199 protein-coding genes (2 of these 199 cut by a window edge) are annotated in these 230,686 nt (G+C 58.5%); 74 read left to right on the top strand and 125 right to left on the bottom strand.

Going from position 1 to position 230,686, the window contains the following annotated elements; translation table 11 throughout:
- Both speD and ACWJ62_RS10180 read left to right on the top strand, forming a co-directional pair.
- Positions 1-28: the 3' portion of an adenosylmethionine decarboxylase gene (gene speD / locus ACWJ62_RS10185; RefSeq protein WP_449286070.1), read on the top strand. Its footprint begins 767 nt before the window's first position; the window shows 28 of its 795 coding nt (coding positions 768-795); the start codon falls outside the window, past its left edge; it ends in the stop codon at positions 26-28.
- A 135-nt stretch (positions 29-163) separates the two neighbouring features.
- Positions 164-1,012 carry a pirin family protein gene (locus tag ACWJ62_RS10180; RefSeq protein ID WP_449286069.1) on the top strand — a complete coding sequence of 283 codons (849 nt, stop codon included), beginning with the start codon at positions 164-166 and terminating at the stop codon, positions 1,010-1,012.
- 4 nt (positions 1,013-1,016) lie between these two features.
- On the opposite strand, the gene ACWJ62_RS10175 is transcribed toward ACWJ62_RS10180, so the two are convergent.
- Positions 1,017-1,883 carry a phosphoribulokinase gene (locus tag ACWJ62_RS10175; protein WP_349519520.1) on the bottom strand — a complete coding sequence of 289 codons (867 nt, stop codon included), beginning with the start codon at positions 1,881-1,883 and terminating at the stop codon, positions 1,017-1,019.
- 18 nt (positions 1,884-1,901) lie between these two features.
- Complete coding sequence (locus ACWJ62_RS10170) at positions 1,902-5,669, bottom strand: DUF1631 family protein (RefSeq protein WP_449286068.1); 3,768 nt, start codon at positions 5,667-5,669, stop codon at positions 1,902-1,904.
- A 171-nt stretch (positions 5,670-5,840) separates the two neighbouring features.
- On the opposite strand from ACWJ62_RS10170, the gene ACWJ62_RS10165 reads away from it, so the two are divergent.
- Positions 5,841-6,911, top strand: a complete 1,071-nt coding sequence (locus ACWJ62_RS10165) for an aminopeptidase (protein WP_449286067.1) — start codon at positions 5,841-5,843, stop codon at positions 6,909-6,911.
- On the opposite strand, the gene argA is transcribed toward ACWJ62_RS10165, so the two are convergent.
- The 7 genes from argA to coaBC form a co-directional block, all read right to left on the bottom strand.
- Entirely contained in the window at positions 6,885-8,192 is a 1,308-nt protein-coding gene (gene argA, locus ACWJ62_RS10160; protein ID WP_449286066.1) for an amino-acid N-acetyltransferase, read from the bottom strand. The two genes, ACWJ62_RS10165 and argA, sit on opposite strands and share 27 nt — an antisense overlap.
- Positions 8,193-8,397: 205 nt before the next feature.
- Positions 8,398-9,567 carry an acetylornithine deacetylase gene (gene argE, locus ACWJ62_RS10155; protein WP_449286065.1) on the bottom strand — a complete coding sequence of 390 codons (1,170 nt, stop codon included), beginning with the start codon at positions 9,565-9,567 and terminating at the stop codon, positions 8,398-8,400.
- A 26-nt stretch (positions 9,568-9,593) separates the two neighbouring features.
- Positions 9,594-10,844, bottom strand: a complete 1,251-nt coding sequence (locus ACWJ62_RS10150; protein ID WP_449286064.1) for an acetylornithine deacetylase — start codon at positions 10,842-10,844, stop codon at positions 9,594-9,596.
- 24 nt (positions 10,845-10,868) lie between these two features.
- On the bottom strand, positions 10,869-11,765 hold the full coding sequence (argB, locus tag ACWJ62_RS10145) for an acetylglutamate kinase (RefSeq protein WP_449286063.1): 897 nt from the start codon (positions 11,763-11,765) through the stop codon (positions 10,869-10,871).
- Positions 11,766-11,822: 57 nt separating this feature from the next.
- Positions 11,823-14,465 (bottom strand): phosphomannomutase/phosphoglucomutase, encoded by a 2,643-nt coding sequence (locus ACWJ62_RS10140; protein ID WP_449286062.1) that lies wholly within the window; start codon positions 14,463-14,465, stop codon positions 11,823-11,825.
- A gap of 95 nt (positions 14,466-14,560) precedes the next feature.
- Positions 14,561-15,022 (bottom strand): dUTP diphosphatase, encoded by a 462-nt coding sequence (gene dut / locus ACWJ62_RS10135; protein ID WP_449286061.1) that lies wholly within the window; start codon positions 15,020-15,022, stop codon positions 14,561-14,563.
- 41 nt (positions 15,023-15,063) lie between these two features.
- Positions 15,064-16,263, bottom strand: a complete 1,200-nt coding sequence (coaBC, locus tag ACWJ62_RS10130; protein WP_449286060.1) for a bifunctional phosphopantothenoylcysteine decarboxylase/phosphopantothenate--cysteine ligase CoaBC — start codon at positions 16,261-16,263, stop codon at positions 15,064-15,066.
- Between the two features lie 186 nt (positions 16,264-16,449).
- Between coaBC and radC the strand changes: the two genes are divergently transcribed.
- From radC to rpmG, 3 genes are all read left to right on the top strand, one after another.
- A complete protein-coding gene (radC, locus tag ACWJ62_RS10125; RefSeq protein WP_449286059.1) occupies positions 16,450-17,124 on the top strand; it encodes a RadC family protein in 675 nt (224 codons plus the stop codon).
- Positions 17,125-17,352: 228 nt separating this feature from the next.
- On the top strand, positions 17,353-17,589 hold the full coding sequence (rpmB, locus tag ACWJ62_RS10120; RefSeq protein ID WP_008173462.1) for a 50S ribosomal protein L28: 237 nt from the start codon (positions 17,353-17,355) through the stop codon (positions 17,587-17,589).
- 11 nt (positions 17,590-17,600) lie between these two features.
- Positions 17,601-17,756 (top strand): 50S ribosomal protein L33, encoded by a 156-nt coding sequence (gene rpmG / locus ACWJ62_RS10115; RefSeq protein ID WP_008173465.1) that lies wholly within the window; start codon positions 17,601-17,603, stop codon positions 17,754-17,756.
- 67 nt (positions 17,757-17,823) lie between these two features.
- Here the strand turns inward: rpmG and ACWJ62_RS10110 are convergent, their stop codons facing one another.
- The 3 genes from ACWJ62_RS10110 to ACWJ62_RS10100 form a co-directional block, all read right to left on the bottom strand.
- Positions 17,824-18,684 (bottom strand): endonuclease/exonuclease/phosphatase family protein, encoded by an 861-nt coding sequence (locus ACWJ62_RS10110; protein ID WP_449286058.1) that lies wholly within the window; start codon positions 18,682-18,684, stop codon positions 17,824-17,826.
- Between the two features lie 59 nt (positions 18,685-18,743).
- Positions 18,744-19,379, bottom strand: coding sequence for a thiol:disulfide interchange protein DsbA/DsbL (locus tag ACWJ62_RS10105; protein WP_449286057.1), 636 nt, complete (start codon positions 19,377-19,379; stop codon positions 18,744-18,746).
- Between the two features lie 143 nt (positions 19,380-19,522).
- Positions 19,523-20,131 carry a c-type cytochrome gene (locus tag ACWJ62_RS10100; protein ID WP_449286056.1) on the bottom strand — a complete coding sequence of 203 codons (609 nt, stop codon included), beginning with the start codon at positions 20,129-20,131 and terminating at the stop codon, positions 19,523-19,525.
- 176 nt (positions 20,132-20,307) lie between these two features.
- On the opposite strand from ACWJ62_RS10100, the gene yihA reads away from it, so the two are divergent.
- Positions 20,308-20,931: a ribosome biogenesis GTP-binding protein YihA/YsxC gene (gene yihA, locus ACWJ62_RS10095; RefSeq protein ID WP_449286055.1), complete on the top strand. Its 624-nt coding sequence runs from the start codon at positions 20,308-20,310 to the stop codon at positions 20,929-20,931.
- Between the two features lie 7 nt (positions 20,932-20,938).
- Here yihA and gntR read toward each other — a convergent pair whose 3' ends face one another.
- The 6 genes from gntR to ACWJ62_RS10065 form a co-directional block, all read right to left on the bottom strand.
- Positions 20,939-21,937: a gluconate operon transcriptional repressor GntR gene (gntR, locus tag ACWJ62_RS10090; RefSeq protein ID WP_449286054.1), complete on the bottom strand. Its 999-nt coding sequence runs from the start codon at positions 21,935-21,937 to the stop codon at positions 20,939-20,941.
- Entirely contained in the window at positions 21,938-22,456 is a 519-nt protein-coding gene (locus ACWJ62_RS10085; RefSeq protein ID WP_449286053.1) for a gluconokinase, read from the bottom strand.
- A 1-nt stretch (position 22,457) separates the two neighbouring features.
- On the bottom strand, positions 22,458-23,774 hold the full coding sequence (locus ACWJ62_RS10080; protein WP_449286052.1) for a TRAP transporter large permease: 1,317 nt from the start codon (positions 23,772-23,774) through the stop codon (positions 22,458-22,460).
- Positions 23,767-24,369 carry a TRAP transporter small permease subunit gene (locus ACWJ62_RS10075; RefSeq protein WP_449286051.1) on the bottom strand — a complete coding sequence of 201 codons (603 nt, stop codon included), beginning with the start codon at positions 24,367-24,369 and terminating at the stop codon, positions 23,767-23,769. The genes ACWJ62_RS10080 and ACWJ62_RS10075 overlap by 8 nt, the downstream gene beginning before the upstream one ends.
- A 61-nt stretch (positions 24,370-24,430) precedes the next feature.
- Entirely contained in the window at positions 24,431-25,441 is a 1,011-nt protein-coding gene (locus tag ACWJ62_RS10070; RefSeq protein ID WP_449286050.1) for a TRAP transporter substrate-binding protein, read from the bottom strand.
- Between the two features lie 292 nt (positions 25,442-25,733).
- The gene (locus ACWJ62_RS10065) at positions 25,734-26,414 is read right to left on the bottom strand and encodes a TetR/AcrR family transcriptional regulator (RefSeq protein ID WP_449286049.1); all 681 of its coding nucleotides are present in this window, start codon (positions 26,412-26,414) and stop codon (positions 25,734-25,736) included.
- Positions 26,415-26,606: 192 nt separating this feature from the next.
- Between ACWJ62_RS10065 and ACWJ62_RS10060 the strand changes: the two genes are divergently transcribed.
- From ACWJ62_RS10060 to coaD, 4 genes are all read left to right on the top strand, one after another.
- Positions 26,607-28,052, top strand: a complete 1,446-nt coding sequence (locus ACWJ62_RS10060; RefSeq protein ID WP_053113180.1) for a coniferyl aldehyde dehydrogenase — start codon at positions 26,607-26,609, stop codon at positions 28,050-28,052.
- Between the two features lie 176 nt (positions 28,053-28,228).
- Positions 28,229-28,867, top strand: coding sequence for a hypothetical protein (locus ACWJ62_RS10055; protein WP_449286048.1), 639 nt, complete (start codon positions 28,229-28,231; stop codon positions 28,865-28,867).
- A 28-nt stretch (positions 28,868-28,895) separates the two neighbouring features.
- Positions 28,896-30,491 carry a GMC family oxidoreductase N-terminal domain-containing protein gene (locus tag ACWJ62_RS10050; RefSeq protein WP_449286047.1) on the top strand — a complete coding sequence of 532 codons (1,596 nt, stop codon included), beginning with the start codon at positions 28,896-28,898 and terminating at the stop codon, positions 30,489-30,491.
- Positions 30,492-30,731: 240 nt separating this feature from the next.
- On the top strand, positions 30,732-31,208 hold the full coding sequence (coaD, locus tag ACWJ62_RS10045) for a pantetheine-phosphate adenylyltransferase (RefSeq protein WP_062786015.1): 477 nt from the start codon (positions 30,732-30,734) through the stop codon (positions 31,206-31,208).
- Between the two features lie 62 nt (positions 31,209-31,270).
- Here coaD and ACWJ62_RS10040 read toward each other — a convergent pair whose 3' ends face one another.
- From ACWJ62_RS10040 to ACWJ62_RS10020, 5 genes are all read right to left on the bottom strand, one after another.
- Entirely contained in the window at positions 31,271-32,560 is a 1,290-nt protein-coding gene (locus ACWJ62_RS10040; RefSeq protein WP_449286046.1) for a DUF945 family protein, read from the bottom strand.
- Between the two features lie 21 nt (positions 32,561-32,581).
- Positions 32,582-34,723 (bottom strand): polyphosphate kinase 1, encoded by a 2,142-nt coding sequence (ppk1, locus tag ACWJ62_RS10035; RefSeq protein WP_449286045.1) that lies wholly within the window; start codon positions 34,721-34,723, stop codon positions 32,582-32,584.
- A gap of 51 nt (positions 34,724-34,774) precedes the next feature.
- On the bottom strand, positions 34,775-35,845 hold the full coding sequence (gene hemB, locus ACWJ62_RS10030; protein WP_449286044.1) for a porphobilinogen synthase: 1,071 nt from the start codon (positions 35,843-35,845) through the stop codon (positions 34,775-34,777).
- 90 nt (positions 35,846-35,935) lie between these two features.
- On the bottom strand, positions 35,936-36,958 hold the full coding sequence (locus tag ACWJ62_RS10025; protein WP_449286043.1) for a lipase secretion chaperone: 1,023 nt from the start codon (positions 36,956-36,958) through the stop codon (positions 35,936-35,938).
- A gap of 158 nt (positions 36,959-37,116) precedes the next feature.
- Entirely contained in the window at positions 37,117-37,338 is a 222-nt protein-coding gene (locus ACWJ62_RS10020) for a hypothetical protein (protein ID WP_008173503.1), read from the bottom strand.
- A gap of 271 nt (positions 37,339-37,609) precedes the next feature.
- Here ACWJ62_RS10020 and ACWJ62_RS10015 point away from each other — a divergent pair, with 271 nt between their 5' ends.
- The 4 genes from ACWJ62_RS10015 to panP all read left to right on the top strand — a co-directional run bounded on the left by ACWJ62_RS10015 (position 37,610) and on the right by panP (position 42,299).
- The gene (locus tag ACWJ62_RS10015; protein WP_449286042.1) at positions 37,610-38,242 is read left to right on the top strand and encodes a TetR/AcrR family transcriptional regulator; all 633 of its coding nucleotides are present in this window, start codon (positions 37,610-37,612) and stop codon (positions 38,240-38,242) included.
- 2 nt (positions 38,243-38,244) lie between these two features.
- A complete protein-coding gene (locus ACWJ62_RS10010; RefSeq protein ID WP_449286041.1) occupies positions 38,245-39,945 on the top strand; it encodes an isovaleryl-CoA dehydrogenase in 1,701 nt (566 codons plus the stop codon).
- A 144-nt stretch (positions 39,946-40,089) separates the two neighbouring features.
- On the top strand, positions 40,090-40,434 hold the full coding sequence (locus tag ACWJ62_RS10005) for a DUF503 domain-containing protein (protein ID WP_449286040.1): 345 nt from the start codon (positions 40,090-40,092) through the stop codon (positions 40,432-40,434).
- Positions 40,435-40,622: 188 nt separating this feature from the next.
- On the top strand, positions 40,623-42,299 hold the full coding sequence (panP, locus tag ACWJ62_RS10000; protein WP_449286039.1) for a pyridoxal-dependent aspartate 1-decarboxylase PanP: 1,677 nt from the start codon (positions 40,623-40,625) through the stop codon (positions 42,297-42,299).
- A 172-nt stretch (positions 42,300-42,471) separates the two neighbouring features.
- On the opposite strand, the gene ACWJ62_RS09995 is transcribed toward panP, so the two are convergent.
- Together ACWJ62_RS09995 and ACWJ62_RS09990 are read right to left on the bottom strand one after the other, a co-directional pair.
- The gene (locus tag ACWJ62_RS09995) at positions 42,472-42,738 is read right to left on the bottom strand and encodes a hypothetical protein (protein ID WP_008173512.1); all 267 of its coding nucleotides are present in this window, start codon (positions 42,736-42,738) and stop codon (positions 42,472-42,474) included.
- A gap of 89 nt (positions 42,739-42,827) precedes the next feature.
- Positions 42,828-44,387: an inorganic phosphate transporter gene (locus ACWJ62_RS09990; protein ID WP_148608700.1), complete on the bottom strand. Its 1,560-nt coding sequence runs from the start codon at positions 44,385-44,387 to the stop codon at positions 42,828-42,830.
- 207 nt (positions 44,388-44,594) lie between these two features.
- On the opposite strand from ACWJ62_RS09990, the gene ACWJ62_RS09985 reads away from it, so the two are divergent.
- The 3 genes from ACWJ62_RS09985 to ACWJ62_RS09975 all read left to right on the top strand — a co-directional run bounded on the left by ACWJ62_RS09985 (position 44,595) and on the right by ACWJ62_RS09975 (position 48,885).
- On the top strand, positions 44,595-45,698 hold the full coding sequence (locus ACWJ62_RS09985) for a GGDEF domain-containing protein (protein WP_449286038.1): 1,104 nt from the start codon (positions 44,595-44,597) through the stop codon (positions 45,696-45,698).
- A 79-nt stretch (positions 45,699-45,777) separates the two neighbouring features.
- Positions 45,778-46,224 carry a flavodoxin gene (locus ACWJ62_RS09980; RefSeq protein ID WP_449286037.1) on the top strand — a complete coding sequence of 149 codons (447 nt, stop codon included), beginning with the start codon at positions 45,778-45,780 and terminating at the stop codon, positions 46,222-46,224.
- Positions 46,225-46,305: 81 nt separating this feature from the next.
- A complete protein-coding gene (locus ACWJ62_RS09975; protein ID WP_449286036.1) occupies positions 46,306-48,885 on the top strand; it encodes an EAL domain-containing protein in 2,580 nt (859 codons plus the stop codon).
- Positions 48,886-48,889: 4 nt separating this feature from the next.
- Here ACWJ62_RS09975 and ACWJ62_RS09970 read toward each other — a convergent pair whose 3' ends face one another.
- The 3 genes from ACWJ62_RS09970 to ACWJ62_RS09960 all read right to left on the bottom strand — a co-directional run bounded on the left by ACWJ62_RS09970 (position 48,890) and on the right by ACWJ62_RS09960 (position 51,262).
- Positions 48,890-49,747, bottom strand: coding sequence for an acyl-CoA thioesterase (locus ACWJ62_RS09970; protein ID WP_449286035.1), 858 nt, complete (start codon positions 49,745-49,747; stop codon positions 48,890-48,892).
- Positions 49,748-49,881: 134 nt separating this feature from the next.
- Positions 49,882-51,036 (bottom strand): NAD(P)/FAD-dependent oxidoreductase, encoded by a 1,155-nt coding sequence (locus ACWJ62_RS09965; protein WP_449286034.1) that lies wholly within the window; start codon positions 51,034-51,036, stop codon positions 49,882-49,884.
- A 58-nt stretch (positions 51,037-51,094) separates the two neighbouring features.
- Positions 51,095-51,262: a rubredoxin gene (locus tag ACWJ62_RS09960; protein WP_008173532.1), complete on the bottom strand. Its 168-nt coding sequence runs from the start codon at positions 51,260-51,262 to the stop codon at positions 51,095-51,097.
- 265 nt (positions 51,263-51,527) lie between these two features.
- On the opposite strand from ACWJ62_RS09960, the gene ACWJ62_RS09955 reads away from it, so the two are divergent.
- The 5 genes from ACWJ62_RS09955 to phoR all read left to right on the top strand — a co-directional run bounded on the left by ACWJ62_RS09955 (position 51,528) and on the right by phoR (position 55,729).
- Positions 51,528-52,085, top strand: coding sequence for a hypoxanthine-guanine phosphoribosyltransferase (locus ACWJ62_RS09955; RefSeq protein ID WP_449286033.1), 558 nt, complete (start codon positions 51,528-51,530; stop codon positions 52,083-52,085).
- Positions 52,066-52,629: a chorismate--pyruvate lyase family protein gene (locus ACWJ62_RS09950; protein ID WP_449286032.1), complete on the top strand. Its 564-nt coding sequence runs from the start codon at positions 52,066-52,068 to the stop codon at positions 52,627-52,629. The genes ACWJ62_RS09955 and ACWJ62_RS09950 overlap by 20 nt, the downstream gene beginning before the upstream one ends.
- 69 nt (positions 52,630-52,698) lie before the next feature.
- Positions 52,699-53,586: a 4-hydroxybenzoate octaprenyltransferase gene (gene ubiA / locus ACWJ62_RS09945; RefSeq protein WP_449286031.1), complete on the top strand. Its 888-nt coding sequence runs from the start codon at positions 52,699-52,701 to the stop codon at positions 53,584-53,586.
- A 77-nt stretch (positions 53,587-53,663) separates the two neighbouring features.
- The gene (gene phoB, locus ACWJ62_RS09940; RefSeq protein WP_104270801.1) at positions 53,664-54,356 is read left to right on the top strand and encodes a phosphate regulon transcriptional regulator PhoB; all 693 of its coding nucleotides are present in this window, start codon (positions 53,664-53,666) and stop codon (positions 54,354-54,356) included.
- 53 nt (positions 54,357-54,409) lie between these two features.
- Entirely contained in the window at positions 54,410-55,729 is a 1,320-nt protein-coding gene (gene phoR / locus ACWJ62_RS09935; RefSeq protein WP_449286030.1) for a phosphate regulon sensor histidine kinase PhoR, read from the top strand.
- Here the strand turns inward: phoR and ACWJ62_RS09930 are convergent.
- On the bottom strand, positions 55,726-56,601 hold the full coding sequence (locus tag ACWJ62_RS09930) for a response regulator (protein WP_449286029.1): 876 nt from the start codon (positions 56,599-56,601) through the stop codon (positions 55,726-55,728). The two genes, phoR and ACWJ62_RS09930, sit on opposite strands and share 4 nt — an antisense overlap.
- 228 nt (positions 56,602-56,829) lie before the next feature.
- On the opposite strand from ACWJ62_RS09930, the gene ACWJ62_RS09925 reads away from it, so the two are divergent.
- The 3 genes from ACWJ62_RS09925 (at position 56,830) to rsuA (ending at position 59,869) form a co-directional block, all read left to right on the top strand.
- The gene (locus ACWJ62_RS09925; protein WP_449286028.1) at positions 56,830-58,080 is read left to right on the top strand and encodes a lytic murein transglycosylase; all 1,251 of its coding nucleotides are present in this window, start codon (positions 56,830-56,832) and stop codon (positions 58,078-58,080) included.
- Between the two features lie 62 nt (positions 58,081-58,142).
- A complete protein-coding gene (locus ACWJ62_RS09920; protein ID WP_449286027.1) occupies positions 58,143-59,171 on the top strand; it encodes a metal-dependent hydrolase in 1,029 nt (342 codons plus the stop codon).
- 5 nt (positions 59,172-59,176) lie between these two features.
- Positions 59,177-59,869 carry a 16S rRNA pseudouridine(516) synthase RsuA gene (rsuA, locus tag ACWJ62_RS09915; RefSeq protein WP_449286026.1) on the top strand — a complete coding sequence of 231 codons (693 nt, stop codon included), beginning with the start codon at positions 59,177-59,179 and terminating at the stop codon, positions 59,867-59,869.
- A 3-nt stretch (positions 59,870-59,872) separates the two neighbouring features.
- Here the strand turns inward: rsuA and ACWJ62_RS09910 are convergent, their stop codons facing one another.
- Entirely contained in the window at positions 59,873-60,352 is a 480-nt protein-coding gene (locus ACWJ62_RS09910) for an asparaginase domain-containing protein (protein ID WP_449286025.1), read from the bottom strand.
- Positions 60,353-60,371: 19 nt separating this feature from the next.
- On the bottom strand, positions 60,372-61,286 hold the full coding sequence (gene pbpG, locus ACWJ62_RS09905; RefSeq protein ID WP_449286176.1) for a D-alanyl-D-alanine endopeptidase: 915 nt from the start codon (positions 61,284-61,286) through the stop codon (positions 60,372-60,374).
- 262 nt (positions 61,287-61,548) lie between these two features.
- Here pbpG and ACWJ62_RS09900 point away from each other — a divergent pair, with 262 nt between their 5' ends.
- On the top strand, positions 61,549-64,152 hold the full coding sequence (locus tag ACWJ62_RS09900; RefSeq protein WP_449286024.1) for an EAL domain-containing protein: 2,604 nt from the start codon (positions 61,549-61,551) through the stop codon (positions 64,150-64,152).
- 12 nt (positions 64,153-64,164) lie between these two features.
- Here the strand turns inward: ACWJ62_RS09900 and ilvD are convergent, their stop codons facing one another.
- A complete protein-coding gene (gene ilvD / locus ACWJ62_RS09895) occupies positions 64,165-65,853 on the bottom strand; it encodes a dihydroxy-acid dehydratase (RefSeq protein WP_449286023.1) in 1,689 nt (562 codons plus the stop codon).
- A 212-nt stretch (positions 65,854-66,065) separates the two neighbouring features.
- Between ilvD and ACWJ62_RS09890 the strand changes: the two genes are divergently transcribed.
- Positions 66,066-68,483, top strand: a complete 2,418-nt coding sequence (locus ACWJ62_RS09890; protein WP_449286022.1) for a phosphoketolase family protein — start codon at positions 66,066-66,068, stop codon at positions 68,481-68,483.
- Here ACWJ62_RS09890 and ACWJ62_RS09885 read toward each other — a convergent pair.
- From ACWJ62_RS09885 to ald, 5 genes are all read right to left on the bottom strand, one after another.
- Positions 68,464-71,190: a cation-translocating P-type ATPase gene (locus tag ACWJ62_RS09885; protein ID WP_449286175.1), complete on the bottom strand. Its 2,727-nt coding sequence runs from the start codon at positions 71,188-71,190 to the stop codon at positions 68,464-68,466. The two genes, ACWJ62_RS09890 and ACWJ62_RS09885, sit on opposite strands and share 20 nt — an antisense overlap.
- Before the next feature lie 107 nt (positions 71,191-71,297).
- Positions 71,298-73,040: an alkaline phosphatase D family protein gene (locus ACWJ62_RS09880; RefSeq protein ID WP_449286021.1), complete on the bottom strand. Its 1,743-nt coding sequence runs from the start codon at positions 73,038-73,040 to the stop codon at positions 71,298-71,300.
- A 217-nt stretch (positions 73,041-73,257) separates the two neighbouring features.
- Positions 73,258-73,869 carry a Yip1 family protein gene (locus ACWJ62_RS09875; RefSeq protein ID WP_449286020.1) on the bottom strand — a complete coding sequence of 204 codons (612 nt, stop codon included), beginning with the start codon at positions 73,867-73,869 and terminating at the stop codon, positions 73,258-73,260.
- A gap of 194 nt (positions 73,870-74,063) precedes the next feature.
- Positions 74,064-74,636, bottom strand: a complete 573-nt coding sequence (locus ACWJ62_RS09870) for a glutathione S-transferase family protein (RefSeq protein ID WP_449286019.1) — start codon at positions 74,634-74,636, stop codon at positions 74,064-74,066.
- Between the two features lie 22 nt (positions 74,637-74,658).
- Positions 74,659-75,777 carry an alanine dehydrogenase gene (ald, locus tag ACWJ62_RS09865; protein WP_449286018.1) on the bottom strand — a complete coding sequence of 373 codons (1,119 nt, stop codon included), beginning with the start codon at positions 75,775-75,777 and terminating at the stop codon, positions 74,659-74,661.
- 109 nt (positions 75,778-75,886) lie between these two features.
- Between ald and ACWJ62_RS09860 the strand changes: the two genes are divergently transcribed.
- Positions 75,887-76,690, top strand: a complete 804-nt coding sequence (locus ACWJ62_RS09860) for a dienelactone hydrolase family protein (RefSeq protein ID WP_449286017.1) — start codon at positions 75,887-75,889, stop codon at positions 76,688-76,690.
- A 50-nt stretch (positions 76,691-76,740) separates the two neighbouring features.
- On the opposite strand, the gene ACWJ62_RS09855 is transcribed toward ACWJ62_RS09860, so the two are convergent.
- From ACWJ62_RS09855 to cysZ, 6 genes are all read right to left on the bottom strand, one after another.
- On the bottom strand, positions 76,741-77,436 hold the full coding sequence (locus ACWJ62_RS09855) for a lysophospholipid acyltransferase family protein (protein ID WP_449286016.1): 696 nt from the start codon (positions 77,434-77,436) through the stop codon (positions 76,741-76,743).
- A gap of 170 nt (positions 77,437-77,606) precedes the next feature.
- The gene (locus tag ACWJ62_RS09850; protein WP_008172950.1) at positions 77,607-77,813 is read right to left on the bottom strand and encodes a cold-shock protein; all 207 of its coding nucleotides are present in this window, start codon (positions 77,811-77,813) and stop codon (positions 77,607-77,609) included.
- Between the two features lie 238 nt (positions 77,814-78,051).
- The gene (gene crcB / locus ACWJ62_RS09845; protein ID WP_008172952.1) at positions 78,052-78,432 is read right to left on the bottom strand and encodes a fluoride efflux transporter CrcB; all 381 of its coding nucleotides are present in this window, start codon (positions 78,430-78,432) and stop codon (positions 78,052-78,054) included.
- A 17-nt stretch (positions 78,433-78,449) separates the two neighbouring features.
- A complete protein-coding gene (locus ACWJ62_RS09840) occupies positions 78,450-80,900 on the bottom strand; it encodes an acyl-CoA dehydrogenase (RefSeq protein WP_449286015.1) in 2,451 nt (816 codons plus the stop codon).
- Positions 80,901-81,030: 130 nt separating this feature from the next.
- Positions 81,031-83,892 carry an RNA polymerase-associated protein RapA gene (gene rapA / locus ACWJ62_RS09835; RefSeq protein ID WP_449286014.1) on the bottom strand — a complete coding sequence of 954 codons (2,862 nt, stop codon included), beginning with the start codon at positions 83,890-83,892 and terminating at the stop codon, positions 81,031-81,033.
- A gap of 16 nt (positions 83,893-83,908) precedes the next feature.
- On the bottom strand, positions 83,909-84,658 hold the full coding sequence (gene cysZ, locus ACWJ62_RS09830; protein WP_449286013.1) for a sulfate transporter CysZ: 750 nt from the start codon (positions 84,656-84,658) through the stop codon (positions 83,909-83,911).
- Positions 84,659-84,755: 97 nt separating this feature from the next.
- Here cysZ and ACWJ62_RS09825 point away from each other — a divergent pair, with 97 nt between their 5' ends.
- A complete protein-coding gene (locus ACWJ62_RS09825) occupies positions 84,756-85,160 on the top strand; it encodes a VanZ family protein (protein WP_449286012.1) in 405 nt (134 codons plus the stop codon).
- Positions 85,161-85,606: 446 nt separating this feature from the next.
- Here the strand turns inward: ACWJ62_RS09825 and ACWJ62_RS09820 are convergent, their stop codons facing one another.
- Positions 85,607-86,266 carry a class I SAM-dependent methyltransferase gene (locus ACWJ62_RS09820; protein ID WP_449286011.1) on the bottom strand — a complete coding sequence of 220 codons (660 nt, stop codon included), beginning with the start codon at positions 86,264-86,266 and terminating at the stop codon, positions 85,607-85,609.
- 133 nt (positions 86,267-86,399) lie between these two features.
- On the opposite strand from ACWJ62_RS09820, the gene mnmH reads away from it, so the two are divergent.
- From mnmH to ACWJ62_RS09795, 5 genes are all read left to right on the top strand, one after another.
- Positions 86,400-87,503 (top strand): tRNA 2-selenouridine(34) synthase MnmH, encoded by a 1,104-nt coding sequence (gene mnmH / locus ACWJ62_RS09815; protein WP_449286010.1) that lies wholly within the window; start codon positions 86,400-86,402, stop codon positions 87,501-87,503.
- Between the two features lie 141 nt (positions 87,504-87,644).
- Positions 87,645-88,478 (top strand): mechanosensitive ion channel family protein, encoded by an 834-nt coding sequence (locus ACWJ62_RS09810; RefSeq protein ID WP_449286009.1) that lies wholly within the window; start codon positions 87,645-87,647, stop codon positions 88,476-88,478.
- Between the two features lie 170 nt (positions 88,479-88,648).
- Entirely contained in the window at positions 88,649-89,206 is a 558-nt protein-coding gene (locus ACWJ62_RS09805; protein ID WP_449286008.1) for an aminoacyl-tRNA deacylase, read from the top strand.
- Between the two features lie 82 nt (positions 89,207-89,288).
- Positions 89,289-90,584 (top strand): FAD-dependent monooxygenase, encoded by a 1,296-nt coding sequence (locus ACWJ62_RS09800; protein WP_449286007.1) that lies wholly within the window; start codon positions 89,289-89,291, stop codon positions 90,582-90,584.
- A 41-nt stretch (positions 90,585-90,625) separates the two neighbouring features.
- Complete coding sequence (locus ACWJ62_RS09795) at positions 90,626-90,991, top strand: histidine triad nucleotide-binding protein (protein WP_104321148.1); 366 nt, start codon at positions 90,626-90,628, stop codon at positions 90,989-90,991.
- Between the two features lie 337 nt (positions 90,992-91,328).
- On the opposite strand, the gene phoU is transcribed toward ACWJ62_RS09795, so the two are convergent.
- From phoU to ACWJ62_RS09770, 5 genes are all read right to left on the bottom strand, one after another.
- A complete protein-coding gene (phoU, locus tag ACWJ62_RS09790; RefSeq protein WP_088558819.1) occupies positions 91,329-92,051 on the bottom strand; it encodes a phosphate signaling complex protein PhoU in 723 nt (240 codons plus the stop codon).
- Positions 92,052-92,084: 33 nt separating this feature from the next.
- Positions 92,085-92,972 (bottom strand): phosphate ABC transporter ATP-binding protein PstB, encoded by an 888-nt coding sequence (gene pstB, locus ACWJ62_RS09785; protein ID WP_449286006.1) that lies wholly within the window; start codon positions 92,970-92,972, stop codon positions 92,085-92,087.
- 11 nt (positions 92,973-92,983) lie between these two features.
- The gene (pstA, locus tag ACWJ62_RS09780) at positions 92,984-94,258 is read right to left on the bottom strand and encodes a phosphate ABC transporter permease PstA (RefSeq protein WP_449286005.1); all 1,275 of its coding nucleotides are present in this window, start codon (positions 94,256-94,258) and stop codon (positions 92,984-92,986) included.
- Positions 94,251-95,639 (bottom strand): phosphate ABC transporter permease subunit PstC, encoded by a 1,389-nt coding sequence (gene pstC, locus ACWJ62_RS09775; protein WP_449286004.1) that lies wholly within the window; start codon positions 95,637-95,639, stop codon positions 94,251-94,253. The genes pstA and pstC overlap by 8 nt, the downstream gene beginning before the upstream one ends.
- Positions 95,640-95,776: 137 nt before the next feature.
- Positions 95,777-96,817 (bottom strand): substrate-binding domain-containing protein, encoded by a 1,041-nt coding sequence (locus ACWJ62_RS09770; protein ID WP_449286003.1) that lies wholly within the window; start codon positions 96,815-96,817, stop codon positions 95,777-95,779.
- Positions 96,818-97,014: 197 nt separating this feature from the next.
- Here ACWJ62_RS09770 and ACWJ62_RS09765 point away from each other — a divergent pair, with 197 nt between their 5' ends.
- Entirely contained in the window at positions 97,015-97,419 is a 405-nt protein-coding gene (locus tag ACWJ62_RS09765) for an acyl-CoA thioesterase (protein ID WP_349519647.1), read from the top strand.
- A gap of 12 nt (positions 97,420-97,431) precedes the next feature.
- On the opposite strand, the gene ACWJ62_RS09760 is transcribed toward ACWJ62_RS09765, so the two are convergent.
- The 3 genes from ACWJ62_RS09760 to ACWJ62_RS09750 form a co-directional block, all read right to left on the bottom strand.
- Positions 97,432-98,424, bottom strand: coding sequence for a dihydroorotate dehydrogenase-like protein (locus ACWJ62_RS09760; protein WP_449286002.1), 993 nt, complete (start codon positions 98,422-98,424; stop codon positions 97,432-97,434).
- The gene (nifJ, locus tag ACWJ62_RS09755; protein WP_449286001.1) at positions 98,417-102,010 is read right to left on the bottom strand and encodes a pyruvate:ferredoxin (flavodoxin) oxidoreductase; all 3,594 of its coding nucleotides are present in this window, start codon (positions 102,008-102,010) and stop codon (positions 98,417-98,419) included. The genes ACWJ62_RS09760 and nifJ overlap by 8 nt, the downstream gene beginning before the upstream one ends.
- 110 nt (positions 102,011-102,120) lie before the next feature.
- Positions 102,121-103,257, bottom strand: coding sequence for a tRNA-queuosine alpha-mannosyltransferase domain-containing protein (locus ACWJ62_RS09750; protein WP_449286000.1), 1,137 nt, complete (start codon positions 103,255-103,257; stop codon positions 102,121-102,123).
- A gap of 91 nt (positions 103,258-103,348) precedes the next feature.
- Between ACWJ62_RS09750 and ACWJ62_RS09745 the strand changes: the two genes are divergently transcribed.
- The gene (locus ACWJ62_RS09745) at positions 103,349-103,684 is read left to right on the top strand and encodes a TraR/DksA family transcriptional regulator (protein ID WP_449285999.1); all 336 of its coding nucleotides are present in this window, start codon (positions 103,349-103,351) and stop codon (positions 103,682-103,684) included.
- 18 nt (positions 103,685-103,702) lie between these two features.
- Here ACWJ62_RS09745 and ACWJ62_RS09740 read toward each other — a convergent pair whose 3' ends face one another.
- A complete protein-coding gene (locus tag ACWJ62_RS09740; RefSeq protein WP_449285998.1) occupies positions 103,703-104,242 on the bottom strand; it encodes a sigma-70 family RNA polymerase sigma factor in 540 nt (179 codons plus the stop codon).
- A 171-nt stretch (positions 104,243-104,413) separates the two neighbouring features.
- Here ACWJ62_RS09740 and ACWJ62_RS09735 point away from each other — a divergent pair, with 171 nt between their 5' ends.
- Both ACWJ62_RS09735 and ACWJ62_RS09730 read left to right on the top strand, forming a co-directional pair.
- The gene (locus tag ACWJ62_RS09735; RefSeq protein WP_449285997.1) at positions 104,414-105,430 is read left to right on the top strand and encodes a permease; all 1,017 of its coding nucleotides are present in this window, start codon (positions 104,414-104,416) and stop codon (positions 105,428-105,430) included.
- Positions 105,431-105,468: 38 nt separating this feature from the next.
- On the top strand, positions 105,469-105,705 hold the full coding sequence (locus ACWJ62_RS09730; protein WP_449285996.1) for a thioredoxin family protein: 237 nt from the start codon (positions 105,469-105,471) through the stop codon (positions 105,703-105,705).
- Here ACWJ62_RS09730 and ACWJ62_RS09725 read toward each other — a convergent pair.
- The 3 genes from ACWJ62_RS09725 to ACWJ62_RS09715 all read right to left on the bottom strand — a co-directional run bounded on the left by ACWJ62_RS09725 (position 105,700) and on the right by ACWJ62_RS09715 (position 108,375).
- On the bottom strand, positions 105,700-106,884 hold the full coding sequence (locus ACWJ62_RS09725; protein WP_449285995.1) for an MFS transporter: 1,185 nt from the start codon (positions 106,882-106,884) through the stop codon (positions 105,700-105,702). The two genes, ACWJ62_RS09730 and ACWJ62_RS09725, sit on opposite strands and share 6 nt — an antisense overlap.
- Positions 106,885-106,982: 98 nt before the next feature.
- On the bottom strand, positions 106,983-107,780 hold the full coding sequence (locus tag ACWJ62_RS09720; protein WP_449285994.1) for an ABC transporter permease: 798 nt from the start codon (positions 107,778-107,780) through the stop codon (positions 106,983-106,985).
- Positions 107,767-108,375: an ABC transporter ATP-binding protein gene (locus ACWJ62_RS09715; protein WP_449285993.1), complete on the bottom strand. Its 609-nt coding sequence runs from the start codon at positions 108,373-108,375 to the stop codon at positions 107,767-107,769. Before ACWJ62_RS09715 ends, ACWJ62_RS09720 begins: the two co-directional genes overlap by 14 nt.
- A gap of 89 nt (positions 108,376-108,464) precedes the next feature.
- On the opposite strand from ACWJ62_RS09715, the gene ACWJ62_RS09710 reads away from it, so the two are divergent.
- Entirely contained in the window at positions 108,465-109,091 is a 627-nt protein-coding gene (locus tag ACWJ62_RS09710) for a hypothetical protein (RefSeq protein ID WP_449285992.1), read from the top strand.
- 7 nt (positions 109,092-109,098) lie between these two features.
- On the opposite strand, the gene arsJ is transcribed toward ACWJ62_RS09710, so the two are convergent.
- Genes arsJ through ACWJ62_RS09695 form a run of 3 tightly spaced genes read right to left on the bottom strand, consistent with a single transcriptional unit; the run spans position 109,099 to position 112,109 of the window.
- Positions 109,099-110,292 (bottom strand): organoarsenical effux MFS transporter ArsJ, encoded by a 1,194-nt coding sequence (gene arsJ, locus ACWJ62_RS09705; protein ID WP_449285991.1) that lies wholly within the window; start codon positions 110,290-110,292, stop codon positions 109,099-109,101.
- Between the two features lies 1 nt (position 110,293).
- Positions 110,294-111,298, bottom strand: coding sequence for an ArsJ-associated glyceraldehyde-3-phosphate dehydrogenase (locus ACWJ62_RS09700; RefSeq protein WP_449285990.1), 1,005 nt, complete (start codon positions 111,296-111,298; stop codon positions 110,294-110,296).
- 46 nt (positions 111,299-111,344) lie between these two features.
- Complete coding sequence (locus ACWJ62_RS09695; protein ID WP_449285989.1) at positions 111,345-112,109, bottom strand: metalloregulator ArsR/SmtB family transcription factor; 765 nt, start codon at positions 112,107-112,109, stop codon at positions 111,345-111,347.
- A gap of 91 nt (positions 112,110-112,200) precedes the next feature.
- Between ACWJ62_RS09695 and arsH the strand changes: the two genes are divergently transcribed.
- From arsH to ACWJ62_RS09680, 3 genes are all read left to right on the top strand, one after another.
- Complete coding sequence (gene arsH / locus ACWJ62_RS09690) at positions 112,201-112,917, top strand: arsenical resistance protein ArsH (RefSeq protein WP_449285988.1); 717 nt, start codon at positions 112,201-112,203, stop codon at positions 112,915-112,917.
- 10 nt (positions 112,918-112,927) lie between these two features.
- Positions 112,928-113,998, top strand: a complete 1,071-nt coding sequence (gene arsB / locus ACWJ62_RS09685; protein WP_449285987.1) for an ACR3 family arsenite efflux transporter — start codon at positions 112,928-112,930, stop codon at positions 113,996-113,998.
- 130 nt (positions 113,999-114,128) lie between these two features.
- Positions 114,129-114,926, top strand: a complete 798-nt coding sequence (locus ACWJ62_RS09680) for an undecaprenyl-diphosphate phosphatase (RefSeq protein WP_449285986.1) — start codon at positions 114,129-114,131, stop codon at positions 114,924-114,926.
- 153 nt (positions 114,927-115,079) lie between these two features.
- Here the strand turns inward: ACWJ62_RS09680 and uvrD are convergent, their stop codons facing one another.
- Together uvrD and ACWJ62_RS09670 are read right to left on the bottom strand one after the other, a co-directional pair.
- Entirely contained in the window at positions 115,080-117,245 is a 2,166-nt protein-coding gene (gene uvrD / locus ACWJ62_RS09675; protein WP_424005092.1) for a DNA helicase II, read from the bottom strand.
- A gap of 388 nt (positions 117,246-117,633) precedes the next feature.
- On the bottom strand, positions 117,634-119,085 hold the full coding sequence (locus ACWJ62_RS09670; protein WP_449285985.1) for an NAD-dependent succinate-semialdehyde dehydrogenase: 1,452 nt from the start codon (positions 119,083-119,085) through the stop codon (positions 117,634-117,636).
- A 184-nt stretch (positions 119,086-119,269) separates the two neighbouring features.
- Between ACWJ62_RS09670 and ACWJ62_RS09665 the strand changes: the two genes are divergently transcribed.
- Positions 119,270-120,283 carry a histone deacetylase family protein gene (locus ACWJ62_RS09665; RefSeq protein WP_449285984.1) on the top strand — a complete coding sequence of 338 codons (1,014 nt, stop codon included), beginning with the start codon at positions 119,270-119,272 and terminating at the stop codon, positions 120,281-120,283.
- 4 nt (positions 120,284-120,287) lie between these two features.
- Here ACWJ62_RS09665 and thiI read toward each other — a convergent pair whose 3' ends face one another.
- A complete protein-coding gene (gene thiI / locus ACWJ62_RS09660; protein WP_449285983.1) occupies positions 120,288-121,742 on the bottom strand; it encodes a tRNA uracil 4-sulfurtransferase ThiI in 1,455 nt (484 codons plus the stop codon).
- A gap of 110 nt (positions 121,743-121,852) precedes the next feature.
- On the opposite strand from thiI, the gene ppnN reads away from it, so the two are divergent.
- Positions 121,853-123,235, top strand: a complete 1,383-nt coding sequence (gene ppnN / locus ACWJ62_RS09655; protein ID WP_449285982.1) for a nucleotide 5'-monophosphate nucleosidase PpnN — start codon at positions 121,853-121,855, stop codon at positions 123,233-123,235.
- Between the two features lie 24 nt (positions 123,236-123,259).
- Here ppnN and ACWJ62_RS09650 read toward each other — a convergent pair whose 3' ends face one another.
- Complete coding sequence (locus tag ACWJ62_RS09650) at positions 123,260-123,595, bottom strand: c-type cytochrome (RefSeq protein WP_053113218.1); 336 nt, start codon at positions 123,593-123,595, stop codon at positions 123,260-123,262.
- A gap of 219 nt (positions 123,596-123,814) precedes the next feature.
- Here ACWJ62_RS09650 and ACWJ62_RS09645 point away from each other — a divergent pair, with 219 nt between their 5' ends.
- Positions 123,815-124,918: an enoyl-CoA hydratase/isomerase family protein gene (locus tag ACWJ62_RS09645; RefSeq protein WP_449285981.1), complete on the top strand. Its 1,104-nt coding sequence runs from the start codon at positions 123,815-123,817 to the stop codon at positions 124,916-124,918.
- An 11-nt stretch (positions 124,919-124,929) separates the two neighbouring features.
- Here the strand turns inward: ACWJ62_RS09645 and ACWJ62_RS09640 are convergent, their stop codons facing one another.
- The 3 genes from ACWJ62_RS09640 to ACWJ62_RS09630 form a co-directional block, all read right to left on the bottom strand.
- Entirely contained in the window at positions 124,930-125,427 is a 498-nt protein-coding gene (locus ACWJ62_RS09640; protein ID WP_449285980.1) for an ankyrin repeat domain-containing protein, read from the bottom strand.
- Positions 125,428-125,509: 82 nt separating this feature from the next.
- On the bottom strand, positions 125,510-127,669 hold the full coding sequence (locus tag ACWJ62_RS09635) for a tRNA(Met) cytidine acetyltransferase TmcA (RefSeq protein ID WP_449285979.1): 2,160 nt from the start codon (positions 127,667-127,669) through the stop codon (positions 125,510-125,512).
- Positions 127,669-128,046 carry a DUF2237 family protein gene (locus ACWJ62_RS09630; RefSeq protein WP_449285978.1) on the bottom strand — a complete coding sequence of 126 codons (378 nt, stop codon included), beginning with the start codon at positions 128,044-128,046 and terminating at the stop codon, positions 127,669-127,671. The genes ACWJ62_RS09635 and ACWJ62_RS09630 overlap by 1 nt, the downstream gene beginning before the upstream one ends.
- A 38-nt stretch (positions 128,047-128,084) precedes the next feature.
- Here ACWJ62_RS09630 and ACWJ62_RS09625 point away from each other — a divergent pair, with 38 nt between their 5' ends.
- The 3 genes from ACWJ62_RS09625 to ACWJ62_RS09615 all read left to right on the top strand — a co-directional run bounded on the left by ACWJ62_RS09625 (position 128,085) and on the right by ACWJ62_RS09615 (position 132,323).
- A complete protein-coding gene (locus ACWJ62_RS09625; RefSeq protein WP_449286174.1) occupies positions 128,085-130,406 on the top strand; it encodes an ATP-dependent helicase in 2,322 nt (773 codons plus the stop codon).
- 160 nt (positions 130,407-130,566) lie between these two features.
- Entirely contained in the window at positions 130,567-131,766 is a 1,200-nt protein-coding gene (locus tag ACWJ62_RS09620) for an OmpA family protein (RefSeq protein ID WP_449285977.1), read from the top strand.
- A 77-nt stretch (positions 131,767-131,843) separates the two neighbouring features.
- On the top strand, positions 131,844-132,323 hold the full coding sequence (locus ACWJ62_RS09615; RefSeq protein ID WP_449285976.1) for a DUF4124 domain-containing protein: 480 nt from the start codon (positions 131,844-131,846) through the stop codon (positions 132,321-132,323).
- On the opposite strand, the gene ACWJ62_RS09610 is transcribed toward ACWJ62_RS09615, so the two are convergent.
- Positions 132,280-133,554, bottom strand: a complete 1,275-nt coding sequence (locus ACWJ62_RS09610) for a methyltransferase (RefSeq protein ID WP_449285975.1) — start codon at positions 133,552-133,554, stop codon at positions 132,280-132,282. The two genes, ACWJ62_RS09615 and ACWJ62_RS09610, sit on opposite strands and share 44 nt — an antisense overlap.
- On the opposite strand from ACWJ62_RS09610, the gene ACWJ62_RS09605 reads away from it, so the two are divergent.
- Positions 133,553-134,296 carry a tRNA/rRNA methyltransferase gene (locus ACWJ62_RS09605; protein WP_449285974.1) on the top strand — a complete coding sequence of 248 codons (744 nt, stop codon included), beginning with the start codon at positions 133,553-133,555 and terminating at the stop codon, positions 134,294-134,296. The two genes, ACWJ62_RS09610 and ACWJ62_RS09605, sit on opposite strands and share 2 nt — an antisense overlap.
- A gap of 103 nt (positions 134,297-134,399) precedes the next feature.
- Here ACWJ62_RS09605 and ACWJ62_RS09600 read toward each other — a convergent pair whose 3' ends face one another.
- Together ACWJ62_RS09600 and ACWJ62_RS09595 are read right to left on the bottom strand one after the other, a co-directional pair.
- Positions 134,400-135,671: a D-amino acid dehydrogenase gene (locus ACWJ62_RS09600; RefSeq protein ID WP_449285973.1), complete on the bottom strand. Its 1,272-nt coding sequence runs from the start codon at positions 135,669-135,671 to the stop codon at positions 134,400-134,402.
- Between the two features lie 17 nt (positions 135,672-135,688).
- Positions 135,689-136,522 (bottom strand): polyphosphate kinase, encoded by an 834-nt coding sequence (locus ACWJ62_RS09595; RefSeq protein WP_449285972.1) that lies wholly within the window; start codon positions 136,520-136,522, stop codon positions 135,689-135,691.
- A gap of 129 nt (positions 136,523-136,651) precedes the next feature.
- Here ACWJ62_RS09595 and ACWJ62_RS09590 point away from each other — a divergent pair, with 129 nt between their 5' ends.
- On the top strand, positions 136,652-137,461 hold the full coding sequence (locus tag ACWJ62_RS09590; protein ID WP_449285971.1) for a TatD family hydrolase: 810 nt from the start codon (positions 136,652-136,654) through the stop codon (positions 137,459-137,461).
- Positions 137,458-138,666, top strand: a complete 1,209-nt coding sequence (locus ACWJ62_RS09585; protein ID WP_449285970.1) for an HD-GYP domain-containing protein — start codon at positions 137,458-137,460, stop codon at positions 138,664-138,666. The genes ACWJ62_RS09590 and ACWJ62_RS09585 overlap by 4 nt, the downstream gene beginning before the upstream one ends.
- Positions 138,667-138,717: 51 nt before the next feature.
- Here ACWJ62_RS09585 and ACWJ62_RS09580 read toward each other — a convergent pair whose 3' ends face one another.
- From ACWJ62_RS09580 to ACWJ62_RS09545, 8 genes are all read right to left on the bottom strand, one after another.
- Entirely contained in the window at positions 138,718-140,943 is a 2,226-nt protein-coding gene (locus tag ACWJ62_RS09580) for a PhnD/SsuA/transferrin family substrate-binding protein (RefSeq protein WP_449285969.1), read from the bottom strand.
- Positions 140,944-140,993: 50 nt separating this feature from the next.
- Complete coding sequence (locus tag ACWJ62_RS09575; protein WP_449285968.1) at positions 140,994-141,953, bottom strand: ABC transporter substrate-binding protein; 960 nt, start codon at positions 141,951-141,953, stop codon at positions 140,994-140,996.
- Positions 141,954-142,056: 103 nt separating this feature from the next.
- Positions 142,057-142,965 (bottom strand): lysine exporter LysO family protein, encoded by a 909-nt coding sequence (locus ACWJ62_RS09570; protein WP_449285967.1) that lies wholly within the window; start codon positions 142,963-142,965, stop codon positions 142,057-142,059.
- Between the two features lie 27 nt (positions 142,966-142,992).
- Positions 142,993-143,361 carry a PA4575 family protein gene (locus tag ACWJ62_RS09565; protein WP_449285966.1) on the bottom strand — a complete coding sequence of 123 codons (369 nt, stop codon included), beginning with the start codon at positions 143,359-143,361 and terminating at the stop codon, positions 142,993-142,995.
- 12 nt (positions 143,362-143,373) lie between these two features.
- Positions 143,374-143,694 carry a DUF2288 domain-containing protein gene (locus ACWJ62_RS09560; protein WP_449285965.1) on the bottom strand — a complete coding sequence of 107 codons (321 nt, stop codon included), beginning with the start codon at positions 143,692-143,694 and terminating at the stop codon, positions 143,374-143,376.
- Positions 143,695-143,793: 99 nt separating this feature from the next.
- Positions 143,794-144,189, bottom strand: a complete 396-nt coding sequence (locus ACWJ62_RS09555) for a response regulator (RefSeq protein WP_449285964.1) — start codon at positions 144,187-144,189, stop codon at positions 143,794-143,796.
- The gene (locus ACWJ62_RS09550) at positions 144,190-145,353 is read right to left on the bottom strand and encodes a response regulator (protein ID WP_449285963.1); all 1,164 of its coding nucleotides are present in this window, start codon (positions 145,351-145,353) and stop codon (positions 144,190-144,192) included.
- A gap of 5 nt (positions 145,354-145,358) precedes the next feature.
- Positions 145,359-147,032 carry a diguanylate cyclase gene (locus ACWJ62_RS09545; protein WP_449285962.1) on the bottom strand — a complete coding sequence of 558 codons (1,674 nt, stop codon included), beginning with the start codon at positions 147,030-147,032 and terminating at the stop codon, positions 145,359-145,361.
- 97 nt (positions 147,033-147,129) lie between these two features.
- Between ACWJ62_RS09545 and ACWJ62_RS09540 the strand changes: the two genes are divergently transcribed.
- Positions 147,130-148,947, top strand: coding sequence for an ATP-binding protein (locus ACWJ62_RS09540; RefSeq protein WP_449285961.1), 1,818 nt, complete (start codon positions 147,130-147,132; stop codon positions 148,945-148,947).
- Positions 148,913-151,750 (top strand): PAS domain S-box protein, encoded by a 2,838-nt coding sequence (locus tag ACWJ62_RS09535; protein ID WP_449285960.1) that lies wholly within the window; start codon positions 148,913-148,915, stop codon positions 151,748-151,750. Before ACWJ62_RS09540 ends, ACWJ62_RS09535 begins: the two co-directional genes overlap by 35 nt.
- A gap of 63 nt (positions 151,751-151,813) precedes the next feature.
- Here the strand turns inward: ACWJ62_RS09535 and ACWJ62_RS09530 are convergent, their stop codons facing one another.
- Positions 151,814-152,017 (bottom strand): hypothetical protein, encoded by a 204-nt coding sequence (locus ACWJ62_RS09530; protein ID WP_449286179.1) that lies wholly within the window; start codon positions 152,015-152,017, stop codon positions 151,814-151,816.
- Between ACWJ62_RS09530 and ACWJ62_RS09525 the strand changes: the two genes are divergently transcribed.
- Positions 151,940-153,691 carry an ATP-binding protein gene (locus tag ACWJ62_RS09525; RefSeq protein WP_449286173.1) on the top strand — a complete coding sequence of 584 codons (1,752 nt, stop codon included), beginning with the start codon at positions 151,940-151,942 and terminating at the stop codon, positions 153,689-153,691. The two genes, ACWJ62_RS09530 and ACWJ62_RS09525, sit on opposite strands and share 78 nt — an antisense overlap.
- 36 nt (positions 153,692-153,727) lie before the next feature.
- Here ACWJ62_RS09525 and ACWJ62_RS09520 read toward each other — a convergent pair whose 3' ends face one another.
- The 5 genes from ACWJ62_RS09520 to ACWJ62_RS09500 form a co-directional block, all read right to left on the bottom strand.
- Complete coding sequence (locus tag ACWJ62_RS09520) at positions 153,728-154,267, bottom strand: ferritin-like domain-containing protein (RefSeq protein WP_449285959.1); 540 nt, start codon at positions 154,265-154,267, stop codon at positions 153,728-153,730.
- A 108-nt stretch (positions 154,268-154,375) separates the two neighbouring features.
- Positions 154,376-157,135 carry an aconitate hydratase AcnA gene (gene acnA / locus ACWJ62_RS09515; RefSeq protein WP_449285958.1) on the bottom strand — a complete coding sequence of 920 codons (2,760 nt, stop codon included), beginning with the start codon at positions 157,133-157,135 and terminating at the stop codon, positions 154,376-154,378.
- Between the two features lie 260 nt (positions 157,136-157,395).
- Entirely contained in the window at positions 157,396-158,916 is a 1,521-nt protein-coding gene (locus ACWJ62_RS09510) for a methyl-accepting chemotaxis protein (RefSeq protein ID WP_449285957.1), read from the bottom strand.
- Entirely contained in the window at positions 158,913-159,500 is a 588-nt protein-coding gene (locus tag ACWJ62_RS09505; protein ID WP_449285956.1) for an SCO family protein, read from the bottom strand. The genes ACWJ62_RS09510 and ACWJ62_RS09505 overlap by 4 nt, the downstream gene beginning before the upstream one ends.
- 169 nt (positions 159,501-159,669) lie before the next feature.
- Positions 159,670-161,493, bottom strand: a complete 1,824-nt coding sequence (locus ACWJ62_RS09500; protein WP_449285955.1) for an ABC transporter ATP-binding protein — start codon at positions 161,491-161,493, stop codon at positions 159,670-159,672.
- Between the two features lie 144 nt (positions 161,494-161,637).
- Here ACWJ62_RS09500 and ACWJ62_RS09495 point away from each other — a divergent pair, with 144 nt between their 5' ends.
- Positions 161,638-163,092 carry a hypothetical protein gene (locus tag ACWJ62_RS09495; protein ID WP_449285954.1) on the top strand — a complete coding sequence of 485 codons (1,455 nt, stop codon included), beginning with the start codon at positions 161,638-161,640 and terminating at the stop codon, positions 163,090-163,092.
- 119 nt (positions 163,093-163,211) lie between these two features.
- Here the strand turns inward: ACWJ62_RS09495 and ACWJ62_RS09490 are convergent, their stop codons facing one another.
- Positions 163,212-164,660 carry a rhomboid family intramembrane serine protease gene (locus ACWJ62_RS09490; protein ID WP_449285953.1) on the bottom strand — a complete coding sequence of 483 codons (1,449 nt, stop codon included), beginning with the start codon at positions 164,658-164,660 and terminating at the stop codon, positions 163,212-163,214.
- Positions 164,661-164,982: 322 nt separating this feature from the next.
- On the opposite strand from ACWJ62_RS09490, the gene ACWJ62_RS09485 reads away from it, so the two are divergent.
- The gene (locus tag ACWJ62_RS09485) at positions 164,983-165,423 is read left to right on the top strand and encodes an OmpA family protein (RefSeq protein ID WP_449285952.1); all 441 of its coding nucleotides are present in this window, start codon (positions 164,983-164,985) and stop codon (positions 165,421-165,423) included.
- Between the two features lie 83 nt (positions 165,424-165,506).
- Here the strand turns inward: ACWJ62_RS09485 and ACWJ62_RS09480 are convergent, their stop codons facing one another.
- The 5 genes from ACWJ62_RS09480 to ACWJ62_RS09460 form a co-directional block, all read right to left on the bottom strand.
- A complete protein-coding gene (locus ACWJ62_RS09480) occupies positions 165,507-165,908 on the bottom strand; it encodes an MAPEG family protein (RefSeq protein ID WP_041645712.1) in 402 nt (133 codons plus the stop codon).
- A 2-nt stretch (positions 165,909-165,910) separates the two neighbouring features.
- On the bottom strand, positions 165,911-166,153 hold the full coding sequence (locus ACWJ62_RS09475) for a GlsB/YeaQ/YmgE family stress response membrane protein (protein ID WP_008175780.1): 243 nt from the start codon (positions 166,151-166,153) through the stop codon (positions 165,911-165,913).
- Positions 166,154-166,248: 95 nt separating this feature from the next.
- A complete protein-coding gene (locus ACWJ62_RS09470; protein WP_449285951.1) occupies positions 166,249-166,947 on the bottom strand; it encodes a lysophospholipid acyltransferase family protein in 699 nt (232 codons plus the stop codon).
- Between the two features lie 48 nt (positions 166,948-166,995).
- Positions 166,996-167,586, bottom strand: a complete 591-nt coding sequence (locus tag ACWJ62_RS09465) for a class GN sortase (protein ID WP_449285950.1) — start codon at positions 167,584-167,586, stop codon at positions 166,996-166,998.
- Entirely contained in the window at positions 167,583-169,697 is a 2,115-nt protein-coding gene (locus ACWJ62_RS09460) for a marine proteobacterial sortase target protein (protein WP_449285949.1), read from the bottom strand. The genes ACWJ62_RS09465 and ACWJ62_RS09460 overlap by 4 nt, the downstream gene beginning before the upstream one ends.
- A gap of 193 nt (positions 169,698-169,890) precedes the next feature.
- On the opposite strand from ACWJ62_RS09460, the gene pdsR reads away from it, so the two are divergent.
- Genes pdsR through ACWJ62_RS09445 form a run of 3 tightly spaced genes read left to right on the top strand, consistent with a single transcriptional unit; the run spans position 169,891 to position 173,952 of the window.
- Positions 169,891-170,592: a proteobacterial dedicated sortase system response regulator gene (gene pdsR / locus ACWJ62_RS09455; RefSeq protein ID WP_449285948.1), complete on the top strand. Its 702-nt coding sequence runs from the start codon at positions 169,891-169,893 to the stop codon at positions 170,590-170,592.
- 3 nt (positions 170,593-170,595) lie between these two features.
- Positions 170,596-172,626, top strand: coding sequence for an ATP-binding protein (locus ACWJ62_RS09450; RefSeq protein ID WP_449285947.1), 2,031 nt, complete (start codon positions 170,596-170,598; stop codon positions 172,624-172,626).
- An 18-nt stretch (positions 172,627-172,644) separates the two neighbouring features.
- Positions 172,645-173,952, top strand: coding sequence for a DUF3422 family protein (locus tag ACWJ62_RS09445; RefSeq protein ID WP_449285946.1), 1,308 nt, complete (start codon positions 172,645-172,647; stop codon positions 173,950-173,952).
- Here ACWJ62_RS09445 and ACWJ62_RS09440 read toward each other — a convergent pair whose 3' ends face one another.
- Positions 173,953-174,744: an ATP-binding protein gene (locus tag ACWJ62_RS09440; protein WP_449285945.1), complete on the bottom strand. Its 792-nt coding sequence runs from the start codon at positions 174,742-174,744 to the stop codon at positions 173,953-173,955.
- Between the two features lie 83 nt (positions 174,745-174,827).
- Between ACWJ62_RS09440 and ACWJ62_RS09435 the strand changes: the two genes are divergently transcribed.
- The 3 genes from ACWJ62_RS09435 (at position 174,828) to cysK (ending at position 179,269) form a co-directional block, all read left to right on the top strand.
- Entirely contained in the window at positions 174,828-175,271 is a 444-nt protein-coding gene (locus tag ACWJ62_RS09435) for a methylglyoxal synthase (RefSeq protein WP_449285944.1), read from the top strand.
- A gap of 67 nt (positions 175,272-175,338) precedes the next feature.
- The gene (locus tag ACWJ62_RS09430; RefSeq protein ID WP_449285943.1) at positions 175,339-178,254 is read left to right on the top strand and encodes a transporter substrate-binding domain-containing protein; all 2,916 of its coding nucleotides are present in this window, start codon (positions 175,339-175,341) and stop codon (positions 178,252-178,254) included.
- 43 nt (positions 178,255-178,297) lie between these two features.
- On the top strand, positions 178,298-179,269 hold the full coding sequence (gene cysK / locus ACWJ62_RS09425) for a cysteine synthase A (protein ID WP_449285942.1): 972 nt from the start codon (positions 178,298-178,300) through the stop codon (positions 179,267-179,269).
- A 38-nt stretch (positions 179,270-179,307) separates the two neighbouring features.
- Here the strand turns inward: cysK and ACWJ62_RS09420 are convergent, their stop codons facing one another.
- The 22 genes from ACWJ62_RS09420 to tssB form a co-directional block, all read right to left on the bottom strand.
- Positions 179,308-180,573 (bottom strand): glycerophosphodiester phosphodiesterase family protein, encoded by a 1,266-nt coding sequence (locus ACWJ62_RS09420; RefSeq protein ID WP_449285941.1) that lies wholly within the window; start codon positions 180,571-180,573, stop codon positions 179,308-179,310.
- Positions 180,574-180,673: 100 nt separating this feature from the next.
- Positions 180,674-180,931: a YdcH family protein gene (locus tag ACWJ62_RS09415; protein ID WP_449285940.1), complete on the bottom strand. Its 258-nt coding sequence runs from the start codon at positions 180,929-180,931 to the stop codon at positions 180,674-180,676.
- A gap of 115 nt (positions 180,932-181,046) precedes the next feature.
- A complete protein-coding gene (locus ACWJ62_RS09410; RefSeq protein WP_449285939.1) occupies positions 181,047-181,901 on the bottom strand; it encodes a DNA ligase in 855 nt (284 codons plus the stop codon).
- Positions 181,902-181,978: 77 nt separating this feature from the next.
- Positions 181,979-182,428 (bottom strand): DUF4124 domain-containing protein, encoded by a 450-nt coding sequence (locus tag ACWJ62_RS09405; RefSeq protein ID WP_449285938.1) that lies wholly within the window; start codon positions 182,426-182,428, stop codon positions 181,979-181,981.
- 215 nt (positions 182,429-182,643) lie between these two features.
- The gene (locus tag ACWJ62_RS09400; RefSeq protein WP_449285937.1) at positions 182,644-183,663 is read right to left on the bottom strand and encodes a hypothetical protein; all 1,020 of its coding nucleotides are present in this window, start codon (positions 183,661-183,663) and stop codon (positions 182,644-182,646) included.
- Entirely contained in the window at positions 183,647-187,060 is a 3,414-nt protein-coding gene (locus tag ACWJ62_RS09395) for a hypothetical protein (RefSeq protein ID WP_449285936.1), read from the bottom strand. The genes ACWJ62_RS09400 and ACWJ62_RS09395 overlap by 17 nt, the downstream gene beginning before the upstream one ends.
- A gap of 15 nt (positions 187,061-187,075) precedes the next feature.
- Positions 187,076-187,837 carry a DUF4123 domain-containing protein gene (locus ACWJ62_RS09390; protein WP_449285935.1) on the bottom strand — a complete coding sequence of 254 codons (762 nt, stop codon included), beginning with the start codon at positions 187,835-187,837 and terminating at the stop codon, positions 187,076-187,078.
- Complete coding sequence (locus ACWJ62_RS09385; protein WP_449285934.1) at positions 187,809-189,914, bottom strand: type VI secretion system Vgr family protein; 2,106 nt, start codon at positions 189,912-189,914, stop codon at positions 187,809-187,811. The genes ACWJ62_RS09390 and ACWJ62_RS09385 overlap by 29 nt, the downstream gene beginning before the upstream one ends.
- Before the next feature lie 104 nt (positions 189,915-190,018).
- Positions 190,019-193,612 (bottom strand): type VI secretion system membrane subunit TssM, encoded by a 3,594-nt coding sequence (gene tssM, locus ACWJ62_RS09380; RefSeq protein WP_449285933.1) that lies wholly within the window; start codon positions 193,610-193,612, stop codon positions 190,019-190,021.
- A 32-nt stretch (positions 193,613-193,644) separates the two neighbouring features.
- Entirely contained in the window at positions 193,645-195,081 is a 1,437-nt protein-coding gene (gene tssA / locus ACWJ62_RS09375; protein WP_449285932.1) for a type VI secretion system protein TssA, read from the bottom strand.
- A 34-nt stretch (positions 195,082-195,115) separates the two neighbouring features.
- Complete coding sequence (vasI, locus tag ACWJ62_RS09370; RefSeq protein ID WP_449285931.1) at positions 195,116-195,763, bottom strand: type VI secretion system-associated protein VasI; 648 nt, start codon at positions 195,761-195,763, stop codon at positions 195,116-195,118.
- A complete protein-coding gene (locus tag ACWJ62_RS09365; protein WP_449286172.1) occupies positions 195,760-197,331 on the bottom strand; it encodes a sigma-54-dependent Fis family transcriptional regulator in 1,572 nt (523 codons plus the stop codon). Before ACWJ62_RS09365 ends, vasI begins: the two co-directional genes overlap by 4 nt.
- An 80-nt stretch (positions 197,332-197,411) precedes the next feature.
- The gene (gene tssH / locus ACWJ62_RS09360) at positions 197,412-200,045 is read right to left on the bottom strand and encodes a type VI secretion system ATPase TssH (protein WP_449285930.1); all 2,634 of its coding nucleotides are present in this window, start codon (positions 200,043-200,045) and stop codon (positions 197,412-197,414) included.
- Positions 200,046-200,055: 10 nt separating this feature from the next.
- Positions 200,056-200,883 (bottom strand): type IVB secretion system protein IcmH/DotU, encoded by an 828-nt coding sequence (gene icmH / locus ACWJ62_RS09355; RefSeq protein WP_449285929.1) that lies wholly within the window; start codon positions 200,881-200,883, stop codon positions 200,056-200,058.
- Between the two features lie 3 nt (positions 200,884-200,886).
- Positions 200,887-202,221: a type VI secretion system baseplate subunit TssK gene (tssK, locus tag ACWJ62_RS09350; RefSeq protein WP_449285928.1), complete on the bottom strand. Its 1,335-nt coding sequence runs from the start codon at positions 202,219-202,221 to the stop codon at positions 200,887-200,889.
- Positions 202,221-202,754 (bottom strand): type VI secretion system lipoprotein TssJ, encoded by a 534-nt coding sequence (gene tssJ / locus ACWJ62_RS09345; protein WP_449285927.1) that lies wholly within the window; start codon positions 202,752-202,754, stop codon positions 202,221-202,223. Before tssJ ends, tssK begins: the two co-directional genes overlap by 1 nt.
- Positions 202,751-204,067: a type VI secretion system-associated FHA domain protein TagH gene (gene tagH / locus ACWJ62_RS09340; RefSeq protein ID WP_449285926.1), complete on the bottom strand. Its 1,317-nt coding sequence runs from the start codon at positions 204,065-204,067 to the stop codon at positions 202,751-202,753. The genes tssJ and tagH overlap by 4 nt, the downstream gene beginning before the upstream one ends.
- Positions 204,068-204,087: 20 nt before the next feature.
- Positions 204,088-205,104, bottom strand: coding sequence for a type VI secretion system baseplate subunit TssG (tssG, locus tag ACWJ62_RS09335; protein ID WP_064229632.1), 1,017 nt, complete (start codon positions 205,102-205,104; stop codon positions 204,088-204,090).
- Positions 205,068-206,840 (bottom strand): type VI secretion system baseplate subunit TssF, encoded by a 1,773-nt coding sequence (gene tssF / locus ACWJ62_RS09330; RefSeq protein WP_449285925.1) that lies wholly within the window; start codon positions 206,838-206,840, stop codon positions 205,068-205,070. The genes tssG and tssF overlap by 37 nt, the downstream gene beginning before the upstream one ends.
- Before the next feature lie 146 nt (positions 206,841-206,986).
- Positions 206,987-207,427 (bottom strand): type VI secretion system baseplate subunit TssE, encoded by a 441-nt coding sequence (gene tssE, locus ACWJ62_RS09325; RefSeq protein ID WP_449285924.1) that lies wholly within the window; start codon positions 207,425-207,427, stop codon positions 206,987-206,989.
- A gap of 3 nt (positions 207,428-207,430) precedes the next feature.
- Positions 207,431-208,912 carry a type VI secretion system contractile sheath large subunit gene (gene tssC, locus ACWJ62_RS09320; protein WP_449285923.1) on the bottom strand — a complete coding sequence of 494 codons (1,482 nt, stop codon included), beginning with the start codon at positions 208,910-208,912 and terminating at the stop codon, positions 207,431-207,433.
- A 54-nt stretch (positions 208,913-208,966) separates the two neighbouring features.
- Positions 208,967-209,464 carry a type VI secretion system contractile sheath small subunit gene (gene tssB / locus ACWJ62_RS09315; RefSeq protein WP_449285922.1) on the bottom strand — a complete coding sequence of 166 codons (498 nt, stop codon included), beginning with the start codon at positions 209,462-209,464 and terminating at the stop codon, positions 208,967-208,969.
- A gap of 277 nt (positions 209,465-209,741) precedes the next feature.
- Here tssB and ACWJ62_RS09310 point away from each other — a divergent pair, with 277 nt between their 5' ends.
- Both ACWJ62_RS09310 and ACWJ62_RS09305 read left to right on the top strand, forming a co-directional pair.
- Positions 209,742-210,002, top strand: coding sequence for an acyl-CoA-binding protein (locus ACWJ62_RS09310; protein ID WP_088558750.1), 261 nt, complete (start codon positions 209,742-209,744; stop codon positions 210,000-210,002).
- A 133-nt stretch (positions 210,003-210,135) separates the two neighbouring features.
- A complete protein-coding gene (locus tag ACWJ62_RS09305; protein ID WP_449285921.1) occupies positions 210,136-210,453 on the top strand; it encodes a site-specific integrase in 318 nt (105 codons plus the stop codon).
- Between the two features lie 9 nt (positions 210,454-210,462).
- On the opposite strand, the gene ACWJ62_RS09300 is transcribed toward ACWJ62_RS09305, so the two are convergent.
- The 3 genes from ACWJ62_RS09300 to ACWJ62_RS09290 form a co-directional block, all read right to left on the bottom strand.
- The gene (locus ACWJ62_RS09300; protein WP_449285920.1) at positions 210,463-210,924 is read right to left on the bottom strand and encodes a hypothetical protein; all 462 of its coding nucleotides are present in this window, start codon (positions 210,922-210,924) and stop codon (positions 210,463-210,465) included.
- 111 nt (positions 210,925-211,035) lie between these two features.
- On the bottom strand, positions 211,036-211,551 hold the full coding sequence (gene greB, locus ACWJ62_RS09295; protein WP_449285919.1) for a transcription elongation factor GreB: 516 nt from the start codon (positions 211,549-211,551) through the stop codon (positions 211,036-211,038).
- A gap of 160 nt (positions 211,552-211,711) precedes the next feature.
- A complete protein-coding gene (locus ACWJ62_RS09290; RefSeq protein ID WP_449285918.1) occupies positions 211,712-213,298 on the bottom strand; it encodes a hypothetical protein in 1,587 nt (528 codons plus the stop codon).
- A gap of 395 nt (positions 213,299-213,693) precedes the next feature.
- Here ACWJ62_RS09290 and ACWJ62_RS09285 point away from each other — a divergent pair, with 395 nt between their 5' ends.
- Positions 213,694-213,975: a hypothetical protein gene (locus ACWJ62_RS09285; protein WP_449285917.1), complete on the top strand. Its 282-nt coding sequence runs from the start codon at positions 213,694-213,696 to the stop codon at positions 213,973-213,975.
- 17 nt (positions 213,976-213,992) lie between these two features.
- Here the strand turns inward: ACWJ62_RS09285 and ACWJ62_RS09280 are convergent, their stop codons facing one another.
- From ACWJ62_RS09280 to ftsY, 8 genes are all read right to left on the bottom strand, one after another.
- Positions 213,993-215,459: a HAMP domain-containing sensor histidine kinase gene (locus ACWJ62_RS09280; protein ID WP_041645737.1), complete on the bottom strand. Its 1,467-nt coding sequence runs from the start codon at positions 215,457-215,459 to the stop codon at positions 213,993-213,995.
- On the bottom strand, positions 215,446-216,126 hold the full coding sequence (locus ACWJ62_RS09275) for a winged helix-turn-helix domain-containing protein (protein WP_008175694.1): 681 nt from the start codon (positions 216,124-216,126) through the stop codon (positions 215,446-215,448). Before ACWJ62_RS09275 ends, ACWJ62_RS09280 begins: the two co-directional genes overlap by 14 nt.
- Before the next feature lie 103 nt (positions 216,127-216,229).
- On the bottom strand, positions 216,230-217,009 hold the full coding sequence (gene hyi / locus ACWJ62_RS09270; protein ID WP_449285916.1) for a hydroxypyruvate isomerase: 780 nt from the start codon (positions 217,007-217,009) through the stop codon (positions 216,230-216,232).
- A 7-nt stretch (positions 217,010-217,016) separates the two neighbouring features.
- Positions 217,017-217,928 (bottom strand): NAD(P)-dependent oxidoreductase, encoded by a 912-nt coding sequence (locus ACWJ62_RS09265; protein WP_449285915.1) that lies wholly within the window; start codon positions 217,926-217,928, stop codon positions 217,017-217,019.
- A gap of 159 nt (positions 217,929-218,087) precedes the next feature.
- Entirely contained in the window at positions 218,088-218,948 is an 861-nt protein-coding gene (gene rpoH, locus ACWJ62_RS09260) for an RNA polymerase sigma factor RpoH (RefSeq protein WP_449285914.1), read from the bottom strand.
- 192 nt (positions 218,949-219,140) lie between these two features.
- Positions 219,141-220,148: a permease-like cell division protein FtsX gene (gene ftsX, locus ACWJ62_RS09255; RefSeq protein WP_449285913.1), complete on the bottom strand. Its 1,008-nt coding sequence runs from the start codon at positions 220,146-220,148 to the stop codon at positions 219,141-219,143.
- Positions 220,138-220,830 carry a cell division ATP-binding protein FtsE gene (gene ftsE / locus ACWJ62_RS09250; RefSeq protein WP_449285912.1) on the bottom strand — a complete coding sequence of 231 codons (693 nt, stop codon included), beginning with the start codon at positions 220,828-220,830 and terminating at the stop codon, positions 220,138-220,140. The genes ftsX and ftsE overlap by 11 nt, the downstream gene beginning before the upstream one ends.
- Before the next feature lie 29 nt (positions 220,831-220,859).
- Positions 220,860-222,053 carry a signal recognition particle-docking protein FtsY gene (gene ftsY / locus ACWJ62_RS09245; protein WP_449285911.1) on the bottom strand — a complete coding sequence of 398 codons (1,194 nt, stop codon included), beginning with the start codon at positions 222,051-222,053 and terminating at the stop codon, positions 220,860-220,862.
- A 161-nt stretch (positions 222,054-222,214) separates the two neighbouring features.
- On the opposite strand from ftsY, the gene rsmD reads away from it, so the two are divergent.
- Positions 222,215-222,865, top strand: coding sequence for a 16S rRNA (guanine(966)-N(2))-methyltransferase RsmD (gene rsmD / locus ACWJ62_RS09240; protein WP_449285910.1), 651 nt, complete (start codon positions 222,215-222,217; stop codon positions 222,863-222,865).
- 78 nt (positions 222,866-222,943) lie between these two features.
- Here rsmD and ACWJ62_RS09235 read toward each other — a convergent pair whose 3' ends face one another.
- A complete protein-coding gene (locus ACWJ62_RS09235) occupies positions 222,944-224,122 on the bottom strand; it encodes a DesA family fatty acid desaturase (RefSeq protein WP_449285909.1) in 1,179 nt (392 codons plus the stop codon).
- Positions 224,123-224,262: 140 nt separating this feature from the next.
- Here ACWJ62_RS09235 and mutM point away from each other — a divergent pair, with 140 nt between their 5' ends.
- From mutM to ACWJ62_RS09200, 7 genes are all read left to right on the top strand, one after another.
- A complete protein-coding gene (gene mutM / locus ACWJ62_RS09230; RefSeq protein WP_449285908.1) occupies positions 224,263-225,075 on the top strand; it encodes a bifunctional DNA-formamidopyrimidine glycosylase/DNA-(apurinic or apyrimidinic site) lyase in 813 nt (270 codons plus the stop codon).
- 184 nt (positions 225,076-225,259) lie between these two features.
- Complete coding sequence (locus ACWJ62_RS09225; RefSeq protein ID WP_449285907.1) at positions 225,260-225,589, top strand: hypothetical protein; 330 nt, start codon at positions 225,260-225,262, stop codon at positions 225,587-225,589.
- A 95-nt stretch (positions 225,590-225,684) separates the two neighbouring features.
- Positions 225,685-226,374, top strand: a complete 690-nt coding sequence (yrfG, locus tag ACWJ62_RS09220) for a GMP/IMP nucleotidase (protein WP_449285906.1) — start codon at positions 225,685-225,687, stop codon at positions 226,372-226,374.
- Between the two features lie 41 nt (positions 226,375-226,415).
- On the top strand, positions 226,416-226,823 hold the full coding sequence (hslR, locus tag ACWJ62_RS09215) for a ribosome-associated heat shock protein Hsp15 (RefSeq protein WP_008175667.1): 408 nt from the start codon (positions 226,416-226,418) through the stop codon (positions 226,821-226,823).
- 69 nt (positions 226,824-226,892) lie between these two features.
- Complete coding sequence (gene hslO / locus ACWJ62_RS09210; protein ID WP_449285905.1) at positions 226,893-227,747, top strand: Hsp33 family molecular chaperone HslO; 855 nt, start codon at positions 226,893-226,895, stop codon at positions 227,745-227,747.
- A gap of 172 nt (positions 227,748-227,919) precedes the next feature.
- Complete coding sequence (locus tag ACWJ62_RS09205) at positions 227,920-229,455, top strand: phosphoenolpyruvate carboxykinase (RefSeq protein ID WP_449285904.1); 1,536 nt, start codon at positions 227,920-227,922, stop codon at positions 229,453-229,455.
- Between the two features lie 116 nt (positions 229,456-229,571).
- A complete protein-coding gene (locus tag ACWJ62_RS09200; RefSeq protein WP_064229611.1) occupies positions 229,572-229,850 on the top strand; it encodes a hypothetical protein in 279 nt (92 codons plus the stop codon).
- Between the two features lie 21 nt (positions 229,851-229,871).
- Here the strand turns inward: ACWJ62_RS09200 and ACWJ62_RS09195 are convergent, their stop codons facing one another.
- A protein-coding gene (locus ACWJ62_RS09195) for a TRAP transporter large permease subunit (protein WP_449285903.1) crosses the window boundary here: on the bottom strand, positions 229,872-230,686 show its 3' portion. Its footprint extends 1,249 nt past the window's final position; only the last 815 of its 2,064 coding nucleotides appear in the window; its start codon lies beyond the right edge, outside the window; it ends in the stop codon at positions 229,872-229,874.

Here is a 230,686-nt window from a genome sequence, read left to right as displayed (position 1 = left end):
GATTTTCTACTCCCGCAACGTGGAATAACTACTTGCGGTGGCGTCCTGAGCCGGGCGCCACCGGTCCTTCAGTTTTTTTGATGTCACCCCCCAGATTTCTGCGTTTTATTCTCTCCTCCCATCCCGTTTAAATAGAGCCAAGAGCTAACGAGAGGAGGACCCCATGACCCTGCGCTCCCTGAAACAGATTATACCCGCCCTGGAAACGTCCGACGGCGCCGGCGTGCGCATCAAGCGTTCCATTGGTCAGCAACAGAACATTCGCCTGGATCCGTTCCTGATGCTGGACGAGTTTGGTTCTGCGGAGGCCGCCGACTATATCGCCGGCTTTCCCTCGCACCCGCACCGGGGGTTCGAAACCGTGACCTACATGATCGAGGGGCACATGCTGCACGAAGATCATCTCGGAAACCGGGGCGACCTTCGCAACGGCGGTGTGCAATGGATGACCGCCGGTCGCGGCATCATCCACTCGGAGATGCCTCAGCAGGAAGAGGGCGTGATGCGTGGTTTCCAGCTCTGGCTGAACCTGCCAGCGGCGGAAAAAATGACCCAGGCCGGCTATCGGGACATCCAGCCGGAAGAGATTCCGGAGCTTGCCTTCGACGGCGGTAAACTGAAGCTCATTGCCGGCTCAGTGCAGATCGGTGGCCAGACCCATGAAGGGGCGATGCCGAGTCGCACCACTCAGCCGATCTACGCTGACATCCACCTGGCATCAGGCGGGAGTCTGAAACTGCCCCTCCCGGAAGGCCACAACGCCATGCTTTATCTTTACGAGGGTAGCGCGAGCCTGGGAGAAAGCTCGCTGAAGCGAAGCGCCGCTAACGTTCTTTCTGACGACGGCGACCAGATCGAACTCCATGCGGGGGAAGCCGGAGCGCGACTGCTGCTGATTGCCGGCAAACCGATTGGCGAGCCGGTGGTCCAGTACGGTCCGTTTGTGATGAATACCCGCGAGGAGATCGAACAGACACTCCGGGATTACCGGGATGGACGACTGACGGCCTGACGCCTCAGGCGAACGGCTTTCTTGCCATCAGCCGCTGCACCATCGGCCTGACAATCAGGTCCATGGCCAGCGGCATTTTTGTGCCCGGAACCACCAGAGTATCGTGTCGCGACAGGCTGCTGCCCGCAATCACCTGCAGCAGATAGGGAAAGTCCACTTCTGACTGGTCCCGGAACCGGATCACCAGCATGCTTTCGTCCTCAGTGGGGACATCCCGGACGACAAAGGGATTGGAAGTATCGACCAGGGGAATACGCTGGAAATTGATGTGGGTGTGGGAGAACTGGGGCACGATGTCGTGCACGTAGTCATCCATGCGGTTGATGATGGTTTCCACCACCGCCTCCTGGCTGTAGCCCCGCTTGTGCGTGTCCCGGTGGATCTTCTGGATCCATTCAAGATTCACGATCGGAACCACACCGATCAGCAGGTCCACATACTGGGCAATATTGCAGGTTTCGCTGACAACACCACCATGCAGCCCCTCGTAGAACAGCAGATCGGTATCGGCAGGCAACGGCCCCCAGGGCGTAAACGTGCCGGGCTTGTGCCCGGCTTCAACCAGCCTGCGATCCTCATCGTGAACGTATTGACGATAACGGCCGTTGCCGGTGTGGCCGTAGTCGTAGAACAGCGCTTCCAGCTTGTCGATGTGATTGGCGGCCAGCGCAAAGTGGTTGCGCTCACCGAACTGGCCCTTGGCCGCGAGCCTGGCCATTTGTTCACGGTTGTACCGATGAAAACTGTCACCGCTGACCATCGCGGCGTTCAGCCCCTCACTGGCAAACATCCGGCTGAAAATCTGGCCGGTGGTCGTGGTTCCCGCTCCGGACGAACCGGTAACCGCGATGATGGGATGGCGTTTTGACATAGAGGCAGGTTGCCGGAATCAGGTGAGACTGTCGAGCAAACGCGGTTTTTCCACCACGAAGCCCTGAGCGTAGTCGACACCCAGCTGTCGGAGCATGTCCAGAACGTCCCGGGATTCAACCTGGGAGGCAATCACTTCCCGGTTCATGTAGTGGGCCATGTCCACCATTGAGCGCACCATTGCCCGATCGGTCTCGCTGGCCGACAGCTGGCCGGTGAAGGCGCTGTCGATCTTGATCAGGTCCACCGGTAACGAACGCATGAACTCGAACGAACTGGGCCCACTGCCAAAGTTGCCGAGACAGAACCGGCAGCCAAGCTCTTTCATCTCAACGATGAAGTCTGCCACTGACTGGACGTCGTTGATCGCCGAGGCCTCGGTAATCTCGAACCACAGCCGCTCGATAGGCGCATCCTTCTCACTCAGCTTTTCGTAGATGAACTCCAGCAGCGACTGGTCGTTCATGGAGTAGCCGGACAGGTTGATGCAGACGCCGCCGAAATGCCGCGGGTCCGGGGCCTGTTCCCTGAGCCAGTCCAGCATGTGACCAACGACCCAGCGATCCACGGCTTGCATACGGTCATAGCGCTCGGCCATACGCACGAAGTCCCGACCGGTAATGAGGTTGCCCTCGTCATCGTACATGCTGATCAGCACCTCATACTGCGCGGCCATGGAGGCCTTGGCATGCAGGGGGATGATCTTCTGGCAGCGCAGCAGCATGCGCTCTTCATTCAGGTCGCTGAGGCTGGCAACCTTTGCGGCAATCTGCTCCTGACGGGCCTGATCCTCGGCACCCAGGGAATACTCCGAAACCTTGCCGTGGCCCTGCTGGCGGGATGCGGCGAGCGCCTGCTCCGAGGCCCGCAACCAGCGTTCAGCACTGACCAGGGCCGGCAGCGTGGGAACCACACCGGCGCTGGCAGAGAGCCGGTAGTCGCGACCACCAAAACTGAACTCGGCGGCCTCGACTGCCCGGATAAGATCCCTTGCCGCGTCGCTGGCGCTCTCGGAGGGCACCAGCATGGCAAATTCGTTTCCGGCCAGTCTGGCCACGGGCATACCGTCACCGACGTGGCTGCGCAGAATATCTGCGATCCGTTTGAGGGTTTCATCACCGGCCTGGTAGCCAGCGGTATCGTTCAGCAGGCGGAACCGACGCAGATCCAGACGCACCAGGGAGCGCTCATCCTCCCGGCGGGCCAGCTGCTGATCCAGCATTCGCTCGAACTCCCGACGCCCGAGAAGACCGGTCAATTCATCGTGGGTGGAGGCCCAGGACAACTGGTCATAAACCTTGCGGACCATCCTATCGATACTCTCGTCCACCAGGGGCCGCTCATACTGACTGTCGGGCACGATGATGCCTTTTCGCATCTGCCGGGCCAGGGCCTCCAGCTCCAATTCCACTACCCGCATGCCCTGATGATTCACGAAGACAAAACGGCTGAATCCGCGGGCGACCCAGACCAGACGGATGTATTGGGGCTCGTCCGGTTTTTCCTGGTCGCGGAGCCAGTCGCCGGTGCGCAATTTTTGAGCTCGGTTGATCCAGCGTTGAAGACTCCGTTGTTCCCGATCGGACAGTTTCCTGGTGTCCGGTTGCTCCGGCTTTGCCGGCGGCACTTCAACCAGCTCGGGGCTTTTTTGCGGACTGCGAACCAGGAACTGCTTGAGCTCGTCCCGGATTTGCGAAGAAGGCATGTGATTACTGGAAATAGACGCGAGACCATCCTGGATAACCCGGAGCAGTTCCGGCAGGTTAATCGAGCTGTTGGGATCGTCAGCGAAAGACAGCAAGGAATCAATCACCGCCAGGTAATCCTGCCAGAGCTGGCTATCCGGCCCCTGCCGGATCCAGGTCAGCGATAGCAGATCCCGCCAGCCACCATCCAGCAGACTGAGCACGGCTCGGGGCACCTTGCGCCCACCCAGTTTGTTGTCCAGCACCTCGGCCACGGCCTTTTTTGATTCAGCCACCTTCTGGGCGCCTTCCGCAGCGGCTGTCACGCGCTCGACATTCCTGCGATAGACAAGATTCTGGCGATCAATCAGGGTGTCCAGCTCCTGGACCGTTTGCTCGAATACCCCGGTATCCTGCTCGAAATCCGTGGTAATTCGCTCTACCAGCTCATCCACCCGACGCTGAACCACTGGATTGATGCGCCCGCCCTTTACCCCTAACTGGGCCAGACGGTTCATCACCCCGCGAACCGGGCTGTCCTGATCGTCAAAGAACGCTGGGTCCCTCATGACAACTTTCAGAACGGGTACTTCCAGCTGCCGCATACGCTGCTGGGCATATTCACTGAGCTTCGGGCTTTCCACCACCGACTTGAAAAACCGGTCGACCACATCCACCGTTTCCTGCTGCTCTTCATCCAGCCGGTTATCACCGCTTGCCTTTACTCTCTCTACCACCCGCTCTTTCAGGGGCGCCAGCTCCTCGCCAGTATCCACGGGCTGAGATTGCAGCTGCTGGAGTTCTCGCTGGAATTCGCCGGACGACAGAGGCCTGGCATTGGGCTGAAACGGCAAAGGTTCCGGATCGCCTCGGGCCACACGGCTCGCGCTCAGGGTATTTAGCAGGTTGCGCACGGTGGCGAACGCCGTCTGGGCCGCCTGGGCATAGCCCCGAAACTCGCCCCCCAGCACGCCGGCTCTGCGACGAGGCTGGGCCTGTCCGGCGCCCTCGCCACCCGCCTTTGGCTTTGACGTCGACTCTGCAGCAGCACTCTCCTCGGTAACCGGCTCGGCCTCTGCGGGCTCTTTCTGTTCCTCCGCATTTGTCCCGGCCTGCTCGCTCAGGTACTTGCTGAGATCCAGGTCTGGCAGAACACCGTGACGAATCAGAATATCGTTGAGTTCCTTGTACAGAGGCCCGAGCTGCTGTAACACCGTCTGTTCAAAAACCCGCAGACAGACTTTCTCCACCTCCCGGGTCGCCTTGAGCTGGCTGAGGCCGTTATGGAAGGCTTCGCAGACCAGGGAGGGCCCGAGGGGGTTGTGGTGTCCCGTGGCGTTGGCGATTCCGAGTTTGTCCAGGCGAAGCTTGAGCTGCAGCAGATCGCCCCGATATTGGGTATCCGCCTTGGTCACCATCACCCGGATCGTCAGCCAGTCTTCGAATTCACCCTTGTCGACCACGGACAGCTCGGATCCCGGAAACCCCTTGGGGGCGGGCTTCAGTGGCGACTCCAGGCTTCGCGCCATCTGATGCCAGATGACCCGTTGCCGGGCCTGAATCTGGCCCGAGGCATCCATGTATTCATTGGCCTGCTGATCATTTGAGGCTCTTTGAGCCGCCAGCTTGAGACCCTCCACCATCTGCACGAGACAGGCGTCCATCAACGGCTCGATAAACTGGATCACCGCCTTGGCGGACTGGTGCAGGACAAACTGTACGCGGTCACTGGGCGCGCGGAGCGAGGAGCGATCCTGACGGCGGGAGCCCCCGCATTGCTGCAGCATGGCATCCACCGCTACCGGGTTGGGTCTGCTGAAATTGACCCCCATGGCGCCATCGATGCGACGGACAATACTGACATGAAGCTCATGGCGGCGCGCGCCATCCAGGCCCCGAAAACGTATTACCAGTTCGGGCGGTGTGCCAGAAGCAAACGCCCGATCGAGCTTTTTCGAGGTTTCACCCGAATAGCGGACGAACAGACCCTCCGCACAGAAATCGGCGATCTGACACGGCCAGGCCTCACCGGTTCCCAGATCAATCTGGGCGGCAAGCTTGATTGGTTGGCGGGGGCTGCTACGACGTTCTCTCGGATCCATGAACTACCTGATATCTCGCAAAGCCGGAACGATCACCGAACACAACGCCCGGTACCGACTCACGTCCCTGAAACGATGGCGGATGCCACCGGCTGCTACTGTAGAGACCATGATTGTACTATAGCGGCCTGGCCCCCACAGGCAAACCAATCCACTATAACATCATGACCCATGAAACAGCTTAGTCAGATCTATCTACTTTTGCTACTGGTAACAATGCTTAACGGCTGCTCGACCATTGGCTACTATTCGCAAGCTGTCAGTGGGCATCTCTCCCTGATGATGTCGGCGGAACCGGTCGACGACATCCTCTCCGACACCACAACGCCGATGGATCTTCGGGGAAAACTCGCGGTAGCGCAACAGGCCCGGGAATTCGCCGCTCAACGACTGGCCCTGCCGGTGGGAGGAGCCTTCAGGGACTACGTGGATCTCGACAGACCCTGGGTGGTGGTGAACCTGGTGGCCGTGCCGGAGTTCTCCCTGGAGCCGCACCGTTGGTGCTATCCGGTGCTCGGCTGTCAGGCCTACCGGGGATACTACAGCCTTACGGATGCGCGTGCCGAGGAGTCGCAATTTCGCAACAAGGACTTCGACACGTTTATTGGCGGCGTGACGGCCTATTCCACTCTCGGCTGGTTCGATGATCCCCTGCACACCGGCTTTACCCGACTGACGGAGAATCGCATGGTCGCCCTGATGTTCCATGAGCTGGCACACCGGGTGGTCTACATCGCCGATGACACAGCATTTAACGAAAGCTTTGCCACCGCGGTGGAGCTGGAAGGGCTCAGGCTCTGGCTATCGGAACAGGGCAAACCCGGCCAGTTTGAGGAGGCACTGGACCGCCTGGCTCGCCGAAACCAGACGCTCGCCCTGGTCGAGGACTTCAGTGCCCGGCTGGACGTTCTTTACGCCCAGCAGAGCAGCTTGCCAGACCAGCGACTGCGAAATCGCAAGGCGGCCATTTACCAAGAGCTGGCTCTTGCCTATCAGGAACTTTCCGCAGAGTGGCCCGAACCGGGCCCGTTCGGGCCGGTGCCGGTCAGCCTGGATAATGCCAACCTGGCGCTGTTTCGTCAGTACAACCAGCACGTACCGGCGTTCCGTCAAATGCTTCGGAATGCAGACCACGACTTTGCCGTCTTTTACAAGGCCGTCGAGACGCTGTCAGAGCAACCGGAACCCCAGAGGTCTGAACATCTGGCCGCCCTGTCAGAGCGGTTTGAAGAACACCTTTGAGTTCCGCTGGGTGTTATAGGCAGCCAGCTTCGGCCCGGGCAGGGCCTGCACGGTCGAAGGCTGGAAGCCCCGCTCCCGGAACCAGTGCTCCGTCTGGGTGGTGAGCACGAACAGCTTCTGGATACCCTGCCCCCTGGCCAGCTTCTCCACCATTGCCAGAATCTCATCACCCCGCCCGGCCCGGCGATAGGTCGGGTCTACCGCGAAGCAGGACAACTCGCCGGCGCCCTCTTCAGGGTAGCTGTACAGAGCGGCACAGCCCACGATAGTGCCGTCGCGCTCCGCCACAACAAAGCGGTCAATCTCGGTTTCCAACATCTCCCGGGAGCGGCGAACCAGAATGCCCTGCTCCTCCAGCGGCTGGATCAGCTCCAGAATCCCGCCGATGTCCTCGACCCGGGCCTGGCGAAATTGCTCGTAGTGATCGCCACTGACCAACGTGCCGGCGCCATCCCGTGTGAAGAGCTCCTTCAGCAGGGCGCCGTCATCCACATAGCTGATGATGTGGGCGCGACGTACACCCTTCACACAGGCGTCGCAGGCAGCTCGCAGCAAGTCGGCATCGTGACCGGTCACCGCACCGGCCGCCAGACGCTCGGACGCCTGGCGCGCCGACAGCTCCCGGATCAAAGTACCGTCCTCTTCCTGTAACCCGGGATCATCAATAAACACCATCAGCTTCTCGGCCTGAAGGGCCGCTGCCACCTGGCTGCCAACATCCTCGTAGGAGAGGTTAAAGGCGTCTCCCGTCGGCGAATAACCCATAGGCGGCAACAGGACAATGTGACCAAGCTCCAGCAGTTTCTCGATGCCGGCCACATCGACCCGGCGCACCTTGCCGGTATGGCCAAAATCAACGCCGTCCAGCACGCCAACGGGCCTGGCGGCCACATAATTGCCGCCACTCACCCGGATACGGGCATTGTGCATTGGCGAATTCACCAAACCCATAGAAAGGTGGCTCTCCAGGTAGGCTCTCAGGCCACCGACGGCCTCCATCACCATGCTGAGGTGCTCTTGCGGTGTAATCCGAAGACCTTTCGAAAACGACGATTCGATTCCGGCAGCATCCAGCCGCGTCTGGATTTGCGGGCGGGCACCAAAGGCAACGACCAGCCGCACACCGAGGCTACTCAGCAGCGCGATGTCATGGATGATGTTGATGAAGTTCCCATGCTCAATGGCATCCCCCGGAATGGTCAGCACCACCGTACGCCCGCGGTGGGCGTTGATGTAGGGGGATGAATGGCGGAATCCATGCAGCCAGTCGTTTGATTTCAAACCTTTCTCCTGGTCTCTCGTTATCTTCTAAAGGCAGGTACTTTATCTTGAGGAGTTTGCCGAGTCCTGTCGAGGAGGGTGTGCCAAAACACGCCCGTAGATACGTCCCTGTAGGGCTCGGTCGCGCCATCCCTGGCGCTCCACGGTTTTGGCACACCCTCCCCGCCAGGACTCTCCGCAGGCGTCGGAAGTGCCTGCGCCACACTCAGAGACAAAACTGTCGGATCAGCCCTCGCAGTACTTTAACGGTTGGATCAAGCTGGGACAGCTCTATAAATTCATCGGGTTGGTGCGCCTGATCGATTGAGCCGGGCCCCATGACCAGAGTTTCCAGGCCGAGCTTCTGCAGCCAGGGCGCTTCCGTGGCGAAGGCAACGGCATGAGCGGTATGGCCCGTCAGTTTCTCACAGGCTTTGACCAGGGCCGCATCGGCCGGGGTTTCGAAGGGCGGCACGCCGTCGAAGAGCGGCTCGAATTCCAGGGACAGTTCCCGCCGTTCCGCGATTGGCTGCACCTTGCTCAGGATAGTCTGGCGCAGGGTTTCCATATTCATGCCCGGCAACGGGCGCAGATCAAAGTGCAGCTCGCACTGGGCACAGATGCGGTTTGGATTGTCACCGCCGTGGATGCAGCCAAGGTTCAGGGTTGGGAACTGCACTTCAAAGTTCGGGTTACGGTACTTTTCCTGCCAGCCTGACCGGAGTGCCAGCAACTCGGTGAGCGCTTCGTGCATCCCTTCCATGGCGTTGCGACCGAGGGCCGGGTTGGAGGAATGACCGGACTGGCCCTCGAATTTCAGACGCTCCATCATGATGCCCTTGTGCATGCGCACCGGTTTCAGGCTGGTTGGCTCGCCGATGACCGCGTAGCGGGCCTTGGGCTTGCCAGCTTCGGCCAGCGCCCGGGCGCCGTCCATGGAGCTCTCTTCGTCGGCGGTGGCCAGTATGATCAGGGGCTGCTTGAGGTCTTCGTCCACAAAGGCCCTGGCCGCTTCGATGGCCAGCGGGAAAAAGCCTTTCATGTCGCAGGTACCCAGCCCGTACCAGCGGTTGTCCCGCTCGGTCAGGGTAAAGGGGTCGCTCTGCCAGCGTTTGTCATCAAAGGGTACCGTATCGGTATGGCCGGACAACACAAGACCGCCCGGGCCGCTGCCCAGGGTTCCGATCAGGTTGAACTTTCCGGGCATGCCGGGCACTTCCAGGATTTCCACAGAAAATCCGATAGCCTCCAGCCATTCTGCCAGGATTCGCACCACGGGCTCGTTGCTGTGATCCCACTTGGCCGACGCACTGCTGATGGAAGGCAGCGATATCAGGCGAGCAAGCATGTCACGAATGCCCGGCACCGCTGCGGATTTGCTATCGGACTGCGACATAGTTTCCTCTCAGATTCCCACTGGAATCATTGTGCACGGCCACGCCGCCAGACTTCAAAGTTGGTAATGGCCCGGATCAACATCGGGTAGGCGACTTCACCACCAGCGATAACCCGGGCCACTTCCAGCTCGCGTTCGCTGACGCTAACCAGACGCCCTTCCACCACGTTCTCGTTGGAAAGCGTTACCCGAACCTGCCGGTCAACCCATTGTTCAGCGGTTTCAAGACTCGCCGGATACCAGCTTTCGGTCTCAGGATCCTCCCGTGGCACCACGGGCTCGACTGCCACCTCTGGTGTTTCCTGAACAACCGGCTCAGCCTCGGCCAGATATACGTCCGGCACGCCTGCACCGTTGTAACGAACGGGCCAGCTCATGCCCGCACCCTCGTTTTCAGCCGTTCTCACAGGCACCCCGAGCAGTGGCTGGGCCAGCTGCACATTTACCGTGAGCTCACCGCCCTCCAGCAGCCACTGCCGGTACAACGCTTTCAACTGGTCACTGGCGGCCAGGCCCCGGGCCTCAAGCCCGGCAGACAGCGCCTGCACTGCGCGCCCGGCCCATTCTCCGGTTTCGATACCGGCTTCGCGGGCGCAATAGGCGGCGATGCGACGCATCAGGCCACCATCACGCAAGGTCAGCGTCATCGGCTCGGCGCCACTGGCAACGGTCAGCTCGGAATCCTGGATCCGGATTCGAGCGTCGCGCCAGTCCAGCTCCAGACTGCCGGTACTGACGGTATTCAACTCAGCATGGAGATTGCCCGGAGTCTGCCGCACGAAGCCATCCCCGGCGAGTGCTGTGATGCCCATGCGGATCAGGTCACCGCTACCCAGCTGTTGGCGCGGATCTGGCGCGCAGGAAAGCGCAAACAAGGCCGGATCGCCCTCGCTGTTGGCGCCTTCTGCGGTGACCCAGTTACGAAGCATGGTCGGGTCCAGCGTCAGGCCAAGGCCGTCGAGTCGCAAGGTCCATTGGTCCGGCAGGCCAGCCGGATCGAACAGTACAGAGAGCAAACTGACGGGTGAGCCGGCATCCAGCTCCACCCTCGCCATGTCCAGAGGCTGGGTGAGCTCGAAATCCTGCCAGCTGGCGTCATTGAGGACCAACCGGCCCTCGACACCGGAACTGATGCTGCCCCTATGCAGCACACCGTGGGGCTCCAGCGCCTGTCTCGCCTCGGCCATGCGCTGGTCCGCCAGCCACCAGACCCCCGCCTTGAATGCGGCAAAGCCGACCAGAACCAGTATTACCAGCGTCGCAAGCAGGCGCTTCATCCGGAGACTCCTTGTCGGGTGCCGTCAGTTACGGGAAATCAGGGTGCCGACACCCTCATCAGTGAAGATCTCCAACAGACACGCATGAGCGACCCTGCCGTCGATAATATGGGACGTGCGCACGCCGTTCTCGACGGCACTCAGTGCACACCGGATCTTCGGCAGCATGCCACCATGAATGGTGCCGTCCTCGATAAGATCATTGACCTGCTTGGCCGTGAGCCCGGTAAGCACCTTGCCTTCCTTGCTCTTCAGGCCGGAGACGTTGGTCAGCAGCATCAGCTTCTCGGCCTTCATGGCTTCGGCCACCTTGCCCGCTACCAGATCCGCATTGATGTTGTAGGAGGCGCCATCCGGTCCCACGCCAATCGGTGCAATCACGGGAATCAGGTTGCTGCGGGTAAGCATGTCAATCACATCCACATTGACACTGGCGACCTCGCCCACGTGGCCAATGTCGATAATCTCCGGGCGTTCCAGTTCGGGAGAGCGGTCGACCACCTCCAGCTTGCGGGCCCGGATCAGGTTGGCATCTTTCCCCGTGAGCCCAACGGCCATGCCACCGTGGGAATTAATCAGGGACACGATTTCCTTGTTCACCTGACCACCAAGCACCATCTCCACCACGTCCATGGTTTCGGAGTCGGTAACCCGCATACCATTGACGAAACGGGACTGTATGTTGAGGCGTTCCAGCAGTTCGCCAATCTGGGGGCCACCGCCGTGCACGACGATCGGATTGATACCCACCAGCTTCATCAGCACCACATCGCGGGCGAAACTGCTTTTCAGGTCTTCGTTCTCCATGGCGTTACCGCCATATTTGATGACCACTGTCTTGCCGGTAAATCTCTGAATATAAGGCAGACCCCGGCTCAGTACCGAGGCCACCTGCATTGCTGTTTCACGATCCAGCGCCATGTTTTTGCCTTGTTGATCCTGTATTGAAACTTGCCTGCGAAACTCGGTGACTGCGAATCAGAAATCCGCCACCAGATCCGGCGCAGCCTTCTGCAGCTGGTCGCGGAACACAGACTTGATACGCTCCAGTGCCTCGTCGGTCTCCGCTTCAAAGCGTAAGACCAGCATTGGTGTGGTGTTTGATGCCCGGCAAAGCCCCCAGCCGTCGGCGTAGTCCACCCGGATGCCGTCGATGGTGCTGATATTGCCGTCACCGAAATCCCCGGACTCGCCGAGGCGTTTGATAATGTCGAACTTGGAACTTTCCGTCACTTCGACGTTCAGCTCTGGAGTACTGATGTCATCCGGGAAATCCTCGAAGACCTCATCGCTGTGACGATCCTCAATGCCCAGAATTTCCAGCAGGCGGGCCGCGGAATACAGACCGTCATCAAACCCGTACCAGCGCTCGCCAAAGAAGATATGACCGCTCATTTCCCCGGCCAGCAGGGCGCCAGTCTCTTTCATTTTCGCCTTCATCAGGGAATGACCGGTTTTCCACATGATCGGTCGGCCACCGGCTTCTGAAATCACCCCGGCAAGCCTGCGGCTGCATTTCACATCGTAGAGGACATCGGCCCCCGGATTCCGTGAAACCACATCCCGGGCGAACAGCATCATCAACCGGTCCGGCCAGATAATCTTGCCAGAATTGGTTACCACGCCAAGGCGGTCACCATCGCCGTCGAAGGCCAAACCGATGTCGGCCCCTTCCGATTCCACTCGGGCAATCAGATCCGCCAGATTCGCCGGCTTACCTGGGTCGGGATGGTGATTCGGGAAGTCACCGTCCACCTCGCAGTAGAGCGGAATCACTTCGCAGCCCAGTTCCTCGATCAGCATGGGCGCCAGCTCACCGGCAATGCCATTGCCGGCATCAACGACCACCTTGAGCGGTGCCGCTACTGCAATATCGCCAACAATCCGGTACAGGTAAGCACGGCGCACATCCTCGCTGCTCTGGCTGCCCCGACCGCTGGCAAAATCTCCGGTCTGGATGCGCTGATACAGTTTCTGGATGGCCTCACCTGAAAGGGTTTCTCCACTCAACATGATTTTCAGACCGTTGTAGTTGGCCGGGTTGTGACTGCCGGTCACCATAACGCCAGAGCCGGTCTGGAGTTCGTGGGTGGCAAAATAGAGTACCGGTGTGGGCACGGCACCCACGTGAATCACGTTGCACCCGGCTGCCATTACACCGCGTGCCAGGGCATCGGCCAGATCCGGGCTGGAATGGCGGCCGTCATAACCAATGCAAAGGCTGTCGACACCGCGCTCCTGGGCCTCCGAACCGATGGCCCGACCGATGACTTCAACGCCCTCGGCGGTCAGGGTTTCGCCGACAATGCCTCGAATGTCATAGGCCCGGAAAATATCCTGAGAAAGCTCCACCTGAGGCAGGGCCACCTCTTCCACATCAGGAGTGTCACCGGACCCGAACACGGTATCATCGCCGCTGCCGAAGCCGAGAACGTCCTCATCGCCATCAAGCATGTCGATATCGGGCATGTCCTTGTCCTGGAACAGAGGCTCATCGCCGCCCTTGGCGGCACCACCGCCAGACTTTCCGGAACCGGCCGGCCTGGGTTTGCCGGTTTCTCCAGCCTTGGCAACCCGTTTATCAACCACCTGGGACAAGCGGTAGAGCACCTCACCGGTTGAAGCCACCATATCCCAACGGAAGGTCGGCAGTTTTACCCGCTCTCCGCCGAACACCTTGTGGGCCCACTGGATCAGGGCCGTCACGTCCTGACGCAAGCCCTTCTGAGCCCCGCCCAGCAGTACCCAGACGATGATGGCAGCGATCAACGCGGGCACGCCGACCAGAAGGGCGATCATCACCGTATCCACCGGCGCTGCAGACGATTTGGCAGGGGTGTAGGCCACCGTCCAGTCTGGATTGGTAAGCCGCCGGGATTCAGCGCTTCCGGAGCCGTTGCCGTTACTGACCACGGTGCGGGATGAACCGGACACGGTCTGCACCAGCGCGAGCTGGCCACCGAGGCTGGAGTTGACCACTTGTAGCAACGGCTGGACCTGGGCGGAGTCGAAGATAATCAGCAGGCTACCGATGACCGCATTGCTGGTCGGGCTTCGAACCGGGGTTGCCATCTGGATGAACCACCGGTTATCCCGTGGAAACGCGTCGGGAAACAGTCGCTGGCCGGTTTCAGCGCGCCGGGCCAGCTCAAGCCCCGAGAAGCCCAGCAGGCCCTCACTGCTGGAGGTGCGTGGAATGTCACGGTAGGGAAACAGGTGAACCGCCTCGATGCCGGGTAGTGAATCCGCCAGCTGCACCTCGGTTGCCGGAATCTCGTTCCGGCTGTTCAGGGCCTGAATGACATGGGGCTGCGTCGCCAGACCATTGACGCTTTTCTGGACCTGGTCAAAATATTGGTTCAGTCGCAGCGCAGCGGCATCCGCCTCCAGGACTTTCAATGATTCGAAGCGCTCCTTTGCCGACGGCTGAACTACCAGAAAATGAAGCAAGGCAACGGCAATCACCCCCGCAAGGACCACGACCAGCGATTGGTTCACCGCCACGGAATTTAGTCTCTTCAGTTTTGGTCCCGAAGAACTGGTTTTTTCCTTTTTCACCGCCTTCTTCGCCGGCTTTTCATCAACGGACGCGTCGGCATCTTTCTTTTTACCCAGCTTCATAGTCCATCCTGCAGTTGTAATTTTATCGTCCTGGACAAGCAGTTATCCGCAAAGTATAGACGCCGGCACACTGTTCTGCGTGCCCGGCTACCCGGTCACTGCGTGCCGGTGGAACCAAAGCCGCCCTCACCGCGAGCGCTGGCGTCAAATTCTGAAACCACCTCAAAATCGGCCTGGACCACAGGCACCAGCACCAACTGGGCCAGACGCTCGCCTACGTCCACGGTAAAGCTGGTGCGCCCCCGGTTCCAGCAGGACACCATTAACTCGCCCTGATAATCCGAATCGATCAACCCCACCAGATTGCCAAGCACAATGCCGTGCTTGTGGCCAAGCCCGCTTCGGGGCAGGATCATGGCCGCCAGCGACGGATCGGCAATATGGATCGATAACCCTGTCCTGATCAGTTGAGTATCGCCCGGCTCGAGGATCAGCGGCTCGTCCAGGCAGGCCCGAAGGTCAAGGCCTGCAGAGCCTTCGGTGGCATACTCGGGAAAGGGAATCTGGCTGCCAATGCGATCATCCAGAATACGTACCTGAAGATTTTTCCTGCTCATGAGGGGTCCTGTCGATTGTAGTGCAGGTGCGCTGCGCTGAGTCAGCGGGCGGCCTGACCAAGATGTTCACCTATCATCGCCACAAGCTGTCGGGCAATGTTCGTTTTGCTGTCGGGACCGATCGACGTCTGGCCACCGGGCCAGAACACGGTTACCGCATTGTTGTCGCTGTTAAAGCCCAGCCCGGGCGCAGACACATCGTTGGCCACGATCATGTTCAGCTTCTTGCGTTGCATTTTTTCGGTGGCGTAGCTCGATACATCGGTGGTTTCTGCAGCGAAACCTACGGTAAAAGGCGCATCGTCGCGGCCGGCTATGGTAGCCAGGGTGTCGGGATTGCGCACCAGCGATAGCGCCATGGCGTCACTGGACTTCTTGATCTTGTCTCCGGCACAGGTTTCCGGCCGGTAATCCGCGACCGCAGCTGTCGCAATAAACAGGTCACAGCCCTCATCCACTGCGCCCGAGGCTTCCTGCAACATGTCCTCGGCCGTTAACACCGGACGAACCTCGACACCGATAGGCGCGGAAAGCGCTACCGGACCACTAACCAGAATCACCCGGGCACCTGCCCTCTGCGCCTCGCTGGCCAGGGCATACCCCATTTTCCCGGAGCTGTGGTTGCTTATATAGCGCACCGGGTCAATAGGCTCTCGGGTCGGGCCTGCAGTAATCACGACCGTCTTGCCAGCGAGCACGCCTGTGCGACCGTGATCGACGAGCGCAACAATGTCCTCCGGCTCCAACATTCTCCCTGGCCCGGTATCGCCACAGGCCTGCGCTCCCTGAGCCGGTCCCCATAATTCAATCTGGGAATCCTCTTCAAGAAGCCGGATATTTCTCTGGGTACGACCGTTGCTCCACATCGCCTGATTCATCGCAGGCACCACGGCAATGGGCGCCTCGGTTGCACAACAAACGGTGGTTAAAAGATCGTCGGCCATACCCTGGGCAAGGCGGGCGATAAAATCGGCCGACGCCGGCGCAACGACCACCTGATCAGCCCACTTGGCCAGTTCAATATGCCCCATGCCAGCTTCCGCCTCAGGGTCCAGCAAGGACGTCCTCACGGGCTCGCCACTGAGGGCCTGGAAGGTCAGTGGTGCGACGAACGCTTCCGCCCCGCGGGTCATAACAACCCGCACCTCATGGCCCGCTTTCTTCAGCTGGCGAACCAGTTCGGCGCTTTTATAGGCAGCGATACCACCGGTTACTCCCAGGAGGATTCGTCTGGCGGCCATAGGGGCTCCGTTTCCGCATAAAATGAAAGGCTTATAAGATAGCATGCTCAGGCCGCAGCGACAGCCTGCCAGGCCCGGCATACGTTTACCGATTGTTACTTTTTAAAGTAACCTTTGTAATCCTGAGATACCCGTCTCGGTGCAGGAAGCACCAGGGCCGGAAATAACCAATGCAAGGAAGCCAAGATGTCAGACTCCACCTGGCCCACGGACGAACGTCCGCGGGAACGCCTGCTCGCCCATGGGCCGCAAACCCTCTCCGACGCCGAATTGCTCGCCATATTTTTACGGACCGGCACCACCGGCATGCCGGTCATGGCACTGGCCCGCCACCTGATTGAGGAGTTTTCCGGGCTCCGGGGGCTGCTGACAGCTTCCCGCCGCCAGTTCTGCAACGTCAAAGGTCTGGGAACCGCCAAATACGCCCAGGTTCAGGCGGCCATGGAAATGGCCAGGCGGGTCATGGACGAACCGCTTCGCCAGGGAGACCCGCTGCGCTCGCCAGAAGACACCCGCCGCTTTCTTACCAGTCGACTCGGCACTTACCCGCACGAGGTTTTCGCAGGCCTGTTCCTGGACAATCGCCACCGCGTCATCCAGTACCGCGAGCTTTTCCGGGGCACCATCGACGGTGCCGCAGTCTATCCAAGGGAAGTAGTACGGCAGGCCCTGGAGGACAATGCAGCCGCAGTGATTTTTGCCCATAACCACCCCTCGGGAGTCGCAGAACCGAGCCAGGCCGACATTTCCCTCACCCGCCGGCTGAAAGAGGCCCTTGGGCTGGTGGATATCAGGGTTCTTGACCATATGGTTGTTGGCCATGGTGAGGTAATATCGCTCGCTGAACGGGGTCTGCTGTAAAGCCCGATTTATAAGAGTGCACGTCAATGCCGGAAAACTGGCCAAATTCCCAACAATTTTTTGCGTTGGGGGGGCAGTTCTGGTATAAAAGCGTCCCTTTCTGGCGGCGTCTGGCGAGCAGCGTTCAGTTTAGAGGCGCGAATGGGAGCGTAACGGCTCCTTAGCAACCAGAGACGCATTAAAAACGAATTCGTATTTTAGAGACCATTGCTCAGGTCGGAGGCAAGTATGTCCAGAGTTTGTCAGGTTACCGGTAAGCGTCCGGTATCCGGTAACAACGTTTCCCACGCGATGAACCACACTCGTCGTCGTTTTCTGCCGAATCTGCAGAACCATCGTTTCTGGGTTGAGTCCGAGAAGCGTTTCGTGAAGCTGCGCGTATCCACCAAGGGCATGCGCATCATCGATAAAAAAGGCATTGACGCTGTGCTGGCCGATCTTCGTGCCCGCGGCGAGAAATTTTAAGGAGCCGCATCATGCGCGAGAAAATCAAGCTGGTTTCATCAGCAGGCACTGGTCACTTCTACACGACCAAAAAGAACAAGCGTAACACTCCGGAAAAAATCGAGATCAAAAAGTACGATCCGGTTGTCCGCAAGCACGTTGCCTACAAGGAAGCCAAGATCAAGTAATTCCTGATCCGGCATCCACAAAAAAGCCCGGCCAATGCGCCGGGCTTTTTTGTGGCTTTTCTCCCGCTCAAAACTTTTCAAGATACCCTTCGGGCAGTGCCACATCCATAGCGATAGGCAGGTGATCCGACATCGGATAGCTCACCACTTCCGAACGTCGGATTTCAAGTGAAGGGCTTACCAGGATATGGTCCAGGGCCTTCTCCGGCCGCCAACTGGGGAAACTATGGGCGGTATCCGGTAGCGGCACCAGATCGGTTTCCCTGAGGGGCGTCTGGGTCAGGAGCTGTTCGGCATGAGCGTTCATGTCCCCCATCAGAATCACATGCCGGTAGTCGGCGATCAGCTCCCGGATGTAGCCCAACTGGCGTTGCTGAGCCGTCTTGCTGAGGGAAAGGTGCATCAGCACCAGCACCAGGGGATCATGCTCGGTTCCGTATCGGGCGATGATGGCGCCCCTACCCGGAATCAGGCCCGGCAACTTGTGTTCGGTAACGTCCAGGGGCCGGTACCGGCTCAAAAGGCCATTGCTGTGCTGGGCGATCTGACCGAGATTCCGGTTCAGCTGCTGGTACCAGTAGGGAATGCCCGCTGCTTCGGCCAGATACTGCACCTGATTGATATAGCCGCTGCGCAGGCTGCCACCGTCGCACTCCTGCAACGCCACCACGTCGTACCCGCGCAGCAGGGACGCAATCCGGTCGAGATTCTCGATGCGATTACGGTGAGGCAGTATGTGTTGCCAGCTTCGAGTGAGGTAATGGCGGTAGGACGAGGTATTGATACCCACCTGGATATTGAAGGTCAGCAGACGAATATGTCGCTGTGGCTCAAACTCGGGCACATGCTCGGTCCCTGAGCTGGCACCCCTGGGCCCGCCGGCCGGCTTCAGGATGCCATTCAACTGTCTTCGGATACGCTTGTACATATGGCGGTCTCAACCGGCCGGCGGCTTGTCTTACTCGGCTCTGGCGTCTGGGCGCGGTTTTACTCCGCTTCGTCCCGCTCTGTGGCAACAAGGTAGTCCACCACGTCCAGAACGGCCTCATGGCTGCCGGCCATAGATGCACTGACAGTGTACTTGCCATTAACCAGCATAGTCGGAGTTCCGGTGATCCGCGCACCGCGGATTTTAGACTGGGCTTTTTGCATGCGAGCGTTCACACCAAAGCTTTTATAGGTGCTGACAAACTCATCAGGATCAACCCCATAATCCGCGACGAAATCCGCAAGAGCTTCTGGCGTATTCAGCGGACGACGCTCGCCGGCCAGCGCATCAAACAGGGCATCGTGAACCTTGTCCAGCTCCCCCATCGCTTCAAGCGCATAGAAGGCGTAGGCATGGGGCTCCCAGTTTCTCCCCAGTGCAGCGGGAATCTTTACGTAGTTGACGTAGTCGGGCGCGTTGGCCGCCCACTCTTCAACCAGGGGCTTGAACCTGTAGCAGTGGGGGCAGCCGTACCAGAAGACTTCCGCTACCTCGACTCCGGAATCGCTGTCGGTGCGTACCGGGTTATCCAACCGGTTGTAATGAACCCCTTCTTTCCACTCTGCGGCGTTGGCCAGGCCGGTAACAGACATTGCCAAAAGAAGCAGGAAGGCCGTTCTGAAGGATCGAAACATGAAAAATCTCCGGTTATCTCTATGTCGTTTTGGGAGGATTATGACCCAGCGTACCTGAAAAGTTCCACAGGTCGGCAGTTACAGAAACGAAAGGCAACAAAAAACCCCGCATCAGGCGGGGTTTTCGGTACAGACCGGCGGTTTCAGTTCAGGCCGGAAATGTAGCTGGAGACCGCTTCGATCTCGGCATCGGTCAGCTTTGACGCTACATCCATCATGATCGATGCGTTGGCGCCAGAAGCCCGAGTACCATCGCGGTAGGCATTCAACTGCTTGATCAAGTACTCTGCGTTCTGACCGCCGAGCGCCGGGTAACCGGCCGGCTCGTTGCCGACACCTTGCGGATTATGACAGCCGGCGCAAGCTGGGACACCAGTCGCCATGTTGCCGCCACGGTACAATGCCGCACCCTGATCAACGAGATCCGGATCGGCCTGGCCAACAACCATTTCCTGGGCACTGAAGTAAGCTGCCAGGTCCTGCAGATCCTGATCGTTCATGTTGTCGAGAATGCCGGTCATTTCCGCGATATTCCGTTCTTTGTCCTTGATCAAAACCAGCTGGCGATACAAATATTTTTCGCCCAGACCGGACAGCTTGGGATAGGCCCCCATAATGGGCTTGGCACCATTCTGGCCGTGACAACCGGCACATACCGCTGCGTTCTGTTCGCCTGCTTGAGGATCTCCCGCCCCGTGCGCCATCGCTGTGAGGCCAACGCCGAGAACTACTCCTGCGATCAGTTTTTTCATGCTCGCTCCGCTTCTCTCATCTTTTAAGGGTATTCTTCGTTATGCAGCCGGCAGGCGCTGACCAGTCAGGCTCAAAACCGGGGCTGACAGCGGTCGCGCGCAGCGCGCCGCCCGGAATTGGTGTAGCATTATACATTAATCCCTGATAACTGAAATCCAAAGGAAAGCCAACCGCTGTGGACCCTGATCTGACTCAAAAAAGCCTCTCATTTAACAGCGCCCGATTCCTCACTAGCGCTTCCCGTCTCGACGAGTGCCCGCCCGATTTCGGAGCGGAAGTTGCCTTCGCCGGCCGATCCAATGCCGGGAAGTCCAGTGCACTGAACGCGATCACCGCCAACGGCAAGCTGGCGCGAACCAGTAAGACTCCGGGGCGCACCCGGCTGATCAACTTCTTCTCTCTGAACCGCGAGAATTGCCGAATGGTCGACCTGCCCGGGTACGGCTATGCCAAAGTATCCAGGGACATGAAAGACGACTGGCAACAACACCTGGGCCACTACTTGAATGACCGGCGCTGTTTACGCGGCCTGGTTCTGGTGATGGACATTCGCCACCCACTGACAGATTTCGACCAAATGATGGTGGAATGGTGCGAACATAACAACCTGCCGCTGATGATTCTGGCCACCAAGGCAGACAAATTAAAGTTCGGCCAGGCCAAAACCGCCATGCTGGGCATTGCCAAGAACCTCAAGGCTTACTCCTGTGTGGAACACCTGATCATGTTTTCTGCAACATCAAAACGGGGCGTGGACGAATGCCGGGAGGCATTGATCAACTGGCTGGAAGCGGAGTAACAAGGAATTACAGGGTGCCACCGCACTCTATCCGGTAACCGAGGTCAATCACCTGTTCGCCGATGTTCGCGCCGGACAGGCGAGCGATCAGGGCCTCAGCCGCCCTCTGGCCCACCTGCTCACGTGGCGTAATGACACTGGCCAGCGTCGGCACCATGACCTGGCCAACATCGTGGCCGTGAAAGCCTGCTATCGCCATTTGACCCGGCACTTCGATACCCTGCCGCTGGCACTCGAAAAACGCACCTATAGCCACGTCGTCGTTGGTGCAGAAGATCGCGTCAGTGTCAGGCGCTTCGATGAGTATGCGTTGCAGCAATGTGGCGCCGACACTGAATGATGAGCGCTGTTCACTGCGCAGGGTAACGGGAATCAGCCCCTGTTCCTCCATGGCGCGGGTGTAACCTTCCTGTCGCTGCAACGTGCGGGCATCCAGCCGAACCGCCAGGTACACCACATGGCGGCGACCACGACGAATCATCTCCCGCACCATGTCATAGGCCGCACGCACATTGTCAAAACCCACCGCCTGCTCGAAGGGCGTCGTGTGGGTGTCCATGATTTCCACCGTGGGCACGCCCGCCGTCCCCAGCATTCGCAGGGTGCGGTCGGTGTGCTGGCTTTCCGACAGGATCACGCCATCGACGTTGTAGGACAGTAGCGAGGCCAGACTGCGCTCTTCCACCTCGCGGCTGTAACCGTAGTGGGCCAGCATCAGGTGATAGCCCGCCGGTTCGGTGACTGATTCGATCCCCTTGATGACATCGGCGAAGACCTGGTTGGTCAGCGATGGCAGCAGCACACCGATTGCGTGACTGGTGGATTTGGACAGCAGATCCGGCGCCCTGTTCGGGATGTAACCCAGCGCCTCGGCCTCTGCGAAAATCCGCTCACGCATGTGTTCAGACACATTATCGCCGCCCCGCAGGCAACGGCTCACGGTCATTTTCGTGGCACCGACCCTATCGGCAATATCCTGCAGTGTTGGGCGCTTCTTTTTTACCATTCAGCTTTTCCGCCTCCGATCAGGTGTACTCAGCACTGCCAGGCAGCGCTCGACAATCCGGTCGGGCGGTTCGCGGACGTCCACGACGATGGCCCCTTCCCCGGGTTCCGGCTTCTCCAGTGTGCGGAACTGGCTTTCGAGCATGGAACGACCATTGAAGTAGTGGTCTTCCCGACTGGAATGCCGAGACCAGATGGTTTCCATGTCGCCCTTGAGATAGACAAACTGCAGTGACGGATTTCCCGCCCTCAGCCGGTCACGGTAAGCCCGCTTGAGGGCGGAACATGCCAGCACCAGACCGCCGTGCTCAGACTTGACCAGCCCTGCCAGATCATCCAGCCAACCGCTGCGATCGGCATCGGTCAGCGGCACACCGCTGGCCATTTTGGCCACGTTGGCCGGGCTGTGAAAGTCGTCGGCGTCGAAAAACGGCACCTGAAGACGTTTCGCCAGCCGGGTACCAATCAGGCTTTTGCCACACCCGGACACACCCATGACGATAATTTTACGGACGCTCATATCACTGCCACCACAAGGCCAGTTGCGGGAATGCGATCAACAGGGCCAGCGCAACAATCTGCAGGGCAATAAACGGCAACAGGGACCGGAAAATCTCGCCGAGGGTGATATCCTTGGGAGTTACTGTTTTCAGATAGAACGCGGCCGGGCCAAAGGGCGGTGACAGAAAGGATACCTGCATATTCATGCAGAACACCACACCGAACCAGATCGGGCTGTAGCCCAGCTCCGTGACAATGGGCACGAAAATCGGCATGGTCAGCAGGGCCACCCCGACCCAGTCCAGGAACATGCCCAGAATCAGAAGAATAAACATCATGAACAGGATGGTGGTTAGCCCATCGCCGCCACTGACCGCAAAAACCATCTCGCGGACAAACTCGATACCGCCCATCAGGTTGTAGACGCCCACAAGAGCGGTGGCGCCGATGCCGATCCAGATGATCATGCCACACACCCGCAGCGTACTGATTGTGGCTTTGCGCACCATGGCCAGAGACAGTTCACCCCGGATCCAGGTACTGATGGCAATGCCCAGCACACCCAGGGCCGATGCTTCGGTAACCGACGCCACGCCGCCATAGATGCTGCCCAACACGACCACCACCGACAGAATCGGGAACAGCAGGGCCTTGAAGAAGTTCGGCGCTGGGGTGTCCGGCTGGTCCTGGTCGGAGGGGATGGGGGCCATCTCCGGCTTCAGCCAGACCCTGACCAGCACGTAGCCCATGTAGAGCAGCGCCAGGATCAGCGCGGGCAGGAACGCGCCCTTGAAAAGGTCACCAATAGAGACGTTTGCGGTCAGGCCATAAATGATCAGGACAATGCTCGGCGGCAACATGGTGCCCAGCGCACCACCGGCACAAGTGGTACCAATGGCCAACTTACGATCGTAACCCAGGCGCAGCATCTGCGGCAGCGCCAGGATGCCGAGCAACACGGTTTCGCCACCGATCACCCCCGACATGGAAGCAAGGATCACCGCCACCACCAGGGTCTGGAGGGCGACACCACCGCGCAGCTTGCGGCCAAAACGAGCCATCGCATCAAACAGGTCCCGGGCAATCCCGGAATGATCCAGTAGCGACGCCATCAACACGAACATCGGCACCGCCAGGAAAACGTAGTTACCGATAAAGCTGTAAAGACGACTGCTCACAATCGGCAGCGCGTCAGGGCCAAACCAGCCCAGGGCAAAGACCAGGGCCACCAGGCCGGTGGCAAAGGCCAGCTGCATGCCGGTCAGCAACAGTACGATCAGCATCAGCAGCATCAGCAGGCTGCCGTAGCCAATTCCGAGGGAAGCCAGCTCAAACATTGTCTTTCTCCCCGGTCGGTGCCGGACCACGCAGATCACGAATCAGGTGCAGGACAAACTGGAGGGTCATGACAGCAATCGCCACCAGAATGATCACCTTGAGAAAGGCGGGAAACGGCGGATTCCAGGCCGACCCGGAGGTCTCCAGGCGCCAGCCGCCCCAGGGTGCCCAGACAGCGCCCCTGGCCATGAACCAGCTGGCGTAGAGCAGCATCGAACAGAACGCCAGCCCGAACAGATGGTGAACCACCCGCAGCCAACGCTGGACGGTCGGGGACACGGCGTCGTAGATCAGCACAATACGCACGTGGCGATCGGTGGCCAGGGCATAGAGCCCACCCAGCACGAACAGGGTGGCACCGGCGAAGGTCACCGTTTCATGCACCCAGAGCGTCGGCGAACCGAACACGTATCGGCGGACAATCTCGTAGAAAGACACCAGAACAATCAACGCGAACACCAGGCTCAGCTTTTTTCCCAGCCAGACAATGGCGCGGTCAAGGCGGGTAAAGCCGATATCCTCGTCGGTTTCGGGCAGCAGATCACCCTGGGCCGGAGTGCGCTCCGGCCCGGAGGAAAGGTTTGCAGTAGACATAATCAACTCCGCGCACTGGGCAGGCCTTGCCCGCCCAGTTACTGGTTACGGGGCATCGCCTTCAGAGCAGGCCCTGAGATTCCAGATAGCCGGTTACCGACTGATAGACTTTCTCGGCATTGGGGGATTGCTCAGCGTATTTCTTCCACTGATCCCGGGCTATGGTCCGAAACTTCCGGCGCTCTTCCGCCGACCAGTCATGAACGGTGACATCAGGATTGGCGCGGGCTTCCCTGACGGCCTTCTTGTCCGCCATGGCCAGCTGGGTGCTGATATCCTGGGCGAAGTCCCGGGCCGAGACGGTCATGATTGCCTGAATGTCCTCGGGAAGCTTTTCCCAATCTTCCAGGTTCATGGCAATTTCGATCAGCGGCAGGGAGTGGAAGCCCGGGTATACCGGATGCGGGGCAATTTCGTGCAAACCGGCTTCGTGGTTGGTGGAGAACACCGTGTAGTCGGCAGCATCAATAACACCCTTACTCAGTGCGGTGTAGACCTCGGAACCTGGCAGGTTCACTGGCGCCGCCCCGGCGGCGGCAAACACCGACTGCACCAGACCTTCCGGTGCACGCATCTTGAGGCCTTTCAGGTCCTCCACACCGTCCAGCGGTTTCTTCGAAACAAACGACTCCAGGCCAGTGCCACCACCGCCAACAAACTTCACGCCATAGGGCGCGTAGAGCTCGTTCATCAGCTCATAGCCACCGCCATAATTGATGTAATCGATGAGCTGGTCCGGGCTGGACCAGGCGCCCACGGTATTGCCAATTAGCCCGAACGCGGGATCCTTGCCGGAAAAATAACCGGTCACCGACACATGGCCATCCAGGACGCCCATATTCATGGCACCGAGAGTTTCGGTATGGCTTACCACACTGCCCACGGGCAGCAGATCAATGGCAACACGGCCACCGGTCATTTCTTCGACGCGGTCAGCCCATTGCTGCTGAATCTCGAAGTTCTTGACGCCAGAGGGATCGGAGGACTGGAACTTGAAGGTGTAGTCCGCCGCGAAGGCGTTAAAGGCAAGTGCAGCTGACAGTAGGCCAGTCGCGAGTCGGGTCGGGAACATAATCGCGTCTCCTGATTGTTTTTGTGCCGGCATATGTTACCGGTAACATAAGGAGCGTATCGAATTCGGAAACCACTTACAAGGGTGTTTTTTGAGCAGGAAACAGTAGGGAATTAAAAAACCGGCCTGCCAGAAAGCAGACCGGTGAAACGTCAGGGTTTGCGACGTGCTAAAACCTGAGATCGCACTCAGGAGACGCAAGGAATGTCCGAATTCCCAACGTCACTCAATATGACTGTGGTGTTCGACAAAAGTTCCAAAACAGATCGTTTTTTGACCAGATTTTCGGGTTTTACGTACAAACCCCGTTAGCAGACTCGCCCAGGTCATGAAGCGCCGGCCGATATTTTTCTCTCAGTGCCATGACACGCTCGCGATAAACCGGGGTGAGATAGGGAATTTCCAGGGTAAGCACCTGGTAGATGCCCTGCTTCAGCTCCGTAAGCGTCAGGCAGGCGGATGCCTCGGCCGCATGGGCTGTCTTCAGGAAAGCCATCCAGTTGGTTATCACCAGCCACACGTTCAGCGACATGGCCGATCGGAGATCCTCTTCCTGGGGTTCAATAATACCCGCTTCCGCCAGCTTCTCGAAGATACGACTGATAGACGTCAGACAGCGGTTGGTGAAATCCCGATAGTCCTGGCGCAGCCTCTGATCACTATCGAGAAGGTATTCCAGATCCCGGTGGAAGAACCGATAGCTCCAGAGACCGTCGAAGACCGACTCCAGGTAGAAGGTCATGTCGTCCAGGGTCATCGCCCGGTCTTCCGGAATATCCAGGTAGAAATCCACCAGTTTTTCGTATTCCAGGAAGATCTCGTAAATGATGTCCGACTTGTTGCGGAAGTGGTAATACAGATTGCCCGGCGAAATCGCCAGGTGCGCCGCAATATGGTTGGTCGTGACGTTGCGCTCGCCACGTTCGTTAAAAAGCTCCAGGCTGGAGAGCAGAATTTTGTCTCTTGTCTTCATAGACCCGTCGGCGTTTGTTGTTGTATCGCTCACAGATGGCCCGATTCGCCACCCGCCTCCGCTTGACTCACTAGAGTATATACTCTAATAATACCTCCAGACGCAAATTGAGTAATTTTTCGCCAGTCGTTCAATATCTGGAATAACAGGTCGCCGACGAACTCTGATCGGCACCAATGAGGAGAAAGCATCATGGGAGCCACTGTCGTCCAGCTCACCGAGAGCAAGAAACAGATCCAGCATACCCACCGCGTGTTTGAGGATCAGAAAAAGGCGTTCCGCAACAATCCGATGCCCTCCCTGGCCGAGCGGCAGGAGAACCTGAAACGCCTCAAGCGCGTTCTGCTCAACAACCAGGATCGGCTCCTGGATGCCATCGACCGGGATTTCAGCTGCCGCTCGAAGGACGAATCCCTGATTGCCGAGGTCATGCCTTCGATCCAGGGCATCAACTACACCCTGAAAAGCCTCAGCGGCTGGATGAAGCCGTCCAGGCGCCACGTCTCGGTGCTGTTCCAGCCCGCCAGCAACAAGGTCCACTACCAGCCCAAGGGTGTGGTTGGCGTGATCGTGCCCTGGAACTACCCACTGTATCTGGCGGTGGGTCCACTGGTCGCATCCCTGGCAGCGGGCAACCGCACCATGATCAAGATGTCGGAGTACACGCCACACACCTCGGCCCTGTTCAAGGAGCTGATCGAAGCGAGCTTCCCGGAGGACCTGGTCTCGGTTATTAATGGTGAGGCCGACGTGGCGGCGGACTTCTCGTCACGTCCGTTTGATCACCTGCTGTTTACAGGCTCCACATCGGTGGGCAAGCTGGTCATGAAGGCGGCAGCAGAGAACCTGACACCGGTCACCCTGGAGCTGGGAGGCAAATCCCCGGCCGTGGTCTCTCCGGATGTGCCAATGGAGGACGCTGCCCAGAGAATCGCCTTCGGCAAGGCTTTCAACGCCGGCCAGACCTGCGTGGCGCCCGACTACGTGCTGTGCCCCGCTGACCGGGTGCAGTCGTTTGTCGACGAGTTCCGCGCCCGTTTTTCCGAGATGTATCCCAGCCTGCGGGACAATGACGACTTCACCGCCATCATCAATGAGCGGCAGTACGATCGACTGCAAGGTTACCTTGAGGACGCCCGGGAGAAAGGCGCCGAGCTGGTGGAGATCAACCCTGCCCGGGAGAATCTGAAGGACGGCACCCGAAAGCTGCCCCTGACGCTGGTGCTGAACACCACGCCGGATATGAAGGTGATGCAGGATGAGATCTTCGGTCCGATTCTGCCGATCGTCAGTTACGGCAGCCTGGATGAAGCCATTCATTACATCAATGATCGTCCGCGGCCTCTGGCCCTGTATTTCTTCGGATACGACAAGACCCAGCAGCAGCATGTGGTGGATAACACCCACTCTGGAGGCATGTGCATCAACGATTCCCTGATGCACGTAGCCCAGGACGATCTGCCGTTCGGTGGCATCGGCGATTCCGGCATGGGGCACTACCACGGCCGCGAAGGGTTCCTGACCTTCTCCCATCACCGGGCCATTTTCACCAAGCAGAAATTCAACAGCGGCAAGTTTGTCTATGCGCCCCACGGAACGACTGCGCACAAATTGGTTTATAAATTCTTTATCCGCTAGACCCCAAGCCTGGGAGTCTGTCGAAGGCCGGTTCTGCCTTCCGAAACACGCCGTTAATACATCCGTGTAGGCTTGGGCAAAACATCCCTGTTTTGCACAGTTTCGGAAGGCAGAACCGGCCCTCGACGATCAGACAAGTTCAGCTCCTTAAATAAAACAATAACGAGAATACCCCCATGCAAAATCAGACCCCTGATCCGTCAGGACACCCTCAATTTGCCGATCTCAACCGCCGAAGCTTTCTGAAAACCGGGCTGGGCGGCGCTCTGGTTCTGGGTACCGTCAGCATCACCGCCGGGTTGAGCGGTTGCGCCACCCGGCCGGCGGGTCGGCTCAGTGCCGTCGGCACCCGGATGGATGCCAGTTACCAGTTCCGGTTCTTGACCGCGGACGACATTGCATTATTTGAAGCCCTACTGCCCGCCATGGTTGGACCGGGCTTGCCGGAGCAGCCTCAGGCCAGAAACGCAGCGATTGCCGGGACCATCGAACGAATTGATGCCGGCATCCACAAGTTCGGTCCGGCCAACCAGAAGGAACTGCGGCAACTGTTTGATCTGCTGAACTTCGGGCTCACCCGGGTGACCGTTGCACGGGTCTGGTCCAGCTGGCCGAATGTGACAACGGCGGAGGCCGACGCGTTTCTGGAGCGCTGGCGCACCAGCCGCATCGGGCTTTTCAACAATGGCTACATTGCGCTGACCAAGATCAGCAACGTGGCGTTTTATGGCTATCGGGATTTCTGGCACCTGTCCGGCTATCCCGGACCACCGCAGTACGCGGTCGACGCATTGCCACAATTCCAAAACGCCTGATTGCCAGCTGATCTGACGGAGCAGAAACATGTCATTGACCGATCGTATTGCCCGGGGCCTGGATTCAGGCTGGAACGTCACCGATAGCGCCCTCCTGACGCAAAATCTGACCACGGAAGCGGACGTTGTTGTTATCGGAACCGGTGCCGGTGGCGGCACCACCGCCGAGATTCTGGCCCGCAGTGGGCTGTCCGTGATCCTCGTTGAGGAGGGCCGGCTCTACTACCAGAAAGACTTCAAGATGGACGAGCAGACCTCTTATGCCAACCTCTATCAGGAGGGCATGAGCCGGGTAACCCGGGACGGGGCAATCGCCATTTTGCAGGGCCGCTGCGTAGGCGGTTCCACCACCGTGAACTGGACCAGCAGCTTCCGGACCCCGGCGCCCACCCTCAATTACTGGGCCGAGCAGTTCGGCCTGGAAGAGCTGCGGCCGGAAGCCATGGCGCCCTGGTTCGATGGCCGCGAGGAACGCCATTCCATGTCACCCTGGCAGGTCGACCCGAACGTCAACAACGACATCTTGCGCCAGGGCTGCGAGAAACTGGGGTACAGCTGGCAGATCATTCCCCGGAACGTGAAAGGCTGCTGGAACCTGGGCTATTGCGGCGTCGGATGCCCGACCAACGCCAAACAGGGCGCCCTGATGACCACCATTCCGGGGGCGCTCGATAACAACGCCCGGTTATTCCACAGCCTGCGCGCCGACCGCCTGGTCATGAACCAGGACGAAATCGACCATCTAGAAGCCTCTGCTTTTGCCGATGATGGCATCACCCCGACCGGCATCAAGGTCAATCTCAAAGCCAGACACTTCGTGGTCGCCGCCAGCGCCATCGGCAGCCCCGGCCTGCTGCTTCGCTCCAACATCCCGGACCCGCACCAGCGGATCGGCAAGCGTTCGTTCATCCATCCGGTCAACGCCACCGTCGCCCAGATGCCTCAGCGCGTCGATCCATTCTATGGCGCGCCCCAGTCCATCTACTCTGACGAATTCAACTTCCGCAACGGCGTCGACGGCCCGGCTGGCTACAAACTCGAGGTACCACCGCTGCACCCGGGCATGTCCAGCGGCGTCATACCCGGCCACGGCGAAACCCAAATCAACAACATGGCCGGCCTGCCCCAAATGCAGTCCATCATCGCCCTGCTCCGGGACGGCTTCCACCCCGAAAGCCCCGGCGGCACGGTCTCCCTCCGCGACGACGGCAGCCCGGTCCTGGACTACCCGGTCACCGACTACCTCTGGACCGGAATCCGCGAAGCCTTTCACACCATGGCCGAAATCCAGTTCGCCGCCGGCGCCGAAAAAGTCCGCCTGATGCACCTGGATTCCGACTGGTACACCAACTGGACCGACGCCAAAGCCGCCATCAACCAGCTCCCCATGGCACCCCACCGGGTCCGCCTGTTCACTGCCCACCAGATGGGCGGCTGCGCCATGGGCGCGGATCCGGCAACCTCAGTGGTCAACGGCTTTGGCGAACACCACCACGTTAGCAATCTGAGTATCCACGATGCCTCGATCTTCCCAACCAGCATTGGGGCAAACCCGCAACTATCGGTCTATGCGCTGGCGGCAAGAAACAGCACGAGGCTCGCACAAAGCCTTACCGCGACCTGACAAGGATCGGGGCGGCAAGCTCCATTGCTAGCTCGCATGTGGGCCGCCCCTCCTCCCGGGAATGTCGAAGGCCATGGATGGCCTGAGCCAAGCGCACAGGGATGTGCTTGTAGCGTTTCCCGGGAGGAGGGGCGGCCCAGATGCAGTAACCGAGGCCACGCAAGCCTGCATAAAAGTCCCGGACTACAGCACCAACGGTGATCCTGATATCCTGTTTGCCTTAAACAAAAGGAGCTGCGCATGTCCAAAGTCATCTATCCGGGCACCTTCGATCCCATCACCAACGGCCACACCGACCTGATCGAACGGGCCGGCCGAATGTTTGATGAAATCGTTGTTGCCATTGCCTACAACCCCAAGAAACAGCCACTTCTCGACCTCGAAGAACGCTGCGAACTGGTCCGCCAGGCAACCGCGCACCTCCCCAATGTCACCGTCACCGGCTTCAGCAACCTGCTCGCCGACTTTGTCCGTGAACAGGGCGCCACCGTGATCCTTCGCGGCCTCCGGGCGGTGTCCGATTTCGAGTACGAATTCCAGCTGGCCGACATGAACCGCCGGCTCGCGCCGGAAGTCGAGAGCGTGTTCCTGACGCCGGCCAACCACCTGTCCTACATCTCCTCCACGCTGATCCGGGAAATTGCATCCCTGGGTGGCGATGTCTCGGAGTTTGTTGATCCGGCCGTAGAAGCTGCCCTGAAAAAGAAGTTCAGCTGAACCTGAAATAATAAAAAAAGCCCCGACCAGCGGGGCTTTTTTATGGCGCTGAGCCAGCGGCGTCAAAGCAACGGCGGCAAAGGAATTTCCACACCGTTCACGTCCAGCACAAGATCTTTCATACTGGCATCAAGCACCAGTCGGTCGCCTTCCTCTACCAGCAGCCCCTGTTTGATCAGCGGCGCCAACTGCAACCGGAATTCCGGGTATTCCTCCGCGAGCGCGACCGGCAGACTGAGATCCATTTCGCCGGTCAACTGCTGCATCACCATCAACATTTCGGTTTTCTGATCCGCCGTCAGCTCCGGATGGGCGATCCGGGCGCTGCCTTCAATCACACCCTCCGGGGTGGTCACGGTCAGCTCTGAAAAACCAACCGAGAATCCGGCTGCTGCCAAATCCCGAACGGCGGCATTCACCTGCTGCATGGCGGCCATCTGCTGCTCAAACTGTTGGGGACCGCCAGAGGCCTGAGTAACAGCCAGTGCCTGCATGGATGAAAGGCTCTCGGTCAGGTTGCTCCAGGCCGCCACATCCAGCCCCGACAATCCGAACACCAGCCGCTGGGGCCCATACCGCTCATCGGCCGCTGAAACGCTGGCAACCTCGACCGTCATTCGTGAATCCAGGCGTTCGCCATCGTTGACCGGCTCGCTACTGCTACGAACCGAGATCTCCTGAAGCATGAACGGGGCTTCCCCTGCCGGGGTCACCGCAACCGATTCCACCGCAATCTCGCCGGAGCCGGTCCAGACCTCACCGGTCAGATGATTCATGGTTTGTTCGAGGCGGAAGTCGCTGATCTGAATATCCAGGTCCGGACCGGATAGGGTTACCGCTGGCCAGACCATCAAGGCATCGGCCTGAGAACCGGCGTCACTGATCTCAATTCTTGCCAAACCGCCACTCGAGGCCAGGGTCTCCCCGGAATCCGGGTCCGTCAAGGTCATCTGGGGCGCTTCGAGTTCGAGAACAGCAGTGCCCCAGAGACGGGTTTCCAGGGTCAGCCTCGGCTCCTCACCGGAGAACCAGTCCGTCTCGCCGGCGGCCCAGCCATCCTCAGGCTGGAAATCCACCAGGCTGCCGGTCACGCCATGGGTCACATTGGCCCGATAGGCAAGCCTCTGGGATTCACCGGTTTCCGGATTGATCAGGTTCACCGAACCTCTGAAATGGGCTCCGAGAATACCCCTCTCATAGTTATCCGTTTCCATGCGAAGGAAAGGTTGTGCACCGTTCACCTCCGCTGTTGCCTGGTGCCACTGCTGCTCAGTTACGTATCCAACGACCCAGGGCAGGCCGCCCGCTACAGCCAGCACACCAGCGCCGGCAATCATCCATTTGGCGTTCAAACACTTTCTCCAGTTCGGGAATCAGGTCTTTCCGGTCAGCCGTTCCAGCAATACCAGCTGTGAGGCAAGGCGTTCTTCACCTTCTGCAGGCTTGTTCTGAATATAACTGCCGTCCGGTTGCAGTACCCAGGACTGACAATTGTCGGCCAGGTAGGTATCCAGATCTTCTCTGACCCGGGCGGCCAGATCAGGATCATCCAGAGGAAAAGCGGTTTCCACTCGGCTGAGCAGGTTCCGTTCCATACCATCGGCACTGGAACAGTACACATCCGGGCGGCCATTGTTGCCAAAATAGTAAACACGGGTGTGCTCCAGGAAACGGCCAATGATCGACCTCACCCGAATATTCTCGGAGAGGCCCGGCACCTCTGGCCTCAGACAACAGATGCCGCGGATGATTAGATCAATTTTCACGCCGGCCTGTGAAGCCCGGTAAAGCGCCTTGATCAGCTGGATTTCCGTCAATGCATTGAACTTGAAGATAATCCGGCCTTTCTCGCCATAGCCTGCTTCCCGATCAATCAGGCTCAGGAGCCGTGGATGAAGGGTGAAGGGCGAATGGAACAGCTTTTTGATCTTCAGGGCCTTACCCATGCCGGTAAGCTGCTGGAACAGCTTGTTGACGTCGTCGCTGATGGACTCATCGCAGGTCATGAAGCTGTAATCGGTATACAGACGGGCGTTACCGGCATGGTAGTTACCGGTGCCCAGGTGCACGTAGCGGCGCAGCCGTCCCTCTTCACGCCTCACAATCAGAATCATCTTGGCGTGGGTCTTGTAACCAACCACGCCGTAAACCACGATCACGCCCGCTTCCTGCAGCCGACTGGCCAGCTCGAGGTTCTCGGCCTCACTGAACCGCGCACGCAACTCGATAACCGCGGTAACCTCCTTGCCGCGGCGGGCGGCATCCGCCAGCGCCTCGACAATCTCCGAGTCTGCTCCGGTTCGGTAGAGGGTCTGGCGAATCGCCAGAACCTGTGGATCCTTGGCGGCCTGGCGCAGCAGATCAACGACCGGGCTGAAATTTTCGTAGGGGTGCAACAGGAGAATCGGGCGCTTGCGGATGGCATCAAACATCGATTCCTTGCTGCGTATCAGCTTGGGAATCGACGGCGAAAAACCAGAATAGGTGAGGTCCGGCCGGTCCACCAGCCCACCGACAGCCATCAATCGGGTCAGGTTCACGGGACCATGAACCTGGTAAAGATCGCGCTCGGTCAGACCGAACTCCTTCAGGAGGAACTGAACCAGCTCTTCCGGGCAGTTGTCGGCAACCTCAAGGCGCACGCCGTCGCCAAACCGGCGACTGAGCAGCTCCCCACGCAGTGCCGAAGCCAGATCTTCCAGGTCGTCCTCAAGCTCAAGGTCGGCGTTTCGGGTCAGCCGGAACTGATAGCAGCCTTTCACCTCCATGCCGGGAAAGAGTTCATCGGCATGGGCGTGGATCATGGACGACAGGAACACCAGGTTCTCGCCACCGCTGCAGACATCATCAGGCAGCCGGACCAGGCGCGGCAATGAGCGTGGAGCCGGCACAATAGCCATGCCGGTTTCCCGCCCGAAGGCGTCCTTGCCGTCCAGCTCAACAATGAAGTTCAGGCTTTTGTTGACCAGACGCGGGAACGGGTGCGAAGGATCCAGCCCGATGGGGCTGACCACCGGCAGGATCTCCTCTTCGAAGTAATTGCGCACCCACTCCGCCTGCTCCTGCGTCCACTCCCGGCGCCGGACAAAGTGAATGTTCTGCTGTTCCATCTCGGGAATCAGCACATTATTGAGTATGTCGTACTGCTCGCGGATATACTCGTGAGCAACACGGCTGATTTCCGCCAGGGCCTGGTCCGGCATCATGCCATCGGCACCAACGGTCTCACGGCCATATTTCATCTGCTGCCGCAGACCGGCCACACGGATCTCGAAGAACTCGTCCATGTTGCTGCTGAAAATGCAGCAGAAAATCAGACGATTGATCAACGGGTGCGTCGTATCCAGGGCCTGCTTGAGCACGCGGTAATTAAACTGGAGCTGGCTCAGTTCCCGGTTGAAGTAATTTTCATTGGCATCCAGGTTGATCTCCTCACCAACCGGGGGCACATCCACCGGCGCAGGCACACTCCGGTCATCCCCTGCCGTCTGATTCTTCGCCGTTTCCGTTGTCATGGTTCCTCGATCCCAGTGTGTTCGCCACTACCGGCGAATGATTTGCTTGGCTTATCCGTGCCGCTGATCCCGCATCAATCGGGCCGCGCGCACGGCAAAGTAGGTCAGGATTCCGTCGGCCCCGGCTCTGCGCATGGCCATCAGGCTTTCCATCATCACCGCATCGCCGTCCAGCCAGCCGTTCTGGGCTGCGGCCATGTGCATCGCGTATTCGCCGCTGACCTGGTAAACGAATGTCGGTACCCGCAATTCCGCCTTCACCCGGTGCACGATATCGAGATACGGCATACCGGGCTTGATCATCACCATGTCCGCGCCCTCGGCCAGGTCCATAGAGACCTCATGCAATGCCTCGTCGCCGTTGGCCGGATCCATCTGGTAGTTGGCCTTGTTACCCTTGCCCAGATTGGCCGCCGAGCCCACCGCATCACGGAAAGGCCCGTAATAGCTTGATGCATACTTGGCAGAATAGGCCAGGATCCGTGTGTTCACATGGCCGCCGTTTTCCAGGGCTTCGCGAATGGAACCAATCCGGCCATCCATCATGTCAGACGGTGCAACCACATCGGCCCCTGCGTCGGCATGTGAGAGCGCCTGATTGACCAATGCCTCGACGGTTACGTCATTGAGGACATAACCATCGTTATCGATAATGCCGTCCTGGCCATGGGTGGTGAACGGGTCCAGCGCCACGTCCGTAATCACCCCGAGTTCCGGGTGGGCCGCCTTCAGGGCGCGAACCGCTCTCTGCGCCAGGCCATCGGAATCCCAGGCCCCGGAGCCGGAGAGATTTTTCTTCTCGGCCGGAACCACCGGGAACAGGGCAATCGCCGGGATGCCCAATTCCACCAGCTCCACGGCCTGTTCAACCAGAAGATCAATGCTCAGGCGCTCCACTCCCGGCATTGAGGGCACCTGTTCCCGCTGGCCCTCACCCTCCAGCACGAACACCGGATAGATCAGGTTGTCCGGCGTGAGCTGATTTTCCCGCACCAGGCGACGTGAGAAATCGCTGGCCCGGTTACGGCGCAAGCGGGTGGCAGGAAAAGTACGGGGAGTCGGAATCGGCACTGACAACCTCCTGAATGGCTGAACAAAAAGTCTGATGGACCGTCTCGGCATCCGCCGGGCGCCCTATGCGCCATCATACACGGCCAACGCCGCTGGTTGCAGACTCCCTCAGCAGGATAAAGCGATTAAATGACAGGGGGATTACTGGATCGAATCCAGCGCCTGCGCACGAATCCGTTCGGTTTCATTGAAGTGACTGGCTCTGAGTCGCTCAAGCGCCTGCTGACGTTCTGGCTCTGCGAGCCCGGAGGACAACAGCCGGTCCCGCTCCTGTGAATAGACTTGCCAGCGGCGGTCCCAGTCCTTTTGTTCCTCCTCAAGGCGGGCCAGCCTGTCCGCCGCGGCTTCCCCAAACGCCTCCTGACGCCAGGCATCGAGCGCGCTGGGATCATCCGCCAGCTCCTGACGCACCTGTTCATAGTCTGCAAACCGTCGGGTCTCCTTCCTGGCTTTGCGGAGCGGCTCCGGCAGGGAAGACTCGGCCTGTTGAAGAGCCTCGGCTCTCTGCTCATCGGTCAGGCTGTCATCGCTTGCGATCCTGAGCTTTTCAATCTGGAAACGGTCCACTGCCTCATCGTCGGCAAAGAAAGCGTCGGCGGTATCGGCGTCCAGCCAGGTCCGTCGGAGCGCCTGGATCTCTGCCATCCTCCGCTGCATTTCACCGGCGCCAAGCCCGGACACCTCCCCATAGCTTTGCTCCAGCTCAGAAACCGCCAGCTTGTATTCCAGATAGTTTCCCAGGGTTGCCAGCGCCTGGGATCTCGCCGGCTCTTCCAGGACCCACAGAGCCGTTTCTATGCGCGCCACCAACTGTTCCAGCGATTCCTCTCCCAGGGCTGACAGGAAATACTCGAACAGCTGCCGCAGATGCGGGGTCGGGATGAGATTGCCGAGCCTGTCCGTCCGGGCCCAACCATCCGGGACCGCGGTGCCTGCCAGCGAGGCCGGCAACTGCTCGGGAACACGAACCTTGGAAGCATTGTTTACCAGGTCGGACGGCGCAGAAGCATCCTTCTCCTTGTTCAGTGGTTTCAGAGGCTCATCAACGGGCGCCGACACGACCGGCTCACCGATGGCAACCGGATCCGCTGTCATCAGCCAGAAGCTGGCAACAGCTGCTATGATCAGTAGCAAAACAAGGAAAAGAGGGATACGGAGCTTCATTACCACACAGGGGTCCGGATTTTCGGGTGACTGGCGATTTGCCCGGGCTAACGGCGCAAAATGATAAGGAACGAGGATAAACGACGCTGACAGGTCATACCGAGACAGGGATCAAAAACGGAGCCGGGGCGAAGCGCCCCGGACTGCCGTCTGAACGTTCAGAGGGAGCGGTTGTTAAACCCCACTTCCACCTTGCGTGGTGTATCAGAACGGAAGGAGGTATCTACTTCCTGGATCCTTCCGCCCTGACTCAGGAACGCTTCGATGTCTGCCTGCAACTGTGCACGAACGCGGGCACGGCCGGCGATGGAATGGTTGTCGTCACTGTCGCTGGTCCAGCTTCCGGACTGCTCCAGATTGCTTTCGTCGAATTCACTCATGATCTTTTCTCCATCAACGAAAACAGATGGTCGAGTGCTGCGACCCCGCAGGGAACCTCACTCCGTATCGACGAACGACCGCCTGCGGCTTCGTCTTGGCGTCTTTATAATCTGCTTTTCGTGACCACGCTATTTATTGGCAACGCCTTTTTGTAATTTTTTGTAACGAGTAACAAATAATTGAATTACTTGCGAAAATTTTATATTCGTCTGTAGTTCAAAAAATTGACACAAAGAGTGAATAATGATTCACTTCTTATAGGGAGCCCGAATGGCCTATCGAGAAACGGAAAAAATGCGCCAGCGCAAGGCGGAGGCGCGCAAACGGATTGTGGACTGCACCTATCAGTGCGTGGCCGAGGGCGGTTTTCGAAGCGCACGGGTAACCCGGATCGCCGGGCTGGCCGGCGTTGCGACAGGAACTATCTACCGGCATTTCGAGTCCAGAGAGGACCTGTTCGCCGAGATTTTCCGGCTGGCAACCCAGCGGGAAGTCGACAAGGTCGCCGAAGCTCTGGCCTCGGATGGCAACGCCGCCGAGCGGCTTGAGCAGGCACTCCAACAATTTGCCGAGCGAGCACTGAAAGGCCCGCAAATGGCCTGGTCACTGATCGCCGAGCCGGTGGACCCGAAAGTGGAAGAAGAGCGACTGGCATACCGCAAGGCGTACGCCAACCTGTTCGAAAAGGCGATCCGAGAAGGCATTGAGGAAGGATGCATCCCGGATCAGGACGCTCGCCAAAGCAGCACCTGCCTGGTGGGCGCCATAGCGGAAAGCCTGGTTGGTCCATTGTCACCGACACAGTCCAATCAGGCCACCAGAACAGCAGAAGATAACAATGAGCCGCTGGTCAATTCCATCATCTGCTTTTGTATGCAGGGGCTGACCGGCACCAGGAGGTAGCTATGAACGCGCGTCAACCCCGGCCAGAGACGCCATCAAACGACCAGGAAGATCGCTACCTGGCCAGCACCCATGAGGTCTTCAACCAGCCTCCGGCCCTGGAGAACTACAACCTGTTCGAGCAGGACATTGCCCTGCAGGAAGCCGCCCTCCGGGAGGGCGCCGGTAAAGCCGCCGAGGATCTCAAGGCATTCGGAGCCCTGGCCGGGGCCGCGCAGACCATTGACCTGGGGTTTCGCGCCAACGCCAACAAACCGGTCTTCAACACCCATGACCGTTTCGGCCACCGCATAGACGAAGTGGACTTCCATCCGGCCTACCATGAGCTGATGCGGATCGCTTTCGACAATGGCCTTCACTGCAGCCCCTGGAGCCATCCAGGCCAGGGCGCACATGTTGCCCGTGCTGCCAGGTACTACATGCACTCCCAGGTGGAAGCCGCCCACTGCTGCCCTGTCACCATGACCTTTGCCGCCATTCCGTCGATTCGCAAACAGCCGGAACTCGCGGCCGACTGGGAAGCCAGGATCCTGGCCGACAGCTATGATCCGCGCAACCTGCCGGACAGCCAGAAAAGCTCTGTGACCATCGGCATGGCCATGACCGAGAAACAGGGCGGCAGCGATGTACGCGCCAACAGCACCAAGGCCTACCCGGTCGGTGTTCAAGGTCCCGGCCAGGCCTATGAACTGGTGGGGCACAAATGGTTTGTCTCTGCCCCCATGTGCGACGCCTTCCTGGTACTGGCGCAGACACAGACAGGACTGTCATGTTTTCTGATGCCCCGCTGGCGCCCAGACGGTACCAAGAACCCCTGGCAGGTCCAGCGCCTGAAGAACAAAATGGGCAACGTTGCCAACGCCTCCAGCGAAGCCGAACTGCGCGGCGCCCTCGCCTGGATGGTTGGCGAGGAAGGTCGCGGCGTGCCCACCATCATCGAAATGGTGGCCATGACCCGCTTCGACTGCATGATCGGCAGCTCCGCCGGCATGCGCCAGGCCATCGCGCAGGCCAGCCATCACTGCCGCCACCGCAGTGCCTTCGGCGCCCGCCTGATCGATCAGCCCCTGATGCAGAATGTCCTGGCCGATCTGGCCCTGGAAAGCGAAGCAGCCATGGCCTACACCATGCGCATTGCCCGCGCCCTCGACAACCAGGACAAGGAACACGAACGCCTGCTGGCCCGCCTGGCCACACCCGTTGGCAAGTACTGGATCTGCAAACGAACCCCGAACCATGCCTACGAGGCCATGGAATGCATCGGCGGCAGCGGCGTGATGGAAGACTGCATCATGCCCAGGCTGTTCCGGGAATCCCCCGTCAACGCCATCTGGGAAGGCAGCGGCAACGTTCAGTGCCTGGACACCCTGCGCGCCCTGCAAAAAGAGCCTGAAACCCTCGACGCCTTCTTCAAGGAAGCCGCCGAAGCCAAAGGCGCCGATCGCCGCTTCGACCAGTTCCTGGCGCAGCTGCAACACGACTTCGCCGACATCAGCGATTTCCAGTACCGCGCCCGTAACCTGGTCGACAGAATGGCCCTGGCCCTACAGGGCTCCCTGCTCCTGCGACACTCGGATGCCGCCGTCGCCGACGCCTTCTGCGCCTCCCGACTGCAGTCCAGTGGCGGCATGAACTACGGCAACCTGCCCTCGGGCACCGATCCGGCAGCCATTATCAAACGGGCAACGCCTGTAGTAGGGTAAGGGGTTGCTGTTAGCCAGACCTGTCGGATTACGCCTTCGGCTAATCCGACCTACGGTTAACTTATTACTCGGACAAGTCGGTCGGATTAGCCGAAGGCGTAATCCGACATCTTTTCGGCCCATTTAAACCCTGGCGAACCAGACATGTCAGAAGCCCTGAGAAAACTCCTGAGGGAAGGCCAAAAGCCCCAGCAGCTGGTTATCACGCCCAACGTGGGCGTACTGACCCTGCACTTCCAGCTCTACGGCTGCGACGACCTCAAAGCCAAGCGCAAAGTCTTCACCGCCCTGAAGGCCGTCTGGGGCAAAGAACCCGACCTCGCCGTTGCCGAGACCGCCGACCAGGAGGCTCTCGACTGCGCCACCTGGACCATCGCGGCCCTGGGCACCTCCTCCCAGCAAATCACCCAACGCCTGGACCAGATCGAAAAAGCCATCGAAGAACGCGTGGATGCTGCCATACTGGATATACATCGGGAAATACTCTGACCGTATAACCCGGGTCCGGGGCGTGTGGCGTAACCTGTCGCCAGGCCGTATACTACGCCCCCTCAGGGATGCCAGTGCGCCTGCCAGCGGCAGGCGGCCAGAAATTAATGCCGGATATGAATGCCGGCCGTATCCGCAGGGCATCCGGAACCGGCCCTTCGGATGACCACTGATTGTGAGTGGCGCCTATGACCGGAAAGAAAAAATCCGCACAGGCCTCGGTAGAGGCCATGTATCGCGTGTTCACGGTGCCTGAGGCGCCGGAATCGACGCTGAGCCGGATTGACCAGAACATCTCCCGCAATCTTGCAGGCTTTCTGCAGGAGCACATTGTTGCGGTTGAACGGGACCTCTCGGATGTGGAGAAAGACTTCTCCGACTACAGCATCCCCGAGAAGCCTGTCTTTGTGTCTGAACAGGCCCAGTTCCTGCTCGACAAACTGGTGGCCAACTCCGTTCACACCGCCTCGCCGGCCTTTATCGGGCACATGACCTCCGCGCTGCCGTATTTCATGCTGCCGCTGTCGAAAATCATGATTGCCCTGAACCAGAACCTGGTCAAAACCGAAACCTCCAAGGCGTTCACCCCCATGGAGCGCCAGGTGCTGGGCATGATTCACCGGCTGGTATACCAGGAAGACGGCGCCTTCTACCGCAAGTGGATGCACGACCCCCGCTACGCCCTGGGCGCCATGTGCTCTGGTGGCACCGTCGCCAACCTCACCGCCCTGTGGGTCGCCCGCAACCGGGCCTTCCCGGCCGAGGGGAGCTTCCGCGGACTGCACCAGGAAGGCCTGTTCCGGGCGCTGAAATACTACGGCCATGAGGGCGCCGCCATCGTTGTCTCGCGCCGAGGCCATTATTCCTTGCGCAAAGCCGCCGACGTACTCGGCCTCGGCCGGGAATCCCTGATTCCGGTGGATACCGACGACGAAAACCGCATCAACACCGATGCCCTGCGGGACAAGTGCCTGGAACTGCAGCGCCAGAAGATTAAGGTCATGGCCATCTGCGGCGTGGCCGGCACCACCGAAACCGGCAACGTCGACCCCCTGGATGCCATGGCCGACATCGCCCGTGAATTCGGCGCCCATTTCCACGTGGACGCCGCCTGGGGCGGGCCGACCCTGTTCTCCCGCACCTACAAACACCTTCTGCGCGGTATCGAAAAGGCGGACTCGGTCACCTTCGACGCCCACAAACAACTCTACGTCCCCATGGGCGTGGGCCTGGTGGTATTCCGCGACCCGAGCCTCGCCAGCGCCGTGGAACACCACGCCCAGTACATCATCCGTAAAGGCTCCCGGGACCTCGGCAGCACCACCCTGGAAGGCTCGCGGCCGGGCATGTCCATGCTGATTCACTCCGGCCTGAAAATCCTGGCCCGGGAAGGCTATGAGATCCTGATCGACCAGGGCATCGACAAAGCCAAGACCTTCGCGGAAATGATCGAAGCTGAGCCGGACTTCGAACTGGTCACGAGACCGGAACTGAACATCCTGACCTACCGCTACTGCCCGGAAAACGTTCAGGAAGCCCTGGCCTGCGCCGACCCGCTGCAGGCGGAAAAGCTCAACACCTGCCTGAACCGGATTACCAAGTTCATCCAGAAAACCCAACGGGAACGGGGCAAGGCATTCGTGTCACGGACCCGACTGGAGCCGGCCCGTTACTTCAATTTTCCGTGCATCGTGTTCCGGGTGGTACTGGCCAACCCTCTGACCACCAGGGAAATCCTGGCCGACATCCTTTCGGAACAGAGAGAGCTATCACGGGATGAGGGTATAGAGGATGAGATCAGCATCCTGCACCAGATGGCGGATGCGGTATTAAAACAGGCGCAGCCAAACGCCAGACAGGCTTGAAAACGGCGGCAAACACTGGAGCCTGAATAGTCGGCTGGGGGGACGTTTCAAAAACTGTGCGGAGCCAGGGATGGCGGAGCCAAGCGTACAGGGACGTATTCACAGCGTGTTTTTGAAACGTCCCGCCAGCCGGCTCCTCTCCCGAGGTTTAAGGCCAAGAGCCTGGAGTAGATCAGTAAAGCGCCTCTTCATCATCCAGAACATCATGGATGATATCGAGAAACATCTTATCCGCCTCACTCCAGTTCTCCGGAATCCGGATATTGGTGCTGGCACTTATTTCCTGCGCAATCAGCTCCTCGGCATTCGGTTGACCCCGGTGCTTGCGAGCAATCTCCATGGACTTGACGGCAATGGTCGGGTCGCTCAAAACCTTCTTGATGAAGGTCCTCAGCTCATTAATCATCTTGGCCTGACGGCCTTCAACGGATGAACTCATACTCCACTCCACGGACAAATAGGCTTGAGGGGTGAACCACCCCTTTTTACAGATAGTATGACCAAACTCGGTTTATACAACCAGCCCGGTCAGATCAACAAGCCCCGCAGGGTGAAGAACAGAATCGCAGCCATAATGGCCGATGCCGGTACGGTGATGATCCAGGCTGCGGCAATGCGCACCAGATGCGAACGCTTCACCAACTCTTCCCGGTAGATCTTCTTCAGGCGTTTGCGCTCGGACTTGGACAGAGGTACCTGCTTTTTCTTCTTGGCCCGCTTGAGCAGATTCTCCATTTCCTCAACCGACGCGTTGCGGAAATCATCCAGGAAGGGCTTGAGACGCTCCTGCTCGGCAGGATCATGGTGCTCCATGATCTTGTGCAGTTGGGTTGCATAGTTGGACTTCAGGTACTCACGGAGGAAACCCACACCGAACACGCCACCAATGGCGATATGGGTGGAGCTGACCGGCAAGCCCAGTTGAGACGCAAGGATCACCGTGAGCGCCGCCGAAAGGGCGATACAGAACGCCCGGGTTTTATCCAGTTCAGTGATTTCACTGCCAACGGTCTTGATCAGGCGCGGGCCGAACAGCATTAGGCCAACGGCCAGACCCAGGGCGCCCACCATCATCACCCACAGGGGAATATTCGCCGACATGACAACCGAATCAGCAGAGAGGGCGTCGTTGATGGCTGCCAGCGGACCAATGGCGTTGGCGACGTCGTTGGCGCCATGAGCAAAACTCAGTAGCGCGGCGGCAAAGATCAGCGGCCAGGTGAAGAGGGTATTCACCCCGGCGGAGCTGTTTTCCATGGTTGAGGCCATGCGACCCACCAGGGTACGCATGACAAAGAACACCACGGCGGCGGCGGCAAGACCGATCAGGGTCGCTTCCATAAAATCGACTTTGACGATTTTCTTGACGCCCTTGATCATCAGATAGGTGCCGAAAGCCCACGCCATGATCGCTACCAGCCAGGGCACAAAGGTTCGTGCTGCCGGAATGACCTCCTTGCGGTAAAGCACGGTCTTCTTGATCGCGAAAAGGAACAAGGCCGCAAGTGCACCACCGAGCACCGGCGAGATCACCCAGCTGGCGGCAATCTTGGCCATCACCGCCCAGTCAGCGATACCCCAACCACCAGCGGCGATACCGGCGCCAAGAACGCCACCAACAATTGAGTGGGTCGTGGACACCGGTGCACCCATCCAGGTAGCCAGGTTCAGCCACAGCGCGCCCGCCAGCAAGGCGGCCGTCATCAGCCAGACGAAAGCCCGGCCCTCTTCCAGATTAGAGGGATCGATGATGCCGCCCTTGATGGTGGAAACCACGTCACCGCCGGCAATAATCGCCCCGCCGGCTTCAAAAATGGCAGCGATAACGACCGCCGCGCCCAGGGACAAGGCACCAGAACCCACCGCGGGGCCGACATTGTTGGCAACGTCGTTGGCGCCGATATTGATCGCCATGTAACCGCCAATGACCGCAGCGGCCATGAGCAACATACTGTTGGGCATTCCCTGACTGAATGATCCGACAGTCAGCCATACACCAAGTAGGAAAAGCAGGCTGATGCCGACCCTGTATCGTTCCGTGGTAGGGCTGGTGAGAAGGGTATCCAGAAATCCGCTCGAACGGGCCATAACAGCTCAGGTCTCGTTTAGTCTGTGGGGATTGGGGGCGAGCTCTGTCGCGCGGCAACTATAAAATTTTTGACATGAAAATGAAATAAAACGGTCACATTTCACACAAAGTAAACACATCACAGACGGAACTGCAAAAATTCACTAAATTGACCCATAATTCCGGCGAATAGCGTCAAAATTATAAAAATAGCAAACAAGGTCTCCATGCCCCATCCAACTTCCTCCGGGCAGCGCGCTGCCGGCGAACGGGAAGATGCCCAGGTTTCGCGACTTCTGACCTGGCTGTCTGCAACCGCCATTGGTTTCCTGATTGGCATCGGCGCCAAGGCCTGGTTTGCCGGCCACACAACCCATGCCTGGGTGCTCTGGTCTTTTATCGGCCTGATTGCCCTGAACATGCTTTACTTTGCCGGCACCGGCAACCGTGCCCGCCAGAAAGCGGGGATGATCGTAATTGCGGGGCTGCTTTTCACCTACCTGATCGCCTCCGGCGGCGAGAGCAACACCGGACCGCTCTGGTTTTACGTCTTCCCCCCTCTCCTGTTTTATCTGACCGATCTCAAAACCGGCACGGCGGTTCTGCTGTTCTGCTACCTCGTAGCCGTAGTGGTATTCCAGTTTCCCGGCCTCCCGCTGGTATCCGCGGAATACAGCATGGATTTCAAGATCCGTTTTTTCGCGGCCCTGACCTTCGAATCCATTTTCTGTTTCGTGCTTGAAGCCAGCCGCCTGAAGGCACGTAATGAACTTCTCGCCCTTGCCGAAGCCCATGAGCATGCAGCACGAACGGACGAACTCACCGGGCTGGCCAACCGGCGCGACATGCAGAATCGCCTGGCGATGGAGTTTTCCCGGTACCAGCGTTCGGGCCACCACTTCTCCATTGCCCTGATCGATCTGGATCTGTTCAAACAGATCAACGATCAGTTCGGGCACGATGCCGGTGATGACGTCCTCCGCGAATTCGCCGGACTGATGAGAACGGTGATACGGCAGGCGGATGTCGCAGCCCGATGGGGCGGTGAGGAATTTCTGGTCTTGTTGCCGGATACCTCCCTGCTGCAGGCGCTGACCCTGGCAGAGCGGTTGCGCTCTGACGTGTCCAGGCATGCGTTCCGGTTCAGGAATCAGTCGTTGCCGGTAACCATCAGTGCTGGCGTCTGTTCCATTGCCAAGGCTCGCTCACTGGACGATCTGCTCAAACAGGCCGATCTGCATCTCTACAATGCCAAGGAATGCGGGCGCAACCGAATAGCACCCCGGGTCCGAAGCCAGGAAACCGAGCCTTCGCCCTCCCCGTCTCCTTGAGGCGGCAAAGCACTCCCGCTATGATCGTGCGCCACCGAACGACCGTATGGTCAATCTTCAGGCGGCGAATGGGTAATCTATGACATCAATCAGAATCCTGGTGGGCAGCGTCTATGGTGGCGCGCTCCTGACGGCCAGAACTCTCAAGAAAGAGCTTGAGGGGGAGGGCCACCAAGTAACCGTGCTGGAAAACCCGGTACTGGATGACATCACGTCGAACAACGATGCGCTACTGGTATGTACATCGACAACCGGACAGGGTGAGCTGCCGGCCAATCTGCTGCCCTTCTACTTGGACCTGCGGGACCAGTTGCCGCAACAACCGGGCCGGCCGTTTGGCATCATCGTCCTGGGTGACAGCTCCTATGGAGATACTTTCTGTGGCGCCGGCGACCTCATCGAGGAAGCGCTGTATGAAACCGCTGCCTGTAAGGTTGGAGACACGCTTCGGATTGACGCCCTGGAAACCATGGAGCCGGAAGCGGAAGCACTGCCCTGGGTCCGCGGTTGGCTGGAGCAGATCTGAGCCCCGACTACATAAATTTGCCAATCAGGTTCTGCCGGCGGCTTGAGCCGCCAAAGACGACACGCCATACTCCTCTGGACAATGACAATTAAGCGGTACGACGTGGCATCCACTCTCTGGCTTCGTTTGCTGATAACGCTTTTGCTGTTATCTGGCCTGGCCGCCCCCTCGCTCGGGGCTGAGGTTTCTTATGCCCCGCAGATCGAATATCTGCGCGCCGCTCCTGATCAAAACCTCTCGGCCAGTGAGGCACTGACATCCAGCCACTGGCAAACCCTGCAGGAAGAAAGCCCCAATTTCGGCTACATCCGCGATACCGTCTGGCTCCGGTTCCCGGTATCCCACCCGGCGAGCATCAACCTTCTTGAAGTTCGCTACTCACAGCTGGACAAACTTACCTTCCACTTGCTCGAGAACGGGAGAATCGCCCGGCGCGTGGAGACCGGAGATCACGTTCCGTTTGACCAGCGGCCGATACTGCACCGGCATTTCCTGTTCCCCTTTGAGCAGAGCATTGCCAGCGAGTATGAAATCTTGCTGGAGGTGCGCACAGAAGGTGCCATGCAGATTCCGGTTCGTCTCTGGAACGCCCAGGCGTTCTTCGAGCATTCTTCAACGGAAGACCAGATGCATGCGGTCTACTACGGCATCCTGATCACCGTCATCTTCTTTAATCTGTTTATCTTCGCGGCGCTGAGGGAACCGGTTTATTTGCTCTATGTGCTATCAACTTTGGGTTACCTTTTGCTCATCGGCACGCTAAACGGTGCTGCATTCCAGTTCCTGTGGCCACAAAACCCCGGCACCCAGAACCAGATCATGCTGGTGGCCGTGCCTCTGGCGGTTCTGTTTACCCTGCTGTTCTCGCGCTCATTCCTGAAGCTGCGGGAAACCGGCCCAACGCTCAACCGGCTGGTCGTTTTCGCAATATCCGTGAACGCAGCCGTCGCGTTGATGACTTTTTTCGTCGACTACAGCACCGGCAGCCGACTGACCGTGGCCCTGGCAATACCCAGCTGTCTTCTACTCACTGTTCTGGGACCGGTGCAATGGTGGAAAGGGAACCCCCAGGCGGGTTATTACACGGTGGCCTGGGCGGCACTGACCCTGGGCAGCGCAATAACGGCGGCCAACAAGTACGGCCTGCTGCCCAACAATTTCGTGACCACCTACGGCATGCAGATTGGTTCGGCACTGGAGGCCATTCTGCTAACGCTGGCCCTGGCGGCGAGGCTTTATCAGGAACGGCAGGACAAGGTTGACGCGCGGGAAGCAGAACTGAACGCCCTGGCGGCGAGGCGATCGGCGGAGCTGAAATTGATGGATCATGCTCTGCATAATCCCCTTACCGGCCTTCCCAATCGGGGCAGTCTGGAGATGATGCTGAACGACCTGATGCTGCGCAGCCCCGAGCGACGCTATGGCGTTGCCGTTATCCATCTGAACAACCTGCAGTCGGTCACCAAAACGCTGGGGCATCGCAACAGCGACCGGATTCTGGAGCTGGCATCCAAGCACTACAATGCCGTGGCCCGGGAGCTCCCGGGCGCCATGCCGGTGGAGCAGAGTGATCAGCGCAACTTCTACCTGGCATCTCTGGACCCACAGACATTCGCCTTTGTTGTTGACGCCGATGCCACCGGTTCCGTTCCGCGCGCTATCCTCAAGTCACTGGAAGGCATACGCTATCCGATCGACTATCTGGGCATGCAGATTCCCCTGGACCCAAGACTGGGCGTGGCGATCTTCCCGGAGCACGGTACCGATGCCAATACCCTGATACGCCGGGCGGTGATCGCGGAAGGATCGGACTCTGCGCGGGAGCGGGGTATTGCCTATTACAAGTCCAAGAAGGACTCCTACAGCGCCGACCGGCTGACCCTGGTATCGGAACTGCGGCATGCGCTTAACACCAACGAGCTCGCCCTGTTCATGCAGCCCAAGCAGAGCCTGAAAACCGGTCGAATCGTCGGAATTGAGGTTCTGATCCGATGGCCCGGGCGGGCGAAACCGCTCCGTGCCGACGAGATTGTCAGCTTGGCGGAACAGACCGGGCTGATCAAGCCAATGACCCGATGGGTCCTTGAGCAATCACTTGAACTGCGCTCGCGATTGCTGGAGCGCGGCTGGCCCCTGAACATATCTATCAATATTTCGCCCAACAACTTGCGCGAACCGGATTTTCCCATTTTTGTACAGCGTCTGATGAACAGCTACCACAGCCACCAGGGCGCAATCATTTTTGAAGTCACGGAAACGTCCATGATGCAGGACCCGGCCAACTCCCTCCGGGCGCTGAACTCACTCAGTGCCACGGGAATCCCGGTGTCGATCGATGACTTCGGGTCCGGCTATTCTTCGCTGTCCTACATCAAGCAGCTACCGGCGAGCGAGGTCAAAATCGATCGTTCACTGGTCACCGAGCTGCCCACCGAGGCGGAAGACCGGGTGATTGTCCAGACCACCATCGACATGTGCCACAGCCTTGGCTACCAGGTGGTGGCAGAAGGCGTCGAGGATGAGATCACAGCCAAGCTGCTAGGGGACATGGGGTGCGACATGATCCAGGGATACCTGCTGACACCGCCATTGCCTTTCGATGAACTGATGACCTGGCTGGATCAGAATCACCAGCAGCCGGACCAGCGCAAACTGGGCTAACCGGCTAGGACCTTTGACGAATCAGCGCTTCCTGGGTGGTGGATGCCACCAGCACACCGTCCTGATTGAAGAAATTGCCACGATTGAAACCCCGTCCCGCTGAAGCACTGGGGCTGTCCTTGTCGTACAACAGCCATTCGTCCATGCGGAAATCCCGGTGAAACCAGATGGCGTGATCCAGACTGGCCACCTGCAGGTTCTTGCTCATGAAGGTCAGACCGTGCGGGTTCAGGGATGTCCCCAGGAACTGGAAATCCGATGCGTAAGTGAGCAGGCAGCGGTGAAGCACGGGATCGTCCGGCAGATGCCCCTGGGCCCGGAACCAGCTCTGCTTATGGGGCGGTCGCTTCTCCGGTTTCAGGGGATTGACCGGGTTCACCGGCCGGATCTCGATCGGGCGGTCCCGGGTCAGAATCGGGCGCATCTTCTCGGGCACCTGGGGGGCGAGCAGTTCACCCCATTCCTGTTCCGAGCGAAGTGTTTCCGGGTCCGGCGCATCCGGCATGGTCAACTGATGCTCGAACCCTTCCTCGGCTACCTGGAATGACATGGAGCCAGTCAGAATTTCCTTGCCGTCCTGGCGAGCAATCACCCGACGTACCGAGAAACTGCCACCATCACGGACCCGCTGGACCTCGTAGTCGATGGGCATGTCCTGGTTGCCGGGGCGCAGAAAATAGGCATGAAGGGAATGGCAAAGGCGACCTTCGACGGTTCGGCTGGCCGCCATCAGCGCCTGGCCAAGAACCTGTCCACCGAACACGTTGGGAAAGCCCAGATCCTCGCTGTCCCCCTGGAAATGGTCGTCACCGATGGGCGAGAGATCCAGCAACTCCACCAGTTTCTTGGTTACCTCAAGCATGCCTGCTCCTGTGATATCGTTAGCACACGAAGAAGTTTTCTACCGCAAGCGGCGAAATTTCGCAATGAAAAGCCGTTGCCGGCCAAGAGAAAGCAGCCCCGTGGTATCGGGGCTGCGGAATGGAGTCGGGCTAATCAGCCGTGTATCGGGGGTACTTCCTTGGACAGGGCCTGTTTCTCCATGGCATAACTGCCGGTTACCGCAAACCCCAATACATCGCCCCCGGCGCCCTTGAACAGCGCCTTGACGCTGGTGCCATCCTGCTCAACTTCCCAGTTGCCCTCGGCTTCGGACGGTGGTGGACAGACGGCGGTCGGGCAGCAGGGCGTTTTGATCATCACCGGCATGGTGCCATAGCTCACCTCGGTGCGCTCACCAAGCAAGGTTTTTGCAAGCGCCCGGGAACAGGCCATCAGCGGCAGGACATAAAGCAGCACGTGACCGTCGACTTCGGCGCAATCACCGAATGCGTAAACATCCGGCGCGGAAGTCTCGAGCGCGCGATTCACTACAATCCCCCTGGCCGTCTCCAGCTCGGCAGCCCGGGCCAGATCGGTCCTTGGGCGCAGGCCCACAGCGGACAGTACCAGATCAGCTTCCAGAGTGTCGCCATTGGCCAGGGTCAGACTGACCCCATCACCCCTGCGGTCGATCCGATCAACCAAGGTTCCGAGATGAAACCCTACCCCCAGATTCTCCAGCTCCTGTTGGACGGCATGGGCGGCCGCCTCCGGCAGCAGTCCTGGCATCACCTCCTCGGAGGGGGCAATCACGTCAACCTCATAACCGCCATTGCGCAGGTCGTTAGCAAACTCACACCCAATCAGACCAGCCCCCATGATCGCCACCCGTTTGCCCTCGCCCAGGGCGTCCCGGAAGGCACGGTAATCCATCAGGTCATTGATCGAAAACACATGCTCCTGGCCATCACCATCAAGGCCAAGCCGGATCACATCGGCGCCCCAGGCCAGAACTAGCTTGCTGTAGGCAAGTCGTTCGTCACCGAGAATCAGTTCGTGGGCCTCGGTATCAATGCCGGTGACCGTGGCAAATGTGCGAATCCGGACATTCAGCTGCTCCGCCATGGCGTCGGTTCCGCCCTGGGCCAGCCCATCGGCGTCCTTGCCCTTGGTAAAGCCGGTGGACAACATGGGCTTGGAGTAGCTCACGCCATCGTCGGCGGTAACCATCAGAACCGGGGTCTCCTTGTCCTGCTTCCGGATTTCCCGCGCCAGGGAATAACCGGACAACCCGGTACCGACAATAATGATGGGGGCCTGCTCAGTCATAACCGCGTTCCTGTATTTAACTCACCTTGGCGGGTTTCACCTGCCATGCCGGGTAATATCAACCGATCTCGATCATTTCAAAATCTTCCTTGCCGACACCGCAATCCGGGCATACCCAGTCTTCCGGTACGTCTTCCCACTTGGTGCCCGGTTCAATGCCGTCCTCGGGCCAACCTTCGGCTTCATCGTAAATCAGACCGCAAACCACGCACTGCCACTTCTTCATAGGTTTTCTCCCAATATCATCCGGGCGCAATAGTAATTGTCAGACAATCATGCACGCAAGTGTTTTGTTCGCATTACAGATACGAACAACTGTCGAATCAGGCCATCATACCCATCGCCCCGGGATTGACCAATGCCAATGCCGACGGTCCGGCCAGGGGATTTCTGCCAATAGCCACAAATACAGATCTGACAACCCGGGCGGCCCCTCCCTTCTGTAGGCCCTCTCCGGTATAATCGCCCGTTTTACGACAGGACCGACCGATATGACCGATACCGTCGCCGAAATGAACCTGGTTATGGCCGAAGCCGACTGCCTGGTGGATGAACAGCAGGTACAGACTGCAATCGGCAACCTGGCCGACGATATTACCGCCCGCCTGAAAGACAGTAACCCCCTGTTATTCTGCGTGATGAACGGCGGGCTGATCCTGACCGGACAACTGCTACCCCGGCTCCGGTTTCCGGTCCAGGCCGAATACCTGCATGCCACCCGCTACCGTCAGGAAACCACCGGCGGCATTCTCGAGTGGAAACTGCAGCCCGAAGCCGATATGAACGGCCGCACCATCCTGATTGTCGATGACATTCTGGATGAGGGAACAACCCTGTGCGCTATCGCCGACTACTGCCGCGCGCACGGTGCCAGTGAGGTACTGACTGCCGTTCTGGTCGACAAGCAACATGAGCGGAAAGCCCGTCCGGATCTGAAGGCCGATTTCACCGGCCTGGAAGTGGAAGACCGCTTCCTGTTCGGTTACGGCATGGATTACAAGGGCTACTGGCGCAATGCCCCCGGCATCTATGCAGTCAAGGGTCTCTGACATCAACAGTCGCCTGACCATACCCCCGACGGACTGGTACCAATCGCTGACGGCCGCCGGCCTTCGCAACCCGGAGGTTCACGGCCCTGCCCGCTATTGGCTGCAGGTAGAGGGCTCGTTTACGCGGGCCCTCCAGAAACAGTGCAGCCATTCCTTTCACGTTGAGGTCCGCCGGGAGGGCTTTGCAACGCCGACACAGGAAGAGGCCCGGCGTCTGCACATTCCCCACCGCCAATACGCCTGGATACGGGAAGTCAGCCTGTGTGGCGACAACCAGCCCTGGGTATTGGCCAGGACGGTCATTCCCCTGGAGTGCCTGGAGGGCGAGGGTCGCCGGCTGCTTCACCTGGGCAATCGACCTTTGGGCGCCTACCTGTTCACCAGCCCCAACTGGCAACGGGGCCCTCTGGAAACCGGCCTCTGCAAGCCGGTAATCCCGGGTCAGCCGCAACTGGCGCGGCGTTCCCTGTTCAACGGCCACAACAGCTCCCTGCTGGTTGGTGAATACCTGCTACCGGCCCTGTTTCAGCGGAACACGCTTTAACCGGCCTCCTGCGACTGGCTATAATCCCTGCACTTATTCAATTCGAAGAACACCAGACGGACGCACGCCATGCTGCCTGACGCTGTGCCAGAATCTATCCAGCGCCGGTTGGCCGACTACGCCAGCCTGCTCAGAATCGACCGGCCAATCGGAACCCTCCTCTTGCTGTGGCCAACCTACTGGGCCCTTTGGCTGGCGGGCGACGGCAGCCCCGGACTTGCCAATGTGATTATATTCACCCTGGGCGTGTTCTTCATGCGCGCTGCCGGCTGTGCCATTAACGACTTTGCCGACCGCGACTGGGACAAGCACGTCAAACGCACCAAGGACCGGCCGCTGACCGCCGGCCGGGTAAAACCCTGGGAAGCGGTGGCGCTGTTCGCAGGACTGTGCCTGGTTTCCTTCCTGATGGTGGTTCTGTTCACCAACCCGCTGACCCTGTATCTGTCGTTCGGCGGTGCCCTGCTGGCGTTTATTTACCCGTTCATGAAGCGTTACACGCATTTGCCGCAGCTGTTTCTGGGCGCGGCCTTTTCCTGGGCCATTCCCATGGCCTGGGCGGCGGAGGCCGGCGAACTGAGCCAGCTCACCTGGCTGCTGTTCACGGCCAATGTACTCTGGACCGTTGCCTACGACACCCTATATGCCATGGTGGATCGGGATGACGATCTGAAAGTGGGCATCAAGTCCACGGCCATCCTGTTCGGCGAGGCCGACAAGGCGATCATTGGCATCCTGCAGGCCATGGTGGTACTGATCCTGATCATGGTGGGCCACCGTGCCGAGCTGGGCACGTTCTATTACCTGGGCGTCGTGGCCATGGCCTGCCTGTTCGTGTACCACCAGTATCTGGCGCGGGAACGGGAACGGGAAGGCTGCTTCAAGGCGTTTCTCAATAACAACTGGGCCGGTTTCGCGGTTTTTGCAGGCCTGGTGATTGATCTCATCATTGGCTGAACCTGTCATATACTTGTAACACTTGAGCGTTGTAATGAGGCAGCAACAAATCAAGGTCTGACACAGGTTAAAAGCTCATGACTGGAAAAACTGTCCTGATCGTCGATGACGAGGCCCCGATCCGCGAGATGATCGCGGTGGCCCTTGAAATGGCGGATTATGACTATCTGGAGGCAGCGGACGCCCGGGAAGCCCATGCCCTGATTGTCGACAAACACCCGGATCTGGTACTCCTCGACTGGATGCTTCCCGGCACCAGTGGCGTAGAGCTCGCGCGTCGCCTGAAAAAAGAGGAAGCGACCGCCGACATTCCCATCATCATGCTCACCGCCAAGGTTGAGGAAGACAACAAGATCCAGGGCCTGGAAGTTGGTGCCGACGATTACATCACCAAACCGTTCAGCCCCCGGGAACTGGTCGCCCGCCTGAAGGCCGTGCTTCGGCGCGCGACTCCGCCGGGCGTGGACAGCCCGATCGAAGTGGAAGGCCTGACGCTGGATCCGGTCGGGCATCGGGTCACCACCCAGAATGGCGCCCTTACCATGGGTCCAACAGAATACCGACTGCTTCAGTTCTTCATGACGCACCAGGAACGGGTATATACTCGCTCCCAGCTCCTGGACCAGGTCTGGGGTGGCAATGTCTATGTCGAGGAACGGACGGTGGATGTGCATATCCGCAGGCTCCGCAAGGCACTTGGCGACCAGTACGACCACCTGATCCAGACCGTGCGGGGAACCGGTTACCGCTTCTCGACCAGAGCCGCGTAAGTAACTCCGGCCAGCTGAGCATCAGCCCCGGAACGGACACAAGGCAGTTTTTGATGCAACACAACTGGTCACGATACCTGCGCTACATTATCGGTGGCCTGATTGGCTCCACCCTGGTTGGCCTCTATTTCGGTGAGCCCGTTTACGGCCTTACCTTCGGGCTGATCGTCTATCTGTGGTGGACGCTGCTTCAGGCCAGGCGCCTCTACCAGTGGTTGTCCAACCCCAGCGCCACCGACGAAGCCCCCCAAAGCATCGGCCTGTGGGGCGATATTTTCGATAACCTTCACAAACTGCACCAGAACCACCTGAGGACCCAGGACCGGTTGAGGGCCCAGATCAATCGGGTTCAGGAATCCACCAATGCCATGCGCGATGGCGTGATCATGACCGACTCCCGGGGTGCCATGGAATGGTGGAACGGCTCTGCCGAATATCTGCTGGGTTTCCGGCGCAACACCGACCAGGGTCAGTACATCCATAACCTGATCCGCACGCCGGCCTTCAAGACGTACTTCGATTCGAGGGATTACCGCGATCCCCTGGAGATACATTCGCCGGCCAAACCTCATATTCACCTTCAGATCCAGATCAGCCTGTTTGGTGATGACGACCGCCTGATCGTCGCCAAGGACGTAACACGGCTGTATCAGCTCGAACAGATGCGCCGTGACTTCGTCGGCAATGTGTCCCATGAGATGCGCACGCCCCTCACGGTCATCAGTGGCTACCTCGAAACCCTGGTGGACAACGCCGCCGACCTGCCGCCGAAGTGGCGCCGAGCTATTAACACCATGGCCGCCCAGTCATCCCGGATGGAAGCCCTGATTACCGACCTGATCCTGCTGTCACGTATCGAAACCGGGGAACAAACGGTCAACGACACCCTCACGGACGTGGACCAGTTGCTGACCCAGATCTGTCATGACGCCCGGGCGCTCAGTGGCGAAAAACAGCACGAGATTACCGTGCATATCGGCGACCATCGCCTGCTGAAAGGCGATGAAAGCCAGCTGCGCAGCGCTTTCTCGAACCTGATATTCAATGCGGTGAAGTACACCCCTGCAAACGGTCAAATTACCGTCTCCTGGTCCACCAACCGGGAAGGCGCCCACCTGTCGGTGAAGGACACCGGTATCGGTATCGACCCGATCCATATCCCCCGTTTGACAGAACGCTTCTATCGGGCCGATCCCAGCCGTCATAAAGACACCGGCGGCACGGGTCTTGGCCTGGCAATCGTCAAACACGTGCTGCTCAACCACGACGGCAATCTTGAGATCCGCAGCCGGATTGGCGAGGGCAGTGTATTTATCTGTCACTTCCCGCGGGAGCGACTGGTCGAGCGGATCCCCGAGAAGGCAGAGAGCTAGCGCATACCCGCCCGGAAGCGGGCGACAAACCTCGACAGGTCCTCGAGTTTTTTCGGATCTTCATCGACAAAACGGATGGTAACGCTGACAAAGTCAGTGTCCTGGCGTTTGTCCACCGCCTGCAACTGGTGCACGTAGCCGTTCAGCCTCGCCATCTGGCCCTCGGCGATCTCGATGTCCACCACCGCCTGGTCGAGAATCCCCGGGAATACCTGGTCCCGCTTTGCGATCACCCGCACCTCCGTCAGATTAATATCCTTGACCACCGATTTCAGGGTGCTCTCGGCGAAGCGTACCGAGGCCAGGCTCATGGGCGCCCGGGCCGAAGTCTGCCTTGTCGGTGCCGAAGGCTCGGGCCGGGGGGAAGACGGCTGTGACGTGGCGGAACTCTCCGCCGCGGGCTCAGACTTGCGGGTCAGCAGGTTGGCCGATTCTTTGAAGGCGTCGGCGGGGCTGGCCATGGATTTGCCGCTCTGATCCATGGCGTCTTTCAGTTGGCGGCCCATCACCTTGATGATCTTCTTGCTCAACCCCTCCGGGCTGAACGGTTTGCCAAGGTATTCGGAAACGCCGCCCTTGACCGCTTCGATCACGTGATCCTTGTCACCCCGGCTGGTGATCATGATAAAAGGCACGTTTTCGTACTGGGGCTGCTGACGCATCCACTGCAACAACTCCAGCCCGGACATCTCCGGCATCTCCCAGTCGCACAGAATCAGGTCAAACGCGGTCCGCGACATCAATGACTGGGCTCGCCGGCCGTTCTGGGCGTCGGTAGTCTCGATGACCGGAAAACGCTGGCGCACGGTTCGCTTGACCAGATCACGTACAAAACTGGCGTCATCCACCACCAGCGCTTTCAGCATTGCCATAGTTCAGACCTTCCCCTATCCACAACCCGATTCTATGGTGCAACTATAGAACAAAGACCTCCGCCAGAAACCTGCCGGCAACAAAAAGACCACAATCGCTGTTTTCCGGGAACCGGCAGGTTAAAGAATTGTCACTCCACGGGGGCCAGGACAGTGTTTCTCCGGCCGGAAAACGCGCTACCATGGCCTCAGGATACTCCACGATCATCAGCCTGATAGAGGTTTTGTGTGCTGACCAAACCTGCAAGGATTCTTCGCCAGGGCGGCCTTACCCGCGGCTTATTGTTTTCCGGTTTTCTGTCATTTCTGTCACTGCCGGCCATGGCCCAGGACAACGCTGAGGCTGAGCCGGCGGGGTTTGCCGAATGCAAGGCCCGGCTTCAGGAACAGGCCATTGCCGCCGGGGTCAGCAGCAAGACCGCCGATGAGGTAATGTCCGGGGTTCAGCATCTGGCGCGGGTGATTGAACTGGACCGGCGGCAACCGGAATTCACTACTACCTTTGCCGACTACCTGAATCGGCGGGTTAACGAAGCCCGGGTCAGCAAGGGCCGCGAACTGTTGCAGGAACATCGGGATCTGCTGGCCAGAGTCACCCGGCAAACCGGCGTTCCGGCGCCTTATTTGGTGGCCTTCTGGGGCCTGGAAACCAATTTTGGCAGCTATTTCGGCAAGATGCCGGTACCCAGCTCCCTGACAACCCTCGCCTGCGATCCCCGTCGCAGTACCTTTTTTACCGAACAGCTCATAGCGGCCCTGCGCATTATTGATGAGGGCGCCATACCGGCTGACCAGATGGAAGGTTCCTGGGCCGGAGCCATGGGCCACGTTCAGTTCATGCCAACCGTTTTTCTGAAACACGCGGTGGATGCCGATGGAGATGGCCGCAGGGATCTGTGGAACAGCCTGCCGGATGCCATGATGTCTGCGGGCCGGTTTCTCGAATCCATGAACTGGGACGGCGACTACCGTTGGGGCCGCGAGGTCCTTTTACCCGAGGATTTTGACTATTCCCTTGCGGACGGTCGTCGTTTGCCGCTGGCGCAGTGGCGCGAAATGGACATTACGGATGCCTTCGGCAAGCCTCTGGCCCGCGAACCGATTAATGCCGCCCTCGTGGTGCCGGCAGGACACCGCGGGCCGGCGTTTCTTGCCTATCACAACTTCCGAGTGATCATGGGCTGGAACCGTTCCGAGTTCTACGCCATTGCGGTTGGTCATCTGGCTGACCGGATTGCCGGCGCGGGCAAACTGCAAAATCCGCCGCCCGAAGACGCGCCGGCGCTGTCCCGCGCCAACATAATCAACCTCCAGAAAGCCCTGCAGCAACGGGGGTATGAGCCAGGCAACCCCGATGGCATCATGGGTCCAGCAACGCGGTCTGCCATCCGTCAGTTCCAGGCTGCCAACAACCTGGTGGCTGATGGCTACCCCGGTGAATCGGTGCTGGCGGCGCTGGAAATACCTGCAGGACAGTGATCCACCAGGGAACCGGCGGCCTACTACTGCAGGACACCGTTTTGATGCGAGACTGATCTGACATGGATTCACTCACCCAGGCCGCCCTGGGCGCCTCCCTGGCGGGCGCCTTAGCCGGCAAGACTCTTGGCCGCTCGGTCCTTTTCACAGGCGCTGTCCTGGGTACTCTGCCGGATCTTGACGTGGTGATCGATTACGGCACCGCGGTGGCCAACTTCACTCAGCACCGTGGATTCAGCCATTCGTTGTTCGTTCTGGCCCCTCTTGCAGTGGCCCTTGCCTGGCTACTCTGGCGATGGAAACCTCAACTGAGTTTTCAGCGGTGGCTCGCCCTGACGGGGCTGATCCTGATTACCCATCCGTTGCTGGACGCCTTCACAACCTATGGCACCCAGCTGTTCTGGCCCATCGGGCCGCCCGTGGCCATCAGCAGCATTTTTATCATCGACCCGCTGTACACCCTGCCCCTGCTGGCCGGCTGCCTGTTTTTTCTGATCCGGCCGCCCGCCAAAACGGCGTTACTTGCGGGACTGGCACTGTCCACCCTGTACCTGGGCTGGAGTGTTCTGGCCCAGCAAATGATGACACAGCGAGTACAACCCGCGCTTGCGGAAGCCGGCCTGGAAAACCCCGACCTGCTGGTTCAGCCCATGCCATTCAACACCCTGCTATGGCGGGCGACGGCTATGCAGGGTAATCAGCGGGTAGAAATTGTTACCGGCTTTCTGGATGGCGATGCGCCTCTGAATCTTGAATACTTTCCACGCCGCCCGGAGCTGGCGAGCGAAGTCTCGGACCTGCCCGAGGCCCGGCGCCTCGAATGGTTCACCCGTGGCTTCCTGGATTACGACCAGGCCGGCGACCGCATCACGGCCACCGATATCCGGCTGGGCATCCCCGGCGCGCACCCGTTTACCTTTGTTCTGGCGACCCGCAATGGCAGCGGCATCGACCCCACGGCGAGCTTTCGGACCCCACGCCCACCGGTAAGCACCGAAGCCCTGGGGCTGCTCTGGTCCCGAATGATTGGCGAAACGCCGGTGCTTTGCCTGGCCAGTCTGAGCTCCCCGGCACCGGGACAACGCTGCTGAATACCATGCGACTGGACCAGTTTATTGCCAACAGCACCGAGCTCTCCCGAAAAGAGGCCAAGCGGGCCATCGGCCGCGGGGAAGTAACGATCAATGAGCAAATCTGCAAGGGCGCCAACACCCGGTTGGCCGGGGATGAACGGGTGGCCTTGTCAGGCACCCTTCTGATTCTCCCGGGCGAGCGCTACCTGATGATGAACAAGCCAACAGGCGTGGTGAGCGCGACGACCGACAGCGACCATCCGACAGCGCTGGACCTGTTGCCCGCAGACATGACCCGACATCTCCATATTGCCGGGCGCCTGGATGCAGACACAACCGGCCTGCTGTTACTGACCACAGATGGCCAGTGGTCCCACCGGGTCACCTCACCGCGAACCGACTGCCCCAAGACTTACCGGGTAACCCTGAACGAACCACTGAGCGAAGCGGCGGCAAAGCAACTGGAGCATGGTGTAGATCTGAATAATGATCCCAGGCCAACGCGACCAGCCCGGGTAAAGATTGTGGACGCCAGGGTCATTGAGCTGACAATTTCGGAGGGGCGCTATCATCAGGTCAAGCGCATGGTAGCAGCCGTTGGCAACCACGTTGAAGCCCTTCATCGTGTCCGTATCGGGCAGGTCGAACTGGATGATGCGCTAATGCCCGGCGAATACCGGGAACTGACCGCCGAGGAAAGAGACAGCCTGGCGTGACATTCAGGTGCGCTCGAAACGCTGCGCCTTGAGATTCTTGCGCACTGCACCAGCCTCGAACATCTCACCATTCATCGCGATATACACACCCGGCGGCAGCAGCTGCACCGCAGCCCAGGCAAACCCAACATTGAATACCGCATCGGTTCGGCGCATTCGGGCCGGCTGCATGGCGCCGGTCAATACGATGGTCTTGTCCTTCAGGCTGGACAGCACCGCCGCAGTATCGGCCATGGTATCCGTGCCGTGGGTGATAATGATTCGGCCACAATCGCATTCACTGGCCGCCGCCAGTACCTGCTGGCGATCATCATCGGTCATCTCAAGGCTGTCCTTGCGCAGCAGTTCCCGCAGGCGATAGCCCTCGTGGATGTTGGATTCAGACAGCAGCTCCGGCATCAGGCTGTGCCCTACCTCGAACTCGCTGTTGGCATCGAAGTAGACCTTGTCGATGGTGCCACCGGTAGTGAAGATCTGGATCATAACGGGATTCCTTTCAGTGTCAGTTCACACTGACCGTACTGTTACCAGCGGTCGCGTAAGACGCGTTCTTTTCCTGTTCGTAGCGCCGTGCGGCAGCGGCCACCGAGCCCCTGGCTCCGGTATCAAGCCAGCGTTTTATCCGTCCGGCATCGCCCATCGGCGAGCGGGTACCGAGGGAATCCAGCAGCACGGTCACCACCTCTTTGCCGTTCATCTTTGAGATCATCACCAGGCAGCGACCGGCCTCGGAGAGGTAGCCGGTCTTGCTGAGGGCCACCCCCCAGCTATCCCGATGCACCAGGGCATTGGTATTCCCGAACGACAGGCTGTAACGGGGCTGCCGGAACTGCCCACGGAAATAACCGGTGGTGGAGTATTCCTGGATTTCCGGATAGTCAGCCGCAGCGTTTACAAGCTTCACAAGATCCGCGGCGGTTGAGAGATTCTCCGACGACAGCCCGGTCGGATCAACAAACCGGGTGCCGGTCATTCCCAGGGCCGCGGCCTTGGCGTTCATCGCCTCAATAAAGGCATCGAATCCGCCCGGATAGTTGCGGGCAAGGGTGTACGCGGCAAAGTTTTCGGAGGACATCAACGCAATGCGCAGTACATCTTTACGACGCATCTCCGAGTCGATGCGAATCCGACTGTAAGCGTTGGCGGCGGCGGGCGTATGCCGCTCATGAAAAGTCAGCCATTCATCCAGCGGCTCGCCGGATTCCAGCACGACCAGCGCGGTCATGACTTTGGTAACAGAGGCAATGGGTACGGACCGGTCGGCATTCTTGCCGAAAATCAGCTCGTTATCACCAGCCACGGCAACCGCGGCATTCACCGAAGCGAGCCTGGGCCCACTGTCTGTTTCTGCGTCCCGCTTTTGGGATTCGCCCCCCGTTTGATGGGCCATAAGTGATCCAGGCAGCCAGAGCAACATCAAGATCACGAAAGGGGAAAAGCCGGCGAGTCTCATTTGTACAGATCCTGTGATTTATTCATGCATCGCGCTACCGGTCCGGAAACAGGCTTCTACAGATATGATGATCAGGGCTAACTATACCAGCGAATGCCTTGTTTGATCAGGTGAAAAGTTTCTTGCGCCAATTTCACATAGCAAATGCAAGTGAGCTGAAAAACCATTAAAATTCTGCCTGATTCATCGAGTCAGAAAACACTACTTAGTGGGACCGTCGCTTCATATGGATGACAGCACACATCAGACTGAAAAAGCCGTGCTGTCACAACTCAGAGCCCAATCCGGGCTGACACCTTTTCGACGGTGGCTGCCATTCCTGTTTCTTATGGCTGCTATGGCATACGGTCTGCTCGCCAGCCTCCTCCATGTGCCTGAAAATCCGCTTTCCCCGCTGTCGCAAGTCGACTCGCCCGAGTCAACGTCCCAGTCCTCCCGCATTGTGCAGATCGACTACCTGGTTGCCCCTCTGGAACAGATTATAGACGACGAAAACTGGCGGCAGAAAAACTGGCAAGCGGCCCCGTCAGAGAACTCCGGCATTGGCTATTACAACGGACCCGTCACCTTCAAGGTGACGGTGGAAAACCCCGGAACCACAAACACCGAACAGTGGGCGCTTGTATCCGCGCCCTACATCGACCGGCTCAGGCCCGCCATTCTCGATGAAAACGGCGTTTTCCAGCGGCTTCGTGTAATGGGAGACCTTTACCCGTTCGGTAACCGGCTGATTTCGCTACCACCGTGGATCTGGCCAGTTTCATTACCAGCGGGCACGACCACACTATTGTTCGAGGTTCAGAATGCCGGCCCCACGCTGCTGCCCATCAGCATTCTGGAACCGAACAATGTTGTAAGCAGCATCGCAGGTACCATGACCTGGAAGGCGTTCATCACTGGCCTCCTCGTCTTTGCACTGCTGCTGAACCTCAGCTTTATGATGAAATTCAGGCTCCCCGGGCTGGCCTGGCTGGGCGTTCTCACGCTATCCGTTATTCACGTGCAGCTTGTCATGGAGGGCTTCGGGCTCTGGCTGATTTGGCCAGACTTCCCGCAAGTAAACGCATTACTGAACATCAGCCTCTGCCTTTGCCTCATCTCACTTTGCCAAATCACGCCAAACTTTATCCAGGTCTCTAAACTCCCGAGACTGCTACTGAATGCGACGAGTGTGCTCGGCCTTTTACATTTGCTGGCCATGCCATTGCGGCTTCCGTTGGTCGGTCAGGACTCCTTCCTGATACTGGCCCTGACCGGTGGCTCAATGATTCTGGCCCTGACTCTCAAGCAGGCCCGACACGAGGTGTATGCCCGCTACTTTGCGTTATCTCTGCTCTGCATTCTTCTGGGTACAGTTATCTCGGCGGCACGGACTGTCGGCTGGGCCCCGGTGAACAGCTTTACCGATTCCGCATTCTTTATCGGTGCAGCGGCCGCATCTCTGATACTGACCAGCGGCATTGGCCGTCAGATATTGGAAGAGCGCAAAAAAAGGCTGGCTTCCGATATTCGGGCCCGCCAGGAACAAACGCTGCGATCTCACGTTGAACAAAATTACAAACAACTCCTCAAAACCCACAGTGTTACCGGCAAACCCAATCGGGCCATGCTTGAGGAGTCATTGGATCAGCTTGATAGCCAACAACAGCCCTACACCGTCGCCATGATTCAATTGACCCGGTTTAACGAAATCGAGCAGGCCCTCGGCTATCGGACGGCAGAGGATCTGCTCAGAAGTTATCTGTGGGAGCTCGACGGATTCCTGAAACGGATAATGGGTGATCAGTTGATCATGATTGACGGCTATGCACTCGCCAGCATTGACACCAGCAATCATGCCTTCGCCTTTTACCACAGCGATGCTCCGGACACTTACCCGGAAAATCTGAAAGCACTGATGAACTGGTTGGGAGAGAACTTCCGCGAAGGCCGATTCTCGCTATCCTGGAGCCCTTCCGTGGGTATCGCTCATGCTCCGGAGCATGGGGTCGACGCGTCAGAAATCCTTTCATCAGCTGGCTTTGCTGCCCTGGATACGCATCAGCCCCTCACGGTTTACGATCCGGCTATCGCAGACTTGCAGTACCAGCAGCAAATGCTGATGCTGGATATCGAAGAGGCATTGGGTAATGGCTGCATTTGGCTGGAATACCAACCAACCGTGCGAATACAGGACGCACGTATCGCTTCATTGGAAGCCCTGATCCGATGGCAACACCCGGACTTCGGCACGGTTGCTCCGGATCGATGGATCCCGTTAGCCGAACAGGTCGGGATGGTTCACCACGTTACGCTCTGGGTGGTCGACCGGGTCTGTGAAGATATGAGCGCCCTGAAGGCCCGTCACGGGGGCCACATTGCCGTTGCGGTCAATATTTCTGCAAACGATCTCACCTATCCGGACTTTCTTGAAAAGGTGAAGGCTATTGTGCAACACCATGGGGCACAACCTTCCGACCTGATTCTGGAGATTACCGAAACAGCAATGATGGCTGACACAGCCTTGGCACAGGAGGTCATTCGGACCCTGAGCCAAAGTGGCTTCAGAATTGCCGTCGATGATTTTGGAACCGGGCACTCGTCGCTGGGAACCCTTGCCACGTTCGAGCTGGACGAGTTAAAAATCGACCGGAGTTTTCTCAGCGACATACTCACCCAACCCGCCCGACAGCGAATATTCCGAGCGGCGCTTGACCTGGGTGAGGCACTGGACCTGGATGTCGTGGTCGAAGGTGTGGAGGAGGAAGCTATCGCCGCCTGGCTACAGCAGTTCCCCGGCCTGTATGGCCAGGGATACTACTGGGGCAAGCCAGAACAGCTGAAGACCTGAGCTCCAATCAGATCAGGGCAGATCGGTCACTGCCCCTTTCGAGGCAGAACTTACGGTTCGCGAATACTTCGCCAGCGTGCCTCGGGTGAAACGGGGTGGTGGAGCCTGCCAGGCCTGCCGACGACGTTCCAGTTCCTGATCCGAGACATCCAGCTCAATCCGGTTACTGACGGCATCAATGGTAATGGTGTCGCCATCCTCGACCAGCGCAATCGGTCCGCCCTCGGCCGCTTCCGGTGTGATATGGCCAACCACGAAACCGTGGCTGCCCCCTGAAAACCGGCCATCGGTAATCAACGCGACATCGCTGCCCAGGCCCTTACCCATAATCGCGGAGGTGGGGCTCAGCATCTCCCGCATGCCCGGTCCGCCTTTGGGGCCTTCGTAGCGGATGACCAGCACATCGCCGGCCACCACCGTGCCGTCGAGAATCCGCTCCTGGGCTTCTTCTTCCGAATGGAATACCCGGGCACGGCCGGTAAAGTGAGTGCCTTCCTTGCCGGTAATCTTCGCCACCGCTCCCGTTGGTGCGAGATTCCCGAACAGGATCCGTAGATGGCTGTCCGCCTTGATCGGGTTGTCAAAGGCGTGAATGATGTCCTGCCCTTCCGGATAGGGGGCAACATCAGCCAGGTTCTCCGAAAGCGTCTGGCCGGTTACCGTAAGACAGTCACCGTGCAGCAGCCCGCGGTCCAGCAACATTTTCATCAGCGGCTGGATGCCGCCGATGGCCACCAGCTCCGACATCATGTAGTGGCCGCTCGGGCGCAGATCCGCCAGCACCGGCACCCGCTTGCCAATCTCGACGAAGTCTTCCAGCTCCAGATCGACACCGACGGTGCTGGCCATGGCCAGCAAATGCAGTACCGCATTGGTGGAACCGCCCAGGGCGATGACGACCGTAATGGCGTTTTCGAAGGCTTTCCGGGTCATGATGTCGCTGGGTTTGATGTCTTTCTCCAGCAGGTTCAGCACCGCAGCCCCGGCACCACGACAATCCTCCGCCTTGGTCTCCGACACTGCGTTCTGTGCGGAGCTGCCCGGCAGGCTCATGCCCATGGCCTCGATGGCAGACGCCATGGTGTTGGCGGTATACATGCCACCACAGGACCCTGGCCCCGGAATCGCGGTTTCCTCTATCTGCTTCACCTCAATCAGATCCAGATCACCACGGGCGTGGGCACCCACAGCCTCAAACACGGAAATAATATCGGTGTGGTTCTCGCCAGGCATGATGGTCCCGCCATACACGAACACAGACGGTCGGTTCAGACGCGCCAGGCCCATCATGCAACCGGGCATGTTCTTGTCGCAGCCGCCGATCGCCACCAGGCCATCGAATCCTTCACAACCGGCCACCGTCTCGATGGAATCGGCGATCACCTCCCTGGACACCAGGGAATACTTCATGCCCTCGGTACCATTGGCAATGCCGTCCGATATGGTAATGGTATTGAAGATCAGCGACTTGCCGCCAGCCTCATCGGCACCGGCGGCGGATTCTTCGGCCAATTGGTTGATGTGCATGTTGCAGGGCGTGAGGTTACTCCATGTAGACGCAATGCCGATCTGGGGCTTTTTGAAATCCTCATCGGTAAACCCGACGGCCCGAAGCATGGCACGGCTGGCGGATTTGCCAATGCCATCAACAACCGGGGCCGAATATTTCCGGCGCTTGTCCTGATTCTTGTCTTGCGTCATGGGAGTCTCCTTATCAGATGGCTTATTCGAACAGACTCTCAGAAACCATGGCTTTCGGCAACGGGCAGGCGAGCAAGCCTGCACGCGGGCGGGTGGAGCGCTTGGCTTGGAGCAGTCTGCAGAAAGATGCAGTTTCGACTGACCTGCATCAAGGGCAGTTCACAGCGGTGGTTTTAAAATTCCCGGACACACTGACGCCATGGAGGCATCTCATGCCATTACCCATTCAAACAGCAGCGGTTAATCACGCCGCTTCAGACTGCCCGGATTTCCGGCGCTGGTGCGATGGTTATGGCGTCATCCAGCACAGTGAAGCCACGCAACATCAGGTCAGCGTACTGGCAGAGCACCTGGTTGCTGCCGGCCACCAACCCGATGCTGCCACGGTCTATCGTAAACTCGCCGACCTGGACAGGCTGACCAGTGCCGGTCTCTGGCTGGTAGTCCACATGACCTACGCCCGCCGGGTTGATGTTTCCGGCCAGCCCCTGGCGCCTCAGGACTTCAAGACCAATCCGGAAGGCCACACCGGCGGGGCACTGAACATGGTGCCGGCCTACGCCGGCTATCTGGCTCTGAACAATCTGACCGGACGCACACGAAGCTGGCTGATGGGCCAGGGGCACTGCGTGGCAGCCGTGGACGCCCTGAATGTCCTCACCGGAAACCTTCATCCGGAACAGGCGGAGCGTTATCGAGGGCCGGACGGGCTCTCAACTCTGGTTTCCGATTTCTACAGTTACCGCCAGAAGCCGGACGGTACCATGGCCGCGCCCCTTGGCAGCCACGTCAATCCGCATACCGCCGGTGGCATTCTCGAAGGTGGTTACCTCGGGTTTGCCGAGCTGCAATACGCCCACATGCCCCTGCCGGGTGAGTCTCTGGTGGCCTTTCTGTCTGATGGAGCCGCCGAAGAGCAGCGCGGCAGTGACTGGGTTCCCCGCTGGTGGCGGGCTGAGGACTGCGGCGCGGTGATGCCGGTTATGATTGCCAACGGACGGCGCATCGAACAGCGGACCGAGCTGGGCACCCGCGAGGGTCTCGAACGTTTTGAAGCGCATCTTGAACACAGGGGCTTCGTGCCCTTCCGTTTTGATGGCCGCGATCCTGCCGCCTTTGTCTGTGCTCTCTATGAAATGGAGCAGGCGCTCGCCACCAATGGCGAGGCCGCACTTCAAGGCGAAAGCGGCTATCCCGTTCGTGTACCCTATGGCATTGCGGAGACCACCAAGGGCTATGGTTTTTATGGCGCCAGCAGCAATGCAGCCCACAACCTGCCGCTGCCCGGGAACCCGCGGATGGATGCCCGGGCCAGGGAGCTGTTTAACGAGCATGCCGCCAGATTGTGGGTGGCTCCGGATCAGCTTCAAAACGCTATCGCTCACCTGAACCAACACGCCGGGCAATCACGCCCACTTGAGCGTGATCATGCCCTCGCGACCCGCAATCCCCCGGATCCAGTGATCCCCCGACTTCCGGCCAACCCGGAATGCACCTCGCCAATGAAGGCCGTGGATGATTTCTTCCGTGCTCTGGTTGCTCAGAACCCGGGCCTCAGGGCCCGAGTAGGCAATCCGGACGAGCTGGCTAGCAATCGTCTCGGCGGAGTGCTGCATGATCTGAAGCACCGCGTGAACGATCCCGAAAACGATCAGGAGTCGGTGCACGGCAAAATCATCACCGCACTTAACGAAGAAGCCGTGGTATCGGCTTGCCTGGCCAACAAGGCGGGCCTGAATCTGGTCGCCAGCTATGAGGCATTCTGCGTAAAGATGCTTGGTGCCATTCGCCAGGAACTGATCTTTGCCCGGCACCAGAAAGAAGTGGGCCGACCGGCGCGCTGGCTTGGCCTGCCGGTTATTGCAACCTCACATACCTGGGAAAACGGCAAGAACGAGCAATCCCACCAGGACACCACCTTTTGCGAAAGCATGCTCGCAGAAATGAACGACGTGTCCCGGGTGCTGTTTCCGGCGGACTACAACAGCACCCTGGCAACGCTACCATCGGTGTTCAGTGATAGGGGCAAGATTACCTGTATGGTGGTCCCCAAACGGGATCGCCCCTGTGTCTTTGACACCCGGGAAGCAGAACTACTGGCCAGGCATGGAGCCCTTGTGGTGGACGAGGACACCTCTGCCGGCGAGCCGTTGCTGCTCATGGCTAATGGCGCCTATCAGTTATCCGAGTCCATTAGGGCGTGTGAACGCCTGCGGGAAACGGGCACCCCCTTCCGCCTGGTCTATATCCAGGAACCCGGCAGGTTCCGCCAGCCAAGGGACACCATGGAAGCACAGGTATGCCTGTCGGAATTTGAAAGAGAGCGCCTGTTCCCCCACCGCATTCGCAGACGGGTTGCCCTCACACACATGAGGCCGGAGGTCTTCCGGGGCCACCTCTATCCACTGTTTCCGGAACCATCACAGGCCCGAGTTCTGGGCTACATCAACCGCGGCGGCACATTGAACGAGGCAGGCATGCTGTTTGCCAACGGTTGTTCCTGGGGCCATGCCCTGGCCGCCTGTGCCAGTGTTATGGACAAACCCCCGGGCGAATGGCTTTCCAGCGCGGAGCTGGCCGCGGTGGAGGGCCGGGGCGATCCTGCAGTGATTACCCGGGGCCTGCCCTGAGCAAACGCCTTCTGACAACCGTCTCGATTTCGAGAATCACCAGAACCACCACGCCGGACGCCGCTGCAAACCCGAGCATTTCAAAGCTCAGCGCCTGGGTGCCGAAGGTCTCGTTGAACCAGGGCGCATAAGTAAACAGCAGTTGCAATGCAATGACTGCGGCAACGGCCAACAGGACGATCGGCGTACCCAACACCCCTCGCAGGGTAATTGACGCTGAATCCAGGTATCGCACCGCAAACAGGTAAAACATCTCCATTGCCACAAGCGTGTTAACCGCAAGGGTCCGGGCAGTGCTCTCATCACCATGGTGATGCATGGCCCAGTACCAGGCAGCGAAAATGCCAACAAGGAACAGCAGCGAGACGAAGACCACACGCCAGACCACGAATCCCCGAAGCAGGGACTCATTCCGCCCCCTTGGCGGATGCTTCATAACATCGGGTTCCGCGGGTTCAAACGCCAGGGTCATGGCCAGAACCACAGAGCTGACCATATTTACCCAGAGAATCTGGAGTGCCGAAATGGGCAGGGTCAGCCCAAGCAACAGGGCGGTAACGAGGCTGATAGACTCCCCACCGTTAATGGGCAGCACAAAGGCAATGCCTTTTTTAAGATTGGTGTAAACAGTTCGACCCTCGCGCACGGCTGCGGCAATACTGGCAAAATTGTCGTCCAGCAACACCACCGAAGACGCTTCCCTCGCAGCTTCCGAGCCCTTCACCCCCATGGCAATACCCACATCCGCCCGCTTGAGGGCCGGTGCGTCATTGACCCCGTCTCCGGTCATGGCGACAACTCCATGCAGGGCCTGGAGCGCAGTGACCAGTCTCAATTTGTGTTCCGGACTGGTCCGGGCAAAGACATCCACTTCACCAACAAGATCCCGAAGCTGATCATCATCCAACTGGTCCAATTCCTTACCAGTCAGAACACGTTCGGTATTTTTCAGGCCCAGCTTGCGGGCAATAGCGCCTGCCGTGATCCCGTGATCACCGGTAATCATCTTCACCCGGATTCCGGCATCGTGGCACTCGGCAATGGCCCGAATGGCCTCCTGCCGTGGCGGATCCAGCAAACCAACCAGACCAAGCAGTTCTGCACCCTGTTCAAGATCTTCAATGGCCAGTTCGCCAATGCCACGTTCTGCGGGCTTCCGGGCCAGGGCCAGCACTCTGAGACCATCGGATGCCATCTCGGTGATAACCCGCTCCCAGAAATCCCGGCGCAGTTCACTGGTTTCCCCGGATTCGGCAACCTCGCTGTTACACATATCCAGGATCCGCTCCGGCGCGCCTTTCAGGTAAATCACGCTATGACCGTGGTGGTCATGGTTCAGCGTCGCCATGAAGCGATTCTGGGTATCGAAAGGAATCTCATCTTTCCGCGGCCAGTCGGCGGCGCTGCCGTCAACATCAAACCCGGCTTTGCGGGCAAACACGGAAAGCGCGGCCTCCATTGGATCGCCAGTGATCCTGACCTTTCCCGAATCATGGTGGACATGGGCGTCGTTACAAAGAGCCGCGGCCCTGGCAAGTTCGTCCAGCAGGGTGGAGTCTATTGGCTGCCCCTGATCTGCGTTCAACGCACCCGCGAAATCATAGCCCTCGCCGGTCACCTCCAGCCGGCAACCAGACAAGACTGCCCGGGTAACCATCATTTCGTTGCGGGTCAGGGTACCGGTTTTATCCGAACAGATGACCGACACCGCGCCCAGGGTTTCGATAACCGGCATACGACGAACCACGGCCTGCCGGCGTGCCATCTGGCGCACACCGATGGCCAGGGTAATGGTGAGAATTGCTGGTAAGCCCTCGGGTATCGCGGCAACGGTGAGGCCAACCACTGCCATAAACAATTCCCGGAATGGCAGACCGCTGAATGCAGCTCCGCCAACAAAAATCGCAATGCCGGCGGCAATCACGATGATGGAAAGGATTCGGGCGAACCTGTCCATCTGCTCCAATAAGGGGGTTTTCAGAGTCGTGGTCTGGGCGAGGAGTCCGGAAATTCGACCGATCTCAGTGCGCGCGCCGGTTCGAACCACAACGCCACGGCCGGTCCCGGTCGCAACCATGGTGCCGGAGAAGGCCATCCCGGACTGGTCCCCCAACGGAGCATCTGAAGCCACCGACCCTGTTGATTTATCAACAGCCTCGGACTCACCCGTGAGAATGGCCTCATCGATTTTCAGGTTGTGGGATTTTTCCAGACGCAGATCGGCGGGCACCCGGTCTCCAGGCTCCAACAGTACCGTATCGCCCGGAACCAGATTGGCAGCATCTATCTGATGCTGGCCATCGGACCGCACGACCCGTGCTTTGGGCGCAAGCATGTGGCGAATGGCCGACAGGGCCTGCTCGGCCTTGCCCTCCTGAATGAAGCCCACCAGCGTCTGGATAACAACAACGGCGAGAATGACGCCAGCATCCACCCAGTGGCCCAGGCTCGCCGTGATTACGGCGGCCCCTGCCAGTACGTAAATCAGGAAATTCTTGAGTTGCCGTCCCAGTCTCGCCCACGGCCCCTTTGCACGAGCCTCCGGCAAAGCATTTGGGCCATGGCGGGCCAGGCGCTGGCGAATCTCATCCTCAGACAGGGGCTCCCTTGCTTTGAGCTCCTGTCTTGCTTCCGCGGACTGAAGCACATGCCACTCCGGCTCCCGCTGCTCGCACTCGCCGTTTTTCAAGACCACCGATTCCGACATCCCCTGAGAGCTCCCTGCCATTGCAACACCCCATTAAACCCCGGAAAGCACCCGGGGTGGTTTGCGCTGCATCAAAGACAGAATGGTCAGGGGACCGGTCGGACTTCTTATCCTATGCTTGTGTCCTGCACCGTACGATTTCCGGGACCGGGCAATACCCGCCGGGAAGCGGTGCGGCTCGCGTCGATCTGATAATCCTTTGACTTGATGGTGTCCACGAAATACCAGTCTGCCCGGGCTTCTTCCGGCGTAAAGGTCACCAGCATGTAGCCACGCTGATTCACGTTCAGGTAATCCAGGTCATCCACCAGCAGACCAATGGCCTGTTCCGCGCCCTGAATCATGTCATCCGGAATGCCCAGATACTCCTCCAGGCCGGGTGATGTAACCGACGCTGTAGCGAACTCCACGCCAATCTGGTCGCCCTGGATGTCTTTCAGATTGTTGGCCCAGGCGTTATGGGTATCCCCCGCCAGCACAACCAGGTTCTTGTTCAGCGCCTTGGCCGTTCCCAGAACCACTTCCCGTTCATATTGGTAGCCATCCCAGGCGTCGAGATTGTAGGGGGCAACCGTGTTGATGCGTGCCAGTTCCTCTGGAGTCAGGGACGGATCCCCCTGGAGCTCCCGGCCTTTGAGCTGGGCCAGTTCCGCCAGTTTTTCCGGCAGACCGTCAAACTGCTCAGTTGCAATGGCCACCAACAGCTCCGCAGGCAGATTCATTCGGCCCATCAGTACCTGCTGCCCCAACACCTGCCATGTTGCGGTGGAATAGTTCAGGGAAGACTGCAGCCAGAGCAGCTGCTCTGCGCCCAGCAGGGTGCGGTTCTGACTGCCAACATCCTCAGTAAAGCGGACGGCATCAAGCCCTTCTCCCGTGAAGTAGTCCATGTAGTCCAGTTGCTGGTCGCGCCCGATAATGCGGGTATCCAGCATGTGCAGGTCCACCAGATTGCCGAACCGGAGGGTCCGGAAAATGGCCTCGTCGCTGCCCTCGAACACAGGACGGATCGGCATCCATTCAAAATAGGCCTTGAGGGCATTGAGCTTACGCTGGGTGAAATCGCCCTCGCCCTCGTTGTGGTTTTCAGCTCCCTCTTCCCAGGCGTCGTTCGCCACCTCGTGGTCGTCCCACACCACAATGAACGGCACTCTCGCATGCAGGGACTGGAGATCCGGGTCTGCCCGATATGCAGCGTAACGTCTGCGATAGTCCACCAGTTCAATCAGCTCAAGATTGTTGTCCTCAGAAAAGGTCCTCCCCAGAGCCTGGGCATCCTGTGCCGCATAACTGCTGCTGTCGGAGCTGTATTCGTAGATGTAGTCGCCCAGATGCACCACGGCATCCAGGTCATTCTGTTTACTGATTTCCCGGTAGACGTTGAAATAACCGGCCGGATAATTCGCGCAGGAGACCACGGCCAGGCGCACTGATTCGATACCGCCTTCCGGTAAGGTACGGGTTACGCCCACCGGTGACTGCCGATCGGTCGTCTGAAAGCGGTAATAGTAGCTCTGCCCCGGTGCCAGGCCGCGGACATCCACCTTGACGGTGAAGTCATGGGCTTCAGTGGCCTCTGCAGTGCCGGAGTGCACTAGGTTCTCGAAACCCTCATCCGTCGACACCTCCCAGGCGACACCGACAGGTGCCGAACCGGTCGCCGGCGCAGCCCTGGTCCAGAGCATAACACCATCAGCAAGCGGGTCGCCGCTGGCCACTCCATGGGTAAAACTGATTGTTCGCTTGTCGGAGCTGTCCAGTACACAGCCTGCGAGGCCAGTCGAAATCACCACGGCCCCCATACCCATGGCTGATGCCTTCAGAAAATCCCGTCGTGTCAGTCGTTTCATTGTTATGTCTTCCCCTGTGTTCGTCCCTTGTAGTCTCGGCTTTCTCTACCCTTCGCCGTTTCTACTCCAGATGAAGAAGCTAGTCGGGCTTGGTGAAGAACGCATTGCCAATTTGCGACAGGGGGATGGCAAATCACGACAAGTCGTCCGCGAGGACCAGAAACCATAAAAAAAGGGGAGCCAGTGGCTCCCCTTTTGCGGCCCGTTTAAACCCGGTCTATCCGCTGATGAATACCGGCCCGACTCCCATATTCCAGATAATGACTGACCCGACCCGAGTGGATACCAGGATCACCAGAGCCACAGTCAGTAACGCACCGGCGTACATGACGGCCCGCTCCTTCTCGATACCCATGACTATCGGTAACCCGTCATACATCAGATAGGCTCCGTAACAGGCAGCAGCGAGGAACACTGCAGCGTTGAACCAGGGCACCGGGTACAGCAGGGCAAATCCCGCCAGAAACAGGGGCGTGCAGGAATAGGCTGCGAGGGCAATGCCGTTTGAGGGCACGTGTTCTTCCTTGGCGCCGTAGGTTCTTGCCATCCAGTTGATGGCGTAACCCAGCGCGAAGACGCCGACGAGCATCGCCAGATAGGTGAGCACGCTGAGCTGCATTGCACTGATCTCGGTTAACTTGATCAGCCGCTCATTACCGACCGTCCAACCGAAATAGGCCGTCGATATGTAGGCGCAAATCGGAGCTATCGCGGCCAGAATGAGCACATAGGTTACATAAACCCGGCGCGGAGTTTCATGTTCTTTTCGTATGGAAGCCCACTCTTCATCAGGATGGGTAAAGAGACCGAACGCATGTGACAGGAGCATGGATGACCCCCTCTCTCTTCTATTGTTGGTATTTATACGTACGGAACGCGGTAACCGGCAGATCAGACGCTGTTCCTTAACCTTAACTATAGTCAAGAACAGCGATTGCGAAAGCAAAATGACGCAGGATGACGGGACAAGTTTTTTTCAGTTTTTGCTGGAGGAAGCGGCCGGCGATTGCCGGCCGCCCGGAATCAGGAATTGCGGGGATCGGTCTCGGCAACCCACGGGTAATCCCTGTGGCTGTCGCGGAAGGACAACAGGCTCTCCACACCGGAAAAGTCCACCAGATCCCTGAAATCCAGCCAGTCCACCAGGCAGTACAGACAGATGGCCGGATAATTCCATTCCTCGAACTGACCCTCTTCCGCCATTGCCGACAGCGTGCGCAAGGTCGTCATGATGCGTTCACGCTGAAGGTTGTAGAACATCAGGTCATCGCCGGTATCGATTCCGGACTTCTCCGAGAGCAGCATGGTGACCGCCGAGTCATTGGCGCCGTCGATCATGGTCAGCTGGTTTTCCTGGTCCCAGGTCAGCGGATCGCGGCCCTGTTTGGCACTGATGTAACGGGCGATAATCCGGGAATCATAGATCTCCTTGCCACCGTCTTCGAGTACCGGAATTTTCAGGGTCGGATTGTTACGCCGCAGCTCGTCCCGGCCTTCACCATAGATATTGAGATTGACGAACTCATAGGGTTCTTCATCCAGCAGGATACGAATGCGCCGAACGTAAGGTGAAGTAGTGGATCCGATCAGTTTCATGGTTTCTCCGAGGATTTCACACTCAGGATCCCAACAGGGATTCAGGGTTGGTGTATGGGTGCCCGGTCGCTTCTGCCACTTCCCTGTAGGTCACCTTGCCAGCGGCCACGTTCAGCCCGGCCCTGAGGTGTTGATCTTCCTTCATCGCCCGATCCGGACCCTTATTGGCCAGGGCCGCCACAAAAGGCAAGGTGACGTTATTCAGCGCCAGAGTAGACGTACGCGCAACGGCACCCGGCATATTCGCCACGCAGTAATGTACCACACCATCAACAATATACGTGGGGTCGTCGTGCGTCGTGGCCCGGGAAGTTTCGGCACAGCCACCCTGATCAATGGCAACATCCACGATGACGCTTCCCTCCGGCATCCGGCGGATCATGTCGCGGGTAATCAGCTTGGGCGCTGAGGCCCCCGGGATGAGCACACTGCCGATGACAAGATCGGATTCCGTCACCGCCTGATCGAGAGTCTGGGCCGTTGAAAACAGGGTTATTATGCGGTTGCCGTAGAGATGGTCCAGGTGTCTGAGTACGTCCATGTTGCGGTCCAGAACCGTGACCTGAGCACCCAACCCAACCGCCATGGCAATCGCATTCTGGCCGACAACTCCGCCACCAACGACCGCTACCCGCGCCGGACTGACACCGGGTACGCCGCCCAATAGCACGCCGCGACCGCCCATGGCTTTCTCCAGGCAATGGGCACCGGCCTGGATCGACATGCGCCCGGCGACTTCCGACATCGGCGCTAGCAGGGGCAAATGCCCTCCATGGTCGGTCACTGTCTCATAGGCAATGCAGGTAGCGCCGGACTTCACCAGGTCGTCCGTCTGCGCTTTGTCCGGGGCCAGATGCAGATAGGTGAAAAGCGTGTGTTCCGGCTTCAGCATGGCCCGCTCTTCGGCCTGGGGCTCCTTTACCTTGACGATTAACTCTGCCGTATCGAAAACCTTCCTGGCAGTCTCAAGAATTCGCGCCCCGGCCTGCCGATAATCCTCGTCGGAAAAGCCGATGGCGAGGCCAGCTCCGGTCTCCACAAACACGTCATGATTGTGGCCGCACAGCTCGTGAACGGCAGCGGGTGTCATGCCTACCCGGTATTCGCGGTTCTTGATCTCCCTGGGCACACCGATTTTCATACACAACCTCCAGATCATTCGGGATTTGCGAGTGTCTGACTGTAGTGTAGTCAAAAGGTCCTATACTGGATTGATAAGACAATTCGACCCACATGGAGCAGGACAGATCATGACAACCGTGAAAACAGCGGCGACCGCCGCAGCCCTGTCACTCACTCTGGCAAGCACACAGGTACTGGCAGAGATGCAAACCAAGACCGTTGAATACAAGGTCGGTGAAACCACCTTTACCGGCTATATGGCCTGGGATGACGAATTCGAAGAGAAGCGCCCGGGCGTTCTGGTGGTCCATGAGTGGTGGGGCCACAACGAATTCGCCCGGGAGCAGGCAGAGCGGCTTGCCGCTGCCGGCTACACCGCGTTTGCCCTGGATATGTATGGTTCTGGCAAGCAAGCAGACCACCCTGACACCGCCCAGAAGTTCATGCAGGAAGCGACCAAGGACATGCAGCGCGTCAAGGCGCGCTTCATGAAGGCGATGGAGATTCTGCAAAACCATGAAAGCGTTGATGCTTCCCGCATCGCTGCACAAGGCTACTGCTTCGGCGGCGCGGTTGTTCTGAACATGGCACGTATGGGTGTGGATCTGGATGGCGTCGTCAGCTACCACGGTGCGCTTGGCAGCCCCCTAACCGCCGAAGCAGGAACAGTGAAGGCCAGGGTTCAGGTGTATACCGGTGGTGCAGACAAGATGGTTCCCTCAGACCAGGTCGCCGGCCTCGTGAAGGAGATGCAGGACGCAGAAGTTGATCTCACCCTGGTGAGCTTCCCCGGCGTGCTGCACTCATTCACCAATCCTGGCGCTGACAGGGTCGCCGAGGAGTTCGGCATGCCGATAGGTTATGACGCAGAGGCCGCCGCCCGCTCCTGGGAGGGAACCATGCGTTTCTACGAGGCTATTTTCGCCCGGTAACACCGTGAGCTGACCACCGGAACCCGGTCCGACGGCCGGGTTCTTTTGTTTCAGAGGGACGATGCAATGCTGTTGCGAACGTCTGTCATCAGATCATCCAGCGGCAACGCCCCGGACGCCATCGGAGGGTGGATGACGATTTCAATATCACCACGCCCGAACGCCGCAGTGCCCTTCGGCAAACGCTGGTGAGAACCGCAGATAGTTACGGGAAGGATCGGAAGCTCACCGTCTTTGGCGATAACAAAACCACCCTTCTTGAAGGGCAGCAACTTGCCATCCCACGAGCGGGTACCCTCCGGAAAAATCAGTATGCTGGTGCCACTGGGAAGCTGTTGAACACCGCTCTTGATGCTCTCCAGCGCATCGGTGCCCTTGGACCGGTCGATAAACAGGTTCCGGGAGGTCTCCAGTGCCAATCCGAACAGAGGCACCTTGCGCAATTCCTTCTTGATCACCCATCGATATTGCAGACCAAGGGCGAGCACCAGTGCCGGGGGATCAAAATAGGAGGTATGGTTGCTCAGAATCACATAACGCTGACCGGGCTGGATGTTTTCCCTGCCACGCACCTTGAGCCGGATACCGCAAACTTTCAGGATAATCCATGCATAGATCTGGGTGCCGCGGAACGCTGCGTCCCCTCGCTTCCCGAAAAGGGCTGCAATGACAATCGGAAAGAACAGAATCAGGGTGAGCAGTATGGCCCAGAACAGGATCCAGGCGGCCTTGAGCAGTCGGAGCATGTAATGATTCCTGGAGATCTCGACTTCCGGTTAAACGAGCAGCAGGTCGGTAAAGATTACACAATGATGGGAAAATGACAAAAGCGTGCCACCTTGCCAGGCGTTTTTCAGCCATTAAAAAAGGCAGCCGAAGCTGCCTTTTTGGCGGTTATTGCCGAATCCATCAGGGATTACAGGGCAACAACGTTCTCCGCCTGAGGACCTTTCTGGCCCTGGGTAACGGTGAACTCAACCTGCTGGCCTTCTGCCAGAGTTTTGAAACCGCTGCCCTGAATAGCGCTGTAGTGAACAAAAACGTCCGGGCCGCCTTCACGAGTGATAAAGCCAAAGCCTTTTGCTTCGTTGAAGAACTTAACAGTACCGGTAGTAGTAGACATACTTAAACTTCCTGAAATCAATCATATTATCTGCCGCCACACACCTTCGTGGTGCAAGGTCGACGTTTTACGGAAATACAGAACTCGCGGAATCAAAAACAGGACGGTCACTACTAACTGCGGAGTACGTCTTATTCATGAAATGCTTTACTGAATCTTTCCTACAACTTCAACTCTACTCCTGAATCCGAGGCTTGCCAAGGGCATTTTCAAGAAAATATGTAGGTAGTGGTACCCATCAGCCCTTCACCAGGCCAAAGGTGTAAATTCCCAGTGCAGTCATAAGGATGGAGCCGACAACATGGGCAAGAATACCGGTGATGGCCATGGCCCACTTGCCGTCCTGGATTGCAGCAAACATCTCGAGTGAAAATGTCGAAAAGGTGGTCAGGGCACCGCACAATCCGGTTATGGCAAAGAGTCGCCATTCCGGTGCCAGTGTGGTGCCATGACTGAAGTAACCGATCAGCAGCCCGATCAGCCAACCACCACTGAGATTGGCAACCAACGTTCCGTAGGGAACGGCATGGTATGTCGTGTTCAGCCACAACCCCAGAGCCCAACGAAGGTTGGCGCCGATAACGGCGCCAACACTCACGGCAACGAACGACAACCACATGTCAGGGCTGTCTCCTGTCAGGCAGGGTTGTGATCAATCACCGTCTCCTTGTTGCGCGCAAACTCATCAAACGGGAAGTCATCGACCGTCAGCATCTCGAGTACAACGGTCTCATACTGGCGCATGAAATCGGCCTCTTCCTTGGTATAGATACCAGCCTTCAGGGCCGCCTCAAACCGCTCTTCCGGATGCAAGGCGGTCATCGGCAATTCACCCTTGGCGTAGGCCTTGGTCGCTTTCCGGTAAAGCTGCTCTGCCTTGTCATAATCCTTCAGCAGACCGTTGTAGCGAGCTACCGGATTCTCCACGGTGCCCTCGCCATTGGTATGCCAGACACTGGCAATCAGCTTATTGCGGATAGGCGTGTCGGTGGATATTGCACGAGCCAATTTGCGTGCAAGGTCATCCTGCGGGCTGCCCCAACGCCGGCCGAGCGGCATCGTAACGCCGCGCAGAACCAGCGCAACGGCGCGATTCGGCAGGTTCTGGAGGAACTCGTCCAGGGCGTTTTCAGTGCGATGCAGCAGCAAGCCCAGACTGTACTCCATTACTTCCTTCTCACCCTCTACCGGCTGAGTCTCGTGCCAGTTCTTGAGCACCATGGAAGCGAGGTACAGGTTGGACAGCATATCCCCCAGTCGTGCAGAGATAAGCTCCCGCATTTTCAGTTCGCTACCCAGTGTTGTCATCGCCGCATCGGAGCACAGCCCAAAGGCCGCGCTGAAGCGGGCAACAGCCTGCGCGTACTTGCGACTGGAACTGTCAAACGGCACGTCTGCCCGACCAAGACCCAGAGCCTGGGTGAAGGCGCGGGCGGCATTGCCGAAAATCAGGCCGGCGTGGCCGAAGAAAGCATCGTCAAACGCGTTGATATCATCGTTGTCCTTGGCCGCCAGTTCCTTGAGCACATAAGGATGGCAGCGAATGGCGCCCTGACCGAAGATCATCAGGCTGCGGGTCATGATGTTGGCACCCTCAACAGTGATCGAAACAGCAGCACCACTGTAGCCTATGCCCAGGTAGTTGCGCGGGCCGAGTGTCACGGTCTTGCCACCGTGAACGTCCATGGCATCGGTCAATACACCGCGCTGGAACTCGGTAAGGTGGTATTTAAGGATTGCAGACGGCACTGCCGGCTTCTCACCTTTATCAATCATATTGGCAGTGTGGTTTACAGCTGCCTGGGAGATATAGGTCTTGGCGGCGATTCGGGCCAGCGGCTCCTGCACACCTTCCATATCAGCCACCGGCGTATTGAACTGACGGCGGATACGGGTGAAACCACCAGCGGTGCCAACGGCAGACGCAGCGGCCCCGGCCGCACCGGACGGCAAGGTGATGCAGCGACCTACCGAGAGGCACTCAACCAGCATACGCCAGCCCTGACCGGCCATATCCACGCCACCGATGATGTAGTCCAGCGGAATGAAGACGTCCTTACCCTTGATCGGGCCATTCAGGAACGGGCTACCAATCGGGCAATGACGACGGCCGATTTCCATGCCTTTGGTGTTCCTGGGGATCAGTGCGCAGGTAATACCATAGTCTTCTGTTTCGCCCAGGAGCCCGTCCGGGTCAAACATGCGGAAGGCAAGACCAACAACCGTGGCGATGGGCGCCAGGGTGATCCAGCGCTTCTCAAAATTGAGCCGGATACCAACAACTTCCTTGCCATCGACTTTCTGCTTGCAAACGATACCGGTATCCGGAAGCGACGTAGCATCCGAACCAGCCCTTGGTCCAGTCAGACCGAAACATGGAATTTCACGACCGTCAGCAAGCCTTGGCAGGTAATGGTTTTTCTGTTCCTCGGTGCCGTACTTGACGAGCAACTCGCCAGGACCGAGGGAATTGGGCACGCCCACAGACACCATGAGCGACTCATTGGACGCCAGTTTTTGCAGAACTGCAGACTGCGCCTTGGCAGAGAATTCGAGACCGCCGTATTCCTTGGGAATGATCATCCCGAAAAAGCCTTCCTTCTTGAGGAAGTCCCACAGTTCTTTGGGCAGATCAGCCCGCTCAACCGCCACGTCCCAGGTGTTACACATGGAAATCGCCTGGACGCACTGGTTGTCGACAAAGGCCTGCTCTTCCTCGCTCAGGCCCGTATTACGGTTTATCAGCAGGTTGTGCCAGTCAGGCCGACCAGTGAACAGTTCGCCGTCCCAGCCGACGGTCCCTGCTTCGAGTGCCACCTTCTCTGTATCGGAAACCTTCGGTGCGACTTTCTTGAACATCGCAAAAATGCGGGGTGTCAGCCAGCTTTGGCGAAACCCGGGCAGGCCCGCGGCAGCGGTTACAGCGGCACCAACAAACAAAACCAGGGCCAGCCAACCAGAGGCAAAAATCAGCGACAGCAGGCCGGTAATGGCCATCACGCCGATCGCGGAGGTTGCACCGGACTCGCGCCGCATCACAATCAGCAGGCCAGCCAGTGCCACTATAAACAGTATGAAAGTCATCATAGGTTCTCTCTGTCATCCATGGTTCGGGAATGTCGAAGACTATAAACCGTTACGTTTACGGTACCGCATCAGATGAGGGCTGACCAGCAAATGCCGCATAGTCAGCCAGTTACGGGGATCACACCTCGCATTATGCGGTCACGATCACACGAATGCCTTCCAACGCCAGGCTGGCGTGCCCGATGGCGTCTTTTGCCGCCTCGAACTGATCGCGGAAAAAGTCGATTTCTTCCTCACGAATTGCCGGATTCACCTTTTGCAATGCTTCCAGCCGCCGGATTTCCGGTTCGAAACTGGCCTCCAACTGCTCAAGCGCCTGTGACTTCAGGGGCTCCAGATGAGGCTCCGACAACCGCTCCACGTGATCTACCATGGTTTCGACCTGCGGCCGGATCTGCGGAACGATTGCCTGGGCCGTGCGCCGCCGGATATTCGAGCACATCTCGTTAAGCCGGTCGTGGGGCAACGCTCCCGAGAGTTCCTTGCCATTCACGTCCACCAGCAGCCGAAGTGGCGAGACCGGCAGGTAACGGGTTAGCTGGAGAGCTTCCGGTGCCGGGCAGTGCACGGTAAACAGGGCCTCCATCAACAGTGTTCCGGGCGGCAGGGCCTTTACCGAAAGACTGGAAAGGGCAGCCTTGCCAAGGCCGGAACTGGTCACCGAGTCCATCACCCCGGTAACCATCGGGTGCTCCCAGCTCATGAAGGCCAGGTCTTCCCGCTCGAGGGCATTCTGTCGGTCCCAGGTCACGGTGATCCCGTCTTCCGGCAATTCGGCGACATGGCCGGCCTGGTATTGCTCGCCGGGTCGCAGAATGTCGGAGTGATCGGCATGGTCTTCGACATCCACACCGAGGATGTCAAAAGCTTCCATCATGTAATCCCGAACCCGGGCCTCGGATTCTTCGTCTTCGATGGCGGCGATCAGATCCTCTGCCACCTCAGGGCGGCAGGAATTCAGCTCGATCAGGGCATCGCGGCCAGCCTGCAGCAGCGTTTTCAGGCGCTTTGCTTCATCCGCGGAGGCTTTGACCAGCCCATCAGCCACATCAAGGTCGCCATCAATAGCCTGCTGCCACTGGGCCTGCACCGTTTCCTGAACCGCAACGCCCACGGCGCAGCTTTCGGCAAAGGCGTTCAGGCCCTCGTGGAACCAGCGGAACTGCACCTCCTGACTGGTGCCACGCAGATAGGGCACGTGGATATCAATCGCTTCTGTCTGACCGATCCGGTCCAGTCGCCCGATGCGCTGCTCGAGCAAGTCCGGGTTTGCGGGCAGATCGAACAGCACGAGGTGATGGGCAAACTGGAAATTGCGGCCTTCGCTGCCGATTTCAGAGCAGATCAGCGCCTGGGCACCCTGCTCCGTGTCGGCGAAATAGGCGGCGGCACGATCACGCTCGATCAGGCTCAAATGTTCATGGAAAGCAGCACTGCGGATACCGGCCCGCAGCTGGAGGTAATGCTCGAGGGCCATGGCGGTCTGGGCACTGGCACAGATAACCACCACTTTGGCCGGGCGCAGGCCAACCAGCTTTTTCTCAAGCCATTCAACCCGGGGATCGTCCGCCAGCCACTGCTCCTCGGGCACCAGTTGCTCCGGGGTCAACCCCTGAATACCCGAGGCCTGCCCTTCGTACATGGCCGGGCACGGCAATGGCTCAGAAACGGGACGGCGCTCGGGAAATCCCTGGATGGCCGCTCGGGTATTACGGAACAGCACGCGACCGGTACCATGCCGGTCCAGCAGGGCATCGATCACCGATTGTCGCGGATTGTCACCGGCAAGCAACTGGCCCAGCTCTTCACCCAACCATTCCCGCAGCAGTTTCTGATCGCCCTCGCTGATATCGGAATCTTCATCCTGTAGCCGTCGGACGACACTGTTGATGGCTTCGTACTGCTGCTCTTCTTTGCGGAAGGTTTCCAGATCATGGAAACGGGCCGGATCGAGAAGCCGCAGGCGGGCAAAGTGACTGGCGATACCCACCTGCTCGGGCGTTGCTGTCAGCAACAGCAGGCCGCGGCTGACCGCCGACAGTTCCTCAACGATCCGGTATTCCGGGCTGACCTCTTCAGGGCTCCACGCAAGATGATGGGCCTCATCCACAATCATCAGGTCCCAGTCAGCCTTGAGGGCATCGTCCTGCGCCTTCTGGCTTTGCTTCAGAAAGTCGAGACTGCAGAGCACCAACTGCTCGTTCTCGAAGGGGTTAACCGCATCTTCATCGCCAAAAATATGGTTAACCAGCGCATCAACGTCGCTTTCCTGCTCTTTCAGAGCATCGTAACGACCCTGATCCACTATGGAGAATCGCAGATTGAAGCGGCGAAGCATTTCCACCAGCCATTGATGGGTGAGGGAATCCGGCACCACGATCAGGGCACGTTTTGCCCGGCCGGTGTGCAACTGGTAGTGGAGGATCAGCCCCGCCTCGATGGTTTTGCCGAGGCCGACTTCATCGGCCAGGAGCACCCGTGGCGCATGCCGCCGGGCAACTTCATGGGCAATGTAGATCTGGTGCGGCAGGTGTTGGGTGCGAGCGCCGATCAGCCCCTGGGCGGGGGACGCCCGCAGCCGGTTCATGTGCTGAAGCGTGGCAAACCTCAGCCGAAAAGCGCCGTTGCGATCGAACTGGCCCGCGAACAGCCGCTGGTGCGGTGCTGAAAAATTCACGGACCCGGCGAGTTTCACCTCGGAAATTTCGTGCAGATCGGTGCCGTCGTCCCCGTGATACATGAGCACACCGCCCCTGTCCTCAACCGCACGGACGGTGTACCGCTCGCCACCGAAGGTCTCAATCTCTTCCCCCAACTGATAGATGATGCGGGACAGCGGGGCGTTATCAATCGCGTAGGTGCGCTCCTCATCGGCGGCGGGAAACCCGAGGGTCACCCGGCGCCCGGAGATATCCGTGACGATCCCGAGCCCCAGGCCGGTATCACTGTGGCTGACCCAACGCTGACCAATAACAAATTCCGATGTATCCAAGAAACCTCCAGACCAATTAAGTTCTTGTGGCGCCGTTCTCACGCACCCAGTAAGCCGTTGCCCCGCACACCGCCGCCGGCACCACAAACAAGTTCAGCACCGGCACCATGGCAGCCAACGCAACCGGCAGGCCAAACCCGAAGGCAGACAACCGCGTGTCACCCAGCAACCGCCGCAAGGCCGGGAAACTGACCTTATGGTTGTCTGCGGGATAGTCCACATATTGCAGGGCCATCATCCAGCTGTTGAAAAGAAACCAGAGAACGGCGGCAACCAGGTTAACAACCGGTATCAGGCCGATAATAAGCAGACCGATGGCCCGCGGCAGGTAATACAGAATTTTCTGAACCTCGCGCCAGAGTGCGCGGGGAATGTCCTTGATGATGGCAGCCCAGCTGTCGTCGGTGTTCACCTCCTGACCGGTCAGATGCTTTTCCGTCAACTCGGCAAGATAACCGTAGAAAGGGGAACCAATCAGATTGGCTACGATCACAAAGCCGTAGGCGAGCATCAGTACGATGACCGCGCCATACAGAATCCAGAACAGCCAATCCAGTGCCTGAAGCCACGCCCAGTCCGGTAACCACGACATCGCGGCGGCGATCAGGCCTGCGAACAGCTCTCCCATAAAGAAGAAAAGCAATCCGAAGAGCAGAATATTGATAACCAGTGGAATGATGACGAACAGCCGAAGACCGGGCTGACGAATCAGGCGGAAACCCTCACCCAGGTAGCCCAGTCCACGAAAAAAATTACCCTTGAGCATAGCTGGCAGGACCTCCGCTTCAATGACAATGACGGGGCGCAAAGCATATCATGTTGGCAACATTCCCACAGCCCGAGAACGCTCAGTGACTTCCCCGATGGATACATTGAAACAACAACTGACCAGCCTGCTGCAATATCGTCCCCTCTGGCAGGCAGCCTTTGTGGTTTCCGTGTTGGCCATCGGGTTTCTTGCGACAACCGACAGCCCTCACCCCATACCCTCATCGTCGAACGATAAGGTGAATCACCTGATCGCCTTCCTTGAGCTCACCATCCTGACCCGCTTGGCCTGGCCGGAGCTCCGGGCAATCTGGTTTGCACCGGCCTTGCTGGGCTTTGGTCTTGGCATTGAGCTTATCCAGGCAACCCTGCCCTATCGGGAATTTTCCCTGGCCGATCTGGCTGCGGACGGCGCAGGCATTGCCATCGGACTTCTTCCCTGGCCTGGCATCCGAAACGCCGGAAAACCGGATTTGCGAAATTCGCCAGAATCGCTGTGAGATATCTCTCACAAAGGCGTGAGATCTTGCAGTTACGTTGCGTGCGCGGGAGTTCCAGAAACTCTTTAGAGAAAAGCTAACTCACTGATAACTTTATTTTATTGGATACACCCAAACTGACATCTCTTTCGACGCGTGCACAGTTCACACGTTTGTCAGAATCCAGTTGGTATATTGTTGTCGTCAAGGATGACAGGGAAAAGGACGACGCACTGGATGCACCCCGGCACGGACTGCAGGGAGAGGTAAGGACACAAGGACGCCTCGCTTAAGGGATAACTATTCGGATAGCCGGCTCGGATGCCGGCACCACGGAGTGGCTCAAGGATCTCGCAACACGGCTGTTGCCCAATGCGCAAGGATGCGCCGACCTGTTCCGAGAAAGGGTAACCGTATGGTTGCCCTTTATTTTTTATACCCTCTTTTTTCTCACCCCCTCCAGTGCATCACTGGTTATTGTCGGCCAGGTAGATACGAACCTGATTGAACTCCTCGAATTCGTTAAGATCCGGCCAGGTCCGCGCCTCAATCGTTGTCTGGCGGTGATAGGCACTTTCACCCAACACCTTTATCCGCGAATCCGCCAGTAGCACCCGGGGTGCCGCCTCGCGGAAAACGCCGAGCAACGGCCGGTTTTCCGGATCGTAGAGCACATCCGCCGCCGTCACGACATCCAGATCCCTCGGTCGGGCTGCCCAGTCACGGCAAAGGCCAACGGAAACACCATTGAGAGCCGCATTCGCATTGGCCGCGTCCAGCGCTGCCGGATCAATGTCACAGGCGATGGCTTGCCTTGCTCCGGCCATTGCCGCCGCGACAGCGACGATTCCGGATCCGGAGCCAAAATCCAGGACGCGCCTGCCTTCAACCCAATAAGGATTGTCCAGAATCCAGTTGGCCAGCACCTGGCCGCTGGCCCAGCAGAAAGACCAGTAGGCAGGTTCGGCAACCACCGCCTGAGCCTCGTCGTGCGATAACGGCCCTTCGAGCACGGTTGGGTCAAAGAGGTACAAGGCAATGCGCTCACAGCCGGCAGGACGGGAAACGGCCACCCGGCCACGGGAGAGGGTTTTGCGCAGGTGCTGATTCAGACTGTCCACTGACATGGGGTACCCAACCTCGGTTTTCACGAAGGCGTTATTGTACCCGTGACCAGTCCGGGAAACAGGCGGCGACAAGCAGAAAAACCCCATTTCCGCTATACTGCCGCCTCCATCTGACAACTGGTTTACCGCTGAAATGGCAAGCAGACCCGACACCGACGACTACCTTTCCCTATTCCTGAACGATGTGCCGCTGATGGACGTCCGGGCACCGGTGGAGTTCAGCCGTGGCAGCTTTCCGAATACCGAAAACGCGCCCCTGATGACCGATGAGGAGCGCCATCGGGTCGGCATCTGTTACAAGGAAAAAGGCCAGGACAAGGCGATTGAACTGGGGCACCAGCTGGTGTCCGGTGACATCAAGGCCCAGCGCATTGAAGCCTGGAAACGTTTTGTCGCCCGCCACCCGAACGGCTACCTGTTCTGTTTTCGGGGTGGCCTGCGCTCTCGGCTCACCCAGCAGTGGATCCGGGATGCCGGCATTGACTACCCGCTGGTGAAAGGCGGCTACAAGGCATTGCGCCGATTCCTGATCGACAGCCTGGAAGCGCAGATCGAAGCCGGCGAGTTCCATATTCTCAGCGGGCGCACCGGAACCGGCAAAACCCGGGTTCTACAACAGCTGCCGAATCCGGTGGATCTTGAAGGCCTGGCCAACCACCGGGGTTCCAGTTTCGGGCGACAGGTGACACCCCAGCCTTCACAGATCGATTTCGAGAACCGGCTGGCCGTCGCCATGCTCAAAGCCCATCATTTCAAAGGGGGCCCGGTTTACCTGGAAGATGAAAGCCGCCTGGTGGGACGTTGCGCCCTGCCCGAATCCCTAAAGAATCGCATGGCCGAGTCACCGCTGCTGATCCTTGAGCAACCCATGGAGGAGCGCATTGCCATCATCCGCGAGGACTATGTCGAGGGAATGTTTGCGGATTATGTGGATCGGGACGGCGCCGAAGCAGGCTGGCTGAATTTCCGGGACTACCTGTTGAGCGCCATTGACCGCATTCGCAAGCGCCTGGGCGGGGAACGGCACCAGCAGCTGCGCGGCCTGATGGAACAGGCACTCGTGCAGCAGGAAGCCACCGGAGAGACCGCTGCCCACAACGCCTGGATCCAGTCGCTACTCCAGGACTATTACGACCCCATGTATGACTACCAACTGGGCAAGAAAGAAGGCCGGATTCTTGTCCGCGGAGGCCCCGAGACCATTCTCGATTGGGCCAACACGAGCTCGGTTGCGTAAGGCCCTGACTGAATATTGCGCCTGCAGTACACACCACTGACATTTGTCTGCTATATAGAGAAGTAGACGAATCACGTTGTTGCAGGATTTTGTCCGTTAATCCGACACTTATGAAAAATACCAACGAACAAGGAGTCCTTTATGGAAGACCTACTTGGCGCTGAAGGCGGTGCCTCGGAACTCATGAATCAGGCCATGTCCCTGGTCATGACTTACGCACCCAAGGTGGTGCTGGCGATTGTCACATTAATTGTGGGCATGTGGCTGATCAATCGTTTTGTTGGTGTCCTCGACAACAAGCTGGGCAAAAAAGACCCCACACTGAACCGGTTTCTTTGCGGCCTGATCAGCGCAATTCTCAAGATTCTGCTGCTGATCTCCGTGGCCTCAATGGTTGGAATCGCCACCACGTCGTTCATTGCCATTATCGGTGCTGCCGGCCTGGCTGTGGGTCTGGCACTGCAGGGCAGTCTCGCCAATTTCGCCGGCGGCGTACTGATCCTGATTTTCAAGCCGTTCAAGGTTGGAGACGTGATCGACGCCCAGGGCTATCTGGGCTCTGTCCGGGAAATCTCGATTCTTTACACCATTGTCGACACCTTCGACAACCGCCGGATTGTGATCCCGAATGGTCAACTGGCCAACGCCAGCCTGACCAACCTGAGCGCCTATGAAACCCGTCGCTGCGACATGAGCTTCGGCATCGGCTACGGGGATGACATCGACAAGGCCAAGGCCGTCTGCAAGCGCCTCATTGAGGAAGACGAGCGCGCACTGAAAGACCCCGAGCCGCTGATCGTTGTTGGTGCCCTCGGCGAAAGCTCCGTCGATCTGACCGTTCGGGCCTGGACCAAGTCCGGTGACCTCTGGCCCTTCTACTGGGACATGCATGAGAAAGTGAAGAAAGCATTCGACGCCGAGGGCATCAGCATTCCGTTCCCCCAGCGCGATGTGCATATGATTAAAACCGACTGAGATTCGCGACCGGTTTCTCATTGATACATCCGGTTACTCGCAAACTGCGTAACCTCAACTAAGCTGACCATTAATGGCGGGGTTTACCGACCCCGCCAGGCCATCGGGGCCAGGCAATCCAATCAACACAGGCTCCGGAACGCTGTCATTGCTGGTAGGAGGTTGTCACTATGCCGGTACAGCAGTTGAAGGAATTCCTCGATGAGGCAGGTGTGGAGTACATGTGCCTCTCCCACCCTCCTGCATTTACCGCCCAGGAACTCGCCCACCACGTCAAGATTGCCGGCGACCGTGTCGTTAAAACGGTGATCATTGAGCTGGATGGCAAAATGGCGATGCTGGTGATGCCGGCCACCTGGCGAATCCGCTGGGACAGGTTATCCCGCATCCTCGACACCGACTTTCTTGACCTCGCTGACGAGCAGGAATTCCAGGATCGATTCCCGGATTGCGAGGTAGGCGCCATGCCCCCCTTTGGCAACCTGTTCGGAATGACCGTCTATTGCGCCGAAGCACTGACAGAGCAGCCCGAGCTGGCGTTCGCCGCAGGCAGCCACAGCGAATCGGTACATATGAAAACCTCGGATTTCCTGGCCCTGGTACAACCCATGGTCCTGAACCAGGGATTCAACAAACCGGGTGCCCAGAAGCCCGCCTGGCTGATCAAGAACCGTCGCAGGCCTGACGACGCTCTCGAGCCGCGGGTATCAGGCATGGCGGGCTATTGAGGGTTTTCATCCCGGCTTGATCCCGGTCTCTTGTCTGGCTGCCGTCATCGCGTAAACTGAGGGCATCAGACAGGAAACCGATATGACTCAAGTCTTTGATATTGTCGTAGTTGGTGCCGGCATGGTCGGCGCTGCCCTCGCCACTGGCCTCGGCCAGAGTGGCTTCCGCGTTGCCCTCGTCGACCGGGCTCCGCCCCCCATCTTTGATCCGGATAGCGCGCCGGACATCCGGGTTTCTGCCTTGAGCGCCGGCAGTGAGCGCTATCTTCAGAGCCTGGGCGCCTGGGACCACATCCTCGGGATGCGCGCGACGCCCTATAAGCGACTGGCCGTGTGGGATGAAACCCGCTATCCACTGCAGAATCTGGTGCCCCGAAAACTGGCTGAGGTCCAATTCGACGCCACCGAGCTGGGCGCCCACCACCTGGGACACATCGTCGAGAACTCGGTGACTCAGCAGGCGCTCTGGCAAACCGCCGAGGAATGCCTTCAGGTATCCCTGTTCCACGGCCAGGGTGTTGCCTCACTGGAACAAGCTGGCGATGCAGCCACCGTCACCCTGGATGATGGCTTCGAGCTGGTAGCAAACCTGGTGGTCGGCGCCGACGGTGCCCAATCCAGAGTCCGCAACCTGGCCGGCATCGGCACCACCCGAAACCAGTACGACCAGCAGGCGATGGTCATCTCCGTGCGCTATCAGGGGCCGGTTGAGGACATTACCTGGCAGGGCTTCCACCCGTCTGGCCCAAGGGCCTTTCTGCCCCTGCACAGGGCCGGCCCGGAACATCCCGGTGAAAGCTGGGGCTCCCTGGTCTGGTACGATTCGCCCGAGGAGCTCGCTCGCCTGAAAACCCTGGACGACAGCACCCTGATGAGCGAGATCCAGTCGTCGTTTCCCGCGAGTTTGCCCTTGCTGACCCACATCGACAGCAAAGCCTCGTTCCCCATCGCCCGCCAGCACGCCAAACACTATCACTCTGGACGAGTTGTCCTGGCCGGTGATTCAGCCCACACCATCAACCCCCTGGCCGGACAGGGCGTCAACCTGGGCTTCCAGGATGCGCTGGCGTTACAGTCGGCTCTGAAAGAAGCCAAACGCGCTGGAGATGATCTGGCAAATCCGAAGTGGCTGAACCTCTACGAGCAACAGCGCCGGCCGGCAAATCGCAGAATGATGCTGACCATGGATGTGTTCTACCATCTGTTCAGCAACCGGATTCCACCCGTGCACCTGCTGCGCAACCTCGGCCTCGGCGCCGCCCGCGCCCTGCCCTTCGCCCGCAACCGGGTGGCCCGCTACGCCATGGGCATCGATGAGGACCTGCCGGCCGTGGTCAGGCAGATAGCTTCCCGGATTCCGGGCCTTAGTCAGCTTTAAAGCCAAACAACAATCCCAAGGACACGCGAAAAGGAGCCACCATGTCAGAGACGATTTTCACCAAGATCATCAACCGGGAAATTCCCGCGGACATCCTCTACGAAGACGACATCGCCCTCGCCTTCAGCGACATCAACCCCCAGGCGCCGGTTCATTTCCTGGTCATCCCCAAGAAAGCCATCGCCACCATCAACGACATCACCGAAGATGATCGGGAGCTGGTGGGGCATCTGTATCTGGTGGCAGCGAAGATTGCCAAAGAAAAGGGCTTTGCCGACGACGGCTACCGGGTTGTCATGAACTGCGGGGAGAATTCAGGGCAGACGGTTTTCCACATTCACCTGCACGTTCTTGCCGGCAAACCTTTGGGCTGGCCGCCGTATACCGACAAAATGAAGCAGGCCTGATTTTTTAGGCTTGGGTGCCGGCAAGCGGTCCGGTAATGCTGTTTGGGACACGCTCAAGGCATCCATGCGCGCTTAGCTTTCGCCATCCCTGGCGAAAGATAGTCCCAAACAGCATTACCGGCCCACTTGCTCGAACCTGGGTGCAATTGCCCGCCGGGACTCATTGATCAATTGCGGCAAATTAGCAGACCGACTCCTGGCTCTGGCTGGCCGTCGTGTGGTGCGGTTTTCCGGGACTGTCTTTCGCCATGGATGGCGAAAGCCAAGCGACCATGGACGGCTCGAGCGTGTCTCGGAAAGCCGCACCACACGGCGGCCCTCCTCCCAAGCCAAAAAATCAGCGGCCGACCACCTTCTCAGCCTCTTCCACAGGCGTATGACGAACGTCCTCGCCTTTGACCATGAAGATCACGTTCTCGGCGATGTTGCATGCGTGATCACCCACCCGCTCCAGGGCACGAAGCACCCACATCACGGACATGCACCGTGAGATGTTGCGGGTGTCTTCCATCATGAACGTCAGCAGGGTACGGGCCGCGGCCTGATATTCCTCGTCGACGCGCTTGTCTTCCTTCATGATCCGCAATGCCTGCTCCGAATCCAGACGGGCAAAAGCATCCAGCGCATCGTGGAGCATGCTGAGCACGTGGGTGCCGATGTGGCGCACTTCCACGTAGCCGCGCGGGGCCTGGCCCTCTTCCTGCAGCTTGATCGCAAGCTTGGCGATCTTCTTGGCCTCGTCACCAACCCGCTCCAGGTCGGCCACCATCTTGATCACCGAGATCACCAGACGCAGGTCCCGTGCCGTCGGCTGGCGACGGGCAATGATCAGGGTGGCTTCCTCGTCGATTTCCACTTCCATCCGGTCAACTTTCTTGTCGTTGGCACGGATTTCGTCGGCCAGATGACCATCGCCATCCACCAGGGCCTGAATGGCGTTCTCGACCTGGGATTCGACCATGCCACCCATTTTCAGGAACTCGGTCTTGAGCTCCATCAGTTCATTATTGAACTTGTGGGAGATGTGATCCCCGTAAACTTCGTCCTTCTTCGTAGGCATACTGTTCTTCTCCAAAATTCCTCAGGTCCGGAATCAGCCGAAACGGCCGGTGATGTAGGACTCGGTCAGCTCATGTTCCGGCGAGGTGAATACCTTGTTGGTCTCGTTCACTTCCACCAGGTGCCCCAGGTGGAAGTAGGCTGTGCGGTGCGATACCCGAGCCGCCTGCTGCATCGAGTGGGTCACGATAACGATCGTGTAGCTTTCGGACAGTTCTGCAATCAGCTCTTCCACTTTAGCCGTGGCGATAGGATCCAGCGCCGAGCAGGGCTCGTCCATCAGCACCACTTCCGGGCTCACGGCAATGGCGCGAGCGATACACAGACGCTGCTGCTGGCCGCCGGACATGCCGGTTGCGTTGGCATCCAGACGATCCTTTGCCTCGTCCCAGAGGCCGGCCTTGCGCAGGCTGTTTTCAACAATCTCGTCCAGATCCGACTTGCGGTTGGCCAGGCCGTGAATCCGGGGGCCGTAAGCCACGTTGTCGTAGATGGACTTGGGAAAGGGGTTCGGCTTCTGAAACACCATACCGACCCTGGCCCGCAGTTCCACCACATCCCGCTTGGGGTCGTAAATGTCGTGGTCGTCCAGTTGCAGGGAACCCTTCACACGACAGATATCAATGCTGTCGTTCATGCGATTCAGGCAGCGCAGGAAGGTGGATTTGCCGCAACCGGATGGGCCGATGAAGGCAATGACTTCGTTGCGGCCAATATCGAGGCTGATCTTCTTGATCGCGGGGGCATCGCCGTAGAACACTTCGACATCACGAAGCTTGAACTTCGGGTCGTCCGAGAACGGCTTACCGACGGTTTTGCCCTCTTCAATGATGGTTTCAGCGGGCTTTGATTCCTGAACTGACACGGCGACCTCATCCGGTTGGGTAACTTCACTGGCAATGGTTGTATTCACACTATTCATCTTGATTCTCCTTACCACCGGCGCTCGAGACGTTTACGCATCCAGATGGCCAATGCGTTCATACTGATCAGGAAGGCCAACAGCACCATAATGGCTGCCGACGCTCGCTCAATAAAGGCCAGCTCCGGGCTGCCCGCCCACAGGAAGACCTGAACTGGCAGAACCGTGGCCGAATCGAAGAACCCGTCCGGCACATCCACAATGAACGCCACCATACCGATCAGCAGCAGCGGCGCGGTTTCACCCAGGGCCTGGGCCATACCGATGATGGAACCGGTGAGCATGCCCGGCATGGCCAGCGGCAGCACATGATGCAACACCACCTGCATCTTGGAGGCGCCGATACCTTCCGCCGCCTCTCGGATCGAGGGCGGTACGCTTTTGATCGCGGCCCGGCTGGAAATGATGATGGTCGGCAGCGTCATCAACGTCAGAACCAGACCACCAACCACAGGAACCGAACGTGGCATCCCGAACAGGTTGATAAACACCGCGAGGCCAAGCAGACCAAAGATGATGGACGGCACCGCCGCCAGGTTATTGATGTTGACCTCAATGAAGTCGGTGAACTTGTTCTGGGGCGCAAACTCCTCCAGATAGATCGCGGCAGCGACACCGATCGGGAACGACAGGATCAGGGTAACGAACATTGTCAGCAGGGAACCGACAATGGCGCCGAGAATACCTGCCTTGGACGGATCACGGGAATCGCCACCACTGAAAAACACGTCGTTGAAAGATGTCTCGACAACATCCCGCTCCAGCAGATCATCCACCCAAACTTTCTGCTGGTCGTTCAGCTTGATCGAGTAGGCGTCATCCCCTGCGTGCTTGACGTAGACATCCACGTCCGTGTGCGTGAGAAATGTCATGGTCTGAGTCGTGTCCAGCCACTCGGGATTTGCCTTCAGGGCATCCCGGAGCGTCACCGAGGCGTAGGGGTTGATCAGTTCGCGAACCTGTTTCCGGTCATCCTCGGTTGCTCCGGGGATCTCTTTGATCAGCGCCTGAACCAACGGCTCTACAAAATCGGCCATCTTGACCTGGCGCTCGTCCGTGGGATCATCCAGGTACATCATTTCACCATCCAGCTGAACATCCATGGTGATGGTGGTTTTGACGAAGCCGGTATAACCCTTGCCGATGATATCGGTGAACAGGATTAACAGGGCCCCCAGGGCAATGGCGATAGCCAGTATGCCGTAGGCGCGGAAACGGCGTTCCTTACGGTAGCGGCGCTTGAGCGACTGGCGGACAATTTCCGCCTGTGAACGTTGGTCAGTCATACTGTTCCCGATATTTGCGTACGATTTTCAGTGCAATGACGTTGAGCAACAGGGTTGACAGGAAGAGCATGGCGCCCAATGCGAAGGCCGCCAGCGTCTTGGCGCTGTCGAATTCCTGGTCACCGGTGAGCAGGGTCACGATTTGCACCGTGACGGTGGTAACCGTTTCCAGCGGATTGGCGGTCAGGTTGGCCGCCAGCCCTGCGGCCATAACCACGATCATGGTCTCGCCGATAGCCCGGGAAACCGCCAGCAGAATACCGCCCATGATGCCGGGCAGTGCAGCGGGGAAAATCACCTTCTTCATGGTCTCGGACTGGGTGGCTCCGAGCGCCAGAGAGCCATCACGCATGGCCTGTGGCACGGCATTGATCACGTCATCCGACAAGGAGGACACAAACGGAATGATCATGATGCCCATAACGGCACCGGCGGCCAGGGCACTCTGGGATGACGCCTCGATACCCATGGAGGCGGCCACATCGCTGATAAACGGCGCGACAGTCAGGGCGGCGAAGAAGCCGTAAACCACGGTGGGAATACCGGCCAGCATTTCCAGCAATGGCTTGACCACCCCGCGCACTTTTCTACCGGCGTATTCCGACAGGTAAATGGCCGACAGCAAGCCCACCGGCACGGCCACAACCATGGCAATGGCAGAAATCAGCAGGGTACCTGTAAACAGGGGGATCATCCCGAAGGCACCCTGGGAAGCCACCTGATCAGCACGGAGTGCCGTTTGGGGACTCCAATGACTACCAAAGATAAATTCGGTGAAGGGCACCTTGCCAAAGAAACGAAAGGTCTCGAACGCCACCGAGAAAATGATTCCGACGGTAGTCAATATAGCCAGGGCCGCGCAGGCGAAAAATACCCATTTGAGAATGGACTCAACCTGGGCACGGGCATTCAGGCGCGGCCGGATTCTCAACCACCCGAGAAAACCCGCAAGCACAGCAACCGAGATAACCAGACCAGACATGAGGAACCGACTCTGCGTGCGCAGCGATTGCAAACGCTCCGCAGCCTCGGCTATCGGGGCTTCAACAAAGCCTGGAGGCAAGGCTCCACTGGCCACATTGCTGATTTTGCTCAACAGCAGGCTCGCTTCACCATCGCTTGCCGGAATCATGCCGTCCGGCAGACCACCAATAACAATCAGCTGGATGACTTTGCCCTGGAATGCCGCCCATAAACCAAGCACGAGGAGGGCTGGAATGCCGCTCCAGAATGCCGCTCTGGCTCCATAGTAAAAAGGAAGGGATTTGAGATGACGGATCCCACCCAGCGGCATCGCCAACGACCGGGAACGAGCGTAACCGAGCCAATAGGCCACGATCGCCAGCACCAGAGTCAGTAATAAAAGATTAGCCGGTTGCATGAAAATTCCTGTATTCGACTTCGGATTGGCGCACAGTTTACAGATTCAGCTCTGCACTGGCACCGGATCGTCCAAACGTGCAAAAGGTGCGGGTCTCCATCGAGACCCGCACCTCCATTCTTGACCGGACGGCGGTCTTACTTGAGCTCGTCCAGGGTCAGGTTCGGCATGCTTTCTGCCTTGTCCATCAGATCCATCAGCGCGGAACGGGGCGGCACGATCAGGCCAACATCTTTCAGGTAGCCGTTCTGGCCCATGGCAGCGTTGCTGGTGAACTCGCTAACGTATTCCGCGATACCCGGAACCACACCAACGTGGGCCTTCTTCACATAGAAGAACAGGGAGCGGGCCACCGGGTACTCATCCGCAGCAATGGCTTCGGCAGTCGGCACCATGCCGTTCAGGGTTGCAGCTTGCAGACGGTCTGCGTTTTCTTCCAGGAAGCTGTAACCGAATACGCCGTACATGCCGGTGTCGCCAATCAGCTTCTGCACGATCAGGTTGTCGTTCTCACCCGCTTCGATAAAGGCGCCGTCTTCACGAACGCTTTCACAAATAGAGGCATGCTCGTCCTTGCCCAGGTTAGCGGCTTCCGGCAGCTCATCACACCCGGCGGCCAGGGCCAGCTCGTTGAATGAGTCACGGGTGCCAGAAGTCGGGGGCGGACCCATTACGCGGATCGGCTTGTTCGGCAGGCTGGAGTCAACGTCGCTCCAGTTCTTGTTGGGGTTGGCTACCCACTCACCGTTGACGGGTACTTTGGAACCCAGGGCGAGGAACAGCTGCTCAAGCGTGAGCTCAAGGTTTTCAGCGTTCTTGGAGCTGGCGATCACGATGCCGTCAGAACCGATGCGGAACTCGGTAATGTCTGTAACGCCGTTGCTCTGGCACAGTTCGAATTCAGAAGTCTTCATCCGACGCGAGGCGTTGGTGATATCCGGATGCTGGGTACCGATGCCCTGGCAGAACAGCTTGAGACCGCCGCCAGAACCGGTAGATTCCAGCTTGGGCGTGCTGAAGTCGGTCTTGGTGCCGAAGCGCTCGGCAACAACAGTGGCGAACGGATAAACAGTGGAGGAACCCACGATGCTGATGGTGTCACGGGCCATGGCCGGTGCAGACATGGCGGCCACGGAGCCGGCCAGTGCTACAGTCGCGAGTGCTTTGTTCAGTTTCATCACGTCAAGTCTCCATTATTCGGTTTGGACGTTGTGTCGGATGTGTTTTACCGATGTGTGCAGACTAATGGCACTCTGTGACAACTTTGTTACAGCTTCTGAAATATAGTCTGGAATGTTCAAATTTGCTTGCAGCGGCGCTCCAGCCCGCTACCATGCGTGTTAAAACAATTCCAGGCTCGCAAGAAGGCAGTACTATGACAGCGTTAGATGATGACAAACCCACGCCCCGTGGCGAACTCACCCTGCAGATTATCCCGCTCCCCTCAGACACCAATGCCAATGGCGATGTCTTCGCCGGCTGGCTGGTGAAACAGATGGATCTCGCCGCCAATACCATGGCCGGACGGATTTCCCAGGGCCGTAATGCCACCGTGGCCATGGACCGGATGGAGTTTTTGTCACCGTTGCGAGTAGGATCTCAGGTAGGTTGCTACTGCGAACTCGTCGATATCGGCCGTAGTTCCATGAAAATCAGCGTGGAAGTGTGGACCCTTGACCGCACCGCCAAGAATCCACGCAAGGTGACCGAGGGCCTGTTCGTCTACGTCGCCATTGATGAGCACGGTCGAATCCGCGAGGTGCCGGAGCAGGTTCTCTGAACCTTCACCGCTCTATTTCCAACCGTGCAGAAGGCGGGCGTAATTAAGACGCTCCCAGGTTCGGGCATTGGGGGCGTTCGCCATTGACAGAACGCCCCGTGCTTCGGCCAGCGAGCGGTATCCCATTCCGGATAGCCGAGCAGTCATTTCCCGGGTAATCCTCGACAGGGCGCCGGCACCCTCCGACAGCACGGCCGAGACCACCTGCACAGCAGAAGCGCCCGAAAGAATCGCTTTTGCCGCATCGTCACCACTATGAACGCCACCTGAAACCGCCATCTCCAGTGTTGTCTGGCCATAAAGTATGGCGGCTGCGTGTAACCGCAACGGCAGCTCGGCACTGGTCGACAGCACCACCTCACGGCTTAACTCCAGCTCATCCAGATCCATATCCGGCTGATAGAACCGATTGAACAACACCACGCCCCGGGCCCCTGACTCTTCGATACCGGCGACGAACGCAGGCAACGCCGAGTAGAAAGGCGATAGCTTGACGCTGACCGGAATGCTCACCTGCTCAGCCACTGACCTCACAACCGAGAGTTGCCTCTGTTCCAGTGCCTCTGCTGTTTCCTCCGGGTCCGAGGCCAGGTCGTAGAGATTCAGTTCGATGGCATGGGCGCCCGCCGCTTCCAGCTCACGTGCATGCCTGGTCCAGCCACCCGCTGAAATACCGTTGAGCGAGGCAATCACCGGCACACCCAGTGAGTGTCGCAACAGCTCCAGCCGCTGCAGGTAACTGTCCGATCCCATCTCGAACAGTTCGGATTCGGGAAAAAACGATCGGGCCTCGGCGTCCATGTTGATCCGCGAATCAATAAACCGATGGGCCGCCATCTGCTCCTCCACCAACTGCTCCTCGAACAGCGAATGCATCACCACGGCACCGGCGCCAGCGTCGACACAGGCTTTCAGCGCGTCCAGGTCATCAGTCAGCGGACTGGCTCCGACCACGAGGGGCGAGCGAAGTTCCAGCCCCAGCCAACGGGTTGCCAATTCAGTCATGACGTTCACCCTTTTCGTTGTCAGCGTCAGAAGTTTCGTGGGGCTCAAAGTGGATCCCCGCCAACTGTTTGTAGAGTTCACGCTGCTCAGTCGCCGCCTCAGAAGCTGCGGCCACCAGCTGCTCGTAGCGTTGGGGGTCCCGCAGCTCCAGCATCCGGAACCGGGCCTCTTCCTGCATATAGGCTTTCATGGTCACCTTCTGGCGCAGGGAATCCAGCTGCAGGGGTGGCAAACCTTCATGGATACGGCGGGGGTCGAACCGATACAGCGGCCAGGCCCAACTGTCCACGGCTCGCTTCTGCTGTGCCGGCGAGTGCACCAGGTCATAACCGTGAGCGATGCACGGGCTGTGGGCAATGATCAGTGCCGGGCCATCGAAGCTCTCCGCTTCCTGCAGGGCCTTGGTGGTGTGGTTGCTGTGGGACTGCATGGCAATCTGAGCAACGTAGACATGGCCGTAGCTCATGGCGAGCAGGCCCAGATCCTTCTTGCGTGTGGCCTTGCCGGCAGCGGCGAACTTGGCAATCGCCCCCATGGGCGTGGCCTTGGATTGCTGGCCGCCGGTGTTGGAATAGACTTCGGTGTCGAGTACCAGCAGTTTCAGGTTCTGCCCCGAGGCCAGGGCGTGGTCGAGACCGCCATAACCAATATCGTAGGCCCAGCCATCGCCCCCTATTACCCAGACACTCTTCGGGCAGAGTTCATCGGCCAGGCTGTCCAGCTCCCGGGCCTCTGGCGTCTGCTTGTCCGCCAGCCAGTTCCGGAGCTGCTCAATCGCTGTGCGCCTTAATGCCATTGCCGATTCATCAACGGTGGTGCAGGCGCTGGTCAGCTCCGAGTAGAGCGCGTCAGGCAGTTCTTCCCGGAACCCGTCCAGTAACTGCCCGGCCCGACCGACAAGCTTGTCCAGCCCCAGACGCATGCCCAGACCCAGTTCCGCCGCGTCTTCAAACAGCGAGTTATTCCAGGTAGGCCCACGGCCGTCTGCATTCACTGTGTAAGGCGTGGTGGGTAGATTGCCGCCATAAATCGAGGAACAGCCGGTGGCGTTAGCGATCAGCAGCCGGTCACCCACCAGCTGGGTCAGCAGCCGGATATAGGGTGTTTCACCGCAGCCGGCACAGGCGCCGGAATATTCGAACAGGGGAATCAGCAGCGGCAGGGATTTGAAGTCACGGGGGATACGATCCCGGGGCACATCCGGCAACTGCCGGAAAAATGCCAGGTTCTCTGCTTCTACCTCACGGTGCTCTTCGATCGGCTGCATATTGATGGCTTTGCGTTTGGGCTGGGTGCGGTCCTTTGCCGGGCAGACCTCGACACACAAGCCACAGCCGGTGCAGTCATCCGGCGCCACCTGAATCCGGTAATCCAGACCTTCCAGTTCAGAGGTCTGGGTTTCCGGCACCACCTCGAACGCCTCCGGCGCCCCTTTGACCGACTCGGGTTCAAACACCTTGCTGGTGATCGCGGTGTGCGGACAGATCATCGCGCAGAAGTTACACTGCACGCAGAGGTCGGACTCCCAGATGGGTATTTCCAGTGCGATGGTTCGCTTCTCGTACTGGCTGGTTCCCATTGGCCAGGTACCATCCGGCGGGAACGCGCTGACCGGCAGTTTCTCTCCCTGCCCTTCCAATAACAGGCGAGTGACTTTCTGCACAAAGTCCGGCGCATTCTCGGGCACCCTCGGCGGTCGGGTGCGGGTGGCCGTTACCTTGTCCGGGACCGGCACCTCGTGCAGGTTGTCCAGGGCCGAGTCCACCGCTTCCACGTTGCGGCGCACCACTTCCGGCCCGCGGCGGCCCCAGGTTTTGCGAATGGATTCCTTGATATGGGCAATGGCCTCTTCCCGGGGCAGGATATCCGCCAGGGCAAAGAAGCAGACCTGCATCACGGTGTTGATCCGCCGTTCCAGACCAGCCTTTTCCGCCACCTCGGCGGCATCAATCACGAACAGCCGGGCCTTGCGCTCGACCAATACCCGCTGGACCTCGACCGACAGCCGATCCCAGACTTCTTCCTTTGACCAGGGCACATTGAGGAGCACCGTGGCACCCTCGGCAGCGTGTTCAAGCACATCAAACCGCTCCAGGAACTGGGGCGCGTGAATGGCCACAAACTGGGCCCTGTTGATCTGGTAACTGGACCGGATGGGCAGCGGCCCGAACCTCAGATGGGAGACGGTGGTAGCGCCGGATTTCTTGGAGTCATAGACAAAATGGCCCTGGGCGAAAAGCTCCGTGCCCTCCCCCAGAATCTTGATGCTCGCCTTGTTGCTGCTGACGGTGCCATCGGCGCCGAGACCGAAGAACAGCGCCCGGCGGGTTTTCGGGGATTCAATATCCAGTTCGTTGTCCACGTCCAGCGAGAGATGGCTGACATCGTCGCGCACGCCAACGGTGAAGCGGGTTTTCGGTGCTGCCACTTTCAGTTCGTCAAAAATGGCGCAGACCATGGCCGGCGTAAACTCCCGCGAGGACAGTCCATATCTGCCGCCGATCACCCGGGGCAGCACCTTCCGATCCCCTCGGCTATAGGCTTCCATCAGGGCACCGCTGACTTCCAGCAACAAGGGCTCACCCTGGGCGCCGGGTTCCTTGGTGCGGTCCAACACCGCGAGATGTTCGACGGTATCGGGCAAAGCGTCGAGAAAACGCGCCGTGGCAAAGGGCCGGAACAGGCGGACCTTGAGGACCCCAACCTTCTCGCCCTGCGCCAGCAGCCACTCCACCGTTTCATGGGCGCATTCGGCCCCGGAACCCATCAGGATGACCACCCGGTCGGCCTCAGGGTGCCCAACGTAATCGAACAGACGGTATTGCCGGCCGGTAATACCGGCGAAACGGTCCATCACGGCTTCCAGCTTCTCCGGAAATGCCTGATAGAAGGGGTTGATGGCCTCCCGGGCCTGGAAGAAGGCGTCGGGGTTCTGGGAGGTGCCTCGAACTACTGGCCGATCCGGTGTCATCCGGCGACTCCGGTGCGCCTCCAATCCTTCGTGAGGCACCAGGGCCCTCAGGTCGTCATCGCTCAAGGCAGCGATTTTGGAGATCTCATGGGAAGTCCGGAAGCCGTCGAAAAAGTGCATCACCGGCACCCGGCTTTCCAGGGTGACAGCGTGGCCGATGGCCGCGAGGTCCTGAGCCTCCTGCACTGATCCCGAGGCCAGCAGGGCAAATCCGGTACCGCGGGCACTCATTACATCGGAATGGTCGCAGAAGATGGACAGGGCGTGGGTGGCGATGCTGCGCGCAGCAATATGCATGCAGAAGGGCGAAAGCTCACCGGCAATCTTATACAGATTGGGCAGCATCAGCAGCAGCCCCTGGGACGCGGTAAAGGTGGTCACCAGTGAACCGGCCTGCAGTGCACCGTGCATGGCACCGGCGGCACCCGCTTCGGACTGCATTTCGACCACACTGGGCACCTGCCCCCAGAGGTTGGTTTTGCCCAGAACCGCCCAGTCATCCGCGTGCTCGCCCATGACCGAGGCAGGGGTAATCGGATAGATGGCGATGGTCTCGCTCAGGCGATAAGCCACCGAAGACACCGCTTCATTGCCATCGAGGGTATGAAACTCCATGGCCACGACTCCTTGTGGTGAGGCCGAAAGACAGTTCTGAGTCTAGTATCGGCCGGGCTAACCGCAAAGGAACGGGATTGATCTGAGACAGGTTTGGAGAAGAAACAGGCTCAGGAACTGCCTGATCCTGTAGTGATCAGGTGTTGCAACAGCGACCGATAGTCACCGGCCAGGCTGGATGCCCGCCAACCCTCCGGCGGGCAGGCCCGAGGTTGTTCTTCCAACAGTTGTTCAAGCGTGTCAGCAGCCGCTTCAGCCTCCAGCGCCGCATCCTCTTCGTGACTCTCATAGCGACACCGGTCCGGCACGTACTCCCGATAGGCCAAGCGATCCGGAGCCAGGGGCACACAACCTGAAGCCATGGCTTCGAGCATCGAGAGCCCCTGAAAATCGTGCATTGCCGTGGAGACTACAATATCCGCCCGACGCAGCAGCTGATCATAGTCTTCCCGGCTGTCCAGGAAGCCCCAGTGCTCGATGCGACCACCAAACTCTTCCCGGATGCGGTCGAACGCCTTCGGATAGCTGCGAAACCGCTCGCCCACCACGCTCAACCTGAACGGTACCGACCGCTGCTCAAGCACCCGTAAGAAATTCGAAAGACGATCCGGCCCTTTGTCGTATTCCCAGCGATGGTTCCAGAGCAGGTGCGGACAGGTTCGGCCCAAAAGTGGCGGGCGATCCGCAAACAACCGGTCTTCAATCGGCACCGGTATCACCCGGGATTTGTCACGCAGGGTCTCGATTAGCCCCTCAGGCACTCTGTCAGGCAGTTTTCGGACGAAAGAACTGACGCCTACCAGAAAACTGTCCCGGTTCCAGCCGCTGTTGAACACCACACAGTCGGCAGAAAGGGCACTGTAGAGGTTCACCATCTGTGGATCGGCGCTGGCGTTCTGGCCGCTGGATACCGGAAAGGCGAACTGATTTTCATGCATGTACAGCAGGCAGGGTGTACGGGCCAGGCGCGGGTGCAAACCCCGCAGGGTTGCCAGATCCACCATGGATGTCGCAATAATCAGATCCCAGTGTTCCTGCAGGAGCGGCTCATGCAGCCAACTAAGCGGGTTGCCTCGGATACGCCAGCGGAAGAACCTGGCTGGCAATAACAGACTCTCCCATTCAAATCCCGGAAACATGGCGGACAACTGCTCGCGCCAACGCCTGTGACTGGCAGCATCGTAACCGGAGAGCACAAGAATCCTCAGTGCTTCGCCACGGGAGTTATGTGATGCAGATCCAGTCATTATAGGATTGGTCTAGAGGAGAGTGGAAAGCCTATCAGAGGCCTACAACCGGATCAAAAGCCACGAGATCCATACTGGGAGAACACGACCCATGACGCCAGAAGAACGAGATACGTTTCGTCAGCTCTTGCTGAAACTCCATGAAGACCTGCTGTCAACCAGTGAAGTGCGGGATGAAGCCAGTGACACCGTACACCTCGACCAACAGAGCGTTGGCCGACTCTCCCGGATGGACGCACTGCAAGGGCAGGCCCTGGCCAAAGCGGGCAAGGAACGGGCAGAGCGACAACTGAAAATGATCGAAGCCGCCTTGATGCGGATCGACAACGATGAGTATGGCGAGTGCATGGAGTGTGGCGAGCCGATCAACCCGAAGCGTCTGGAGATTGATCCGACTACTCTCTATTGCATTGAGTGCGCGCCATAACAGCTATTACAGGGGGCCTCAGACCTCGCGGTTGGCGGTATGGCAGCAAACCCGGCCTGAAGAATCCAGGACAACGTTACAGCGAACTGCCAACTGATCCCGCAGTCTTTGTCTGGCGCGACGAATGCGTGCTTTGGCGGCCGGCAATGAAATTGCCTCCCTGCGGGCAAATTCATCCTGGGAAAGCGGGCCCAGATCGCAGGCTTCCAGAATCTCCCGATCTTCATCTGAGAGCTCGGGCAAAGCCCCCCGAATACAAACATCCAGCTCTGCCACCGGATCTGCCTCATCACCGGGACGATCGGGTAAATACTCAGGCACCGGCACCCAGTTCTTTTGCAAGCGATAATTGTCTGTTAACGCATTTCTGGCCACCCGGAATAACCAGCTCCGGGGATTGTCCAGCTCGCAAAAGGAACGCCCCTCGCGCATGGCCTTGAGAAACACCTCCTGAAGCATATCGTCGCTCTGTGCGGGTTCTCGCAACTGGCCGAGCAGAAAATGGCGGAGTTCTGCCTGATGCTCTTGCCAGGCTCGCAAAACGCACTCAAATGACATTTCCAGCACCTCTCGCTTGCAGCTTTCCAATCCCGCTGGATTCCATAACAGCCGTCCATTGATAGCGGAGATTTTTCAGAAAAGTCATTAGTGGACACATCAAGAGTATCCTTTCAGCGGGTTATTCGTCTTCAGGTTACCAGGTTTCATTTACAGAGGCGCAAAACGGCAATGCTTGATTACTTTTCTGATTTTGCCACCTGGCTGGCCTACGAGATTCTTGGTCTGGATCCAGCCACAAAGATAGGCACGTCAGTCCATTTTTTCATTGAAGACACCACCAAAATTCTGTTCCTGCTGGTGGTGATGATTTACATCATTGCACTCGCCCGCGCCGCACTGGACCTCGAGCGGGTACGCGCCTACATACAGAGCAAGAACCGCCTTGCCGGCTACGTTTTTGGTTCCGGCTTCGGGGCGATCACACCGTTCTGCTCCTGCTCCAGCATCCCGCTGTTCCTGGGCTTTACCAGCGCAGGAATACCTCTCGGCATCACCATGGCGTTCCTGTTCACATCACCGATCATCAATGAAGTTGCCGTGATCATGCTCTGGAGCCTGCTGGGCTGGAAGTTCACCCTGGCCTATGTGGTGATCGGCATGACCGTCGGCATTGTCGGGGGCATGATACTCGATAGCCTGAGAGGCGAGCGCTGGCTGAAGGACTTCGCTGCCAAAGCCTATCAGAAGGCCGCAAAGGCAGCTCATGAACAGCCGGATAACACCGAGGCTCCCGAATCCCGAAAGATGACCTTTGCCGAGCGCCATCGGTTCGCAAAAGACGAACTCCGGGAAATCGTCGGGCGAATCTGGAAGTGGGTACTGATCGGCGTCGGCCTTGGCGCGGCCCTGCACGGCTTCGTACCCGAAGGCTGGTTTGCCGACAACCTGGGCTCCGGCCAATGGTGGAGCGTGCCAGCGGCGGTTTTCGCGGGTCTCCCGCTCTATTCCAATGCCACTGGCGTCATTCCTGTGATGGAGAGCCTGATCGTCAAGGGACTACCAGTGGGCACCACGCTCGCCTTCTGCATGAGCACCGTGGCGGCCAGTTTCCCGGAGTTCATCATGCTCAAACAGGTGATGACCTTCCGCCTCCTTGCATTGATTTTTGCCATCCTGCTGGCCAACTTCATGGTAGTCGGCTGGGTCATCAATGCCATAGAGCCCTGGCTATTTGCCGGGTTCTGAAGGCAAATTCACTATTAACGAATATCAGGAGAAAACCGATGAAGACCTTTGAAGTGCTGGGGACCGGCTGCAAAAAGTGCGTAAAGACAGCCGAAAGCATCGAACGGTTGGCCAAGGAACTGGGGCAGACCGTGAACGTAGAAAAAGTCACCGATCCGGCCAGAATTATGGAGTACCAGGTCATGGCCACGCCCGCGGTAGCCGTTGACGGCAAGGTGGTGCACAGCGGTTCCATACCGGGCCGAGACGAGATTACCCGTTGGCTGGAGTCATGATCTGACCGGTTCAGAACGCGCTTTTCCCAGCGACCACAAGCCAAGTACGGGCCCGGGAACCAACAAAAGCACCACCCAGACTCCCAGCTGTCCCCAGAGACCGCTGGTGAGCCAGATGGCTGGTAGTGTCAGGCCAAACCCGACCGCGTTCATCACCGCCAGAGAGGAACCAACCGTCTCACGAGGCGCGGTCTCTGCGGCCAACGCTGAAAACTGGGGTGAATCTGCGATCACCGCGATCCCCCAGACAACCAGCAACGCGATGAGCAAAACCGGGGGTACCCCATTCAACCACGGGTATAAGAGACAGAAAGCCCCGGAGGCCATCAGCGCCCACCGCGCTACCGACTCGCTGCCCAGGGTGCGACTGAACCGGCCACCACCAACGCAGCCGACGGCGCCAATGCCAATCACGGCAAACGACAGCCAGGGAATCAGTACCTCACTCTGCCCGAGACGCTGCAGTTCCCGGCCAATCAATAAGGGTGTCAGCGTCCAGAAGGCGTAGAGCTCCCACATATGCCCGAAATAGCCGCCGGCTACGGCGCGAAATCTGGGTATACGCAGCGCGGCGAGTCCCTGACTCAGCGGCAGCCGGCCATTGCCTTTTGGCAGGTGCGGCCCGTCGCCGAGCAGCCACACCATCAGACCTCCGGCCAGGGCAAGGCAGGATGACGCCACCAGCGGCCACTCCCACGGCATCCCCAGGGTCGCCCCACGCATCAGATGTGGCAGGGCCGTGCCAAGGGTGAGCATGCCCACCAGCCAGGCGAGCGCGGCGCCGGCGTATTTTGGCGTCCAGGCAATGACCATTTTCATGCCCAGGGGATAGATGCCGGCCAGACAAAGGCCGGTGGCGAATCGCAGCAGGAAATCAAGCGGCGGCAGCCCCGCGGCGAAGATAAACCCGCCATTTACCAGAGCACCGAGAAGACTGGATATAGCAAAAATCCGACTGGCGCCATAGCGGTCTGCAAGGCCAGTTACGGCGATCGTCAGCGTACCCGCGATGAAGCCGGCCTGAACCGCTAGCGTCAACCGGCCCAGATCAGGTTCCGTTAACCCAAGTTCTGAAGCGAGCGACAGCCAGACGCCATTGATACTGAACCAGAGTGACGTGCCGAAGAGCTGAGCCAGCACAATAACAGGCAGTGGATAACGTCTCAGGTAATCAATCATTGTTGCTGTCTTTTCTCCAACCAATGCGCAAAGCCTAGCCTCATGGGAGGCAGCTGGCCCATGCTACTTTGGTGTCTGGTTGGTATTGGGCTGCTGTTTCAGTGTTTCACCAGTCGGTCCAGTCGCAGACGCTCACGGTCGTCAAACAGTCTGCGACCGCCCCAGGAAACCGCCATGAGAGCACCGAAACCGGTGCCGACGGTGATGATCAGCATCACCAGGATCTGGTATTTCACCGCCACTGCCGGCGGACTGCCCGCGAGAATCTGGCCAGTCATCATGCCGGGCAGGCTGACGATACCGGCGGCGGCCATGGCGTTAATGGACGGCATCATACCACTGCGCATGGCGTCTCTCCGGATATCCTCCAGCGCCTGCTGCCAGGTTTGGCCCAGCATCAGGCGGTTCTCGATGACGGCCCGCTGCCGCCAGACCGATTCATTCAAACGGTCCAGCGCCAGGCTGACGCCTGTCATGGTGTTGCCGAGCATCATGCCCAACAGGGGAATGGCGTACTGCGGGGTGTACCAGGGATCTGGGCCGATCACTACCGTGAGCGCCAGTACCGTCACCGAAAAGGAGGACACGAACATCGATCCTGTGCCGATACCGAACGCCCACCAGCCCTGAAGCCGTCGGCCCTGACGCGCAACAACCTCTCGGCCGGCAACCAGAAGCATCACCAAGGCCATTAAGGCGACCCAGTAAAACCCGGACGACGCAAACAATGCCTCCAGCACCAACCCGATCAGCGCCAGCTGAATGACCGTGCGAAGTGCAGCGATCAGCAGGTTTCGGGTAATGCCCAGACGGGCCAGATAGCCCGTCGCAGCCAGGGCAAGCACCAGCAGCGCTGCAAGCCCCAACTTCCACCAGGCCAGATCAATCACTTCCATCTGCGCGCTCCAGACTCGTGCCAAGGATCCGGTAGTGGGCATCGGCCACTCGATGAATCTGGCCAACGTCATGGGCGACCCAGAGCACTGCGATCTGCCGTCTACGGATTTCCTCAAGCAGCCAGGTTTCAATGGCTTCTGTGCTCTCGTTGTCGAGGTTGGCGGTGGGTTCGTCCAGTAAGAGAACCTCAGGTTCAAGCACCAGGGCCCGCCAGAGCGCGAGCCGCTGTCGCTCACCGGAAGACAACCGACTCACCGACCACTCCATGACCCCGGGCGGAAAACCCAGCGCTGACGGCAACCCTGCCTTTACATCATCCGGGAAGTGACCTCCCACCTCATCAAACCACCACTGGCTGTCTGCCGGCACCATCACCACCCGGCTTCGCCACTGGTGGGCTGGCATATCCTGCTGGCAAGTATCACCCACAGACACGGTGCCGCCATGAGGCTCCAGGTCTGCCACAGCCCTCAGCAGGCGACTCTTGCCGCTGCCCGAAGGACCGGACAGACAGGCAACCTGTCCACCTGGTACCGTCAAAGACACATTACTGAGAGTGCCAACGCAGAGATTTTCCAGCACCAAATCTGTCAAGATAGCATCACCAGGGCTCGCCAACGTTCATAATGGATATACCATTGCACAGTGTCCTGCCAACAACCAACCACACAGGCCAGGGATGTATGAAGCTTCGATCTCTTATTACGTTCACACTGGCATCTGCACTGACTGCCCCGCCGTTGGCAGCAGAGGTCAGCCTGGCACCGTTTGCAGGGTATCGCATGAGCAGTTCGGTGGATATCGAGACCGCCGGCGCCAGCACCTCAGACCAGATCGACTTCCGGGATTCCGCCAGCCAGGGGCTGGTGTTCAATTTTGATCTGCCGGACCCTGGCAAACAGGGAGAACTCTATTTCGGGCGGCAGAGCACTTCGGCCAGACTGGACAGTGGCCTGTTCGCACCGGGCGTGGATTCCATCGATCTTACGATCTACCAACTCCAGTTCGGCGGGCTTTATTTCCCGAGCGGGCAGAATCACGGCGGTTTTGTCTCTGGTGTGTTCGGGGTTACCCGGCTGGAACCGGACGATTCGAGATACGAAACCCACCACCGGGCCGCCCTGTCTCTGGGTGGTGGCTATCAGTTTTTTCTGACGGAACAACTGCGCCTGCGGCTGGATCTGCGCGGTGTGTACACCGCCCTGAATTCGGGAGGTTCCGCGTTCTGCTCAGGTGGCTGCGAACTCAGATTCGACAGCAGCGGCTACCTGCAGGTGGAAGCCGCCGCAGGGCTGGCCATTCGGTTCTGAGGGCCGCTCAGGCTGTCACTGGCCGCCGCTCGGGCAACATCAGGGACAGCAGCGCGGCCATGGCCACCAGACCGGAAGATATCCACAGGCAGGCCTCCAATCCGTAGGCCTGATACACCCACCCGGACAGAATTGTTCCCAGTAGCCTGCCAGCCGCATTGGACATGTAATAGAACCCCACATCCAGCGACACGCCATCACCGCGGGCATAGCTAACGATGAGATAGCTGTGCAGCGACGAGTTGACGGCAAACAGCACGCCAAACAACAGCAAGCCACCAACAATCACAAACTGGGGCGACCAACCCGCCGTCAGGCCGATGGCAATCGCTGCCGGAATCAGCGCCAGCGCTGCTGCCCAGAGAACAGCAGGCTGTTTGCCTTCCATGTTGCCGGTGATGCGCGGCGCGATGGTCTGGATAAAGCCATAGCCGATAATCCAGGTGGCCATAAAGCCACCCACTTTCCAGAAATCCCAGCCAAACACCGTGTGCAGGTAGACGGGCAAGGCCACCACGAACCAGACATCCCGGGCACCGAACAGGAACATGCGGGCCGCAGACAACACATTGATAGCCCGGCTTTTGGACAGGATCTCGCTGAACTTCGGCTTGGCCTTGCTCTTGCCCAGGTCCTGTCCCAGCAGAAAGAGGCTCATCAGCCAGACCAGTCCCAGCGAAACCGCCATAATAATGACCGCACCCGTAAAGCCTGCAGCCATTAACAGCACACCACCGAGGAAAAAGCCGACGCCCTTGAGGGTGTTCTTGGAACCGGTGAGAATCGCCACCCATTTGTACAGCGTGCCCTGCTGCTCATCCGGGACCAGCAACTTGATACCACTCTTGGCGGACATCTTGTTCAGATCCTTGGCAATCCCCGACAGAGCCTGCGCCGCCATTACCCAGGGTACCGTGAGCATCGCCGCCGGAACCGCCAGCATGCCCAGCGCCACAATCTGCAGGAACAGCCCGATGTTCATGGTGCGGTTCAGCCCCATGCGGGCGCCCAGGTACCCGCCCACCAGGTTGGTCACCACCCCGAAGAATTCGTAAAAGATGAACAGCAGAGCGATCGCCAGGGGCGAGTAACCCAGCTGGTGAAAATGCAGCACCACCAGCATCCGCAGGGCACCATCGGTGAGGGTAAAGGCCCAGTAGTTACCGGTGATCACCAGGTACTGTCGGATGGCAGCCGTCATATCAGGCAGCACCCACCCTGCGCGCGAGCTCCGCGGTGCGGTTGGCGTAGCCCCATTCGTTGTCGTACCAGGCGTAGATTTTCACCTGGGTGCCGTTGACCACCAGGGTGGACAGAGCGTCAACGATAGAAGAACGCGGGTCGGTCTTGTAATCGATCGATACCAGCGGTCGCTCTTCATAACCCAGGATGCCTTTGAGCTCACCTTCAGCGGCTTCTTTCAGCAACTGATTCACCGCCGCACGATCGGTCGGTGTCTCCACTTCAAACACGCAATCGGTCAGCGACGCATTGGTTAGCGGCACGCGCACGGCGTGGCCATCCAGACGCCCTTTCAGTTCCGGGAATATTTCGATAATCGCCGTTGCTGAACCGGTGCTGGTGGGGATCAGTGAACTGCCGCAGGCCCTTGCCCGGCGCAGATCCTTGTGAGGCGCATCAATGATGGTCTGGGTGTTGGTCAGGCTGTGAATGGTGGTGATGGAGCCGTGTTTGATGCCCAGCTTTTCGTGAATCACCTTAACCACCGGCGCCAGGCAGTTGGTGGTGCAGGAGGCGGCGGTGACAATGCGGTCATTGGCCGGGTCGAAAATATCGTCGTTCACACCCAACACAATGTTCTTGGCGCCTGCCTCCTTCACCGGTGCGGTGACCACGACCCGTTTCACGCCCTGGTCCAGGTACGCCTGCAAGGCACTCACCTTTTTGTTCATGCCACTGGCCTCGATCACGAGATCGCAGCCGGACCAGTCGGTTTCACCGATGGTTCGATTGTGAGTCACGCGAATGCGCTGGCCGTCGATGACGACATCGGTTCCGTCCGCAGTGGCTTCCTGGCTCCAGCGACCATGGATGCTGTCAAAGTTGAGCAGATGGGCCAGTGTCCCGGCATCGGCACCCGGGTCGTTGATCGCCACAAATTCCATGTCCGGCCACTGCCAGGCAGCCCGCAACGCCAGCCGACCGATTCGGCCAAATCCGTTAATTCCGATCTTGATCTTGCTCATGATGCGCTCCTGATGGATCTGTTCTGAAAATTAAACCACGGCAGCATTACAGGCATTGGACAGACGGGCGGTCTGCCATGGCCTGTAACCGCGTAAGCGGGTTCTCTATCAAACGGTCGTTATGGCTCGCGGTTTCATCCAGTATCCGGACCAGCCATGGGGGAATTCCCGGATTCAACGAATAGTAGATCCACTGGCCCCGACGCTCTGTTGCCAGCAGGCCCGCGTCGCGCAATGTGGCCAGATGCCGGCTGACCTTTGGCTGGGGCGCTTCAAAGGCTGCCGTAAGCTCGCAGACGCAGAGTTGTCCCTGGCTACGGATCAGCAACATAGCCGCAAGGCGGAATTCGTCCGCCAGTGCCTTAAAAACCGCGACCGGGTCATAGCTGGCTGGCTTCGGGCCGATTTCTTTCTGGTGTACAAGGGCGAACAGCGCAATGCGCTCCCTGATTTCCTTGAGCGTAAGGGCAAAGGTCGCATGACGGTTTGCCGGTACCGGATCGGCAAAATCCCAGGCAATCTGCTGGGCCGGCTGACAAGCCGTGCCGCACTCGTTCGCGGCTTTCTCGCACAGGGTAATCACGTAATCCCAATATTGTCCCTGCACATCGGCCAGCTGCTTGCTATGCAATCCTTCGGTGGATATGCCGACTTCCTCAAGCACCTGCAGTGCCATCGGGTGGGGCCTGGTTGGCTCGGTACCGGCGCTGGCCACTTCAAACCGGTCTCCGGCCATATCTCGCAGTAACGCTTCTGCCATCAGGGAACGGGCACTGTTGGCGGTACAGACAAATAAAACCCGGCGCTTCATATCTCAATTTCCATATATTCGTTTTTATGAATATCTGTTTTGATGCATAATAGATTCAGCCTCTCCATGAGTAAAGGAATCTGCCAACAAAATGAGCACTCAGGACCTCCCCAACGTCGACAAAGAGCTTTTCAACGCTCCCACAACGGATCAGTTATTCAAGGCAAAGCCTTCGTCACATCCGCCACGGATTCTGTTGCTGTATGGCTCGTTGCGGGAACGCTCGTTCAGTCGACTGGCTGTTGAAGAGGCTGCCCGATTGCTCGAAGCCATGGGCGCGGAAACCCGGGTATTTAATCCCCGGGGGCTGCCTCTGGCCGACGCAGAAGAGGCCTCTCATCCGAAGGTGCAGGAATTGCGGGATCTTGCCCAATGGTCCGAGGGTATGGTCTGGTGTTCGCCAGAACGTCATGGCGCGATGACCGGCATCATGAAAACCCAAATCGACTGGATACCGCTGTCTATTGGCGGCATGCGCCCCACCCAGGGTAAAACCCTCGCGGTGATGCAGGTCTGTGGCGGCTCCCAGTCCTTCAATGCTGTCAATCAGTTGAGGGTGCTTGGCCGATGGATGCGTATGGTCACCATCCCTAACCAGTCCTCGGTGCCCAAGGCGTTTATGGAGTTCGACGATAACGACCGCATGAAACCTTCGCCCTTCTACAATCGCATCGTCGATGTGATGGAGGAATTGGTGAAATTTACCCTGCTGATCCGGGACCGGAGCGACTACCTGACCGACCGGTATTCGGAGCGGGTAGAGAGTGCCGAGGAAGTGTCCAAACGCGTCAACCAGCGGTCCATGTGAGGGTCAGGCAATGAGCAGCAATACCGAAACCACTGAGGCGCACGACACCGGCGAAGGCATGGATCTGTTCGGCAGGTACCTGTCGGTCTGGGTAGCTTTGGCCATCATCGCAGGCGTCGCCCTCGGACAGTTTGCGCCGGTAGTGCCGGAAACCCTGTCCCGTTTCGAGTACGCGCAGGTCTCTATCCCCATCGCCATTCTGATCTGGGCGATGATTTTCCCGATGATGGCGCAGATTGATTTCAGTGCCGTGGTCGGCGTGCGAAAAGAGCCAAAGGGGCTGGCCATCACCACCATAGTGAACTGGCTAATCAAGCCCTTCACCATGTTTGCCATTGCCTGGTTCTTTCTGATGGTGGTGTTCGAGCCATGGATTGCGCCGGGGCTGGCCAGCGAGTACCTGGCCGGCGCCATTTTGTTGGGTGCTGCGCCCTGCACCGCCATGGTGTTCGTCTGGAGTTACCTGACCAAAGGCGATGCCGCCTACACCCTGGTTCAGGTATCCCTGAACGACCTCATCATGCTGTTTGCCTTCGCACCAATTGTTGTTTTCCTGCTGGGCATTTCCGACATCCAGGTGCCCTGGGATACCGTGCTGCTGTCCGTCGTCCTGTACATCGTCATTCCCTTAACGGCCGGCTACCTGACCCGCCGCGCCCTCATTTCCCGGCACGATCAGCAATGGTACGACGACGTTTTCATGAAGCGCCTCAGCCCGGTCACTCCGGCGGCGCTGATCGTCACCCTGGTGCTGCTCTTCGCCTTCCAGGGTGAAGTGATTCTGAACAACCCCCTGCACATCGTGCTGATCGCCGTGCCATTGATTGTTCAGACCTTCCTGATTTTCTTTTTGGCCTACGGCTGGGCGAGGCTCTGGAAAGTACGCCACTGCATTGCCGCGCCGGGCGCCATGATCGGTGCCAGCAACTTCTTCGAACTGGCCGTGGCCGCCGCCATCGCACTGTTCGGCCTACAATCCGGCGCAGCGCTGGCCACCGTGGTTGGTGTGTTAGTCGAGGTTCCTCTGATGCTGGTGCTTGTTCGCATCGCCAACAAGACCCGGGATCGGTTTCCGGCGTAATATAGCGGCGGCCAGCGCCAGGCTTTTGGTCACGGCGCTGGCCTCACTCGCATTACCTGTTCAGCCCACTCACACCCTGCTAATATCGCGGCCACATTTCTGACGCACCGAATCTGACGGAATACACGCAATGGACGTTTTCCAGGCCCTTTTCCTTGGCCTTCTCCAGGGACTGACCGAATTCCTGCCCATCTCCAGCTCCGCCCACCTGATCCTGACCCCGGCATTGTTCGGCTGGACCGATCAGGGCGTGGGCTTCGATTTGTCCGTGCATGTCGGGACCTTATTGGCGGTTGTGCTCTATTTTCGGCAGGACGTCTTCGGTATTGCCCGGGACGGACTGATTTCCATCAGCCGCCGCAAAATCGTTGGCCAGGGCGCCCTGGCCTGGTACCTCGTGATCGGCACCATCCCTGCTGGCCTGGCTGGCCTGGCGTTGCTGGACATGATCGACAACGAACTGCGGGCGGTGGAAGTGATCTTCTTCACCACCCTGTTCTTCGGCCTACTCCTCGGCCTTGCAGACTGGCTGCCCAAACGTCAGCGCACCCTCGACAAACTGAACTGGAAAGACGCCGTCCTGGTAGGCATTGCCCAGGCCATGGCCCTGGTACCCGGCACCTCCCGTTCCGGCGTCACCATCACCGCCGGCCTGTTCCTGGGCATGACCCGGGAAACCGCCTCCAGGTTCTCATTCCTGTTGGCAATCCCCATCATCGTGCTGGCATCGGCAGTAAAACTGCTGGAAGTGGCGACCTCAGATGTGATCGTCGACTGGAGTGGCTTCCTGATCGGCGGGGTGACCTCGTTCCTGATGGCCATTACTGCGATTCACTTCTTCCTGAAGTGGCTGAACAAGGTGGGGATGTGGCCGTATGTGATCTACAGGATTGTTCTGGCAGGTGTAATCTACGCAGTTCTTATGTAAAAGCGGCGTCGAACACGGAGTCTGCAGCGCAGGGTTGGGGTTGCCTTTCCAAAACTGTGCGAAGCCATGGATGGCGGAGCCCAAGCGTCACATGGATGTGCCGCAAGGAGCGTGTTTTGGAAAGGCAACCCCAACCCTGTGCACGCACTCAAACTAGCAGGCTTCTAACGGCGCATAAGCCAAAACAAGCCACTTGGCGCCCTCATCAAAGTTCACCTGCACCCGAGTATGGTGCCCGGTGCCCTCGGAATTCATCACGATGCCCTCGCCAAACTTGGGATGGCGTACGCGCTGCCCCAGGCTGAACCCCGATTGCTGCGCCGAATCTTGGCTGAACATGCTTTCATTCGGGCGCTCGACCATGGCCGGCCGGGTCACGGTGTTCCGCAGCCGCACTTCCTGAAGGCAATCGCCGGGGATTTCACGCACAAACCGGGACAACGCGTTGAACTTTTCCTGGCCATACAAGCGGCGGGATTCAGCGTAAGTAAGCACCAGCTTTTTCATGGCCCGGGTTATGCCGACATAAGCCAGGCGACGCTCCTCTTCCATGCGGCCCGGCTCTTCCAAAGACATGCCGTGAGGGAACAGCCCCTCTTCCACGCCGGCCAGGAACACCAGCGGAAACTCCAGACCCTTGGCAGAATGCAGAGTCATCAGCTGAACGCTGTCTTCATGGTCCTCGGCCTGGGATTCACCAGCATCCAGAGCCGCCTGGGCGATGAATTCCGACAGCGCGTCCACGCCGTCCTCCACCTCATAGTCAGACAGCGCATTCACCAGTTCCTCAAGGTTCTCCACCCGGGCCTGGCCTTTCTCACCTTTCTCGCTGGCGTGATAGTCCTTCAGGCCGCTATTTTCGATGGTCTGCTTCATCAGGCCGTGCAACGAGGCATCGCCCACCATTTCGGAGAGGCCCTCAATAATGGCAATGAAAGACTGCAGGCCGGTTTTGGCCCTGCCTTTCACCTGCCCGGCTTCCAACAGACGCTCAGCAGATTCCCACAATGAGATACTTTGCTCAGTCGCATATTCCCGAAGCTCCGCGAGGCTCTTGGCGCCAATGCCACGAGGCGGCACATTGACCACCCGCTCAAATGCCGCATCGTCGCGGCGATACTGCACCAGCCTCAGGTACGCCAGGGCGTTGCGGATTTCCTGACGATCATAGAATCGCAGGCCGCCGTATACCCGGTAGGGAATACCCTGGCGCATTAGCGACTCTTCCAGCACCCGGGACTGGGCATTGGAGCGATAGAGAATGGCGGATTCACTGCGCAGGTTACCGTCCTGCACCCAGGCAGAAATGCTGTCGGCGATGTAGTTGGCTTCGTCCTGTTCATTGAACGCCGCATACAGGCTGATCGGTTCGCCTTCCGGACCGTCGGTCCAGAGCTCTTTGCCCAGCCGGCCCTGGTTGTTGGCGATCACCGCGTTGGCCGCCTTCAGGATCATCTGGGTGGAGCGGTAGTTCTGCTCCAGACGCACCAACCGGGCATTGGGGAAATCCCGCTGGTACTGCTGGATGTTTTCGACCTTGGCACCCCGCCAGCCGTAGATAGACTGATCGTCGTCCCCCACCACCGTCATTGGCACGCGATTGCTGGCCAGCACCTGCAGCCAGGCGTATTGGATGGTGTTGGTGTCCTGGAACTCGTCCACCAGGATATGCTGGAACCGGCTCTGGTAATGGGCCAGCAGCTCCGGGCGATGCAGCCACAGTTCATGGGATCGCAGCAACAGCTCGCCAAAATCCACCAGACCGCCCTGCTGGCAGAGCTTCTCGTACTGGCGATAGATCTTCAGCATGATCGACAGGAAATGGTCGCCCGGATTCTCCTGGATGTGATCCGCTCGCAGCCCTTCGTCCTTCTGACTACTGATAAACCACTGGGCCTGCTTCGGCGGCCACTTGCTCTCATCAATCTGGTTTTCCCGCATCACCCGCTTGATCAGCCGCAGCTGGTCGTCGCTGTCCAGCACCTGAAAGTTTTCAGGCAGCCCGGCGTCTTTCCAGTGCGAGCGCAGCAGACGGTGCGCGATGCCATGAAAGGTGCCAAACCAGAGGCCGCGAGCCGGAATGTCCATCATCTGCTCAATGCGGTAACGCATCTCCTTGGCGGCCTTGTTGGTAAACGTAACCGCCAGGATGCCAGTGGGCGGCACCCGATCCACGGTCATCAACCAGGCGATCCGGTGCACCAGAACACGGGTTTTACCACTTCCTGCACCTGCCAGAACCAAAAGGTGATCGTTCTGAGCGGTAACAGCTTCACGCTGGGCATCGTTCAACGGATCGATGATGTGGGAGACGTCCATAAAGAATCGGTTCGCTACTGGTTAAATAAACAGGTTGTTGAGTATAACAGGAGAAAAGAGGGATTTCCGGGTGGGGATGTTTTGTCGTTGTTTGTCGGATTACGCTTCGCTAATCCGACCTACTCATGTCAGGCGAGAAGATTTGATAAGCAATCATCTAATGCCAGAAAGAGCGCGGGGGAGGTTCCCCTTCAGGACTGTCTGTGGCCAAGGATGGCCACAGCCAAGCGCACATGGGTGAGGCTGAGCGCTTATGAAGCAAAGCTTCATGCGACAGCCGAACGCCTGCAATCTGAGATTGCAGGCTGGACCCGCGTGCGGGTGCTCGTAGCGTGTCCTGAAGGGGAACCTCCCCCGTGCGACACCCTCAAAGTTGAGGGCTTATACCTTAAAAGCCACGTGGTACGGTCTGAGCTTCCACAAACTCGAACAGACCTTCCAGGCCGCCTTCCCGGCCAATACCAGACGCCTTCATGCCACCAAACGGCGCTTCCGGGGTCGGACCGGTGCCGGTGTTCCAGCCACAGTGGCCGAAGCGGAGGCCGGCAGCCACGCGCTGGGCGCGTTCGGCATCGTTGGTGAACACGTACGAGGCGAGACCGAACTCGGTGTCGTTACCGGCTTCGATGACCTCCTCTTCCGTGCGGAACAAAGCCATGGGTACCAACGGACCGAAGGTCTCTTCCTGATAACAGCACATATCCCGGTTTACGCCGTGCACCACGGTGGGCGGGAAGAACAGGTCGTTGCCCAGATCTTCTGGTTTCTTGCCGGCAACCAGGGTCGCGCCTTTTTCAAGGGCATCCTGTACGTGACGTTTAACCTTGTCATAGCCGGCCTGGTTGATCAGCGGGCCAAGATCCACGTCGCCGTTGATGCCGTCGCCGACGGTCATCTTGTTGACCCGCTCGGCCAGCTTCTCACCGAAGGCATCGGCCACTTTCTCATGCACGAAGATCCGGTTGGCGCAGACGCAGGTCTGGCCGCCACCGCGGAATTTGTTGGCGATGAGGTTGTCGGCTGCGGCATCCAGATCGGCATCGTCGAAGACGATGAACGGCGCATTGCCGCCCAGCTCCAGGGCCAGTTTCTTGACCTGATCTGCTGTGTCAACGAGCAGCTTGCGGCCCACTTCGGTGGAGCCGGTAAAGCTGAGCATTGGCACATCTGGGCTCTCGCAGAGAACCTTGCCGATCACGCTGGCTTTACCCATCACCAGGTTAACCATGCCGTCGGGTATATCGGTGTGCTTGTCCATCAGGCTGAACAGGGCAATCATGGTCAGCGGGGTTTCGCTGGCCGGTTTGATCACAGACGGGCAGCCTGCCGCCAGCGCAGCCGAAAGCTTCTTCGCGATCATGCCAATGGGGAAGTTCCAGGGCGTGATCAGGCCGGTGACACCGATGGGCCGGTAGTGGACAGTCCAGGTGCAGTCTTTCGGTTTTTCCGGAATGGTGTGAGCGTCCAGAGCCTGAATATGCTTGGAGCAGTAATCGAAGAACCCGGCGGCGTAATCCACTTCGCCCTGGGCCTCCTGCAGCGGCTTGCCGTGCTCCATACAGAGGATACGACCGACCTCTTCCTTGTTGGACTTGAGCGCATCCCGGATGTCTTCCAGCCACTTACGGCGGGTCTCGATGCTGTAGGGACTGGTCAGTCGCAGTGCCGACTTGCCGGAGGCAACGGCGGCGTTCACTTCGTCTTCCGACATGGATGCGACCTGGGCGATCACCTTGCCCGTTGCCGGGTTATAAACATCGAAGGTGTTGCCATGTTCATTGTCAGTCCAGCGACCACCGATATAGCCGGTCAGCTTTTCCAGCAGGGGTGACTCGATCATCTCGGCTCCTCTTGTGTGATTGGCTCCGCCCCGGTGGGGCGCAGTCTGGTTAATCTGGTTGCGTCAGTGTTTTATGTCTTTCATAGTGGATGTTGTATCCCACCCTGTAAAGTCAAGGGCGAGCTTTTGATCATCGCCTGAGTGTGCCTATACTCGGGGGATCAGACACCCAGGAGAGCGGACAATGAAGGCATTTTTCCATCCCGCACAGGATGAGCATATTCCACAGACGTACTTTACCCGGGGACAGATGCGCCAGCCCCAGGAGATCCCTGCTCGAACCGGTGAAATGCTGGGCGGACTGAAAGAAATGGGTATCTCCGTGCTACAGCCCGCCGACCAGGGCGCGGGGCCGATCTCAAAAGTCCATGATCTGGGCTACCTGCGTTTTCTGGAATCCGCTCATCGGCGCTGGAAAGCGATGGATGACTGGGGCGATGAGGTAATCTCGAATATCTTCGTCCGCTCCCCGAATCACCTGACTGGCATCCTGGCCGAGGCGGCCCGTTATCAGGCCGATGGCAGCTGTCCGATCGGCGAACATACCTGGCATGCCGCCTACTGGTCTGCCCAGAGCGCGCTGGGTGCCGCCGACGCGCTGATCGCTGGCGATCGCACCTCCTATGCGGTGTGTCGCCCTCCGGGGCACCATGCCCGCCGGGATGCCGCTGGTGGTTTCTGCTACCTGAACAACGCCGCGATTGCCGCCGAGCATATGAAGGCCCGGTTCCCGAAAATCGTAATCCTGGATACCGACATGCATCATGGCCAGGGTATCCAGGAGATTTTCTACGATCGCAGCGATGTGCTGTACATCTCTATCCATGGCGACACGACCAACTTCTACCCGGTAGTCAGCGGCTTTGAGAACGAACGTGGCGAAGGGGAAGGTTTTGGCTACAACATCAATATGCCGATGCCCCATGGTTCCACAGAAGATGATTTCTTCGCGAAACTGGACGACGCCCTGGCGGCGATCAAGCTGTTCCAGCCGGATGCCCTGATCCTCGCCCTGGGTTTCGACATCTACAAGAACGACCCTCAGGCCAAGGTGTCAGTTTCCTCCGAAGGGTTCTGCAGGCTCAGCACCCATGTGCGTCAGCTGGGGCTGCCAACGCTGGTAGTGCAGGAAGGCGGGTATGACCTGGAGGCTCTGAGCGAGAACGTCCAACAGTTCTTCAAGGGGCTGGCAGGCTGAGGGTTCAGGCCGCGGGCACGTAAACCTTCACGTTTTCGTGCCCTTCGGCCTTCAGATGCCCGGCGTGCATGCGGCTCATCGTGCCGCGATCGCAATACAGCAGGTATTGCCGGTTTGCCGGCAGCTCCGGTAGCTGCTGATTCAGCTCGTAGAACGGGATCTGCAGAATTTCGTTGTTGGTCAGTGTCAGAGGAGACTGCTCACCCTCCGAGGGGTGGCGTACGTCGATGATCACGTCGTCCATGGAAGGCGTCTGCACCAGCTCAACCTCTTCAGGCGTCACAGTCGTTTCCAGCAACCGATTCACGGGCGTTTCTTCTCGGGCATCAATCGCGTTCGCAAGCACGGAAGCGTCCATCCGTGACTCGTCTTCCTCCACCCGATGCAACTTGGCACGGGTGGCCGGCTTCTGAGAGATCACACCACAGTATTCCGGCATGTTGCGGGCGTAGACTTCGGTACCAATCTCCCGGGCGATGCGGATAATGGATTCCTTGTCCATGGACACCAATGGGCGCAGGACTACCTCGTCACTGGCCCGATCCACCACATTCAGGTTGCTCAGGGTCTGGCTGGACACCTGGGCCACCGCATCTCCTGTCACCACCCCCGAGGCGTTGTTCTTGCGGGCAATCTCTGCCGCTGCCATCAGCATCTGACGCTTGAGCACCACGCCCCAGTGACGGTGACTCACCGAACGCATGATTTCAGCGACAACACCCTCGAAGGGCACCGAGATAAACTTGGCACTGTGGGAGGCACCGTAGCGATCCCACAGGTAGTGCGTCACCTGGCGCACACCAACCTCGTGAGCCGTGCCCCCGAGGTTGAAAAACAGGAAGTGATTGCGCAAACCCCTTCGCATCATCAGGTAAGCGGCCACCGACGAATCATAACCCCCGGAAATCAGGGTCAGCACATTTTCGACACTGCCCAGCGGATAGCCGCCCAACCCCCGGTGCTTGCGATGGGCAATATGGAACTGGTCGTCCTGGACTTCAATCCGCACCTCAACCTGCGGGGATTTGAGATCAACCCCACTGGCACCCGATGCCTGCATAAGCGCGGCACCCACTGTGCGCTCCAGATCGATCGAGCGGAAACTGTGTTCACCGTGCCGTCGGGCCCTGACGGCAAAGGTTTTGCCAGTCAACCGCTCAGCAAAGGCCTCAACAGCCTTCTCGGCAACGTCTTCCAGACTGACAAACGGAAACGCTCCGATTTCCTGAATCGTGGAAATGCCCGATATGCGCAAGAGCACTTCAAGGGCCGGCCCGGACAACCCGCGACCGTCTGGCACCTCCACATCTACCCTGTCCCAACTGCCTTCAACCCGAATCTCCGGATCCAGACGCGCCAGCAGCTTTCGGATGTTCTGGCGCAGATGACGCATCTGCTGACGACGGACGGGTTTACTCTTGATAGCAACTTCCGGAGCGGGACGAATAAGCAGTTTCATAAATCGGAATTTTGTCGGGTGGCGTATTGTACTGAAAGGCCTTAGTCTACCCTTTTGAAGGCGTGCCTCAAAATCGGGCATTTCCGCAACATCCAGGAGTTTCACCGTTAATGCAGGAAACCACCATCAACGCCCTCGTTTCACCAGAGGGCAGCCTTGAAATTCTCTCCAATCATGAGGTCAACCGCCTTAAGGACCGAAGCGAAGGCGGTCTGTACCGGCTGTTTCGCCAGTGTGCCCTGGCGGTTCTTAATACCGGTGTAGAGACTGACGACTGCCAGGCATTGATGGAATCCCATGCCGACTTTGATGTCCGCCTGGTACCCCAGCCACGGGGTCTCAAACTCGAACTGATCAACGCGCCCGCACATGCCTTCGTTGATGGACAGATGCTCCGGGCGATCCGAGAGCACCTGTTCTCGGTCCTGAGGGACATTATCTACTCCCATTCAATTCCCCAGTCAGCCGCTGGTTTCCGGCGGGACGATCCGGAAGACCTGACCAACTATGTTTTCCACATTCTCCGCAATGCCCGAGTGCTTCAGGCCGGGCGCCAACCGGATCTGGTGGTGTGCTGGGGCGGCCACTCAATCGGACACGATGAGTACCAGTACAGCAAGGACGTGGGTCATCAACTGGGGCTCAGGGCACTGAGCATCTGTACCGGATGCGGTCCGGGGGCAATGAAGGGGCCCATGAAAGGCGCCACCATTGGCCACGCCAAGCAGCGGGTCAAGAACGGTCGCTACATCGGTATTACGGAACCCGGCATCATTGGCGCCGAGGCCCCAAACCCCATCGTCAATGAACTGGTGATCATGCCGGACATTGAAAAGCGCCTGGAAGCCTTCGTTCGATGTGGTCACGGCGTGATTGTATTCCCGGGTGGTGTCGGCACCGCCGAGGAAATTCTTTACCTGCTCGGCATCCTGCTGCATCCGGACAATGCGGATCTGCCCTTCCCGGTGGTGTTTACCGGCCGGCAGGAGAACGCGGAATACTTCGAGATGATCGACAAGTTCATCCGGAACGCCCTCGGGGATGAGGCTGCGAGCAAGTACGAGATCATCATCGACGATCCGGTGCGCGTGGCCCAGACCATGAAAACAGGAATGAAGGAGGTCGAGACGTTCCGGCGCGCCATGCAGGATGCGTACTATTTCAACTGGATGCTGAAGATCGACCCAGTGTTCCAGCTACCGTTCGAGCCCAATCACGACAACATGCGGGCGCTGGAGCTGCATCGGGACCAGCCTGTGCACCTGATCGCTGCAAATTTGCGCAAAGCCTTCAGCGGTATTGTTGCCGGTAACGTCAAGGAGGGTGGTATACGTCAGGTTCAGGAGAAGGGGCCCTTCGAAATCGCAGGCGACCCGACTCTGATAAAACCGCTTGAAGCTATGCTGCAGCAGTTTGTAGCCCAGAACCGGATGAAACTACCGGGTTCTTCGGCTTACAGACCGAGTTATCGCATCGTCAGCGGAGCGGCCTGAGCCGCCTCGCTGACAGAGTAATACTTACTTGCCGCCGTCCGCCGGCAGGCTGGCGTAGTAGGCCGCCAGATTGGCAATGTCGGTATCACTCAAGGCAGCGGCCTGCCCCTGCATGATCGCGGCCTGGCCGCCAGAACGCTGCTTGTTTTTGTACGCCTTCAGGGCCGATACCAAGTACTGCTCGTTCTGGCCAGCCAGGTTCGGGTATGTCGGGATCTGCGCGAGACCATTCTGGCCATGGCAGGCAGCACAGACAGCTGCCTTGGCCTTGCCGGCTTCGGCATCTGCCGCAGAAACTACTGCAGGCACAGCAGCGCCAAGCGCAAAAATTCCCGCAACAGCGTAGTGTTTCAGATTCATTGTCATTACCCTCTCATCGTCATTTTCCAGATTTTAGGGCCGGTTCTGTGGCCGGACACTAAACTGACTTGCACTTATAGCACAGAGCCGGGGAACCTCAAATGCGATAGGTCAAGGACTTCTTTTCGACGTTAGTCCTCTTTCCTGCTTTGGCTATTAGGGTGAAAGTACGTTCGATTCCGTATCCAAGATTGATTTAATTCTCCGGAGAAAACGTCAATGTCTGTAGAGGCCGAGGAACTTGCATGCCGCGAAGGGCACATGGGTGTTCTGACACTGAACTCCCCGGGCACTCTCAACGCGCTTTCCGAGCAAATGATCGAGCAGATCCAGGAAATCCTGGACCGCTGGGCCAATGATGACCGAATCTGCATCGTGGTAATTCAGGGCGCTGGCGAGAGAGCCTTCTGCGCCGGCGGTGATATCCGCGAACTCTATGATGCGATTCTTGATGGGCAAGAGCCGGACAAACCGGTACGGTTTTTCAGCCGGGAATACCGGATGGATTACAACATCCATCGCTTTCCAAAGCCCGTGCTGGGCATAGCCCACGGCGTGGTGATGGGCGGTGGACTTGGCGTGTTTTCCGGTTGCCGGTATCGACTGGTAACGCCGGATGTCACCCTGGCGATGCCCGAGATCACGATCGGCCTGTTTCCGGATGTGGGTGCCAGCTGGTTTCTGAAACGGCTGCCCGGACGGCTGGGGTTGTTCATGGGGTTGACCGGCGCCCGTTTGAACGTCAGCGATACGCTGCGGGTTGGTCTGGCCGACATGGCCATCCTGCCCGAGGACAGGGATCGCCTGCTCGACCGACTGGCTTCGGAGCGCTGGACCGGGCAAACCGCCGCCGATGACAACCGACTGTTCAGGTTACTCAACCAGATCCAGACACCGAATTACCGGACACTGCCGCCCAGTCACCTCGCCCGACACGAACAGCGGATTGCCAGGCTGAGCGCTGGCGATGAACTTCCAGACATCGTTGATCAGCTGCTGGCAGCGGAGGTCGACTGCGACTGGTGGCATGCCTGCATGAACACGCTCAGAACCGGATGCCCGGTCTCTGCATGGCTGGTCTGGACCCAGTTACAGAAGGCGCAGCAGATGTCCCTGAAAGACGCCTTCCGCATGGAACTGGCGATGGTTTCCGAATGCATCCGCCGTCCTGATCTAGCGGAGGGAATCCGGGCTCTGGCTATCGACAAGGACCGCCAGCCAAAATGGAGTTACCCGAACGTGGCCGATGTACCGGAAGACGTGGTTGCGGCCCACTTCATCCCGGAGTGGGATGACGAGACGGATCCGATGGGCCTGGAGTAAGCCAGCCGGCGCTAGAATTCGGCGCCCGCTTGCACCAGCAGCATTTCCAGATCCCGATTGTTGGTGGCACGGGCGACGTCCAGTGCCGTTTGGCCGTCGTTCGCCTCGTAATTGACGTCGGCCCCGGCCGCCACCAGCCTCTCCGCAGTCAACAAGTCCCCGTTGGCCACGATTTTCATCAGCAGGGATTCGCCCCCCTGACTCACGTTGACGTTGGCACCGGCTGCCACCAATACCTTCACCACCGACAGATGGCCGTTTTCCGCCGCCCGCATCACGGGGGTATATCCGAACGGGTCACTGGTGTTCACATCGGCGCCGGCAGATAACAACAGCTGCACGCGCCGCTTTTCACCATTCCCGGCGGCTGAAACCAGCAGTGCATCCGCCTCGGCCAGGGCCTCGGGGCTCAGAGCAACCTGTTGGTTCGGGGAAGCGCAGGCAGACAGGAAAACAACAAACGGAAGCAATATCAGCAAAAAACGGAAGGCGCCGGTTCCCTTGGCCATAACAAACAGTCTCTGTGGATCTCGTTGAAAGGATACGAGGGCCCATTCTGGGCAGACACCGGCGGAAATTAAATCGAGCGAGTCACAAACCCGGGCCATCCTTCAAAAGATCACGAACCACCTGCCGCAGACGATCCTCGCCTTCTCTCTGGCCCAGGCAAAGTCTGTCCGCCTGCAGCGCAGACCAGGGCCGCCCCTGAAGAACACTCTGGCACCAGACCGCAAGCGCCTCATGGCTTTTCAGCCACGCCATGATCCCCGGTGCCTGACTCAGCTTCCGCAATACCGGGACGGTAACCTGAAACCCACGATGCCCATTGGCGAAATTGCGGAGATCCCGCAGATCATCCGTGTCCAGCGTCGGCCCGGGGGGCAGATCGGCGGTTATCCCGGCCAGCAATGTCGGTTCCAGCCCCTGCCAGTTTCCGGGCAAGAGAGTAAGCCAATGGTCGGCCAGGCGGTTACGGATGCGCCCTTCCAGATCGCGACCAGCCTGCGAAAAGCCGGCCACCATCTGCAGTGGATATTCGCCACTGGATGCTTCCTGCTGCAAGCCAACCCTGACCACATGCAGACCGCAGGTCTGCCAAAACCCAAGCAGGTCAGCGCTGCCACCGAAACTGGTTCCGAGGTAATCAACACCCTGCTCAGCGGCATACGCCCTGGCAGCCTGCACCAGGCTTCGGCCAATGCCCGCACGCCTGGCCTCGTCTGACACTGCAATGCGGACAACCCTCAGGCCCCGCAGGACTGCGGCCTGGGGATAGCCGCTGTGGCTGGCCAACGATTGCGGCAGCAGGTGACCCCGTATTCGCCGAGTGCCCAGGCTGACCTGTTCTGCCAGCTCAGCCGCAAGCCCACCCTCGAGCGCGCACCAGAGCACACCAACCGTCCGATCGCCGATTCGCGCGCGCCAGCTGCGGGCGGCCGGGTCATCCAGCCATTGCCTCAGATCAGCGGGGCTGGTCCGGTAATGGGCATCCACCAGCAACCCAAAGGCACGGGACAGGGCTCCGTCACTTGCCGCTGCCGGATCCCAGGGTTCGATGACCAGCTCCCCGAGGCTGTATTCAGTTTTCCCGGGCAAGCGACCACCGTCGGCAGCCAGCAGAAAGAGTCGGGTGATCAGGGCTTCCAGCGGATCGTTCAGGGCCCAGCGTACCGGCTCGCTCAACGTTACCGACTGCCACTGGGGCGTTGATTGATCAAGGACCTGTCGAAAACGAATGGCAAAGCCCCGGCCGGCCCCTTCGTAACCATGGACCGTGGTGGCGAACGCCACTCTCGGCCAGCCGAGCAGAACCGATTTCAACAGCGGCGCCGGAATCGCTGCTGCCTCATCCATCAGGACCACTTCGGCTTCCGGCCGCACAGCCTGCAATTCACGGACCGGAATAAACCTCAGGCGGCCACCGGCTCGGGAGGTCAGCATCCCTGGGCTGGCTTCGGCCAATTGCCCCCCGAGAGCCTCACGGGCGTGGCGAAAGAGGGTATCCACATTCTGCTCCGAGGGCGCGGTAACCACGATTTCCTGCCTGCCTTTCTCCAGCAACTCCGCTGCTGCCATTCCCAAAGCGGCGGACTTGCCCCTGCCCCGGTCTGCCGTAACAACCAAAGGCCGGCGTCTTCGGCCCAGGCCAAACCGTACCAGGCGCTGAACCAGCTTTTCCTGGTCGCGGGTTGTTGCAATTTTAAAGCTTTGTTCCGGCGCATGGGGAATGGCCGGCAAGGTCGATGTCGCAAAGCAGGGGGAAATGCGGATCACCGCCTCATGGTCGGCAAGAATGTCGGCCATCCGGGCAGCGAAAGGATGCTCCCCGCCATGGTCCAGGCCGGTTCTCGGGTAATCCGGGTCAGCAAACCGCGGCCACTCATCCAGCGGCGGCATCAGCCAGAACAGCAGACCGCCTGCGGTCAATGCCCCTGAGAGCGCAGCGAAGGCATCCGGTGGATTTCCCTGCCAGCCGTCCCAGATAATCATGGAGACTTCACGGCCGAGCCATTGTCGGGCCTCGGTGGTTAAAATCCGGGTCAGACGAGGATCAGGGCTCTGGCCTGCCGGACCGGTCCAGAGGCCGGTTTCAAGTTCAAGCTCAGGTAGCAGGCCAGATAGCCACCTGAGGTTATTTTCCCGATTGCCCTCCAGCAGAACCAGACGGCGTTCGCCTCTGGCAGCAAGGCTGGCCTGCAGGGCACGCCACTCGGCCGTGCCCGGTGCAGCTTCGGGTTCTGAGTGGCTCATCAGCTAAGGTCGGCACCGTGGGCTTTGAGGTCGTCGAGGGCACACTTTTCCAGGGCCGCCTGGTGGGTGGCACGCAGGCGCACTCGTGGCGCGCTGCCGGCTTCAAACGCTTCCTGCCAGCGAGCGGCGCACAGGCACCAGCTGTCGCCCGGCTTCAGTCCCTCAAATCCAAATTCGGGCCTGGGCGTGCTGAGGTCGTTGCCCTGGGCTTTGGAGAATTCGAGGAAATCAGCGGTGACCACGGCGCAGACAGCGTGCAGGCCAAAGTCATCGGGGCCGACGTTGCAGCAGCCATCGCGGTAGAAGCCGGTAATCGGGTCTTTGCCGCAGGTTTCCAGTTTTTCGCCCAGTACGTTTACCGATTCGGACATTTCCATTTTTATGACCTTTTGACTTTCATGTTTTGATCGCAATTATGCGGGAGCGGTATCCGCTCTACCAGCAGGCCGTTACAATACCGGCCATGCCGACCGAACCCCAAACTTCTGATAAGACCAACCTGCCGGATTACCTCACCGATGAACAGCGGGCGATTATTACCGCCGGCTATGAACATTCGGTGATCACCGCCGTGGCCGGCAGTGGCAAGACGTCGACGCTGGCTTGGCGTATCCGGTATCTGCTGGAACAGGGGCATGATCCGGACCGGATGCTGGTGTTGATGTTCAACCGCAGCGCCCGGGTGGATTTCGAGCGCAAGCTGCAGGAGGTTTGCGCTCAGAGCGGTCTGGCGCTGCCGGAGATCCGGACGTATCACGCCATGGGCTTGCGGCTGTACAAGCGGTTTGTTCGGGAGGGTTACCTGCCGGGGTTTTCGGAGAAGATTCTGACAGAGCAGGAGATCAGTTTTCAGGCCTGGCAGTTGACACGGCGGCTGGCACCGGAGGATCTGGCGGATGAGATCCGGCGCAACAAGAAGGATTTTGTCGAGACGGCTACAGGGTTTATTGATCTGGTGAAAACAACGCTGTCGCCGGCGGAGATCGTGTTTGAGGAGCTCGGGTATTACGACAAGCACAAGTATCTGGTCGATCTCTTCCACAGTTTTGAGCAGTGGCGGAAAAGCCAGGGGCGGATCAGCTACGCCGACATGCTGTACGAGCCGGTGATGGCGATTCACCAGAACCCGCCGTTGCAGCGGCTGGTGGGCAACAAGATGGATCTCATTCTGGTGGATGAGTACCAGGACACCAATGAAATTCAACACCTGCTGCTGCGCTACGTGGCCGGAGACCGGGCCCGGGTGACGGTTGTTGGCGACCCGGACCAGACGATCTACGAGTTCCGGGGCGCAAAGCCCGAGTTTATCCTCAAGCGGTTCAGCGATGAGTTCGAAAGCCCGCTGGAGCAGTCCCTCAGTTACACCTTCCGCTACGGCCACCGGGTGGCGTTGCTGGCAAACCATCTGATCTGCCACAACACCGGGCGCAAGGATGTGCTCTGCCACTCCCACCCTTCCACTCCCGGCACAGAGATCACCCTGCATCGGGCAGAGAGCGATGCCGATACGGTGCTTCAGATTCTTCAGTGCCACTCGGAACCGTCTCTAGCCGGAACGGCGATCCTGTTCCGGGTTTGGAGCCAGAGTGTCCCCATCGAGCTGAAATTGCTGGCAAGGCAGATTCCCTACCGGATTGATGCCGGCAAGGGCGCCCTGTTCAGCCGGGAGGTGCAGGCGATTACCGCGTTGCTGATGGTGGTGACCGGCAAGCTTGAAAACCTGCCGGACGAGGATCGGCTGGAACTGGCACGGCAGTTGTTGCGTTTCCCCCACGTTGGTTTGAAAGAGCCCGAGCTTGAGCAACTGGCGCGGTTCCTGGCCGGGTTTTCCAGCGGCTGGCATGAGCGGTTGCTGGCCATGGATTTTGACGCCCTGGCACCCATGGCGGCACGTAAGCTGCGGAAACTGGGCGAGGTGCTTGCCCAACTGCGCAGCTATGGGGGCCCGGTGGCTGGGTTGATCAGTGTCTATGCCGAACATACAGACCTCTACGAAGGCATCCGGAGCCTGGCTCTGACCCATGAGAACGCCGAGGAGCGGATTGATACCGTGCAGGGGTTTCGGCAGTACCTGAAAAGCCTGGATGTTAACGCCGAAGGCGCCCTGGAGCATCTGAAAGCCCTGAAGCAACAGGCGGGCGAGAAGCAGCAGGGGGGCGTTTTGCTCTCGACCATTCATCGCACCAAAGGCCTGGAATGGCCGACCGTGATTATTCCCGGCCTGCAGGAAAAATACCTGCCCTATAGCCCGCGGCCCCAGGACGATGCCAGAGGATTTCTGGAGAGTGAACGGCGGCTACTCTATGTGGCTATGACGCGAACCCGCCAGCAACTGCACCTGATTACCCGACCCGCCAGCAAGCAACCGCACCTGGACGGCGACCAGGGCCCAAGCAGGTTTGTGGAAGAATTCTGCTTCTCCCTGGCCGAGGAGTTCGGGCGCTGGCTGGATGAACGAATCCCGGCCGAGACTTCAACCATCCGCTTGACCGCACCCCTCACGCCGGTCAGCCAGCGCTATGCCGAGCGGGAGAGCGTCACTCTGGAAGGCCAGGCGGCAACATCTGTAGATTCGATGGAACCGCTCTGGCATCAGAAGCGTCTTGGCCACGCGATTTTTGGCCCCGGCTCGGTGGTTTCCGAGGATGAAAGCTCGTTCGAAGTACACTTCGACAACGGCGAAATCCTCAATTTCAGTAAAAAGAGCGCGCACCTGTATTTTTCCGCTCTGGCCTGAAACGACTTCCGGCACGTAAAGGTCAACTGGGTACAATTGCGGACGTAACAATCCGTATCATTTTTTTGTCTTTTTTGGCCTACTAGCCTAAATTCCGGGTATACAAGCACTTTTCATGAAGAAGTGCGGTACCACAACGACAATGAACAGGAGGTTCTGCATGAACGTCATGCGTCCGATTTCCGCGGCGGTCCTCGCCGCCACTCTGGCAACCCCGGCCATGGCCGACCGTCAGGAAACCGTCTATATCAACCCGTTTGCCGCCTTCCAGCTGTTTGACGACAAGCGCGACCTGAGCGAGACCGGCACCTTCGGTGTTGGTGTTGAGTACCGCTTCCGCCCTCACTGGTCGGTTGAGGCGCTCTACTCACGTGCCGATGCTGATCGCAAATACGTGGCAGGTGAATCCGAATTTGAGGAAGTCAGGGTCGATGGCACCTATTACTTTGCGGGTCCGGACGAGGCCTGGAACCCGTATGTGTCTCTGGGCGCCGGCAATGCCGATTTTGGTTCTGACAATAGTGGTGTCCGGACCGCTGGTAGCAACCATGACGAAACCCGGGTGAACGTGGGTACCGGCTTCCGCTACAACATCAGCGACGCCGTATCACTGCGTGGCGATCTGCGTGAGTTCCACGGTATTGACGAGAGCACCTTCGATACACAGGTTTCTTTGGGTATCAGCTTCGCCTTCACCAGGACCATTGCCCAAGCCGCGCCTCAACCTGCGGACTCCGACGCGGACGGTGTTCCCGATTCCCGGGACCAGTGCCCCGGCACTCCGGCAGGGACAGTCGTTGACAGCACCGGTTGCGAACCGGATGCCGATCGCGATGGCGTTGTGGATAGCCGCGACGACTGCCCGAACACTCCCCGCGGGGCCGAGGTGGATAACCGTGGATGCGAACTGGACAGCGATAACGATGGTGTCGTGAACAGCCAAGATCTGTGCCCGAATACTACCGCCGGCGCTGAAGTTGACGAAACCGGCTGTGAGGGGGTTGTCGAAACCATCGAGACGTTTACCATTGAAGTGCAGTTCCCAACCAACAGCTCTGTCATCGGCAATTCCTTCGATTCAGAGATTCGCCGGGTGGCTGATTTCCTGAATGAGAATCCTGAAACCATCGTGGAAATCGCCGGCCACTCCGACAGCCGTGGTGCTGCCGACTACAACCGTGCACTGTCACAGCGTCGGGCCGAAGCCGTTGCCGAACGCCTGACCGGCCCTCTGGGAGTTGATCCGTCGAGGGTTAACGCCGTAGGTTACGGTGAGGAAGCGCCTATTGCCTCGAACAACACCGCGGAAGGCCGCGCTGACAACCGCCGGGTTGAAGCGCGCATTCAGATTCGTCGTTAAGCAACGAACGCTGTCTGAGTAGTTTGAAAAGGCGCCTGCGGGCGCCTTTTCTGTTTCTGGAAACACGCGAGGAGCCGATGCTCAGAGCCATTGCCTTGATCTTTACCCTCTCAGTTCTGGCGGTGCCGACACAGGCCCAGGTTTTTCGCTGTGAAAAAGATGGCAATACGGTGTTCTCCGACCAGCCCTGCGGAGAGGATGCTGAATCGGTTGAGCTACGGGATAACCGCATTGGCGGCAGTTTCAATCAGAACCTCCCGGCGCAGGAGCCCCCTGATCCAGAAGAACAGGCCGAAGAGTCAGAACAAGAAGAAGAGGCCGGCACCTGCCGGTTTATCAATTCCACCGATTTGCGGCGTTATCTGATTCGGGAGCAGGTGGTGCGGGGCATGACCCGGGACAACGTGCGCCGTGCTTTCGGCAATCCTCCTGAAACCTACACCAGTCCCCAGGAAGTCTGGATCTACCAGACCCGCTATTACGGCGCGCTCTATGAGTTGACCTATGTGTATTTCAGGGATGGCTGTGTTGAACGGGTTGAGTACCGGAAACCCTGACCGCATCGAGCAGCAGGTTGCGGGGTGTCAGTGACCGGTCGCAGAACTGCCCCAGCCTCACCCCATACCCCTGCTCTTCCAGGAAGAGCGCATAATCCAACACCATCCAGAGTTCCAGAGGCCGCCGGAACAGATGCCTGACCAGCTCATGGCGGCGAACTTCAGCAAGCCGTTGCTGGCCAAACGCTTGCCAGTAATCAAAATCCAACGTATCGGGTAATCGGAGCTTTTTTTTCGCCGCCGCCCAACAGCAAAAGGCGGGAAAGCCTTCGTTTAGAAGGCGGGGCGGATTGGAAGGGACCGGCAGATACTCATCGCGCCCACGAAGTTGCCGCTGCAAACCATCAAATCCCAGGCGCCACTGACTGGCAAGGCGGGTCTGTTCCCTCACCCGGGCGGGTGCCGTCACGGTTTCCTGAACCGCAAGCCGAAGATCGTTCCGGTTCGGCTGCAGCACTTTTTGATAATCCGCCGCTCTTTGGGAAAGCGGCCTGTAGCGTTCCATCTCGGTGAGGTGGTAGCAGCAGGGTGAGATGCTCAGTCTCGGCAACCCGGCGTCACTGCCTCGCTTCAGCAACTGCCGGTGCAGATCGCCGCAAGCATGGAGTGCAACACCGTGGTGACGGCTGGGAAGCGACAAATCCTCTGCCATGACATCCTGGCAGAGGATCGACACGGGATCTCCGAACTGTTGAGCCAGTCGGTTGCCATCGCGCACCAGCTCCGGATTCCACTCAAAACCCTGTATCTCACCGGGGCAAAACGGCGCCAGCGTCCGGGACAGATGGCCCTTACCACAACACCAGTCCAGGGCGGGGTGTTCCAGCGGCGTCAGTGCCGCCGTAAAGGCGCCCGACTGCAGGCGTTTCCGACCGGGCATATCCGTGGCCCGGATTTCCGGGAGAGTCGCCTCTGAGGCCTTTTCGGGTACCGATAACAGCTCCGGCAGTTGAACCATGTCGGCGTAACGGTCGAGGGACGGCAACCATGAGGCTATCCGAGCCGCCAACTCAACCGGGCTGCCATCCAGTTGCTGGCATTCCCCATCGGTAAGTTCCGCCAGCATGGCGGCCAGTTCCGGATAACGACGCGCCCAGGCAGGCTCCGGCGTCATGAACGGCGCCGGTTGCCAGAACTCGGAATGCTGTACCAGCCAGTCGTTCAGCTGCTGCCACTGCTGGTAAAAAGATTCCGCGCCGTGGTGTAAACTCGCCGCCGGAGGTAACGTCATGCAACTGGCCTTTGTACTTGTTGAACCCAAGGTTCCGGAAAACGTCGGTGCAGCCGCCCGCGCCCTGTGCACCATGGGCTTCGGCGAGCTGTGGTTGGTCAATTCCGATCTGCACACCCGCCCCGAAGCCCATTGGCTGGCCCATGGCAGCGACCATATCCTGGACAATGCGCGCATTTTCCACGATCTGGCTGCGGTAAGAAACTCCGTAGACCTGCTGATGGGCACCTCCGCCAAGACCCGGCACCGGCGCCAGGATTGGCACGGCCCCTCAGATCTGCGGAAGGTTCTGGCCACGAAGGGTGCGTCCGTGGCAACCGCAGCACTGGTCTTTGGCCGGGAAGATCGCGGGCTGTCCAATGAAGAGCTGGCGCTCTGCGATCTGTTAACCGGCATCCCCATGAAGGTCACCTACCCCTCCCTGAACCTTGCCCAGTCGGTGATGCTCTATGCCTGGGAAATGTCCGGGCTTTCGGAAACCAAGGATAGCCAGAGCGAGTCTGCCGATGAAAACCGTCTTGGCGCACTCCGCGGCCGACTCGAAACCTTGCTACCGGAGCTGGATACGCCGCCCACAGGGAAGTTATCCCAGTGGGTTTTCGAGCGGTTACCCTTGTTGTCTGATCGGGATATCGGGTTTGTTCATACGCTGTGTTCGAACATCGAACGTGCCCTCGACTGTCAGGCGCGCTGTGTCTCGGGGAAGAGCCGAACGGATAAGCCTTCCCGGGATACGCTGTGAATACGTCCCTGTACGCTCGACGAAAACATCCATGTTTTCGACGATCCCGGGAAGGCTTATCCGTCCGGCTCCCGGGCCTTTTGCGCGCACCGAATTGTTGAAACTACTCCTGGAATCTTCCTGGGCGGAAGGCGTCCAGGCAAAGGATGGGATCCTCGCCATCTATTACCTGGGCAATGAGGTCTGCACTACCTGCGGAAAGGGTCCAGCCGAAGGTGCCGTGGCCGGTGTTTAAATAAAGGTTATCTCGGGGACCTCGTCCGATGATCGCCGGGCCATCCGGGGTCATCGGGCGAAAGCCCGTCCAGGTTTCGGCGGCATCAAGGTCGGCGCAGCCGGGGAACCGGGATTCGACCGATTTCTTGATAGTTGCCAGTCGGACTTCGGGAATATCCCGGTTGAAATCCGCCAGCTCGACAAAACCCGTAGCCCGTAGCCGGTTCCCCAGACGGGTGGAAACCACTTTGTAGTTGTCATCGTGAATGGTGGAAGCGGGGCCTCGTTCCGGGTCCTTCATGGGGACCGTCAGGCTGTAACCTTTTACCGGATAGATGGGCAGTTCGAGGCCGAGGGGCTGAACCAGGTGGTTGGACCAACAGCCGGCGCTGATCACCACGGCATCTGCTTCCAGCGTTTCCATCACGCCATCGCTGTTTCTGACTGAAATTGCGCTAACCCTCTGGTCATCGGCAATCAGTTTTTCCGCTTCCACGTTGTAACGAACCACTATCCCTTTCGCCTCGCAGGCTTTAGCGAGTTCCCGGGAAAATTTGTGGCAATCGCCGGTTCCGTCGGTGTCATAGCTCAGGGCGCCATAAAGCGGACCATTGCCGACCATGCCGGGCTCGGCGTCGCGCACCTGTTCGGGTGTGAGCAAACGGGAAGGGATGCCCAGTTCGTTCAGAAGTTCATGGGTCGTTCGGTAGCCTTCCAATGCCTCCGGTGTGCTGGCCAGATGCAGCAGGCCCTGGTGGCCGCCATCGAAGGACAGATCAAGCTCCTTTTCCAGAGCCAAAAACCGTTCCCGGCTGTGAATGCCGAGGCGTAACATGGCCCGGCGATTCAGTCCAAAAAGGCCCGGCGACCAGGCGTAACGGAGGGTGGCGAACATGAACTTCAGCGTTTCCACAGATGGGGGGAAACGGAGTTTCAATGGGCCGTCCTGCTTGAGGATCCAGGGTATGGCCTTGAACACGATCGCGGGATCGGCCCAGGGATACACCACGCCATAGGATCGCTGGGCCGCGTTGGCCTTGCTGGTCTCGTTGCCGGCCATTGAATGACGTTCCAGCACAGTCACCTGGTGGCCCCGGCGATTCAGTTCGTAGGCGGTGGTCATTCCCACCACGCCGCCACCAACGACAACAACGTGCATGCATTCCTCCCCTGTGTTTATTTCACGCCACTTTTCGCCAGCAGGCGACGGTACTCTTTCAAAACATTCTCGTCTTCTTTCGGGTAATCCGGCGCCAGTTTCTGCAACTGCTCAGCCAAAATGGCCGCGACAATCGCACGCGCCTGGGGCTTCCGATCACCCGGCACGATAAACCAGGGCGCCTGTTCTGTGTGGGTCGCGGCCATGGCTTCCTCGGCAAACGCTTCGTACTCTCGGCGTTTTTCCCAGCCGTCAATATCCGACTTATCAAACTTCCAGCGCTTGCGCGGTTTGTCGAGGCGTTTCAGAAGACGCTGACGATGCTCGTCCTCAGACAGGTTGAGCCAGACCTTGATCACCGTGGTGCCTTCTTCCACCAGGTGATTTTCGAAGTTCCGGATGGACCGGTAACGGTTTTGCCAGTGGTAGCTTTCAGGCGCGTGGACCGGCCATACCCGCTCGGCGATCACCGCTTCATGATGGCTGCGGTTGAAAGCGACCATCTGGCCAAAGCCGGGCAGAAACGGCGTGACCCGCCAGAGAAAATCGTGCCGGATTTCGGGGCCCCTGGGCCGGCTGAACGACCAGGCGTGAAAACCGGCGGGGTCGGCGTAGGTTGCCAGAGTGCGGATCAGGCTGTCTTTTCCGCTGGTGTCCGGGCCGTGGGTGACCAATAGAACCGCCCTGGCCTGGTTGGCCCAAAGCCGGCGCTGGTATTCACCGATCTGATCCAGACTGGCTTCCAACCCTGGCAGCGTGGTGTCATCGCCATCCAGAAAAGTCGGGTAATCCCGGAATCTGGGTTTTCCAGGGTCGTATAGAAAAGAACTGGCGAACGCCGACAGCTTCATCAAGGTGCTCCGTGCAAGTCCCTATGAATGTAATACAGGTCAACAATCGTACAAACTGGTAAACTTGTGAGATTCAATTCACAGAATAGCAGCCCGGACGCAGGTTGCGATGGAGTGTAGTACCTGGCAATGAGTAAAAAACGTCGCGAGATTCCCGTATTCGATCACCCGATCATCGAAACCCACTGTCACCTGGATTACCTCAAGGACCGCCCGCTTGAGGAAACCCTGGAGCAGGCACGAGGGGTCAATATCGAGAAAGTGATCACCATTGCGGTCTCCCCGGACAACCTCGCCAGGGTGCGAGAGCTCAGCCAGTTCGCGCCCTGGGTCTATGGCACTCAGGGTATCCATCCCCACGATGCTGAAAGCTATTCCGATGACGTAGAAGCCGAAATCCGCGCCCACGCCCGGGACGAGAAGATCGTTGCCGTGGGCGAAATCGGGCTGGACTACTTTTACGATAACGCCGACCGCGATGTTCAGCGCGAGGTGTTCCGGCGTCAACTGCAAATCGCCTGCGACACGGATCGGCCCGTGGTTATCCATAGCCGGGAAGCCGACGAGGATACCATCGAGATCCTTGCCGAATTTGAGGACACACTGAAACGCCGCGGTGTCATTCACAGCTTTACGTCCGGTCCCGGACTTGCTCGATATGCCCTGGATCAGGGCTGGTGCCTGGGCTTTAACGGCATCACGACGTTCAACAAGGCCGAGAACGTACGCGACATCGTGCGTATGGCACCGATTGACCAGATCCTGCTGGAAACCGACTCGCCCTTTCTGACCCCGGTTCCCTACCGCGGCAAGGAAAACGCACCGTTTTATCTGCCGTTTGTGGCCGAGAAAATCGCCGAGGTGAAAGAACTGCCTCTGGACGAGGTGATTGGCAAGACTTACCAGAACAGCCTGAGGACGTTTTTCTCCAGCGAATGATCAAGCGCGTCCCTATCTCCGCACTCAAGGTCGGCATGTACATCACCGACCTGAACAACGACTGGATTCCCCATAACACCCAGCGCAAGCGCGGTGTGATCAAAAAAGAGGAAACCGTCGAGAAAATCCGTCGGATGGGGGTGGAATTCGTCTACATCGACGCCTCGAAAGGGCTGGACACCCAGGATTCTGAAACCGCCGCCGAAGTGGACCGCCGGAACGAGTCAGCCCTTCAGAACACGGGCGAACTGGCGCCGGGCTTGCGTTCGCACGTTCCGCTTGCGGAAGAGATCGTGATTGCCCAGCAAATTCACAGCCAGGCTCAGGGACTGGTTGGCGACTTCATGAACCACGCCAAGATCGGCGGTGCTATCGACGTTGCGCCCATCCACCAGTTGGCGGACGAGCTCCAGCACTCCGTTCTCAGGAATGCCAATGCCCTGAGCTGCCTGGGTCGTATCCGGGAAAAAGACAATTATCTTCTGGAACACTCGGTTAATCTGAGTGTGTTGATGTCCCTGTTCGGAAACCATCGGGGTCTGTCTTCCGATGTCCTGCACCAGACCATTGTGGGCGCCCTTCTCCACGACCTGGGTAAAATCCTTACACCCGACGAGATACTGCACAAACCCGGTCGCCTGAGCCCGGAAGAGTTCGAAGTGATGAAGCTCCACGCCCGTCACTCACGGGACATTCTGGCCACCACCGAAGGCATTGGTGAACTCACCGTCATCACGGCAGCCCAGCACCACGAACGCCTCGACGGCACAGGCTATCCGGAGGGCCTGAAGGGCGATGAGATCTCGGAATACGGTCGCATGGTGGCGATCAGCGATGTATACGATGCCATCACGGCAGACCGTGTCTATCACAAGGGCATGACGCCAACACAGGGTCTGAAGAAGCTCCTGGAGTGGAGCGGCACTCATCTGGATCCCAGTCTGGTCAAACAGTTTATCCGGTGCCTGGGCCTTTACCCCGTGGGCTCGCTGGTGCTCCTGGAAAGTGGTCGTCTTGGCGTGGTGGTTGAGGCCAACGAGAATGATCAGAGACTGCCGACAGTACGTGTCATGTACCACACCAAATTCCGCATGCCGATCACGGTAGATACCCTCGATCTCGCGAAACCGGGTACCCAGGACCGGATTCTTCGTGCCGTGGATCCGGAAACCTACAAGATTGATGTCCGGAAATTCCTTGCCTGAGAAGGCTGATAGCCGCGGACAGCTAGGTATGGAGCGGTTCAACGGCCGCTATCAGGAGGAAGGATCGGCGAACCGGACATAGCGATTTCGGCCCCGGTGCTTGGCCTGATACATGGCCTGGTCGGCTTGGCGCAGGAGCTGGTCGCCGTCCAGGTCTTCTGCCTGCGGAAACAGCGTGTAGCCGACACTTGCTGAGACTTCCACACTGTGGTCCGCTACCCAGACCGGTTCAGCCACCCGGGCCAGCAAACGCATCAACAGGCTCTCCAGGGCCGGATCGTCCTGAACATTCATGACAATGGCCGCGAACTCATCACCACCGAGCCGCGCCAGGGTGTCCTCTTCCCGGAGTTCCGAACGCATTCGATGTGCAATCTCGACCAGCAACTGGTCGCCCGCCTCATGGCCGAAGGCATCGTTTACCGGCTTGAACTCGTCCAGATCAATGTAAACCACCGCCAGTTTGCCGCTCTGTCGCCGGGTCAGGGCCATGGCCTGCTGCAATCGATCGGCAAACAGGACCCGATTGGGCATCCCGGTCAGGGCATCGTAGTGGGCCATGATCCTCAGCTTTCGTTCCTGCTCCTTGAGCCGACTAATGTCACTGAAAATACCGACAAAATGCGAGACTTCGCCATGATCGCCACGGACACTGCTGAGCGTTACCGACAAGGTAATCGGCTCGCCATCATTGCGTCTGCTGGCAAACTCTCCGGACCAGAAGCCCTGAGACCGGGCACTGGCGAAAATACCGCTCCCTTCCTCCACCGGTAAGGGTGGCAGTCTTCCTATTGCACGATTGCGGGGCCGACCGGTTATCGCCAGATACGCATCGTTGGCATCAATCACGATGCCGTGATTGTCAGTAATGAAAATAGCCTCGCGGGCGTATTCGAAGACGCTCGCCGCCAGCCGTTGCCGCTGTTCCGCACGTTTCCGGAGAGTAATTTCATACAGGGAACAAAGAATAAGCGCTTCCGGTTCGTCCTCAGTGTGGACGGGTGCCATGGTAATCTCCACCCAGATCTCTGTGCCGTCAGAGCGATTCAGAACCCATTCGCACTGTTCCACCTGACCCGCCGAAACCCGAGCCAGCATAGGCGCCATTTTCTGCCGGGAAATCTGCCCGTCTGGCTGGAATTCGGGCGAAAAGACCGCCACATCCTTGCCGATCAGTGAGTCACTGGAGGCGTACCTGAGCAGGTCGACAGAAGCCCGGTTGGTGTCGATGAAAAGTCCACTCCGGATCAGCAAGGCAGCTTGTGGCCAACCCCGGATAAGCTGGCGCAGACGCCGCTGTTCCGCTGCCAGCTGCCGCTTGCTCTTGCCAAGCCAGAGCGACGATGCCACCAGCAGCATGACCAATACCAGAATGGTAAAAACCCAGAGGCGGTACTGGTGCAACGCATCAACCCAGGTAAGTTGCGGTACCTGGTCGTAGGGCGGCACGCGCAGAGTGCGCGCCAGGTACTCAACCGACTGGTAGTCCGCGGGCGGCGAAAAACCCGAAATGCCGACTGCCAGCGCGACCTCGTCTTCCGGCTCAATGGCAAATAGCGCCGACGCGATCCTCCGGACGGCCCGCTCGTCCACATGGGGCAGCGCCACCAGGGGCCACTCCGGGTATAGACGGGTTGAGACAACGTAGGGGAAACCCGCCAGCCGCTGCCGGTTCAGAACCTTCACCCGGGTAAGCAGATCGGGGTCTTCCTGTGCCAACTGTTCCAGAATGCTGGTTCGGATAAAGCCAACATCCGCATCTCCGGAGAGGACAGAACGGACCACTCGGTCGTGGGTGCCCATAAACCGAATCAGATTCACTCTCCGGATATCAATACCAGCATCCATCAGCTCGAGAACCTGGGTCTGGTAGCCCCCCAGGAAATGAACACCGGGTGAGGCAATGGTTTTATCACGGATATCGGCGAGCTGTTTTATGTCGTCGCGCTCGGCCCTGGTAAAGATCACGCCGCCAAGACTCCCGGTCGCAGACTGCCCGGAGCGCCTGACCAGCGTCGCCAGAACACCGGTCAGACTGCGCTCGCTGCGGATCAGCAGAAAATGGCTGGGATTGGTAAGAAAAAAGTCCAGCCGGTTGGCGGCGATCGCCCGGCTCATATTCTCCTGGTTGAGAATCTCGAGCTCTATCTGGATGCCGGTTTCCCGGGAGAGGTAGTCGGTCAGAGGCTGGTAGCGTTCCCGGAGCAAGTCATCCGGGCGATAGGCAAATACGCCCATAGTCAGTGTTTCATCGGCATTGGCTGATTCAATCGCCACAAGCTCCGTGGCAAACAGAAAACAAAGACAGACAGCAAACCGGCGAATGTTCAAGAGACCCTCGCTGGCAAAAACGAAGGATCTGACAAGCGCTGGATGCCAGGATTCTGACCAATCATCCCCTCTGCCAGCATAAGGCGAGACAGGGATCCGGCTAGGGTTTCGATGGGTCCGGCTGCTCTGAGATAACGCTGGTTTGCGGCCAGATCCGGCAGCATAACGCTTGACAGTGCCGTGCGGACCTCGTCCGGGCTGATCCCCTGACGGGTGGCAATCCGATACATTGAGTCGTGCATGCTCCGCACCAGATGTTGCAGGCCGGTAAAATGTCCGGTCAACAGGTCGCGAACCTCACTGGAATTGCTCTCTGCCGCTTTCCGGGTCACCACCAGCAAGTCGAAGATGGTTTCCGGAATGTCGCTACTATCGAAAAGCCTGATGCCTCCGGCGTTCTCTATGAGTGACGCTGTTGGCTCATAACACACGGAAGCATCCACTTCACCGCGGGACCAGGCTTGTGCATGCTGGCTTACCGGCAAATCCACTTTTATCACGTCGCTGGGAGCGAGCCCCGCTACCTCAAGGATTTTAAACAGCATAACGCCCGAGACACCGTCCAGCTCCACCGCAATTCGCTGCCCCTTGAGGGCTGTCAATTCCGTGATCGATGGCTTGACCATCAGTACATCGGCGCCGGCGGACACATCAGCGACAGCAACCACAACCAGTTCCAGTCCTCTCGACCAGACGCGTATGGTTTCATCCAGAGTCAGCGCCGCCCCATCAAGTGCCCCTGACAGCAGCCCTTCCATGGAGTCTTTGGCAGACGTGCCCGGCACCAGCGCAACCGTATCCGGCAGCCAGTTGAAGTCACGGGCAAGGTACAGTGGCTCGTAGCCAATCCAGGGGTGGATACCGAATCTCAGCGGGCCGAAATCGCTGCAGCCCGGCAATCCCGCCGCGGACAGTCCGGCTGCTATCGATAAACCAAGGAATTCACGGCGTTGCATCAGGCTCCGGACCGGGTAAAGACATTAACATTTGTCAATAAACGATAGTTTACTGTTTCACATACTACCCGTAAAACCGCAACTTGCATTGCACCGCGTCAATTTATCCCAAAGACAGGAAAACCCCCATCAACACCGGCGACAGAAAAGACAGCAAAAATCCGGAGGCGATCGCCACCGGAACACAGGTCAGCCCACCACTGCTACGGATAACCGGCAGGGTGAAGTCCATGGCAGTAGCCCCACCATAACCAATGGCCATAGCCGGCCTGTTGGCAATCAGCAGGGGGATGATTGCCAGCGCAACAATCTCCCTGAGCACGTCGTTGAGGAAGGCCACGCCGCCCCAGGCAGGCCCGAGGGCTTCGCCTATGACAATACCGGACAGCGAGTACCAGCCAAACCCGGACGCAACAGCCAGGGCGTCGTGCCAGGGCAGCCCAAGCCAGGGTATCAACAGGGCACCGGCCAGCAGGGAACTGAGCGTCAGAGCCAGTGCAATGCCGAGACCCTGCCGATTCATCAGCAGTTTGCGCAGCGACAGCCCGGCATTGCGCAACTGCAGACCGATAAGAAACAACAGGAACATCAGGGACCAGGTCGCCAGCTGCTCCGCCATCGGCATGTCAGGCAACAGGTAATAGCCGGCCAGCAACCCGGCGATAACCGCCAACAGGGGTTTCAGGCCTGCCAGAAAAAGTCTGCGGTAACCGGTACTGGCACTGCCCTCGACCCGCTCGATGGACATTGGCTGCCAACGGTGGAACACCCAGAGCCCAAGCATGTTGGCAACGAAAAGTACCACCACCAGTGCCAGAACCTGAGCCGCCATGCCGCCAAGCTGCGCCGCCAAACCCTCCATCTGGCCAAGCCCCAGGCCCAGCAGCAACAGGATAAAATAGACCAGGCCCTCCACCGTGTAATGGATCACGGTCATGGCACTGCGGTTTTCCAGGGCGATGGCAAAACCCAGAAACAGGGGAGCAAGAATGAGCAGGGCTCCAGTCAGCATGGCGTCCTCGAAAAGAAAAGGGGGTTATCAGGTCAGGGGTTTGAACTGGTCGGGGTCGGCATCCGGGGTGGCCTGTTCACCCTGGGGAGCTCCGATAGTGCGGGCAAGACGTTGGGCGATAACGGACCAGACCACATAGTCACCGGGCTTCGGCTCGTAGCCTTTTCCCATCATGGTGCCGGCAACGCTCCTGAGAACCGATTCAGCCCGAGCCTGGGTTGGCCAGGGCCCGCGGCAGAACTGCCCATCCGGGCGTCCCTGGTCAGGGCCAGCCAGAGCTACCAGGCCCCAATGGCCACCGCCTGCTGGCCGGATGTGTAGCTCGATGCGTTGGCCGTCTTTCACCATGACAAGATCCCGAAGCGGGCTGCGGCCGTGGAAATAGTGAAGCTTCATGGCGCCGTGCGATCAGTGCAGGACATGCCCTGACCTGTCCTGAACGAGAACCCAGGGTGCGATGACGACCGCCCAGAGTTCCGCATTGCGGTCATACCAATTCTGGGCAGTGTCCGGTAAAACCTCACCAACGCGTCCTTCCTCCATCCACTGGGCAAACCGCTGTTTATTATCGGCCGCAAGCTCTGCTGCCACATCCAGCAGATCGAGATCCGGCGACACACGAACCACTTGGCCACGGGCAAAGTAGGTCTGCAATTCATGCCAGTGGATACGGGAGGTTTCCAGATTGAGCTTCGCTTTCAGCTCATCCGGGGAAGGAGAAGACGACATTAAGGGGCCTCAAATACAAACTAGAACTGCTACAGGTTAACCGAATCGGGCGCAGCAAAACCACCGGCCTCCTCAAATCCGCAAGGCCAGACAAGTGTTTCAGTCGAGATTGTCCCAGATGTCCCGAATCCGATCCGAGAGTGTCATCGGATCGAAGGGCTTGGGGATTACGTCCACGGCGCCCAGAGCCAGGTATCCTTTGACCTCGTCCGGCTGAACCTTGGCTGTCATGAAAACGGCGGGGGTATTCGCAAATCCGGGCTTTTCACGGATGGCTCGCAGTGTGCTGGGGCCATCCATTGATGGCATCATGACATCGAGCAGGATCAATTGCGGCCTGAAAACATCAAGATTCTCAAGTGCGTTGGCACCGGAGTGACAGGTTTTCAGGGTGAAACCGCCAACCGCTTCCAGAGCCAACTCGGCCACCGCTCTGATGTCTTCCTCATCCTCGACCAACATGATCTTTTCCAAAGGCGCCACAGACTCCCCCATCTACACACTCCCCGTATCCGATGTTTGTCTCCGGGATTCCATCCAGTCCTCCAGGCCGAGATGCCTGAGTAGCCTGGAGCACTCCGGATTATCTGTCTGCCCGCTCGCAATCAGACCAGCGACCCGCATAACGAGGAGGTTCTGCCTGACATCCTCACGTGCGAGATAGTGCACCGCACCGGTCATTTGCCGGATAGCCAGCGGCAGGCGCCACTGGACCTTCAAGGTGTTTCCATATTGCTGCGCCCAGTTACGAAGCCCGCTTTCAATATCCGCATCGGTCAGCTCGCCACCTTGCTGAACAAACTGATCCATAACATGCAGCACAGCGAGTTCTCCCATTCGGCTCAACAGCCCTGCTGTCTGAAATTCTAGAGCCTTCTTCCCAAGCACAAGCGCAATTTTCTGTGCTTCGGCACCCACAGTCTCAGCCTCGGTCTGATGGTGTCTGGCACTTTCCGCCAGGGCAGGAGACCGGAAGGCAGAACCTGTATCCAGTGCCAGCGCCAGCGCCTGGCTCAAGGCCATGGGCACACCCATCACCGAGATTGCATCACGCACGGTCGCAACCGGCTCACCGGTACGCCGGAACGACGACCGGTTGGCGACTTCCAGGAGCCTGGCACACAACGACGCCTCTTTCTGCCAACGCTCGGCCAACTGGGCGCCGGAAAGATCGTGGGCACGCTTCATAAGGGAGAGAACACCTGAAACATCCATTCGGGTGGGTATCTGCAAGCCAGAATCCAGCCTCCTGGACAGCATTTCAGAGAGGGTTTCGGAGCCGTTATCCTCTGGAATCACCCCTTTGAGCATGCTCGCAAGGCGCTCATGGAGCATTTCCACACTGAATGGCTTGCTGATGTAGCCACTGATTCCATAATGGGCAGCTTTTAAAATCGAATCTCGATCAGCCCGGCCGGTTACCATGACAACCGGCATATTCTTGTCCTTGCCACGTATTTCTCGCAACACATCCAGCCCGGATCCATCCGGCAGCGACCAGTCGACAATGAACAGGCCTTGATCTCTGCCCCGCCAGAGATCCAATGCCTCTCTCTTGGTGAACGCCTTGAAGACTTTCAAAGCCGGATGAAGCCCGGCAACTACTGTCTCGAGGAGGTCTGCCATCAACTCGTCGTCTTCGACAATAATGACATTCATGCCGGCTAAGCCCCCTGCTTAATGCTGTCCAGGTCATTGACGATGGTAACGCCGTTGCGACCAGCCGATTTACGGGCATAAAGCGCCCTGTCTGCGGCTTCTATCGCGTCCTCCGGCTTTTCATAAGCATCAAGAGGCGCGATACCAATACTCAATGTCACTGAAAAGGTGCCGCCCGCCCCACTGAAAGCAATCTTCGACATCTGATCGCATACCGCCTGCATCGATTGTCGCGCGTCTTCAATCGAGCAGTTCGGCAATGCCACTATGAACTCTTCGCCGCCGTAGCGACCAATCACGTCGGTTTTTCTCAGTCGGTGCCGAAGGAGGTTTGCCAGGCCTTTAATAACCAGGTCGCCGACCCTATGCCCGTGCCGATCATTCACCTGCTTGAAATGGTCAAGGTCCAGCATCGCTACAACAGACTGATGATTCAGCCTCTGGCAACGCGCATGCTCTTTTGCTACTTCCGAGTTGGCCAACGAATGTTTCAGCAGACCTGTCAGGCTGTCCCGTGACGCCAGCTTGTCCAGTTGCTTGGCCCGATAACATCGGACTTTGGCCGCCTGTACCAGAATCCTGTCAGAGACAGGCTTGGTCAGAAAATCATCGCCACCCTGGGACAGGGCATCAAACTGGAACCCCCTGTCCTCTTCAGAGGACAGGAAAATGATGTGCAATCCCACCCACTCGGGATCAAATCTCAGCATCCTTGCCAGAGTCGGGCCATTGAAGGGCCCCATCTGAACATCCATCAGAATGATATCTGGCCGAAACTCCGACAATGCGCCCAGGATGGCGGAGGGAGACCCAACGCGGCGAACTTCCAGCCCCCCACCTTCAAGAATGAGGCTGTAGCGCTCAAGCAACTCCGGATCATCATCGATAACCATTACACGACCGGAGCCAGACTCCATTTTTTCGTTGGCGAGCCTTTCCATGTAGTCCGCCAACAAAGGTACATCGACGGGCTCGCTGACAAAACCGTCAACGCCAAGGGCGGCAAGCCGATACCTTTCATCAAACGTGTCGCTGGAACCAATGCATATAAAAGGAGGACGCTCGGCCGCGACCCAGGGGATTTGCTCTTGCGAAATCAGAACGTTGTCCCTTATCAGGACCACGGATACCCGGGACAGGTCTTCGGAAACGAGGTCTTTCGGGGTGGCGCAATGGATAGTAAAGCCATGAGGTTTCAGTGCGCCCGAAAGATACTCAGCTGCTTTTCGATCCGGCTCGATGATCAGCACAATGGGCTGGCCTGACCCATCGGTGCTCCGACCCTTGGACATTTCAGCGGTATCCGGTCCGCCGTCCTCGATGGTCAGGAGGCTTTTCAACCCTAAAACCCGATCAATGAAATGCTCGCGTAGAAGATCTTCCGGAATCTCGGCATCGTGTCCTGGAACCCCTGACTCTACTTCCGCGTAGGGCTTGAGTATGAGTTCGAGTGCACGGGCTTCATCTCCCAAAACACGGAACCCAAAGGTACCAGCAGATCCTGCAAGTCGATGCAGTACCTGGTAGGCGCGTCGCAGCTCGTCGGAACTTCCCTTACCAGCTGCTGCATCCTGGGCCATCAACGCGACCAGATTGATATCGCCTGCCGCTTTCTCGCTGAAGCGTGTTTTCAGGACATCAAGTTTGCGTAAAACGTCAGCCGTTTTCTCGTCAGACATACACCACTCAATCAGATCCGCAATAAAGCTGTTTTATGCCATACTTCGGCTAAAATACTTGCATCATTTTTTTCAGAGTACCACCGGGGAAATCGTTTTGCCGTCACTTTCACTCGGGACCCGCCTTGCCGTCATTGTTATCCTTGGTTCCATCTTGACCGTCGGGGCAGTTCTGGCTGTTGCGTACAACGCCCTGGTGGACGATTTCGAGGCAATACTGACCGAGCAACAGCTCGTGGAAACACGGAGAATCGCCTCCGAGGTAGAGCAGCGCCTTGATCTGAAGCTGGACGTGCTCAGTGAATCTGCCGCCATGATGACCGATGGCAACGCCCTTCACTCAATCACCGAAATTAATTACCAGCTCAACCGACAAAACCTTCTGCGTTCACTCTTTCCGGATGGTCTTGTGGTCTTTGATGCGGAAGCAACCGCCATTGCAGAGGACTTTCACGTTCCGGGCCGTATCGGCACGAATTACTCCGACCGAAACCATTTCCGGCGCGCTATCCGGACCAGGTCCCCCATAATCAGCCGACCCATCATTGGCCGCACAACTGGCGTGCCCTTGCTGTCCTTTCTTGCCCCCATTCAATCAGATGAGGGAGATCTGCTGGGATTCTTGGGTGGCACCGTAAATATTGGTCAGACCAGCCTGATACCAAAAGAGATGCTCAGGCGTCTGAGGGAAGAAGAAGATCTGTTCAAGGTTATTGATATTGAAAACTTTCTTTATATCGAAGGCGGTCCGTCACCGGGCAAACGTATCCAACCTCTTCCAAAACCAGGCGCCGACCCCCTGGTTGACGCGGCCTTATCAGGGATCACGTTTGGAACCGTAAGGGATAACAGTGGCAAGGAACTGATTTATGCGGCCAGTCATCTGGAAGATCTCGGCTGGATGTTCGTTCGCTCTGTTCCTTACGAACGTGCTACCGCTCCGGCAAACGATTCATTCGTGCAGTTCTTTATCATCAGCGCGGCTATTGGTTTAATCATTGCACTGCTGGGTTTTGTTGCAAGTCGAACGGCCATAAAGCCTCTGGACAGAATGACCGAAAAAATCGAAGAGATGGCCAAAAGTCCCTCCACTGGTCAACGACTGACTGCCAACGGCGCCAAGGAGACCCGGAAACTGGCAACCGCGTTCAATCAGCTCATGTCCGAGCGCGATGCGATCAGCGCCATGAAGGAAAACTTCGTATCGAATGTCAGCCACGAGTTACGAACGCCCCTGACCTCGCTTAATGGCGCACTGCGTTTACTGGCTTCCGGAGCTGCTGGTCAACTGCCCGGGAAAGCTGAGGAAATGGCGAGTCTGGCTCTGCGTAACGGCGATCGCCTGCATCTTCTGATCTCCGACCTGCTGGACTTCAGCAAACTGACCGCCGGCCAAATGAACGTCACTCTGTCTGCTCAGCCCCTGGCGCCAGTCATCAATGCTGCAATCGCCGGCAATATCGCACTGGCCGAGGAACACGATTTATCGTTGGCCACCGAAGGCCTTGAGGATCAGATGGTTGTGGCTGACGAGCACCGCCTGCGACAGGTTCTCGATAACTTTATCAGCAACGCCATCAAGTTCTCGCCGCCTGATGAGTCCATCACTGTCAGAGTTGAACAGACCGCCCGGGGCTTTACCCGCATCACAGTCAGCGATTGCGGCGATGGCGTACCAAAGCAGTTCGAGAACGAACTCTTCGAGCGTTTCTCCCAGGCGGAGGTCGGTACATCAAAGTCCATCAAGGGCACAGGCCTCGGCCTCGCGATCTGCCGCGAATTGGCAAAGCTCATGAGTGGAGAAGTTGGCTATTTCTACGATCGCGGCGCCAACTTCTGGATTGAACTTCCCAATAATATGACCAGGAAGAATCACATCAATGGAAGCGCCGGAAATACCTCCCGAGGAGTTTGAGCGCCAGGCGGCGCTCGAACGTACAGGCCTGCTCGATACAGCGCCTGAAGAACGTTTTGATCGCTACACCCGCATGGCATGCAAAACATTTCGGGTGCCGATTGCTCTGGTTAGCCTCGTGGACGAAAACCGGCAGTGGTTCAAGTCCTGCCAGGGATTGTCAGCGTCGGAAACACCCCGGGGTATATCCTTCTGCGGTCACGCTATTCTTAACTCGAGTCTTCTGGTCATTGAGGATACGTTGCAGGACTCAAGGTTTGCGGACAACCCGCTCGTTTCCGACGAACCACACATACGCTTTTACGCAGGCGCCCCTCTCCACGATCGAGAGGGTTTCAGATTAGGCACCCTCTGCCTGATTGATCGGGTACCGCGCACGTTTGATGAGGAAGACCAATCCCTGTTACGCGAAATCGCCGATTGTGTGGAGAGGGAGATTAACCTGCAGGCGGCTAGCGAATTCTACCGGGACCTTAAACACAGCGAGCGCAGGGCCCGCGCAATTATCGAAGGCACCAGAATTGGCACCTGGGAGTGGAATGTACAAACCGGTGAGACCGTTTTTAATGAGCGCTGGGCCAATATCTGCGGCTACACGCTGGATGAACTGGAACCGATCAGTATTGAGACCTGGTTGAGCCTGGCGCATCCGGAGGATCTGCCTGAATCAGAACGTTTGCTCAAAGCTCATTTTGCCGGCGAATTGTCCGAGTACGACTACCGATGCCGCATGAAGCACAAGAATGGTCACTGGGTCTGGGTGCACGATCGCGGCCAGGTCTTCCAATGGACCCAGAACAACGAACCACTGATGATGTACGGCACCCACGCCGATATCACAGAGGAAATGAGCAACCTGAACAAGATCCAGCATCAGAACGAAGCGCTGGCGATCCTCAATGATCTGGCCCTCGACACCGAAACAAATGACGACATCCGCATCGAAAGAGCCCTCCGGCTAGGGTCTGACTACCTGAAGCTTCCGCTCGGAATAGTTAGCGAGATCCACAGTAACGTTTATTCCATCCGATGGTTCGTGGCTCCCGAAGACGCCGGGCTAGAAAAAAATATCAGCTTTCCACTGAGAGACACCTACTGTTCGATGCTTCTCGGTTCCCGTGAAAGCCTGGCCATTGCGCACATGGCCAAGTCGAGCTATCACGGTCACCGGTGCTACGACAAGTTTGGGCTTGAGAGCTACCTGGCCGCGCCCATTTTCATCAAAGACCGTTTGTACGGAACTCTCAATTTTTCTTCGCCGGAACCGCGGGACCGAGACTTCTCGGATACTGAAATCAAGTTTGTGACTCTCCTGGCACGCTGGGTTGGAGCCCTCATTGAAAGGCAGCTCAGTGTGCAGATGCTCACCAAACTGGTAGAACAGACGCCGGGCATGCTCTATCAATATCAACAGTGGCCGGATGGCCGTGTTTCGTTTCCCTACGCCAGCCCCGGCATCACGGACATATATGGTGTTACAGCGGAGGAGGCACATGAAGATGCCTCAATCTGCTTCACCAAGATCCATCCCGACGATTTGCCCAAGGTAGCAGCCAGTATTGAGAGATCTGCGGAGTCCTTGACGCTCTGGCACAGCCACTACCGGGTAACAGATGGCAAATCCGGCTGGCGCTGGGTAGAGGGCAAGTCGTCACCGGAACGGATGCCTGACAGCAGCACCATGTGGCACGGTTACATTGCAGACATTGATGAGGCAAAACAAACCGAACTGGCCCTTCAGGAAAGCGAAGTTCAGCTCCGGAGGCTCTACGAACTGTCGCCCATTGGCATAGCGCTGAATGATTATGTATCGGGAGCGTTTCTTGACGTGAACGAGGCTCTGCTAGAGCCTACCCGATACAATCGCGACCAATTGATGGCGATGGACTACTCGCAACTCCTGCCTCCGGACTTCGAAAACCATCGACAGCAAATCATCGCCGAACTTCAGAGCGAAAGACGTTTCGGACCTTATGAAGTCGAGATGGTGCGCGCGGATGGCTCAACCTTCCCTGCCATCGTCCGCGGTATGAGAATCAGCAACCCCTCTGGCCAACCGCTGATCTGGACCCTTATAGAAGATATTTCCGAGCGCAAAAAAGTAGACCGGATGAAGAGCGAGTTCATCTCAACGGTAAGCCATGAACTCCGTACGCCGCTGACCTCCATCTCGGGCTCTCTTAGCCTGGTCGAAAGCGGAACTTTGGGCGCGCTTCCCTCACAGGCTGAGCGTATGGTGTCTATCGCCCATCGTAATGCCGAGCAGTTGAAACAACTGGTGGACGACCTGTTAGACATGGAGAAACTTGTTTCCGGCAAGATGACCATGAACCTGCGTGTACAGGAACTTGGCCCCGTCATCGAGGAGTCGGCAGAACGTCTAAAAACCTACGCTCTGGAGAGCGGCGTTTCTGTGCAGATCGAAGAGAGCAGCGCAAACTGCATGGCGAAAATCGATCGATCGCGTCTGGGCCAGGCATTTATCAATTTGCTGTCCAATGCCATCAAGTTCTCGCCCCCTGAAGGTGAGGTTTTGGTATGCACCAGGGTCGAACATGGTCTTGTCCGTATCCTCGTTACTGATCAGGGACCGGGCATTCCTGATAATTTCCGAGGCAGAATTTTCCAAAAATTCGCTCAGGCAGACAGTTCCGATACCCGTGGCAAACGGGGAACCGGCCTTGGTCTGGCCATCACCAAAGAAATCATGACCCAGATGGGGGGGGATGTCGGATTCGAGTCACGGGAAGGAAGGGGCTCAACTTTCTGGCTGGAACTGCCGTTGGAGCAAGTGAAAGCATAGACGATGATCAAAACTCAAGACCGGGCCTTCTTTTACCTTGTCTGGCTAGCCAGAGCCGCAGTTCTAGTGCTTTTGCTCTCGGTAGCCTTTGTACTCGATAACGCAGCTACCCAGACTCATCGGAACGACGTCCGTCAGGAATGGCAAGCCCGACTCAACGATATGAACCTCAAGCTGCAAGGTGCCATCTTGCAGAACGTTCAGACGGTTTGGGGTCTGGCTGCCAATGTCTCTGTTCAGCCAGACATCACGGAGGCCGAGTTTCAACAGCTTGCCTCCGTTATTTTCTCATTGGCACCACAGCTGCGGAACATCGGTTTGGCCCCGGACCTGACCATTCGTAATATCTACCCGCTGGAAGGAAACGAGGCGGCTCTTGGTCTTGATCTAACCAGCCAAAGCCTCTCCCTAGAGCAGATAAAGACACTAACGGAGTCCCCGAAAGCGCTGTTCAACGGCCCGATCAATCTTGTTCAGGGTGGCCAAGGCATGGCTGCCAGGATTCCGATTTTCGAGAACGAGTCAGGTCAGTTCTGGGGTGTCATTTCCGTGATTCTCGATCTCAATCGTCTCTATAACGCGGTGGACATGGCGTCGTTTTCAGAAAACGGTTATCTGGCGCTTTTCAGAACGTCGGTCCCTGGCCTCGAAGAAGACCCATTTTTCGGCGCTGCCACAACTCAATGGCAAGATCCGATAACCACCGAACTCAATCTGCCGGGCATTACATGGACGCTGTTCGCACAACCCACCCAGGGGTGGCCAAGCCATCCGGAATCACCTGTGCTCGTGCGATCTATTTTAGGCCTGATGGTTTTATTGCTTTTCGCAGGTGCCTTCTGGTTAACCAGCCTTCTGCTTCGCGACCACCAGATGCAGCGGCGCTTCTCGGGCCTGTTTGAACTGGCGCCTTTCGGGATCGGGCTTTACGACGCCCAGGATGGAAAGCTCTTGCGCGCCAACAACAGCTTCGAAAAGCTGTTTGGAAACCAGGCAAAGTCCCTGAATTTTTTCCGTTACGTTTATGACCACAGGAGCAGGATTCTCCCCGAAGAACTGGACATTTCCGGCCTGTTGAAGAGAGAACTCCGTTTCAGCGGCCTGGAAGGCTATTTTCCTGACGCGAAAAACGAACTGAACCCTGTGCTGCTCCATGGCCTCACATTGGACACACTGAACGGCGACCCGGCTGTTTGGCTGATCGCCGAAGATATTTCAGAGCAAAAGAAGGCTGACCGGGCAAAAAGCGAATTCATTTCCATTGTCAGCCACGAATTACGCACACCTTTGACATCGATCGCTGGATCTCTGGGGCTTCTCTCGAATAATGCTGCCGGCCAGCTGCCACCAAAAGCGTCTAGACTGGCCGGGATTGCCTATAGAAATACCCAACAACTGACACTTCTGATCAACGACCTGCTCGATATTGAAAAGCTGGTTGCGGGGAAAATGGCCTTTGCCCTGGAAAACTGCCTGGTGGCAGGGGTCGTGCGTGAATGCCTGGAAGGCATCGAAAGTTTTGCAGTGGACAAACAGTTAACGCTGAAAGCGGGACACATTCAAGATGTGAATGTCCAAGCAGACCGCAGCAGACTTTGCCAGGCACTCAACAACCTTCTCTCCAATGCCATCAAATTTTCACCCGATCATTCCGAGGTGATTGTGCATACTGAGCGAACGGACAACAGCATCCGTATTCTTGTGTCCGATCAAGGCCAGGGCATTCCTGCGGATTTCAGGGACAGAATCTTCCAAAAGTTTTCCCAGGCAGACTCTTCAGACCGCAGGGCAAAGGGCGGCACCGGCTTGGGGCTTGCTATTACGCGAGAACTGATGCACGCCATGGGCGGAGATGTGGGGTTTGACTCAGAGGAAGGGCATGGCGCCTGTTTCTGGTTGAGTTTGCCAGTCGCCCAAACCGGCGGTAAAAGCGCTACCTGAGAGGCAGCGCGGTTAACCGTTCGGAGTCGGGCAGGATCAGCCGTCCAGGCCCTCAAGCAGACCGGCCATATCGTCGGCGTGCTCTTCTTCCTGGGCCAGGATTTCCTCGATAATCCGCCGGGAGGTAGGATCCTGATCGCCCAGATAGCGGGCAATTTCGCGGTAGCTGTCGATCGCAATCCGCTCGGCAACCAGGTCTTCAACCACCATGTCCCGAAGGGTATCGCCCTCAACAAATTCCGCATGGGACCGGGTCAGAAGGCCTTCCGGCGAGAAGTTGGGCTTGCCTCCTAACTGCACGATTCGCTCGGCCAGCCAATCGGCGTGCTGCTGTTCCTGGTCCGCGTGCTCCAGGAATTCCTGGGCAGCAACATTGGCATTGATGCCATCTGCACGGAAATAGTGGCTCTTGTAACGCAAGGTGCAGACGATCTCGGTCGCCAGTGCCTCGTTCAGAATCTTCACGACATTGTCGCGGTTGGCGCCATAGCCCTCGGTCAGGGCCCCTTCTTCAATATGTCTGCGGGCCCTTTCGCGAAGGGTTTTGACGTCCGTCAGAAACGGTTGATCGGTCATAATGTCTCTCTCGTTTCTCTCTGAAATTTCCTGAAATTGTGTCTGACTTTGGCGTTGCGAATGGGTTCGGCATAGCGGCAGCCCGCTATGCCTCATCAGCCAATTCCATCAGGCGTTTCGCAGCATTTCTCTCACAACATAATGGAGGATACCGCCATGCTTGAAGTAAACGGCCTCGTTGGCGGTATCGATCCGTGACTTCAGCTCGCAGGTCTCCGTGGAACCATCCTTGTATTTCACCGTCATCGTCAGGGTCTGGCCCGGTTTGATCTCGCCAGACAGGCCTTCGATGCTGATGGTTTCCTCACCGGTGAGCTTGAGGCTCTTGCGATCCGTGCCTTCCGGGAACTGCAGTGGCATCACGCCCATACCAATCAGGTTGGAGCGGTGGATGCGCTCGTAAGATTCGGCCACCACGGCTCTTACACCCAACAGACGGGTACCCTTTGCTGCCCAGTCGCGGCTTGAGCCGGTACCGTATTCCTTGCCGGCAATGACCACCAACGGCGTACCTTCCTCCTGATACTTCATGGCGGCATCGTAAATCGCCATCTGGTCGCCGGTGGGCACGAATTTGGTGTAACCGCCTTCAACGCCTTCGAGCATTTCGTTCTTGATACGCACGTTGGCAAAAGTGCCGCGCATCATGACTTCGTGGTTACCCCGGCGGGAGCCGTAGGAGTTGAAGTCTTTTGGCTCAACACCGTGTTCCTGCAGGTATTTACCGGCAGGGGTGTCCGGCTTGAAGGAGCCGGCCGGCGAAATATGGTCGGTGGTCACCGAATCGCCCAGCAATGCCAGTATGTTGGCATCCTTGATATCCTCGATCGCGTCCGGTTCTTCCTTGAGCCCCTCAAAGAACGGAGGATGCTGGATGTAGGTGGATTTATCAGACCACTCATACACCTTGCTTTCCGGCACCTTGATGGACTTCCAGGTGGCGTCGCCATCGAAGACTTCCGCATATTCCTTGCGGAACATATCGGTTCTGACTTTCTCCACGGCCTCGGCGATCTCCTGCTGGCTGGGCCAGAGGTCCTTCAGGTACACCGGATTACCATCCTTGTCGTTGCCCAACGAATCTTTCGAGAGATCCAGGCGAACGTTACCCGCCAGCGCATAGGCCACCACCAGGGGTGGCGAGGCCAGCCAGTTGGTTTTCACCAGTGGGTGCACCCGGCCTTCGAAATTCCGGTTACCTGAGAGCACGGAAGCCACGGTGAGATCGCCGTCACTGATAGCTTTCTCAACCGCGTCCGGCAGTGGTCCGGAGTTACCAATACAGGTTGTGCAGCCATAGCCGACGAGATTGAAGCCGAGCTTGTCCAGATCGTCCTGGAAGCCACCCACTTTCAGATAGTCGGTGACGACTTTGGAGCCCGGCGCCAGCGATGTCTTGACCCAGGGCTTGGTATTCAACCCTTTCTCAACGGCCTTTTGAGCAATCAGACCTGCTGCCATCATCACGCTGGGGTTTGATGTGTTCGTGCAGGACGTGATCGCCGCAATGACTACCGCACCCGGATCCAGCCGGCTTTTTTCGCCGTTCATTTCAAGCGGTTGACTGGCATGATGTTTGTAGCTGTCATCGACGCCTACGGCAGTCTGGCCACCCTCGGATTCGAGGTTGGCCTCGCGGGTTTCGGCGGGCCCCTCGGCAGTCTCCATCAACAGCTCAAAGGACGACTTCATGTTTTTCAGGGCAACCCGGTCCTGCGGACGTTTGGGGCCGGCAAGGCTGGCCTCCACTTCGCCCATGTCGAGTTCCAGATTGTCGGTGTACACCGGCTCATGGCCAGGCTCCCGCCAGAGGCCCTGGGCCTTGGCGTAGGCTTCCACGAGTTCGAGTTGCTCTTCCTCGCGACCGGTCAGGCGCATGTATTTGATGGTCTGCTCATCTACCGGGAAGAACCCGCAGGTGGCACCGTATTCCGGCGCCATATTGGCGATGGTGGCCCGGTCTGCCACCGGCATGTCCTTCAGGCCGTCGCCATAGAATTCCACGAACTTGCCCACCACGCCTTTCTTGCGCAGCATTTCGGTGACGGTCAGCACCAGGTCGGTAGCTGTAATTCCCTCTCTGAGTTTGCCGGATACCTTGAATCCCACCACTTCCGGAATCAGCATGGAAACGGGCTGGCCCAGCATGGCGGCCTCCGCTTCGATACCGCCAACACCCCAGCCGAGGATACCAAGGCCATTGATCATGGTGGTGTGGGAATCTGTGCCCACCAGGGTATCCGGATAGGCGATGGTCTTGCCGTCCTGGTCTTTCTGCCAGACGGTCTTGCCGAGATATTCCAGGTTCACCTGGTGACAGATACCAGTGCCCGGCGGCACCACACGAAAATTGTCGAACGCCTGCTGGCCCCAGCGCAGAAATTCATAGCGCTCCTGGTTGCGTTCCATTTCGATGGCTACGTTGTCCTTGAACGAGGACGCGTCGCCGAATTTGTCGACCATCACCGAATGGTCGATCACCAGGTCCACCGGCGACAGCGGGTTGATCATAGCGGGATCCTTACCGGCTGCCTTGACCGCCTCGCGCATGGCGGCCAGGTCAACGACGCCGGGCACGCCGGTGAAATCCTGCATCAACACACGGGCAGGCCGAAACTGGATTTCAGTGTCGGAATGGCGATCTTTCATCCACTGAACCATGGCATCAATATGGCTTCTGTCCACGGTGGTGCCATCCTCGTTGCGCAGCAGGTTTTCCATCAGCACTTTGAGCGAGAACGGCAGGCGATTCAGGTCGCCGAGGGTATCCGCAGCCTTGGGCAGGCTGTAGTAATGGAAGGTTTTACCGCCAGCATCCAGGCTGGAAAGGGTATTCAGACTGTCTTTACTGAGACTGTCGTTCGACATGTGGTGCCTCCTTTTTCGTCGTTATCCGCGTATTCCGGAAGGCTCTTTCGAAGCCCTTTCAGCAACGCATCGACCGGGAAAGCAATCCCATACCGGGCAATAGCCTGATGAAAGGACTCCACAGCGTGAAGTCACCTTTAACTATTGCAGCAATTAACGAGAGTTCAACCGCGGGCCGATGAATGTTCGGCATCAGTGCGGTGAATATCAGACCAACGTCGGAGAGCCGGGTGCCTCTCCGACGTCAGGTTCTGGAGGGGTTAGATGCGATAGAGTTTCACGAGTTCATTCAGTTTTTCGGTAACCGCTTCAAGGTCTGAAGCCATGGTTCTCACCCGCTCCGCCTCGGATACCACATCGTTGTTCCGGTTGGCGATGGAATGAATATTCTCATTGATCTGAAGCGACGTGGCTGCCTGCTCTTCCGAGGCCGATGCGATCTGGTAATTCATTCGCGAAACCTCACCGATGGCTGCTTCAACTTCGCGGATTGCCTCGCCGGTTTCTCGCATGGCCCGTGTTGACTCGGCAGAACGGGTCCGGCCCATCTCCATCGAAGCCTTGGTCGCCTCTGATATCTCGCTCAGTTCGCCGACGGTAGCCCGAATCTGGTCAGTAAATTCTTGGGTTCTCAGGGAAAGCGCCCTGACCTCATCCGCCACCACGGAGAATCCACGGCCATGCTCTCCGGCTCTTGCCGCCTCGATGGCGGCGTTCAGGGCCAGCAGGTTGGTTTGCTCGGAAATGGCGTTGATGGAACCGACAACAGAAGCGATGGATTCAATCTTTTCGCTCAGTTCATCAACCCGACTGGCGCTGCTCTCAAGCGCCTGGTCAGTGGCCTCGGTCAGCTTTGAGGCATTGGTCATAGCCTCGCCACCCCGGCTGGCAGCAGCCGATGCGTTACCAGCCGCATCAGAAGCCAACTGGGCGTTGCTGGCCACCTCCTGGATGCTGGCTGACATCTCGTTGGTGGCTGTTGCCGCCTGATCGGTCTGGACCTGCTGCTCACTGGTGATCTGCATCGTGGTATCGCTAACGCTGGTCATTTCATTAGCGTTTGAGCGCAGTTGCTCTGACAGTTCCCTGAGCCTGGCAATCAACTCAACGAAACGCTCAAGCATGTTATTGAACGAACTGGCCGTGACACTCTTGTCTGCTTCATGAAGACGGGCCGTCAGATCGTTGTTGCTGTCGAAGCCCCGAATAATCTCGACAATTCTGATCGACTGCTTTTGCTCCGCGCCCATTCGAATCGCGAAGAACACCAGAATCGCCGCCTCGAAAACCACGAACGCCGCGTGCAGAAATGCGATCGACCAGCTGCAGTCATAGTTGAAGATCATCAATGCCATGTTGCCAAAGGACGCACCGCTCAGCTGCAGGCCCGTCAGCGCCAAATGATGAACAGCGATGGTACCTGCCGCGACCACTACCGGCAGCCAGTCCCGATAAATGATCACCAGAGCCAGGGCGGCAAAGATGTGGAAATGCATTTCGATACGACCCAACTGCGCCTGAATCATGATGGCCGAGAACAGCATCAGGCAGACCGCGAACAGTGACGACAAGGCCCTCGTTCCGCGCATCGTATAGAAGCCAGCAGTTGCAAGCCCTCCCACTAACAAAGATGCAATCAGAGCGAACGTGGTGGTGCCATAACCCATCGGCACCAGCAAGCCGACCACCGGAATATGGGCTAGAAGAATAACCAACATCTGCTGATCGTTGCGCTGCCGGATTTCAACTTCATAAGACTGACTGTTTACCGCTGTCGTCATGTGGAACTCTCGCTATTTTTGTCTTTTAGTAAGCGGCGAAGATCCTGTTCAACCAGCTCGAGATTCAGATCTGGTGTTGTGTAAACCAGCCTTCTGCGGAATTCTCCCGTCACCACATGCAGATTTGCACTGTGAGCAATGGGATCATCCGGGGACCTACCCTGTTTAACGGCAAAATCGTTGTAAGCTGAAGCCAATTTTTGTGCGGCTCGATGATTTTCCGGCCGGTAGTATCTGAACGCCTTCCCAAGACTTTCCATGATCTGGTTGAGGACTTCCGGCGTGTCGTTTTCCGGATCCAGAGTGACAAACAGAAACTCGACCTCAGACCCATCCAAACGCTGGCTCAGCTCCATCAGATTGACCAATTGAACCGGGCAAACGGTTCCGCACTGGCGATAACCAAAGAAAATAATGGCGAGTCCGTCCGACGGCGGTTCGTAACCACTTACAGGCTCGCCGGGCTCGTCGATCGCCATCCCGTAAAACCCGCTGTTGTTGAGCAACGAGGGCATCACTGGGAGCGCAAGTGCCAGAAGGAAAGCTGAGGCAAAAAGCAGAATGCTTGTCGTTTTCCTGTTCACTTTTCCTGTCCGTGAAAGATCCGCGCAAGTTTGCAGAGAAGTTTGAGACCGGGCTATAGGTGCATTACGCAACATTTAGCCCTAAGAACTTGCATTTGCAATCTTTTACGGACGCAAAAAGCGACAGATCAGTTTTTGTTGTAATGAGAAGTAAACTTTATGGACCGGATTACATCTGGCGCTCGCCATAAAGCTGGGCGTAGAGACCTTCTCTGGCAATCAGTTCATCGTGATGCCCCTCTTCGATTATCCGACCGTCTTCGAAAACACAGGCACGATCTGCCTGTTTAACGGCGCTGAGGCGATGGGCAATGATCAGGGTGGTGCGCTGTTTGAGGAAGGCTTCAAGGTCCCGATGGAGTTGGAACTCGGTTTCCGCATCCAGCGCCGAGGTGGCCTCATCCAGGATCACCACCGAAGGCTCTGACAGGATCATCCGGGCAATGGCCAGCCGTTGACGCTGTCCGCCAGACAGTCGCACGCCCTGACGGCCGATCACCGTATCGAGCTGGTCATGCATGGCTGCAACCGTGGTATCCAGCTGGGCAATTCGCAGGGCGTCCCAGAGTGCCGCGTCGGGTTTGTCCCGCCCAAGAGTCAGATTCTGGCGAACGGTATCGTTGAACAGCGCCGGGTGCTGGAGCACCGTCGCCACATGCTCCCGAAGGCAGGGCAGGCCGATACGCTGAACCGGCACGCCATCAATCAGCACCTCACCCTGCTGGGGCGTATACATGCCCAGGATGACCTGAATCAGGGTGGATTTACCGCCGCCGCTGGCGCCCACCAGCGCCACTTTTTCGCCCGGCGCCAACTCCAGGTTGATGCCTCGAAGGACCTCCTCCTCGCCGTAGGCAAAGTGGATATTCCGTAGGGTGAGCCCCACGGTATGCAGGTCGCGGAACGGATTCTCGAGCGCCGGATAGCGGGGCTCTTCTTTCAGATCCAGTAATCGGTTAATACGTCCAAGCGCCGCATTGGCAGCGAACCAGGCGTATTGCATGTTGAGCATTTCTTGAACCGGCGTCAGCATGAACCAGAGGTAGCCGAAAATGGCGAACATCATGCCGATGCTCAGGTCGCTGAACAGCACGGTCACCATCGCGGCCGCCCGGAACGCGTCGACGCCGAACTGGAACAGGGCAAAGCTGGCCCGGCTGGCTGCGTCGCTGCGCCATTCAAACTGAATCGCGTGGTCCCGCACGTTGCGGGCGCGGTCAATCAGCTGGCGCAGGTAATGCTTTTCCCGATTGGCTGCCCGCAGCTGGTGAATCGCATCCAGGGTTTCGGTCAGGTCGCCCTGGAAGTCTTCGTAAGCGCTGTTCTCCCGGCGCTTCAACTCCTTGACCCGCTTGCCGATCAGAATCGTGGCGAAGATGACCAGCGGATTGAACAGCAGAATGAGCAGGCCCAGCTCCCAGTGCACCCAGAGCAGGACCCCAGCGGTACCCAGCACTGTCAGGCTCGCCACCAGAAAACGGCTGATGGTGGTACCCAGAAACTGGTCTACGGTATCCAGATCGGTAATAAAGTGACTGCTGATTCCGCCAGAGCCGCGGGTCTCATACTCGGACATAGCAACCCGTTGCAAACGCCCCAGCAGCCGGGAACGGATACGGAACACCACATCCTTGGAGACTTTGGAAAACTCCCGGGACTGCAAGACGTTGAACGACAGTGCCGCCACACGAAGCAGAAAAGCCGCCACCACCATCAGGCCGATGTAGACCACCGGCGTTTCCCAGCTCCCCGGCAGGAAGGAATCCATTACCGGTAACACCGGGCCCGGCTCGTCCAGCAGCACTTCGTCCACCAGAACCGGCAGCAGCAGCGGAACTGGCACACTCATGATGGTAGCCATGATAGCCAGCAGATTGGCACGCACCAGTCTCGGCTTGTGCTTGAGCGCAAGGCCAAAGATATCCCGCCAGGTGTACTGCTGCCGGATTTCGCGAGTGTCGATACCGGTTACGCTGTTTTGAGGGTGTTCCAAGCAACCTCCGGATAATCAGATGTGCCCGGTTGGATACGCCCGGGAACTGACAATAGTCTACCTGTTAACTGGTTTGCTGCGATCAAAACCGACATCTGTCATCATGAGCCAACGATTTTCTGATGGACCAGGACACAAGCACCTGTGAAACACGATTGCCACTATCACCCCGGCGACCCTGCCAAATGGCACTGTGGGGAGTGCCAGATTCACTACTGCAGCCGCTGCATGCCGGATGCCGATACCCGACAGCGTCGAGCCCTGTGTCCGCACTGCAGCAAGGCCATGCGATACCTGGGCGCCGCCACCGAAGTGGTCCCGTTCTGGCAGCGACTCGGCGCGTTCTTCCGCTACCCGTTCCATACCGATCCGCTGATCGTTATCGCCATCTGTACTCTGGTGCCGGTGGTAGCCCCCGCCAACCTGATCGGCATTCTGATCTGGCTGGTGCTGGCGCTTGCCCTCTTCAAATACACCTATGCGGTGATCAACCACACCGCTGAAGGTCACCTGAAACCGCCGGCCGTATCCGTTGCCTTTACCGGCAGCGGCTTTGATATTGTCATCCTGCAGTTCCTGGTATTCGTGCTGATGGGTGGGCTGGTTGGCGCTGCCGCCATGCTCGGGGGGCCGATCCTGATGCTACTGGCGCTGGCGTTCGTGATTCTCGCGCTACCGGCAAGCATCATGGTTCTGGCCATGGAGCGATCGGTGGGCGCGGCGGTGAATCCGATGAACCTGGCGGTGCTGATCTCACGAATCGGCACCCCCTATTTCCTGCTCTACGGTTACCTGATTTTGCTGACCCTCGCCTCGGGCGCCGCCCAGGACTTCGCCGTCAATCACTTTCCGTTCTGGGTCGCCCAGCCCCTGGCCGGTTTCCTGAACAGTACCTTCACCCTGATCCTGTTCCACATGCTTGGCTACCTGCTGTTCCAGTACCAGGAAGAGCTGGGTTTTGCCTCGGATATCCAGGATGAAACCGCCGGGCAGGACACCCATCAGCGCGACCGTAGCGCCCGCTTCGATGCCGATATCGACATGAACCTGAAAGACGGCAACTACGATCGGGTGCAGAGTATGTTGAAGGAAGCTTTGAAGCGAGACCGTGATAACGCCCTGAGAATCGGCCAGCTGTACCAGCTACTGACGGCCCGCCAGGACACCGACGAACTCTACCGCTACCATCCACGCATCATGGGCTGGCTGGCCGATCGCAACGACGGCGAAGGCATCGCCGATGTGCTGAATACGATCCAGAAAGCAGAACCCGGCTTCAAACTGGAGGATCCGGACCTGTCTGTGCGCTGCGCCCGGGCCCTTTATCACCGGGGCCAGTTCAAACCGGCCTTGCGAGTGCTTCAGGATTTCCACAAACGCTTCCCGGACAGCGAACAGCTGGCCCCAGCCTATCTGCTGGTCGCCCAGACCCTGGCCAACGGCTTGTCCCAGTGGGAAAAAGCGACGGCCTTCCTGACGTTTATCCAGAAAAAATGCGTGAATCATCCGCTGCATGAGCAGATTACGGTTTATCTGGAGCAGGCTCAGAATCAAGAGCCGTTGAAGGGACCCAAGGCGTCTTTTTCGGTTCAAGAGTAAGGCAGGGTATGGGGCGGCTTCCCAAAACACGCTGTAAATACATCCGTGTACGCTTGGCTCCGCCATCCCTGGCTCCGCACAGTTTTGGGAAGCCGCCCCATACCCTGCCCCGAACTGTGTCAGTTGGCCTGCAATAATTGGCGATAATGACGAGCCTTGGGCGCCATCTGGCGCTTTTCAAACTCTTCCACCAGCAACCGACAGGCCTCGGCTGTCAGCATGTCATCGCCCGTGCTTCTGAGCCGCTCGAAGGCTTTCTCTGCAGCCTTGAGGTCATGTTGCTTCAGGCTGGTGAACAGGACTCGGTTATGGTCTTCTGCCGCTAGTGGCTGATAGCTCTCCCCTTTGCCCAGGTATTCCTGCCAGATGGCAATCATCTGCTCTGGCTGCCGGCGGCTCAGGGCATCGTTCATCAATTCTTTGGCCCGGTCGCGGTACTCGGGCAGATCTGGCCGGAGTTTGGCCAGTTGGTAGAGATGTTCCAGCAGAATATGGCGTTCGGGGTAATGCTCGCGCAGGGCTTCGAACTGCCGCTTCGCCAGATCGAACTCCATTCGGCCGAGGCTGGCCATGGCCTGGGCGTAACCGGTGGTAAACCGGGCATCCTGCTCTTCCTCTTCCGGCTCGAAAAATTCCTCTCGCACCTGCAGCCAGCTTTTGCCAAGCAGCCAGACCAGACCGGCACCTGCGATCAGACCGCCAGCGTGGGCCATGTAGGCAATACCGGTGGCACCGGCATACCAGTAATCGTAGATTTCCTTGCCCACCCACACCGGTAGCAGAGCAATAGCCGGAGCACGGAAATAGTTGAAGTAGACGCCGAGAAAGTAGAAGAAACGGATCTTCTGTAGCCCATATATGGCTACGTACATGCCCATCAGGCCGGAGATCGAGCCCGAGGCACCCACCAGGGGCACATAGCTTCCCGCCGAAACCGCGGTAAACATCAGCCCAGAGAGGGCGCCGCACACCAGGTAGGCAATCAGGTACCGCCCCGGCCCCAGGGCTTTCTCAACGGTGAATCCCAGCAGGAACAGGAAGATCAGGTTGCCGATGATGTGGCCCCAGCCGCCGTGTAAAAACTGGTAGGTAATCAGGGTATACAGCGACAGATCGGCAGGGACCAGTCCGAGCTGGTTGGCACTCAGTTTCTGGAGGTACTGCTGCTCGATGGCACTGCGCTGTTCCTGCCAATGCGCCCTTTGTGCTGGCGCCCAGATGACGTCCTGATTCTGTCGGAGGTATTGGTAAAACTCCCGATCCATCATCAGGTTGATGGCGAGCCAAAAGTTTTCGTTCTCTTCCCGGAGTTGTTGGAACTGCTGAAGCTCGTAGACCCGGCTTTCTTCCCCCTGAAACTGGATTTGCCGCTGCAGGTAATCCTCGTAGGCCGGCGCCTCCAGCTGATGGAGATCGGCGTCCAGGTATTGTTCAACGGCCTGCTCAAGCTTGCGGCTGTCGTCTCCCTGATAGAACAGAAAAACCAGCAGGCAGGCCATGATCAGGCCAAGGGTGGCCCAGGGCGGGCGTTTCCAGTTGATCGCGTTCTCGGCGGGGATAATCAGCATGGGCGGTCACAATTCATCATAATCTGTCCCTGAAAGTCTGCTTTTTACCACAGCCACGCCTTCTTTTCGCGCTCAAATGGAATCCAGCGCAAAGGTCGCTATGGGTCAATCCCGGAAATGTGGCACACCCCACAGAGTCGGAAAAGCCCAGACTACCGGTGAAACTGTCATTGGCGCGTCACACAAATGACATTAAATCATTTCCAACGACGGACTGTGCCGGGACATGTATCGACCTTTCGCCAATTGCCGTTATTCCTGCTCCGGCCAATAGTGAACAGGAATAACAAGAAAAACCGGATACCGAACCAAGGATTTTCAGATGACCGTACTTGTATTGGATAACCCGGGCCTGATCGCCAATGCTGCGGTGGCCTCAGGCTTCACCGCTGCCACTTACGAAGCCGGGACCAAGCGCCCGCACCGCATGAAGTTCCACTACGGCTTCAACAAGCACTCACTGGACAATGATGACATTGCCTTCCTGCAACAGCACGCGGCCTACATGAAGGAGCATCCTTCCGTGAGTGTCCGGATTCATGGTCATTCCGACAACTTCGGTTCGGAGGATTACAACCAGTTCCTGTCACGATTGCGGGCCAACGCAGTGGCTCGAAGCCTCATTCAGGAAGGTGTGGAGGAATCCCGGATTCTGATGAGGCACTGGGGCTCAGCCCGCCCTCTGGCAACGCCAGAAGACAGGGCAGCCAACCGCCGAGTAGAACTGGAATACATGGACATGGATGTCGCCCAGGCACTCTGAGCGGCAATCCGGGATAACGGTTTCCACAAAAAAAGGGGGCCTGGCCCCCTTTTTCTCCGTACCCCAGGTTTCACCAACCCTGTTCAGCCATAAACCTGCCAGACGTTCCACAACAGCAATAAGGCTGTCACCAGAATCGCCAGCCAGGTCAGCAGAATGCCGATCATACGGGCCCAATGGGTGCCACCGCGACCGTTGATCATGCCGAAGGCATGAAGAATGCGGCCAACCACCAGCGCCATACCGGTCCAGTAAATCAGAGTACTGGAAACGCCGTTGAGCTCAGCGATAGCCAGCATGAGCAGACCGAGTGGCGCATACTCCACCAGGTTGGCGTGGGCCCGGACCGCGGCCTCGAAATCCCGATCATCGGTGACGCCCAGGCCCTTTTTGTACTTCAGACGAAATTTGACGACCTGCGCCGACAACACCAGCAAAAGAATGCCGATAACTGCGGCAAACACTCCGGTTACGGGTACGATCATGCTCAGGCCTTCTTGATTGCACTAACAATAGCGAGAAGCAACACAGCGCCTACCGTTGCGGTGACCAGCTCACCAACAGCACCCTGGGCCGCCAGACCCAGAAGGCGGAACACAAAACCGCCGAGAAACGAACCGACAATACCAATACCGATGTTGGCCAGAATACCAAAACCACGGCCCTTCATGATCAAACCAGCCAGCCAACCGGCCACACCGCCTATAATCAAAAACAGAATCAGATTCATCTCTTGCCTCTCCCTGAGGGTCGTTGAACGAAACGATCAGTCCCGCAAGACTGCCCTGTTTACCGAAGTGCTTCAAGCACTTCCAGACGAGGCGATTACAATGTGGCAATCGTCTCCGACATTTTTTTGTGGCAACGCTCGATCAGCTCCGGAATATCATCAGCCGTGAGACCCTCGGTTTCGATGGGCGGTAAAACCCGAATGGCCACTGACTCACGCCGGCCTGTCCAGCCGACGGCCTCATCGGCGTACTCCTGCACGCACACCATAGTGATGGGAGCCCCGGATGCCACTGCTGCGTGAAACGCGCCTTTTTTGAATTTCTGCAGGCCGCGGCCCTTGCTGCGGGTGCCCTCGGGGAAAACCCAGAGGCTTTTCTGATCCCTGGCAATGGCTTGGCTCGTGGCCTTCATAACCGCAATGGCCTTATGGGAACGTCCGCGATCGAGGATAACGTTGCCGCCGAGCCAGAACACCTGGCCAAAGAAAGGCACCCACACCAGTGATGACTTGCCGACTGTCACGGTGCGAGGCGGCAACAGGTCGCCCACAACAAACAGATCGTCATTGTGCTGATGATTGGCAATGACGACGGTCGGCCGGTCCTGCGGCATGTTTTCCCAGCCTTCCAACGGTCGCTCCATACCCAGGACTGCCCGCCCGAAACGGGCCACAGCACGCGCCAGGATACGATTGTTATCCGGATTGAACGGCCTTGCCGCGTAGAACACCAGCGCGAACAGGCAGATGACCGGCACGCTCAGCCACGCCAGCAGTTTTCTGATAATACCCATGCAACCAAACTCTGCAGCCAAATTTTGGCGCACAAGTGTACGCCAACTTTATATTCCGGCAACAGTGTCAATTTGTTCCCTTTGTTTGCCCTTTGCCGAGGCTCTGACGACGTATCGCAGTGGCCCACCGGCGTCGACACTGTCGAACGGGTAACAGGTCACCAGCAGAAGCGTCCCCTCTGGCAAACGCTGGGTATCGATCAGCTCTGAACGGCTGTCCACCACCCTGGCACCCTCCACCAGGTAACTCTGCCAGCGGCCATCCCGGGCCTGCAGACGCACCTCATTGCCGGTTTCCAGCGCTTTCAGGCTCCGGAAATGCGTATCCCGGTGCCCGGCAATGATCACGGCTCCCTCGGTGCCTTCGCCTCCGGTCAATCGGCCCGGCCCGAAGGCCAGGCTCTCGCCATGGGTATCGGCCAGAACAATCATCGAGTCGTTCAGTTCCGGAATAGCCAGCCGAGCTACCGGCCAGGTGTCCGCCCACGGCCAGGGGCGCGATTCCGCCTGCCGGGCCTGGCTTTCCGCCCAGGCGATCTCCAGTAATTCCTGGGCGATAACCGCCTTGAGCGGAATCCATAATCCGAATACCAACAAGGTAGCAGAGCTGGTCAATAACAGAAGCAGAAGCCGGGTCATGAGAAAGCCCTCCTCTGCAGTAGCACAATCGCCAGTGAGAACATCAACCCCACCAAACCGAGCGCGATCAGCAAGGGTGCCGTGGTTGCCGTCTGCGGGTATCGCAGCATGCCCGCCTGGCTCCCTGCCGGCAGCAGTGTGGGCAGGTTCTCCGATGTCATTGGCGTATCGGTACTACGGGCGGGCGTGGAATCCACGGCCACAAAACTGGTGTAGGCAGACATCAGGCCGTGCTGAACCGCCAGCTCTGTCAGGCTGGCTTTATCAGGCTCCTGGCCAGCGACCCTCGCCTCATCCTCCAAACTGTCGATTTTCTCCCTGGCCCAATGCCGATGCAGCCCCGTTGCGGAAGCGGCCTGCTGCAGGTCCAGCGTTCTGGTCCAGTCCCTGCCACCCGGCAGGCGCCCCGACACCTCTAGCTGCCCCATGGCCGGGACGCCCCGGACCACATGAATCAGCGGTTCGCCCTCGAACAGATCGCCCGGGCGTCCCGGAAACGACTCCTGACCGGCTTCCTGGCCGGGCCAGTTGACCCGGATATCGGTCAAAACCGGTGACTCCATGGCCGAAAACAGGGCCTGCAGAGGTCCATCCACATCGGAAGGCGAGTGAATCGCCGTGTAGGTGCCCCGCCCCCAGCGGGCGGCCTCACGCATGAAATGCCGGTTCGGCGCAGAGCCAATACCCACCGTAAACAGCCTCTGGTTTCCAAGCTGCTGGCGGATCTGCCGGAACAGCGTAGCTTCATTACCGACCGCGCCATCGGTAATGAAGATGACTTGGCGCACCCGGGCGCCGCCTTCAGTCTCGCCTGCACCTTCCAGGGCTCGGGACAGGGCCGGTGCCATTTCGGTGCCACCGTCGGCACGAAGGCGATCCACATACTGACGTGCCCGGGCAAGGTTGTTCCCGGTGGCCGCTTCGGGCTGCATGAACAGGGAATGGGTCTGACTGTTAAACTGGATGACATTGAAACGGTCTCTCGGTGTCAGCGTGTCCAGACCGGCCTGAAGGGCACCTCGGGCCTGGCGGATCGATTCGCCCGCCATGGAACCGGAGGTGTCGATCACGAACACCAGATCCCTTGGCAACACCATGATGCCGCTTTCTCCAGGCACCAGCATGGCCATGAGATAGTCCTCCCCTTCCCAGGACTGATGGAACACCGCTGCCGAGGGCTCCAGTCCGGCAACCGGGCGCCAGCGCACCACAAAGTCCCGGTCCATAAGGATCTCGCCGCCATCGGGACGAACTCTGAACGTCTGGCCGTCCTGACTGGTCGCAAGTCGGTGCGATGGGCTGGAGACGCTCTCAAGGGGCAGCCCGGAATCAATCACCAGATTGATCACCGCCCGATGGCTATCGTCCGCCACATCACCCGGATTGACCGTAAAGGGACTGATGGCACCGGCGTCCGGCACGTCGGTCGTCGGCACTGCCCAACCACCCTGCCACTGATCTGGCGCTGCACTGAGCGGCTTTCCCGGCATGTAACGGGGCGTCAGCGTGGTTGGCACAGTGAGTTCGAACACGCCGGCCTGATACTGCACCGGTTGCTGATACTTCAGCTCCACCGATACCGTCTCCCCCGGGGGAATATTGGCAACCCGTGCGGTAAACAGATTCGGCCGCTGCTGCTCGACATTCGCCGCGTGCTGCCCGGCCTGTTTTGCTTTCTCATAGGTCCGGCGCGCCGTCTCCTTCGGCTGCACCTTGCCCTCGATAGTCCGCTCCCCCACTTTCATGGTCAGTCCATACACGCTGGCCTTTTCGGGCAACGGGAACATGAACACGCCTTCCCGCCACTGGTCGCTGGTGTTTCGGAAACTCCTCAGCAGCCGGGAGTCGGCAATCAAACCGCTGATGCGCACGTCGAAATCGCTCTCCAGCACCAGGGCCGGCTCCTGCCACTGACCCTGGCCGTCAACGAATTGGAACTGGCCAGCCTTGTCGGTCTCATTCGCCTCGGCATAGAGTGGGTGGACAAACAGCATCAACATAACGGCGAGCCAAAGACTGATCCCCTCCAGACAGCGCTTTAACCGGATTCGCTGGCCGCGGGTAACGGAGGGACGTGAATAAAGCCTTAGAGGGGAACTGGAAATAATCATGAGGGAATCCTTGTGACTGCATGACTGTGCGAGACAACGCCATTTCAGCAATCCGGAAAGGAACTCCCATGGCAGATTGCGACAAACCGCCCTCGAAAAATGATGAATTGTGGCAACAACGCCCTTCGAACTTGTCATCAACACCTGCCGTGGTTAAATAGGCACACACCGGCAAGGGGAAGCAGCCGCCACCATGAAGAAACACGTTGTACTGATCGAAGACGAACCCGCCATCCGCGACAACTACCGAGCCGCGTTCGAGCGCCGTGGCTATCGTGTGAGCGCCCATGGCGACCGGGCTTCCGCCTGGCAGGTGCTGCGTCAGTCGTTGCCCGACCTGGCCATTATCGACGTCGGCCTCGGCGATGAACCGGAAGGCGGCTTTGCCCTGTGTCAGGACCTGAGATCACTGTCCCAGACCTTGCCGATTATCTTCCTGACCGCCCGCGACAGCGACATCGATTCCGTCCACGGCCTGCGACTTGGCGCCGACGATTACGTCACCAAGGACATGAGCCTGGACCACTTGTTGGCGCGGGTTACCGCCCTGCTCAGGCGCGCCGACGCCTGGGCCGAAGCCCTCCAGAAACCGGACGAGGTGCTCGAACGAGGCAAACTTTCCCTAAATGTGGATCGCATGACAGTGGCCTGGGGAGAAACGCCCATCGACCTGACCGTCACCGAATTCTGGATGCTGCACTCGCTGGTTCAACACCCCGGCCATGTCCGCAGCCGGGAACAATTGATGGAAGCCGCCAGCACGGTGCTGGATGACAATACCGTCACCTCACACATCAAACGTATCCGCCGCAAGTTCCAGCAGATTGACGCAACCTTTGACGGCATACAGACCGCCTACGGCATGGGCTACCGGTGGAATGCCCGTGAGGTCTGAGCCTTGAATCTCAAGCGCCAGCTGTTCGTTGCCAGCCTTCTGATGCTGCTGATCCCCTGGGCAGGCCTTCAGTTTGTTCTGGAGCTGGACGATGCCCTCCGTCACCAGGCCCGGCAGCAACTCCAGGCCCAGGCAGAAAGACTGGCCGCGACCGCTGGCGATCAGATCATCGGCACGCCGGTGATCCGGCCAGGTGAACCCGCCATCTACGTGGAACCTCTTGCCGGCAACCTGAACCTGGATGGTTACGCTGACGATTGGCCAGGATATGACGAAGCAAACCAGACCAGAAACTGGCAAAGACTCACCAGCGGAAAGACCGGGGAAACCTCTCTGCAATGGCAGGCCGCTACCGATAGACGGAACCTGTATCTGCTGATTCGCGTGAGTCATCGGCAACCCGTGTTCTTTAATCCCGGCAGCCCGGAACAGGCCCACGACCGGCTGAGGCTCTGGCTGGAGCCCTCTCCCGGCAACCTGGCTCCGGAATCCGGTCGGCAATCCTGGTTATTGCGCACACCGGCTCCCGGCCAGCTCTACGGCCTTGAAGAGAAAAGCAGCCAGCCCGACTATCGCCTCTCCGGATTTTTGCAGGGTGCCGGCGATGGCTGGCAACTGGAACTGAAACTGCCCATGCCTGCCGACCGTAGCCGCCTGGGTTTTGCGGCCTTATGGGGCAGTGATCAGGTAACCGGCGTCTCCACGTCGGTTGACCCACTGCCGGTGCTGGTCAGTCGAAATCTGGCCCTGGAGCGACAGCTGGAACCACAACTTAATCCGGGCCAGAAGGCCCGACTGGTTGAACCGGCCGGATGGGTGATCGCACGACAGCAGTCGGGCTCGGCCACGACCGCGCCCGAGTTCGACAGCCTCAGCCCGCTGCAGGTGATCGAGCAGATCAGTCTCAATGCACTCCGGGGACTGGTTCGCCTTTACCAGCCAGAACCCATCGCCATTGAAACTGGTACCAACCGCGTCGCGATCAACTCACTCCCGGAAGCAGGCCTGGTACGTCATGAGGATGACAGCGTCTGGCTGCTGACAACCCGGGAGGTTTTCGGTGGCCGCACGCTGATCCTTGAGCAGTCACTGGACCAGCTTCTGACACTGTCCGGTTCTGCCCTGGGTTCGGTCATTGCCCGCAGCACGCTTATCATTGTCGCACTCACGCTGGTTTTGCTCGGCTATGCCAGCTGGCTATCCTGGCGGATTACCCGACTGCAGCGTGCTGTCAGCGCCAGTATTGACGAAGACGGCCGGATCACCGGCAGAGTGCCGGATGCCCGAAGCAAGGACGAACTGGGCCAGTTGCAGCGGCATTTCAGCCTGATGGTGGATCGCCTCCACGGGTACAACCGCTACCTGGAAAGCTTCTCCCGGCGACTCTCCCACGAGCTTAAAACACCCGTCGCCGTGGTCCGTTCCTCGCTGGAAAACCTCAATCACAGCGACTCGGAGGAAGAGCGCAGGCAATACATTGAAAGGGCCACTTCCGCCACCGAACGCCTCCGGCAGATTCTCCATGGCATGAGCGAAGCGGCACGCCTGGAACAGAGCCTGGACCATGCGGATAAAGAAACCTTTGATCTGGCGGAGGTGGCCGCAGAAGCAACCGCTGCGTATCAGGCCCTCGACAGCAGCCATCAGATCCGCTACTCGGGACCGCAGGGAGGCTGCAAGATTACCGGCTCTCCGGAGCTGATAGTGCAAATGCTCGACAAGCTGGTCGATAACGCCCGGGATTTCACGCCGCAGGATGGCCTGATTGAGGTAGGCCTGGAAACTACCTCAGAAGGGCTGTGCCTCTCGGTCTTTAACCAGGGTTCAACACTGCCCGAGGACACAACGACCGACATCTTCAGCCCGTTTGTTTCAATGCGGGATGGCCAGGAACAGGGCCACCTGGGGCAGGGGCTGCTCATTGTCAGCCTGATTGCCGACTACCATGGTGCCCATGTGGAAGCCCGGAACCGCGCCCAAGGTGGCATTGACGGTGTGTGCTTCCGGGTTATGATCCCAGCTATCCACTCTTGACCACAGGACCACCCCGCCGTGAGCGCACGCCTGGACTCCCTCGATATTCACCCGCTTCGGAACGAGCTCTACAACGAGCTGCATTCACGGCCGTTCCAGGTGCTACCAACACCGGCACGGGTCACCCAGATGGCGGTGCTGACAACACCTGAGCAACGGCAGGAGCAATTCCGTCACCTTCAGGAACTCCACCGGCTGATGGGGCATCCGGTACCGGAAAACGAGGTGGGTTGTTTTGAACATACCTTTGGCTCACTGCGTGTGCGGCGCGAGATGCACATGGAATTCGCGTCCTACACCTTTATCAATCTGGCTGCGGGGGACGAAACACCCTTTACCGAAACCGGCATTACTCCGTTGCCCGAGGGGTGGTTGGAACAGCTGACCGGCACAGTGATCGCCGCGTTCCACCTGGAAGTACGGCCCGCCGCTGACGGAACCGAAGGCGACCTGGATTATGTACGCAAGCACTTCGAAGGCATGCGACTGGTCGGGAGTAGTCCCCAGGAGGGTGCCGCCAGGGTGTGGGGCACCTTCCGGCTACACAGTGACGGCTTTGGCCGATTCATGGTGATGAACCACCACATGTCGGACAGCCAGCTGGGCCGACTGACCCAGCGGTTGATGGAGATTGAAACCTACCGTCTGATGTCACTGCTGGCGCTCCCCGTTGCCCGGGAAATCACGCCGTCGCTGAACGATATGGATGAAAAACTGGCCGTGATCACCCGGTCACTGGCTGAAAACGAAGATGTCGACGAAGAAAAACTGCTGGCCCAGCTGACCAACATTGCGGCCCGGATCGAGGCCTTCCGGGCCCATTCCACCTTCCGCTTTTCCGCCACCCGCGCCTATCACCGGCTGGTACTGACCCGCCTGGAAGAATTGCGGGAAGACGAACTCTCCGGCCACCTGACCCTGACCGAATTCATGACCCGCCGGCTGACTCCGGCAGTGAAAACCTGCGAAGCGGTGAGCGAACGGCTGGAAGACCTTTCCCGCCGGGTCGACCGTGCCTCGGATATGATGCGCACCCGGGTGGAGCTGGCAATCCAGAGCCAGAACCAGCAACTGCTCAGCTCCATGGACCGGCGTTCCAAAATTCAATTGATGATGCAGCATACGGTGGAAGGCTTCTCGGTAGTGGCCATCACCTATTACCTGATCGGCCTGCTCAAATTCGGGCTGGATTCGGTTTACGAAGCCGGTGTTGCCTTCAACAAGACCCTGGTTCTGGGCATCGCCATTCCGGTGGTGATGGCCCTGGTCTTCCTGGGGGTTCGGGTGGTTCACCACCACTTCATCAAGATGGCAAAACGGCAGTAGCTACTTCAGCCTGCCAAGATCCCGGTCGCCGGCAAACTGCCGGTAAAACTGCTGGGCCGTGCGACCATTGCGTACGCCCTTGGCAGTGGCGAAGCGAATCGCCTCCCGATGGAGGCCTTCCCGGTCATCAAAGTCGGGGAACAGCGCGTCCACCGCCTGCAGGTACACGGCCTGCGAAAACGCATAAAACGAAAGCTGAAGACCGAACCGGTCCGCCAGGGACACCTGCTCTTCGATGGCTTCGGCCGGGTGCAGCTCACCGTCCCGCATCTCGCTCTTGAGGTTATCGGACATGAATTCCGGCATCAGGTGTCGGCGGTTGGAGGTGGCATAAACCCGCACGTTCTCTGGCGGCAGTTCCAGGGAACCCTCCAGTACACTTTTCAGGGCCTTGTAGCTGGATTCACCAACATCAAACGACAGGTCGTCGCAGAAGATCACAAACCGGAACGGCAGCTCGCAGATCTCATCGACAATTTCTGGCAGGTTGACCAGATCATCCTTGTCCACCTCGATCATCCGCAGTCCGCGCTCCTGATAGCGGTTCAACAGCGCCTTGATCAGCGACGACTTGCCCGTACCCCGGGAGCCCCAGAGCAATGCGTTGTTGGAAGGCTCACCGACCAGAAAGCGCTCGGTATTTCGGGCCAGCGCCTGCTGCTGCCGGTCGATTCCCTTCAGATCCTGCCATTGCACCGGATCGAGCCGACGGATGGCGCGCAGCCCCGAGCGATGACGGCGCCAGACAGCCGCCGGTGTGGATTGCCAGTCAAAAGATGCAGTCGCGGACATAAACCTCTTTCCTATTCCGAACCGGGCCAGCCTGTGAAACACTGACCCTGTAAAAACCGTGATAACAGGAGACTTTACCCCAAATGGCCGTAAAATCCGTCGCTCTGGTGGCACACGACAACAAGAAAAAGGAACTGGTGGACTGGGTTGCCGAAAACCGCACCCGATTCGCCCCACTGAAACTCTACGCCACCGGCACCACCGGCCGGCTACTCCGGGACAACCTGGAGCGGGACGATATCCAGTGCCTGCTCAGCGGTCCGCTGGGCGGCGACCAGCAAATCGGCGCCAAGATCGCCGAGGGCGAAATCGACCTGCTGGTGTTCTTCTGGGACCCTCTGGAACCTCAACCCCATGACCCGGATATCAAGGCACTGCTGCGCATTGCCGCACTCTGGAACATACCCGTGGCCTGTAACCGCGCAACCGCGGAATTCATCCTGACCTCGGCCTACATGACCGACGACCAGCATCATCCGAAAAAGCCCGACTTCTCCGATTACACGGGCCGCTCAGTCACCGCCTGAATAATGTGAAATCGCGTCGGTTAAGGCTACACTAAAGTCGAAGCTGTAAAGGATCGCCGGCCCGCCGATGAAGACTCGCGCTACTCACAAAGAAACCCGATACCGGAGCGTGGCCGCGACAGTCCTCTGGGCCCTTTGCCTTATGCTCGCATCCCCACTGGCGATGTCCGAACAGGCGGAAGACACCGTGACTGTCGGCATCGTCGGTGACAATAAACCCTACTCGTTCGACGATGGTCCCGGTGCCTCCGGTTTTTCTGTGGATGTGCTTCGTGAGGTCGCCCGAAAGGCCGATCTGACCTTTCGTTTTCGCGCTGGTAGCTGGCCAGAGATCTATGATGCGTTTTTGCGGGGCGAGCTGGATGTTATTGACGGCATCTCGTTCAGTGCCGAGCGCGCAGAAAACATCCTGTTTACCGAGCCCTACCACCTCCGACAGACCTATCTGATGCACAACACCCAGAGACCACTGGGGGACATCAGCACCGTTTCGGATCTAAAGGGACTTCGGGTAGGGATTGTGCGCGACGTGTACTACCGCGACTCCCTGCAGGCAGAAGATATCTCCCTCACAAGCTATGATTCCGTTCACAGCCTCATTCGGGCCCTCGCCTTCGGCTGGGTTGATGTCGTTGTCGGCCCCAGGCTTACGCTTCAATACTATGCCAACCAGGCCGGATTCGGTTTTCTCGAAATTGCCGGCGCAGCGCCGCTCGGGGATCTGGCTACCGAGGATTTTCGCATTGGCGTGCTCAAGACCAACAAAGACCTGTACCAGAAGATCGCCTCTGGCCTGGAAAAAATCCCCGAAAATCGTATCAGCGAACTGCTTCAGCGTTGGCAGGATCTTGGCGGGGACAGCCTCGGGAACCGCACCCGTTTTGCCCTTTCGCCAGAACAGCGCCAATTTATTGCTGAAACCGGCCCTGTTCGCGTTGGCCTGATGAGGGATTACGCACCCTACAGTTTCGAAAGCGGGACGCGAATTCACGGTTTGAGCGTCGATGTCCTCAATCGGATATCGGACCTGACGGGATTACAGGTGATACCGGTTGAGGGTCAGTGGATAGAACTGTTGCCATTATTCAGGGACGGCGAAATCGATGTCCTGGCCAACATGTCTTTCAGACCAGAGCGGCAGGCTTTCACTCGTTTCACCAAGCCCTATCACACCATCCCGAACGTTGCTTTTACCCGGGACCCAACGCTACGAACCGAAACCCTGGCCGATCTCAAGGATCAGCGCGTTGCCCTGGGTTCAGGCATTTACTATGAAGAACCTGTCAGGGAGGTTCTGGGCGACAATGCACGAATATTCACCACCCAGGACGCCATGTTCCAGGCACTGTCCAGGGACGAGGTGGATGTTGTTCTGGCTGCCCTGCCCAATGGCAACTTCTGGATTCGAGAGTTGGGCATCCCGGGTGTCAGGATCGCCGGAGAGCTCGTGCTGGAGGAACAGGCTGGAGAAGATCTGCGGTTCGGTGTGAGACCGGGGCTTTCGCCACTGGTAGGCATACTCGACGATGCGTTGGCAGCAATTACAACAGAAGAAATGCACACCATCGAGATCCGCTGGCTTGGTGCCAGTGTTGATATGGACATCCCGGAAACCGGCGAGGTGACTCTGAATGCGGCTGAACTCGCCTGGCTGGAAGCCCGCGACAACCAACTTAACTACTGTATTGACCCGGACTGGTTCCCATTGGAAGGCCTGGATGAAGAAGGCAGGCATGCCGGATTATCGGCGGAGGTTGCCCTACTATTCTCCAAACGATCGCCCGTGAACTTCGAACTGGTTGCCACGGACAGCTGGACACAATCCATTGCCTCAATCAAACAGGGCAAATGCGAGATTTTCACCATGGCGATGAAAACGCCGGAGCGGTCGGAATACCTGAACTTTACTGAGCCCTACCTCGAAGTGCCCACGGTGGTTCTGGGCCGGATTGAAGCTCCCTTCATAGAGCGCGTGGGCGATCTTCGTGGCCAGAAAATCGGCGTTGTCGAGGACTATGCGTTCGCAGAGCTGCTTCAAAGCCGCTATCCCTCCCTAGACCTGGTCGAAGTTCCGAATGAGCAATCTGGCCTGAGGCAACTGCAGAACAACGAACTGGATGGCTACATCACCACTCTGGCAACCGCCAGTTACTATATGCAGGAACTCGGCCTCGCCGATTTGAAGGTCATCGGGCGGATCCCGGCAGACTGGTCGCTTTCTATTGCAGTCAGTAAAGACGAGCCTGTTGTTCTGGGTATCATGCAGAAACTGGTATCCAGCCTTACCACCCAGGAACGCAAAGACCTCGAAAGGCAGTGGCGCAACATACGACTGAAGCAATCCGTGGATTACACGCTGATCTGGGAACTGGCGATTGCGGCCATATTGATCACCGCGCTTCTGGTCTACTGGAACCGGAAACTCAATCGTCTTAACCGCGATCTGACCGACGCCAACGAAACCCTGGCTAAGCTGAGCGTGACAGACGATCTCACCAAGCTGGGCAACCGGAGCTACTTCGATCAGGAGTTCCGCAAGAGTTTCCAGTGGTGCCAGCGCCACCATTCTGGCTTCGCAGTGGCCATGGTGGACGCCGATCACTTCAAAAGGATCAATGACAGCTACGGCCATGAAGCGGGCGACATCTGTCTGCAAACACTGGCAGAGCTTATGCGCAAACATTTCCGGCGGGAAACCGACCGACTCTCGCGCTTCGGTGGCGAAGAGTTCGTCATTTCCGCCAGCTATGAGGACAACAGCGAAATTCGTAACCGCCTGGAATCCTTCCGCAAACACGTCGAAAAAAGCTGCTCGGTATGCGGAGAACACGACGTTCACCTCACTATCAGCATTGGCCTCGCTACAGGCATACCAGGCCCCGACGACTCACCAGCAGAATTTCTCAGACAGGCAGACCAGGCGCTCTACCAGGCCAAGCAGAATGGTCGCAACCGGCTGGAAGCGCGTTCAGTGGGTTCCTGAGTGGTGCTAGACTGAATAAAAACAACGTAACAAGGAGAACGCCATGGCTCGCATCTACGAGGACAATTCCCTGTCCATCGGCAACACCCCGCTGGTCAGACTGAACCGCGTGAACGACGGCGCCACGATCTGGGCCAAGATTGAGGGCCGAAACCCGGCCTATTCCGTTAAATGCCGGATCGGCTCTGCCATGATCTGGGACGCCGAGAAGCGCGGCACCCTGAAGGCGGGCATGACCATTGTGGAACCCACCAGCGGCAATACCGGGATCGCCCTGGCCTACGTGGCAGCCGCCCGGGGCTACAAACTGATTCTGACCATGCCCGCCTCCATGAGTCTTGAGCGTCGCAAGGTATTGAAGGCACTGGGAGCCGAACTGGTGCTGACCGAACCTGCCAAAGGCATGCCGGGTGCAATCGCCAAGGCCGAAGAGATCTTCTCGTCAGACCCGGATAACTATTTCCTGCCACAACAGTTCCAGAACCCGGCCAACCCACGAATCCACGAGGACACCACCGGCCCGGAAATCTGGGACGACACCGACGGTGAAATCGACATCTTCGTGGCGGGCGTGGGCACCGGTGGCACACTGACCGGCGTTTCGCGCTACATCAAAGGCACCAAGGGCAAACAGATCGCCACCATTGCCGTCGAACCCACCGACTCCCCGGTGATCACACAGATGATGAACGGCGAAGACATCAAGCCGGCGCCACACAAGATCCAGGGCATCGGTGCAGGCTTCGTGCCCAAGAATCTGGATCTGGAAATGGTCGATCAGGTGGAGACGGTCACCAACGAAGAGGCCATGGACATGGCCCATCGGTTGATGCAGGAAGAGGGCATTCTCTGCGGTATTTCCTGCGGTGCAGCCGTGGTGGCTGCGGTACGCATCAGCAAGCAGCCGGAATACCAGGGCAAGAACATTGTGGTGGTGCTACCGGATACCGCTGAGCGTTATCTTTCCACCGCGTTATTCGCCGGCCAGTTTGGCGAGCAGGAAAACGTTCAGTAAAAGAGAAAGGCGCAGCCTCGCGCTGCGCCTTTTTCACCTCAGCGCTTAGCCAGCCCCATGCAATTGGCATAAAACGTTGTGGTTGCCGGCCAGTCCGAGAAGATACCGATTACCCCTACTTCACGGGCCAGAACATCGATCACGGCAAGCACGTCGCCGTCGTTGTTAATGGCATCGGTCACCGTCTGGTAGTACCAGCCTCCGCCATTTTCCAGCGGGCCGCTGCGCTCGACTGTCCATGCAATCAGGTCCAGACCAGCTTCGCGCGCATTCTCCGCGTACCGGGACGGAACGATCTGCCCCTGGCTGTCCAGAGTCAGCAGCTTCCAGAGCGCCGGCGCCAGAATGTTCACACCCCTGCGTTTAAGGTAAGCCATATAGGTTGCGGACGCGTTCACAAGGGTAGACTCAGACTGGTCGAGGAAGACTGCTTGCCGACCAAATTCCGGCATCTCGTCTACCCAGAAAAGAACGTCCTTCAAATTGAAGGACTGGGGCCAGACGTCTTCCGGCTGCACACCGGCATCGATGTAATCCTGGATCATCTGGCGGGCATAGTCTTGCTGGCTGTAATCCCCCTCAAAGGGCATAGCAACCACCGGCGACTTCAGTTCGGGAGTGAACTTCACGCCCAGAGCCTTGAACAACTCGATGCTCTCCCGGTGGGTCATCAAGGTGCCCCGACTGGCGTAGAGATCGGTGCGCCAGTCTGCGGTGCCAGCCAGATACTCCTCCGGTGTGGTTGCCATGGGGTTGTGGGCATCCATCTTGCCTTCCAATGATTTGAACTCGGCCAGGGTAATATCACTGGTGCGACACTCGGCCTGTGCCGGCGTGCCCGTGGCAGGATCGGCGGGCACAAAAGGCTGGGTACACTTGGCGTTCAATGCAGGGACGGCAACGATATTGGTGGTGGTATGAAGGTCGTCCTGGGCATGTCGGCAAACCAGTTCCCGATCCCTGGTAAAGGCGACATCACATTCCAGAATACCCGCACCCATGCGCGCTGCCGCAATGTAGGATTCACGGGTATGTTCGGGAAACTGCAGGGGCGCGCCACGATGGCCGATGGAGAAATCCGTTTTCTCGACAGTGTCGGTATTGCAGGCTTGCAGACGCTCTTTGAGCGGACTGTCGTCCATTTCACCAACCAGCCAGAAAGGCCGTGGTCCCAGGTGGACCGAGGGCTCCGGCTGTTCAGGCGTCGAAGCCATTGATTGCAGGGAGTACTCTTCAACGGTGGCCGCTTGCGCCAGGGAAAGCACCGAGCACAGCACCAGCCCCGAACTGATCCGTAACGCCATAATCTCCTCCTTGTGAGACCAATGATACCTTATCAACAGTCTCCCCAAGGAGGATTACGGCCAATTGACGGCCGCTGCAGGGTTATCTGGCAGGCTGCTTTCAGCTCGCCGCCGATGCCTCATACTCGCGAATCATCGCAAACAGCTGGTCTTTCAGGTTGAGCCGTTTCTTCTTGAGGGTTTCGAGGTACTCATCGGAGGTGTTTTCAGCGCCGGTTTCAATCCGATGAACTTCATGGTCCGCTTCATGGTATTCATCAAACAGCTTGGCGAAGTGATTGCTGTTGGTTTTCAAAAGATGAATGGCTTCTTTGGATTCCGGCAGTTCGTGAATCAGATCGTGTTTTTCTAGGGACATTCGCGCAGTCTCCATGACTGTGGGGGATGAGATGTATTTGAATCATTCCAGTGTATGGCTAGCTGCGCTTGTCAGTCTTGACCCCCGTCAAGCGCCAGTGAGCCTATGCGCTCAATTACCGCGCAGGTTCATCGTTCCGGATACGGAGAAAGCTGGCAAAGCGAGGCAGACCCGTGGCTGTGCGGCCATAGTACTTGAATGTGATCGTGGTCCCGGGTTTGGGAGGTGACGCTCGCTCGGAATCGCTGAACCCCGAACCAATCCGGAATCGCCTGCCATCGTCCAACTCCACCAGCAGTGACCCCATCAGCCCCTCGTATTTGCCCTTTCCCGGTAGATGATGAACAACCACCGCTTCGGCATCCTGATACTGTTTTACTTTCAGTAGATCATCGGAGCGCCCACTTCGGTAATGACTGGACCCCAGCTTCAACATCAAACCCTCTGCGCCGCCGTCGACCATCTTATCCAGACGCTGCATCAGTTTCTCATGGGTGCTCGCCCGTTGCTGATCGACAAGCGCCATGTAGGGTGATTCAACCTCTTGGATTAATACACGTAGCCGGGCCAACCGTTGATCGAAGATTGCCTCTTTATCGGGAAAATCAAACACCATGAACCGAATCCGCCGCCAATCGTCGTCATCGGGCACCACCTGACGAACCGCCCCTGACAATTCCGCAAAACGGCCCCGCCCCATCCAGAGCTCACCGTCCAGGGGAAGTGCCGGAAACCCTCTGGTGAACCAACCGGGTGCCCGATACTCATGACCGCCACGGGAAAGAAATCGCTCGCCGGTCCAGTATGCTCGCACCCCGTCGAGCTTTTCACTGACCCAGTAGCCGTCCAACGGCATGCCCTTTTGATACACGTTGGCGAGTGTCAGCTCGGGCGGTTTCGCTGCCGCCACGGGGGAAAACAGGAGGGAAATCAGCACCGGCAGCACGGCGCTGAACAATCGAAAAGACATGGCAATTCCTTTGCTCTCAGTTGCTTTTTCCTGCAGAGGCCAGACTTTCCTTTCCGCCCCTGGTCATCAATAGCGTATTAGTCGTTTCCGCAGGTGTTCCTCACCTTTTCCCGGAAATCCTCACGAATACGGGTATTTTCGGCCTCATTCACATAGACCCGCTCGCCCTGATCGTTGATGTTGTAGAAGGTCGAAACGCTGGCAAGAAACTTGAGGCGCGCCCGAAGCTTTCTGCACAGCTCGGCTTGCTTCTCCGCCTTCTCCTCGGCTTTGGCATTGGCAGCCTGCCGCGTCTCACGCTCTTCCTGCTGCTGCTCCAGAAACTCGGTCATCTTCTGATGTCGCTCCCGGGCTCCCGCATCCACGCTGGCCGGGGCGGCCTTCACCGTAACTTCACTTGATGCCGCCTGGGCCGGTGGACGGTCTCCGAAATGGGTCTGACCGTTGGCATCGACCCATTTGTAGACGCCGGCGTTTGCGGAGAGGGGGATAAGACAGAGAGAGATCAGAACCAGAAATGCTTTCACAAAGAACTCCTTTTCACTTCGTTAACTCCTTGGCTCACCTGCGAGGATATGCCTTCTACGTCGTTGGAAAGGCTAGCACCTCAGGGAGGAGCAGGTAAGCCCACCTGCTGGTTCAACTGAAGATTGGGGGAGCTCTGATCCAACTGTCCTGTCCGAAAGGAAGGCCGCCGCCCAGCGCAACCTGCACCTTTGCCTATCAGCCAGATCATTGAGGCCTACGCCATCGCCGCCTTGTTCAGATTCGGCACGCTGTATTGCATCTGGTCTTCCAGCGTGTGCCATGGGAAATTCCGGATTTTTTCCATGTGGGCGGGATAGCCCTCTTTCTCCCACCACTCCAGATCCAGTGTGGCCCAGTAATCGGCAGGGCGTTGGCGTTTGCCCGCCGCGTCATACTCGGCAGTGGTGGGATCTAGGTGGCGGTAGGGTTCCAGGGCCGGGATGTCCGGCAGGGGCTGGCTGACGTCCATATAGCGCTGGAGTTCGTCCCAGTGGGCGTAGAGTTCCACTTTCTGCGTGCTGTGTACCTCGGCAACCGCCGTCTGCCAGCCACTGTAGCGGTGGCGAAGCTGTAACTTATAACTGACCGGGCCTTTGGGTTGGACGTGGTAGGAAATGTAGGGGTCGAACTCAATAAACGGCGCCTCAAAGGTTTCCTCCCGCCAAGTGCGGAATTTGACCATGCCAGTGGGACGCAAGAAGCCGCAGCCCAGGTCTTTGACGATGAAGTCGGGGTTGCGTTCAAGGAACCAGGTGAAGGGGTAGCGGAAGAAGAGGTGGAGGCCAATCATCCAGGCAGCTATTTCAAAAAATGGCGTGAATGCAGTCCAACCATCTAAAACCCCAACAATTAGTGCTGCAAGAAAATTACATACGAAAAAAAAGACGAAAATTGAATAATCTGCAAAGGCTCCGGCGAGCATCAGCAATAATTGCCAGCGAGTTTTAATAAACTCCGTAGGCTTTTGCCGATGAGTCCACGCAGGCCCCGCTAACTCTCTTTTATCGCGTCCAGAGGCGCGGTTCTGGTAAGTCTCAACAGAATTCGGTCTGAAATGAATGTCCAAACCCGCGTAATTCGCCCAAACCAAACGTTCGATCAGGTCCCCGCCTTCCAGAGCCTTTGCAAATCCACCCGGATTTTCCAGAGATCTTTGCTTTGGAATGGAGTCAGATCGAAAAGCTGTTTCACGATACTCAGTCGTCGATCCTGATTGATTATCCCTGCCACTCAACGTCCAGATCCTCCATCCTGTGAGTCACTGCCTGACTCTGATATTCCTGCGCATCTCGCTGCCACACGTCAACCGAAAAGGAAAGCGAAAGGCTTTTCACCCGGTAATGGGTTTCCACACGCTCGTATTCTGATTGCGGCACAAAGGCTGATAACTGCGATTTGCCGATCATGAAGTTGATTGACTGACGCTGTTCGTCGAAGTCGTTCTGAATGCCCTGACGGATGGTGCCCGATTTTCTGGCAATAGTTCCAGTGCGCCAGCCTCCAGCCGGGTTCGGACCAAGTATGCGGTAGTGTTCCTGCTCGTACGATAGCTCCAGTTCGATGTCGGCGGGCTTGCCGGTAATAGCCAGGGCCGGACTGGCGAATGACAGAACGGCCTCTGCTTCGTTCTGCCAGGCCGTCAAGTTTCGTGCCTGCAGCCATTCTATAACATCGCTCTCAGGAATCCGCTTGAGCGATACCGGCGTCATCGCTTTTACCAGAGCAATGTAAGTATCGGATTCCGAGGCCATCCCATTGATCTGCTGGGCAGAAATGCCAGAAAATGGCCCCGCACGCAGCCATTCGCTGACGGCATCGTCCCTCATCCGGTAGTAGGCAATCTCACCCACAACATATATCGCGAAGCCAAGCGCCGTAACATAACCCGATGCGACGGTTCCCGCCCATCGCGCAACTGAAGGCATCAGGCGTCCGATGGCCGCCTGCGCAGCTTGAACCGATGTGCGCTCGACCGCTCGGCGACCCGCTGGAGTCAGCAGACGGGCAGCAATAATATCTGCATTGACCATGGTTGCGACACCGCCTGCTTTGATTAGTTGGGCAGAGCCAGCTCCCCATCTTCCGTTTGAAAAATGGGCTATAGAATCGCCAACCATCAGGGCCGTCGTGAACATACCTGTAACCCAACCAGCGGCTTGCAATTGGTTTCTAACAACAGTTCGAGCAAATTGGTCTTGCGAGTTAAAACCCTGCGCAAGTCGGGCGAACCATTTAGCTTCTCGCTTCCAAAAAGTAATTGAAGAAGCTAGCCATGGCGGCTGTGTGGTTAGCAGCGCAGCAAGCTGCGCTGAACTTATGGCCAGATCTGCTAACGCGCTGCCAATCTTTAACATGCCATTGACTGATTCTCTGCGGCGCTCCACAGAAACAACCAAATTCCAAAGATCAAAAACCACCAACACACCCGGCAACCCACCCGGATGCGCCGTCACCTGATGCATAAACCGCTTAACCGGCTGGTGCTTTACTAAGCCGTCAAACGCATCGACATCACTCACTTTTAATGCCGCACCCACAGCAGCCCCGGAGGTCAGCGTATTGCCCTGTTCGTCCAGAACCTCCAGAACAATGTAGGCACGCCCTTCGTCCGCACCTTCCAGGTGCAAGGTGGTTCTGCCGGGGATGGCAGCTTCGGCAAATCCTTCAAAGGCACTCTTGATTCGATTGATGTCAGCCGTGAATGCTGCCCCCCGCAGTGTCAGTTCAGCTTGAACTTGAGTGAGCCACCACTGGGAAATTTCACCGGCAACACTGGAGAAAGCCGAAGCCCCTCGACCAACGAATCCCGCTATCGCCTCGCCATCTGGCCCCCTGGTTTGCTGCTGGTGATCTGCCATGCTGCGTAAGACATTAGGCTCCAGCACTCGCATTTCCTGGTTGGGGTCCTCCAGTGCTTCGACCAGCGATTTCAGATTGAGCAGGGTAGCGTCTCCAACCTGGCATTCGCCCGAACGGCTTTGGAACGGCAATAGCATGACACCCAGAGGATGCTCGCCAGTGGCAATCTTCAATGCCGTTGCGGCAGCTTCGTCATTACCGTTTGCGCCAGAGTCCTGCGGAAGTGCCAGTGGGTCGGCGCGGTGCGCTGGCAATGAGAGCACCTGCAGCAACGGCCCGGTCTGGACATAACCTGCAGCCGCATTGCCCGATTCCAGCGCAAACAGATCCCGCAACGTGGCTGTCAGGTTTTGTGGACGCTCGTCGTTAAGCAAGCGCACGAGTGCCGCTTGAGCTTCTGTGAGAAAGCCCCGTAGAGCCGCTCTTTCCACGTCATAGAGTGTGCGCTGGAGTCGACCGTCTTCACTGTCGTCGATTCGGTTATCAAACCAGCCCCCATCGATGTAGAGAGGATTGGCTGAACCATCGGGGAGGGTTTCTCGGCGGAAGTTGTTATGAAACAACTCCGCAGTGACACCAAACGGGCGTTTCTTTACGTTATCCACCAGCGCCAGCATGAGCGCCAATGCAGCGTTCATTTGCTGGGCCAGATGGCGGGCAGCCTGCAGCGAATCTCTCAGGTGCAATGTAACCAGATGCCGGCCCCGAAGCGTGCCGAAAACATCGGTACCAGCTTGAATTAGCGGCAATGGCTCGTCTTGCAAATGAAGTTGGCGCCAGCGCGGGTAGAGCGACGGCGTTTCAACGAAGTAGTCAGCATCAACGACATGCTCATCCGCTTCGATGGCATCACGCTGCGCAATAAGCGCGTCTTGCGCCTGCTGCGACTTTGCGCCATCGACGTTGTGTAGCCATTGCCCCGGGAAGGTGACATCGCTTTCTATCACGCTGTCCCGGGCTCGCATGGCCGGCATTTCGTCAAGGCGTTTCCAGTCACCATCCAGGCTCGGCTGCTCCTCAAGGAAGGCTCGGATCGCTCTGGCGGATCGGCAGCGCGTTGTTATGAGGCCGCTATCCTGCTCAAGCGCGCTGATGTATTCCCACGACCACTGCGTTTCGCTGAACGCGAGATAAACATCGCTATAGACATCCGTACCATTCAGGCGAGCAGGGACGTGGATAGCGTTTAACTCGGGGCCAATTGCTTTGCGATCATTGGCCGCTTCGAAAGAGGCTGTGCGGGCTTGTGCAACAGGGGTATCTCGCAGAACAGGTGCCGCATCCTCACTTGTCAAAACTGACAGTTCCCGCCAGAGGCGTCCCCTGAAAAATACGTAGATCCAGCCGGTTCGCAGCGGTGCGCCGATGGCCTCCTCATAGCCGCTCATGGGTCGCGGATGCGTCAATTCTCCCGCATCGCAGAAAAGGGTCGGATGAACCGACACCATGAGATTATCCTGGTACTGGCGCTGGGGGGCTTTTAGGACGCATTGTCCGATGAACTCTTCGCGGATAACGGGGACGTTTATTGTTTCGTCCCCTTTTAGCTGCAGAACCAGCGAGCGTTTTTTCGGTTGTTCAACATGTCCCGAGAGAATAGGCCCCTTGCGGCCGGTGTGTTTCTCGCAGACCTCAATGGGTGAAACAACCTCATTGCCGTCGTCTGCGATTTCGCTCAGAACGTATTCATGACCGGCCAGTGATTGCTGGCCCGTCAGTTCCAGCCAGAATGTCTTTGAAGGGGCACAGGAAGGTGCTTTAACCGCTGACATGCTTTGAAATCCTTTTCATGATGATTCGCGAAACGCTATCCATTGCGTCTCAAGCTCTACTGATTGATCGTCCCAGGCCAACCCCGAATGCCACTGATTGACGATGAAACGAGTAAGCGTCGAGGCATCTGCATGCCGGTCCCTGGCTACATAAGGCAAACAGGCAGGCCAGCCAGCGACCCACGTCAGCAAGCGCTCAAAGTCACGACCTTTGTGGGCTTTAATCTGTTCGGCCGCGCCCGTTGACTGAAACCCTGACCACTGCACGTGGTCCAAGAGATCGACAGACCAGATCCATAGACTATCGACCGGGGCTAATTCTGCCATCAGATCGGGTTGACAGGCGGATAACACCTGAAGAAATCGAGTGTCATAAGTTCTGAGCAAACATGGGCCCGCCGTTTCCAGGTCAACCGACAGCATGCCGCGCAAACCAGCAACGGCTTTATCAACGTCACTTTCGGTAAACAAAAACAACAATCCCTTCTCAGCCCATTGTGTCAGAGCATGCTGACAGAAAGGACTGTCAGCCACCGTCTCAATGATGATTGGCCCTGCATCTGCGAAGGTTTCTAGTGGACTGTTCTCAAACAACCAGCACCAGCTCGGTTCGTTGCATTTAGCATACAACGCATCGGCGATTTCATTTTCGTCAAACTGGGCCGCATCAATAATTAAAAGGCAACGCTGGCTCGACTGAAGCTGCCATTCACGAATTGCTTCCTGAAATGTCTCCAGACATTCACGGCTAGGCAACGCAGGGGCAATTGTCGACATCGCAGCTTCCATCCTGTTTTTTCTGGCATGTTTTTATTGCTGGTGCGCGCTCAGCAGCCGCAGTCAGGAGCGTATTTCTATCCACTGTTTCGGCAATTGGCCGCTGCCCCACCTCCGCCACTTCAGCCGGCGCTACAACCCCACCAGCCGCCGTCACCAACTCCGGTCTCTTTGGCACCTGAACCTTCTGCCCACTCCCCTTACCCGGAGCCCCTCCAGCATTCAGCTTGATCGCCGCGCCACCCATGGCCACACCGCTGGGGTCGATCTTCACAAAGCTGCCACCAGCCTTGAGGGTGATTTCCGCACCGGCTTCAATAACGGCTTTCTGGCCGGCCTTGATGTGCAGTTCGGTGCCGCAGTCGGTTAGCCAGGCCGTGCCGGCTTTCAGGTGCAACGTACCAGTGACGTTGAAACTACGGTCTTTGCCGGTTTTCTCCCGTTTTTCACCGTTCACCGTGGCGTGGTCATTGCCTTTGATGTGGGCCTTGCGGTCGTTGCCCACGGTCAGGTGGCGATCGTTCCTGATGACTTCAGTGCGGTTGTTCTCCGTGATCAGAGCCAGGTCTTTCTGGGCGTGAACGTAGATCTGTTCTTCGCCAGCTTCGTCTTCAAACCGAAGCTCGTTACTGCCCTCGCCCTTGTGGGTTTTGGTTTTCAGGGTGGTGCGGGTTTTGTGTTCCGGCAGCGAGTAAGGCGGTGTGTTGGTGGCGTGCCAGGTACGGCCGGTGATGATGGGCTGATCAGGGTCGCCGTCCAGGAAGGAAACGATCACTTCATGACCAATCCGCGGCAGCGCGGTGAAACCATACTCGCCGCCGGCCCAACCCTGGCTGACCCGGAGCCAGGCACTGCTGTGTTCGTCATTGGCCGCATAGCGATCCCAGGGAAATCGTACTTTCACCCGGCCGTATTGGTCGCAATGGATTTCTTCGCCTTCTGGGCCGGTAACCACTGCCATCTGGGGACCATCCATCAGCGGTTTGTGTTCACACAGCGGCCGCCAGCTCCGGTCTGCAGGGATGGCGTTAAAGTGGTTGCCGTAACGCGTCGGTTCGCTGCCACCCTCTTCTTCCAGGGCCTGGGGTTGTGAGCCAGTATGGGTGATCGCTGTGAGAAGCCAGTCGCGGTTCACGGCTTCGTTGTCGTGGTTGGTCAGGGGCACCCTGGCCCCAGGTGCAAAATCCGGGCGATTGCTTTCGCCAAAGGCTGTGCTGGCGTCGCTGCGCAGGGCCTCCAGTCTGGCTTCAGTGAACGGCCGGCCACTGGCGTCCTGTTTGAATCGGCCGGGGTAATCGTAGTGCTGGTAGTCCGCCCGGTGGAGGATCTGGTCGCCAGCTTGTTCATGCATCAGGGCGTAAGCCGGGTTTTTGAAGGTGTAATCCTTTATGGCGACCGATGCGGGGCGTACTCGCTCCCGGTACGCAAACCGGAACACACAGGGCGTTCGGGCACTCCCTCCTGCTTTTCCGTTGTATGGGGCAGCCTTAAGCCTGGGCGAATCGCGATGATGATCGGCAAAAATCAGGGCAGGTGGCTCCTGGCCATCCAGGCCGCCATGCTGGTAGCGATAGTGCCAGCCTTCCTCGGCAGCCAGACGTTCAACAAAGGTCAGATCACTTTCCCGGTGCTGGACGCAGTATTCCCGCTCCTCGGGGCCGCGCTTTAGGTCAAAGACGGTATCGACGACCCCCCGCTCCTCCAGCAGGGTACGTACAATCTCATCCGTGCCCCGGTTCTGGAAAATACGGCTGTTGTGCATCAGCGCCAGGCGCCAGAGCGGTGGCCGGAAAACCAGTTCGTAGCGGGTACGCCGATGGCCGGAATCGCCGCGAGCGAATTCGCTGACCACGCCGGTAAAGCGACGCAGTGGCGCCCCGTCCCGCCAGACCACCAGATCAACCGGTTGCTCCAGCACGTTAGAGGCGCCAACAGACGGATCGGTACTGGCCAGGTCAAGACGTCCCTGGAACAGCTCAGACAGCCGTTCTGTCAGCGCAAAGCCAACAACGGAAAAGTGATCAGAGGAATATTCGCCAATGGTGGCGGTGAATTGCAGTCCGCTTGCCTGGGGCATGTCTTCGGTCCCTGAAGAAAAAAGAAAGTCCGGGCTTTCGCACCATCCTGTGCGAAGGCTCAGCCCTGATGAAAACGTCCTGCTCTCATCAGGGCGGGCCTAGTTTAATACAAGCTCCGGGGTATGCGGTACCCCGCCAGTAGTTGCTGTGTGAACGGGTTGGTATTGCTGGCCGCGTGGAGGCGATAACGCATCTCCCCGTCGTCAACCCTAAACCGGACATCCACCGCGCTGCTGCTCACGCCGGTAATGTCGGCTTTATCGAGCAGTCGGAACAGAGCCCAGGGGCCGCTTTCCGAGAGGCTTCGGGGTGAACGGTTCACCTGGACCGGCACCAGGGTAATACGGCTCTCAACAGAGTCCCGCAGGGTATTGGGCCAGACCAGCGGAATACTCTGGCGCGGCCCGTGGCTGAACTCAACCAACTGGCCATCCATATTCACCACGCTGCGACGTTTGTTGGCTGAGAGATTGAGCGGTTCCAGCGCGAACTCCACATCCAGGGAGCCACCCCGGGTAAAGTAGGCCCTGCGGATTCGGTCGGCATTTTCCAGGGAAGTCAGTACCGCACCGCGCACCAGGCCGGCACGTCGGGCATCGCCCACCTGTTCCGGGTGATCCTCGAGGAACAGTTTCAGGTTGTCCTGATAGAAGGCATCTAATACGCCGTCCGGGGCAAAGAACCGTTCAAAGTCCTGCAATGCAACATCCCGCCCAGAGTCCGGATTAAACGGATAATGGCGGGCCAGATTCTGCTGGAAGGGCTGATACACCTCGCGGTACCACTCACGCTCCAGCTGCGCCACCGCCTGGTCCAGAACCACTCGCCAGGTTTCCGTGGCCAACCGGTTCAGAAGCCGGCTCAGGGGCTCCGGCTGGTTGTCGGCCATGCGCTGCAGGGTGAAGATCGGGTCAGCTCCCTGCAGGCCCATGCGGGCCCGGGCAGCGGCCAGCGCAGCCTTGCCCTTGTCTGGCGCTTCCTGGATGTTTCGCATGTACTCGTGAAGTTCCCCGACCACCAGCATGATCTGTTCGAGCCCGGTAGGCTGGTCACCATTTTTTCGGGTCAATTGGTTGAGCTCCGCAAACTGCCGTTCAATATCCTGCAGCATGCGGAAATGGGGCGACTGCTCCAGAAGCTCCCGGGCTGCGGCACTCTCCCCTTCTGCCGCAGGCACAAGGCGCGTGTTACGGCGAACCTGCCCGAGCAGGCTTGCCAGGGGCTCATGGCCGCTGGTCAGGCTCTCCAGAATACGTACGCCGTGCTTCAGGTCCTCAAACCGCTGAATATCGATTCGGCTCAAGGCAGTACGCCAGGCCTCGGCATAGTGCTCGGCATAGAGGGTCTGCAAACTGGCCAGCAGTCTGGCTTCATCCGCCTTGCTGAAATCAACGTTGTCCCGGCGGCCCAGCACCCAGGCGTCCACCAGGGCCAGCTCCGTTACCGAGCCGGACTTGCGCAGGAACCACTTTTCCAGCCCCTCCCGGGTCAGCAACGCGGGGATGGTCAATGGGTCTTCCTCCACCGCTGCCCCCGAGTCGGACGGCTCGCCATAACCATCCACCCGGGTGAACACCGTGCTGAATGCCGGCCCGGATGCCCTGGCCAGTTCCAGTGGTGCCCGGAATTCCTGTTCTGCTTCAATTTCCAGATCCCGATAGACCCGGTCTGGCGTGGCAATCCGGCCAAGCTCGTGTTGTGCCCACTCGACACTGCTACGAAACGGCGCCAGGGTCATATCGGCAACCGCATCGCCCTCGCGAGTGAGCTGTGCCAGATCGGTATGCGCCATGGCATAGTCCAGATGACCCAGTAGCCGCTGCTGCAGTTCACTCTGTCCGGGGAATGCCTGCTGCCAGTGGTTCTGCATGTAGCGGGTCACAATATCGTCCCGACGACCACTGGCGTCATACAGCATGCGCAACACCCGCAGATGCTCCAGGCGCTCAGTGCTATTGTCCGGCGCCTGGCCCATCTCGGCCATCACACCGAACATCAGGGCTGGTAGATACTGGTATGCCAGCATGTCCAGGTAGGATTCCTCCACTTCCGGGCCCACCTCATGGCCACGGTAAAGGCCCATATCACTGAGCAACGGCAAGTTCCGGCGGTGGTCGCCAAAGGCCAGGGTCGCCTCACGAAGTTCATCCAGCGGGCCGAGCAGGTTCCGGCCGGTATTGTCCGGCTCAAAACCCACCGGCTGCCAGTTATCGATGAATCCCTGAACACGGGTTTCCACGGCGGTCGCGGCCTCTGCATTCTTGATAAAGAAATGCTGCCAGCCGGCGGTGATGCCCGCACCGGCACACACAGCCACCACGGCGGCCACGGCCAGCCGGCGTTGCCGGGACTGAATCACCCGTCGGTTATCACCGGCCAGGCCGGCCTCGGGATAGATGATCTCGGGGAACAGTGCCCGGGTAAACAGCGTGGCGGACTGCCCTGCCCGTTGAGCAGGCTGAATGGGCCCGGCAATCTGGTAATTGGCGGCAGCCGCTGAGACAAAGGCATCTTCCGGCACGCCCTCCTGCAACACCGAGGTGAAGTAGGTGCCGCGAACCATCGCCGGTGTCGAGAACACATCCGCAGACAGCAGGTCGGTCAGGAAATGCTCCAGAACAGGCTTCAAGCCGGCAAGCTGGCGGGTAAAGGAGTAGGCCGCCGCCCGTTCCTCGACATCCCGGGTGTTGGCCAGAACGTCCGGCAAGCGATCGGAAAGCCGCTCAACCATGGCGGTGTATCGGTCGGCGAACTGGTTCAGCCAATCGTCGTTATCCACTTGGCCTTCGAGGCTGAAGGTAAAGCCCAGGGCCCGCTCCTTGTCCTGCTTACTCAGGGTCCGCACCAGCGGGCCAAAACCGTAAAGCAGGTCCATCTTGGTGAAGGTGACATAAACGGGCAGGCGGGAGCCGATCTGCTCCATCAGTTCCCGCAGGCGCGTTAGCAACAGGATGGCCCGATCCCGCCTCTGGCCGGGGTCTGCCACGCTGAGACTGGCCAGATCAATGGCCAGCACAACACCATTAAGGGGGCGCTGCGGGCGATTTCGCTCAAGCCAGGCAATGAAATGATGCCAAAGACGCTGCTGGATCTCCGCGCCGGCGCCTTCGCCATGACTCTGGCTCAGCAGCTCACCATCCGGATCGATCAGCACGCCTTCATCGCCGATCCACCAGTCAAAACCGAAGGCATTGCGATCCACCCGATTGTTACGGGTTACGTTGGTGAGCGTGTAGGTCTGCCCGGAGCGTTGAATCAGGCTGGTCTTGCCAGCATCCTCAAGGCCCATCGCCAGATACCAGGGCAGCCGGTAAATGCCTTTGCGGCCGGGGAGGTTGCTTTTCAGGGCCGCCAGCTGGCGATCCAGCAGGCGCTGTTGCTTGCGCTCCATGGGCAGAATAGGATCTTCCTGTTCCTTCTGCACTTCGGCCTGTTTGACATTCACCTTGCGCAGGCGGCGCGCCAGCACCATGCCCCACACCATCGCGACCACAAGGACAACGCCCAGGGTTACGAGGGCCCGCATCTGCCAGGCCGCCAATGGAAACTCACCATTCAGCTCCCAGCGTGGCCCCAGCCACCAGGTGGCCACCAGCAAGGCAATAACGCCCAGTGTCAGGGTGACCGGGGCTGCGTTCTTGAGGTATGGCAGAAGCCAGCGACCGATGAGTAAAGCTTTTCTCCACATGGTATCCATTCCTGCTGTGATTCCTTGGTGTGTTCCGGGGATCAGCCCAGTTTTTCAAGCTGTCTTATCAGGGCTGGCTCCCAGTCCGTGAGAGCCAGCCCGCGAACCTGCGTTTGCAGATCCTGAATCTGCTGCGTGGCCAGTGATTTCAGGCCCGCGTCTTTCATTAATCGGGCGCTGGCAAGACGCCAGTAAAAACGGTCTCTTGGCTCCCTCGCTTCCGCCAGCCCATCCTCCAGAAGTTGCATCCCGGCAGCCAGTCCCTTTTGCCCGGCCAGTTCCCGGGCCTTGTCATAAGCCTGCTCCCAGGCGTTGGCGCTACCGGCGGAACCACCGGTCGCCGGCGCGGACCAGAGCCACTCTTCCGCCTCCCGGGAGAGGAACGGGGTGCCATCGTTGAAGGTGAACTCCGGCAACTGGGCAAGCCGCTCAACAAACTCCTTTGCAGACACACGAATGGCTTCAGCACAGGCATGATGGCCCAGGGCCGCCGCTACCCTGGCACTTAACCAATGGCCGTCCAGCCAGAACGGACTGACCGACAGGCTCTGCTCGATTTTCTGCCACAACGCCAGGTCTGCGGATTTTTCCAGGGCTTCCCGATAGTCAGCCACACGATCGGCGCTGACTGCTGCAAGATCGGTGCGTTTTCCGTCCCGCGTCGGCGGTACGGTGGTGATGTTTTGCCAGATGGCGTAACGGCGAACCTGGTATCCCAGAGGCTGGTCCGGCCCGGTTTCGGTGAGCATGTCCGCGACTTTCAGAAGACTCTGCCGGGTTGCCCGCTCGTCGCCCGGGTCCAGAGTGAGTGCCCCAAGGGAAGGCTTCGACGGTGCGGGGTTCTGCTCTGGCGTTTCAGTTCCCGAATCCTGGCTACCCCTAGCTGCCACCGGTCGGGGCTCAGGGGCTGCCGTGGCGTCGTTAACCCTGGGCAGCTTTTCAACGGCCCGTTTAAGATCCTGCAGTGACTCCTCCGGCAATTCCCGGCCAGCGGCCTGGTCCATCAATCTGGCCAGAAGTTCAAGGCAGAACGCCCGACCGTCGCCAACACTGCCATCGAACGCCAGGGCGTCTACGCCTTTGCCGGCGCGCTGGAGCATCTGGGTGAACATCATCTTGCGGGCCCGCTTGCCTTTGTCCCCGGGGTACGGCCAAGCCTGCTCCCACCATTCGTCCAGGATCCGGTGCAGCAGGTACAGAGACAGGGCGAACCGTTCACCGTCGCCGCCACGTTGCAGGGCGATTAACAAGAAACCGAGCACTTTCAGATCCTTGCTGCGGTCCGAGAGTAGCGTCAGTGCATCGCTTTCAACCTTGCTCCAATCAATCTCGGTATGGGCGAGAGAGCCCACCTTCATGATCTCGTTTTCCAGAAACTCGAGCGTTGCATCGTCTCCGAGTGCCTGGCCCACACCCGAATCGCCGGGCAATGGTGAGACAACCTGTTCAACGTAGGGATGTTGCTCAATGATCTGCATGTTGCTGTCCTGAATCGCTGTGTTCAGCCGGCATTTACCAGCCACAGGTCTCGCGAAGCGGTTCGATTGCCCGGCGGTATCCCGAGAGATCAAACAGCAGGCCATCAATACGGCTGTTGGGCGAGTCAATGCGGGCCTCTGTGCCGTCAATCATGGCTTTCACGGTACGAATGGCTGGCAGTCCCCGGCCGCCGCTGAGCACGAAACCGTTGTCCCGCACCCGCCAGGCGTTCTGTCGACGGCCAAACCCCAGTTGAACCCGCTCCTCTTCCATTGCCTCAGGCAGCATCAGTGTGAGTTCAGTGATGTTGTTGTGGCACTGAAGCGCCAGCAGAGGTCTGGGAGGTTGAACCCCCAGAGCCGGAACCGTAACCAGTTGGCCAGCTGCTCGTCCGGTGTTCCGGTAAAGCACGCCGGCACCGGCATTTTCTGAATCAAGGCTGGCGTAGGCCTGTCGCCATCGCTCGGATCGCCGGGCATCCGGGGCCGTGAGTTCCTCGCCGGATGCCGCCAGTGGCGTGCCAAAAACCTCGTCAAAGCAGGCCAGCCGTTCAAGTCGCTGGGGCTCACTGGTACAGAGGCGTGCATCCTCAAGCTGGCCAGCGCAGGCATTAGCGACCAGAAGAACCTGCACCACAGCTGACGCTACGCGACGTATTAGTCGCACTTTTCGGGGAATCATGAGTCAGTCACCTGGTACTTGAGGCACTTATGGGCCAGGGTTCGCTTTGGCAGGCCGAGGCTTTCCGCCGCCTGGGCCCGGTTGCCAGCGTACTGGCGCAGACGCTCGCGAATAATCGCCGCTTCAAAGGCCTGTGCGGCGGCCTTAAGATCCCGTATCTCTTCCACAGCGGGTAGATCAACGGGATTTCTGTCTCTGGCATCCCAGGGTGCGCTGGTCCAGCCATCGGACTCTTCAAACAGGTCATTGATCCTCAGAACTTCCGGCTGGATATCATCCCCGCCCGGGGTCTGCAGGCAGGCCAGTTCAATGATGTTGCGCAGCTCACGGACATTGCCCGGGAAGTCGTATCCGGCCAGCAGGTGAAGGGCGTGGCTGGAAATGCCCATGGGCCCGCTCCCTTCACGCTCGGTATACAGGCGGATAAAGTGACGGCTCAGGGCTTCGAGGTCCTCGGGGCGCTCCCGCAAGGGCGTCACCCGCAGCGGAAACTGGCTCAGGCGGTAAAACAGGTCCCGCCGGAAGCTGCCGTCTTCGATACCGGCCTGCAGCGGCTGGTGGGTGGCCGCTACCAGGCGAAAATCCGAATGCTGTTCCTCGCGGGCCCCCAGCGGGCGAAACTGTCGACTCTCCAGCACCCGGAGCAGTTTCGACTGCAGGGCCATGGGCATGTCGCCGATTTCATCCAGGAACAGGGTGCCGCCGTTGGCCTGTGCCAAAAGCCCCTGCTTGTCCTGGTCGGCGCCTGAGAACGCTCCCCTGGTATGCCCGAAAAGTTCGCTTTCCAGGAGGGTATCGGGAATCGCGGCGCAGTTGACCACCACCATCGGGCCTTCAGCCCGGTCGGACAGTTCATGGATACCGCGGGCGACCACATCCTTGCCACAGCCGGTTTCACCCTGCACCAAAACGGACAGCTGGCTGCCGGCGGCCCGGACGATCTGGGCCCGGAGGCTGGTCATGGCCTGGGAGTTGCCAACCAGGGTTCGGGCCAGTTGTTCGCACCGGGTGCGAACGGTTTCGGCGTCGTGCAGATGATCCAGTGACCGCTTGAGCAGGCGGCGTTGCCAGACCTGGTCGCGGCTCTGAAGCTGGGTAATCCATTGATGAACCAGCAGTTGCCGCAGGCCACAATACAGAGGCTGGCCGGTAATGCCGTCCCAGTCGGGTTCGTCCCGACACAGGACGAGCATCCCCAGGGTTCGGCCATCATTACCAGTGAGGGGCTCGAGCCACAGGGAACGCGGCCGGTCGCTGGCCTCAAACAGGGCCTGGAAGCCGACGTGGTCCAGGCGGTAGCTGGCGGCACGGGTAAGTTCCCGGGCTTTGCCGGTTTGCAGCACGTGGGCAAAGGGGTGGCTGAAGTCGCCGCAGTCGAATTCGCCCTGTTCGGCGAGGTCACTGCAGTGCAGGGTCCGGCCACTGAGGTCGAGTTCGAGTGCCCAGCAGCGGGTCAGGCCGAAGGCTTTTTCCAGCTGTCTTGTGGCGGTTTTCAGCAGATCCGGTAGGTTGTCCTGCTGGATCAGGGCCGCCGCCAGGTCGATGCCGGTGTGCAGTTCCATCTGCATCCGTCCCATGGTTCTCTTCCCTAAGATTTTTATGCTTTTGTGTTCGCCAACCGCACACCGTGCGGTTCTTTGGAGTGGCCCTAAACCACCATTCCCGTGAATCTGGCGTCTTCAACACCCAAGGTGACCTTTGTAACCGACTCCCTCGCTGCTAGTTTTTCCAGTAACGCTAATGAAACCGGCGGCAACAACTCACCCTCTATGATCGACTCAAGCATCCTTGCGCCGTTTTCGCTTCTTGTCGCACGGCTGCGGATGGCATCGATCAGGCCGTCCTGAAGTTCCACTTCGGTGTGGTAACGAGCCTTGATCTGGTCCGCCAAGCGCTGGAGTTTGTCGTCAACGATGCGGTTGAGGGTTTCCTCCCCCAGAGGCAGGTAGGGCACCACTTCCATTCTTGCCAGCAAGGCCGGTTTGAAGAAGCTGGCCAGTTCCGGGTAGAGGGCTTCGTCCAGGCTGGCCGGGGACTCGGCGTGGTTGACGATGGTCTGGTAGCCGAGGTTGGAGGTGAGGAAGAAGACGACGTTTTTGCAGTCGATCAATCGGCCTTCACCGTCAGCCAGTTCGCCTTTGTCGAACGCCTGGTAGAACAGGTTGAGGACTTCCGGATGGGCTTTTTCGACTTCGTCGAGCAAGACCACGGAGTAGGGTTTCTGGCGGATGGCTTCGGTGAGGATGCCGCCTTCGCCGAAGCCAACGTACCCGGGCGGTGAACCGATCAGGCGCGAGACGGTGTGTTTTTCCTGGTATTCGGACATATTGATGGTGGTGAGGAACTGGCGGCCGCCGTAGAGCAGTTCGGCCAGCTGTACCACGGTTTCGGTTTTGCCGACGCCGCTGGGACCTACCAGCAGGAACGCGCCCATGGGGCGGCCGGGCCGGCGCAGGTCGGCGCGGGCGGTGAGCAGGTGCTGGTGCAGGCAGTCGATGGCGGTGTCCTGGCCTTTGATGTGCTCCTGCAGATACGCCGGCAAGTGGGTGATTTTTTCCAGTTCGTCGGTGGTCATTCGATTGACCGGAATGCCGGTCCAGTCGGCGATGACTTCGGCCACCTGTCTGGCATCAACTCGGGCGTGTACCAGCGGCTCGTCGGCCTGGAGTTCAGTCAGTTCCTGCTCGATGGCGGCGGCTTCGCTTTTCAGGTCCGGTCGTTCTTCTGTATCCCCATCGGTCAATTCAGAGGTATCCGCTTCGGCCTGCGATTCGCCGGTGAGCAACTGTTCACGAATCTCCACCAGTCGTGCAACTAGCTCGCGCTGGTCGTTCCAGCGTTGCTCCAGGGCTGCGGATTCAGCAGTGATCCCGGCAATGCGCTGTTCCAGTTCCAGTTCCCGCTCGGCATCCACGGTCTGCCCCAGGGTGTGTTCCCGCCTCAGCAGGTTCTGTTCCATGGCCAGCTGATGAAGCTCGCTGCGGACGTGGCTCAGGCGTCTGGGCGGCATGCTCAGATTCAGGCTGGCCCGGGCGCAGGCGGTGTCCAGTACGTCGATGGCTTTGTCCGGGAGCTGACGGCCAGCAAGATAACGGGCGGACATGTCGGCGGCGGCTTTCAGGGCGCTGTCGGCGATCAGGACCTGATGGGCTTTTTCATAGACAGTGCGCAGGCCACGGAGGATGTGGACGGCTTCGCCGGGTGTGGGCTCATCCAGTGCCACCGGCTGGAAACGCCGGCTCAGGGCCGGGTCTTTTTCGAAGTATTTCTTGTACTCGCGCCAGGTGGTCGCGGCGATGGTGCGCAGCTCGCCCCGGGCCAGGGCCGGTTTCAGCAGATTGGCGGCGTCGGAACCACCCTCGCTGTTACCGGCGCCAATCAGGGTATGGGCTTCGTCAATAAACAGGATGATCGGAGTAGCGGAGCCTTTGACCGCTTCAATCACGCCTTTGAGGCGTTTCTCAAACTCGCCCTTAACAGATGCTCCCGCCTGCAGGGCACCCATGTCCAGGGTCCAGAGCTCGACGTTCTTGAGGCGGTCCGGGACGTCACCGTTGACGATGCGCAGAGCCAGGCCCTCCACCACGGCGCTTTTGCCCACACCAGCATCGCCCACCACAATAGGATTGTTCTTGCGGCGGCGGCAGAGGATGTCGATCATCTGGTCGATTTCGGCGTCACGGCAAACTACCGGGTCCAGCTTGTCTTCCCGAGCCAGCCCGGTGAAATCGGTAGCGTAGCGCTTGAGAGGGTGCAGATCCGCGCTTGCCAACGGTTGCCCGGGTTCGTGCTCGCTCGGTTCCAGCCGCTCTGCGGATCCGGCTGTGAACCGGTCAAATTGCTTGCGCAGCTGCTCACGGTTGATGTCCCCCAGTGCCTGTGCCACCCGGGGCATCAGGTAGCGGTCGGCATTCATCAGCAGGGCCAGGAATACGGCGCCGGAGCGCAGTTCGGCGTGGCCCAGTTCGGCGGAAGCCAGCAGCCAGGCATCCTGCATCAGTTCCACCAGCAGCGGCGAGAATGATGGATAGGGCTCGGCGCTTTGCGCCTCGCCGTTCAGGCTGTCGCCAACAAGCGGTTGCAGTTGCTGATAATCAATGCCGGTGTGCTCCAGAATCTGGCGCACGTCGGAGAACGGCGTTTCCAGCAGTTTGAACAGCAAATGGGCCGGAGTGATTTCCGCGCCCTGGCGGCTGATGCACAGGGCGGCGGAGGCTTCCAGCGCCTGGCGTGACATGTCGTTGAGGCGCCCAATCAGCGCCGGCAGTTCTACCCGAATCACGTTAATGTCCTTATTTCGGTAGTTGGTCGAGTACGCGCAATACGTCCGTGATGCGCTCGTTCAGTGCCATGTTATACAGGGAGTAGATGCCGGCCATGGCCGCCACAAACAGACCTGCAATGCCCCAGACGGGCATGCCGCTGCGCAACCGGTTCCGGGTTGGCGTTACGTTCGCCCCCGCATCCGCAAGAGGCGCCGGGTCCTGTTCCTCCTGCAACGCTTTCAGTTGCTCGTGCAGGCCACGGACAATCTGGTCGTATTCATCCCGGCCGTTTTCCATCACCTTGTACCGCCCTTCGAAACCCAGACAGAGACACAGATAGATAAACGACAGCATGTCGCGATAACGGGCCGGTTCCTGCTCCATCCGGGCAAGAATGGCAAAAACCTTTTCCCCACCCCAGGTCTCGTTGTGGAAGCGGGACAGCAGAGAGTGCTGAGACCATACACTATGGGCGCCCCAGTCGGTCCCCAGCACGGCCTCGTCGATGAAGGCGCAGAGGACATACCGATAGGCCACAACAACCGGCCGGTCGTAACCCCGCTCCACCAGTTCCCGGTCGATGGCAGCTATCTCATCCACCACCTGCTGGTAGAGGGTTTCCACCGCGCGATAATCTGCCAGCCTGCGTATCCTGATCACCAGACCTATCAAGGGTGTGGCGGCGTCAATCAGGCGGTTATGTTCCACCCCCCTGAGCTGGAACTGCTCGTCGACCTGGCCTTCCCTGTTACCCTCAGCTGCTCCCTGGCTGTCGGCAAAAATCAGATCACTGAACGCACTGCTGCCGGAATTCCTGCTGCCATTGGGTAAGTCCATTACCTGTGCATCTACCATGAGTTAGCTCCTGATTGCCCAGAACTGCATTTCCATGCCCGGGAAACTGCCGGCCACGTGGAAAGCGAAGCCGCTGGCGTTGTCGAGCATTTGCCAGGCCTGGCTCTGGTCGTCCAGGCGGAAGTACACGAAGCCGGCGTGGTACGGCAACTGCCGGGGTGCAACCGGTAACGGGGCGAGCGGAATCCCCGGCAGCTGAAGGCTGATGAGATCCCGGATTTTTTCCACCGAGGCCACCTTGCACTGCTGGGTGAACTGCTTGCGCAGATCGTCCAGCGGCATGTCGGCTTTGACCGCAAGAATGAATTCCGCATCCCGGACCAACTGGGCATCCTGGACCGGGGCCACGGTCAGGCCGTACTGGCGCTGCTGGAGCTGGATAGCCAGGGCCCTCGGTTCCAGCACCGTGCTCAAGGACTGCCGCAGAACCTGCATGAGCGGGGTAAAACAATCCTCTGGCAGATCGTGGTCGTAGGCCGGGTACTCCCTCGGCAAGCGTCCTTCATCGGTGAAGGTCACCAGCTCACCACACAGTTCGAGCAGGGCTTCGAACAGCCGTTCAGGATGCAACTGTCGCAGGCGGGCTAGATGCATGAACCTGGGATGGGCCCGATTCAGCATCTGCAGCAACATGAAATCTGCCACGTCGGCAACGCCGCCCTGCCCCGGTGCACCAACACGCTCGGCGATATTGCTTGCCCGTTCCCGCATCAGCCCCGCCATTTCACCGACAAATCTCTGCACCCTGGGTGCGGCTCGCACGCTCAGCATGGTGGGGATGAAGTTCGGATCCATTACCAGGCTACCATCCGGGCGCTTTTCGAGAATCCGGCCGATAGCCAGGGCCGCATAGGCGCTGCGATCTTCCCGCTCCAGCATCAGGCGGGGAGCCACGCGACCTACATCGATGGTATGGGCATCGCCGTCGATCGAATGCAGATCCCGGATTTCCCGGGAGTCGGCACGGAACCGGCCGGCCACGGGAGCGTCTGGCCATTCCACTTCCGCCAGGCTTTCACTGCCCAGCGGCAACGCCAGGTAAACGACCTGACTGGCCACTGTGGCATCCGTGATTTCCATCGGTTCAGGCATCACGTCGTCCTGGGGCAGGCTGAAGCGGGTGCCATCCGGGAACAGCCCGGATGCCCGAACCAGGCCAACCCGGCCGAAACTCAGGTACTCTGCATTCACTTCCAGGTCGCTGAAGCCATACAGATAATCGGAGATCGCGAGCGCCCTTTCATTGATCTGGTGTTCCAGATATCGCTGCTGTTGCTGGAAGTGTTGGGGCTTGATGAACAGGCCATCACTCCAGACGACTCGATTGGTTACCGCCATCAGGTGTCATCCGAATGCTTGAGTTGAACTTCCCGCTCCCGCAGGTTCACCAGCAGGTTGTAGCGGCCGCCGATTGGATCCACCTTCACCACCTTCTTCCACTGGGACAGGTTGGGGTAAGCGTAAAAGGCGATCACGCCGATAAATCGGGTGTCCTCTCCAATCTCGAAGGGTTCGATGAACTTGAACTGGCCCGGCACCAGCGAGTAATCGCTGTGGTCCACATAGTTCTGGCCCAGTGACGGCTCGAGGTCACTCAGCAGCTGGTCGAAATCCCCGGCCATCAATAGTGAGCTGTCGCGCATCTCGATGATCTGAAACGCAATGGGCGTGGGTGCCAGGGATTCATTCGGGTTTACATCCGGTTCGGCCACCATGGTCAGACCTACCCGGCTGGGCAGATCCTCCGGGTATCCCACCGGGATATCCGGGTCCCAGAGCACTTTTGCGGTTTTGGTGACCGCGTTATAGGGTGTGCTGCATCCGGCAAGCACGAATACGATGGCCAGCAAACTCCATTTGCAGGTCTTCACAACGGGTTCTCCCTCTGTAGTTGGCGCAGGTTCTGGTCGTAAGCCTGTTCGAACACTTCCTGGAACAGACGCTCGAATCCCTGCTGACGACTGGATTTCAACTCTCGGTAATAGTGCTGGTACATATCCCAGGCCCAGCTTCCCTCGTCCTCGTTCTGGCGCAGTCCCCGTCGGTAACCATGGAAACGACGCAGCAAGGCCTCGGGCGAAAAGGCATGCAGGATGGCCTCCAGCGCCTTGCTGATGGCCTCACGGGTTGCCTGCTGGTGATGATCCAGGCTCTGCAGACTCTCCCGCACCGCCGCCGGCGCCGACAGGTGAACCGGGCTACGATGGCTGGCGAACAGGGTCTGCACCGTATCTTCATAACCCTCACCCAACCGCAGAGGATTATCCTCAATGGGTTGCAGGCGGGTTCGCAGCGCCTGATGCCTGCTGTCTTCTCCCTGGTGCAGCGCCAACAACCCTTCCACGGTCGCCTTCAGAGTCTGCCCCGCTTCCTCCAGGAACAGACGCATCTCATCGCTGTCAGCAAAGTCCAGCCCGGCTTCCATACCCCGCAACAGGGGGGCACCACTGATGTGTTTGCTGCTCTGATCTGAAGCCTCCCGGCGAGCAGCGCTCTCTGCAATCTCAGACATCCTGTCTTTCCCTCCTTTGCGAGCGGGTAGGCCCATCGCTACGTCGCGGTTATCACGGTACTCATCCGAAACATGCCTTTCAGCGGCGCGCCAGCAGGTCTCACTGGCCATTAGCGCGTCAACATCCGACTTCTGTTCGTCCGGCTGCCCGTGCCAGGGCGCCAATGGGTCATCACTGGCTGCCTCCCCGGCTACCGGGGCAAGATTCTGCAACGGCTCCGGGTTCTCGGTCTGGCTGGTTAAGTCCTCGGCCCGCACCAGCGGCCCTTCATCGACATCAATCAGTTGCCCGGCCTGCTCTGCCTCACCGCTCTCAAGCAACGGTTCGCCAACCGCCTCCGCCAACTCCGCACGAAGTTGATAGCGGCCAATACTGACGGTATCGCCATGGTTCAGTCGTGCCCGACGCCCCCGGCCCACAGGCTGACTTGCGCTATTGATGTAGGTCCGGCCACTGCGATCAATCAGGCAGAAGCCGCCGTCCAGAAAACGGATCTCCGCGTGGCCGGGAACCGCACCCGTGCGCTGGGAGGATAACCGCCAGGTATCACTGGCTGCTGTACCGATAGAGCCGCCGCGAATGCTGAAACAGTGCTCGATGGTTGCACCACCGCCGGCAACGGTCGGATTGGTGACTGTCAGCTTGAGGCCCGCAGCCTGTTGTTCATCCATGAATGCCTTCCCTGCCGGGTTTACCGGCGAATCTGAATCCGGACCGCCGGTCGGCGCCGAGCCTTTTCCGGGGTCACGAAGGAATTCCAGCCCAGCCGCACATCTTCCCCCAGCTCCATGGGGCGGATGTCTTTCGGACGCATTTGAAGCTCCAGGTCGTAGGCCAGTTGCTCCCGTGTAGCGAACTCCACGAGTTTGACCAGGCGCTGATGGTCCTGGCCATTGGGCAGGAAATCCGCAAAGCGCTGTCGGCTGAGATTCCGCAACCGGAGCACGAATTTGCCACTGCGATCCCGAATGGCCGATCCCACCAATGTGTCGCTGCCCAGAGAGGCGTTGGCCTGGCCCAGTCGGGTCTGTTGATCATCGGCGATGGCCACCTTGCGCAGGACCCACTGCTCAATACTGACATCGTCCAGATCGAAGCAATGGGCAACGATGCCGCTCACCACCTCCGGCGACCGGCTGCGTCCGGCCATCAGGCCGGAATAGGCCAGCATCTTGGACCAGTTAACCGGTGTTGCCTCCCGCAACCGGCTGTCGCCGAGTCCGATCAGGGCAAAGATCAGTTCTGAAAAGCCGTCCGAGGCACCGGGTTGAAACCGAACGTAGTAGCGATACTTGCGCCACGCCCGGTGGAACAGCGTGACCAGGCGATGATTGAAAAAATCAAGAAAATGCCGCCGGATGCCCAGATTCTGCCCCGCTTCCCAGGCCAGATCCTCCAGGTAATAGCCCGGCAATGGCGACTGGGAGCCGTGCAACCCCAGAAAGCTGACTTCCATCTGATACGGGGCATGCTCGTGCTCCGGCGACAGCGCCGAAACCACATCGCTGCCGGGAAACCCAAGCCCCGCGGAGGCGGAAAAACGGATCCGTTCCTGGCGTGGTTGGTCGTCGCTGTTTCGCTCGAGATCATCCCCGTGGTGCCGGTGAATCAGGTCCACCAGCTGGAAAAAACTGTATCGCCGCGCATTGCCCAGAACGGGTTGCAGCTCGGCTACATCAGCGGCTGCTGACCTTGCTGTAACGTCCATGTGTACCGTTCCTGATTATCGGTGTTCACCACTTCCAGTTGGTGAAATGCGTTGATACTGGCGTAAAGAGCAAAGAACTGGCTGAGAACCGTGCCGAACAGGTAAAGATCACCCTCCGATGCAAAGGCCTGCTGGTCCAGTTTCAGTACCGAGCGGATCCCCCGCACCGGCAGGCCCTTGACCATCCGGTCAACCGGGGCCGTCTCGATACCGGTAATACCGGCCAGACGCTTCTGGGACACCCGCTCCGCCTGACGGTCCACCAGAGCCCGGAAATCATAGACCCGCAGCACCGTGCGCAGGGCATCCACGTCCAGCATGGACAGGTAATTGAGTGACAGATTCGAGATCAGCGTCCACAACAGGCTGCCGTCGAGAGTCGGCCGCAGGGTCGCGGTGGGCCGGGTAATGTTACTGAAGGTGGCAAACGCCGGCGTGCTCTCGGTCGCCATGCAGATTTCACCTACCGCCAGCTGGCTGGGCAACTGGCGGTTGGTGCAGGTCAGGGTCAGGGAAACCGCTTCCTGCCGGCTCAGGCACTCGGACTCGTCGCCCCGGACAAACGACATGTAATGATCAAAGCCGTCCCCGCGCACGCTGTCCCGGGCCCGGACCCGATAGTACAGGGCGGTACGCCCTCGGTCCCGTTCCACCTCATGCTGGAAACTCTCAAAGGCCGTGTAGATGCGGGGCTCACCGCGCCCGGACCGCCCCTCCAGCCAGCCTTCCACCTGCTCGATGCTGAACACCTCGTAGTGATCCGGGGAGCGGCTGGAAGGCGAAATCCGGTATTCGGTCTGGCGGCCGTTCAGGTCCACCGGCTCGCCCTCGTGGGTAAACAGGTTCACCGCAGGGGTGCAGTAGAGTTGGAAATTGTCCTCCCGCACTTTCGCATCCGGCGGCAATATCCGGTTGAAATGAAAACGCAGGCTGATTTCGTCCGCCTGCACCGCCGGCAGCCGACGGGCCAGGCCGTGGATGTCCACGAAACGGAAGGCCTCAGGGAAGCTGAGGTATTCCTGCAGGATGCGGTAGCCGGGGTAGGCGTTCTTGGGGTACGGCAGCAGAGCCTCATCGTTGCCAAAACCCACAGGCTGTAACAGCGAGGCAGGCAGGCGGTAAACGGCGTCGCCCACCACCAGATCGATGCGCTCCAGATAGTGGTTCAGCCAGAGAAACAGGGTGTCGGCGATATGGCTCTCGCCGCCCAGGTAAAAGCGCAGGCTGTCCATACCCAGTGACGACAGTGGCTGATCGGTGTGCAGCGCCAAGCCCACGGTCACTGAGGACACTTCCCGTGAGTGCTCAGCATGAGCCGCGGCAACGCTTACGGGAAATACGTCCACCGCCCGGCAGGTGCGGAACCGGCACTGGGTCTGGCGGGTTGCATCGCCCAGGGGCCGGCTCTTGATCTCGGTATGACGCTCTACCCGCTGGCGTTCACTGATGGCATGCAACTGCGGATCAAAGCGCATAATCGTGCAACTTGGGACCGGACGCAGGTAGTTCGGCCACAACATGTTCAGAAGCGAGTGGGTAATCTCCGGGAACTCGTCCTCGACCTTTTCCCGCAGCTTGCCGGTCAGGAAGGCAAAGCCCTCCAGCAGCCGTTCAACATCCGGATCGGTGCTCTGCTCGGACAGAAACCGGGTCAGCTGCGGATGGGCGTCCGCGAATTCCCGGCCCTGCAGCCTGAGAAAACTCAACTCGTCCCTGTAGAACCGATTTAACTTCATACAACTACCGCATCCTTGGGAGTATGAGACGGTCGGTATACTTTTCTTCCGGGAAAAAACAACTCGCTGCGCTCAGACATTTTTTTCCCTGCAGAAAAGCATCCCCACCGTCTCTCGCCATCCTTGGTGTTTGCTGATCCGTTTCGTTACACCACCTGGTAGTAACGTTTGTCATCCAATACTAAATCTATGGTTGTTTTGTCGTCATTTGCGCCGACATTCAGGTATACGGTCACCTGAAACCGCAATTGCAGCGGATCCGGGCCCTGGGGCAGATTGACGACGTCCACCCGCTTCACCCTCGGCTCAAACTTCTCAATGCACTGTCGGATCGCCCCGCGGATCTGAACGCTCAGATCGTGGGTACCGAGTGTGGCGTCGTTGAAGTCCAGTAGGCCCAGGTCCGGTACGCTGGCACTGTTGCCCGGGTGGGCGTTCAGCAACCGAACCAGGTGGCGCTTGATGGATTCAACAACGTGGGTGACCTCCCCCATGCTCTGGCCGGCCGGCTCGGCAGCCTGCTCCAGTCTCTCGAACAGGCTGCCGCTGCCGGCCTGCGATCCGTCGCTGGCCGGGTGCTGGTACACGGATTAATCCTTGTCCAGCCGGCCAACCAGTGACAGTTCGAAGTTGGCACCCATGTACTTGAAGTGGGGCCGAACCGCCAGGGACACCTGGTACCAGCCCGGATCGCCTTCCACGTCAGAGACGGTGACCTGTGCGGCGCGCAGGGGGCGACGACTGCGGACTTCAGCCGGCGGGTTTTCCTGGTCGGCCACGTACTGGCGTATCCAGGTGTTCAGCTCCCGCTCCAGGTCCTGGCGCTCCTTCCATGAGCCGATCTGTTCCCGCTGCAGGACCTTGATGTAGTGGGCCAGGCGGTTGACGATCATCATGTAAGGCAGCTGGGTACCCAGCTTGTAGTTGGTTTCCGCTTCCTTGCCTTCCTTGGTGTTGGGGAACTGCTTGGGTTTCTGCACCGAGTTGGCGGAGAAGAAGGCCGCATTATCGCTTCCCTTGCGCATGGTCAGGGCAATGAAGCCTTCGTCAGCCATTTCGTATTCGCGACGATCGGTGATCAGCACTTCGGTCGGGATCTTGGCTTCCAGCTGGCCGAAGGATTCGAACAGATGCACCGGCAGGTCGTCCACCGCACCGCCGCTTTGCGGGCCGATGATATTCGGGCACCAGCGGTACTTGGCGAAGCTTTCGGTCAGGCGGGTGGCCAGCAGGTAGGCCGTGTTGCCCCACAGGTAATGTTCGTGGTCCGCCGACACGTCTTCTTTGTAGTTGAAGCTGCGCACCGGGTTTTCGGTGGGATCGTAAGGTACCCGCAGGAGAAAGCGCGGTGAGGTGAGGCCCAGGTAGCGGGCGTCTTCAGACTCACGCAGGGAGCGCCATTTGGCGTACTTCGGACCTTCGAAAACCGCTTTCAGTTCCTTGATAGCGGGCAGTTCCTGGTAGCTGTCGACGCCGAAGAACGAGGGCGCAACGGAGGACAGGAACGGTGCGTGGGCCATGGCGCCCACGGAAGATACATACTGCAGCAGCTTCATGTCCGGTGTGGACGGGGTAAACGCGTAGTTACCGACAACCGCGCCAACCGGCTCTCCGCCAAACTGGCCATATTCTGTCGAGTAAATGTGCTGGTAGAAGCCCGTCTGGGTTACGTCGGGGGCGAACTCGAAGTCTTCCAGCAACTCGGTCTTGGTGGCGTGAAGGATATCCACCTTGATGTTTTCACGAAAGTCCGTGCGGTCCACCATCAGCTTCAGGCCACGCCAGGAAGATTCCAGTTCCTGCAGTTTTGGCGCATGCAGGATCTCATCCATCTGCGCGCTGATTTTGCGATCCAGCTCAACCACCATCTGGTCAACGAGAGCCTTATTGACCGGCTGGCCTTTTTCATCGCTTTTCAGCAGATTGGCGATAAACGTTGCCACGCCCTTGCGGGCCACATCGTAACCCTCATCCGCCGGCGCCATGCGACTGTTGGCCATGACCTGGTCCAGCAGAGAGCCTTGTGCAACGGACTCGGAGGCAGCAGATTGCTGCACAGTAGTATCAGACATACCACATCCTTTTAGTACGTGTTGAAAAGTTGAAAGTCGTTAACGAGCGTTCGCTTACTCGTCGCTGTCGGTGGCCAGTTCCAGTTCGGCCAGCAGCTTGTCCCGGGCGTCGTCGTTGTCCAGCAGTTCCTGGAGCTTGGAGCGGAACGACGGTACGTTACCCAATGGGCCTTTCAGGGCCACCAGGGCTTCCCGCAGTTCAATCAGCTTGTTCAGCTCCGGAACCTGACGGGCAACGCTGTCGGGGGAGAAATCATCAAGGGTCTGGAATTCCAGGTTTACCGGCAGTTCGTCGGCTTCCTCATCCAGCTTGTTGGTTACGGTGGTAGAAAGGGTCAGGCCGGCTTCCTTCATGACTGAACGGAAGTTGTTCTTGTCGACGGAAATGGCCTTGCGATCTTCGATGGGGGTTTCTTCGGCGTGTCCCTTGAAATCGCCAACAACGAACATCTTCAGCGGCAACTCGGTTTCTGCCTGCTGATCTCCGGTGGCGGGGACATACTTGATATTGATGCGCTCTTTAGGCGCGACGGAACCGTCTTTTGAAGACATGCGCTTGCTCCCTGTGCAAATCATTTGCAATTGTTCAATCCCTTGTACGCGCCCTCCTGGCACGCAACGGGCAAAACTCTACACAGATCATATGCCTTTCTCAAGCAAAAACTGGCCAGCATTTTTCCGGAATGTGCGCCCGGGCAAGCTTTTGCCAGAATGCCCGGGATTTGCTTTCCGCCGCTGGCCTACGAAGATTCAGTCAATGACGGAGCCGGTGGCTGTGGCTATACTCGCCCAACAAACAGGACCAAAGTAAAACCATACGGAGTTCAACATGAGTGACCTGAAAACCCGCTTCGAAGAAGCTGTCAACTACATTCAGACTGCCGAGGGCGACTTCAAACCGTCCAACGAAATGAAACTGGAGTTCTATGCCCTCTACAAGCAGGCCACCGAGGGCGATGTCTCCGGCAAGCGCCCGGGCATGATGGATTTTGTCGGCCGCGCCAAGTTTGATGCCTGGGAAAAGGCCAAGGGCATGTCGAGCGATGAGGCCATGCAGAAGTACATCGACAAGCTTGAAGCCCTGAAATAGACGGTTTTCCCGCCCAGACTCTGGTCGAAAAATGACCAGAGTCAATCTTCCTGAATTTTGCTTTGCGCTCGTAAATGGCTTGTCATAAGATGCGCGCAAAATAACAACACCAATTCATCAGGAAGAGTTATTTATGGACATCAGCGAGGCGCTGGAACAATCCCAGCCAGGCCTTGTGGACCGGGTCAAGGACGCTATCCACAAGCACAAGCTCAATCAACGCTCAGAGCAAACCTACCTTCACTGGATCACCCGATTCGTGCTGTTTAGCGAACTGAAAGATCCGGATGCGCTTGCCAATGAAGACCGCCAGCGGTTTCTGGAGTACCTGAACGATCGTATGCGGGTATCCCGGGCGCGGTTCAATCAGGCCAGCCAGGCCCTGACGTTTTTCTATGAAGATGTACTGGGCAAGACGTCTGTCGAAGGTAACGGCTGCGCTGCTGCCTGATATCCTGCCTCAGCGCTCATTCATATTGATGTTAAGCGCGTCGTAGGTGCGGTTCTCGGGTGGACGGATCACGTAGTTGTTGCTGTGGGTCTGCCCGGGAATGGATTTCGGATTGCTAAACCGGAACTCCACCGGAATCTGTGATCGGCCAAGGTCCGTGCGGCTATCTCCGGGTCGAAGGCCGAGGGGATCCAGGTAGAAGTCGTCTTCAACCCGGGGTTTGAGCGGTACACCCGCAGCCGGTGCCGCAAGGCCACCCTCGATAACGGTATTGGCCAGCGTCTCTTCCTCCATGGAATTCAGCTGGATGGTGTGGATGGTTGAGCGCTCTTCGTACTGGAAAGCACTGTCCTGCGTGTCGCTCTGCGCAACGGCCACTCCGGCAGAAAATGCCGCAGCCAAAAGCCCAGCCAGGACCAGCACCGTGTTTCCCCTGCTCTGAACGTTCCCCGCTTCTCCACGCATACCCATGGCATTTACCTCGGCAGACGATCCTGTCTGCGACCAGTTGTGACAAATTTTGATCAGTTTATCGACAAATCACACAACCTGCCCGGGCACTCGCCAATTTTGTGACATCATTCACTTGTCGTCAGCGGGTTCCTGATAGCGGATACCAACCACGAACACCGACTTCCAGCCTTCCGGGGTTCGAACGCTCACTTCGTCATCCAGGCGCTTGCCAATCAGCGCCCGGGCGAGCGGTGAGTTGATGCTGAGGTAGCCCTTGCTCAAATCGAATTCGTCTGCGCCGACCAGGCGATAGGTCTGTTCGGCGCCCTCTTCGTCTTCCACTGTTACCCAGGCTCCAAAAAACACCTTGCCACGGTCATCCGGCAAGCGGTCAACAACAATCAGCTCTTCCAGACGTTTGCTCAGGAAGCGCACCCGACGGTCGATTTCCCGTAACTGTTTCTTGCCGTAAATGTACTCGGCGTTCTCGGATCGATCACCAAGGGCGGCAGCTTCCCGCACGGCCTGAGTCACTTCCGGGCGCTTTACCTTCCAGAGATACTGCAGTTCATCACGCAAGGCCCGCTCGCCTTCCGGAGTGATGTATCTGGGGCGTGGGCCGCCATTACCGGGAACCTGGGTCATTGGTCTCGCAACGTCCTCTGCCAGTTGGGAATCAGAAATTGGAAGGGCATAAAAAAACCCCGTAAAAACGGGGTAAGGCTAGCGCTGTGCTGTAGGTAGAAGCAAGCAACAAATAGCGGCCCATTAGGGCCGCCATCTGCTGTTGGTCTAACACAAGCGATTAATTGGTGCCTTGTGTGCCATCATCACGAGCATTGAACTCGTCAAGCACTGATCGAATTAATGCTTCGGACTGGGACCGCAGCAACAAGAACTCAAAATCGTTGCTGTCGGGTTTCCAATCCCAGATCAACTGCAAATCGCCTGCAGTGCGGTACGGAGCATAAACATGCAAATCGCTCTCGTCGTTTGGAGCCGGATCGTCCACCAAAGTAATCACTTCATCATCGGTGCAGATGTAACCGGTGAGGTTACATAGCTCGTAGTTGCCCCATGTGGTGGATACATTCAATGTCGGATCGTTTATGTCTTCAAGTACAACGGTTCCCGAAAACAGCTCGCCATAGACATCACTTACTACGGAATCAGTTACCGTGTAGTCGCTGCTATAAACCAAAGGCTCTATAACACCTTGAGCGGTATCGTCGTCCGAAAAGGTATAAACCACATCACTTGGCCCGCCACGGTAATCGCCGGCGTCCTTGATGAATGGATTATTGTCCACCCATAGAAGCTCCCCATTAGACTTGATCATGAGAAACATTTTATAAGTGAACGAAGCACCCTCAGGCTTCGAACGCTCTTCGGAAAAACGGTACAGCATTTCAAAAGTGTCCGCTTCGGAGAACGTCAGTTCGAGTTGGCCGCTTTCACTTACAGAAAACGTTGAATCCTGAACGCAGGCTTCGGTCGGCGGCTGAATAGTCGCCTCTTTAAGGAAACTCATTACCTCGGACTCAAGGCAGAATGCATTCGCATCATTCGCGTTACCGAAGCGGAAGTAAAACTGTTCGTTGTCGCCAGCATCATCGAAGCGATAAGCAGTCCAACTTTCCTCGCTGCGGAGGAACTCTTCAGTAAATGCCAGTGCAGTTGAAGGGGCTTCCACGACAGCACCTGAACCGCTGTCATCCAACTCGACTTCCACCAGATCCGGATCTTCCCCAGAGGTAATAGCGCTTTCAATCGCTGTTTTTGCGTCGCCTAGCGAGGACTCAATAGCCGACTCCTCAACATTGTTCTGTTTCAGTTCAGTTACGACGAACCGCGCCAATGCATGAATGACCTCAGCGGCCTCCTTTGATTGGGCATCATTTTTGAGGGCAATGTAGTCACCGGAAACAATAGACTCATCCACACCCAAGCTGGCTGCCAAATCGGCCAGTGAGGTGCCGCTCTTTTTAGCGAGATGAGTAAAAGGAGTGATAACGGTGGAGCCTGCATCGGCGCCCATAATAAAGGTCGTGTCGACAATACCGCTGTCCAGGTCCCGCGTCTGACCGGCCACAGCTCGAACCAACAGATCGTTATCGACATATTGATTATCAACACTGATCTTGCCTTGCGCATCCGTAGTGCCGATCGCTCCAGCGCTCAGCTCTGAATTATCAAGAACGGCATTTGAATTGGCATCAACATAGATCTCTGCGTTGGCCAGGTAACCATCGATCGCGGTAACCGAAAAGGATTCTGTGCCTCCTCCGCCAGCACCGGCATCAGAAGATGAGCCACCGCCACCACAGCCGGCAAGCGTTACTACAGCAGCCGATGCAATCGCAACGGACAGTTTACGCTTTGAATAAAACATGCTTACTCCTTAGCAATTATGATTAAAAAGCAACCAACCTCCTAATAAGGGTGCTAATTGCTCGGAGCAAGAGTAGTTGATCCCCTATCCCATCGACACTAGCTGTTTGAATATATGACATTTTTTTATATTTGGAAGGGCATAAAAAAACCCCGTAAAAACGGGGTAAGGCTAGCGCTGTGCTGGAGGGAGAAGCAAGCAACAAATCTGCAGGCTTCCAAAGCTACAGTTTCAATTATGCACAGCATGGATTACACCGGCGTGGCCGAGGAATTACGTTTTGGTCAGGGAAACTACGAACGCCGGCCCCGGGAATTAGGTTGCAGACTCTAGGTTCGGAGCATAGCGTAGCGCTTATATTCTTTTCGAACGTTTCCATTCTCGGAGAAAACAACATGAATACACAGAAGCTGCTGAACATGGCACTTAATGGCGTGGATGCTATTGGTTACCGGCTCGACCAGTACGGAATTACTGGCAGGGTCAATCGGCACAACATTGCGGCTTTTCTCGCGGCCGAGCAGAGGCATCTGGAAGGTGAGTGGGACAGCATTCAGGTGCGGGTAAACCGTCGCCGCTCCCAGGTGGAAAAGATTACCCACGAGATCGAGTCCCGCAGGGATGCGCTGATTGGCCCCGTGATGACACGCATCAACCGTTTCCGCGCCAGTCAGTAAGTATTTACGCCGGTGGATCAAGAGGCGGTTCGGGTTTCCCCGGCCGCTGAATCCGTCGGCTGCTCGGCCTGGGCCGCGCGAATGCGCTTGCGGGCTTCGGTGTAGGCGGGAATCTTCACCGCCACGGTAAGCCCCGGCGATTCCTCCCCGGGATGCGTATCACTGAGGACGATCCGGCCCTGGTGAATCTCTGCAACAGCGCTCACAAGGCTCAGACCCAAACCATTTCCCGGTAGCGAACGGCTCTTGCCTACCCGGTAAAACCGCTGGAAGACCTGGTCTTTCTCGGCATCGGGGATACCGATTCCACTATCCCGAACTTCAAACACCGCATCGGCACCCTCGCGCCGAACAGATACGCCTATAACGCCATGCTCCGGCGTATATTTGATAGCGTTATCAATCAGATTGCTGACCATCTGGAACAGAAGATCGCGGTCGCCCTCGATCATCACTCCGCTTTCCAGGCCCTGCTCGAACGACTGGTCTTTGTCCTCAGCCAAGGCCTCATAGAGCTCACAGGCATCGGTGACCAACTCATCCAGCGGCACAGGTTTCATGTCGGCGGTATTACCCCGGGTTTCCAGCCGCGCGATGCGCAACAACGCGTTGAAGGTGGCCAGCAGCTGATCGGCCTCCGCCACGGCGCGGCCGGCCTGCTCCCTCGCCTCGTCGTTATCCACCGACATCAGGGTGTTTTCCAGCTGGTTGCGGAGTCGGGTCAGGGGCGTGCGCAAATCGTGGGCAATACTGTCGGAAACGTGCCGGATGCCCTCCATCAGATACACAATCCGGTCCAGCATCTGGTTCAGGTTTTCCGCCAGCTGGTCGAAATCATCGTCGGTGCCACGGGTTGGTATGCGCAGGGAAAGGTGGCCGTTCATGATCCGACGTGAGGTGTTGTTGATAACCTCGATACGCCGGGTCGTACTGCGGCTCATCAGGAAGCCACCAAGCAGCGCAAGGGCAAGGGTGATACCCATACCCCAATTGATGGCGGTTTCAATCACCCGCTTGAGGTTGGTGAGTTCGTCGACATCCCGCCCGACCAGCAGGCGCAAACCGCCCTGAACCTCAAAAATCCGGGCACGGGCGAGTCGTTCGGGCCCGGTCCAGCCGACGGATTCGTTCAGGGTGAAGTTGATCCAGCCGCTCTCTGACCGGCTGCCTTCCGGCCAGGTCTCTATATTGCCGGCCAGCTTCAGGAAGTCGTCGGTGGTCAGCAAATAGATGGATTTGGCGTTGGGGTCGCGGGCAACACGCTCACGGATAATGGTGATGAGGCCATTTACGCCCCGGCCACGATACTGCTCCGCCAGACCGGCGATTTCCGCTTCAATGGTTTCGTCGGTCTGGGCGGTCATGAAGCCCGCCGTACGCCAGTAGATAAAGGCCAGTAACAGAAATACCGAGGTGGCGAACACCACCATGTACAGCAGGGCTAGCTGGAAGGACGAGGTCCTGAGCTGGCTAAGCAGTTTCACGTAACATGTACCCTGCACCCCGGATGGTCTGCAGTAAGGGTGTATCGAATTCCTTATCGATCTTGGCTCGCAGCCGGCTGATGTGTACGTCGATAACGTTGGTCTGGGGATCGAAATGGTAATCCCAGACTTTCTCCAGCAACATGGTCCGGGTGACCACCTGGCCGGCATTACGCATCAGGTACTCCAGCAGACGGAACTCCCGGGGCTGGACATCAATATTCTGGCCGGCCCGCTTTACCGTGCGTGCGAGCAGATCCATTTCGAGATCGGCGACCCGCAGTACGGTCTCGGTTTCCGCCGACTGCCGATTTCTGCGCACCAGGGATTCGATACGGGCCAACAATTCGGTGAACGAGAACGGCTTGGTGAGGTAGTCATCGCCGCCGCCACGCAAACCTTCCACGCGGTCGTCCACATCACCCAGGGCGCTTAGAATCAGAACCGGCACCTGGTTTCCGGTCGCACGCACGGTTTTGATAATGGACAGACCGTCCATTCCCGGCAGCATGCGATCTACAATCATGATGTCGTAATCCTCGCTGGCCGCCATCATCATGCCTTCCTTGCCATCGGCTGCATGGTCGACCACGAAGTCGGATTCCTTCAGCCCTTTGACAAGATAATTTGCAACGTCCTGATCGTCTTCGATTACCAGCGCTTTCACCGGCTCTCCTCCCGATAGCGGATTACAGTAACGACAAGGGTACGAAGAAGTTGGCAACCCGGCCAGTTACGATCTTGTAAGAGGGTGTCGCCAATGGCGACGGTCAGGCTTTCCCTGGAAACCAGCCCAGACTGTCACCGGTCGCCCCGGTAGGCCGGTATTCCGCGCTTACCCAGCCGTCATATCCCATGGCATCGATGGCCGCAAAAACATTCGAAAAGTTAATCTCCCCCGTGCCGGGTTCGTGTCGCCCCGGGTTGTCCGCAAACTGAATGTGGCCGATCCAGGGCAAAAGACACTCCATGGAGCGCACCAGATCCCCTTCCATGATTTGCATATGGTAAAGGTCGTACTGCAGGCGCACGTTGTCGGCGTCGATTTCCTCGATCAGTGCGAGCACCTTGCCGGAGGTATCCAGTACGAAGCCCGGCATATCCACGCGCGAGTTAATGGCTTCCAGGCACAGGGTGATACCCTCGTCAGCCAGCTTGCCCGCTGCCCAGGCGACATTACTCACCAGCGTCTGCCAGGCAATGTCATCGGCAACGTTCGCCGGCTTCAGCCCCGCAAGGCAGTTCAGCTGCCGGCAGCCAAGGGCCTTGGCATAGTCGATCGCCTGATCCACGCCGGCCTGGAACTCCTCAACCCGGTCCGGGAGGCAGGCGATGCCCCGTTCACCGGCGTCCCAGTTACCGGGCGGCAGATTGAACAGTACCTGAGTCAGCTGGTTATCGCTCAGCATCTGGCCGAGTCGCTCTTTGGGGTAGGCATAGGGGAACAGGTATTCCACGCCTTCAAAACCCGCGGCCCGGGCCATGGCGAAGCGCTCGGGAAAGTCCACTTCCGTGAACAGCATGGACAGATTGGCAGCAAAACGGGGCATGGCGTGTTTACTCCTTCGGTCCGCGGCCAAGGGAGCCAAGCAGGGCACCGTTCAGATGCTCCAGCTCCAGCAACAGGCCACTGTGGTCGACATCACTGTGGCCATTGGCCACCAGCGACAGGTATTCGTTGTGCGTCTGTTGAGCCAGGGGCAGGGTCAACCCTTCCGCACGGGCCTCATCCAGAATCATCCGCATGTCCTTTAGCTGGATCCGAGCCGGCGCGCCGGGTGCAAACTCCCGGTCGATCATCCGCTGGCCGTGCAGCTCCAGAATCCGGCTACCGGCAAACCCGCCCAGCAACGCTTCCCGCACAGCCGCAGGATCGGCACCGCCTTTCGCCGCCAGCAAAAGCGCCTCGGACACAGCACCAATGGTGATACCAACAATAGCCTGATTGGCCAGCTTCGCCAGTTGCCCCGCGCCAACAGGACCAATCCGCGTGCACTTGCCGAGCGCCTCGAACACCGGTCGGGCGCGATCCACATCCGCTTCCGAGCCACCCGCCATGATACTCAAGCGGGCTTCAGCCGCGCCCACAGTCCCCCCGGACACCGGCGCATCCACATAGCCAGCGCCCTGCTCTGCAACCAACTCGCCATGCCGCCGGGCCACGGAAGGTTGAATTGAACTCATATCAATCACCAGCGCGCCCGGCTTCAGGGCATCAATCGCGCCCTGGGCGACCAGCACCTGCTCCACCACATCGCTGTTCTCCAGCATGGTGATCACCACATCGGCATTGGCAACGGCCTCCGCCGGGGATTCGGCGATCACCGCCTCAGAGGCAAACGGCTCGCACTTGCTGGACGTGCGGTTCCACAGAGTCATTGGAAAACCAGCGTTCAGGAGGTTACTGGTCATGGGCGCGCCCATCAGGCCGATGCCGAGAAATGCGATATGGGGTTTAGTCGAGGTCATGGTTAGCTGGCCTTACTCAAAAGGAGCGTGTTTTGGGAGGCGCCACCCAAACGCGTCTTCCACAAAAGTTAGATAGCCGATTATACAAACAAAAACGCCACCAACCGGAACCGGTGGTGGCGTTTTAAGGTGCCTAGTCCTTGGAGTCTAGCCGATAAATCAGGCTGCCTCAGACATCTGCATGCGAATCTTCTTCATCGCATTCTTCTCTAGCTGTCGGATACGCTCGGCCGAGACGCCGTACCTGTCGGCCAACTCATGCAGAGTCGACTTGCTTTCGGACAACCAGCGCTCCCGGAGAATATCCTGGCTGCGCTCATCCAACTGCCCCAGAGCCTGCATCAGCCGACCATTGGAATCGTCGGACCAATCCGCGTTTTCAAGCTGGGTCGCCGGGTTACTGCGAGCGTCTTCCAGATAGTACGCAGGCGCCTGATAGGCGTTGTCGTCATCGTCGTCTTGGGGACCGTCAAAGGCGGTATCCTGAGACGCCAGCCGGCCTTCCATCTCGCGGACAACTCTGGGCTCGACACCCAGATCCTCGGCAACTGCATTCAATTCATCGTGGCTGAGCCACGCAAGCTTCTTCTTCTGGCTGCGAAGGTTAAAGAACAGCTTGCGCTGGGCCTTGGTGGTGGCCACCTTCACAATGCGCCAGTTGCGCAGAATAAACTCGTGAATCTCTGCTTTGATCCAGTGCACCGCGAAAGACACCAGCCGCACACCGTACTCCGGATTGAAGCGTTTGACCGCTTTCATCAAGCCAACGTTGCCTTCCTGGATCAGGTCCGCCTGAGCCAGACCATAACCCGAATAGCTCCGGGCAATGTGAATCACAAAGCGAAGGTGAGACATAACCAGATGACGGGCGGCTTCCACATCGCCCTCATAGTGTAACCGTTCAGCCAGGTCCCGCTCTTCATCCACTGTGAGAACCGGAATGCGGCTCGCAGCCTGAATGTAAGACTCGAGATTCTGACCCGGAACCAGTCTGTCAACCAGTTGTAAACTCGTACCCATGCTCTAGCCTCCGAACCCAACGGCCCATAAATATATCAATTACTATTTAGACCGCCAAGAACCCTGAAAGTTCCCAAAATCTCCAGTAAAACGTTTCAAATCAACTATCTGGAAATTTCACTGTGGCTTTACTGGCTTTTAACCTACGCCAATAGAAGCTGTTTCTTCAATACGGTTTTACCGCTATCCGGATCACCCACCTCCGGCAATATCACCCGGCTCCATGTCATCCAGGTGACGCTTCACCGCGACCCAAGCGCCCAGCCAGCCTAGCAGCATCGCAACAATTATCAACGCCAGCGCACCATCAAACTGCAAGCCGTCGAGCGAAAAATCACTCCGGTACAGTCCCGCCAGCCGCTCTATGGGCCCGCTGAGCCACCACAGAGACAGTTGCAATAGAATTAGCGCCACAACACCACCACCAAGCCCGAACCAGGCGCCGGTGTACAGAAAGGGTCTGCGAACAAAACTGTCTGTTCCGCCCACTAGTTTCGCAACCAGAATTTCGTCACGGCGGCTCTCAATCGACAGACGCACTGTGTTGCCGATCACCAGCACAACCGCAGCAGCCAGCAGGATCGCCAACGCCCAGACGGCACGGGCCAGCAGGTCGGTCATGGCATTGAGACGCTGCAACCACCCCAGATCCACCTGAACTCGCTCTACGCCCTCCATACCCTCGATAAACCGCACCAGTCCCTCAACACCCTCCGTTGAGCGGGCTCCTTCCTCAGGAGTAATCAGCAGTGTGTGCGGCAGCGGGTTGTCTTCGAGATAATCCAGTGCATCCTCCAGACCCGATGAGGCCCGGAACTCTGCCAGCGCCTGGTCCCGATCAACCAGCTCGACGCCGGCCACCCGGCCGTCTCCGGCAATGTCATTGCTCAACACCCGCGCCCGCTCAAGCGGCACATCCAGCTCGATGTAGGCGGTCACCCGGGCACTGCTCTCCCAACCCGCGCTAACGCCTTGAAGGCTGGTAAGCAACAACAGCAATGCCACCGGTAAAGCCAGGGCAACCCCCATTACTGTCCAGGTCATCAGGCTGGCCACCGGATTACGCCAAAGACGGCGAGCGCTATCCTCGGCAACCTTGCGATGATGGGTGACATAACTTTCAGCCTGCTCGCGCCAGGGCGAACGGGCTTTGTTGGCACCCCGTGCAGGTTGTGGCTTTTTGCGCGGATCAGCGGCCACTGGCACCTCCGCCGATGACCGAGGCGCCGCCGGTAACCAGACGGCCATGATCCAGTTTCAGCGTTCGCCGCCCCATCTCGTTGATCAGGGCAATATCGTGGGTTGCTATCAATACGGTCACGCCCACCTGACTGAACTGCCCGAACAGATTCATGATGTCGGAAGACAGAGCCGGGTCCAGGTTACCCGTCGGCTCATCCGCCAGCAGTACCGGGGGTTTGTTAACCACTGCCCTGGCAATACCCACGCGCTGCTGCTCCCCGCCGGACAGCTGCATCGGGTTCATCTTTTCCTTCTGCAGCAAACCCACCTTGTCCAGGGCAGCTCGCACACGGCGGCCCGTGTCTCTGGGGGAGGCGCCCATGACTTCCAGTGGCATGGCGACGTTGTCGAACACCGTGCGATCAAACAGCAGTTGGTGGTTCTGGAAGACCACGCCAATGTGGCGACGAACGTAGGGAATCTGGCGGCGGGGCAAACGGTTCAGAACCTGTCCCCCAACTACCACTTCGCCGGCACTGGGGCGCTCCATGACCATGATCAGCTTCAGCAGGGTACTCTTGCCGGCGCCGGAATGGCCGGTCAGGAACGCCAGCTCGCCACGTTCCAGGCCAAAGTTGACCTGTCGCAGAGCGGTGTGATCACTGTCGTAACGCTTGGTGACCTGGCGAAACTCAATCATCGGCGGCTTCCGCGCGGCTGGATTCCGGGCTATTCGTCAAACAGGGCGTCCACAAAGGTTTCGGCATCAAAACTGCGCAGGTCTTCCACCTGCTCACCAACACCAATAAACCGGATAGGCAACTGCAACTGACGGGCGATGGCAAACACAATACCGCCTTTGGCTGTGCCGTCCAGTTTCGTTAACGTAATGCCACTGACGCCCACGGCCTGCTGGAACACCTGCGCCTGGCTCAGAGCGTTCTGGCCGGTGCCCGCATCCAGCACCAGCATGACCTCATGGGGTGCGGATTCGTCCAGCTTTTTCATCACCCGGACTACCTTTTCCAGCTCCTGCATCAGGTTGTCCTTGTTCTGCAGGCGACCGGCGGTATCGGCAATCACCACATCAACGCCACGGGACTTGGCTGACTGGATGGCATCAAAAATCACCGAGGCGCTGTCAGCGCCGGTGTGTTGCGCCACCACCGGAACCTTGTTGCGCTCACCCCAGACCTGCAGCTGCTCGACCGCAGCGGCACGGAAGGTATCGCCGGCGGCCAGCATTACCGACTTTCCCTCGTCCTGGAATTTCTTGGTGAGCTTACCAATGGTGGTGGTCTTGCCCACGCCATTTACGCCCACCATGAGAATGACATAAGGCGTCTTGTCGGAGTCGATCTGCAGCGGCTTGGTGACATCCTTCAGCAGACCATGCAGCTCATCCCTCAAAGCCTTGCGCAGGGCCTCGCCATCTTTGAGCTGATTGCGCTCAAGCTTGTCGGTGAGTGAATCGATGATTTCGGAAGTAGCGGTTACGCCAACGTCTGCCATCAGCAGCGTGGTCTCGATGTCCTCCAGCAGTTCCTCGTCGATTTTCTTGCCAAGCGAGAACATGTCAGACAAGCCACCAGTCAGGCTCGCCCGGGTTTTGCCCAACCCCTTTTTGATTCGCTCGAAAACGCTGACCTGAGGCTCGGGTTCCGGTGCTTTTTGCGGTTCTTCCGCGGGCTCGGGCTCTGGGGTCGGTTCCGGCTCAGCCACCGGCTCTGGTTGTGGCTCTGCGGCGGCAGGCGCTTCCCTCTCTCCCTCTTCCGGCACTGGTGCCGGCCCTTTGGCAACCTCCGGTTTGCGCTGCGGCACCGGCTTGGGGCGTGGCGCCCGGCTGCGGTTGCCGGCGATATCCAGGACAAATACGAGCACAAGAAGGGCCAGGAGGCCGATTGAAATCCACTCTGCCGTCATAAAAGTCAATCCATCAGTCTGAATGGGCGGGACAAAGAAAGACGGTATTCTAGCAGACTGTCCCGATGAAGTGAGGGTCGCCCCGATTATCGCGCCCACGAACGTTTCCGGTAAGATGCACGCACATATCCTGAACCGATTAAACTCGTGGAGCCGCGACTATGGCGCGCAGACAATCCGCAAGCCGGGCTCACCCGAAGAGATCCCCAGCCGATCGCGGGTCGGCTCCGGCTGGCAAAAGCAGTGGCACCGGTGAGCTGCGAATCATTGGCGGCGACTGGCGCAGCCGGAAACTGCGCTTCCCGGACGCCGGTGGCGTTCGGCCCACTCCCGCACGCACCCGGGAAACCCTGTTCAACTGGCTTGCCTTCCACCTTGCGGGCAGTGACTGCCTCGATTTGTTCGCCGGCTCCGGCGCCCTCGGGCTGGAGGCTCTGTCCCGAGGTGCCGGACGGGCGACTCTGGTAGACCACACGCCAGCACTGGCAAAAGCACTGCGGGACAACCTCCGGTTGTTGAAATCCGACAACGGGGAGGTGGTGTGTTCGGACGTCGAAAGCTATCTGGCCCAGAGAAACCGGCCGCCGTTCAATATCGTGTTCATGGATCCGCCGTTTCGCCAGGGCTGGCTCGAAAAGCTGTTTCCGTTGCTGGAACAACAGGCGTGGATTAAACCCGGCGGCTGGGTTTACGTGGAACACGAGAGCGAACTGCCAACGCCTTCAGTGCCTGTTTCCTGGCAGTTGCACCGGCAGAAGAGTGCGGGACAAGTCACCTATTCCCTGTTCCGGGTCGCTCCCGGGCCAGAATGAAAAAGGGGTCAGATGAAGGCTTTCATCTGACCCCGGATTCCCCGCCGAAGCGGGTTTACATCGATTCTCTGCCTGGCATCAGGCCGAGGGGCGCAGCGAGTAGGCCCGGAGATGCTCGGCGAACTCTTCCAGATAGCGGATGCCGCTGGCTTCTGCCTCACGACACCACTGCATCAACGCGTTCAGCTTGTCCTGGGGTTTGAGCCCACGCTGACGCCAGAGCGCCTGCAGCTCGTGGCTCTTTTCATAGATCTGGCGCAGCACCGCGTTGCGCTCCAGCACAGTCTCGAGAGTTTCCTTCTCCTTCGGCTGAATCAGCGTAATCTCACGGGAGAGCAGTTGCTTGAGCTTCCGGTAACGGGGACGGATCTCATCGTCCATCAGAGATTTCTGCTGGCGCAGCACCGGCTCCATGACACGCTTGCGGTACTGGCGCATGATATCGAACCGGTTGTTGGCGATGGCCTGAACCGTTTCCACATCGACATCCAGTTTACCCGGCACATGGTGGGCAATCGGTCGATAACCCTTGGGCTTGGCCAAGCCGAACAACTGGAACAGACGAATGTAGCCCCAGCCGATATCTACTTCGAACCAGCGGCGAGACAGCTTGGAGGAGTTCGGGTAGGTGTGGTGATTGTTGTGCAGCTCCTCGCCGCCAATCAGCAGGCCAAGGGGCGAGATGTTGCGGGCGTTATCGGCACACTCATAGTTCCGGTAACCCATCCAGTGGCCAATGCCATTAACCACACCGGCGGCCCACACCGGGATCCACATCATCTGTACCGCCCAGATCCAGATGCCGTGGACACCGAACAGGGCCAGATTGATGACCGCCATCAGCGCGATGCCCAGCATCCTGTATCGGCTGTAGACATTCCGCTCTACCCAGTCTTCCGGGGTGCGTTGGCCATAGCGCTCAAGGGTTTCAGGCGTCGCCGAATCGGCATAAAGCTCGGCGCCCTGGAACAGAACCTTGCGAATCCCCAAGACTACCGGGCTGTGGGGATCTTCCTCGGTTTCGCACTTGGCGTGGTGTTTACGGTGGATGGCTGTCCATTCCTTGGTATTCTGCGCGGTGGTTAACCAGAGCCAGAACCGGAAAAAGTGTTTAAGGGCCGGATGCAGATCCAGCGAGTTATGCGCCGAATGGCGATGCAGGTAGAGCGTTACACTGACAATCGTGACGTGTGTCATTCCGAGGGTGACCAGAATGAGCTGCATCACCGACAGGTCAAGAAGACCATTAAACCACATAGCAAATCCTCAAAATCAATATCTTTGGCGCGAGGCCAACTTCTACACTTTAGCGTACAGCTGTAAGCCACAACAACAGCATTTGGATGCAAAATTGTTACTGATTACACTTAGGCGTTTTCCATCGGAGATTCCCGCCCGTGCCTGAACTGCCCGAAGTAGAAACGACCCGACGGGGTATTGCTCCCCACTGCGAAGGCGAGACGATTATCCGAGTGACAGTTCGCAACGGCAGTCTGCGCTGGCCCGTTCCGGCTGATCTGGGCGAGAGGCTCGAAGGTCAGGTTATTAAGAGCGTAGACCGCCGGGCCAAGTATTTGTTCCTGAACATGGACCGGGGCACGGTGATTGTTCACCTTGGCATGTCCGGCAGCCTGCGCATCATCACAGACAATACCCCTCCCCTGACCCATGATCATATCGACGTGGCATTACAGTCCGGCGTCATCCTCCGATTCAACGACCCACGCCGGTTCGGCTGCTGGCTGTGGGCTGATTCCGCCGAAGAGCACCCGCTGATTACCCACCTGGGCCCGGAACCCCTGGCCCCGGAATTCGATGGCGCACACCTATTCCGGCTCTCTCGCGGAAAAAACACACCGGTGAAATCGTTCATCATGGACAATCAGGTGGTCGTGGGTGCCGGTAACATCTACGCCAATGAAGCGCTGTTCAAATCGGGGATTCATCCCCGCCGCAAGGCCGGGAGAATCAGCCTCGACCGCTATCACCGGCTGGCCGAAGCCATCCGGGAAACGCTCAGCGCCGCCATTCTGATGGGCGGAACCACCCTTCGGGACTTTGTGAACAGCGATGGCAAGCCCGGCTATTTTGCCCAGTCCCTGCTGGTGTACGGCCGGGGCGGCCAGCCCTGCAAGGAATGCGGGGCACCACTGAAGGAAATCCGGATGAACAACCGCTCAACGGTTTACTGTCCTCGCTGCCAGCGCTGAATGCTTACCAGATCGCACATTCTGCAACGAAAAATCGTTTGAAAATGCGCAAATATGATTCATAGTTAACAGAGGATTAACGCCCACAGTTTACAATAGGATGGTATCCATTAGATGCGATCCGGGTTTGCTTTTCTTTAAAGCAGCACCCTTTCAGGGCCACTAAAGCTCAGGAGACAGTAAGATGACCCGCAAGATTTCTCGCACCCTGGTAGCCACTGTGGCGGCCTGCCTATTGGCATTCTCATCCCTCGGCCACGCCCAGGCCGTGGACGAAACCCCGTCGGCACTGGCAATGACCGGCGATGCGATTTTTGTTCGCCCGGCCCTGCTGGCTACCACCATTGTGGGCAGCGCTGTCTACCTGGTATCCCTGCCCTTTTCCCTGCTGGGCGGCAACGCCGATGAAGCCGGGGAAGTTCTGGTGATGGGCCCGGCCAAGGCGACCTTCGTGCGCTGCCTGGGCTGCACCCGTACCGGCAAGAAACCCGAGACGGTCCACACCAGCAACTGATCCGACTCCATCGGGCACGCCTCCGTACTATCACGGCTTGCCCCGACGAGCGAACTCCGGCAGCCTGAAGCAAATTCTTCAGGCTGTTTTTCACTATGGTTGACTGGTCCTCGCTTAACACGGTGTTCCTGGATATGGACGGGACACTGCTGGATCTCCATTTCGACAACCACTTCTGGCTTGAGCATCTGCCGGCAAGGTACGCCGAGCATTACAACCTCCACCCCCAGGAAGCGAAAGACCGCCTGATCCCGATGATTATGGCAGAGCGTGGCTCACTGAACTGGTACTGCACCGATTACTGGAGCGAGCGGCTGTCCCTGGACATCACGGGGCTGAAAGCAGAGGTGGGCGACCGGATCGGTTACCGCCCCCACGTCACGGATTTTCTCGATGCCCTCAGGCAAGCCGGGCTTCACTCGGTGATTGTCACCAACTGTCACCCCGATCCCCTGGCCCTGAAGCTGAAACGAACCGGCCTCGATACAAGGGTGGATGCCATTGTTTCCAGCCACCAGCTGGGCAAGCCCAAGGAAGATCCTTCGTTCTGGCAGGACCTCCAGCGGGTAACGCCTTACCAGGCCGAAAGCACCCTGATGGTCGACGACAGTTTTCCGGTGCTGGAAAGTGCGCTAGCGGCCGGCATTGCCCAATGCCTGGCGGTACTGGCTCCGGACAGCCAGCAGGAAGCCCGGGAACAGCATCCGGAAATACCCTGCATTCATCACTTCGATGAAATTCTTCCCACGCTTCGCCAGCGGTCGCCCCTGCCATCCGGCCGATGACAGGGTTATAATTGGCCTACAAGCCCATCAGGTGAGGAGACATGACGGCATCAACCGCTGACGACCAACGTGTAAGACTCGATAAATGGCTCTGGGCCGCCCGATTCTACAAGACCCGCTCCCTGGCCAAGGAAGCGATCGAGGGTGGCAAAGTCCACTACAACAGCCAGAGATGCAAACCCGGCAGGCTGGTGGAAGCCGGCGCAAAGCTGACGTTGCGCCTGGGCTGGCAGGAAAAAATCATTATTGTTGATGACATCAGCGACCGGCGCCGTGGTGCACCCGAAGCCCAGAAGCTCTACCACGAAACCGAAGACAGCGTTAAGAAACGCGAGGAAATGGCCTGGCAGCGTAAAACCATGCAGGCAGCGCAGCTTCCTCCGGCCAGACGGCCCTCAAAGAAAGACCGGAGAGACATTCAGCGCTTTCGCGAACAGAACGGCCTCTGAAACCTTTTTTACATCCCCGCCCTCAGTCAAACGTGCAACGACCGGCATTCAGCATTCAGGAGACACAACATGGCAGCCCGCGACCAGTTCCAGCGCTTTATTTTTGAACACAGCCAGGTGCGCGGAGCCTGGGTGCAGCTAGCAGACAGCTATCAGGAAATCGGCAGCCAGGCACCCTACCCGGACACGGTCCGGGAACTCCTCGGAGAAGCACTGGTGGCGAGCATCCTGATGAGCAGCACTCTGAAGTTTGAAGGTACATTGTCGGTCCAGGCCCAGGGGGAAGGGCCTCTGCGCACATTGATGGCCGAGTGCAGCCACGACAGACACATCCGCGGCCTGGCCCGCTTTGATGAGCATGCGGTCAGCGAAGACAGCTTCCACGATCTGCTCGGCGAGGGTCGGATGGCCATCACCATCACGCCCAACCGCGGCAACCGCTATCAGGGCGTTGTACCCCGGGATCAGGAGACACTCTCCGGCTGCCTTGAGGAATACTTTGATCGCTCGGAGCAGATTCCCACCAGCCTGTTCCTGTTTGCCGACGAGAACGGCGCTGCCGGCCTGATGCTCCAGCGCCTGCCGGGCGCCACAGAGGAGGATGAAGACCTCTGGGACAGGGTAAACCATCTGGCCCGAACCGTAGAAGCCTCCGAATTGCTGGAGCTGGACAGCGAAACGCTGCTTCACCGCCTCTTCCACGAGGAGACTGTCCGCCTGTTTGACGCCGAACCGGTCGCCTTCCAGTGCAGCTGTTCCCGGGAGCGCACCCTCGGTGCCCTGGAAGCCATTGGCCGCGAGGAGTGTTACAGCATTCTTGAGGAACAGGGCTCTATCGAAATGGACTGCCAGTTCTGTCACGCTCACTATCGCTTCGATAGAAATGATATTGATCATCTTTTCACCGGTCATACGCTACACTAGAAACACGTTCGATTAGCCGGGAACCCGCTGATAGCAAGGCTTCCCGGGCAGTCGTTTTTTACCGGCGTCTCTGGCATAATAGCGCGCCTGAATTGACCCGATTGCTCAGATTTCCGTCAATTTTGGGGGGCGGCCTGAGCAATCACTAAGACATCCCGAGGGCGAGGTCGAAGTGAGCAACACTTATAATGATCTGAGTACAGCACGACTGGTTGAGGTGGCACTGGCGCGTGAAGAAGGCCAGCTGGCATCCAACGGTTCCCTGGTCGTAAAAACCGGCGACCGCACAGGCCGGTCTCCCAAGGACCGTTATATTGTCGAGGAGCCGAGCACCTCGGACGATATCCACTGGGGTCCGATCAACCGTCCTTTCGACGCTGAAAAATTCGACGCCCTCTGGGACCGTGTTGAAGCCTACATCGCCGAGAAAGACCAGTTCGTCTCTCACGTTCATGTCGGTTCCGACCCGGAACACTACCTGCCGGTCAAAATGACGACCGAGACCGCCTGGCAGAATCTGTTCGGCCGCAACCTGTTTATCCGCCCGGACAGCTACAACCCGGCCGACAAGCAGGAATGGCAGATCCTGAACGCCGCCAACTTCGAGTGCGAGCCCGAGCGCGATGGCACCAACAGCAACGGCTGCGTGATGATCAACTTTGCCAAGCGCAAGGTTCTGCTGGCTGGCATGCACTACGCCGGCGAAATGAAAAAGGCCATGTTCTCCGTGCAGAACTTCCTGCTGCCGGAAAAAGACGTGCTGCCAATGCACTGCTCCGCCAACGTCGGTGAAGACGGCGAAACCTGCCTGTTCTTCGGTCTTTCCGGCACCGGCAAGACCACCCTCTCCGCCGATCCGCACCGTTTCCTGATCGGTGACGACGAGCACGGCTGGGGCCCGGGCACCGTATTCAACATCGAAGGCGGCTGCTACGCGAAGTGCATCGACCTGACCCGGAAAAACGAACCGATCATCTGGGACGCCATCCGCTTCGGTGCCATCGTCGAGAACGTAACGATCGACCCGGAGACTCGTGAACCGGATTACACCGACGTATCCCTCACCGAAAACTCGCGCTGTGCCTACCCGCTTGAGCACGTTGAAAAACGGGTTATCGAGAACCGCGCCGGTGAGCCGTCTCACATCGTATTCCTGACCTGCGACATGACCGGCGTTCTGCCGCCAGTGTCTATCCTGAGCCGCGAAGGCGCCGCTTACCACTTCCTCAGTGGCTACACCGCGCTGGTCGGTTCCACCGAAATGGGCTCTTCGTCCAAGCTGAAGTCCACTTTCTCCACCTGCTTCGGCGCGCCCTTCTTCCCACGCCCGGCCGGCGTATACGCCGAACTGCTGATGAAGCGGATGGACGAGTTTGGCAGCAAGGTCTTTCTGGTGAACACCGGCTGGACCGGCGGCCCCTACGGCGAAGGTCAGCGATTCAGCATTCCGACCACCCGAGCCATCATCGCCTCCATCCAGAACGGCGACCTGGACGACGTGGAAACCGAGCATCTGCCAACCCTGAATCTGGATGTGCCCAAGCATGTTCCGGGCGTGGATACCGAGCTGCTGAACCCGCGCAACACCTGGGTAAGCCCGGACTACTACGATGGCAAGGCCCAGGAACTGATCTCCCAGTTCGTCGAGAACTTCAAGAAGTTCGACGTGGCAGATTCGATCGTCGAAGCCGGCCCGAAGCTGAGCTGAAAAGCTGAAAACGGGGTCAGATGAACGCTTTCATCTGACCCCAATCCAGAAAGCGCCCTGCGAAAGCACGGCGCTTTTTTTGTATGATAGCCAAACACTCTCAAGGAAACGGCTTCATGAAACAGCGTCTACGCCAGCTCTTTTCGTTTATTCTCAAACCACTGGAATCCGGAAAGGTTGGGCCCAGCTACAAAGATTCGCACCGCACCGTGCTGAATGTGGTGGGCATCCTGTTCCTCGTTCTGGCGACGGTGTCAGCGGCTATGCTCGTTTACACCGGTAAGGCAGGCGCCTTGATTCCCGTGCTTGTTTTCTTCGGTATTGGTGGCGTGTCGTTGGTCGTCGGGACGTTGGGCTCCGATGCCGCGGTGTCGAAGATGTGGGGCAATCGCTAGCGGTCGCCCCACATCCTGTAATCAGGCGTAGAATATAAGCGGCACAAAGGCCACCAACACCAGCGAAATCCCCATGGCAATCAGCGGCATGATGATACGCTCATGGCGCTGATAAAAAGTCCCCGTTTCCTGCTGCGCCGCCAGCACTTCCGCCTCTCCAACCACCTGCCGGGTCAGCAGATGGTTCAGGGCCACCGGCGGGCTCAGGTAGCCCAGCTCGAAGGCCACCAGGGTCACCATCCAGAAATGGATCGGATGAATGCCACTGGAGTAGGCAATCGTGGCCACGGTGGCAGTCACCAGGATCACGGCACCGAATGCGTCCATGATCATGCCCAGAATCACCAGAATCACCACCATCAGCAGCATTGCTGACCAGGCACTGTCAAACGACTGCGGGAAGGCCTCCATCAGGTGAGCCCGTTCGATCACCCCACCGATGCTGACCGACAGACCCAGCAACAGCAACAGCGCGCCAATTTCCGCCGTCGTATCGTTGGTGGCGCCGCGGAGACTGCGCTCCAGCCCCTGGTGGTTGATCTCCCCCGAGGCTTTTCCTGACCGGTTTTTCAGGCTGACATGCTCGTAAACAAGGATTGCCAGCATGATCACCGGCAGCAGCCTCGGAGCCGAAAACTCATCCATGCTCACGTCCAGCGCCAGACGGTAGAACAGCACCACGGCAGCGATAACCAGAACATAGGGAATCAAGGGTTTGAGCGCCTGCGTCATGGCCGGGAAGGCTTCGGCCGAAGGCGCCAGGTTAAACTCACTCTGTCGGTTCACACTGAGGGCCACAATCGCGAACATGGTGGCGGTCAGCACGAACACCCAGA

The organism is Marinobacter sp. PE14 (assembly GCF_053566155.1).
The sequence above is the reverse complement of the archived record's forward strand: the minus strand, read 5'-3'. Positions and strand labels throughout refer to the sequence as shown.

Bases quoted from the DNA above. Each gene is read 5' to 3' on its own strand.
- ACWJ62_RS09560 (WP_449285965.1), bottom strand. From the start codon at position 143,694: ATGTCGTCTTCTCCTTCCCCGGATGAGCTGAAAGCGAAGCTCAATCTG.
- tssB (WP_449285922.1), bottom strand. From the start codon at position 209,464: ATGTCTTCAAAAGACGGTTCCGTCGCGCCTAAAGAGCGCATCAATATC.
- ACWJ62_RS10060 (WP_053113180.1), top strand. From the start codon at position 26,607: ATGGGAGCCACTGTCGTCCAGCTCACCGAGAGCAAGAAACAGATCCAG.
- ACWJ62_RS09900 (WP_449286024.1), top strand. From the start codon at position 61,549: ATGGATGACAGCACACATCAGACTGAAAAAGCCGTGCTGTCACAACTC.
- ACWJ62_RS09200 (WP_064229611.1), top strand. From the start codon at position 229,572: ATGAAACAGCGTCTACGCCAGCTCTTTTCGTTTATTCTCAAACCACTG.
- ACWJ62_RS09910 (WP_449286025.1), bottom strand. From the start codon at position 60,352: ATGATCCAGATCTTCACTACCGGTGGCACCATCGACAAGGTCTACTTC.
- ACWJ62_RS09885 (WP_449286175.1), bottom strand. From the start codon at position 71,190: ATGTCGGAATCGGTGGTCTTGAAAAACGGCGAGTGCGAGCAGCGGGAG.
- ACWJ62_RS10075 (WP_449286051.1), bottom strand. From the start codon at position 24,369: ATGTCTACTGCAAACCTTTCCTCCGGGCCGGAGCGCACTCCGGCCCAG.
- mnmH (WP_449286010.1), top strand. From the start codon at position 86,400: ATGGCAAGCAGACCCGACACCGACGACTACCTTTCCCTATTCCTGAAC.
- ACWJ62_RS09810 (WP_449286009.1), top strand. From the start codon at position 87,645: ATGGAAGACCTACTTGGCGCTGAAGGCGGTGCCTCGGAACTCATGAAT.
- ACWJ62_RS09385 (WP_449285934.1), bottom strand. From the start codon at position 189,914: ATGCCCCAGGCAAGCGGACTGCAATTCACCGCCACCATTGGCGAATAT.
- acnA (WP_449285958.1), bottom strand. From the start codon at position 157,135: ATGTCGAACGACAGTCTCAGTAAAGACAGTCTGAATACCCTTTCCAGC.
- ACWJ62_RS09485 (WP_449285952.1), top strand. From the start codon at position 164,983: ATGACCGTACTTGTATTGGATAACCCGGGCCTGATCGCCAATGCTGCG.
- ACWJ62_RS09820 (WP_449286011.1), bottom strand. From the start codon at position 86,266: ATGTCAGTGGACAGTCTGAATCAGCACCTGCGCAAAACCCTCTCCCGT.
- ACWJ62_RS10170 (WP_449286068.1), bottom strand. From the start codon at position 5,669: ATGGATCCGAGAGAACGTCGTAGCAGCCCCCGCCAACCAATCAAGCTT.
- gntR (WP_449286054.1), bottom strand. From the start codon at position 21,937: ATGGTAAAAAAGAAGCGCCCAACACTGCAGGATATTGCCGATAGGGTC.
- ACWJ62_RS09595 (WP_449285972.1), bottom strand. From the start codon at position 136,522: ATGAAGCTGTCGGCGTTCGCCAGTTCTTTTCTATACGACCCTGGAAAA.
- ACWJ62_RS09640 (WP_449285980.1), bottom strand. From the start codon at position 125,427: ATGGCCAAGGGAACCGGCGCCTTCCGTTTTTTGCTGATATTGCTTCCG.
- ACWJ62_RS09750 (WP_449286000.1), bottom strand. From the start codon at position 103,257: ATGACTGGATCTGCATCACATAACTCCCGTGGCGAAGCACTGAGGATT.
- ACWJ62_RS09480 (WP_041645712.1), bottom strand. From the start codon at position 165,908: ATGATCGTACCCGTAACCGGAGTGTTTGCCGCAGTTATCGGCATTCTT.
- ACWJ62_RS09760 (WP_449286002.1), bottom strand. From the start codon at position 98,424: ATGACTGAATTGGCAACCCGTTGGCTGGGGCTGGAACTTCGCTCGCCC.
- tssC (WP_449285923.1), bottom strand. From the start codon at position 208,912: ATGTCTGATACTACTGTGCAGCAATCTGCTGCCTCCGAGTCCGTTGCA.
- ACWJ62_RS09995 (WP_008173512.1), bottom strand. From the start codon at position 42,738: ATGAGTTCATCCGTTGAAGGCCGTCAGGCCAAGATGATTAATGAGCTG.
- ACWJ62_RS09420 (WP_449285941.1), bottom strand. From the start codon at position 180,573: ATGGCGTTACGGATCAGTTCGGGGCTGGTGCTGTGCTCGGTGCTTTCC.
- ACWJ62_RS09970 (WP_449286035.1), bottom strand. From the start codon at position 49,747: ATGCTTGAGGTAACCAAGAAACTGGTGGAGTTGCTGGATCTCTCGCCC.
- argB (WP_449286063.1), bottom strand. From the start codon at position 11,765: ATGGCGCTGGATCGTGAAACAGCAATGCAGGTGGCCTCGGTACTGAGC.
- ACWJ62_RS09545 (WP_449285962.1), bottom strand. From the start codon at position 147,032: ATGTCTGACGAGAAAACGGCTGACGTTTTACGCAAACTTGATGTCCTG.
- tssA (WP_449285932.1), bottom strand. From the start codon at position 195,081: ATGCAGATCATTGAGCAACATCCCTACGTTGAACAGGTTGTCTCACCA.
- ACWJ62_RS09630 (WP_449285978.1), bottom strand. From the start codon at position 128,046: ATGGAAATGTCCGAATCGGTAAACGTACTGGGCGAAAAACTGGAAACC.
- ACWJ62_RS09225 (WP_449285907.1), top strand. From the start codon at position 225,260: ATGACCCGCAAGATTTCTCGCACCCTGGTAGCCACTGTGGCGGCCTGC.
- ACWJ62_RS10110 (WP_449286058.1), bottom strand. From the start codon at position 18,684: ATGTACAAGCGTATCCGAAGACAGTTGAATGGCATCCTGAAGCCGGCC.
- ACWJ62_RS09465 (WP_449285950.1), bottom strand. From the start codon at position 167,586: ATGACCCGGCTTCTGCTTCTGTTATTGACCAGCTCTGCTACCTTGTTG.
- greB (WP_449285919.1), bottom strand. From the start codon at position 211,551: ATGACCCAGGTTCCCGGTAATGGCGGCCCACGCCCCAGATACATCACT.
- tssG (WP_064229632.1), bottom strand. From the start codon at position 205,104: ATGGACGTTACAGCAAGGTCAGCAGCCGCTGATGTAGCCGAGCTGCAA.
- ACWJ62_RS09435 (WP_449285944.1), top strand. From the start codon at position 174,828: ATGGCCGTAAAATCCGTCGCTCTGGTGGCACACGACAACAAGAAAAAG.
- ACWJ62_RS09960 (WP_008173532.1), bottom strand. From the start codon at position 51,262: ATGAAGAAGTGGCAGTGCGTGGTTTGCGGTCTGATTTACGATGAAGCC.
- panP (WP_449286039.1), top strand. From the start codon at position 40,623: ATGACCGGAAAGAAAAAATCCGCACAGGCCTCGGTAGAGGCCATGTAT.
- ACWJ62_RS09880 (WP_449286021.1), bottom strand. From the start codon at position 73,040: ATGAAACGACTGACACGACGGGATTTTCTGAAGGCATCAGCCATGGGT.
- ACWJ62_RS09965 (WP_449286034.1), bottom strand. From the start codon at position 51,036: ATGACTGAGCAGGCCCCCATCATTATTGTCGGTACCGGGTTGTCCGGT.
- crcB (WP_008172952.1), bottom strand. From the start codon at position 78,432: ATGTGGTTGTCGTTCGTTGCCGTGAGTGTTGGCGCCGTTATCGGCGCC.
- ACWJ62_RS09365 (WP_449286172.1), bottom strand. From the start codon at position 197,331: ATGCAGATGGAACTGCACACCGGCATCGACCTGGCGGCGGCCCTGATC.
- ACWJ62_RS09870 (WP_449286019.1), bottom strand. From the start codon at position 74,636: ATGAAACTGATCGGATCCACTACTTCACCTTACGTTCGGCGCATTCGT.
- ACWJ62_RS09795 (WP_104321148.1), top strand. From the start codon at position 90,626: ATGTCAGAGACGATTTTCACCAAGATCATCAACCGGGAAATTCCCGCG.
- ACWJ62_RS09605 (WP_449285974.1), top strand. From the start codon at position 133,553: ATGCAACTGGCCTTTGTACTTGTTGAACCCAAGGTTCCGGAAAACGTC.
- ACWJ62_RS09585 (WP_449285970.1), top strand. From the start codon at position 137,458: ATGATCAAGCGCGTCCCTATCTCCGCACTCAAGGTCGGCATGTACATC.
- ACWJ62_RS09410 (WP_449285939.1), bottom strand. From the start codon at position 181,901: ATGTCTTTTCGATTGTTCAGCGCCGTGCTGCCGGTGCTGATTTCCCTC.
- hemB (WP_449286044.1), bottom strand. From the start codon at position 35,845: ATGCCGAGACGGTCCATCAGACTTTTTGTTCAGCCATTCAGGAGGTTG.
- ACWJ62_RS10025 (WP_449286043.1), bottom strand. From the start codon at position 36,958: ATGAAGCTCCGTATCCCTCTTTTCCTTGTTTTGCTACTGATCATAGCA.
- pbpG (WP_449286176.1), bottom strand. From the start codon at position 61,286: ATGTTGCTCTGGCTGCCTGGATCACTTATGGCCCATCAAACGGGGGGC.
- ACWJ62_RS09265 (WP_449285915.1), bottom strand. From the start codon at position 217,928: ATGACCTCGACTAAACCCCATATCGCATTTCTCGGCATCGGCCTGATG.
- argE (WP_449286065.1), bottom strand. From the start codon at position 9,567: ATGTCGCAGTCCGATAGCAAATCCGCAGCGGTGCCGGGCATTCGTGAC.
- ACWJ62_RS09800 (WP_449286007.1), top strand. From the start codon at position 89,289: ATGACTCAAGTCTTTGATATTGTCGTAGTTGGTGCCGGCATGGTCGGC.
- phoB (WP_104270801.1), top strand. From the start codon at position 53,664: ATGACTGGAAAAACTGTCCTGATCGTCGATGACGAGGCCCCGATCCGC.
- ACWJ62_RS09695 (WP_449285989.1), bottom strand. From the start codon at position 112,109: ATGAAGCGCCGGGTTTTATTTGTCTGTACCGCCAACAGTGCCCGTTCC.
- rsuA (WP_449286026.1), top strand. From the start codon at position 59,177: ATGCGACTGGACCAGTTTATTGCCAACAGCACCGAGCTCTCCCGAAAA.
- ACWJ62_RS09615 (WP_449285976.1), top strand. From the start codon at position 131,844: ATGCTCAGAGCCATTGCCTTGATCTTTACCCTCTCAGTTCTGGCGGTG.
- tssF (WP_449285925.1), bottom strand. From the start codon at position 206,840: ATGAAGTTAAATCGGTTCTACAGGGACGAGTTGAGTTTTCTCAGGCTG.
- nifJ (WP_449286001.1), bottom strand. From the start codon at position 102,010: ATGGAGTTTCATACCCTCGATGGCAATGAAGCGGTGTCTTCGGTGGCT.
- tssM (WP_449285933.1), bottom strand. From the start codon at position 193,612: ATGGATACCATGTGGAGAAAAGCTTTACTCATCGGTCGCTGGCTTCTG.
- ald (WP_449286018.1), bottom strand. From the start codon at position 75,777: ATGAAAATCGGTGTGCCCAGGGAGATCAAGAACCGCGAATACCGGGTA.
- yrfG (WP_449285906.1), top strand. From the start codon at position 225,685: ATGGTTGACTGGTCCTCGCTTAACACGGTGTTCCTGGATATGGACGGG.
- rpmB (WP_008173462.1), top strand. From the start codon at position 17,353: ATGTCCAGAGTTTGTCAGGTTACCGGTAAGCGTCCGGTATCCGGTAAC.
- ACWJ62_RS09720 (WP_449285994.1), bottom strand. From the start codon at position 107,780: ATGGAAGTGATTGATCTGGCCTGGTGGAAGTTGGGGCTTGCAGCGCTG.
- ACWJ62_RS10065 (WP_449286049.1), bottom strand. From the start codon at position 26,414: ATGAAGACAAGAGACAAAATTCTGCTCTCCAGCCTGGAGCTTTTTAAC.
- ACWJ62_RS09565 (WP_449285966.1), bottom strand. From the start codon at position 143,361: ATGAAGCTTCACTATTTCCACGGCCGCAGCCCGCTTCGGGATCTTGTC.
- ACWJ62_RS10020 (WP_008173503.1), bottom strand. From the start codon at position 37,338: ATGAGTGAATTCGACGAAAGCAATCTGGAGCAGTCCGGAAGCTGGACC.
- ACWJ62_RS09765 (WP_349519647.1), top strand. From the start codon at position 97,015: ATGACAGCGTTAGATGATGACAAACCCACGCCCCGTGGCGAACTCACC.
- ACWJ62_RS09825 (WP_449286012.1), top strand. From the start codon at position 84,756: ATGGATACATTGAAACAACAACTGACCAGCCTGCTGCAATATCGTCCC.
- ACWJ62_RS09840 (WP_449286015.1), bottom strand. From the start codon at position 80,900: ATGATGACTTTCATACTGTTTATAGTGGCACTGGCTGGCCTGCTGATT.
- phoU (WP_088558819.1), bottom strand. From the start codon at position 92,051: ATGCCTACGAAGAAGGACGAAGTTTACGGGGATCACATCTCCCACAAG.
- ACWJ62_RS09620 (WP_449285977.1), top strand. From the start codon at position 130,567: ATGAACGTCATGCGTCCGATTTCCGCGGCGGTCCTCGCCGCCACTCTG.
- hslO (WP_449285905.1), top strand. From the start codon at position 226,893: ATGGCAGCCCGCGACCAGTTCCAGCGCTTTATTTTTGAACACAGCCAG.
- ACWJ62_RS09550 (WP_449285963.1), bottom strand. From the start codon at position 145,353: ATGAATGTCATTATTGTCGAAGACGACGAGTTGATGGCAGACCTCCTC.
- ACWJ62_RS09645 (WP_449285981.1), top strand. From the start codon at position 123,815: ATGTCTGTAGAGGCCGAGGAACTTGCATGCCGCGAAGGGCACATGGGT.
- ACWJ62_RS10015 (WP_449286042.1), top strand. From the start codon at position 37,610: ATGGCCTATCGAGAAACGGAAAAAATGCGCCAGCGCAAGGCGGAGGCG.
- ppk1 (WP_449286045.1), bottom strand. From the start codon at position 34,723: ATGACAACGGAAACGGCGAAGAATCAGACGGCAGGGGATGACCGGAGT.
- rsmD (WP_449285910.1), top strand. From the start codon at position 222,215: ATGGCGCGCAGACAATCCGCAAGCCGGGCTCACCCGAAGAGATCCCCA.
- phoR (WP_449286030.1), top strand. From the start codon at position 54,410: ATGCAACACAACTGGTCACGATACCTGCGCTACATTATCGGTGGCCTG.
- ilvD (WP_449286023.1), bottom strand. From the start codon at position 65,853: ATGACGCAAGACAAGAATCAGGACAAGCGCCGGAAATATTCGGCCCCG.
- ACWJ62_RS09805 (WP_449286008.1), top strand. From the start codon at position 88,649: ATGCCGGTACAGCAGTTGAAGGAATTCCTCGATGAGGCAGGTGTGGAG.
- ACWJ62_RS09235 (WP_449285909.1), bottom strand. From the start codon at position 224,122: ATGTGGTTTAATGGTCTTCTTGACCTGTCGGTGATGCAGCTCATTCTG.
- ACWJ62_RS09730 (WP_449285996.1), top strand. From the start codon at position 105,469: ATGAAGACCTTTGAAGTGCTGGGGACCGGCTGCAAAAAGTGCGTAAAG.
- arsH (WP_449285988.1), top strand. From the start codon at position 112,201: ATGAGCACTCAGGACCTCCCCAACGTCGACAAAGAGCTTTTCAACGCT.
- ACWJ62_RS09980 (WP_449286037.1), top strand. From the start codon at position 45,778: ATGACATCAATCAGAATCCTGGTGGGCAGCGTCTATGGTGGCGCGCTC.
- ACWJ62_RS09440 (WP_449285945.1), bottom strand. From the start codon at position 174,744: ATGTCCGCGACTGCATCTTTTGACTGGCAATCCACACCGGCGGCTGTC.
- ACWJ62_RS09625 (WP_449286174.1), top strand. From the start codon at position 128,085: ATGCGGGAGCGGTATCCGCTCTACCAGCAGGCCGTTACAATACCGGCC.
- ACWJ62_RS09590 (WP_449285971.1), top strand. From the start codon at position 136,652: ATGAGTAAAAAACGTCGCGAGATTCCCGTATTCGATCACCCGATCATC.
- ACWJ62_RS09300 (WP_449285920.1), bottom strand. From the start codon at position 210,924: ATGGGTATGCGTGGAGAAGCGGGGAACGTTCAGAGCAGGGGAAACACG.
- ACWJ62_RS10175 (WP_349519520.1), bottom strand. From the start codon at position 1,883: ATGTCAAAACGCCATCCCATCATCGCGGTTACCGGTTCGTCCGGAGCG.
- ACWJ62_RS10055 (WP_449286048.1), top strand. From the start codon at position 28,229: ATGCAAAATCAGACCCCTGATCCGTCAGGACACCCTCAATTTGCCGAT.
- ACWJ62_RS09430 (WP_449285943.1), top strand. From the start codon at position 175,339: ATGAAGACTCGCGCTACTCACAAAGAAACCCGATACCGGAGCGTGGCC.
- ACWJ62_RS09665 (WP_449285984.1), top strand. From the start codon at position 119,270: ATGAAGGCATTTTTCCATCCCGCACAGGATGAGCATATTCCACAGACG.
- ACWJ62_RS10085 (WP_449286053.1), bottom strand. From the start codon at position 22,456: ATGAGCGTCCGTAAAATTATCGTCATGGGTGTGTCCGGGTGTGGCAAA.
- ACWJ62_RS09475 (WP_008175780.1), bottom strand. From the start codon at position 166,153: ATGAATCTGATTCTGTTTTTGATTATAGGCGGTGTGGCCGGTTGGCTG.
- ACWJ62_RS09950 (WP_449286032.1), top strand. From the start codon at position 52,066: ATGCAGTCAAGGGTCTCTGACATCAACAGTCGCCTGACCATACCCCCG.
- ACWJ62_RS09860 (WP_449286017.1), top strand. From the start codon at position 75,887: ATGACAACCGTGAAAACAGCGGCGACCGCCGCAGCCCTGTCACTCACT.
- ACWJ62_RS09390 (WP_449285935.1), bottom strand. From the start codon at position 187,837: ATGTCGACAATTGCCCCTGCGTTGCCTAGCCGTGAATGTCTGGAGACA.
- ACWJ62_RS10070 (WP_449286050.1), bottom strand. From the start codon at position 25,441: ATGTTCCCGACCCGACTCGCGACTGGCCTACTGTCAGCTGCACTTGCC.
- thiI (WP_449285983.1), bottom strand. From the start codon at position 121,742: ATGAAACTGCTTATTCGTCCCGCTCCGGAAGTTGCTATCAAGAGTAAA.
- ACWJ62_RS10100 (WP_449286056.1), bottom strand. From the start codon at position 20,131: ATGAAAAAACTGATCGCAGGAGTAGTTCTCGGCGTTGGCCTCACAGCG.
- ftsE (WP_449285912.1), bottom strand. From the start codon at position 220,830: ATGATTGAGTTTCGCCAGGTCACCAAGCGTTACGACAGTGATCACACC.
- rpmG (WP_008173465.1), top strand. From the start codon at position 17,601: ATGCGCGAGAAAATCAAGCTGGTTTCATCAGCAGGCACTGGTCACTTC.
- ACWJ62_RS10005 (WP_449286040.1), top strand. From the start codon at position 40,090: ATGTCAGAAGCCCTGAGAAAACTCCTGAGGGAAGGCCAAAAGCCCCAG.
- ACWJ62_RS09510 (WP_449285957.1), bottom strand. From the start codon at position 158,916: ATGACGACAGCGGTAAACAGTCAGTCTTATGAAGTTGAAATCCGGCAG.
- ACWJ62_RS10050 (WP_449286047.1), top strand. From the start codon at position 28,896: ATGTCATTGACCGATCGTATTGCCCGGGGCCTGGATTCAGGCTGGAAC.
- cysZ (WP_449286013.1), bottom strand. From the start codon at position 84,658: ATGCTCAAGGGTAATTTTTTTCGTGGACTGGGCTACCTGGGTGAGGGT.
- ACWJ62_RS09670 (WP_449285985.1), bottom strand. From the start codon at position 119,085: ATGATCGAGTCACCCCTGCTGGAAAAGCTGACCGGCTATATCGGTGGT.
- ACWJ62_RS09575 (WP_449285968.1), bottom strand. From the start codon at position 141,953: ATGCAACGCCGTGAATTCCTTGGTTTATCGATAGCAGCCGGACTGTCC.
- pstC (WP_449286004.1), bottom strand. From the start codon at position 95,639: ATGCAACCGGCTAATCTTTTATTACTGACTCTGGTGCTGGCGATCGTG.
- hyi (WP_449285916.1), bottom strand. From the start codon at position 217,009: ATGCCCCGTTTTGCTGCCAATCTGTCCATGCTGTTCACGGAAGTGGAC.
- ACWJ62_RS09635 (WP_449285979.1), bottom strand. From the start codon at position 127,669: ATGAGCCACTCAGAACCCGAAGCTGCACCGGGCACGGCCGAGTGGCGT.
- ACWJ62_RS09415 (WP_449285940.1), bottom strand. From the start codon at position 180,931: ATGTCCCTAGAAAAACACGATCTGATTCACGAACTGCCGGAATCCAAA.
- ACWJ62_RS09985 (WP_449286038.1), top strand. From the start codon at position 44,595: ATGCCCCATCCAACTTCCTCCGGGCAGCGCGCTGCCGGCGAACGGGAA.
- arsB (WP_449285987.1), top strand. From the start codon at position 112,928: ATGAGCAGCAATACCGAAACCACTGAGGCGCACGACACCGGCGAAGGC.
- ACWJ62_RS09610 (WP_449285975.1), bottom strand. From the start codon at position 133,554: ATGACGTTACCTCCGGCGGCGAGTTTACACCACGGCGCGGAATCTTTT.
- ACWJ62_RS09745 (WP_449285999.1), top strand. From the start codon at position 103,349: ATGACGCCAGAAGAACGAGATACGTTTCGTCAGCTCTTGCTGAAACTC.
- ACWJ62_RS09955 (WP_449286033.1), top strand. From the start codon at position 51,528: ATGACCGATACCGTCGCCGAAATGAACCTGGTTATGGCCGAAGCCGAC.
- ACWJ62_RS09600 (WP_449285973.1), bottom strand. From the start codon at position 135,671: ATGCACGTTGTTGTCGTTGGTGGCGGCGTGGTGGGAATGACCACCGCC.
- ACWJ62_RS09395 (WP_449285936.1), bottom strand. From the start codon at position 187,060: ATGTCAGCGGTTAAAGCACCTTCCTGTGCCCCTTCAAAGACATTCTGG.
- ACWJ62_RS09460 (WP_449285949.1), bottom strand. From the start codon at position 169,697: ATGATTATTTCCAGTTCCCCTCTAAGGCTTTATTCACGTCCCTCCGTT.
- ubiA (WP_449286031.1), top strand. From the start codon at position 52,699: ATGCTGCCTGACGCTGTGCCAGAATCTATCCAGCGCCGGTTGGCCGAC.
- ACWJ62_RS10180 (WP_449286069.1), top strand. From the start codon at position 164: ATGACCCTGCGCTCCCTGAAACAGATTATACCCGCCCTGGAAACGTCC.
- ACWJ62_RS10150 (WP_449286064.1), bottom strand. From the start codon at position 10,844: ATGAAGCGCCTGCTTGCGACGCTGGTAATACTGGTTCTGGTCGGCTTT.
- rpoH (WP_449285914.1), bottom strand. From the start codon at position 218,948: ATGGGTACGAGTTTACAACTGGTTGACAGACTGGTTCCGGGTCAGAAT.
- ACWJ62_RS09520 (WP_449285959.1), bottom strand. From the start codon at position 154,267: ATGACCGATCAACCGTTTCTGACGGACGTCAAAACCCTTCGCGAAAGG.
- ACWJ62_RS09710 (WP_449285992.1), top strand. From the start codon at position 108,465: ATGAAGCTTCGATCTCTTATTACGTTCACACTGGCATCTGCACTGACT.
- ACWJ62_RS09490 (WP_449285953.1), bottom strand. From the start codon at position 164,660: ATGCTGATTATCCCCGCCGAGAACGCGATCAACTGGAAACGCCCGCCC.
- ACWJ62_RS10105 (WP_449286057.1), bottom strand. From the start codon at position 19,379: ATGTTTCGATCCTTCAGAACGGCCTTCCTGCTTCTTTTGGCAATGTCT.
- icmH (WP_449285929.1), bottom strand. From the start codon at position 200,883: ATGGTAGATGCACAGGTAATGGACTTACCCAATGGCAGCAGGAATTCC.
- ACWJ62_RS09725 (WP_449285995.1), bottom strand. From the start codon at position 106,884: ATGATTGATTACCTGAGACGTTATCCACTGCCTGTTATTGTGCTGGCT.
- ACWJ62_RS09975 (WP_449286036.1), top strand. From the start codon at position 46,306: ATGACAATTAAGCGGTACGACGTGGCATCCACTCTCTGGCTTCGTTTG.
- uvrD (WP_424005092.1), bottom strand. From the start codon at position 117,245: ATGGACGTCTCCCACATCATCGATCCGTTGAACGATGCCCAGCGTGAA.
- ACWJ62_RS09700 (WP_449285990.1), bottom strand. From the start codon at position 111,298: ATGAGCAAGATCAAGATCGGAATTAACGGATTTGGCCGAATCGGTCGG.
- ACWJ62_RS10140 (WP_449286062.1), bottom strand. From the start codon at position 14,465: ATGAAGCTGGGTAAAAAGAAAGATGCCGACGCGTCCGTTGATGAAAAG.
- pdsR (WP_449285948.1), top strand. From the start codon at position 169,891: ATGAAGAAACACGTTGTACTGATCGAAGACGAACCCGCCATCCGCGAC.
- ACWJ62_RS09650 (WP_053113218.1), bottom strand. From the start codon at position 123,595: ATGAATCTGAAACACTACGCTGTTGCGGGAATTTTTGCGCTTGGCGCT.
- tagH (WP_449285926.1), bottom strand. From the start codon at position 204,067: ATGGATGAACAACAGGCTGCGGGCCTCAAGCTGACAGTCACCAATCCG.
- ACWJ62_RS09470 (WP_449285951.1), bottom strand. From the start codon at position 166,947: ATGGGTATTATCAGAAAACTGCTGGCGTGGCTGAGCGTGCCGGTCATC.
- ACWJ62_RS09735 (WP_449285997.1), top strand. From the start codon at position 104,414: ATGCTTGATTACTTTTCTGATTTTGCCACCTGGCTGGCCTACGAGATT.
- ACWJ62_RS10080 (WP_449286052.1), bottom strand. From the start codon at position 23,774: ATGTTTGAGCTGGCTTCCCTCGGAATTGGCTACGGCAGCCTGCTGATG.
- ACWJ62_RS09930 (WP_449286029.1), bottom strand. From the start codon at position 56,601: ATGGCAATGCTGAAAGCGCTGGTGGTGGATGACGCCAGTTTTGTACGT.
- arsJ (WP_449285991.1), bottom strand. From the start codon at position 110,292: ATGACGGCTGCCATCCGACAGTACCTGGTGATCACCGGTAACTACTGG.
- hslR (WP_008175667.1), top strand. From the start codon at position 226,416: ATGACGGCATCAACCGCTGACGACCAACGTGTAAGACTCGATAAATGG.
- ftsY (WP_449285911.1), bottom strand. From the start codon at position 222,053: ATGACGGCAGAGTGGATTTCAATCGGCCTCCTGGCCCTTCTTGTGCTC.
- pstA (WP_449286005.1), bottom strand. From the start codon at position 94,258: ATGACTGACCAACGTTCACAGGCGGAAATTGTCCGCCAGTCGCTCAAG.
- ACWJ62_RS09770 (WP_449286003.1), bottom strand. From the start codon at position 96,817: ATGAAACTGAACAAAGCACTCGCGACTGTAGCACTGGCCGGCTCCGTG.
- ACWJ62_RS09555 (WP_449285964.1), bottom strand. From the start codon at position 144,189: ATGGGGGAGTCTGTGGCGCCTTTGGAAAAGATCATGTTGGTCGAGGAT.
- tssK (WP_449285928.1), bottom strand. From the start codon at position 202,221: ATGGCGGTAACCAATCGAGTCGTCTGGAGTGATGGCCTGTTCATCAAG.
- ACWJ62_RS09305 (WP_449285921.1), top strand. From the start codon at position 210,136: ATGGACATCAGCGAGGCGCTGGAACAATCCCAGCCAGGCCTTGTGGAC.
- ACWJ62_RS10165 (WP_449286067.1), top strand. From the start codon at position 5,841: ATGAAACAGCTTAGTCAGATCTATCTACTTTTGCTACTGGTAACAATG.
- radC (WP_449286059.1), top strand. From the start codon at position 16,450: ATGTCAGACTCCACCTGGCCCACGGACGAACGTCCGCGGGAACGCCTG.
- pstB (WP_449286006.1), bottom strand. From the start codon at position 92,972: ATGAATAGTGTGAATACAACCATTGCCAGTGAAGTTACCCAACCGGAT.
- ACWJ62_RS09990 (WP_148608700.1), bottom strand. From the start codon at position 44,387: ATGGCCCGTTCGAGCGGATTTCTGGATACCCTTCTCACCAGCCCTACC.
- ACWJ62_RS09290 (WP_449285918.1), bottom strand. From the start codon at position 213,298: ATGTTTTATTCAAAGCGTAAACTGTCCGTTGCGATTGCATCGGCTGCT.
- ACWJ62_RS09875 (WP_449286020.1), bottom strand. From the start codon at position 73,869: ATGCTCCTGTCACATGCGTTCGGTCTCTTTACCCATCCTGATGAAGAG.
- ACWJ62_RS09570 (WP_449285967.1), bottom strand. From the start codon at position 142,965: ATGCTGACTGGAGCCCTGCTCATTCTTGCTCCCCTGTTTCTGGGTTTT.
- ACWJ62_RS09740 (WP_449285998.1), bottom strand. From the start codon at position 104,242: ATGTCATTTGAGTGCGTTTTGCGAGCCTGGCAAGAGCATCAGGCAGAA.
- cysK (WP_449285942.1), top strand. From the start codon at position 178,298: ATGGCTCGCATCTACGAGGACAATTCCCTGTCCATCGGCAACACCCCG.
- ACWJ62_RS09285 (WP_449285917.1), top strand. From the start codon at position 213,694: ATGAATACACAGAAGCTGCTGAACATGGCACTTAATGGCGTGGATGCT.
- ACWJ62_RS10010 (WP_449286041.1), top strand. From the start codon at position 38,245: ATGAACGCGCGTCAACCCCGGCCAGAGACGCCATCAAACGACCAGGAA.
- ACWJ62_RS09680 (WP_449285986.1), top strand. From the start codon at position 114,129: ATGGACGTTTTCCAGGCCCTTTTCCTTGGCCTTCTCCAGGGACTGACC.
- ppnN (WP_449285982.1), top strand. From the start codon at position 121,853: ATGCAGGAAACCACCATCAACGCCCTCGTTTCACCAGAGGGCAGCCTT.
- ACWJ62_RS09310 (WP_088558750.1), top strand. From the start codon at position 209,742: ATGAGTGACCTGAAAACCCGCTTCGAAGAAGCTGTCAACTACATTCAG.
- ACWJ62_RS09855 (WP_449286016.1), bottom strand. From the start codon at position 77,436: ATGCTCCGACTGCTCAAGGCCGCCTGGATCCTGTTCTGGGCCATACTG.
- ACWJ62_RS09535 (WP_449285960.1), top strand. From the start codon at position 148,913: ATGGAAGCGCCGGAAATACCTCCCGAGGAGTTTGAGCGCCAGGCGGCG.
- coaBC (WP_449286060.1), bottom strand. From the start codon at position 16,263: ATGGCCGCCAGACGAATCCTCCTGGGAGTAACCGGTGGTATCGCTGCC.
- vasI (WP_449285931.1), bottom strand. From the start codon at position 195,763: ATGATTCCCCGAAAAGTGCGACTAATACGTCGCGTAGCGTCAGCTGTG.
- ACWJ62_RS09920 (WP_449286027.1), top strand. From the start codon at position 58,143: ATGGATTCACTCACCCAGGCCGCCCTGGGCGCCTCCCTGGCGGGCGCC.
- ACWJ62_RS09890 (WP_449286022.1), top strand. From the start codon at position 66,066: ATGCCATTACCCATTCAAACAGCAGCGGTTAATCACGCCGCTTCAGAC.
- coaD (WP_062786015.1), top strand. From the start codon at position 30,732: ATGTCCAAAGTCATCTATCCGGGCACCTTCGATCCCATCACCAACGGC.
- dut (WP_449286061.1), bottom strand. From the start codon at position 15,022: ATGAGCAGGAAAAATCTTCAGGTACGTATTCTGGATGATCGCATTGGC.
- ACWJ62_RS09850 (WP_008172950.1), bottom strand. From the start codon at position 77,813: ATGTCTACTACTACCGGTACTGTTAAGTTCTTCAACGAAGCAAAAGGC.